Genomic DNA, 230686 nt, shown 5'->3' on the forward strand with positions numbered 1-230686 from the left:
GCAATCAATTCTGTTTGTTCCACCATTACCTTCATCTTCTTGTTCTGTATCTTCCGGAAGTCGAGTATCTGATTGACAAGGCGTAACATGCGTTCCGTATTCTTATGTACGACAGTCAGATGTTCCCGTACGGAAGGAGAAATGGTCTGATCTTCCAGAACCTCACTGACCGGACTGGAAATAAGAGTCAATGGTGTACGTAGTTCGTGTGAAATATCAGTAAAGAATTTCAGTTTGATATTTGATAATTGCTGCTCCATATCCACCTGATGACGCAGGCGATAGATGTAAAAGAAGATATAAAGGATGAGTCCTGTGAGTAAAATGAATGCTGCAAGGTATGCCAGGAAAGCCCAGGGAGTTTCCCAAAAGGTAGGGATAACCTTGATGAAAAGTGTACGTGTATTGTTTACCCATACTCCGTCACTATTTGTCGATTTCACCTGTAGTCGGTATTCGCCGGCAGGCAGATTGATGTAGCTGGCCAGCCTGTTTTTATCACTGTAGTTCCATTCTTTCTCAAGACCTTCCAGGCGGTAAGCATAACGTATATCATCCGGTCTTGTGAAATCCAGCGCAGAGAACTGCACATTGATGTTCCGTTCCGAGGGATGCAAAGCTATTTCTTTCAGATCATCGATAGCGACAGTCGATTTCTTTCCATTGACTTTCAGGTCGGTGAAAACAACTGAAGGCACATAATCACTCTTCTTCATCTGCTCCGGTACTATTTCCAGAATGCCCATATCTGTACCGAAAACTAATTGGTGTTTGGCATTAATGGCTGGGATAGCTTCGGTAAAATTCAGCTTCTGTCTGAGAAATCTTGTATCATAATTCTCAAAAGCTTCTGTCTCTGGATTGAATTTAGACAGAGCATTTTCGGATGCTATCCATAAGTTCTTTTTCGGGTCCTCTATCATGGATAATACCATATCCGAACTTAAGCCTTCTTGCTCGGTATAGTATTGAAATTCAATATTTTCACTGAGCAATGTCCTGGAAGTGATTTTGTTGACTCCTCCGGTAAATGTCAATACGTAGATGGCTTTGCGGCTATCTTCATAGATATGCATAATATCGTTTCCTGTCAGGCTTAAAGGATTGTTCTTATTTTGTATATTCCTGTAGAACTTGATTTCTTCCGGTTGTGCAAAATCGTTTGAAAATGTCAGTAAGCCGAAAGCTGTTCCTATTAGTAATATCCCGTTTTCTGTCCCTGTGATGTAACGTACATTGTGACAAGTGCTGAATGGATAGTTCTGCAGTTTATTCCTATGATTGATGAAGTACACTTTTCCTTCAGGCGTTTGTTGCAGCAGGTTTAGTCCGCCACCATAGCATCCTACCCAGATATTATCGTGGTTATCGGAGTATATAGTGTATACATCATTGTTGCTCAGACTATATATATCTTCGGAGGCGTATGTATAGTTTTGTACGAGATAACTTCCATCACTTTTTTTCGTAAGTTGGAAGAGTCCGTCTCCTTTGGTACCTATCCAAACCGTTCCGTTCTTTCCTTCGCAGATACTGTAAACACTGGCATTAAACGATACTTTGTCTTTACCGATTCTTCCTTGTGGAGACAAATAACCTGCTATGCTGCCATCCGGGTGATATATTCTTACGAATTCACTTTTAGAAGCTACCCATAATCGTTTTAAACTGTCCAAAAGGAAAGCGCGGATTTCAAATCCCCTGTCTACTCCTTTCAGGTTATAGACTTGCGGATAGAAAGACATTTTCTTTATACCCCTGACACTGACAAGCCAGTCGTTCCCTTGTCTGTCCTGGTAGTGGTAGCGAACGAGTGGAGCAAATAATGATTGCGGATTGTCCGGATCAGTATAGAAAGCCTTCAACTCTTTACTTTCTCTGTCATAGTAGCAGAAGTTTCCTTTATGAGGAATCAGCCATAAAGTGCCTTGCTTGTCTTCAAAAATAGTGTTTTTATTCTCTCTACCATAGTTCACTACTTCTTTCTCGGGGGTAAAGAGGTATTGCTTTTCGCCTGTTTCCGGATTATAGCGTATTACTCCGGGAGTTGTAGGGAATATCCATAGTTCTCCCTCTCTGTCTTCGTATATAGAAATCACTTCATTGGAAGGTTGTATAGGTGTACGAATATCGATGGAACGGGAAGTATTGGTGTCCGGATTGAACAAGATGATGCCATTATTGGTAGTTATGGCAAGCAATCCATTAGAGGTTATATCCAAAGAGCTTATTTTGCTGATGGGGCAAGGAAGTTCTATGAATTTCACACTTTCTGTCTGTGGACTGTAATAGGCTACTTTGTCCGAAGCAGAGGCGAGATAGATTCTGCCTTTATATTCCTGGATAAACTGAAATGGGAAATCGCTGTCAATCTTCTTTCTGCCTACAATAGATATACCTTTGTCTGTTAATATCCATTCATCTTTGTCGGAGTCCTGGAAGATCGTGAAGATATGTTCGCCTTTCAGAATACCGTTGAATGTGCTGTAGAGTGTAATTCCTTCTTTCTCCTTATATCTCTTTTCATCTACTCTATAACAATAACCTTTGTCGCATGTCACCCAAGCTATACCTTCTTTGAGGGGAAACACTTTTTGGACAAAGTTTCTCCTTTGCATATCTTTATCTACTGTTTGCAGTACATCATAAAAAATCTCGAGGTGAGTGTCGAATATGTAAGCCTTGCTATCATATGTCTGACACCAGATGTCACCGTATGCGGTTTCTGAGATAAAGGTAATTCGATTGTTGGATAGCGTATATTCTTTATGTGGTGCCGATTTGTAGTTCTTGAATGTATATCCGTCGAACTTATTGAGTCCGTTGCGGGTACAGATCCAGATAAAGCCTTTCTGATCTTGCAAAACAGCCGATGCAATGTCTTGGGGAAGTCCGTTTTCTGCTGTAAAATCAGTGATCTGACAAATGGGTTGTGCCGATGAAAACACCGGTACCATTAAGTATAAGAGGTAGATAATCAGTCGTTTCATAGTATCGTTCTGAATAGTGCAGAACAAATGTATGGAAAAAAGGTAATAAATGAAAAGCATAGGATCTGTTTGACCGAAAAAGCCGATATTTCGCCCGAATTATCCACCCTCTTTCTTCTGTATTTCGAAAAAGTGCACTCTTGCTACCTGATTTTGTTCCATCGCTGTAGTATTAGTTAGCTACTTTTGCAAAGTGAAAGAACAGAATAAATTTAATCATTAACTATTAAAAACACATTACTTATGAATTTTGAAAGACTTGTTCAAAGGACAGCTGCTACTCTTTTAATGAGTATGATCTGCCTTATCTCTCTTGCACAGAGTCGTACTGTTTCAGGTGTTGTGCTCGATAGTCGGGGTGATCCTGTTATCGGTGCAAATATCAGAGTACTAAGCGATGCTTCTATCGGTACGATTACAGACTTGGATGGGAAATTTTCTCTTTCCGTACCGGGTACAGCCAAACAATTGGAAATAAGCTTTATCGGAATGCAGACGCAAACAGTAGCTATTGTTGCGGGACAACCGGTTCATGTGACATTGGCAGAAGATGCCGAAATCTTGGATGAAGTCGTGGTGATCGGTTATCAGACGGTAAAGCGTAAGGATCTTACCGGATCGGTGGCTTCTGTTTCGGGCGAACAAATAGCAGCGATGCCTGTAGCCAATGCTGCCCAAGCTTTGCAAGGTAAGTTGGCAGGTGTAAATGTGACGACACAGGACGGACGTCCCGATGCTGCTGTCTCTATCCGTGTGCGTGGTGGTGGCTCTATCTCACAGAGTAATGATCCTTTGGTGCTGATTGACGGAGTCAGTGGCTCGTTGAGTGATATTCCGGGTGATCAGATAGAGTCGATTGATGTTCTGAAAGATGCCTCATCAACTGCTATTTATGGTGCCCGTGGTGCTAACGGTGTAATTCTTGTGACAACAAAAGGTGCTAAAGAAGGTCGCGTAGTAGTCAGTTACAATGGTTATGCAAAGTTCAATACGCCGACGAAGTATATGGATGCACTCAATCCTTATGATTATCTGGCATATAGCTGGGCCAGTGCTGCTTCGGTTGGTGGTAATAGCTATATGGAACCGTTGGAAAAGCTGTATGGAATAGGTCGTTATACGGATACCAATCCCGGTGGTATAGAAAGCTATCGAAATGTGAAGATGGATAATATCCAGAAAAAGATTTATGGAGATTCTTTCTCTCATAATCATGACCTCTCAGTTACGGGTGGTACTGAAAAGACTAAAGTTTTGTTTGGTGTTAACTATATGGACGAGGATGGTATGAAACTTGCCTCTTATTACAGACGTGCCAATGTTTCATTGAAAGTGAACCAGAAAATAGCCAAGAACCTTGATTTGAGTTTGGATACCCGTTATACCAATATTAAAAAGATGGGTGATGAAGGTATTACAAATGGTAGTGGTTCTGTACTGTCTTCCTCTTATCGTTTCCGTCCGATTGCAACAGAGGACATCTTAGGTGATCTGTCTGCAATGAATGAGGGCATGATTGAAAACTATGCCAAACAGAGTCAGTGGGACAGATACAATCCGGTAAACCGTATTAACGACAAATATGCACCGAATGCCCAGCAGTCATTACGTGGCATTCTCTCGCTGAACTGGGGAATTGTGAAAGGGCTGACTTACCATACAGATTTGTCACTTAGCCAGACATGGAACCAAAATAAAGAGTGGACGGGAGCTATCATAAATAACTATCTGGATGATAATACCGGTGAAGTTCTGTATGCGGGCAATGCTAACCTGGAAAAGAAAAATAGTTGGGGGCTCCGTTGGACAAATACCTTGAGTTATGATTTTACTTTTGGTAAGATACACCGGTTGAATATCCTGGTCGGTCACGAAGTTTCCGATTCGGGAGGTGACGGAATGAAAGCATCGGGAACTTATTTCCCTGCGAACTTTACCAAAGAGAATGCATTTGCTATGATCAATCAATATGACAGTACTAAGGGAATAGGGGATTTTTCTTCAAGTGTTTCTACGCCAAGCCGTATCCTTTCTTTCTTTGGCCGTCTGAACTATAACCTTATGGAACGTTATCTGCTGACGGTTACATTCCGTGCGGATGGTTCTTCTAAATTTGCTCCCAGTAATCGTTGGGGATACTTTCCGGCAGCAGCTTTGGGATGGCGTATGTCTGAGGAAGCATTTTTGAATGATGTGAACTGGTTGGATAACCTTAAACTCCGCGCTTCTTACGGTGAAGTAGGTAATGATGGCATAAACTCCAGCCTTTGGGCGCAAAATTGGGAAGCTACCAGTGATAAAAGATACCAAGGAGCTGTGAATGGAGCCTTCTTGCCTTCTTATTCACTTGCGGCAGATATGGCAAATAAGAATTTGAAATGGGAAACTACGGTTACCCGCAACATCGGTATTGACTTCGGTTTCTTCAATAGTCGCCTGACAGGTACGATTGATGCCTACTGGAATACTACCAAGGATTTGTTGATGAAAACGGCCATTCCAGGCATTACAGGTTTTACTACTACTTATGCCAATGTGGGTCAGACCAGTAACAAAGGTGTTGAAATCGCTCTTCAGGGTGTACTTGTAAAAAACAGAGACTGGAACGTTACAGCCGGTTTTAATATCAACTTCAATCGTGGTAAGGTGGATAAATTGGCCGATAATGTTACCGGACTTTATGGTACGGAATGGGCAAGTTCGTCTACTTTCCCGAAATCAGATTATGTTTTGAAAGAAGGTCGTCCTGTAGGTTTAGTACGTGGTTTGACTGCTGACGGATTCTATACTACCGATGATTTTACCTATGAAAATGGTGTGTATACCCTGAAGAAAGGTGTTCCTGATGTTACTTCCGCTGTCTTTCCTAACTATCACTTGCATAGTGGTATGAACGAACGTCCTGCGGGACAATTGGCTTACCCGGGTATGGCTAAGTTTAAGGATCTCAATGATGATGGTTTTATCAATGATGATGATGTGGATGTTATCGGTGATATGACACCCATTCATACCGGTGGTTTTAATATTAATGCTACTTACAAGAACTTTGACTTAGGTCTGTACTTTAATTGGAGCTATGGCAATGAAATTTATAATGTAAATAAGCTGGCAGCACTTTACGGCTATAAAGAAGGTGCCGTTTATGAGAATAAACTTTCCATTGTAAAAGACTGCTACAAGATTTATGATGTGGTGAATGGCGAGCTGGTAGCATTGACTACTCCGGAACAATTGAACGCTGCCAATGCTAATGCTAAGTTACCGTTGGCTTACAGTGAAAATGGTTATGTATCTACATTGGGTATTGAAGACGGTTCTTATCTGCGTCTGAATACACTGACTTTGGGATATACTTTACCGAAGAGTGTACTTCAAAAAGCCGGCATCAGTAATCTGCGTATTTATGGAAGTATCTATAATGTCTTTACGATTACAGGATATTCCGGCATTGACGCTGAAGTAAGTACGTCTACTTCAACGAAAACTTATCCTCAATTAGGTATGGACTGGGGGACTTATCCGCGTGCCCGTTCATTCGTATTGGGTGTAAATCTTAGCTTCTAACCGTTTAAATAAAAGATGAAATTATGAATAAGTATATAAAAATAGTATTTGCATCAGCCTGTTGTGTCTTGTTTGCACAATGTAGTGACTTTCTGGAAACTTCTTCTCCTTCTAATACTGATGACGAGTTTGTAACTTCCAGTCCCGCAGAAACTCTTAAAACGTTGTCAAGAGCTTATGCACTCTATCGTGAATCGTGTAATGGTGCCTATGACTGGAACGACCACTATCGTTCGGACATTGAATATTTTCCTGAAAATAACACCTCCAATAATGTCAATGCGAAGCTGGTCCCCGAGCAAATTCCTTGTGACCACATGAAAGGTAGTTTCAATGCTTTATATAATGTGATCTCCTATGCTGCAAAGACTGCTGAACTGATTGCGGCTAAAACAGCCTATCAGGATGATATTGCTGCAGGCAGAACTTCTGACTGGACACATCTGAAAGGCGAGGCAGAGACATTGCGTGCATTGTGTTATTTCGATCTGATTAAGCATTGTGGTGATGTACCCTATGGTTATGAGAATAACTATGTGGATGATTACGGATTAACTTCACGTTTTGATATTTATGATGCGTTGATTGAGACACTGAAAACAGTGGAACCGTATATGTATAAAGTAGGTGAGGGAGGGGTGAATGGTGAACGCATTACCCGGACATTTGCTAATGCATTGATTGGCAAGATGGCTCTTTATGCCGGAGGCTACCAAACTATCCGCACTGATATGCCCGAACTTTATGGAAGTGTGCGGTTCGAGACTCTCAGTACAGATACGAAACGTAAATGTGCCTATGCCCGTCGTTCCGATTATAAAAACTATTATGCTATAGCTGAAGACTATTTACAGAAAGCTATTTCAACCAATGCCGGAACTACCAAGTTGGTTACTACGGATGAGCGTAGCTATGCAAATAACCCTTTCCAACGCCATTTTCAGTATGGAATGGATCTTTTGATGAGTCCTGAGGCCATCTTTGAGATTGGCTGTGTACAGAATCAGGCAACAAGCCGTATGTATTGCTATGACTTTGGCCGTGGCTCTAACGGTGGTAATAATACTGCTCCGAATAAAGTATTTGCCGGTATACGCATGGTACCGAGTTTTTATTACGGTGGTTATGACAATGCCGATAAACGTCGTGATGTTAGTGCAGTGGTAACCGGACTGGATGGTAAAGGCAATGAGCTTGCATTTACTTTTAAAGCAGGTGCTAAAGTAGATGGAGGTATTTGCCTGAATAAGTGGGATATCTGTCGCCAGACTCCTTATTTTGTCGGCCCCCAGATGGGTGCAGGTTTCAATATACCGATTATGCGTGTGGCTGATGTTATTTTGATGCTGGCAGAGGTGAAAGCCGGATTGGGTGCAGATACAGAAGCTGTAAGTCTGGTTAACCAGATTCGTGAAAGAGCTTTTGGAAATTCTTCGCATAATATTTCAGGTTTATCCGGTGAAGCTTTGGAAGAGGCTATCTTAATGGAACGGAAATTTGAACTTTTTGGTGAAGGGCATACGAGTTACGATTTGGTGCGGAGTGGAAAGTTTTCACAAAAGGCTATGGAAGTACGTAATGAGATGGCGACTCTTGCCGAAAATCTGAAGACTAAAGGTTATCATGAGTTTGAGAATGGTAATGTATTGCCTGCTTATATTTGGACAAAGCAAGTTGCAGGAGCCAAATTGACTTATGACTGTACGGATGAAAACGATCCGGTACTTTTTCCGGGATGGCGTGGTGTACTGGATTTCTCTCAGTTGGGATTATCAGTTAATGGATCGAACCATAATACAGCTATTAGAGGTTTGTTTGAATATATTGCTCCGGGTAGTGAAACAGCGATTGAGTTAGAAAAAGAGGGATATGTAAAAACAGACTGGGGAAGTACTCTTGCCGCAAATATTGATATTTATTTGAGTAATATCCTTCCGGGCATTACTTCAGAAGAGAGTGTTCCTTGCTATTATTGGGCCATTCCATACGAAACGATCAGTCAATCTAAAGGTAAAGTGACTAATGGCTACGGATTACCACAACAATAATAGGTATTCAGTATAACACTTTGAAAAAAAACTGCAGGATTTCATTTCTATTGGATTTAAAATCTTGCAGTTTTTGTCGTACCATTTCATTCGATATATTATTTTTGTAAAACAATAAAGAAAGTATGATGAAACGAAAATTCTTTTATTTGTTACCTCTTCTGCTACTATCTGGTTGTGGACAAGTATCTTACAAAAACACCTCATTGTCTCCTGAAGAACGTGCAGACCTGTTGGTGAAAGAACTGACACTGGAAGAAAAGGTACAACTCATGATGGATGGTTCCCGTCCCGTGGAACGATTGGGTATAAAACCGTATAATTGGTGGAATGAGGCACTGCATGGGGTTGCTCGTGCAGGGTTAGCTACTGTTTTTCCTCAGCCTATAGGTATGGGCGCATCATTTAGTCCCGAAACGGTATATGATGTATTCACTGCCGTGTCTGATGAGGCGCGTGCCAAGAATACTTATTATTCTTCTAAAGACAGCCGTGAGCGTTATCAGGGATTAACCATGTGGACGCCTACGGTCAATATTTATCGTGACCCGCGTTGGGGGAGAGGTATCGAAACCTATGGCGAAGACCCTTATCTTACAAGCCGGATGGGAGTAATGGTAGTAAAAGGGTTACAGGGCTCTGCAGACGGAAACTATGATAAGTTGCATGCTTGTGCCAAGCACTTTGCCGTACACTCCGGTCCCGAATGGAACCGCCATTCTTTTAATGCAGAGAATATCAAACCTCGCGATTTGTATGAAACATATTTGCCGCCTTTCGAAGCCTTAGTGAAAGAGGGAGAAGTAAAAGAAGTGATGTGCGCTTACAACCGTTTTGAAGGTGAACCTTGTTGTGGCAGCAACCGCTTGTTAATGCAAATCTTACGCGATGAATGGGGGTTTGATGGTATAGTTGTATCCGATTGTGGTGCCATTGCAGATTTTTATAATGACCGTGGACACCACACGCATCCGGACGCTGAGTCTGCTTCTGCCGCAGCTGTAGTGAGTGGTACTGATTTGGAATGTGGTTCCAGCTATAAAGCTTTGGTGGAAAGTGTAAAAAAAGGGTTGATCTCTGAGGAAAAAGTAAATACTTCCGTGAAACGTTTGTTGAAAGCCCGTTTCGAGCTGGGAGAAATGGATGATTTGGAAAAAGTATCCTGGGCAAAAATACCTTTCTCTGTAGTCGCTTCTGCTGCCCATGATTCATTGGCATTGAAAATAGCCCGTAAATCCATGACGTTACTGATGAATAAGGATAACTTCTTGCCGTTGAAGCGTGGAGGACTGACAGTAGCTGTTATGGGACCCAATGCCAATGATTCTGTCATGCAATGGGGAAATTACAATGGAATGCCGCCGCATACCGTAACTATTCTGGATGGAGTACGGAATTTGCTCGGCGCTGATGATAAACTGATTTATGAACAAGGTTGCCCGTGGGTAGAAAGAACCTTGATTCATAGTGCATTCAGCCAATGCAAGTCGGCGGATGGTCCTGGTTTCACTGCCCGTTACTGGAATAATCTGACGCGTGAAGGTAGTCCTGTGACTACTACTCAGGTCACCACTCCTTTCCGTTTCTGCACTTCGGGTGCCACGGTTTTCGCTCCAGGAGTAAATCTGACGGACTTCTCTGCTACTTATAATAGTGTATTTACTCCTGTACAATCCGGAGAAATCGTACTTGAAGTATACTGTTACGGAAACGGGCGTCTTCGTGTAAATGGAGAAGAAGTGAAAGGTTTCTCTAATAAGCATGGTGCCCGTAAAACAACCCATGCCATGAAAGTTCAGGCCGGTCAATCCTATGATATAGAACTCGATTTTGAATATCTTAGAAGTGATGCTCAGCTAAACTTCGATCTTGGTTTCAAGAGAGAAGTCGATATTCAGAAATCCGTTGAGCAAGTGAAGGAGGCAGATATCGTTATTTTTGCGAGTGGCATATCTCCCAGTCTTGAAGGAGAAGAAATGGGAGTCAACCTGCCTGGCTTTAAGAAAGGTGACCGTACGGATATTGAACTTCCGGCAGTTCAGCGTGAACTGATTGATGCTTTGCACCGTGCCGGCAAAAAGATTGTCTTGGTTAACTGCTCCGGATCTCCTATCGGATTGGAACCTGAGACTAAGAAATGTGAAGCCATTTTGCAGGCTTGGTATCCGGGACAACAAGGTGGAACAGCAGTTGCCGAAGTGCTGTTTGGTGATTATAATCCGGCGGGTAGATTACCGGTAACATTCTATCGAAATGTATCTCAGCTTCCTGATTTCGAAGATTATAATATGGTCGGGAGGACTTATAGATACATGCAGGATACCCCGCTGTTCCCATTCGGATATGGGTTGAGTTACACTACTTTCAGTTATGGTAAGGTTATTCTTGATAAGAACGAGGTTACTGCCGGACAAATTTTGAAGTTAACTGTTCCGGTCACAAATACGGGAAAATGTGACGGTGAAGAAGTCGTTCAGGTTTATCTCAAAAAACAAGGTGATGCGGAAGGTCCTGTAAAAACACTACGTGCTTTCAAACGTGTATTTATCCCAGCCGGACAGACTGCTAACATAGAGTTCGATTTGAAAGATAAGGAACTGGAGTGGTGGGATGAACAAACCAATACGGTGAGAGTTTGTTCAGGAACTTATGATATTATGGTAGGTGGCAGTTCAGAGGATGAATCTTTGCAACGAACTTTAGTTACCATAAAATAGTAATAAAGAGTACTTTCAGATTACGCGGGTCACTTAAAGACCCGCGTAATCTGTATATCATCTGTTGGAAGTTATTTTCTCATGATCTGTGTGGAGTCGCAATGAATGATATTCACATTCTCCACATCCTTCTCTATATTTACTACCGGCTGATTGGCAATCGGCTTCTTTGAATGTACATCATTCAGAAATATGCCATTGCATTGTCTGAAGTCGAATGATGGTCCCTCGTCCACTGTAAAGCTGACGTTGTTAAATCGTATATCTGTTGCTGTTTCTGCTTTAAATCCTTGTTCGGCCACCATATTCATATTGGAAAAGGAAAGTTCGGACACAGGCATCTCTTCAATTCCTTTTATATATCCGATTCGTTTTATATCATTTCCTGTGACATTACTCAAATGAATATTGCGGAAGATAGGTGTACGTTCACTTACAGGCTCCACTTTCGATAAACGGTCATAAAATAAGTCGAAGATAAAGGCATCTCCCTGGATATTCTTCATTACAATATTATCTACCCGGATATCTTCTACTACACCACCGCGACCACGGGATGCTTTTAACCGGATACCGGCATTAGTCCCGTCGAATACACAATTGGATATTGCCACTCTTTTTACTCCACCTGACATTTCACTACCGATGACTACTCCACCATGCCCGGAAAGCATAATGCAGTTGGTGATTGTAATGTTCTCACAGGCTTTTCCATATTTACGTCCATCAGCATCACGTCCGGATTTGATGGTGATACAATCGTCCCCAACGCTGATAAAGCAATCGGAGATGCGTACATTCCGACAAGAACTCGGATTGATACCATCCGTATTGGGGCCTTTGGGATCGCTTGACGGATTATTGATAGTAACCCCGTGTATTGTAACGTTATCACAAAATGCCGGATTGATAGTCCAGAAAGGAGAGTTTATAATCTTTACATTCTCGATAAGGATGTTGGTACATTCGTAGAACTGGATAAAGGGCGGGCGGAACATACGGCGTTCCAATGAGGGTTTGTAATAGTCGGATATTTCCAGATATTTATTAGCGTCCACCCACATCTGCTGCAGTTTATCCAAGGCAGGGAGTTTGCCACCGTTTTCTTTTATCACTTTCCGGGTATCAAATTCCCACAGCCACCATTTTAATCCATTTCCATCCAGTGTACCGCGTCCGGAAATGGTTACGTTATCTGCTGAGTGTGCATAAATCAGTGGTGATAAACTTTTCATCACAGTGCCTTCCCAACGTAAGGTGACGAAGGGCAGATAATCCTCAAACTTGTCGGAGAAACGTAAAATGGCACCCGATTCCAAGTACAACGTTATGTTACTTTTCATGTGAATGGTAGCAGTCAGGTAAGTTCCGGCAGGAAAATAAATAGTTCCGCCACCTTCTGAAGCTGCTTTTTCAATGGTTCGGTTGATTAGTTCCGTACAGGATTTGATACCTTTGGTATCTGCTCCCAACTGTTTCATGTCGAATGTGCGGGACATGGCTACCACAGCCACCATTATTCCCACAATAAAAATAGATAAACGTTTCATGGTTTGTCTTATGTTTTTTGATAGTGATAAAATTAAAATACGTGGACAAAAGTACGGAATCATACAGTGCTGAGGGGGGAATATTTGTGTAATAAGGAGTATTTATAGATCGGAATCAACTTTCCTTCTTTCCTTTTTTGCTTAATTAATAGTTTGTGTTATATTTGCTCCCAACTAACGCAGCGGTCATGTCTCCACAAATAGAACATGTTATAGCCTTTAACCAGTTATATGAAGAATATAATCAGCGCTTCATTCGTTTTGCCAGAAGTTACGTTATGGTTGATGAAGTTGCTGAGGATATCGTCAATGACAGTTTTATGTATTATTGGGAAAATAAGCAGGCTATTGATGATCGAAACATATCTGCCTATCTATTGACTGTTGTAAAGCATAAATGCATTAATTATTTAAAGCGTCTCTCTCTGGAAGAGCAAGCTAAATCCTGCTTTCAATCTTTGGAAGAGTGGGAACTTCAACTTAAAATAAGTACCTTGGAAGCATGTAGCCCTGAAAAATTATTGTCAGATGAAATTCAAATGCTGGTTCAGAAAGCATTACGTTCCATGCCCAAGCAAACGCGTGAAGTTCTGATTAGAAGTCGTTATCAATCACAGTCCAATAAAGAAATTGCAGCAGAATTAAATATTTCTGTTAAAGCAGTGGAGTATCATATCACAAAATCATTGAAAATACTACGCATAGTCTTGAAAGATTATTTCCCCATCTGGTTGCTTTATTTTCAAGGCGATTCCATTAGGCTTTATTAACAGTAATATTATAGAAACTGATTAGGGTTTAAAAACTATTGTTTGCTTTTAATATAAAAGGGACAATATGGAAAAAGAAACTCTATACAGATTTTTTGCGGGATCAGCTTCTGACGCGGAGAAGGTGATTATTAAATTATGGTTGGAAGAAGACGCTGCCAATCAACAGGTGTTTTTGAAAGAACGCTCATTTTATGATGCGGTGATGTTGGCTGATGAGAAACAATTTGCCGCAAAACGCCTTCCATATTATAATTTCAAGAAACAGGTAAGGCAAACTATGAAGTGGGCAGCTGTCATCCTGGTTGCATTCATCTCTGGTTATATGTTTTTTGATGCCAAGTATGGTTCATTTGAGGCGGCTTTCAATACAATTACTGTTCCTCCCGGACAACGTGTAAATTTATCTCTTTCAGACGGTACGAAGGTTTGCTTAAATGCAGGTTCTACATTTACTTATCCCTCACTTTTTGCAGGTAATATGCGTAATGTGAAACTGAGTGGTGAGGCTTTCTTTGAAGTTTCCACTAATAAGGAGAAGCCGTTTGTAGTGCATACCAATGTATGTGACGTAGAGGTACTCGGTACAAAATTTAATGTGGATGCATATGATAAGGAGAATACCTTTTCTGCAGCTTTGATGGAAGGTAAGATAAAAGTAAAAAATAAGATTAATCCTTCCAATGTGGTTCATCTCTCTCCCAATCATAAGGTGACTTTGTCTCAGGGAAAATTAGCTGTAAGTGATATCTCTGATTATGATATTTATCGATGGAAAGATGGACTTATCTGTTTTACCAATCTAAACTTTATCGATCTGATGAGGCGGATAGAAAAATACTATGGAATCAAACTTGTCATTGAAAATCAGTCCTTATCCAAACACTCCTTCAGTGGTAAATTCCGTATTTCCGATGGCATAGAGAACTTGTTACGTGTGATCCAAAAGGACGTTAAATATCGGTATACCCGTTCCGAAGATGGTAATACGATTTATATCAAATAATTTTAAAATCTTTTAAAACGATTCTGCCTATGGAGAAGGAATAAACTATAATGGATAGAGAAAGTAATTTCTCCAGTTATATGCTAATACGTTTTTTTGTATAACCTTTTAAAAGTACAAATGTATGAAACACACATTAAAGAATTTTGTACCCAAAAAGTTTCATAATCTGGTTTTGTTCAGAGTTATGGCTTTCTTCTTATTGTTCGTATGCACTGTTAATATGCATGCAGAAAGTGCACAATCACATAGTGCATTGATTACAATTAATAAAAGTGATGTAGATCTCCTCAATATTATGGCAGATATTGAAAATCAGTCCAATTATTTATTTGTTTATAGCAAGGCTGTAAATGTACACCGTCATGCTTCTATTAATGTAGTTGAGAAGCCATTGAATGAAGTCCTGCAGAATTTGTTCAAAAATTCGGAAGTACGTTTTGCCATTGAAGGGTCTTATATTGTATTGTCTTCCAATGAACAAGATGGAGCGAAATCTATTATGCAATCACGTACAAGCATAACGGGTACGGTGACTGCTACTGACAATGAACCTATGCCGGGTGTTACAATTATGGTGAAAGGTACCAATATCGGTACTATTACGAATGCGGATGGAAAATATACTATAGAAGTTGAATCTGATAATAGTATGTTGGTATTTTCCTTTATTGGTTATCAAACAGTCGAGCAAGCGGTAGGTAATCAACGTGTCATCAATATTTCTATGAAAGAAGATGTTCGCACCATTGATGAAGTAGTTGTTACTGCTTTGGGTATTAAGAAAAAAGAAAAATCATTGACTTATTCTACCCAGGTAGTGGGTGGTGACGAACTGGTTCGGGCTAAAGATCCTAATATGATTAATTCATTGGCAGGTAAGACTGCCGGAGTGCAGATTAACCGTAGTTCTGCTGGTCTGGGTGGTTCGGTAAAGATGGTAATTCGTGGCTCACGTTCCGTATCGGGAAGCAACCAACCGCTATATGTGATCGATGGTGTACCCATCAATAGTTCTGCCAATGATGCTACTTCCACTACTATTGGTGGCAACAACGATGCTGGAAACCGTGATGGAGGTGATGGTATTTCCAATCTGAATCCGGATGATATTGAGAGCATGAATATTCTGAAAGGCCCTGCTGCTGCCGCTTTATACGGTAGTTCTGCCGCCAATGGTGTGGTGGTAATCACTACTAAGAAAGGAAAGGTAGGGCGTACTAATATAACTTTCAGTTCGAACACAACTTGGGATAATGCTGCCTATGGTATTCCTGAGTTCCAAAATTCTTATGGAGGTGTAACTTCCAGTTGGGGCGATCCTATAAACGGAAGTCCGGATTATACGAAAAACTTCTTTCAAACGGGGGTAACTACCATAAACTCTCTCTCTTTGAGTGCAGGCTCGGAAATGATGCAAACTTATTTCTCTTATGCCAATACTTATGGTAAGGGAATCATAGAAAACGGCAGTTTAAACAAACATAACTTTAACTTTCGCGAAACAGCTAATTTTTTCAATAACCGTTTGCAAGCGGATGCCAATGTCAATCTTATGTTTCAGGATGTGAAAAATCGTCCGTCACCGGGAGGATTCTATCTGAATCCGTTGGTAGGTCTTTATAAATTTCCGCGTGGTGGTGTGCAGGGGGGCGAGGCTTTTGAGTACTATCGTAACAACTACAAAGTGATGAATGCGGAGCGTAACATGTATCTACAGAATTGGTATACAGCCCCCACGAGTTTTGATCAGAATCCGTATTGGTTGACTAATATGTTGCCCAGCGATTCTAAGCGTTACAGGACTATTGCCAACTTAAGCTTGTCTTTCAAACTGAACGAATTCTTTACCATTCAGGCACGTGGAAATGCTGATTTCGTATCGGATGCTTATGAAATGAGTATGTTTGCAGGAACTGATACTTCCATTGCCGGTACCAACGGGCGTTATATTACGGATGAATCCCATGACCTGAATATATATGGTGATGTTATGGTGACTTATCAGCAACGGTTTAAGGACTTTTTTGTGAATGCTACTTTGGGTGCCAGTATTAAGGATGAAACGGGAAAGAACATCGGATTTGATTCTTTTGGTGGCGGATTGTATAATCCGAATATTTTCTCAGTTGGAAATATTGACCACAATAATGGTTCTCCTTCATTAAATAAATATCATGAGCAAGGTCAGGCGGTATTTTTTGCCGGACAGTTGGGTTTTAAGGATTGGTTATTCCTGGATGTTACGGCACGCAATGACTGGACCTCCACTTTAGCTTATACCAAATACCTGAACAAGGGTTTCTTCTATCCGTCAGTTGGTCTGACCTGGGTAATGAATGAAGCATTGAAGATGCCGGCGTGGATAAATCTCGGTAAAATTCGCGGCGCATGGTCCAAGGTGGGTAATGGTCTGCCAAGATACCGTAGCCACCCGTTGAATAGTGTAGGCCGTGGTGGAGTAGTCAGCTATAACACTACCGCTCCTTTTGATGAGTTGAAACCGGAAATGACTACTTCTTTGGAATTCGGTACGGAATGGCGTTTCTTTGGTAGTCGTCTGGAATTTGACTTTACTTACTATCAGACTCATACAAAGAACCAGTTATTCTCTTTAGATGCGCCGTCAGGCTCTAAGTATACCACTTATTATGTAAATGCAGGTGATATCAAGAATGAAGGTGTTGAAATTGTATTGGGCGGTACTCCGGTCATGACTAGTGATTTCCGTTGGAAGACTTCTGTGAATTTTGCACTCAACCGTAATACAGTAGAAGAGTTAGCGGAAGGACTGGGGTATTTCAGCTTTGGCGGGGGTGGCTCTAATAGCTATGGTATGCGTTTGGAAGTAGGTGGCTCTTTTGGTGATATTTACGGAAGAATGTTTTTGCGTGATGATCAAGGCAACTATAAATATGATGATGACGGTATGCCTATTGCTGATAAGTCTGATTTGAAAAAGATTGGTAACACCTCTCCTGATTTCAATTTGGGATGGCAAAATACCTTTACTTACAAAGGTTTTACGTTGTATTTTCTGATTGATGGACGCTTTGGTGGTAATGTTATTTCATTGACACAGGCCGAATTGGATAAATATGGTGTGAGTAAAGTAACTGGTGATGCACGTAAGCAGGGTGGTGTACGCTTCGATGGAAAGACGATTGAAGACGTTTCACGCTTCTATACCATTGTTGGCGGGCGTGATGGTATTACGGAAAACTACATTTATGATGCTACCAATATCCGTCTTCGCGAACTCTCTTTGGGATATACTTTACCGGCAAAGCTGTTTGTCCATGTGCCAGTTATCAAAGGTGCTGATATTTCCTTAATTGGCAGGAATCTATTCTTCTTCAAGAATGATGCTCCTTATGATCCCGATGGAACCCTTTCTGTAGGCAATGGATTGCAAGGTATAGATGTCTTCGGTATGCCAAGTACCCGTTCATTCGGTTTTAATGTTAAGGTTAACTTCTAAATAACGAATTGTATGAAAAAGAAAATAATATATACAGCATTAGTGCTTTTCTTTTTATATTTAACGCCTTCTTGTACAGGTAATTTTGAAGAGATGAATACACCTCCTTTCGGTGTAACAGATGAAGAGTTAGGGCAAGATAATAATTATATAGGCATGCACTTCCCAACATTGCAGAAGTCTATTTATTATAACCGGAATGGTTGGGGATGGGACTTTCAAACGATCCAGAACCTGACTTCTGATATTTGGTCAGGATATATGGCAACTCCCAGTAACTTTAAAGGAGGTATTAATAGCCAGACTTATGCAGTAACCAATGATTGGACCGATACCACATGGGATTATACTTATTCTGCTGTAATGACTAATCAATTGAAAGTCAAAGAAAAGTGTGAGCAACTTGGTATGGATACTTATGCACACTTTAATGCGATCAATTCTATACTGAGAGTTTTTGCTATGTCCCGTATTTGTGATGAATATGGTCCGTTGATTTATACCAGATATGGTGAGACTAAAACTGGTGGTATTTATGATTCTGCTCAAGATGCTTATAAAGCCTTTTTTACAGAGTTGACGGATGCCAGTAAAGTCTTGGATGAGTATATGCAGAAATCTTCATTTGCATCTATTGCTAAATTTGATATGGCATATGGTGGTAAGCTGGATAAATGGCTTCGACTTTGTAATACCTTGCGTTTACGACTGGCCATGCGTATTGTGAAGTACGACAAGGAATGGGCACGTAAAGAGGCTGAAGCAGCTATTGCCGCTCCGCAAGGCTTACTGAAAAGTGGAGAAAGTTTTATTATTTCGGGCTTTGGTTGGATGCATCCACTATATACCTGTTCCATAGAATATAATGATATATTTATCAGTGCTAATATAGAGTCTATTTTAGGTGGATATAATGATCCGCGTTTGGCCAAGTTCGGAATTGCAAAAGGAGATAAAGTTGTAGGTGTACGTTCCGGAATACCGGGTTTGGAAGAAACAGCCGATAAATATAAAGCATTAATTTCTAATATAAATGTGACCTCTTCTACTCCGGGTACTGTGATGGCGGCGGCGGAAGCCTACTTCTTACGGGCAGAGGCGGCTCTGCGCGGCTGGAATGCCGGTGGTGATGCCAAGGCGTTTTACGAGGAAGGTGTAACGGCTTCATTCAGTGACTTTGGTGTTTCATTAGGTGATTATTTAAACAGCTCCGATATTCCGGCACCGTGGGTAGATCCGTTGGTGGCTGACTTTAATTCTTCGGCTGTTTCAACTGTTAGCCCTAAATGGGAAGATGCACGAACGGATGAAGAACGTTTGGAGAAGATTATAACCCAGAAATGGATTGCTGGTTTTCCGGAAGGTAAGAATGCATGGGCAGAATGGCGTCGTACCGGTTATCCTAAATTGTTCCCGGTTCTAAAGAATGATAGTCAGGGAGTGATTACTACAGAGTTTGGTGTACGCCGTTTACCGTTTACATTGGAAGAATTATCAAACAATCCGGAAGGATATGCTGCAGCTGTCCAATTGTTAGGTGGTCCTGATAATGGAGGTACCCGTTTGTTCTGGGATCTGAACAAAGGAAATTTTGAATAGATCCTTTTTAGCTTAACACATGAGGGTGTATCAAAAAAATGTGCTTTATTTGTTTTGAATATGCAGAATATCTTTTGATGCGCCCTTTATTAATCATTTGCTTGCTTCATTGCGGGTGTTTTATTTTTTATTAACTAACAGGAATCTCTATTGCATTAGGGATTGAGCTCGCTCATCTGTTTTTAATATAGGAGGAATATTAACTTAACATATTCAGGCGATTGAACCCCAATCTTTCGGTAACCTGAATTTAATCTTATATAAGTATTATGAAGAATATAATTAAACCTATCTGTTTGTTTACCGGTTTACTTTGTACTCCGACGATTCTGCTCCATGCACAGGTGGACGAAAAACTGAAGGCTGATATTATCAGTACCGGCTATGTACATAGTCCATTGCCGCTTGATGAAACAAAAACTTTCGAAACATTCGGTTTGAAAAAGAAAGTATTGGAATCAACCATGTTGTGTGATATGGAAGATTTTTCCGGGTGGTCGCACAAAGGAATCGGTAAAATCGGATTGACTTCCGAAAGAAGTAAAACGGGGAAGTATAGCTTGCGTCTGGAGGCTCCGACTGCTCCTGCTACAATGCTTGACTGGGGGCTGGGACGCGGCACCTGCATGGCTTCTTATGATGTTTCCGGAGCAAATTGGGAAGGTTATAATCGTCTGAAGTTTTATATTTATCCTACTTGCGAAGGCGCTCGTAGCATCTATCTCAATCTTTATATAGAAAATGACGGTAAAATCAAAGTGCCTGATATTTACGGGCGTGAAGGCTACCATGAAATCAATCTGAAGAACGATCAATGGAATGAATGTTTTGTTGAAATGTCGGGGTTAGCTCGCGATAAAGTGACCAAAATATCATTTGCTATCGAAGTATTCGGTAAAGAGCGTACAATGGGAGATTCTTTATGTTTTGATGTAGATGCGGTAGAACTTCAGAAAATCGAAAATCCGGAAACAGTGAAAGGGTGGATGCCAGCTCGGAATCGCATTATTTTCTCTACTACTGGTTACAGCATCGAAAGTCCTAAAAGTGCTATTGTCAACGTAGACGATCATAATGGACAATTTCAGTTGAAAGATGCTGATACACAGGTCATCGTTTTCACCGGACCTGTAAAGAAGGAAGAAACAGGTTTAGGAGAATTTGAAACTGCTGATTTCTCAAATTTTAAAATACAGGGAAGATATATTATTCAAGTGGGTAATGTTACTACGCTGCCTTTCTATATTCATAAGGATGTATGGGATGACTCTGCATGGCGCATGGTCAATTTCTTATTCTGTGAGCGTTGCGGTTATCCCGTTCCCGGAAAACATGGTACCTGCCATACTGATTTGCATGCCACCTATAACGAACAAATTATTCCACTAAACGGAGGTTGGCATGATGCTGCTGATATGTCTCAGCAGACTTTGCAGACCGGTGAAATCTCCTATTCCTTATTGGCAATGGCGAAACGGGCTAAGGAAAAAGGCAACAAGGAACTATACAACCGTTTGATGGAAGAGGCTTTGTGGGGATTGGATTATGTAATGAGAACTCGCTTGGGTGATGGTTATCGTGCACAGACTTGGGGAACGAATCTGTGGACTGACGGCATAGTTGGAACGATTGACGATGCCGGACGCCGGGAAGTTTTGGTTCATAACGGAGCATTAGAAAATTTTCTGCTTGCCGGAATAGAAGCTTATGCCTCTATGATGGTCGAAAATGACATAGCTTTGAGAAACAACTTGAAGAAGATTGCAAAGGAAGACTTCGGGTATGCTATGGAACGTTTTACAAAGTTGGGCTTTGCTGAGTTGATAAAGAAGGGGGGAGGACATGCTGCAATGGCGTCCGAAAGTCAATATCATGCCAATATTTCGTGGGCTGCAAGTATGCTCTATCAATTGACTGGTGAACAGCAATATGCTGATGAGGCAGTGAAAGCTATTCACTATACTTTGCAGTGCCAGCGTACCGAGCCTTTGAAAGACAAAAATAAAACTTGTGGTTTCTTTTATCGTGACCTGACTAAGAAATCTATTGTTCACTATACCCATCAATCACGTGATTATGCTTACATGGAAGCATTGGCTGCATTATGCGAGACACAGCCTCAACATGCCGAATACGAGCAATGGATTTATTCTATGAAACTTTATGGAGACTATCTGAAGAATATCATGCAGTATGTATATCCTTATGGAATGGTACCCAGTGGAGTCTATCACAAAGATGAGGTAAAAGATTCAGTAAACTTCTATGCTGTTCAGGTAGGTATCCGCAGTGGTGCAGAGAGGGATTTCAGGGAGCAATTGGAAAATGGTGTTCGCTTGGATAAGGATCATTACTTGCGTATATTCCCGGTCTGGTTTTCGTTTAAGGGAAATATAGCTGTACATTTGTCTACAGGAAAAGCTGCTGCTATTTGTGCCAAAGTTTTGAAAGATAAGGAACTGAAGGATATTGCTGAGCAACAATTGTTTTGGGTGGTAGGAAAGAATCCTTTCGGGCAATCCATGATTTATGGAGAAGGAAGTAATTATCCTCAACTCTATACTGCTTTACCGGGTGAAACGGTGGGTGAGATACCAGTAGGTATGCAGTCTTATTTCAATGAAGATTCACCTTATTGGCCACAGTTCAATACGGCCACTTATAAAGAAGTCTGGGGTTCGTCGGCTGCCAGATGGTTAATGTTGATTTCTGAATTTTAGGAATGGATATTATGGATGATAAAACAGTTTATTCGCATCGCAATCTGGCCATTGATATGTTAAGGGCCTTGACAATGTTCATTATGATTTTTGTCAATGACTTCTGGAAGGTGCATGATGTGCCTCACTGGCTGGAACATGCCACTTATGGTGAAGACTTTATGGGACTGGCAGACATTGTATTTCCTTGTTTCCTGTTTGCTGTTGGTATGTCCATACCGTACGCTATAGAACGTAGATATGCAAAAGGATTCTCCGCTGAGTCTACTTTGGGGCATATTCTCTCACGTACTTTTGCCTTATTGGTAATGGGAGCTTTTATTACTAACTCGGAGTACCGGCTTTCACCGGAAGCTCCTTATTCAATCGGAGTCTATTGGTTCTTGATGGCAATAGGATTTATTGGAGTCTGGAATCAATACCCGAAGCCTACTTCCGGTCTGCAGAAGAATTTGTTTTGTGTATTCAGGATAATCGGTGTACTTATTCTTCTCTATTTAGCTTTTACTTTCCGTAATCCCAAAGAAGGTGTATTTGGAGCATATTGGGGCATTCTGGGCTCTATAGGCTGGACCTATTTGATATGTGCTGTAATTTATTTCTTCAGTCGCGACCATTTAAAGTCTCTGATATTTATCTGGATAGCCTTTGTACTTATCTGTTTGCTGGACACACCGTTGCGTGAAGAGTTTGGAGGTACTGCTATTCTTGCCTTTCCGGAACGGAATTTCTATCACGGAATGTTGAGTATCCTGCACATTGGTAATGGGGCGTTACCTGCATTTACAATGGGAGGTATCATTTTGTCGGTTCTCAGTGCACGCTATGCTGATAAAAGCACTGGCTGGAAGTTGCGGAATGGAGGGATTGTTGCTGTTATATTCTTACTAATCGGGATATTAGCACATCATTTCTGGATTGTAGCTAAGATAGGGGCTACTCCTACGTGGATATTCTATGTGATAGCTATATCTGTGGCTGCTTATACGCTTCTTAGTTATCTGGTTAGCCATCATATTACAAGTAGGTTTAATCTGATACGCCCTGCCGGTACGGCTACACTCACCACTTATCTGGTACCCTATGTTTTTTATGGTTTTGCCGATGTTACAGGTATTGTCTTACCGGACTGGTTTACGCATGGCTTTATGGGACTGGTCAATTGTCTCTGTTTCGCTTTTGTGGTGATTGGGGTTACTTGGATAATGGAAAAAATGCATGTTAAACTTAAAATTTAGATATAATGAAGAAAAATCTGTTGCCAGCATTTCTGCTGTTGTTTTTAGCATTGGGTATGTTTGCGTGCCAAAAAGGTAAAGAAACTACCAAAGAGTATCCTATGTTCTGGACGTGGCTGGATTACCGCCCCGGAATGAATTTTGATTCTATCTGCCAGGTGATGAATGATATTGGTATGGATGGTATTATGCTGAATGCACCCACTCCTGATGATTATCGGGTTGCAATACCTATCGCCCATAAGCACGGAATCGAAGTATATGCATGGCTTTGGACAATGAATCTGGAACATGATCGTGACAAGATTCTAAAGGAACACCCCGAATGGTTCAGTGTGAACCGTAATGGTAAGAGCCTTGCTGACACTACGGCTTATGTAGGTTATTATAAATTTCTCTGTCCCGCATTGCCCGAAGTCCGCGAGTTTATCAAGGCAAAAATTAAAGAATATTGCGAGGTCGAAGGGCTGAATGGCATTGCTATTGACTATCATCGCTTTGTTGATGTAGTGCTACCTACTACTTTGTGGCCCCACTACGGTATTGTACAAGATCGTGAATATGCTGCATGGGACTATGGGTATCATCCTGAAATGCTCAGAAAATTCAAAGAGCAATACGGTTATGACCCGCGTGAACAAGAAGATCCTTCGCTAGACGTAAAATGGCGTCAATTCCGTTGCGATCAGATCACAGAAGTAGCTAATATGATTTCAGAAGTGGTACACTCTTATGGAAAAACGATGGCTGCCTCTCCGTTCCCCACTCCAAAGATGGCATCACGCATGGTACGACAAGATTGGGGAAAGTGGAATCTTGATATCGTATTCCCAATGGTTTACCATACATTCTATACGGGAGATGTCAGCTTCATCTCTGATTGTACGATTGAAAATGCACGCGATAAGAATGGCATGACTACCTTGTATTGTGGTATGACAGCTACCAACGGGCCGGAAATGTTCGAATGTATGGATGCAGCTCTGAATAATGGTGCACAGGGTATTGCTGTTTTTACGATTCATGGCTTGCGTTCTCCGGAAATAAGACAACAATTCAAAAACTATACGGATAGTGTTAAAGCTGTACGTGCTGCTAATGGTGGCATGATTAAGGCGACTTATTCTGCGGCAGCAAACCCGGATCCTTTCGTACACGAAGGTGTTATGGCATCGATACAAGAACGTATGAAGCAACTTATAGCTAAGACTACCGACAAGGAAGAACTCGCTTCCCTGGCATTAGGTGAATATAAGGAAGTGGATTCTTATGATGCAACACGTTGTTATCAGGTGATAGATAATAATAGCGGGACTACCTTTGCGGTGACATTCTATCTTTATGGTGATGTTGTTTCCGGATGGGATGTTGTAGTTATGGATCCTGCAAAAAAGTGAGGGATTGTTTAATGATAAAAGAAAGTCGTACAGTTTCACCGTTTGGCGAAACTGTACGACCTATACTATTTTTATTTTCTCAATTTTAGTATCCGAAAATATCTTCCTGTTTCAGTTCAATCACCGGACCTACCTTCTTCAGACTTTCCATATCCAATTCTTTCTTGTCACCAAGAATACAATAAGTATATGTACGTCCCTTGATCCACTTGTTCTGGTAGTCGATAACATCCTGCAACGTCATGTTCTGTACATCATTGTACAGTTTGATGCGGCTATCTACATTCTGTCCCAAGTATTGAGCACTGATGTAATCCCAGATGACATCCATCTTGATAGTACGGTCAGTACGCATGCGGGCAATCATACCATCTTTAGCAAGTTTGAAAGCTGCTTCTGATTCAGGCATGTTGTTGATGATATCATTGAATGTATTGATTGCATCTATCATCTTATCGTTCTGCGTAGCAATCTGCGTACGGAGAGTGTAAGGATCAGTCAGGTAAGACGGTTTCAGCATACCGGCCCATGCCGAGTAAGCGAGACCGCGGCTTTCGCGCATTTCCTGGAATACGATAGAGTTCATACCCCCACCAAAGTATTCGTTATACAATTGACGGCCTGATTCTGCAGCAGGATCAAATTTCTCTCCCTTATTGGAGACTTGTGACATATAAATTTGCTTAGCTTCGTACGGAGCGATGAAAATCTTCGTTTCCGGTGTGAGCAACGGTTCGAAGTTATTCCCTTCCGGAATTTCGTTCAATGTTTCCGGAGCCTGATGTTCTTTATTAATGATGGCAAGTAATTCATCCTGATTATTGGGGCCATAATAAAGAATACGGTGTTTGAAGCTGTTCAACTGCTTGATACGGTCTACAAGTTGTTGTGGATCCATAGAAGTCAGTTCAGCTTCGGTCAATATGTTGGTTGACGGAGACTTCGGACCATAAGTGGCATAAGTCACCAGGCGTGAGAAGTTTTGCATCTGATTCAGCTTGGCATCCTTGCGTGATTTCAGGATATCATTAGCCATATTGGTGTAAGCTTCCGGATTAACTTTGGCATTTGCCATCAGTTTTTCGAAGAGAGCCATAGCAGCAGGCATGTTCTCGCTGAGGCCGGAGAGCACTACATAAGTACGTTTTGCACCCGGAGATACGAAGAATGAACAAGCAAGGCGGTAGAATTCGCTTTTTACTTCTTCCGGAGTCATGTCGGCTGTGCCGAGGTATTCCAGATATTGAGCAGCAGTACCCAATGCCTTGTCATTGTTGTTACCCATATCAAAAAGGTAAATCAACTGGAAGATGTCATTCGTTGTATTTTGTTTGTAGAGTACAGGAATATCCGATTTTGCCTTCAACTGGGTGAGGTCTTTGGAATAATCCAGGAATACCGGCTCAATAGGAGTCACTACGCTTGCCTGAATTTCTTTCAGGAAGGTGCTGACTGTATCGCGGTTCATTACGATAGGAGTGATTTCTGGTTTCGACATCTTCTTTTCATTTGGGTCTTTGCCTTGCTTCTTGTAGATAACGGCATAGTTATCATCTTTCAGATATTTGTTGGCAAAGGCTACGATGTCATCTTTTGTCAGTTTAGACATGCGTTCGAGAGCAGTCACTTCATCTGCCCAGTCGCTACCGTTTACGAATGATTCAACGAACATATCTGCACGTGCGTCATTGTTTTCCAACTGTTGCATCTGATACAGCTTGAAGTTGTTGATGTTGGCTTCCAGCATTTTTTCGTCAAAGTCACCCTCGCGGAGTTTCTTTAATTCGCCCAATAAGAGGTCTTTGACTTCGTCCAGAGTCTGTCCTTGTTTGGGGCGTCCCTGCATCATGAATGCACTGTAGTCGCTCATAGTCATCGGATAGCAATAAGCGCTCAGGGTCTTTTGCTGTTGTGTCAGATCCAGGTCTATCAAACCTGCCTGTCCGTTATAAAGTATTTGGGAAACCACTTGTAAGGTTTCTACGTCTTTGTCTGCTGCTCCGGGAAAACGCCATGCCAAAGCAACGCTTTCAGCATCCGGACCCAGAATTTCACGTACAACAGGTGCTGTCATTGGAGTTTCCTTCGGTAAATCCAGTTTCGGCAGATCAGGATTCGGTTTCAAGCCACCAAAATACTTATCAATAGTTGCAATCATCTGATCGGGATCAAAATCACCGGAAAGGCAGATAGCCATATTGTTGGGCACATACCATTTTTTATAATATTCCTTGATATTGGTGATAGAAGGATTCTTTAGGTCTTCTTGTGTACCAAGTACGGTCTGTGTGCCATAAGGATGGTGTGGGAAGAGAGAAGAAAGTACAGCCTCGTATACCTTACGCGGGTCGCGGGTCAGTGACATGTTCTTTTCTTCATAAACTGTTTCCAGTTCAGTGTGGAAACCACGGATTACGCAATTTTCAAAACGTTCTGCTTGGATTTTGGCCCAGTTGTCAATCTGGTTGCTGGGGATATCTTCTGTATAGCAAGTTACGTCGAAACTGGTATAGGCATTCGTTCCGTTGGCACCGATGGCAGCCATCAGCTTGTCGTATTCGTTAGGAATGGCATACTTGGAAGCTTCGTAAGAGATACTGTCTATTTTTGCATAAATAGCTTTACGCTCAAGACTGTCGGTAGTCTTACGATAGATTTCAAACTGTGCTTCGATCTGGTCGAGCAAAGGCTTTTCAATCTCGTAGTTTTGGGTGCCGAAGTTTGTGGTACCTTTGAACATCAGGTGCTCAAAGTAGTGGGCTAACCCGGTTGTTTCTGCAGGGTCGTTCTTTCCACCTACACGTACGGCAATGTACGTCTGTATGCGCGGTGTTTCCTTATTGACGGTCATGTAAACTTTCAGACCATTGTCCAGAGTGTAGATGCGCGCTTTCAGCGGATCGTTGGGAACTGTTTCATAACTGTACTTTGAAGTACAACTTCCTAAACTTATCGCTACCAGTAGGATAAGCATTAAACCAATTTGTCGGAATAGTTTGTTCATAAGCTGACTTATTAGATTGATAACTGCAAAAATATGCGTTTTTTTCATACCTTTGCACGCAAAAAGTAAATATTTTAACTAGAAGGTTTATTTTCATAGATTATGATTACCATAGAACAACTGAAAGATGTAAAGGAGCGCACCGAAGCACTCTATCGCTATTTGGATATAGAAGGAAAGAAAATCCAGGTAGAAGAAGAACAGTTGCGCACCCAGGCTCCCGGCTTTTGGGATGACCAGAAGACTGCCGAAGCGCAGATGAAAAAGGTGAAAGGTTTGCAACAATGGATAACCGGTTATAATGAAATAAAGACATTATCGGAAGAGTTGCAGCTGGCTTTCGACTTTTACAAAGACGAACTTGTTACGGAGGAAGAGATAGACGAAGCTTATGCCAAGGCTTCCACTGCTATTGATGAGCTTGAATTGAAAAATATGCTTCGTGATGAAGCCGACCAGATGGACTGTGTGTTGAAAATCAACTCCGGTGCAGGTGGTACGGAAAGCCAGGACTGGGCAAGCATGTTGATGCGTATGTATCTGCGTTATGCAGAAACCAATGGTTATAAAGCTGTGATCTCCAACTTGCAGGAAGGTGATGAAGCAGGTATCAAAACTTGTACCATCGAAATTTCGGGTGATTATGCTTATGGATACTTGAAAGGAGAAAACGGTGTACATCGTCTGGTACGTGTGTCTCCTTACAACGCGCAAGGTAAGCGTATGACTTCTTTCGCTTCGGTCTTTGTCACTCCGCTGGTAGATGATACCATTGAGGTGAACATTAATGTTGCCAATATTTCTTGGGATACTTTCCGTTCCAGTGGTGCCGGTGGTCAGAATGTGAACAAGGTGGAGTCCGGTGTTCGTCTGCGCTATCAGTTCAAAGACCCGTATACGGGCGAGGAAGAAGAAATCCTGATTGAAAATACGGAAACCCGCGACCAGCCCAAGAATCGTGAAAATGCAATGCGCCAGCTGCGTTCTATCCTGTATGATAAAGAACTTCAGCACCGCATGGCTGAACAAGCTAAGGTGGAAGCCGGTAAGAAGAAAATTGAATGGGGCTCTCAGATACGAAGCTACGTATTCGACGACCGTCGTGTAAAAGACCATCGTACTAACTTCCAGACTTCGGATGTCAATGGAGTGATGGATGGTAAGATAGACGGTTTCATTAAAGCATATCTGATGGAATTTGCAGGACAAGGAGAATAAATCAGAACTCTGTTATACAGTAAATGGGTATCACCTGATAAATGAAAGGTGATACCCATTCTTTTTTTAAGTGAGTCATACTTGAACGGCACTTAAAACGCACCTATTCCATACTTGAACCGTACTTGCTCCGTACCAACCCCGTACTTTCTCCGTTCAGAGGTACTTCTGAGTGGAGAACGTACGGAGCAAGTATGGTTCGGATATGGTTCGGGTATGGGGCGGATATTAAGCTGATATGAATAAATTTTCTCTTTTATTTTGGAATCTTCCCGAATTTCATGTTACTTTGTTATCAGTTGAACTTTAATACTAAAAGCACATTATGGGAAAGAATAAGAAAAAGGTTATGCATAGCCGTAAAGAAGAAGAACAAGCTAAGAAAGTGTTGTTGATTATTGGTGTATCTGCATTGATATTGGTGCTGGTAATGCTGATAGGATACTCTTTCTTGGGGAAATAAGAAATAAATGTCACAAGAAATAGAACGGAAATTCCTCGTGACGGGGGATTATAAATCGAGAGCGTATGAACAAAGCCGCATTGTGCAAGGTTATATCAGTAGCGCAAGAGGCCGAACCGTACGGGTACGTATCCGTAGCGGAAAGGGATACCTTACGATAAAAGGTGCTTCCGATGCTTCGGGCCTCAGCCGTTATGAGTGGGAAAAAGAAATTCCACTGAATGAAGCGGAGGACCTGATGAAACTCTGTGAACCGGGAGTTATAGACAAGACCCGTTATCTGGTACGGAGCGGGCGGCATACGTTTGAGGTGGATGAGTTCTACGGTGAGAACGAAGGACTGGTAGTTGCTGAAGTAGAACTGGCTTCGGAAGACGAAGCTTTCGAGAAACCGGACTTTATAGGTCAGGAGGTGACGGGTGACATTCGTTACTACAACTCACAACTGAGGAAACATCCCTATACGGCCTGGTGATGTTTAACTGCCTGTCAACAGGAAGTTAATACCTTGTGCGCAAGAAGTTAAGTTCTTGTCAACAGGAAGTTAACTCTTTGCAAGCGGCTGCTAATCAGATATATTTAGAGCAAGGAATGGAGAAACTTTATGAATATCTGCCGAGAGAACTGGTCACTTTTGTATTGGTAACCTTATTCTCTTTATTGATAGGTCTTTCACAGCGGAAAATCAGTTTGAAGCGTGAAGGGGAAACGACCTTGTTCGGTACGGACCGTACGTTCACTTTTATAGGTATTCTGGGGTATTTGCTTTATATTCTCGATCCGGTGGAATATCGCTTGTTTATGGGTGGAGGAGCGATATTAGGTCTGTTGCTCGGGCTGAATTATTACGTCAAGCAATCTCAATTCCATGTATTTGGAGTTACTACCATTATTATTGCACTGATTACTTATTGTATTGCTCCTATTGTAGACACGCAGCCCTCCTGGTTTTATGTGATGGTGGTGGTGACAGTGTTGCTTTTTACAGAATTGAAGCATACTTTTACGGAACTTGCACAGCGTATGAAGAATGACGAAATGATTACTCTTGCCAAGTTCCTTGCTATCAGTGGTATTATCTTACCCATGCTGCCCAACGAAAATCTGATACCGGATATAAATCTCACTCCTTATACCGTCTGGTTGGCTACGGTGGTGGTATCCGGTATTTCTTATTTGTCTTACTTGCTGAGGCGGTATGTTTTCCATGAATCCGGAATTCTGGTATCAGGTATCATTGGTGGTTTATATAGTAGCACGGCAACCATTTCCGTGCTGGCACGTAAGAGCCGCAAGGCGCCTGCACAGGAAGCACCGGAATATGCAGCAGCCATGTTGCTGGCTGTGAGTATGATGTTTCTCCGTTTCCTTATATTAATAGGTATATTCAGTAAGGAAATACTTGCTGCTATCTATCCATATTTGCTTATTATGTCTTTAGTGACAGCCGGAGTAGCCTGGTATCTGCATCGGAAGCGTAAACAAGTTCCGGTAACAGACGAAGAGGCTGAAGAAGAAGATACTAGTAACCCCTTGGAATTTAAGGTTGCACTTATTTTTGCCGTTCTGTTTGTGATATTCACTATTGTGACACATTACACTTTACTTTATACGGGTACTGGTGGATTGAATGTGTTATCGTTTATTGCCGGGCTGAGTGATATTACTCCGTTTATTTTGAATTTATTGCAAGGTTCGGGAGTTGCTGTTATGGTGGTGACGGCTTGCTGTATGCAGGCTATTGTGAGTAATATTGCCATAAATATGTGTTATGCGCTGTTTTTTGCCGGTGGGAAGAGCCCGTTACGCCGGTGGGTGTTGCGCGGATTTGGTGGTGTGATTGCAATCAATGTCTGTTTGCTTCTTTTCTTCTATTTGCTATAGATTTTATCAGGATACTTACAATATTTCTCTATTATCCTCTTTCCTTTGTGCTTTTTTAACTCCGAAATTCTCGTAGATAAAGAAAAAGGGCCTATTTTTGCCGCATTCATGTGACAAAATGACTACATTATACGTCTAATACAAAACAGTCAACTAATATTCATCAAACAAACAAAAACAGAAATGAAAATTAAATGCTCTTTGCTGCTCATTATGTTGGTGGTATCCTCGTTAGTAGCGGCACAGAATGCGGCACCTCTGTTCCAGATTAAGGGAGTCTTGCTTGACTCGCTGACACAGGAAGGAGAACCTTACGCCACAATCAAAATCGTAAAAAAAGAAACTCCTGCTCATGCATTGAAAATGCTGGTTACGGACATGAAAGGTAAGTTTCAGGAGAAAGTACCCGGAACAGGTAATTTTGTGATGACAATTTCTTCCATTGGTAGAAATACTATTGTGAAAGATTTCACAGTGAAAGCCGGAGAGAAACTTGTTGATTTCGGAACACTGTACATCACAGATGCTTCCAATGAATTGGGACAAGTAGAAGTGGTAGCCCAAAAACCGCTGGTGAAGGCTGATATCGATAAAATAGAATATAATGTGCAGGATGACCCTGACTCAAAATCCAATTCTGTATTGGAAATGCTTCGTAAAGTACCTTTGGTTACGGTAGACGGTGAGGACAACATCAAGGTGAACGGTAGCAGTAGCTTTAAGGTATATGTGAATGGTAAACCTAACAATATGATGAGTAACAATCCGACAGAAGTACTGAAAAGTATGCCTGCCAATTCTATTAAGCATATTGAGGTAATTACGAACCCTGGCCCTAAGTATGATGCCGAAGGTGTGGGGGGGATCCTGAATATCGTTACTGTAGGTAGCGGATTGGAAGGCTACACAGCTACATTCAGCGGAAATGTTAGTAACATGGGAGCCGGAGGCGGTTTGTTCGGTACTGTGAAGAGTGGTAAACTGACGGTGAGTGCGCGCTACAATTATAATTATAATGACCGTCCACGTAGTTATTCCGGTGGAAATCGCCGTACGGTAGGTGATGTTACTGAAGGCTCTTCAGACTTGGACTACGACGGTAGCAGCAAAGGACATGGTAATTTCCAGTCAGGTAGCATGGAAGCCAGTTATGAAATTGATACCTTGCGTCTGGTTTCTATGTCATTCGGACTCTGGGGCGGTGGAAACAATAGTACCAGCATCAACAATACTCTGGCTACTGCACCCGGCACAAGTAATGAGTTATATCGCTATGTGTCAGACGGCAGAAGTAAGAGCTCATGGTATTCTATCGACGGTGGCGTTGACTATCAACGTATGTTTCATGTGAAAGACCGTATGTTTACCTTATCTTACAAGATCAATACCAGCCCGCAGACCTCTGATTCATACTCCACTTATAATGATATGCATGCCGCTACTGATTGGGAAGACTTCCTGAAGCGTCTGTATGACCTGAATAACGATGGCTCTCAGAATACTACGGAGCATACTTTCCAGGCTGACTATACAACGCCTATCGGCAAGATACATACACTGGAAGCCGGAGCTAAATATATTCTTCGTGACAACTCTTCGGAAGACGACCGTTATGAACGTCAAATAGGAACTACGGGAGACTATGTACTGGATGAAGAGCATAGCTCACATTACAAACATCAGAATGACATTCTGGCTGCATATATGGGTTATGGGCTGAGGGTGAAGAAGATCTCCGGAAGACTGGGGGTGCGCTATGAACATACCAAGCAGGAAGTGAAGTACTTGTTGGGCAGAGGAGATAACTTCAACAAAAATTTTGATGATGTGGTACCTTCTGCAAGTATCGGCTATAAGCTGACGGATATGTCTAACCTGCGTTTTGGCTATAATATGCGTATTTACCGTCCGGGTATCTGGTATCTGAATCCTTATCTGAATGATAGCAATCCTACTAATATCAGTCAGGGTAACTCTCACCTAGATAGTGAAAAGAGTCATTCATTCAATCTGAGTTACAGTAACTTTACTCAGAAGTTCAATATCAATCTTTCAGCACGTTACAGCTTTACTAACAATAGTATTGAACAAGTAACCGAGCAGGTGAAGGATACGGAAATCGAAGGTTTGCAGAATCCTACCGGTAAAGAGGTACTTTATTCTACTTACCAGAATATCGGTAAGAGCAGAAATGCCAGTCTGAGTGGTTATGTAAACTGGAATGCTACTTCCAATACTCGTATCTATGCTAACCTTTATGGAAACTATACTTATATGGAAGGCGCCAATGGATTGAAGAATGACGGCTGGAATCTGTTTGCTTATGGTGGTGCGCAGCAATCTTTGCCCCATGATTGGCGTATCAGTTTGAATATTTATGGTCAGACACCTTGGATCATGCTGCAAGGAAAGGGTAGCAGCTTCTTTGATTATGGGTTGAGTGTGAACAAGTCATTCCTGAATAAGCGTTTGACATTGTCAGCGTTTGCCAGCAACTTCTTTAAGAAATACACAAGTCCTACTTCAAGTATAGAAGGTGTAGGATTTACCCAGGATAGCTGGAATCGGTATACTCGTCAGCGCTTTGGTGTAAGCGTTAGCTATCGCATCGGTGAATTGAAAGCCAGCGTGAAGAAAGCTGCACGTACCATCAGTAATGATGATGTGAAAAGTGGCGGCGGCGAAGGCGGTGGCGGTGGAGAATAATTGAACCGCAAACTAATAGTAGAAGAGGAGGCTTACAATGAGCTTCCTCTTTTTTATTGTGCTACGTCTCAAATAAATTGAAGTTGTGAGATTTAAATAGTTATTAAGTAATAAACTTATTCCTTCTCTTTTGAATATTCTGTTTGGTAGATTTTTTAGATAAGAATAAACTTACCAAGTACAAGAAGAACATTTAATTACATGCTGTATGTGTTTATTTTAAGTCTGTTAGAGTTATATTTTACTTAGGTCAAAAAAAGTAGTAGAAACGGAGGAGATCAATATGCTTTATAAAGTATTATTTCATCAAGTAATTGTATCTCATACATTTCAGAACAAGGTTAAATTCTAATATTAGAATAAGGAAAGTAGAAAATTAGAAGAATCAAAAGAGAAATACAAAATGAGAGTAAATCATCCCTATACATGTTATATTATAAGTAACCATCTCTGTTTTATAATATTACAACAGACAACATGGTATCCCAATTAGTTTTTATAAATATTAAATCTATTGCGTTAAAAAGAGCTTGTTTGTATCATTTTTACAAAAAAAATACATATCTTTGTAAATACAAAATAAGTGAGGCTCAAAAGAGCTTATATCGGCTTTGAAAATCAACAGATTGAACTATTTTTTTACATATCAATATACGCAGATATATTTATATATAAAAAAGAGAATTGTATTTCACTAAGTTCTTCTTGAACTTGCCATTTTTAAGATTGAAATCGTTTCTATTTACAATAATAATAAATAGGAACGTGTAGAAGTCTGACGAGGGTAATTGAGAGAAGACGTATTAACGGCTTATTCACATAATAAAATGACGAATATGACAAATGCAAAAAAGACGCTTTCATTGGTAAGTTGTTGCATTGAACTTTTTACATGTTGTTTTTGCAATAATTTAGGTTTGAGGAGTACTATCCAAGTATCTATCCTCTATAATGATGCTACTTTTAATGATAATTTCATGCTATCACCTGTTCCTCCCTTTTGAGAGTGCCCAAGAAAGGTGAGAATACTCTTTTTACTTTTCTATTTAAAGAATCAAATCACGGACTATTGTTTTTAGAATGTAGAATTTATTTATCTACAAATGTTTGTTGTGTACAAACATCAGATATGCATTGCTAATGACTTTTTGGACAAATTATAAAAACATGAAAAGAGGCAATGTTATTTAGCCGCTTTTTATGCCGTATTTATCATATCCAAAAGGGTAAGCTTACAGAATATTATAAAGGTTATTGATTACATAAGAGAGTTTTTTATTTAACGAATTGGGAGAATATTTTTGGATTACTGATTCGTGTATTTATTAATTTAATTTGTTTGATTTATGAGAAAATTGTATCGATGTCTATTCTTGCTGGGCATATTTGCTCTGGCAGGAGGATTGTGGAGTTGTTCGGATGATAATGACGAACCAGGTGGCAATGGGGATGGCACTGTTTTGGCAGTAGAGGCACCAGCTTCGGATGCTGTATTCGCAACTTCGGTGACTTTTAAGCTGAAAACTAAAGGAGCAGAGTCTTATGTGTATAAAGCTGTAGAAGGAGCTAATGCTACTGAACCGGATCCTGTAGTTACTTATGCTGAAGCACAGGAAAAAGGTGAAGTGGTAACTGTAAAAGGAGATACAGACGAAGCAACTGTAACTGGTCTGGAAGGTAATAAAACTTATACTGTATTTTTTGTATTTAAGGTAGGTAACGAGTATAAGATACATTCACAAGTGATTAATACACCAAAGTATTCTCAAATGGTGACTATATTGAAAAGTGATATGTTTTCTATAACCTTCCATGTGGAAGTACCTGAAGATGCTTATTATAATGTAGGCTCCATTTTAAGAGAAAACTATGAGACTTATAAAATGCTTTATGGATACCGTGATGTTGATTTTGTAACCTATAATGGTGGTATGCAGAGTCCTCGCTTTAAAGGCCCTCGCAACATTACGATTGAAAATGGGGAGAATCCTTATATTGGTGCTCTGAATGAGACAGAGTATGCTGAGTATGCTGACCCATATGTAATACATCCGGGAACCGGATATGTGCTTTTTGTCAGTCAATGTGCTGAAGATGGCACCACAGATGATTATTCGGACATAAAAGACAATGGTGGCGGTGGAGATGATGACCTAGGTGTCTTGCTTTCTTCATTACCTAATGTAAAAGAATATACCGAAGAAAAACCGACTAGTGAAAATGTTGATTTTACTGGACTTTATGCAAAGACTATGCTCTTTTCTCAACAAGCAAAGATAGGTGAAGGAACTGTTAATGTTACTATTGATCGCCTCACCGAGCAGACTGCTTTAATTACATATACTCCGAGTGATGATATATTACAATATGCTATTGCTATGATTGATGATGCAAGCCTTGAGGAAGAACTATTCCCTCTTATTGGTGGTGAGGATGGCTTGCAGGCAAGTGCATTGATTTATGGTTCTGTTTTTGATGGCGTGCAACAGCTTGCTTATTCGTTAGAGAAAGGGCATACCTATACTGTATATATTGTAGGATTATATAATGAAACAGGAGACGTTCAGTCATTCCAGAAGGTTGGGGGCATTAAACCGATTGTGTCTGATAAACCTGCTGTAGAACTCCAGGTTACTCCATTAAAGATAGAAAACCCTTATCAAGTAGGATTTAATATCAAAGCACCCAATAAAGATTGCTCTGCATTTAAATATCTATTTAACTATACTAAAGACTGGTGGCCACAACTGAATAGTTTGGAAGGAGATAATTTGGAGGCAAATATTGCTAGCATGATTGGGACCTATGGACAAGGTATAAATAATGCAGAGATTTTGAATCAGATTAATAGTGCTGATGGTTTTGATCTTGTTTTTTCGTCTATCGATGATACTGAGAGTTGGTTGGTTTTAGAATCTTATAACTCGGATGAAAAGACTAAGCTATTCTATGATGGTGACAACTATAAAGTGACGGCGACTCCCCTTGTTCCGGAAGAACGTGTAAACAGCGAACTCTTTAGCAAACTTCAAGGTAATTGGATGGCTACAATGACTAAAAATGGTGTTACAACTCCTATGGCTGTGCCTGTTACGATTGCTGCTGGTCCGGAAACCGTTTCTGTATTGCCTGACGATGTGAAAGATAAACTAATTGCCTACTTTGTGAAAAACGGTTCTTCTGAAGAACAAGCTGAAAAGACTGTACTTAATAACTTTAATGAGTATAAAGAAAAAGCGGCTTACTATACAAAGAAGTACGAAGGACAGAATTGGGTGGTAGCTACAGGTTTTACTTATGATGATACCTATTCACTTTTTGCAAATTCTTGGGATTTATTCCAGTCTACCGAGTATTCTGCATTTAATACAGATGAATTGTTCCGTGACTATGGTCCGAAGATGTTCTTCAAGATTGCAAAAGGTGAGAATGATAAAGACGAAGTTACAGTTGTTACCACCCGTTATCAAGATAATGGTATGGATTATTACCGCTATATTGATCCGGTGGCAGATTGGTGTGGTGCTTTGTGCTTGTATGCTTTCAATCCTGCTAGTGCAGGTTCTTTCTATATGGCAGACTTTCCGGTTGAGATCTCTGATGATATGAATACAGTCTCCATTAAGTCTGTTGAACAGGATGGAGTCGTTTATTCTCCAGGATTCGCTTATGAAATCATGGCTGGTTCTGGCTATTTTAGCTGGAGTTTCCCGACTACTGCCGACGGTATTATCCTGGAGCGTGTGAAGGACGGGAATGCTATGCGTTTGACTTCTAACAATATTATTCAGGTTCCGAAGGTATCTGCTCATAATGGCAACTATTTCCGGAGAACACGTACTCCTTATGATTATATTGTTAAGAATCCGATTAAGGGAAATATATTCTCTGTAGATTCTATGAAAAAGAATTTGAAGAAATAATTAGTATAACAATAAGGAACTTCTATGGGAGAGAGCTCCTGTAGAAGTTCTTTTAATATTTTAGTTATGAATAAATTATTTTATATAACTCTCTTTCTTCTTTTTACTGTGACAGTTTCTGCACAGGAGGCATGGCCGGATGTAAAAGTAGAAAATGAAAAAGGTGAGGTAATAAGTACCAAAGAAATACTTGGTGGAAAACCAGCTATTGTTTCTTTCTGGGGTGTTACTTGTAAGCCTTGTATGACGGAGTTGAACACATTGAATGAATTGCTGGAAGAATGGCGAAAAGAAGTCGATTTCAATGTTATTGCTGTATCTATTGATGATAGTCGCTTTACAGCGCGTGCCCGTTCTATGGCTAAAGGTTTTGACTGGGATTTCATCTGCCTATTCGACAAAAATCAAGATTTGAAACGTGCGATGAACGTTATGCTGACACCACAGACATTTGTTGTTGATGGTACCGGAAAGGTGATTTATGCACATACCGGTTATACTCCGGGCAGTGAATATGAATTGTTGGAGCAACTTAAAGCAATCACTAAAAAATGAAACACATTTTATTCTTATTGCTGTTGGCAGGTACTGCGATGCCCAATCTGTGTGCACAGGATAAAGGACACTTGACAGGAGGGTTAGAATCGAACAGCATATATTATGTAAAAGATAGTAAGCTTGGAGATGAGAGTAGTGTCTATCCGGATGATCATTTTGGAAGCAATAATTATCTGAAACTTGACTATACCCGAGGAAAGTTCAGTGCCGGAGTTCAGCTGGAAGGCTTTTTCCCTGCTTTGCAAGGATATGACATAGGGAACTATGGTGACAAGAAAGCATTTCTGGGTGTAAAGTATGTAAGCTGGCAGGATGATAACTTTGGTTTCCGTGTGGGAGATATCTTCGAGCAGTTTGGTTCGGGTATGATATTCCGTAGTTTTGAGGATCGTACGTTGGGCATCAACAACTCTATCGAAGGAGTTTTCGGATCTTATTCTTACGAAAATATCCTCACGCTGAAAGGATTGTATGGACGACCTCGTCTGTATACGGATTATACAGATTCATGGGTACGTGGTGCTGATCTTAGTTTTTCTGTTGCTAACCTTATCGGTTGGCAGGGAATCATGCTCAATCTGGAAGGTAGCTATGTGAATCGTAATGAAAAGATATCCGATGAGTTGGCGGAACTGATGAAGCCTAATTTGGATATGTATTCGGCACGTGCCAATTTTGATTGGAATGGTTTTAATGGTCGTGTGGAATATGTTGGTAAGGGCAAAGATGTCTCTTCTGCACTGTTAGGTGCTACTGCCAAAGGTCATGGTCTATTGGCTGAGCTGGGCTACAGTAATAATGGCTTCTCAGTCTTAGGTACTTATCGCGAACTGAAATATATGAGCACGAAACTCTCGCTGGGCGGTAGTGGGGTAGGAAATATTCTGAATTATCTACCTGCCCTGACGCGCCAGTATACTTACATGCTTGCTAACTTGAATCCTTATCAAAGTAATGGTGAAGGTGAGAAAGGTGGACAAGTAGATGTTTACTACTCTTTACGTAGCAAAGAAGATCGTAGCAAATACTGGAATTTCCATGCCAACGGTTCTATGTTTTATTCAGATAAAGCCACTACGGTAGAGTCACGTTTGTTGTGGCGGGATATCAATGCTGATGTAGAACGTCAGTGGAACAAACAACTGAAGACAACTTTCCTGGTATCCGTTCAGGAATGGAGCCCTACTCATGGGATGGATGACAAAACCTATGTATCGAATATATTCGTATTAGACGGTTTGTATAAGTTTGACCGGAAGAAGTCACTGCGTGCCGAAATACAGTATCTTTATTCAAAGGATTATGAAAAAGACTGGATTGCAGGACTGGTTGAATTTAATCTGGCTCCCCGTTGGAGCTTTTCCGTGAGCGATATGTATAATATGGGTGATACGAAGGTACACTATTATAATGGTTCCGTGAGCTATACTCAGAAGAATACGCGCTTACAGTTGAGCTATGGGCGGAATCGTGCCGGATATGTATGTTCGGGAGGTGTATGTCGCTATACCCCTGCTTACACAGGAGCTAATCTTACATTAACTACTTCATTCTAAAAAAAGACTTATGAAAAAATATTGGAATTTATTATTGTGTTCTTTCTTACTTGTATTTGCTTCTTGTTCTGGCAATTCAGGTGAAGACGAGGTGCCTGAAGGTGGCGAACTAGTATTGATCTCTTCTGCTGCGTATATAGAGAATAATGGTACGGACCAGGCTGTATTTACAGTTATGAAAGGTAAGAAAGATGTTACTTCCGAAGCTAAAATTTATCAGAAGAATGGTGCAAGCTATGATCTGATGGCTTCTACTTCTTTCTCTTCAAAGAAGTCGGGTGAATACGCTTTCTTCGCCAGCTATAATGGTGAAATGTCTCCTGCAATTACAGTAACAGTGACTTCCGGAATGCAAGGTTTACCCGAAGATCCTCAGCCAGATAAATTTGACGGATTCAAGCAACGTGTGCTGGCAGTGCAGGGCACAAGTTTGGGATGTGTATACTGTCCTCTTATGATTGCCGGTCTTACGGAATATGCCAAGCTGGAAGAAAGCAAGAGTACCGTATTGGTGTCTGCTCATGCAATCATGTCGGGTGATGATATGATTTCGGATTACAGTACCGCCGTAGCCAAAGGCATGGGCTTCAACACTACCGGTATACCTGCTTTATTGTTTAACATGCGTTCAAGTAGTGAGATATTGGGTCTCAGCACTGCGGACTCTCCCAGCAGTGTAGCTAAACGTGTTCAATCTGCTGCCCAAACTCTGTTGCAGGGCGGTGCTAATACAGGTATCTGTGCTGCTGTATCTGGTACCGAAGCTTCAGGTTCTATCAAAGTGACCGCTGCTGTAAAGGTAGGTAAGGCTGGAAAATATCGTATTTGTGCGTGGGTGCTTGAAGATGATATTCATGCAACCGGACAATTGAACAACTATCCCTCATTGGAAGGAACCTATGACTTTACTCATCATAGCAACGTTTTGCGCTGCATCTCTTCGACCAGCCCGATTACGGGTGTGAACCTGGGTGGAAAAGAAGAATGTAAGTCTGGTGAAACCTTGGGTTTCTCTTATGAGTTTGATTTGAAGAAGCTCTCTGTTACAAATATGGCGAATGTGCGTGTAGCAATTATCGTTACCCGTAATGAAAGCGGTGCGCGCTATATGGTGGACAATGTGATTAGTAGCAAACTGAACAGCCAGGTGAAATTTGAATATAAATAAACAAGTTGAATGATGAAATTGAAATATTTATTCCTACTGTTTACAGTCGTATTATTCTGCGGCTGTTCAGAAGATGACGCAGAGCCTGTTTTCACATTACAGAATGCGGAAGTGGTTGCCAATGCCGAAGGTGGCGAGTATACGGTAACGGTGACAAGTACCAGTGACTGGACCGTATCCGAAGGTGCGGCATGGGTCGCTACGGAAATCACTGCCACAAAGGATAAGCTGGTACTGAAAGTGAATGAGAACCTTGAAAAGACAGACCGTTCGCTGACTCTTACACTGACTAATGCCGAGAATCTTTCGCAGACAGTTTCTGTTAAGCAAGGCACTTATGCTTATAGTGCGAATCACCACTATAAATTGCCGGTTGTCTTCCATGTACTTTACTGGAATGCAAACAACACACAGCACTATGTAAAGGAAGGGCACTTACAGAAAGTATTGGATCTTGTTAACCAGTATTATGATAATAGTGGTGTCGACATGAACTTTGAGTTTGTGATGGCTACAGAAGATCCCGATGGCAACAAACTGGAAGAACCGGGTGTGAGCCGTGAGAAATGGCAGTATACAACGATGGATTGTACCTCTTTCATGGGTAGCGGTGACAAGAAGTATAAAGACATCTTGTGGGATACGAACCGATATGTCAATGTGGTTTTGTATAACTTCTCCGATGAATTGGTAATGGGTATTGCTCAATTTCCATGGTTGCCCGAGCCTTTTGAATTAGGGGGTATCAGCCAGGCACCGAAAGGAGCTAACCTGAGTGAGAATCCTTATCCGCAGTGCGTAAGCCTTAATAATAAGTATATCTATGATATTCCGGAGGGTGCGGATAAATACTCCATGTCCAATGTAATTGTGACGCTTTCCCATGAGTTAGGTCACTTCTTAGGGTTGTATCATGCTTTCAACCAATTGAATAATGGTAATACAAACACAAATCTGGATACTGATTATTGCACGGATACACCGCCCTACAACAAGGCACTGTATGATGTGAAGCTGACCAATTATCTGACCTATAATCCTGAGATTACTTCAAAATCCTCTGATGCTTACAAGGTGTATGTGATGCGTGTAAATAGCAAAACGAATGTGGAATTCCGTTCGACTAACATCATGGATTATGCCATTTCGGATGCCAACGCATTTACTGCAGAGCAGGCTGCACGTGTGAGGTATATATTGAATCATGCTCTCTTTATGCCGGGGCCGAAAGATCATACCGGTGCCGACTTTACGGAAACAAGGGGCAGTGCCTCCGACTTCCGCTTTACTCCTCAATTTATGGAATAAGGAAGATAAGCGGGAAGTTGTGTAAAGCATACTTCTGATAAATGAATGCGGGAAATCCCGAAGAGATTATTTTACTCTCTCGTGTTTCCCGCATTTTTTTATTAGTTAACCGGATATTCCAGGCAAGTAACCGTACCATCCATTGTCATAACGATAAGTTTTCCTTTCCCTGTATTCTTCAGAGAAGTAATTGCCGAATGGGAGATTTTGTGCGACCAGGCAATGCCACTTCCATCTGTCCGTATAGCATGAAGGACGCCGAATTCAGTAGGAACAAATACCAACTGTCCGGTAGTTTCCATACGGGTAGGGATAAAGTTACCTTCATAAGGCATCAATGTGTTCCAAAGACTGTCGTATGTACCTTGAGAAATGTCTACTGCGGTAATAGTGTTCTTGATCCCTTTTATGTACATTGTCTTTCCATCCGGTGAGAAGCCAAGAGATTCGCGCCCTTTTGCTTCATCGGAAGCCCAGAGGATTTCTCCTGTTTCGGGGCGAAATGAGCGGACGAAATAGTCGGAACTGAGGACAATGACTTGCTCATTCTTCTTTCCTTGCTGCGTATACGGTAGTGCAACCGACCAGCAGGCACCCGGTGAGAAATATCTGCCTCGTTTGGTGTCGAACTCCCATACTCTCTTTCCACTCTTGCGGTCTATAGCATAGAACATTGCTCCCCAGGTGCCTATATACACACGCTCTTTATCAATAGCCGGACGCGATTCGATGTAGCCATGCAAGCCGTCGCAAGTCCAGTTCAGTGTTCCGTCTGCCAGTTTTAAAGAATAGAATTTACCGTTGCTGCTGCCTATATAAACTATGTCTTCTGATACGAGGGGGCAAGCTACAATGGGGTAATTCGTATTGTACCTCCAGCGTACAGTGCCTTGTTTCCGGTCGAGGGCATAGATGAAGCCGTCACACGAAGATATGATTACAAGCCGGGGAGTAATGAACGGGGCTGAGAATATCTTATTCCCGGTGGTATAGGTCCACAATGTTTTACCATCGGCGACATTAAGGGCGTGGACCACACCGGCAGTATTGGTATAGACATATAGATCACCGTCTATGCTGCCTTGTGAAGCAATATCAGTTACGTCTTTTAATTTCCAGCTTTCGCGCACTGAAGGATATTTGTCATTGATGGTAAAGTCGGGGCGATAGTAGGTGGTATCTCTCTTTTTCTGCAGAGGAGCCAGGAGGATAGTATGCCATACTGGGTGAGTTTCTGTTTTGATGATGCGTTCCTGAAACTCTAATGTATTGCCACGGAAGGTTACGAGATTGTATCCGCCTATCGGATCTTCTCTCCGTAAAGACGAGCGCCCGAGGACGGCAGGAATACCTTCAGCATCGTAAGCATGGTTCACGTGAAGGTGACCACCGAGTACGGCTTGTATATTACGAGTCTTAAGAATGTCGATAACTTCGTACCAGTTACTCAGGTCCCGATTGAGAGGAAAGTGATTGATGAAGATAATAGGTTGCTTTGCCGGAGTAGCACGGACGATAGAATCGAGCCACAGAATCTCTTCGCGGGGGATGTGAGGCGGTCCCATACGTAGGCTTGGTCCGGCGCCACAGCCGATGAAACGAACTCCTTGCCAGTCATAACAAAAATGGGAAGCCTGGAAAATCTTGTCGAACATCGTGCATCCGTTTTCACTCCAGTTTACATCATGATTGCCGGGAATGAGGAAATAAGGCTTCCTGAAGTCTTTCAGAATGTCTTGCAGCAAATAGAATTCTTTGGTATCACCGAATTCGGTGACGTCACCGCTGAGAATAGTGAAGTCGACATCTGGATTAGTATTGATGTCTTCAATGGATTGCCGCAGATCATCTTCGGCATAGGCGAAAGAATTGAGGTGTACATCGCTGAGCCAAGCGAAAGTGAAGGCTCGTTGGTTAATGTCTTGCCCGTAGGAGAGGGCAGACAGCGCTATCACGCAGATAGCCAATAAAATTCTTTTCATGATTTTTGGGGGTATTAGTAAGTGTTCCCCCAAAGATAAAAAGTTTCCGCGGTAAAACATTACTTTTACCGCGAAAACAAATAAGTTTAAGGGAAGGATGGGTCATTCGTTCCCCACCATTTACACCAGCGCTCATAGTCCACCTTTTCGTAAAGGGGGGCAATGGTTACTTCTGTATTTACTTCTTTCTTTTCAAGCAGGAACTTGTCGACAAATGCTTCTACTTCAGGGTATTGACTCGTCGGCAATTGACAATGCCTATGCCCTCCTACAATAGAGAAGCCCATTCTGTCGGCAATACCGAAGGTTCCCCATACCTTGCGGGCGGCACGGCAGGAGACATAACCCGACTCGTCAGCGAGCCATACATAGTCCGGGTTTCCACTTCACCCAGCGTTTCGGAAACTCGCCATGCAGCAGCACCGCCACCACCGGGTTCCTGAGCAATAGTCAGTGCAATGCGCTCGTCGAATGCTCCGGCAAAAAGAGCCATCTTACCGGCAAAGGAACAACCGGATATGGCCAATTTTCTGGTATCTATCTTACTCTTTTTTCCTACAATTTCCAATCCGTCGATGATACGGCTTACTCCCCACGACCAGGCGCAGTAGGCTCCCATATCCGTTTGGTCGGGATAGAGCTTGTTGATAGGTTCATTGCCGCGCTTTTGTGTATGCGACATAACTTGTGTGAAATTGAATGCGATTTGTGCTATATTACGGCTCATGAAAATGACAGGAGGAAGGCTGCCTGTACCTCTGCCTATTCCGATGATGGCTGGGAAAGGACCTTTACCTTCCGGATAAGAAATCTTGGCTTTCAGAGCGAGTGTCTGTCCATTTACCGTTACATTGACTCTAAGAGTATCATCCACGATATCCGCAGTAATATCTTTTTTTGATACTACAGGTTTCTCACCTATTTCATAGTGCTCTATTTCGCGGGCTATTTCGGCACGTCGACGACTCCAGTCTTTGAAGTTGGTTGAGCGACCGCTACCGTCAGACCATTGAAAAGGGTCAGTCAATGGTTTGACTACCGGTAACTCATTGATTCCGGGTAATACGGGAGATAGATTCTTTATTCCCGTATTCTCCACGTTATAAACTAAAGGGATTTTCTGTGCGAATGCCGAAGTACCCATTCCTATACTCAGCAGCATAATCAGTGCCAGTAAATGTGTTTTCCTGTTTTTCATGTTTCTATCTTTATTAAGAGGTTTACATCTGCCGACAAAGATAGATGATGTTTTTATAGCCTGGTCAGGATGATGTTACAGATACTTTTCATTACGTTACATCTTTAGGATGAAATCTTTAAAGATGAAAGAAGGCACCTGTTCTATTTAGTCAATATTCAAAAAATATTCATTCAGGTTTTGTGTAGGCTTCAAATCAAGCTTCTTTCTCAATCTATACCGGTTATTCTCTACCGCACGGACCGAAAGGTTCATTAAAGAAGCGATGTCCTTGGTTTCCATATTCAGTCTGAGACAAGCACATAGGCGCAAGTCATTATTGGTGAGTTGCGGATGCATCTCTTTCAGTCGCTTGAAGAAGTTACGATGCTTCTGTTCGAACTTGATAAGGAACATTTTCCAGTCATCTTCGGTATCGAGGTTGTTGGCGAGCAGATTGTTTATCTTCTGATAAAGGGGGATCAATCCTTTCTGTGTATTTCGGGCACAGATATCATCTACCATCTCTTTGAGTTTCAGGATGAGTTCGTTCTTGTGGATGATAAATGAAGTTTGAGTGAAGATCTCGGCATCTTTTTCTTCGATTTCATTTTGGAGTTGCTCGTTCATCAAACGCAAATGTGCAGCTTCCTGGGCTTTCATCCGGCGCAGATGTTTGGTTTGCAGGTGCCGTTTCATCAGGTAGAAGGTACCAAACAAGGTAGCAATGATGAGGGCACAGCAGGTCAGATACCACCAAACGGTATTGTACCAGGGGGGAAGTACATTAAACTCCAGAAGGGTATCCGGTGAGTAATTATTCAGTCCATCTGTAGTGCGCAGGCGCAATGTATACTTGCCTTGTGGCAGACGCGCATAGGAAATACTATTCAGTTGTTTCGGGGCGCTCCAGGTGCTATCCATCTCCTCCAGTTGGTATTGTACAGAGAGATTTCCGGCAAATGCGGCATTGACAGAGAAACCGACAGTAACCGTATTGTCTTGAAAAGGGATGTGGATGGTCTGGTTAATATCTATAAAACCTGCATTCAACTCTTTTCCGGCATGAATAAACTCCAGATTAGGAGCGGAAAGCTCTACGGTCTGCCGCTTACTGCGATGGGAGTTATGGAGAATGAAACCTGCATCCAGACAAATAAGTGAAAGTGAGTCGTTGAGGACGGCGATATTTTCGTAGGCAGTGATGAGCGAGAGATTATCAGCTTCTACTTTATAGGCTTCGCGGATGCGTGCAATGTAACCGTCGTAAAAGAAACGATAGACTGATGAACTGGTAATGGCCCAACTCTCTTCGCTATCAATAGGGACGATACGTTTAAGATCATGTATGGTTTCGAAGCAGCGATTTAGGTGCTGTTCAAGTTGTAAGTTGTCGTTGACCTCGTCATAGATATAAAACTGATCATTGCCTAAGAAGAGGATACGTCCGCCCGATTTGAATAGTTGCAGCCGGGCAGGGAGCGAACTGTCTTTTTCATTACCATAATAAGTATAATAGCGGAAGGCATTTTGTTCGTCATTCAGCCGACATTTATATATGCCCCGACTGGCGGTTTCCAACCATATATTTCCAAGATGGTCTACTTCGGCGTTATATATCGGGTCGGATATCTGTCGCATGGAATTTAATTCTCCGGTAGTTCTATTCAGTATCAGCAGGTCATCGTAGGTAATGATAATTTGTATCTGTTTTCCATTGATGGTTGCCTCCAATGTACGGAAGACTCCGGTATTGACACGGTAAGGGTGGCGGATGCGGAAGTCGGGAAGGATTTCCAGTAATCCGTTGGTGTGTGCGCAGAATAATCGTCCATCTATTTTTCGAAAAGACCATACTTGTCCCTGTGTACCTTCTATCAATTTGAGAGAGGAGAATACATCCAGCTCATTGAGTTTGTTATACTGGGTATAGTAGATTCCCTGATTTGTACCGATAAGTAGGTTGTCATGCCAGATAGTAGCATCGTATATACCCCCGAATCCACCATCGGTAGAACGATAGTAACTCAATCCGTCAGTATAGCGAATGTATGCGAGACCGCGGTCCAGAGCTGCCCAAATGTTATTCTGGTTATCTTCGTAGAGAGACAGAACGGTATTGTTCTGAAGAATGTTGGTGGTAGAGAAATGGTTGAGGATGTTTCCGTGGGTATCGACTTCATATACACCGCTAAGTTGCGTACCCAGATAATAAGTGTTCCGTTTGGTGGAATAGATAGCACAGTTTAATTCCTGGCCTCTTAACTGTCGGGAAAGAGACAGATTCCAGGGAATAAAGTTCTTTTGGTCATAGATGTAAATTTCTCCGGTGGAAGTGCCTATCAAATAGCGGTCAGTGTCGTAAGGCAGGATGACGCGAGTGGTAGTACCGTTCAGGAATTCGCTTCCGGGAATTTTGTTGAGTATTCCATTATTCAGTTGATAAAGGGCACCGTACATTTCCTGTACCCAGTATTCACTTCGTACTTTCAGCAGTAGTAGAAAAGCGCTTGGACCGTCGATGGGGGTGATGGTTTGATGGTCGTATACATAGATGTGGCTGAAAGATTGGAAATAGACTTTATTGCCATCTATCCAAATGCGCCAGAAACTTTGATTGTCGAGTGGATTGTCTCCTTTGATTAATCCTTTAAGGGAAGTGTATTTCAACTCTCCCGACTGGTCGCGATCCCAGCGTCCCAGGTCTTCGGAGCCACCACTATATATGGTCTGATGCGATTCTACGGCAATGGCACGCACGATACTGGCATTGGGCATTTGAAAAAGTTTCCATTCCATACCGTCGGATGCCAGTAACCCGATGCTGTTTCCGAAGTACATAATGCCTTTTTCATCTTGCCCGATGGACCAATTTTTATTGGCAGCGTGATATTTGTCACGTGAGAGATTGGTGACATAAGGTTTTTGATTGGCAAATAGGGTAGCGCAGACAAAAAGGGACACACAGGTTATGATGATGTTCTTTCGGATGTCCATAAATAGATTGAATAAAGGTTAGAAAAGGCTATGACCTTATTGTTATTCTTGGGACAAAGATAGTTAATTTAAGGTAAGGGAAAAAAATATGGGGAGATTCTTCTTCTTAATATGAAAGTCTCTCCCCATGTTTCTATTTAAATCCCAGCTTTTTTAATCCTGTCTGTACATCGGGATGACTCATGAAGAGTTTCCATAATAATCCTGTACGATAGTTTTCTATCATTACAACTATAGGTCCCTGGTCTATTGCAAGATAGCGTTTAGGATACCAATCTTCTGTTTCACTGAAGGCATCATAGAAACCATAAGGTCCGAGCACTTTATCCCCCATTTTATAAAGATAGCGCATTACTTCCAATGAATATTCAGGAGTATAGACAATGGAAGAAAGAGCGGCAGTAGGAGAGATGACGCCATGATCTGCAAGCCCATTCGGGGCATGGGCAGCGTAGCCGTTAACAGAATAACTGGCTGTCAGTCCCCAGCAGTCAGGTCCAAAACCCTTCCATTGCTTGGGGTTGCGGATGCAATAGGTACGATTGATAAGGGTGAGATTGCGCATCTCATCGAAATAACCGGGACAGTATTTGTCGGATAGATTTGTCGGATCCAATCCGAGGAATGAATAGTGTGCCCAGAAAAGGGGACCGGCTTCGCACCCTTGGTAACGCAGGTGAAGTTCGATATCTTCTACTATATGAGGATCGACAATAGCGCCTTTCTCTGCCCAACCATCGTGATAGACCTCGGCGGGAACACTGTGTGTGGGAGAAGCGGCGGCAAGGATGTACATGATGAGGCACTCGTTATAACCATGTACGGGAAAATTCATTTCCCAACCGTATTCGGGACTCCAATGCCAGTAGAGCACATTCTGATCGTTTTGTCGATAGAAGTTCCAGTCTATTTCACGCCAGAGGGTGTCGATACGTCCGGCCAGGGCTTGCTCTTCGGACGAACCGTTGACGTAATATTGGTGTACGGCTAGTAATCCCTGCATAAGGAATGCTGTTTCTACGAGATCGCCTCCATTATCTTTCTGACCGAAAGGTTTTACCTTGCCGGTATCTCCATACCACCAGTGAGGATAAGCACCATGAAACCGATCGGCTGTCTCGAGGAAAGAAACAATCTTTTCCATACGTGCCAGCCCTTCTTCGCGGGTGACGTATCCGCGGTCGATACCTGCCAATATAGCCATAATTCCGAAACCACTGCCACCGGTGGTTACTACGTGCTGGTCATCTTCGGGATAGATGCCGTCCATATGGATGCGCTCACATGCCAGTCCGCTGTTAGGCTCGGCACCTTCCCAGAAATAGTTGAAAGTGCGGCGTTGTATGGTATCCATCAGTGCTTCGTCGCTTATGGAACCGGATTTTGCTGTCGGGCTTTTACATTGTGTAAAGCCTGATAGTAATAAGAGCAGTAATAAGCTATATTGTATCTTCATATCTGGTATGCTAATGAACTCATTTTTTTATTTTTTTGCCGATTGCTTGTCTCGATTTATTGATGATAAAAGGACGCTTTGCAACCGGCTGATTATCAGGAAACTGTAACAGTCCTATCTCAGTATACGACTGAGGTACCCTAAGTATGATACTGAGATACCCTAAGTATAGGACTGAGGTATCCTAAGTATGCGACTATGCCTCGACTATTGGCTTGTTGTAAGCAATTAGTATTAAGACCAAGCGCTTATATACTAAACGATACCCCGTCCGAAGTGAATCAATAACTTTCAAAACACAAAATTGTCAATCCAAACTCAGATGAGCCGTTTTTACACATTGGCTGCTACCCCCAATCATTATGTCGAAGTCTCCCGGTTCGGCTACGTAGTTGAGTTCATAATCGTAGAAGCGTAGTAACTCCGGAGTGATTTTGAAAGATACAGTCTTACTTTCACCTGCTTTGAGGAAGATTTTATCGAACCCTTTCAGCTCTTTTACTGGGCGGGTAATGCTTCCTATGAGGTCGCGGATATAAAGTTGCACTACTTCTGCACCATCGTACTTACCGGTATTGGTTACCGTGACCATAGCAGTAACAGAACCATCTTGTCCCATAGTCGGGGCACTCAGAGTTATGTCGCTGTATTGGAAGTTGGTATATGACAAACCATAGCCGAATGGATACAATGGATCGTTGTCTACATCCAGGTAGTTACTGCGGAATTTCTCGAACCATTTGCCTTCCGGTAAGGGGCGCCCGGTATTTTTATGATTGTAGAACAAAGGTATTTGGCCTACGTTCTTGGGGAATGTCATCGTCAGTTTACCGCTGGGATTTACATCGCCGAACAATACATCGCCGATGGCGTATGCTGCCTCACTTCCACCAAACCATACATTCAGGATAGCGGGCACATGCTCCTGTTCCCAAGTCAGCGTTAGCGGGCGACCGGTAAAGAGCGTCAGTACGACAGGCTTTCCTGTTTTCAGCAGAGCTTCCAATAGAGTACGCTGTACATCGGGAAGATCCAGGTTGGTGCGGCTTGAACTTTCACCACTCATTTCGGATGATTCTCCCAATGCGGCTATTATTACATCTGCATTGGCGGCCACTTTCAGTGCCTCATCCAGCATCTCTTTGTCTGTGCGATTATCACGATTTAGTGAACGGCCGAACATTGTGGCACGTTCTTCGTAGGCTGCATCACTGATGAGGTTACTACCTTTTGCATAAGTGATGTTTACTTTGCCTGCCATCATCTCTTTCAATCCCTCGTACACAGAAGGATAGTCGTTGAGGCGTGCGGCTACACTCCAAGTTCCCGGCATGTTGCTGCGGGTATTTGCCAGTGGGCCGATGACAGCTACCGTACCTTCTTTTTTCAAAGGAAGTGTCGGGTTTGCAGAAGTATCTGACTTGTCGTTTTTCAGGAGTACAAAGCTCTCTCCTGCAATCTTGCGGGCAGCGTCGCGATGTTCCTTGGTGAAGATGTCACGCTTCGGGCGTTTCAGGTCGCAGTATTTATAAGGATTGTCGAATAATCCCAGTTTGTATTTGGCTTCAAGGATGCGGCGACAGGCTTTGTCCAGGGTTTCCATACTGATTTTGCCTTCGTCGATGGATTTCTTGATTGTACCCGTGAAGCCTTCACTTACCATGTCCATATCCACGCCTGCATTGAGTGCACGTGCGGAAACAGTCTGCAAGTCACCGATGCCGTGCGCTATCATTTCGGAGATACCGGTAAAGTCTGTCACCACAAAGCCGTCGAAGTCCCATTGTTTGCGCAGTACGTTGGTCATCAGCCATTTATTAGCTGTGGCCGGTACGCCGTCTATTTCGTTGAAAGATGCCATAACGCTGCCTACACCTGCATCTACGGCAGCTTGGTAGGGATACATGTATTCGTTGAACATACGGTTACGGCTCATGTCTACGGTATTGTAATCACGTCCGGCTTCTCCGGCACCATACAGTGCGAAGTGTTTTACGCATGCCATAATTTCATCGTTGCGCTTCAGTTGGTTGTTGAGGTCGATGCCTTGATAACCCGATACCATTGCTTTGGCGATGGCTCCACCCAAGAATGGGTCTTCGCCGTTCCCCTCGCTGACGCGTCCCCAGCGCGGATCACGGCTGATGTCTACCATCGGGCTGAATGTCCAGGAAATGCCATCAGCACTGGCCTCGGTGGCTGCAATGCGGGCAGATTTCCTGATAGCTTCCATATCCCAGGAACAGGAGAGCCCCAATGGAATAGGGAAAATGGTTTCGTAACCATGTACCACATCCATGCCGAATATCAGGGGGATGCCCAGGCGTGACTTCTCTATGGCAAGTTTCTGTACATCGCGTATCTTCTCCACCCCTTTCAGGTTGAGGAGTCCGCCCACCAGTCCTTGTTCAATCTTTTTTGCCACATCGCTGTTCTGTGCCTGTCCGGTGACGATCTCACCGGAAACGGGCAGGTTCAGTTGGCCGATCTTTTCCTCTACAGTCATCTTCTTCATCAATGCATCGATGAAGCGATCCATGTCCTGCGGAGACTTTTGTGCCTGTATGGCAGCAGTGCTAAGAAACGCTGCTGCTAACAAGACACTTGTTCTTCTGAAAACTTTCTTCATACACTTTGTTTTTTATAAGAACTATCCCCAATCCTCTTCATCTTGGAATGAAGAGAATTGAGATAGTATTGTTTATTAGTAGTTCGGGTTTTGCACCAATACTCCCTTCGATTTATCTATCTCCGTTTGCGGAATAGGCAGGTAAGCGTTTTTGTCTTGATACGTTTTACCGGCAGCGGCCAGCACTTCTTTTGCAGTACCCCAGCGTACAAGGTCGTAGAAGCGTCCCGGTTCGAGAGCCAACTCTACACGGCGTTCGTGCATAATGGCTTTGCGCAGTTCAACCTTGTCATTGGTGGTAACTTCGGGCAGGATTTCCTTGTCCAGACCACGGGCATGTGCACGTACCATCTCCAGATATGTTTTGGCTTCGCCCGGCAGATTCTTTTCATTGGCAGCTTCGGCAGCCATCAACAATACGTCCGTGTAGCGGATGAGGCGGATATTCACCCAGAAACCACCCTTGGTATACTTTTTGCGCAATGATGGTTCGGTGTATGCCTTTTTGTTGAAGTAACCACCCATGGCTGTGGAGACGGGAGATTCGCCGTAAGGCTTATTGGTATTGGCTTCCGTGATAGGCTCATCGATGCTGCGGCGGAAGTAGAGTAAAGTAGCATCTTTACGCGGGTCACCCGGTTCGAAAGCTTTGCCCAATTCTGTGGTAGCCATGTGCCATCCCCAGCCTAAGTTCCAGTCGCCGGAGCCGCGTACACCTTGTACCTCGCAGAACTGGCTACCTATGGTAAGGCTGTTCTTCAATGCATCTGTAGATTCACACTGCAACTCGAAAATACTGGAACCGCAGTTCTCGCCTTCTACGGTGAAGATCTTGTCTACCGGAGTGTCGAGGTTGTAAAGGCCCTTACCGATCACTTCGGTAGAGAGTTTGTACATGTTATCCCAATCGTTACGCATCATATAGGTACGTGCATGCAGTGAGCGTACGGCACCCCAGGTAATGCGGCCTGTATAGTTTGAATCCCATTGCAAGGGCAGAAGCTTTTCTGCTTCGGTCAGGTCGTTATCAATCTGTGTGTAGATTTTATCGACACCGCTTTTAGCTACATTTGCGTCGGCAGAGTCCACAACCTTGAAAGTGATCAGAGGCACTTCTCCCCAGGCACGTACCAGGTTGAAGTAACAGTAGGCGCGGAAGAAAAGGGCTTCTCCCTTATTGCGCATGGTTTCCGTATCTGTCTTTCCTTCTTTTTCGATGTCATCCAGCACTTCATTACACTGAAAGATAATCTTATAGTTCTGAGTCCAGTAAGCTCCCATAGTTCCATTGGAGGCCGTGTATTCGAAATCGTCGTACATGGCTGCCACATCGGCGCCGTCGCCTGCCGAACTACCCTTCTCGGAGTCTTCGCTGCGTGCCATTTCTATCATGAAAGAGGGAATACCGGCAGTAATGTTATAGCTGCGCATCAGGTAATATACATTATAAATTTTTCCACCCAAAAGGGCATTGGGGGCATCGTCTTCCGTGAATTGTCCCAGCGGGTCGCGGTCCAGGAAGTCATTACAGGAACTGAATGAGATGGCTGCAGAGCCAATCAACAGTGACAGGATATATTTTTGTATCTTCATGTTTTCAATGTTTAATGATTAATGTTTAGTATTTCATTCTTCATTTTAGAAAGTAAGGTTGAAACCGAATGTATAAACTACCGGCATCGGATAGCTACCGTTGTCCACACCGAATGCAATGGCTGTACCGCCCAATTCGGGTGTGTAACCGGTGTTATGCTTCCAGGTCTTCAGGTTCTGAATATTGGCATAGAGCTTGAGCGCCTGTACTCCGATCCTGGAGAGTAATGTCTTATCAAAGTTGTAAGCCAACTGTACGTTACGGATACGGAAGAAACTACCGTCTTCAATGTAATATTCAGAGTTCAGGTTATTGATCGTATGCTTCATGTTGAGCAACGGCTGACTGTTGCTGGTACCTTCACCATGCCAGCGGTTCAGACGCTGTTTCATGAAGTTGAATTGGCTCCAGTTGTAGTTGTCCCATGTGCGGTAGATTTCGTTACCGGCTTGTCCCATCATGTCAACACCCAGTTCCCAGTTTTTGTAACCTATACTGAAGTTGATGCCGTAAGTCACATCCGGAGTCGGGTCGCCGATCATGGTACGGTCGGCAGGAGTGATTTCACCGTTGCCATCCACGTCTACGAACTTCAGGTCACCCGGTGTAACGGTTGCCAGTGTATTCTTGGGTGAGTTGTCTATATCAGCCTGGTTTTGATAAACACCTTCCACTTTGTAACCATAGAAGTAACCGATAGGGAATCCGGCCATTGTATAACTTTGGCTCTTGTCACCTGAGATGATAGAATAACCTTCTTGTACAAGATTCAGCACTTTATTCTTGATAGTAGTCAAGTTACCGCCGATGCTATAGTTCCAGTCACCGATCTGGTCGCGCCAGTTAATGGCAAGTTCGATACCTTTGTTTTCGATAGATCCCAGGTTACCAATACCCGGTACTGTTCCTGAAATGCCCGGTACTTCGGCAAGCAGATCCTTCGTAGTCTTCTTGTAATATACCCCTTCCAGGTGCAAGCGGTTGCGGAAGAAGTTAGCTTCTGCACCGACTTCCCATGCTTCTACCTTTTCCCATCTCAGGGTAGCATTAGGCAGGTAAGATAGCTGATAGCCCGGATAGACGGCGGACGGTGTACCGAATACGGCAGAGTATGCGTTGCTCAGCAAAGGTTCTGCCGGATAAGCTCTGTCCAGATTCTGGTTACCCAGTGTACCCCATGAACCTTTCAGTTTTAACATATCCAGCCAAGTGATATCTTTCATAAATTCTTCTTCGCTGATCAGCCAGCCTGCACCTACAGAGTAGAAATTCTGCCATTGGTTTCCTGTGTACGAGAAAGCGGAAGAACCGTCACGACGGAATGACCCGTTGAATAAATATCTGCCTTTGTAGTTATAAAGGATACGTCCCAGCATTGATACGGTAGCGCGTTCCCATTGTGTACTTTCATTGGTGGAAGTACCGGCATCACCGATGCTTACGTACCATTTGTCAGGATTATCAGGAATCACCAGACCTACACCTTGTGCACGGGCAGCTCCCAGATTCTCCAGTTTGTTGTAATAAGTGGTGAAACCGGCAGTAGCTGTCAGGCTATGATCACCCCATGTATTCGTGTAAGTCAACAGATAGTCACTCTGTGTTTTCATCTCTGTCTGTTTGGCTTGGCTGACACCTGTCTTACCGTCGCCCAGTGTAACTATACTTCCTTCAGCACTGGCATCATATACCTGGATGACAGGAGTGAACTTGCGGCTATTGTTAGAAGCATAATCCATAGAGAACATAGCCTTGAACTGGAAATGTTTCAGGAAATCCCATTCGGCATATACGTTACCCGAACCACGATAGTTCTCGGCACGTGTTGTGTTAGCTTTCAAGTCAACGTCTACCATTGGATTATTCATCTGTGCCTTCTGGAATTCAGGCAAAGTTGTATAAAGGCCGTATTGGTCATTGAATACTGTAGCTACCGGGGTAGCGCGAACAGCAGTGGTTACAGTCTTAGTGTCGGCTGGTAAAATGCGTGCACCGTTGAACTGGAAACCTACTCTGAAGTTATCTGTCAGTTTATACTCATTGCTGACACTCAGCGTTATTTTGCTGTACTTTTCGTTCTTGATGTTACCTTGTTCATAAGCATAACCGGCACCAAGATAGAAACTATGCTTTTCGGAAGCTCCTGTGATGCTGACATTGTTATTGGTGATGAAACCGGTCTGGAAGATTTCGTCCTGCCAGTTAGTGTTACCGTTCCAACCCGTGAAGTCGAATTCGGGATTACCTTCATTTCTTAGCTGTTCGTTATATAGTTCTTTGAATCCGGCTGCATCTACCATTTCAATCTGATTGGGTACGCTCTTAAAACCAAAAGAACCGTTAATGTTTACGCGAGTCTGGCCTACTTTAGCTTTCTTTGTAGTGATGATGATAACACCGTTGGCACCACGTACACCGAAGATGGCGAGCGAGGAGGGGTCTTTCAGGATTTCCATAGATTCAATATCCTGCGGATTCAGGAAGTTGATGTTGTCGTTAAACAATCCGTCAACTACATACAAAGGTTTGTAACCATTGATAGAGTTGGTACCGCGTACGCGGATTTCTGGGTCTTCACCTGCCCTACCGGAGTTGATAACCTGTACACCGGGCACTTTACCTTGCAGGGCCGATAATGGATTGGCAACCGGTTTGTTGGCAATCTCGTCACCTTTGATATTGGTGATAGAACCTGTCAGATCTCGTTTCTTTGCACTACCATAACCGATAACTACAGTTTCGGCAAGCATTTGGGAATCATCTTTCAACTGAACGTTGATAACACTTTGATTGCCTACTTTGACACTTTGTTTCTCCATACCTACGTATGAGAACTGGAGGGTGGCACCCGGAGTAACTTTAATGGAATACTTACCATCAAGATCGGTTATTACGCCGTTAGTGGTACCTTGCACTACGATAGATGCGCCAATCAGCGGCTCATTAAATGAATCGGTTATTACACCGGTTACTGTTTTTTCCTGGGCGAATACAGTGGTGCCGGAAAGTACGAGGCACACTAATAGAAATAAACTTTTAAGCCATGAGGCTTTCTCCAAGGGAAGAAGTGTTTTTTTCTTCATTGCATTAAATTTTTTAGTGGATAACTAGGTTGGACTTCATTTCTCGCTTCTTCTGTTTTTGGCGGGAATTAAGTCTGGGGCAAAAGTATGAATAGAAATAAGCCGGGTACAAAAAACATATTCACCACCAATACATATCTCTGATTTTTAACAATTCAAAGACTACTCATTTACTACTCAAATTAATTTAATGCGTTGTTTATTAATGAAATAAGGAAAGTGTATAATGAAACTTATCTAACAAAAACAAAAGCCGGAAACAAGTATTGTGTACTGCTTCCGGCTTTTCTATCTATTTATTTATTGAGAATCCCAGTTTCTGCAATCCGTTTTGTACATCCGGATGGCTCATAAAGAGTTTCCATAGCAATCCGGTGCGATAGTTCTCTATCATGACGGCTATCGGGCCTTGGTCAATGGCGAGATATCGCTTGGGATACCAGTTATCAGTTTCGCTAAAGGCATCATAGAAACCGTAAGGACCGAATAACTTATCGCCCATTCCGTAGAGGTGTCGCATCACAGCCAGCGAATAATCCGGTGTATAGACTATGGATGAAAGGGCGGCAGTAGGAGAGATAACTCCCTGGTCGTCCCGTTCGTTCGGCATGTGGGCGGCATATCCGTTGACGGAGTAGCTGGCTGTCAGTCCCCAGCAGTCCGGGCCGAAACCTTTGTAGTGCTTCGGATTGCGGATGCAATAAGTACGGTTCACAAGCGTCAAGTTGCGCATTTCACCGAAGTAGCTGGCGCAATATTCATCTTTCAGGTTTGTCGGATCCAATCCGAGGAAAGAATAATGTGCCCAAAAGAGAGGGCCGGCTTCACAACCCTGATAGCGCAAGTGAAGTTCGATGCCTTCTACTTTATGGGGATCGACGATGGCACCGTTCTGTGCCCAACCGTCATGATAGACAGAAGCGGGAACACCATGTGTAGGAGAGGCTGCAGCAAGCAAGTACATGATGAGACATTCATTATAACCATGTACAGGGAAATCCATTGCCCAGCCATATTCGGGACTCCAATGCCAGTAGAGTACATTCTGATCGCCCTGGCGATAGAAATTCCAATCGACATCGCGCCAGAGGGTATCGATACGTTTGGCAAGTGCCTGCTCTTCCGGCGAACCATTGATGTAATATTGGTGTACGGCCAGTAATCCTTGTATCAGGAAGGCTGTTTCCACAAGGTCTCCACCATTGTCTTTTTGTCCGAAAGGTTTCACTTTACCGGTATCTCCATACCACCAATGTGGGTAGGCTCCATGAAAGCGGTCAGCTTTCTCAAGGAAAGAGACAATCTTTTCCATACGTGCCAGACCTTCTTCACGGGTGACGTAGCCGCGGTCGATGCCAGAAAGTATGGCCATGATACCGAAGCCACTGCCACCGGAAGTGATAACGTTCTGGTCTTTCTCGGGATAGATGCCGTCCATGTGGATACGTTCGGGGGCAAGACCACTGTTAGGTTCTGCACCTTTCCAGAAGTAATTGAAGGTTCGCCGTTGAACAGTGTCCATCAGTGCATCGTCCGTAAGTTGGGCAGTGCTTCCGGTCTTCGAATTCTTACAAGCTCCGAGGAGGAGCAGGAAGAGGAGAGGAAAATAGGTTGTTAGTTGTTTCATAATTAATATAGAGGGGAAGTTTAGTGATTAGGGTTTAGTGATAAGTGATTAGTGGGCTGCGCTATTATTCCGCATGGCATTAATCACTTATCACTAAACACTAATCACTTTATTTAAGTGTCAACTTTGCCGTCTTCACCGTCTGGCTGTTTCCACCGATCATAATATTGAAGTCACCGGGTTCGGCTACGTAATTCATATCATAATCATAGAACCGGAGCAGATCACGCGTGATGGTGAATGATACTGTTTTACTTTCTCCGGCACGAAGGAAGATCTTATTGAAACCCTTTAGTTCGCGCACCGGACGGGTGATGCTTCCTACAAGATCACGGATATAGAGTTGCACTACTTCCGCACCATCGTATTTACCCGTATTGGTTACAGTAACTACGGCGGTAACAGAACTATCTTTTCCCAGTGTAGGCGTGCTCAGTGCAATGTCACTATACTGGAAGTTGGTATATGATAATCCATAACCGAAGGGATATAAGGGTTCATTATCCACATCCAGATAATTTGAACGGAACTTCTCGAACCATTTACCTTCTGCCAACGGGCGACCGGTATTTTTATGATTGTAGAACAAAGGTATCTGGCCTACATTCTTCGGAAACGTCATCGTCAGTTTTCCACTTGGATTTACATCACCGAACAACACATCGCCAATGGCATAAGCTGCCTCGCTACCTCCGAACCATACATTGAGGATAGCAGGTACATGTTCCTGTTCCCAATTCAGTGTCAACGGGCGACCCGTAAACAAAGTAAGTACTACAGGCTTGCCCGTTTTCAGTAAGGCTTCCAGCAAAGTATGCTGCACATCGGGTAAGCCGAGTTCTGTGCGGCTTGAACTTTCACCACTCATTTCAGAAGATTCTCCCAGTGCAGCTACGATAACATCGGCTCCGGCTGCTACTTTCAATGCTTCGTCCAATAATTCCTGGTCCGTACGATTGTCACGGTTCAGTGAACGACCGAACATGGTGGCACGTTCTTCGTAAGCTGCATCACCGATAAGGTTGCTACCTTTGGCGTAGGTGATGTTGACTTTGCCTGCCATCATCTCTTTCAGTCCTTCGTATAAAGAAGGATAATCGTTGAGGCGTGCAGCTACACTCCAAGTGCCCGGCATATTACTACGGGTGTTGCCGAGAGGACCGATGACTGCAACGGTGCCTTGCTTCTTTAATGGAAGCACGGGGGAGTCAGCTACGGGTGACGAGCTACGAGTGACGAGGGGCTGTGCGGTGAGGGGGGCATTCTTTAAGAGCACAAAGCTCTCGGCGGCAATCCGGCGGGCAGCATCCCGATGTTCCTTTGTAAAGATGTCCCGCTTCGGACGGTTCACATCACAATATTTATAAGGATTGTCGAACAGGCCCAATTTATATTTTGCTTCCAATATCCGGCGGCAAGCGGTATTCAGCGTACCCATTCTCACTTTTCCTTCTTTAATGGATTTCATCAGTGTGCCGACAAAACCTTCACTTACCATATCCATGTCCACACCTGCATTCAGGGCAAGCGCACTGACGGTTTGTAAGTCGCCGACACCATGTTCTATCATCTCCGAAATACCTGTAAAGTCTGTTACCACAAACCCTTCAAACCCCCATTGACCACGCAACAGGTCGCTCAATAGCCATTTGTTTCCAGTAGCCGGTATCCCGTCTATTTCATTGAATGAAGCCATTACGCTACCTACACCAGCTTCTACGGCAGCTTCGTACGGATACATAAACTCATTGAACATCCGGTTGCGGCTCATATCCACTGTGTTATAATCGCGCCCGGCCTCTCCGGCTCCATACAGGGCAAAGTGCTTTACGCAAGCCATGATTTCATCATTGCGGTGTAGTTGGTCCTGCAGGTTGGCACCTTGATATCCGTATACCATTGCTTGTGCAATAGCTCCACCCAGGAACGGGTCTTCGCCCGAACCTTCACTGACACGTCCCCAACGTGGATCACGACTGATATCTACCATCGGACTGAATGTCCATGAGATACCGTCGGCACTTGCTTCGATGGCTGCAATACGGGCAGACTTCTCAATGGCTGCCATATCCCAGGTACAAGACAATCCCAACGGAATGGGGAAGATGGTTTCGTATCCGTGTATCACGTCCATGCCGAACAACAGGGGAATACCGAGACGTGATTTCTCTACTGCCAGCTTTTGCACTTCAAGAATGCGGTCTACCCCTTTCAGGTTGAAGAGTCCGCCTACCAATCCTTTTTCAATCTTTTGTGCCACATCACTGCTCTTAGCCTGTCCTGTGGTAATATCTCCTGTGACGGGTAGGTTCAACTGTCCGATTTTCTCTTCCACAGTCATCTTTTTCATCAGCGCATCGATGAAGCGGTCCATGTCTTGGGGAGACTTTTGCGCCTGTACGGTTGATATACCTATCAGGGCGCCCATCAACAACAAGCTTGTTTTTTTGAATATTGCTTTCATATATTTCTATATTTTAAGATAATAAAATGAGCATGGGTTGTCATAAGCAATCTGACTGCGATATTTAAGAAATTTCTTGCCTATTACTAAGCCGCGCGGTAGTATTTGCTTATTCTTTCCCCCATGGTCCCTTAGCCTCCGCAAGATTTTCTGATAAACTCTGCGGTTGCACGGCTTACCGATACTTGTGGAGTTCGATTTGATTAATAATCGGGGTTTTGTACCAATACACCGTTTGATTTATCTATCTCCGTCTGCGGCAATGGTAACAGTGCATTCTTGGGCTGATAGTTCTTACCGGCAGCCTGAAGCACTTCTTGTGCGATACCCCAACGTACGAGGTCATAGAAACGGTCGGGTTCCAAGCCCAGTTCTACGCGGCGTTCATGACGGATAGCCTCACGCAATACACTTTGATCCAGAGATTCCACTTTCGGCAGTACATTGGTCAGCGTGCCGCGAGCGTGTGCACGTACCTGTTCCAGATAACCGCTTGCTTCACCCATCAAACCTTTCTCATTGGCAGATTCAGCAGCCATCAACAAGACATCCGGATAACGGATCAGACGAATATTTACCCAAAATCCCATGCGCGTATATTTGCGGCGCAAGGTTGGGTCGGTGTAAGCCTTCTTATTGAAGTAAGCGCCCATGGCGGTGGACACGGGTGATTCTCCATAAGGCTTATTTGTGTTCTCCGGTGTGATGGGGTCTTCATTGCTGCGACGGAAGTAAAGCAGTGTAGCATCTTTACGCGGGTCGCCTTCTTCATAAGCTTTACCCAATAAGGTGGTGGCCATGTGCCAACCCCATCCCAGGTCCCAATCGCCTGCTCCACGTACGCCCTGTACTTGGCAGAATTGGCTACCAATGCTACCGTCTTCCTTCATAGCGTCGGTGGATTCGCATTGCAGTTCGAAGATACTTTCACCACAATTCTCACCTTCTACGGTGAAGACTTTATCTACCGGAGTATTCAGGTTATAAATTCCGGAATTAACGACGTCCGTAGAAGCGGTGTACATATTTTCCCAGTCGTTACGCATCATGTAAGTGCGTGCGTGCAGTGAGCGTGCGGCCCCCCAAGTGATACGTCCTGTGTAGTCGCTGTCCCATCGCAAAGGCAGACAATCTTCAGCTGTGGTCAGGTCCTTGTCAATCTGTTCATATATCTTCTCGGCAGTTGTTTTAGGTACATTGGCATCGGATGCTTCCACTACTTTGATGGTTACCAAGGGGACTTCGCCGAAAGCACGTACCAGGTTGAAGTAGCAATAAGCGCGGAAAAACAGAGCTTCACCTTTTGTGCGGATATTCTCAGTATCGTCTTTGTTTGCGCTTTTCTCGATGTCATCCAGAATTTCATTACACTGGTAGATGATTTTATAGTTTTGACTCCAATATGCACCTAAAGGGCCGTTGGAGGCTGTGTACTCGAAATCATCGTACATGGCTGCCTGTTCACCACCGTCGCCGGCATCACTTCCTTTTTCGGAATCTTCACTACGTACCATGTGTATCATGAAAGCAGGAATACCCGCCGTGATGTCATAACCACGCATCAGGTAGTAGACGTTGTACATCTTTCCGCCTACAAGGGCGTTAGGGGCGTCGTCTTCCGTGAACTGTCCCAGCGGATCGCGGTCCAGGAAGTCATTACAAGAACTGAATGAGAAGGCGGCTGCGCCAATCAACAGTGATAGAATATATTTCTTTATCTTCATAATCTTTGTTGTTATGGTTATTATAATACTATCCCTTAGAAAGTTAAATTAAACCCGAATGTATAAATCGCCGGCATCGGATAACTTCCGTCATCTACTCCGAAAGCAATGGCCGAACCGCCCAACTCAGGGGTATATCCCGTGTTATGCTTCCACGTTTTCAGGTTCTGAATGTTCACATAGAGCTTTAGTGCCTGCATGCCGATCTTAGAAATCAGTGCCTTATCAAAGTTGTAAGCCAATGATACGTTACGGATGCGGAAGAAGCTACCATCTTCTATATAATATTCGGAGTTCATGTTATTGATGGTATGCTTTGTATTCAGCAACGGTTGGGTATTACTGGTGCCCTCACCATGCCAACGATCCATGCGTTGCGCCATGAAGTTGAACTGACTCCAGTTGTAGTTGTCCCAGGTACGGTAAATCTGATTGCCGCCTTGTCCCATCATATCTACTGCCAACTCCCAATTTTTATAACCTACTCCGAGTGTAATACCATAAGTAATATCCGGTGTCGGATCGCCGATCATGGTACGGTCGGCTGTAGTGATTTCGCCGTCACCGTTCACGTCCTTGAACTTCAAGTCACCCGGAGTGACGGTAGCCAGCTTGTTTTTCGGTGAATTATCAATCTCTTCCTGACTCTGATAAACACCTTCTACTTTATAGCCATAAAAGTAACCGATAGGGTAACCTGCCATTGTATAACTTTGACTCTTGTCTCCGGCAATGATGGAATATCCTTCCTGTACAAGGCTCAACACCTTATTTTTAATGGTAGTCAGATTAGCTCCGATGTTATAGTTCCAGTCGCCAATTTCGTCGCGCCAGTTCAATGCCAGTTCTACACCCAGATTCTCAATAGATCCCAGGTTACCGATACCCGGCACGGTTCCTGAGATGCCGGGAACTTCTGCCAACAGATCTTTCGTTTTCTTCTTGTAATATACACCTTCAAAGTGCAGACGGTTGCGGAAGAAGTTGGCTTCAGCACCTACTTCCCATGCTTCTACTTTCTCCCAACGCAGATTCGGGTTGGGCAGATAGGCAAGCTGATAACCCGGGTAGATGGCGGATGGAACACCGAATACTGCAGAATAGGCATTGCTTAGCAAAGGTTCTGCCGGATAGGCTTTATCCAGGTTCTGGTTACCCAATGTACCCCATGATCCTTTCAGTTTCAACATATCCAGCCATTCAATGTCTTTCATCCATTCTTCTTCACTCATCAGCCAGCCAAGACCTACGGAATAGAAATTCTGCCATTGATTGCCTGTATACGAAAAGGCGGAAGAGCCGTCGCGACGGTAAGAACCGTTGAACAGGTATTTACCTTTATAATTATAGAGGATACGTGCCAGTACAGATACCGTAGAACGCTCCCACTGTGTACTACCATTGGTAGCAGTAGCTGCATCACCAATGCTTACATACCATTTGTCAGAGTTATCCGGTATGACCAGCCCTACACCTTGTGTGCGTCCGGCATTCAGGTTTTCGAGTTTATTGTAATAGGTTGTGAAACCGGCGGTGGCTGTCAGGCTGTGATCACCCCATGAATTGGTATAGGTCAACAGATAGTCACTCTGCACTTTCATTTCCGTTTCTTTAGCCTGGGTGACTCCGGTCTTGCCGTTACCCAATGTGGCTATATCTCCTTCCGCACTGGCGTCATATACCTGAATAATCGGTGTATAAGTCCGTGTGCTGTTTGAAGCATAATCTAGTGAGAACATGGCTTTGAACTGGAAATGTTTCAGGAAGTCCCATTGCCCGTATATATTGCCCGAACCACGGTAGTTCTCTGCTTTTGTAGTGTTCGCTTTCAGGTCAACGTCTACCATCGGGTTATTCATCTGTGCTTTCTGGAATCCGGGAAGGGAAGTATATAAACCATATTCCTTATTATATACCTCGGCCACCGGAGCTGCACGCAAGGCAGTGGCAACACTCTTTGAATCGGCCGGCAACATACGTGCGCCGTTGAATTGGAAACCTACTTTGAAGTTATCCGTCACTTTATAATCATTGCTGATGTTCAGTGTGATTTTGCTATACTTTTCATGTTTGATGTTTCCTTGTTCGTAGGCATAGCCCGCACCGAGGTAGAAGCTATGTTTATCGGAAGCACCTGTGATACTGATGTTATTGTTAGTGATGAATCCGGTCTGGAAGATTTCGTCCTGCCAGTTGGTGTTGCCTGTCCAGTCCGAGAAATTATATTCCGGATTACCTTCATTTCTTAACTGTTCGTTATACAGCAACTTGAAGCCATCTGCGTCCACCATCGCAATCTTGTTGGTAATGGCCTTGAAGCCAAACGAACCGTTGATGTTTACGCGGGTCTGTCCTTCTTTAGCTTTCTTGGTGGTGATGATGATAACACCATTGGCACCACGTACACCGAAGATGGCAAGTGAAGATGGGTCTTTCAGAATTTCCATAGACTCAATGTCCTGTGGATTCAGGAAGTTGATGTTGTCATTGAACAGGCCGTCTACTACGTACAATGGTTTGTAACCGTTGATAGAGTTTGTACCGCGTACACGGATTTCCGGGTCGGCACCAGCCTTACCGGAGTTGATGATTTGTACACCGGCCACTTTTCCTTGCAGGGCAGACAGTGGGTTGGCAACCGGTTTGTTGGCAATCTCATCCCCTTTGATATTGGTGATAGATCCCGTCAGGTCGCGTTTTTTTGCGCTACCATAACCGATGACTACTGTTTCGGCAAGCATTTGTGAGTCTTCTTTCAACTGTACATTGATGACATTGCGGTTGCCTACCTTGATGCTTTGCTTCTCCATACCTACGTATGAGAATTCGAGGGTAGCATCTGCAGGAACTTGGATCGAGTAATCGCCATCCAGTCCGGTCACTACACCGGTGTTGGTTCCTTGTACCACTATGGATACACCAATCAACGGTTCTTTAAATGAATCGGTAACAACACCTGTTACAGTGTGTTCCTGAGAGAATGCGGCAGTGCCTATCAACAGGAAACATGCCGTCAAGAATAGATTTTTAAGCCTTAGGGCTCTCTTCATAGGAGGGTTCAGGTTTCTCTTCATTGCATTAAATTTTTATGTGAATGATATATTGCATCAGAACAATGCAAATGAAAAAAAGATTTTGAGGTCATTCAAATCCCGGTTTTTTAACACAATTCCTTTCGTAAAACAGGGTTTGGAAAGATGCTGGCATTTCTTTGGTAGTAAGCGTAACATCTTTGTATTATCGTAATGACTATTACCGTAATGCCTGTTACAATAATAATATCAATGAGTGTGTGCCTATTTACTAAAGGATAGTATATTATGAAGTTTTATAATTGTGAAGAAGAACAAGAATTATTAGAGAATATCCGTGCGAATTAATATCTGTATTTCTTGAAATATTGAATTGTAAATAAAGAAAAGCCTCCGGGAAACTAATTCCGAAGGCTTTTTCTTCTTACATTTTTAACTGTATCTAAATATTTGTGCGGGTGATAGGACTCGAACCTACACGCCTCTCGGCACCAGATCCTAAGTCTGGCGCGGCTGCCAATTACGCCACACCCGCAGTGGCTTTCTTGTTAAGCGACGGCAAAGATAGAAAGATTTTTCTTTTCAGCAAATAGTTTGGTGCAGAAAGTATTTATTGGACCACTTTTAAGAGTTCCCGTGCCCTTTCAATGATCGTATCTATCCCCTTGTCTTCATCCTCTTTTGCCATATCTACTTTCTCATCCGGATCAATGCCGAATTCTATATGTTGCTTTTCGGCATCCAAATGTGGACTGGCAGAAAAACGTACTCCCCAACCGTTAGGAAGTTCCGAAGAAAAAGGCAAACCTGAACCACCACCGGTTTTGTCACCTACTAAAGTGACATTAGGAAAGTAGCGCATAGCGTTCACGAAATCATTCGTCGCACTGTAAGAGTGGCGATTGGTGAGAAGCATTACCTTCTTCTGCCAACGAATGCTGTTGGATGGTTCCAGATAAATAGGTTCAGGATCAGAGAAATCGCTGTGTCCCTTTCCTGTCTTGTGCTGGATGTATCCCGTCAATACCTTTTCATTAGTGAAGCGGGAGGCAATACGCTCAGAGTAAGTAAGATTACCTCCGCCGTTATTTCGTACATCGAAAATCAGTCCGCTACATGGAGCAAGGTAGGAGAGAACTTCGTCCAGATTACCGTTACCGACGCCATTGGAGAATGATTCGTAATAGATATACCCTATGTTGTCTTCAAGAATTTTATATTTGAGGCCACCGGCGATACGGTAACTCTTTCCAAGATACTGCCGTTCAATGATACCCTCGTTGAAATTGCGTGGATAATCCAGGTACCAGTCCCAGTATCGGGCCATATTCGAAGAACTGTACAGATTGACGTGACCATCCTTCAGTTCTGCCAGCATACTGTCAAGCACTTGGAATAACCCATCGTTGGGCATATTCGAAGTAATGAGAGGCTGGTACTCGTCATGAATGGCTTTCCAGTCTATCTGTTTATAGTCGAGGAAACAATATTGTTCGTCGATAATCTTCCACAAGGCTTCAAAATTGCCTTGCGGAGAGTTGTTGAACTCTTCTTCCCGAATGCAACTTGAAAACAATGGCAGCAACATGAAAAGTATTCCAAGCCACCTTAATTTAATATGATATATTCCTTTTATTTTCATTATTCTATCACCTTAACACGCTGTCGCTTTATCACTCTATTTTCTTTTCTTATCACGAATGAGAAACAACTCTTTTACGAAACCTACCATAAATACGTGCGAGTAGGTATGCATCCTTATGTCATTTACTTTTGCCTGTTGTGCATCCCAGAGATAAGCCAAGCGCATTTTTGCCCTTCCTACCGGAAAATCAACAGTCAGCATTTGCCGCAAAGATGGCTGATTGTGCAGGGAGGTGAAGTTTATCACTCCGCCCCAGTTGCCCAGCGTAAATATCTCGTAGTACGATTGTCCGTAATTCGGGCAGAACATAACGCCTGCAAAAGGAAGATTAACCTGATAGCGCAGGCTGATGGGATAGTTTTTGATCCGTAAATCCCATATAGCCATTCCGGATGCATCCAGATTGATGTAAGCGCGTGCTTGTGCCGGATTATTGCCATTGCGCAGATTGTAGACAAAGCCACCGTTGAGGTCGATCAATCCTCCGGCAAGCAACTTGAAGTTGGAAGTAATCGGGAAGTTGTAATGTAACCCGTAATTCCAGTTGGCAAGCCCGGAGAATGTATTGTTGTTATCCACACGGTTGTGGGTATAACCGAAATCAGCCTGGAAAAAGCTTTGCAGGGATACGTTGCCATTCATCCACTTGGTCATGCGCATGCTCTCGCGTGAAATGCGGAAGTCTATACCTTTGTATTCCTGCGGTGACAGGTAAGTGTCGTACACATTGGTGTAACCGATGCCATACATGGTAGCACGGGTTATAAAACGTGTCCGGGCCGAAGAGTCCGCTCTTAATTCCTGTAGCGCCCTGTCTTCCACACTTTGCGCCTGTATACTTCCGCTTGTCAGAAGCAGACATCCCATTAGTATTACACCAATCTTATTTAGCTTCATTGATAGAGTTGCTTATCACTAATCATTAGCCGTTAATCACTTAAAACAGTTTCATCTGTCCTGTTATCTCGTCCCGGATATCGTCTTCACTTTTGCCGTGATCCGGGTCCAGTATTTCCGGTTCTTCTTCATTCTGGTCTTCCATTTCCTGGGGAACTTCGGGTTGCCGTGTAGGTTCCAGTTCGTTGACGGTTTCCATTGTGAACGTAGTGATACGTTTACCTTTTGCCTTGAAACCTTTTACGGCAATAAATTCATCCGCTTCTATAATCATCGGTTCGCGGAAACTGTCATGTCCGCCGAATATAATTTCCAAGCGGGGATAACATTCGTCCGTCAACAGGATAAGGCGATTATTCTTGTTCTCTCCCATATAGTTCTGCTTGCGGTTGGTTGCCTCCATGCAGAAACGTTTGATATACGGGAAATTCTGCTGGTCTGCATCGTAGAGCACAGCGGTCCATATCTTATTCGGGTCAAATTTCTCCAATATCCGGATGTTAGCTTCGTAGTGATTGCTAAGGTCGAAGTTGGTGATGTAGAAATCTCCGTTATCATGTACTACCAGGATGCTGTCGTCACTCTGGAATTCTCCCAGATATTCACCTCGTCCATCATAGTTGAGGCGAAGCACGTCGCGGTCGAACCATACTTTCCGTCCGCCCAGTGTTGATCCTCCACGCTGTTTCAGAGCAATTTTGTGCACCGGAAGCTTGGTTAGTATATTACCTCTTGCCTGGCGTCCCTTGATGTTGATATTGCTGAAATCTTCTTCGAAGATAATGCGGCGTACACGCGGATTGGGCTTCAGGGTTACTTTGATGACTTCCGCTTCACCGTTAGGATTGGCTGTGAAGTACATGATGCGTGAATCGGGTGTACCTTGAGTTACGTCATATTCACGGTCGCGGATAATGCTTGTTACGGCAAACCGCTTGATATACTGTGTACCTTCTTTTCCGTCGCGATAAACAACGTTGTAGATTGTACGCTTGTCGTTCTTCTTGAAAACGTTGGCATAGAGAATATTCTTGCCTACGAACTTCTTGTCGGATACGGGAGTAACCAGATACCGTCCGTCCCGGAAGAAGATGATGACATCATCAAGACTTGAGCAGTTACACAGGAATTCATCCTTCTTCAGACCTGTGCCGATGAAGCCTTCTTCACGGTTGATATATAGTTTTTCGTTGGCTTCTACTACTTTGCTTGCTTCGATGGTGTCGAAGTTCCGCAATTCCGTGCGGCGTGGGAAATTCTTGCCGTACTTGTCTTTCAGTATCAGGTACCAGTTTACCGTATATTCCACGATATTGGCCAGATGGTGATTTATCTCCTCGATGTCCGTCCTCATACGGGCAATGAGTTCTTCTGCCTTGTCGGAGTTGAATTTAAGGATACGTCCCATCTTGATTTCCATCAGCTTCAGGATGTCCTCCTTCGTGACTTCGCGGATGAATCGTGGATAGTAAGGTGTCAGGCGTTCATCGATATGCTCGCAAGCGGCATCCATATTCTTGGCCTGTTCAAATTCCTTGTCCTTATAGATGCGTTCTTCAATGAAAATCTTTTCCAGTGAAGCGAAGTGCAGGCTTTTCTGTATTTCGTCTTTGCGTATTTCCAGTTCCTGGCGTAGCAAAGACAGAGTGTTATCCACTGATTTCTTCAGTACATCGCTTACAGTGAGGAAGTGAGGTTTCTGGTCGTCGATGACGCAACAGTTAGGTGATATGCTAACCTCACAGTCCGTGAAGGCATACAGGGCATCGATTGTTTTGTCCGAAGAAACGCCGGGGGCAAGATGAACAAGTATCTCCACGTTCCCGGACGTGAGGTCTTCTACTTTCTTTATCTTAATCTTGCCTTTTTCGCTTGCTTTCACAATGGAATCGCAAACACTGGCTACCGTCTTACCGTAAGGAATTTCTTTGATGGCAAGTGTCTTGTTGTCGATCTTCTCGATTTTAGCACGTACACGCACTGCACCTCCGCGCTCACCGTCGTTGTATTTAGAAACGTCGATACTACCGCCAGTCTGAAAGTCCGGATAGAGTTTGAACTCTTCCTTGTGCAGATAGCGGATGGATGCATCGCAAAGTTCATTGAAGTTATGGGGAAGTATTTTGGAAGAAAGACCTACGGCAATACCTTCTACCCCTTGTGCCAGGAGCAAAGGGAACTTCACTGGTAGAGTTACCGGTTCCTTGTTTCGTCCGTCATAGGAGAGTTTCCATTCGGTTGTTTTAGGGTTGAAGACCACATCGAGGGCGAACTTAGACAGACGTGCCTCGATGTAACGGGGAGCAGCCGCACCGTCGCCGGTGAGTATATTACCCCAGTTCCCCTGGCAATCTACGAGCAAATCTTTCTGTCCCAATTGCACCAATGCATCACCGATGGAAGCATCACCGTGCGGGTGAAACTGCATGGTATGCCCTACGATGTTTGCCACTTTGTTGTAGCGCCCATCTTCCATACGCCTCATGGAGTGCAATATGCGTCGCTGCACAGGCTTTAAACCATCATTGATGTGGGGTACGGCACGTTCCAGAATAACGTATGAAGCATAATCCAGAAACCAATTCTGGTACATACCGCTAAGTTGGTATTTTGCTTTTACGTCTTTCGTGTCAGCGGGTTTATAATCCGAATGTCCTTCGTTCCCTTCCGGGAGGTTCTTTTCCAAGTCGTCTTTCGGTGCTTCAAAGTCTTCGCTCATATCTATTTCGGGAATATCTATTCTGAATAATCACTGAATTTTTCAGTCGAACGCAAAAATACGAAATTTCTTGGGAAAATCTGCAAATGAAGACTTTTTAATTATCTGGAAAAGAAAGGTACATCTTGGATGTACATAAGCTACAATCTGCAGATGAATAATAAATTATCATTTATCAGATGTTGTATGTGTGATTTTCTCTTTTGTATTCAATGTGTTATTATATCATAAATAAATGCTTTTCAAATAAGACATTTATGGCCGAAAACGCACTATTTGAAATGTGAGTTTTTTTCTCTAATATGTGGCGTTTGGCTGCTTGTGGGCGGCATTTCGTTTTTTTGTCAACTTTCCGAATCTACTTGTAGAATTTATGAATGAGAATGGAAATAAGAAGGTTCTTGGTTGTAAAATGCTGATTATTAGTGTGGTGGCTTATGGTTTTTTGTTCAGTTAACAAGCCGTTTCCTATCTCATTTCTTGCATTTCAAATAGTAAGAAAACGGCCCTTTTCGTGAAAAACGGTTTTTGGTGTAGTGGAATAATAATCGGATCTTTGTAAAAGCAAAAAGATAAATTATTTGAAACAGAATTAAGCAGAATATGAACAAGCACTTTTACCTTAAGCATGAGATTATGTCTTTCAATGATCCCCGTATTCAGAATATGATTTCCCGTGAGGGCGGTAAGGCCTACGGTACTTATTGGTATATTATGGAGAAACTGAGCTTTCTGCCCGATATGGAAGCGGACATGAAATACCTGAAACCTTTTGCCACCCGTAATTTTACTTATCCTTATATGATGAAGATCGTCACGGATTTCCAGTTGTTCACTATTGTCGGCGATCATTTTTCACCCGTGCAGCTAAATACGAAATACGTTGAAGAGCCGCAAAAAAAAGAAGAGGATGTGGAGGTGAAACCGGCAAAAAACACAGCAAAAAACAGTGGGCAAAATGGCAAAAAGTACCCAGACAATGATGTAAAATCGGGCAAAAATGACGGATTTTCGACGAAAAACAGGCAGACAATGGACAAAAATCGCGATGGAAATGAATCTGGAATAAATTGCAATAGTCAGAATAACAGTGGTTTATCCGATAGTTCCATACAGCATAAAGAGAATATAAGAGATATAATAACAACAGCAGCAAAAGAAAAAGAAATATCTGCTGTTGCTGCTACTGTTAATCACAGTGGTATCTATGTTGCTGCCGATACTGCCATTTTTCCCTTTTCCGGCAGTAGTTTCTTTCCTGCCATCTGTCTCAGGCAGCCGTTCTGTGAGCTGCCCTATCGCCAGCGAGGCGCTTCTCCACCCGGCAGGCAATGCTATCTGGAACAATCTCACGAGGCAATGGATTCTTCTCCAACTTCGGGTAAAACTGCCTCGCGAGATGACCAAATTCGTCCCGTGATGCGACGAAATCCGTCTCGTGAGATGGGACAACCTTGCTTCGTGGGGCGGTAAGAATCATCCCATGAGACGGATTTTGGGCTCGTATATCCACCGTATCATCAATTTGTTTGACGGACAGATTGTGTCGGAAGTGCAAAGTGAGAGTTTGTTACGATAAGATAAATTAATACCCCACCTGCCCGACTTATGATATAAATCCCTATCTTTGTGGCGCTTTTTAATAAAGAACAGGATTAAAATTAATAGATATAACAAAAAAATGGCACAAGAAGACGTTTTTAAGAAACTCGTATCACACTGTAAGGAATACGGTTTCGTATTCCCCTCCAGCGACATCTACGATGGATTGGGAGCAGTGTATGACTACGGTCAGATGGGTGTGGAACTGAAAAACAACATTAAGCAATACTGGTGGCAGAGCATGGTGTTGCTGCACGAAAATATTGTCGGCATCGACTCCGCTATCTTTATGCACCCCACCATCTGGAAGGCTTCCGGACACGTAGACGCATTCAATGATCCTTTGATTGACAACCGTGATTCCAAGAAGCGTTATCGTGCCGATGTATTGATTGAAGACCAACTTGCAAAGTACGACGATAAAATCAATAAAGAAGTTGCCAAAGCTGCCAAGCGTTTCGGAGAGGCTTTTGATGAAGCGCAGTTCCGTAGCACAAACGGTCGCGTACTGGAACACCAGGCTAAACGTGACGCATTGCACGAACGTTTTGCAAAGGCACTGAATGATAATAACCTTGACGAGCTTCGCCAGATTATCGTGGATGAAGAAATCGTTTGCCCCATCAGCGGTACAAAGAACTGGACGGAAGTTCGTCAGTTCAACCTGATGTTCTCTACAGAGATGGGTTCTACTTCGGATGGTGCCATGAAGATTTACCTGCGTCCTGAAACAGCTCAGGGTATCTTTGTGAACTACCTGAATGTACAGAAGACTGGCCGCATGAAGATACCTTTCGGTATTGCACAGATTGGTAAGGCATTCCGTAACGAGATTGTTGCCCGTCAGTTCATTTTCCGTATGCGTGAGTTCGAACAGATGGAAATGCAGTTCTTCGTGAAGCCGGGTACTGAATTAGACTGGTTTAAGAAGTGGAAAGAAATTCGCCTGAAATGGCATAAGGCATTGGGATTCGGTGACGACCACTACCGTTATCATGATCATGATAAGTTGGCTCACTATGCAAATGCAGCTACAGATATCGAGTTCCTGATGCCGTTTGGCTTCAAGGAAGTGGAAGGTATCCATAGCCGTACGAATTTTGACTTGTCTCAGCATGAGAAGTTCTCTGGTAAGAATATTAAGTACTTCGATCCTGAGACGAACGAAAGTTATACTCCGTATGTTATCGAGACTTCTATTGGTGTGGACCGTATGTTCCTCAGCATCATGTCTGCTTCTTATTGCGAAGAACAACTGGAGAGCGGAGAAAGCCGCGTAGTGCTGAGATTGCCTGCCGCACTTGCTCCTGTGAAGTTGGCTGTAATGCCGTTGGTGAAGAAAGACGGTCTACCTGAAAAGGCTCGTGAGATCATCGACTCATTGAAGTTCCACTTCCACTGCCAGTATGATGAAAAAGATAGTATCGGTAAACGTTACCGTCGTCAGGATGCCATCGGTACTCCGTACTGTGTGACTGTTGACCACCAAACTCTGGAAGATAACTGCGTGACACTGCGTAATCGTGATACGATGCAACAGGAACGCGTGGCTATTGCTGAATTGAATAACATTATTGCAGACCGTGTCAGCATCACTTCATTGCTGAAAGGGTTGCAATAAGTACTGGAATTCGAAAGTTAGAATACAGAATAAAAAATAATTGAATGAATAAAAAACTCTTAGTATTTTTGCCTTTCCTGCTGATCTTGGCAGGTGCGTTTGTCTCTTGCGAAGAAGTGGAAGAGGAAGGGAAATATGCGAACTGGCAGGAGCGTAACCAAGCGTTTCTGGATTCTATCAAAGTCGTTGCGGGGGATAATTATGTTCCTATGGACTTGGAAAAGTTGGATAAAGTAGAGGTAGGCGAAATGTTCTATATTAAGAATGAATTTGTCAGTACTCTTCAGACTCCGGAATATATATATTGTAAAAAGCTTGTGAAGAATCTGGATGGACAGCGTCCGATGGCTACAGAAGCAGCTTATACTTATTATTATGGTACACTGATTACTGGTATTAAGTTTGATGGAAGTTTTACGGGATATAGTGCAATAGATCAGGCTATCCCTAATCCTCCAAAGAATGAGCCGACAGATTTCGACTGGACTGTTAAGTTTACTATTAACTCATCTTCACTGACAAGTGGATGGAGAACTTTCCTGCAATATATGCGCGTTGGAGAACGCTGGATGGTTTATGTTCCATGGGGTTCTGCATATGGAACTGATGGTAGTGGATCGATTCCCGGTTATTCAGTATTAGCTTTTGATGTGATAATGACAGAGGTGGTTCAGTAAACTAACTTCTTCATGAAACAATAAAGGAGGCATATCTATTTCTTTCGATTAGATATGCCTCCTTCTTTTGTTTTATATTTTGCTATTACGGGGTTTTCTATTGAAAATGTGTATATTTGCACAAAACTCATATCGAAAATGTGTGAATTTCCACATTTGTGATATCAAAAATGTGATTTGCTATGTTTGAAAGAGACATTATCTCGCAATTGGCAGCATGGAAAACGGATACGAACAGAAAGCCGCTGGTAATTCATGGTGCACGACAGGTAGGTAAGACGTGGGCTTTGAAGTACTTTGGCAGAGAGTATTTTGACGATGTTGCTTATTTTAGCTTGGATAAGGATGAAAGTGGTCTTTGCGATGTCTTTAGAACAACGAAGGACCCTCAACGAATTATTCAACACTTATCTTTTTTGCATGGAAAGAAGATAGAACCTCAAACAACCTTATTGATTCTGGATGAAATTCAAGAGTGCAACGAGGCATTGAATGCATTGAAATACTTCTGTGAGGAAGCTCCTGAGTATGCTGTGGCGTGTGCGGGCTCTTTGTTAGGCATTTATCTGAATCATGTGGGTAAATCATTTCCGGTAGGGAAAGTGAATCATCTTTATATGTATCCGCTCACTTTTACGGAGTTCCTGAGGACAAAAGACCCGGCTATGCATGAGTATATGCATTCTATTGATAAGGTAGAACCACTGCCACAGATTTTTTTTGATAAGTTGCGGGAGTCTTTTACTGCTTATTCTATTTGTGGAGGTATGCCCGAACCTGCCACCTTGATGGTTGATTTTAATGATATGGAGAGAGTGGATTCTGCACTTCAAGATATATTGAATGATTATGCTTTGGATTTCGTGAAACATACTACTCCGACTTTGGCTCCTCGTATCAATTATGTCTGGAACTCGTTGCCTTCGCAGTTGGCGAAAGAGAATCGTAAGTTTGTTTATCAGTTGGTCCGGCCGGGAGCACGTGCCAGGGAATATGAAGATGCCATTTTGTGGTTGGAGCAGGCAGGGCTTATAAATAAAGTGTTACTTAGCAAAGCTCCCAAGTTGCCATTGAAAGCTTATGATGATTTAGGTACATTTAAACTTTATACATTGGATTTGGGTTTGTTGCGGAGGCTGTCTGAATTGGATGCCAGTATATTATTGCTGCCTACTCCTGCCTATACAGAATATAAAGGGGCGTTAGCTGAGAACTATATATTACAAAGCCTTACAGCACAGTTTCAAATGCCTTTCCGTTATTGGGCTTCAGGCAATAAGGCAGAGGTGGACTTTTTGCTTCAGTATGCCAATCAGATCTATCCGATAGAAGTAAAAGCAGACCAAAATATACAGGGCAAAAGTCTGATTCAGTATGAGAAACTCTTTCAACCTATTTGTCGAATTCGGTATTCAATGTTGAATCTGAAGCGGGATGGAAATTTGCTGAATATACCTTTGTTCCTGGCGGATAAGACGAAAGCGTTGTTGGGAGTGGTTAGTGATTAGTAGGCTGCGCTATTATTCCGCATGGAGCTATCACTAACCACTAATCACTCATTACATCTTCTTTTTCAATGCTTTCACCCAAATTTTATATCCTTCCTCATTCAGGTGCAAGCCATCACTGGTCAGCTCTTTGCGCAGTACATTCGTGCCTTTCTCTGTAAATAACGGGAAGAGGTTGATGAATGTAATCTTATGATCTTTGGCTAACACTTCCAGTTGTGCATTGATTTCGGGAACCATGTCGGTTTTTCCGGTTAGCTTTTTGTAACGTCCGAAGCTCTCATCGAAAGGCAGGAGACTTTGCAGGTAGAGTTTCGTATCGGGAGATTCGCGCTGAATGCGCTCTACGGTCATGCGTATCATACTGACGATGCTGTCCGCAGTGAGGTCGTGTGAGATGTCGTTGACACCGGCAAGGAGGAATAATTTCTCTGGGTGTCCCGGAAGTATCTGGTGCAGGCGGTCGTAAATACCCATAACTTCATCACCGATGATACCACGGTTACGGATGTTTTTCTTGTTGAGGCGGGCATTCCAGTCGCCGCCACCTTCTGTAAGGCTGTTGCCTACCATGACGATGTCTTTGGAAGTAATGGCAGGTTCATCCATGAATTGAAGGAAGCGCTTATAGTAATGATCCGTATAAATACGTGGGGTGGGATAGATAGAAGCTGCAACAACATTGGCTATCAGAGAGCGTAGACGAACCATGCTGTGACCGTCTTCGGGATGCACGGCATTGACGAGCAGGATGACGGAAGTATTGTTGTCCGGATCTATGATGATGGAAGTACCGGTGTATCCGGTGTGCCCGTAGGTATTCGGACCGAAATAATCTCCGTTATTGGAAGCGTAGGCGGTGAAATTATCCCATCCTAAAGTGCGTCCTAATGTAGCGGTGGCACGAGGGACGGTACACATAGCTTTTACTCCCAATGGGCTGAGGATGCGGTGTCCGTTCCATTCTCCGCCGTTTTGCAGGGCGGCGCAAAGGACAGCTATGTCTTCGGCACAGGAGAATACGCCGGCATTGCCGGAAATACCGCCATTCATGATGCGGGCGAGTGGATCGTGTACTTGTCCGCAGAGGACGCTGCCATCGGATTGCTTCTCGGTAGGAGCGATGAGTCTATGCCAGTCACCTTCGGTAGAGGTTGCCCAGTGGGCATCTGCTGTATTGATCCATTTTCCATCCTTGTCGCGCTTGCAGGGGAGATAATCGGTATGGGCCATACCTAATACATCAAATAGATTTTCGCGGGCGAAGTCGCGTAAAGATTGTCCGCTGACGGTTTCGATGATGCGTTGCAGGGTGATGTAGTTAAGGCAACTGTATTGGAAGTCGGTTTGTGGCTTGAAGTCGCGGCGGCAGTTGGCTATGTACTCTATCATTCCGTCGGGGCTGGGGGAGCCATATTGTTTTTCCAGTTCAGTGGTTGGGGCATAAGGGGGGAGGCCGGAAGTATGTGTCAACAGGTCGGCGATGCGGATGATTTTCTTATCTTTTCCGTCTTCGCTTATCCAGGATTTAAAATCGGGGATGTAGAGGCTGACGGGGTCCAAGAGGCGGAGCTTGCCACGTTCTGCCAGGATATGGGTACAGATGGCAGTGGACATGGGTTTGCTGCATGAGGCCATATCGAAAATAGTGTTTACGGTCATAGGCTCGGTGTTAGGGTACACACGCTTGTTGCCGTATGCTTTGAGGTAGGCCATCTTCCCGTTACGTACTACAGCGAGCACGGCACCGGGAATGTCTTTATTAGCGATGGCGGTTTCTATCGCTTCATCAGCGTACAACAAATGACGGGAATCCATGCCGACTTGTTCGGGGGCAACACGTTGCAAGGATTGTGCGTTGGCTTGCAGGACAAGCAGCACAAAGAAAAAAAAGGAAGGGAAAAGTTTCATAAGGGGGTGTTATTAATGATTAGATGATTAATAATGGGAAATGATCGGAAAGGCGATTATTTTCCTCTGTAAGCATCTACCGCCTTCTTCACTGAACCGTGCATTAGTAGCAGCGCTTTCGCTTTGCCATAATCTAATCCCAGCTCTTCTACAATCATGCGGGTGCCACGGTCTACCAATTTCTGGTTACTCAGCTGCATGTTCACCATCTTGTTGCCTTTCACACGGCCCAGTTGTATCATGACAGAAGTGGTAATCATGTTCAGTATCATCTTCTGTCCCGTACCCGATTTCATGCGTGAGCTGCCTGTTACATACTCCGGTCCTACAATCATTTCGATGGGAACATCTGCTTCTGCTGCCATCGGAGAGTCGGGGTTGCTGGTGATGCAGCCTGTAAGAATGCCGTGCTCGCGTGCTTTCTGCATGGCACCGATCACGTAAGGAGTCGTGCCGGAAGCAGCAATGCCGATGACGGTATCTTTATCCGTAATGTTACGTTCAACTAACTCTTCCCAACCGCGACGCATATCGTCCTCCGCATTTTCCACCGGATTGCGCAGGGCTGTATCACCACCTGCTATCAGTCCGATGACGAGCGTAGGAGGCATACCGAATGTTGGAGGAATTTCTGATGCATCCAGCACACCCAGGCGACCGCTGGTGCCTGCTCCCATATAAAAGATGCGTCCGCCTTGCTTCATGCGCGGAACGATTTGTGTCACCAGTTTCTCAATTTGTGGAATGGCTTTTTGAACAGCCAATGCCACTTTCTGGTCTTCTGTGTTGATGTCCTCCAATATTTCGCGGACAGATTTCTTTTCTAAGTCGTTGTAGAGCGAGGGTTGCTCTGATATCTTTACGAATGCCATGATGATGATTTATGATTTATAATTTATGATTTATGCGTTGTTGGGTGGGTTAGCTATGGTAGCTAATCAGGCCTTCCATAGGGCTCTGGAGGATGATACCTACTTGAACGCCCATTTCCTGTGCAGCTTCGGTAAGTACCTCCTTATAATGGAATGCTACGGAGCCGATGAAATGTACCTTGCTATGCTGATAATCGTATTGCATGACGTTCCTTTTCAGGAAAGCCTTGAAACTGTTCAGCACCAGCGTGCGCACACAAGGCTCGTCCAGATTCTGAGCGAGGAATGGAGACAGGCTTGCCAGGAAGCGGTTCGGGAATGGTTTACGGTATACACGGTCGATGATGTCTGCCGGTTCCAGATTGAACTGCTTGAGGAACTTTTCTTTTAACTCTGGAGTCATTTGATTTTTCAGAATATCACCTACCAGCAACTTACCCAGGCAAGCACCACTACCTTCGTCGCCAAGAATGAAACCCAGGGGAGAGACGTTGGCACCAATGTGTTTGCCGTCGTAATAACACGAGTTGGAACCTGTGCCCATGATGCAGGCTATGCCCGGTTCGTGTCCGCAAAGTCCGCGGGCGGCGGCAAGCATGTCAGTATTTACTTCCACTTCGTCGCCCGAAACCTGGAGATGCTGGATAATGGCACGGTGCACCATGGCAATTTTGTCGGGGAAGCCACAGCCAGCACCATAAAAGTACACAGCGTCGAAGGCATTGGTCGTTAACTGGGGCAGCAGCGCTGTCGCGATTTCATTACTGATCTCCTCTTCCGACTGAAAGAAAGGGTTGGTACCTTTCGTAGAAACCTGCTGGATGAGTTTACCTTTCTCTACAACACACCAATCGGTTTTTGTAGAGCCACTGTCTGCTATTAATATCATATCGTTTAATTTTAATTATTCATCGTTTATATTTCATCGGTGTTATAGTCTTTTGCCGATTTATCTGCTTGCTACTATATCTTGATATATATCTTCCGCTTATACAATTGATAGCCGATGCACCAGTTGATGGCTACAAAGAGCAATGCATAGGCCAGTGAACCGCCTGTCTCACCGAATATCGGCATGAGAACGATCTTATATAAGAATCCGTGTATGCTGATGCTGCCATCGCCCCAGGGGAAGCTGATGCTGCCGAACAGGATGCTGAGTACTCCACCCAGAACGTACATGAACAGGGGGTTGACACCGAAAGCCTCGAAGAAAGTACACCATTTCTTGTATCCTTTTACGTCGATGATCCAGATGAGCAGTGCCAGGAAACTGGAGGCCAGTCCGCAAGTGGTGAGGACGAAGGTGGGAGACCAGATTTTCTTGTTGATAGGGCAACCGTAGCTCAGCAGGAAGCCTGCAAAAGTAAGGACGGCACCAACCAGGAATAATTTGATCAGGTGAGAGTTCAGTAATGCCTCGCGGCTCTCGGCTTTATTGCTGTCCAGCATCATACGGCCTACGCAGAAGCCCAGCAATACATGGGCAATGGAGGGTATGGTGCTTAAAAGACCTTCGGGATCAATGCCGTTGTCCTTGTACATGTGTGCGGGGGTGAGGATGGCACGGTCCACTATGGAAAGGATATTGGTTTCGTTGTAAGCAAATCCGTTGCCACACATCAGCAGGATGAAGTAGCCAACCAGTAATATGGCAATGAGGTAAGGGATATGACGGTGTTTCATGGTCAGTGCAATGATAGCGGTAGCACCGTAACAAAGGGCCAGACGCTGCATGACACCCAGGATACGGATGCGGTCGAAAGTCCAGACGGATGCCCAGAGTTGTTCGCCAAAACTGAGTCCTTCATGGGAGCCTGCCCAGTAGTAACAGAATTTGGAGAACCAGCCGATGGCAAGTCCGATCAGGAAGATGATAATGGTACGCTTCAATATCTTCATGGCGGCTGCATGACTGAACTCGAAATTGTACTTCTTCAGGGAGATATAGGTAGAGATACCCATGATGAACATGAAGAAAGGGAAGACGAGATCGGTGGGGGTGAGGCCATTCCACTCAGCGTGGCGCAGGGGGGCATATATATGTCCCCAAGTGCCGGGGTTGTTCACCATAATCATGCCCGCAATGGTGACACCGCGAAGGATGTCGAGGGCAAGAATGCGCTTGTTTGTCTTGGTCTGACTGTTCATTGTAATAAGTGTGTTAAGTTATTAGTTATAAGTTATCAGTTGTTTCGGCTTTCACGCTCTTTGTGCATTGGTCTACGAGATAGGCGATAGAGACGTAGGGGATACCTGAGTTGGTAGTCAGTCCTATTTCGCAAGTACGACTGTTTGAGTAGCCGATAGTGATACCCGATGCTTCTATCTGCGGACGGAGTTTGCGCAAGGCATAGGAATTCAGTTCGGGATAGGTGAATCCACGGTCTCCGGCAAAACCACAGCAGCCTACTTCTTCGGGTACGAAGACATGCGTAGAACAGAGTTTTGCCAGGGAGATAATTGTATCTGCCAGACCCATTTTGCGCATGGAGCAGGTGATGTGTACAGCTACGGGGCGGTCGGTCTGCGTGAAGACTAGTTTGTCTCGCAGGAAGGTGTAGATGAATTCTGCAGGTTCGTAGAGTTTCATCTTCTGAATGGTTTCGCGCATGCGGTGCAGGCAGGGGCTTTGATCACAGAGAACTGGGTATTTGCCTTGCTCGCTGGCTTCCCAAAGGGCGGCTTCGAGTTCAGTGGCTTTGCGGTCGGCAATGTCGAGCATACCTTTACTTTCCCAAATGGTGCCGCAGCAGAGCTTATCCATGTTCTTGGGGAAGATGACTTCGTAACCGCCTTTTTGTAGGAGGGAGATCATCTTATTTACCAAAGGTTGCTCCACAGGGGATTTTTTCGGGAGCCCCATGGTTTGGTTGATGCAGCTGGGGAAATAAACTACTTTATCAGCTACGAGTGACGGGCTACGAGCTACGAGTGCTGCGCTATCATGCCGCATGCTACTCGTAGCTTGTAGCTTGTAGCTTGTAGCTTTATAGCTCTTTGGCATGGCAGGCGTCCACAAAGGCACGCCCAATACATTGTGCATCCCTTTCGTAATGCTGCTCATGGCTTTGGTTCCCAATACGGAGTGTCCGAAATTGGCTAATGATAAAACGGGGCGCAGGGCGCTCTTGACACCGGCGAAGTGATTGGCTACGAAATCTCCTGCTTTATATCCGAGGCTACCTTTCGGCAGTGATTCCTGGCGGATGATGTGGGTCAGGTCGCCTGTATTGATATTCATCGGGCAGGACATGGAGCACAGTCCGTCTCCTGCGCAAGTTTGATTGCCCGGGTAGCGGTATTGTTTTTCGAGTAAAGACAGACGTTCCTGGTCTGTGCCGCTTTGTTTCAGACGTGATATTTCCCGTTGCAATACAATGCGTTGGCGCGAAGAAAGGGTAAAGCCGCACGACAGGCAGTTCACTTCGCAGAAGCCACATTCGATGCACTTGTTTACTTTTTCGGCAGGACTGGCTTCGTCGATAGGAATCAACGGTAACGGTTTGAAGTTCTTGATGTGACATTGTGGGTCATCATTGAAGATAACTCCCGGATTGAGCAGCCCTTTCGGGTCGAACAACTGCTTGACTGCCTTCATGGCTTCAAAAGCTGCCTCTCCCCATTCATATTTCACGAAGGGGGCCATGTTACGTCCAGTGCCATGTTCTGCTTTCAGCGAACCGTCGTATTTATCGACTACCAGAGTCTTTACGTCATTCATCAGGTCCTCGTAGCGCTTTACTTCGGCGTCGGTACTGAAAGACTGGTTCAGGATAAAGTGGTAGTTGCCTTCCAAGGCATGACCGTAGATGCAGGCATCATCGTAGCCGTGGCGGGCGATGAGCTGTTGCAGGTCGGCAGTGGCTTCGGGCAGGTCTTCGATGTGGAAGGCTACGTCCTCGATGAGGCAGGTAGTGCCGGGTTGGCGTGTACCGCCTACGGATGGGAATATGCCTGAGCGAATAGCCCAATACTTGGAATATTCTTCCGGCCGGTCGGTGAAGTGCACGGGGATGTAGGTGCTGAAAGTTTTCAGACATTCCTCGATTGCTGAGATGTTCTGTTCCAGTTCCTCGCGGGTGCGGGCTTTGGTCTCGGTCAGCACGGCTGTAAGGCCGGAGGCATCGGCAACTTCTTGCTTATACTTTAAGTAGACAGGGTCTTCTACCGAAGAGAGACTCTTGTAGTCCAGCAGTTCGGCGCCTTTTACTATCTTTCTGTCTGCTTCTGATGCGGAAGTACTATCATTTGAGAGTTCTTTCATCGCCACCACCGCCCGGCAAGCATCCTTGATGCTGGTAAAATAGAGCATGGCGCTAGCCTTGTACGGATAGTCGTACTCTGTGCGCATGGTAATTTGGGAAAGGAATGCAAGCGTGCCTTCCGAGCCTACCATCAGGTGGGCAATAATATCAAACGGGTCATCGAAACGGACGAATGGCAGAAGGTTCAGTCCGGTTACGTTCTTGATGGAGTATTTGTAGCGGATGCGTGCAGCGAGTTCTTTATTGGCACGTATCTGGTCACGCAATTCGCAGATGCGATTGTAGAAATCGGGGTGGGTGGCTTCGAAGGAAGCACGCGAAATGTCGTCCCCTGTGTCTAGCACGGTGCCGTCCGCCAATACGATGCGGGCGGAGAGAAGTACCTTGTCACTATTGGCGTGTGTACCGCAATTCATACCCGAGGCGTTGTTCATGACGATGCCGCCTACCATGGCACTTTTCACGCTTGCCGGGTCCGGAGCAAACTTACGTCCGTAGGGGGCGAGAATCTCGTTGACCCGCTGACCGATGATGCCCGGTTGCAAGGTAATCTGTTCATGATCGGGAGAAATGCTGTACTTCTCCCAATGTTTTCCGGCTACTATCAGGATAGAGTCACTGATGGCTTGTCCCGACAAACTGGTTCCTGCGGCACGAAACGTTACTGGCAGACCGTAACGGTCGGCAAGTTTCAACAGGTCGGAAATTTCCTCTTCGCTGTTGGAACGAATCACGATTTGTGGAATAAGGCGGTAGAAACCCGCATCTGTTCCCCATGCTAACCGGCGCAGTTCGTCGGTGTATATCCTATCTTGCGGAATAAGTCCCCTTATTTCCTGCAAAAACGAAGTGTAGCTACTTTTTACCATAGTGCTTTCGCCTTTCTTTTCCTTATCATTCTTTTCTTCTTTCACCTGCCTGTGATGACAAGCACTCGTCACCCCTTATGACATCCCGGTTCCTTAATGGCTCTTTTCGGTGTAAGAAGCGTTTATTGTTCCCTACTTGTACAGGTAGTATTTCTTCGACAACCGTCGGAAGTCTTCAACATCCTTATACCAATAGTCTCGCACGTCTTCCCAGCGGTTACGCTGTGAGAACCGCTTGCGTATCTCTTCCGAGCCGCTTACCATGTCGAACATACGAAAACGTCCCTTGTCGGCATGCTCAAATACGGCACGGTCAGGATAGAGCGCTGCGATCTCCTGCATCACCAGGAACTGGATGTCGCTCAGCGGGGCTTTCTGTACATCCATGATGTGTACCTGTACGCCTTGCAGCAATTCACCCTTGCCCACGGAGTAGAAAGGTTTCAGATACATCGGTCTGAATACAACACCCGGCACATTCAATGCGTTCAGGTTTCCCGCCAGTTTTTCTGCTTCTACCCACTGTGCGGCGAACATCTGGAACGGTATCGTATAGCCTACCCCGATGGACATGTATCCCAGTTCACCCAGAATACCGCTTACCGGATAGAATATAGCCGAGTGCGGATGGGGAATATGCGGAGAAGAGGGTACCCATTGCAACCCCGTCTGTACATAGTCCATCTTGCGTTTCCAGCCTTTCATCTTCACAACATGCAGGTTGCATTGTGCTGCCATCATTTTCTCTCCGTTCAGCATCAATGCCAGTTCACCGCAAGTCAGCCCGTAAAGGTACGGAATCTTGAACTGACTGACAAAAGAAATGCAATCATCTTCTACCAGGTTGCCTTCTATCTTGAGTCCGCCTACCGGGTTGGGGCGATCCAATACGATAAATTCTTTACTGTTTTCGGCTGCTGCTTCCATAGCCAGTCCCATTGTACTGATATAGGTGAATGAGCGGCAACCGATGTCTTGGATATCGTAGACCAATACGTCAATGTCTTTCAACATCTCCGGCGTAGCCTTGCGGGTTTTGCCGTAAAGGGAATATACGGGCAATCCGGTGGTGGCATCTTTGATGTCCGTCACGTGGTCGCCGGCATGTACGTCGCCACGAACCCCGTGCTCCGGACCGAAGAGGGCAACCAGATTTACGTTCGGTGCTTCATGTAGAATGTCAATGGTGGATTTCATCTGATTATCTACTCCGGTGGGGTTGGTAATCAGACCTACGCGTTTGCCTTCCAGGCACTTGAAATTCTGGTCTTTCAGGACTTCGATACCTGTTTTTATTCTTATCTTTTGTGCCTGCACCACGCTTCCGAAAAGGAGGCAGAACAAGGATATTGTAATTATCTTCTTCATAACTAGTTACTTATTATTAATTGTTAATCACTTCTTTCCGTATGTTGGGTCAATCTTCCTGTCGGCAAACACCGTGACCACAATAGTGGCGGCACAGCAGAGTATTACGATCCAGAAGAAGTTGACATAGCCGACTGCTTCCTGAAGGTAACCTGCAAACATGCCTGGAATCATCATGCTCAGTGCCATGAAAGCGGTACAGATGGCGTAGTGCGACGTCTTGAACTCTCCTTCGGAGAAGTACATCATATAAAGCATATAGGCTGTGAATCCAAATCCGTAGCCGAACTGCTCGATGGCAATGGCCGTTGAAATGGCAAACAGATTATCGGGTTGTCCGATGGCGAGATAGACAAAAGTCAGACAAGGGAGCGTCATGCACGCTGCCATCCACCAAATGGATTTCTTCAGTCCGATGCGCGATGCGAATAATCCGCCCAGGATACCACCTACTGTGAGGAATATCACTCCGATAGTGCCATATACAATGCCTACTTCTGCTGTGGAAAGTTCCAGGCCTCCTGCCTCTTTAGAAGCTACTAGGAAAGGCATACACATCTTGATGAGGAATGCTTCGGGCAGACGATAAAGCAGCATGAACGCGATGGCCAACCATACTCCAGGTTTGGTGAAGTAAGTGGCAAACGTGCGCCCGAACTCTTGGAATATGGCTTTTGCATTGGCTGTTCCCGGTGTCAGTACAGACTTGTCGGAGGTAGGCTTGGGTATTGCAAAGAGGTGATAGAAAGTTACCAAACTGAACATGACGGCTGTAACCAGCATTGTGATGGTCCACGACAGTGGAATGTCTTTGTACCTCAGTTCAATGGCACCGGCAATGGCTACGAGTACTCCTTGTCCGAAGATGGATGCAAGGCGGTAGAAGGTACTTCGGATACCGACGAATGCGGCTTGGTCGCTTTGCTTTAATGCCAGCATGTAGAAGCCATCGGCGGCAATATCATGTGTGGCCGAAGCAAATGCTGTAATGATGAAGAGAATCAGTGTGATGGTGAACATGCTGATGGGAGTTGTTCCGGCAGCTATTGTTGCTTCATCCGGTTTCGGAATGGACAGTGTTAACAAAATGAATGCTATCGACATCAGGATTTGCATAGAGATGATCCACCATCGTTTGGTCTTGATGATGTCGATGAATGGGCTCCAGAAGGGCTTGATGGTCCAGGGGAGATACAGCAGACTCGTAAACAAAGCCATCTCTCCATTGGGAACACCCATCTTGGCAAACATCAGTACCGAGATGTTGTTGACTATGAAGTAGGGGATGCCTTGTGCAAAGTATAAGGTAGGTACCCATGCCCACGGTGATATGCTTTTTGTACTGTTCATGATATTGTTTATTGTTTTGTTAAATTATTCATATAGCTTCTCGATACTTGCACCTATGTAATAGTGCAGCAATATCGCGTCATACTTATAGCCTTGTTCGCCCATAACGGCAGCACCGATCTGGCATAGTCCTACACCGTGTCCCCAGCCGGCTCCGGTGAGGATGAAACGGGCGGGGATGCCTTCGGGAGAGATATCTTCCTTATCTACTACGAATGCGGAACTGTACAGATGGGAAGTAGACAGCGTGCGACGTATTTCCAGCTCTTTACCGATGGTGAGCGTCTTCTTGGTTCCTACGATTTTCAGTTTCCAGAGGCGACCTGAAGTTCCACGGGCGATAGGAACAAGATCAATGATTTGCCCGTAATCGATGCCGGAGCGTTTCAGGATCAGTGCGGAAAGTTCTTCCTGGGTGTAAACTACTTTCCAGCGATAGAAGTCGGTGGTTTCCTGGTCGTAGTTATTCAATACCTGTGAGAGGACTTTCTTGTCTGTGGTGTTGCAGAAAGCTTCCGGGGAGGTGCGTATCCAATGCTCCGCTTTGGCTTCCTGGGTCAGGTCGGGAAGGGGGGAATCAGCTACGAGCGACGAGCTACCAGCTACGGGTGCTGCGCTGTCATTCTGCATAGCATTTGTAGCTGGTAGCTTGTAGCTCGTAGTTGACTTACTCCAGTCGCGCTGTTTGGTGAGATAGGGATACTTCACATCTTCCCAGCAATACTGGAATTCTTCGAATGCACCGCCGCAGCATTTAGAGAATCGGGCATCGCATATCTTACCGTCAGACGTCAATACTTGTCCGCGGGTGGCAGCGATGGCTTGCTTTACGATTTCAGTGGAGGCACGGGTAATGCCTTGGTAACGCTGACAATGGTCGTCTGCACAGACGTCGAAACGGGTGTGGTCTTCACGGTCGTACCAACGGATTAACTCTTCATCTGTTTGGGTGAAAGCGGAATACTCAGTCTGGGTTTCCGTAATCTCCTTGTTCTTATGAATCTGAGCCAAAAGCCAGCTTCGTGAAATTACTGCATGTGCCTCCAACAACTCTAACGAAGCTGTTGCGCTCATTTCACTGGAGATTACGCTGGTCAGGTAATCTTCTACGTGAATGACGTTGATGCCTGTCAGCTTCTTGTTCTCCACAATAATCTTCAGAGAACCCAGGAAACGCTGGTCTTCTTTGCGCTCCCAGTGGAAGTTGATGCCGATGGTGACATCGAGCAGCTCGAAAGCGTCGGTGGCTTCGTTTACAGGTTCAAATAGAAGCTCGTCATAAAGGCGTCCGTTCCACAGTATCCTGCCTTCGTTGTAGGTCACAACCTGCTTACCACTGATTTCCATGCCGTTGATGCGGTATGGATTCAGCAGGATAAACTCTATTTGCGGCTCGAACAATATGCCTACGTGTACTTTGGGCTCTTTCATAATCGTTTATATTTGTTCTTTAATACGCTGACGCACCCGATGGAAGTCTTTGGCAGAAAGCGATACCTCACTCAGGATCTGGGCTATATCTTCGGCTGTGATCTTGAGAAAGTCTTTTTCGACCGGTGTGATAAACACTCCGCCGAGGTCTACAGATGCAGGACTGCTCAATAAATTGGCATCTCCTTCGGCTGTATAGCAAGCCGGACGGTGCTTCTCACGTGGAAATACGCATACGATCCATTTCTCATCTTCGTACCATGCCAATACATTCATCATTGGTTCGTCATCTCCCGGTTTGATGTCCAGTGAGTGGTAAATGATATCGAACAGGGCGGCAGCATGTTTCTTATTGGCTGCTTCGATGACCAATGTTGCACGGGGAGCATCATTCAAGTACCAGAGGGTAGCTTCACCGTAATCTGCCACTTTGCCTGCTACCTGTCTGCGCCAGTCCTTTTCAATAGGCATGAAGCCTTTGTTGCCTGCCTGGAAGTGAGCATGGTCGGGGGCGGATGCACCGCACTTGGGACCATTATAGAATATCGTGTAATCCGTCAACGCCTGTGCCAATGCCAGCATATCCTTGAAACGGACGGCTATGCGCTGGTCCACGTGTGCCACTTCCGGTATCGTCAGGTGGCGGGGAAAGATAGGGAACGGATTGACCAGGATATTATAATGTCCTTCGAACGGAATTCCTTTCTGCACCGGCGGTAAATTGGCTGGGCAGAGAAAACATTTGCGTTCCTTGATGGACTGGGCATCTACTTTAGCTCCCGAAGAAACGATACGTGCAGGATTGAATTGTACCTTATACGGAATACCGTTTACATCGAGCTCCTTCACCTGCACACCCGAAAGGGCGGCGTAGTTGTTACGAGCCGTTTCCCAAGAGGCAAGTTGCTCGGTAAGCAGATTGTTTATGGTTTGGTTCATATTAATTGCTGTAACTGGTTACTTATTAATGTGTTGCGTAACGCTTGTGTTTCATTTGAGGGACACTTGTGTTACATTTGTGGCACACAAGCATTTCATTTGAGAAACACTTGTGTGGTATAAGTACGGAACACACTAGGTATTTATCCTTTCTTGTTCATAGCCACACGTGCCTGTAGTTCCCAGGTACGGATGCGGTCTTTATATAGATTATGACTATTCATTTTCACAATATCCAGCGAAGCGTCCGAGTTGTCGTCCCAGCGGCGGCACAGGTAAACTACATCATACACACGGCCGATCTGGTATTGGCGGGAGAAGTTCAATCCCAGTGCATAGTCTTCACCATAGCTGGTATTCGGAACTTTCACTTCACGCAGCACCGGAGTATAGAAAGCACGCGGAGCACCCAGACCATTGATGCGGAGTGCATTGTTGCGTCCGTTTTCGGGTGTCCATTCTTTGTGGTCGATAATACCCGGAGCAATCATATTCATATTGAAGTCCGTCATCATATAGGTGCCTACCACCATGGCGCAATTCTGTTCATAGAAAGCGCGAACCATAGTAGTCAGTGTATTTTCATCCTTGTATACATCGTCGCTGTCCAGTTGCACGGCGAACTTACCACATTTGGGATGATGCACACCCATGTTCCAGCAACCGCCGATGCCCAGGTCATAGCGTTCGGGGATGATGTGGATGAGGCGTTCGTCGTTCTTGAATTCGTCAATAGCTTCTGTGGTCCCGTCCGTAGAGTGGTTGTCGATGATAATCAGGTTGAACTTAAAGTCGGTCTTCTGCTTCAATACCGAATGAATGGCATCGCGGATGGTGCGGATACGATTGCGTACGGGGATGATAACCGAAGCTTCATATTCGAAGTTGCCTGCTGAGAATTCTATTTGTTTGAATTCAGGTACCAGATAGCCGCCGATTTCTTTCAGATGCTCGGTACAAGCCTGTTCCATTTCAATCTGGCGGTCACGGTTTCTGGGATCCACGTAATCGAATATCTTTTCACCACTCTTGCGGGTATCGTCTTCGATTTCACTGTACAGATACTCATTGATGTGTACCAAACTTTCTTTTTGGCTTACTTTCAGACGAAGGTCATAAAGCCCGGCAAATTTATACTCGTCTTCATTCATGCGGGCAGCGGCTTCCTTGAATGCATCCGTACGGAATAACAGTACGGAACCGAAGTCGAAATCATCGCGCAATGAGCCGAATTGATAATCGATCACCGGGGCATTGGTTTGCTTGCCTTCCTTTACCTGGTAGCGGTCAGCATATACCATACCTGCACCGCTGTCTTCAGCAATGTGTATCATACGCTCCAGGGCGAATAAACCCAGTTCGAGCGTCGTATATTTCGTATAGATCAGTGTGTATTCTGCATCGCTATGTCCGGCAATATCCCTCATGGCGGTACTGGACTGGATAGATTGCATGTGCAGGGTACTGCATCCGGGCAGGTTTTCTGTAACGTCTGGCAGGGTGAGCAGATAAATGTTATTCACTAAGCCGGTTTCTTGCAGGCCTTTTACTGTCTTTTCCGCTTGTGCAGCTCCCGAAAAAGGAACGAAGCAATTGATTTTATTCATAATGTCCTATATTGCTTTTAATTATTAATTCTTTAATTCTTAACTCGTAGCAGTCCCACTTCACCACTGGTAGCTGTGAACAATACCTGTCGCCCGTTCAGCGGCACTACGGTACTGATCAGCGAGTTACCTATCTTATGTTTCCACAATACTTTACCGGTTTGGGCTTCCAAAGCAAAAATCAGTCCTTCCTTGGTACTGCCGAACATGACACCTCCCTTTTCCACTTGCATGGAGGGTGCATGTTCGTATCCGAAGCCGACATTGCTTGCCCATAATTCGCGGGGTTGATCTCCCTGTGTGGCATAGCAGACAATACTGTCGTTCATGGTCTTACTGAATACGCGCGTTCCGTCTTCCGACAGGCCAATCGTTTCACGTACCATAGACTGGAAAGTGCGCCACACTGTTTCTCCGTTTTCTATATTGATAGCTGTCATGGCTCGCTGCGGATCGGTGATAAATACTTTGCCTTCTGCGGCTACCGGCCATACGGCTGCGGGTGAGAAGTGCATGCGCGTTAAACCGCCTGTCCACTTCCATAATACCTTACCGTCTGCTTTATTCAATGCATAGAGGGTATTGTCCCAGGCACCGAAGATCACTTTGTTGGCTGTTACCAGTGGTTTGGTTTCAATGTATCCTTTCACACCGGTATATGCCCAGATCACTTTACCTGTATGGATATCAATAGCACGGAAAGTAGAATCGCTGGCACCAATGTAGGCAATTCCATTTTCAATGGTTACCGCACCCAGTACCGGGTCTTTTGCTTTTACAGTCCACAGTAGTTTCCCGTCCTTGCTGTTCAGACCGTAGATGTTACGGTCGGCAGAACCGAATACGACTACACCATCTGCCGTAGCCGGAGTGCCTACAATGCGCTTACCGGATTGGAAATTCCACAGTTTCTTTCCATTCTTCAAGGCATAGCAAGTCAGGTAACCCATATCGTCTCCCACGAACACTTTGTCTTTTTCTACTGCAGGCGAACAATAGATACCTGCACCGGTTTGCACTACCCACTGTTCTTTCACATTCGGGTATTCTGTGTTGACTGAAAAGTCTGGGTATTTCTCTGCCTTTCCATTGCGGTCATAATAGGGTTGGGTCAGTGAGAAAGCAGCCCATTGCTTTTTCGGTTCTCCGATGCGCTGAGTGTAGACAAGGATAGAATCTTTGGTTATATCATAGATGCCATATCCCGGCTTTCTATCTTTATCACGCAGGTTACTGCGCATCAGGATACCCGGAATGCCATCATAACGCAAATCCCGGTTACGGTGATAGTGCCCGCCGATGAACAAACGAATGTTATAGGGGCGTACTGCGTCTGTTACTTCATACCAGTTATCCACATCTCCATCCAGTAACGGGTAGTGTGTAACGAGTATAACCGGCTTGTCTTTTCCAAACTTATCCATCTCTTCCGTCATCCAGCGGATGTCCTGCGGAACAACATGTCCGTAAGCCATACGCATTAACGGTCCGGAATTGAAACCCAGAAACAGGATGCCTTTATGCTCGAATTCAAAGCGTTCGCCGCCGAAAATCTCACCGAAGGCAGTACAGCCGGAGTCGCTCCATTTGGTTTCATGGTTACCGAGAATCATGTAATACTTTGCTTTCAGTAAATCCAATGTCTCTTTTACTTTCAGCATGGTGGCACGGTCGCCCTCTTCGGTGATATCGCCCGTAACCAAAACAAAGTCGATACTGTCTGTCGCATTTATTTGCGCGACGGAACGTAGTAAGTCTTCCGTCGGGTTGGGATTGTTAGGGCTGAAATGGATGTCCGTTATTTGCGCAAAACGGAATGTGCCATGTTGTGCCTGTATCGCGAACGGTAGCAGGCAGCCCAACAGGAACATTATTAAAAGTCTTCGCTTCATAGATGATGATTGATTTTAGTATATTATTGCTTGAATGAATTAGTTTTTTCACTGAAGAATGTCAGGATGGCATTCATCAACGCTTCTCTTTCAGAGGCAGTGCGCAATGCTTCGAACGGGAAGCCCAGTATGCAGGTTTTGTAGTCGCCTTTGTAAGCAATTCCGGCGCTCAGGTTGTTTTCCGAATAGCGCATTACGGTGTATGCATCTTTTGTTGCCGGTTCGATGGCATCCGGTGATTCTACCACATAGCTGTCTGCATTCAGTTCATTATGGTATGTATAGTTGCCTGAAAGGGCGGGGAACGGTGAAGCTACACATTTCACCTTACCCTCTGTAGCTGCCTGCCCCACGCGCCATTTATATTTCAGGACTTCTGTTGCAAATTTCTTATCGGACTCCTGAACCGGGGCAAGGCGATTGTCCCAAAGGTCGGTTCCTACATAGGCACCCGAGACGAAGATGTTTCCGCCTTGTCCGCAATATGCGGTGATAGCTTCCTGCATAGGTTGGCTGAATGTTTTGAACTCTAACGGCTTTATACCGCCACGTCCCATTTTAGTCTGACATTCTTTACCTAATATCAGGTCTACATACTTATAGTCGTTCAGGTTCATTGTTTTATTTTCCACACTTTCATCGCTGCAAGATATGAAAGAATATCCGGCTTTCAAAATGGCGGCTCCATGAATAGCGGGATAATCGAATGTGTTTCCGGCGATTACTTTATCTTCGTAATTACCATAGCTGTCGCCAAAGCCGGAAGCATCGTCGTCCATCCATGGAATGGAACGGCGGTATTCTTTCATCTTACCAATGTAGCTGATATCTTTCAGATAAGGTACGCCGTGGTCCAGTTCATCTAAGAAACCGGCAAGTAAAGTATCTCCGGGAGCAGGTGCAACAAAATCTGCCGGAGCACTGATGCGGTCGAAGCCGTTTACTATCAGCACGATATCTGAGTGATTAGCGTTTAGTGATGAGTGATTAGCGTTTGTCTGCTTATCACTCATCGCTAATCGCTTATAACTGTTAAACGCACGTCCTGCAGAGAGTATTTCGGACGGGAAACTTTCTCCGCCCTTGTTGACGGCAGTTACTTTATAACTGCATACCATGCCGGCAGGGAGGGCAGTGCGATAGGTATTCTTATCTACCAATACGCCATTATCGAAATCGCCATCTCCGATACGGGTATAAACGATATATTTTTCAGCATTTGCCGTTGGCTCCAGTGGGTCGGCTACGGGTTGCCAGGTCAGTTCTATTTCATTCTCGCCTACCATTTTCAATGCCATATTGTCGACAGGCAACGGCTGAACGATATAGTCCATGTGGTATTGCGAGCAAATGAATTGCAGCATACCTTTATAGATTGCACGGCTTACCGTAAAACGGAAGCGTGGATCTAAACCATAACGCATGTCTGCAAAGTTCTGGTGAGAAAGTAATTCCAGCAACATAGTGGGGACACGGGGCACACGTGCTTCGTAGTAGGATTGGTTCCACATACCGCGGCGTGTCCAATCCGGTTCGTATAGGCTGCGGATATCCCGTACTATATTTGACTGAATCAGGTCTGTCATGTCGTGTGCCAGATAGCGGGATGCTCCGTTAGCGTATTCTTCATTGTAAACGTTGGTATAGTAGATACCCAGTGTTCCGATGATAGAATCGTTTAGCGTAGTTCCTGCATCTGAATGGAAGGCGAAAGCCATATCTACCGGGATATTCAGTCCTTGTTCTGTCGGGTTAACCGTAGAACCACCGGCAAGGTAATTCACCCAGATACCACGACATTTGTAATCGTCCGTATAGTCATTCTTACCCTGACTGTCGGAATAGACACTGTCCGGAATACCTGCCCATTGAAGCCAGTAGCGTGCTGCCTCGCAGAAACGGGGATAACCGCTTATCTCATACGAGTAATCTATCTTCGGCATTTCTTTATGCACTATGGCAGCATTGCCGTCCGAACTTTTAATATTCTCTGTGGCACCTGCATCAGAGATACGGCGTGCCATATTTCCCATACCACCTCCGATTTTTACGGCATCAGCGGTAACGATACGTCCGGCTTTATCAGAACGATTGCTTAAAACAACTTTTCCGGCATCGCTTTTTCCGGCATCAAAACCAAATGTACCCAGATAAATCCAGGTGCCGCCACCCATCTGTTGGTTCACTTTGAATTGGGAGACTCCTCCTTTGTGATAAACAGTGTAAAGGGCATCATCCGTACTGTTTGGCAATGATTTATAGGATACATAAACGGCATACTGTCCGGTTGACGGAAGTTCAGGAATCCATTCGGCTGTACTTTCTCTCTCCTTCTTACCTTTCACCGTCTCAACAGTGCGAAAGGTTCCTTCACGGAATGGGTTCTCAAAATTGATATATTGATCGCGCAGATGGGCGAAACCTTCACCAGTACCTTGCATCCAGTTCTTATCGCCTATCTTTTCTGTATAAACGGAACGGGAGTGAAGGCAACCGTCATTGTCTACAACAACTTCTGCTATTTGGCTATCCCGTTCACGGGGCATCAGCACATTAGCTCCTGCATTCTCCAACATGGGAACCAGGAAAGGCAGTACATAACTTTGCGTATATAAATCCTCCACCGTCTGGAAGATGCGGGCGCGTTGCCATTCCCAGCGTGTCAGTTTGGGCTCATAATAGAAGCCGTGACTCTGCCACAAGGCAATGTGACGGTTCTTTAGGCCATTTGTAGGGGTATAGGGGGTAGAAAGGGCCGTTACTAAAGGTTTTGTTCCGGCAGGATTGAATGTTTTGGCTTTTTTATCCTTTTTGCTGCGTAGGGCCTGGGGTATTAATTCTTCGATGCTACGCTTATTCGTGCGGATTTGCAGGTTGTATTTTGAAAACTCTGCCGGAAGCAGTGCCTGCACACCTTGATAAATCTCTGTCACATTATCTTCTCGGAAAGGAATATATGCACAGTTCATGTTAGCGAATAATTGCAACGTATTTCCTTCAGTGGCGACAGAGTCAATCCGGATGCGTCCTACGGAAACCTCTTTCCGTGCGGTTGCGTCCAGAAACTTACCGATTTCCTGGCGGACATCCGTTGGAAGCTCTTGCGCGCCTCCCGTCTGGGGGATCAGGGAGGCGGTGAGCAAAGTGAACAAAAAATGAAGTCTTACATTCATGGATGATGTATTAAGTTAATTATTAGTTCTTATCTTTTCTGATCAACAGGCAGAGTCCGATAAACGTGAACAAAGCGTTGAATATCAACAGTTCGTAGCTGAACTGATACCCATTGAACCAGGCTTCCGAATTCTTTTGCAGGATAAAGCAAAGGATAGGGGAGAGGATAGCTACCAATGGGATATATTTATCGCGAACCTGTTGTTTCATGAATATACCGAATGCGAATAATCCGAGAATGGGACCGTATGTGTAACTTGCCAGTATATATACGGCATCGATTACACTTGTGTTATTCAATAGGTTGAATACGAATATCGTGATACCCATAATTACAGCCATACCAATATGTACCTGCTTGCGTATCTTTACGATTTTTTCTTCTGTCCTGCCTTTTGTCCCGAGGATATCCACTGTAAAAGAAGTTGTTAAAGCTGTCAGTGCTGATCCGGCAGCGGAATAAGCTGAAGAAATAAGTCCGATGATAAACAAGATGCCTACAATTGCAGGAAAGTAGTTACCGGTGGCTATCAATGGGAAGAGTTCATCGCTCTTTTCTACCTGAATGCCCTGGTTACCAGCAAAGATGTAAAGCAATACCCCCAGCATCAGGAACAACAGAATTACGAAGAACTGTGATATAACACTCGTAATCATGTTTTTCTGTGAATCTTTGAAGTTCTTGCAGCTGAGGTTACGTTGCATCATGTCCTGATCCAGTCCTGTCATGGCAATCATTGTGAATGCCCCGGCAAAGAATTGTTTGAAGAAATACTGTTTACTGTTTACATCGTCAAAGAAGAAGATACGTGACATGTCACTATCTGCAATGGTGCTGATCATACTACTGAGCGACAGATTGAGATCGGAAGCAATATAACTGATGCAGAGAACTACGGATACCACCAGACAGAATGTTTTGAGTGAATCTGTCCAGATCAGGGATTTTACTCCACCCCGGAAAGTATAGAGCCATACTAATGCTACGGTAATAGCTACATTCAAAATGAAAGGTAATCCAAACGGTTCGAATACCAGCAGTTGCAGTGTCAAGCATACGAGAAACAAACGTACTGCAGCTCCCAGCATCTTAGAAATGAAGAAGAACCATGCGCCTGTCCGGTAGGAAGACATACCAAAACGGTTTTCCAGATATTCATAGATGGATACCAGGTTCATCCGGTAGAACAGTGGCGTCAATACGAATGCAATGATTAGTTGCCCCGCAACAAATCCCAATACCATTTGCAAGTAACCGAAACTACTGGCAGCTACCATGCCCGGCACTGATACATACGTCACTCCGGAGATGCTGGACCCAATCATGGCAAATGCCACAACATGCCAGGCCGATTTACGGTTACCGACGAAGAAACCTGCATTGTCGGCTTTTCTGCCAGCTATATAGGATATAGTGAACAATATCACAAAATAAGCGGCAATGGTGATAATAACGGATATCGGGCTCATACTATTAATTTACGATTGAATGATTTATATCGGTAATAAACTTACTCTTCATAAAGCAGATATGGTTTACGTTGTGTCTTGAACTTTTCAACATCACCTTTCCACATGGCTTTAATTTCATCAGCACTTTTTCCTTCTTTAATCATTTTTCGTACATAATCTCTTCCCACTAACAGCTCAAAGAACGGACGGAAGAAATGGTCATCAAGATTCAAGTTACGGTAGGCGTCAATGACATAGGTTAAATCTATTCCTCGCTTCCAGATTTCCTCATCACTCATATTGCTCAGATCTACTCCATAGCATAGTTTATTCAACTGAGGCGGATTCTTTGCTCCGGGAATGCTTCTTGGAGTGAAGCTATAATTATATCCGGTCATATTGGGGTGTCCATACACCTGAAATGGCAGTGAAGTCCCTCTGCCTAGGCTGACAGGTGTTGCTTCAAAGAAACAAGTGGACGGATATAAATATATCGACTTCATATTTGGCAGATTAGGAGATGGAGGAATTGGCAACTGATACCTTGTCTGGTGTGTATAGTTCTTACACTTGATAACAGCTAAATCACATTTGCGTGAATCGGGTAACCAGCCTTCTCCATTAATCATTAATGCAAGTTCCCCTAATGTCATTCCGTGTACAATAGGAATCGGCAACCATCCCACACCTGATTTATATTTCATATCCAGAATAGGACCGTCTACATAGTGTCCGTTTGGATTGGGGCGGTCTAACAATAAGACTTTTTTATTATATTCTGCACAAACATCCATTAGCCTGCACATTGTTATATAATAGGTATAGAATCGTAGCCCTACATCTTGTATATCTATTATTAAAATATCGAACTTTTGCATTGAGGCCTTACTTGGCTTCTTATCTTTGCCTTCATAAAGTGAAAGTATAGGTACACCCGTTTTTGAGTCTACTGAACTGGATACGTGTTCACCTGCATCTGCATTTCCACGGAATCCATGTTCCGGTGAAAAAATGGCAACTACATTGAACTTATTTTCCAAAAGGACATCCAATAAATGTTTGTCTCCTATCATTCCTGTATGATTGGAGAATATAGCGATTTTCTTATCTTTTAGGATGGGAAAATACTCGGAAGTCTGTTCGTCACCCAAAATGATTCGATCTTTTTGCGCTTGACACAAGAAGGCACTGCACAATAAAAGAGTCAGTAGCAGAAGTTTCTTCATAATAGTATTATTGTTAAGGAGGATGTTCGTAGCAACAAAGATAGACTTTATTTTAATATCAAAAACACTTATTTTATTATTTTTAGTATTATAATTATTAATTTGCAAATAACAGGTTGCTCACCTTAATTTATATGGAGGAAGTGTTTATTTGCTTATTACCCTTTACCTCTTATCTTTGCATAAATTAAATGGCCATTAAATTAATGATCATTTAATTAGATTAGTAATATAAAAGGGGTGAGAGCCAATACAGCTCTCACCCCTTTGCGAAGTGAAATCACGAGCGTATTTATAGTGCTGTGAACTGGCTTACCGAACTGATTGGCTTGGCCGAACGCATCCCCTTCAGAATATGATGGTAGCGGCGTCCGATGTAACCATTCCAATAGTCGGAATATGATACGTACTTGCCGTTTGAGTTCCATACTTGCAAGTCCTGGGTGTATTCACCGTTCTCATCTTGTACTTTTATTTTATAGTCGATGCGGGCATAGCCGCTGGAGTTGAATATACTCTTTATTACTGTGATGGGCTGCCAACCAGTGCTTTCACCGAAAGCTATAGGAGAACCTATATTTTTCCACTCGCTTTTGCTGCCTTCTTTGGTGGTGTACTGATACTGGTATTGCAGCTTCAGAGTGCTGTATTCTCCTTCCTTTTCGTAGAGAAAATTGTAGAACTTTACCCAGCAGGTGCTGTCTGTGTCCATTGTAGTATTGGTTTCGTAAGGGTATCCGTTGTCGAATACGATGGGGTCTTTGTCAAAGTCGTAGACAAACACGTTCTGCTTACCGGAAGTAAGTTTCGCGTTCTTGTCATAGACCAGTTCAAGGTCGGTTCCTTTGTACAGTTTGATGTTGACATCTCCGGCTGCTGTTGTGTAGAAACGTCCCACGCTGCCCGAGGGTACAGCATTATATGTGCTGACGACAGCGGCACCGTTGTTCACGTATTCTTGCCTACCGATTTCCATCTTGTAAATGTTGTTTGTAGCAGTAGCGGTTACGGGAACGAAATAGTGCAGCTGGATTTCTGCCATATCATTGCTTATTGGAGTGGTCATATACTCTATTTCATGTTTTTCACACGAAACCGCACTCACTGCAATCAAGCATAGACCTATAAATTTTGTTATCTTCATAATTGTAGTACTATTAATGATTGTTATTCATACTGATGTTTATAAGTTTTCGGGCATTTCTCCGGGGAATGCGAACCAAGGGATGGAGCATTGGTAATTGTCTGCCGTTCCGCTGATTGGTGTCAACGATTCGAGTGAGGGAACATTCCACATGTATTCCGAGTTATAACGCGGACGTACTCTGAAACAAGGTGAACCGTAATTGCGGGTGTTGTATTGTCCCTTGCGTCCCTGCACTTGTGCCGGTGCCAGATAGAATCCTTTATAGACTTTGGAGTCGTCAGTGTCCCATTTCTGGTCAACCATTGTTTCGGACCATCCGTTACCCAGTTTGGGGTACTCTCCACTATATTGGATGTCATAGTGGTATTTGCGCATGTCTACCCAAGCTTCATGTGCTCCCCAAGGATATAGGGCTACCCATTTCTGCATCATGATGTGCGACAAGGTCAGTTCATCCGCCGTCATTCCTTCTACATAAGGACCGTTGGCATATTCGCTGGCCAGAGCGCTGAATAACTCTTTTGTAATCTTATCTCCTCCGGAGGTTTGTCCCGGTGTGCCTGGATAGATATAGGTTGCCGTGAATTCCAAGTCAGCTTTCACGCCTTCTTTGAAAGCTTGTAATGCGAAGGTCTTCTCTCCCATTTTGTAGTATGTTTCCGCTGCGCAGAATTTTATTTCCGCATAAGTCATCAGGATGTAAGGGGCGTCATCACGGTAAATCCATTTGCCCTTTCCGTCGTTTACGTCTCCCTGATACTGTGAAGTGGCATTTCGTCCGTAGAAGGAGGGCGTGGTTCCAATAGGACCGCTTGTGCTGGTAAAGGTACTTCCGTAGTAGTGGTAGGATTTCACACTGTCTGCATCGTTGATGTCCTCGTAGTCGGCGTTATCGGTGGTGGCCAATTTCACGGCCATACGTGGGTCATAGTGGCCTGCAACGTCTTTCAGTGTATCGCAGACAATCTGTCCTTCTGCCAGTTCATACGGATAATAGTCTTGGTTCTCTACACGGTATTTCTCGCCCGTTGTTTCATCGTACTTGGGTATGCTGCCCGTCATTACCTGCACGGCATATTCGTGCTGAAAATAAGAGCGTGACAAGTTGCCTCTGTAAGTTCCCCAGAAATTGTTGTACGTAGATTCTGCCGAACTTTCCCCTTTTCCTTCCACGGATACGGTAGCATCATCTGCCGGGCTTTGGAAAGCTTTTCCGGCACATTCTATCAGTTCCAGGGCATATTTGTTCACAAAGTCACTCTTGTTGGAGAGGGAAGCCAGATTGCGCACGATGACAGAATAGGCAAACTTAATCCATTTGTCTTTGTCTCCTTTGTAAATCCAGTCGTTGCTACTGATTTTGGAGCCATAGCTATGGATATCTTCCCGTTCAAGGTATTCAATGGCCTTGTATGCCCATTCCCTTACTTGTGCATAAATATCCTCTTGGCTGTCATAGTGGTGAGAAAGCTGGTCGGGGGTAAAGGCTTCTTTCATGGGAAGTTCCCCATGATATTTTGTGAGCTTGTCCCAACTGAACGCTTTGATGGCAAGGCCTATGCCGGCCAGTCTCCATTCTTCATTGGCAACGGACTGGTTGATGAGGTTCTCCAGATTCATGCCTTGCAGCCAGTATACCATCCGCCAAAGTTCACCGCCTGCATCGGAGCCACTGGTATAATAGTTGTTGGCGAAATTTGTATAGGAGCTGGTTCCCATCATCTGTGTCAACGGTCCTACGGCACGTATGTCGTAGTAGATACTCTGGTAATTCTGGATGATACCGGACAGATACAGATATCCTTCTATATAGTCGGGAGCATCCACATTGTTGTTGACATCCAGATAGTCGTCGCAACTAGTGTTGAACGACAGCACTGTTGCCAGTATTGCTATGATTGAAAGTTTCTTCATAATTTGTATACTTTAGTTTGATAACCGGATTGTTTAGTTGAAAGTCAGGCTGATGCCGAATGATATGCTGCGCGGGTTAGGAAGCGACCATACATCGTATCCTTCTCCACCGGTGCCGCCTGCTGCGGCCGATACGGTGTTGCCCACTGCATCGATGCCCGAGTAGTTGGTCCATGTACAGAGATCATTGCCGCACAGATAAATATTAGCATTGCTGATTAGGCCGCTGAACATTCTCTTCAGATACTTGCCGGGTACTGTGTAAGACAAGCGCAGCTCTTGCAGACGCAGATAATTGACGTCTTTCTCAAGCCAGTCCTCATCGCCTCCACCATAAATGGAACTTCCATAGGTCTTGTAATCCACAGCTATCGTATTTTTAGTGGGATTGGCACTGTTTTCGTTTCCATCCTTCAGTACGCCGTTGAATACGACCGGGCCGCTTTCGCGCAGTTTCACGGATTCCCAGCTGGTGCCGGTGGTCATCATGGAGCGTTTCGTGCCGTTCACTACGGTTGCTTTGTAGCGGCCGGCAAACATAGCGGAGAGGCGGAATCCTTTCCACGTCAAGGCAGTGGTAAGTCCATAGCGCAGTTTCGGCTCACGGTTGCCGATGACGCTCCAGGTCTCGTCGACCAGCGGAAGTCCGGTGGTGGGGTCAATGAGGATGTCGCCGTTTTCGTTGCGTGTATAGGCACGTCCGGTAAGGGTCGTAACAGGGTTACCCACCATGATGCCATTTCTGATGTTTCCTGAGTTCCACGTATAGGCATTGTAGTATTCACTCACGTTTTCGGGCAGATATACGACTTCCGAGTCAGTTTGCGATAAATTGACTCCTACATTCCAGCGCAGTCCGTTCCGGTTGATGATGTCTCCGTCGATGTGTGCTTCCCAACCCCAGGTGTTGAATGTGCCTACATTCATGTTGTTCAGGATGAATCCGGTGGCATAGCTCAGTCGGAAGCCCTTTACGATTTGGTCGGCACAGTGTGTATGGAAGTATGTAAAGTCTGCCACTATGCGGTCGTTGAGGAAGCGGCCTTCAAATCCTGCTTCCCAGGAGGTCGTCATTTCAGGTTTCAGGTTCTTGTTGGGGCCGGTATAGCCGTAATTGTAACCTCCTCCCTGCATTCCGGTCGGTTCCAGCTCCGGGTCAATCTCCAGTGGTCCTGCATCTTTGCCGACCTGTGCTATGGAGCCTCGGAGTTTCAGGTAGCTGATGGCTTTATTGTCTTTCAGGAATGGGAGTTCTGTGGCCACGAATGCCAGTTCTGCTGCCGGATAGAAGTAAGAGTTGTTCTCCTTGGGCAGGGTAGACGACCAGTCGTTACGGGCACGCAGCGTAAGGAATGCCATGTTGTTGTAACCAAACTCGGCTTGTGCGGAGATGGCCTGTACACGGCGCTTGGTAGTGCGCTTCTTAGCACTGATGGTGGTGGCATCGCAGTTATTGATGGACTGGAAGTCGGGGACTGCAAAGTTCGAACCATAAGTGGACAGGCGGGTGACGCCATTTTCTATCTGGTGATAACCGACTTGGGCATTGAAAGTCATTTTCTTGTTGAAGAATTCGTTGTTATACCCTGCCAGGATGTTGAGGGTAGGGTCGGAGAAGTTGGACTTTGACAGGTTGTAGGAACCGGAACCTGCATTATTGTTCGAGTAATAAGGATGGTTTGAAGTCTCAAATGTCTGGGTGCCCACGTCCCAACCCACTTGTGCACGGATAAATACCTGCTTGATGGGATTGATGGTGATAGCGGCATTGGAGAGAAAGCGGTCGGACTCATCATAATATTTGTTTCTGTAAAGTCCGAAGAGAGGATTCAGTAAGTCCGTGTCGGTATAGTAGTCCGGCAGGCGCATGTGCGACTGGTCTGTGTCGAGATAGTTTGCCATATTATCCACCATGGGCCATCTCATGGCCAGATATAGCGGGCCGGATGTTCCACGCAATGCCTTTGTGTTGGTAGTGGAAGTATACTGCATGGAAGCCTCAAACTTCAGCCACTTTGTAATATCCGCTTTACCCGATAGAGAAAGGTTGGTGCGACCGTAGTCAGTGGTTTTTATGATACCGGTCTGGTCGAGGAAAGAAGCGGCTGCACGGAGCGTTGATTTTTCGCTTCCTGCTTCCACGGCAATGTTGTGCTTGCTGGTGAATCCGGTTTGCAGCACGGCATCGATGTTGTCGTATAGGGCTGTTCCTTCCGGATAGAGCCCACCGTATCGGTTGGTATAGTAATAGTTGGTGGTGCCGTATGCGCCCTGTGCATATTTGTCTTGCATTTCAGGGTAACCATACGATTTGTCCCAGCGGAAACTGTTGCTATAAGTCACCCGTCCCTTGCCGGAAGTCCCTTTCTTGGTGGTGATGATGATGGCACCGTTGGAAGCGTCCGATCCGTAAAGCGCGGCGGCGGCAGCGCCTTTCAGTACGGTCATGGATTCTATGTCCTCGGGGTTGAAGTCATTTCCGCGTGATGCAAAGTCCAAGTTACGGCTGCTGAAACTTTCACCGGCATCGGCAAATGCGGTCGGGTCGAAAGTTGAGTTGTTCATGGGGATACCGTCCACTACATATAGCGGCTGGTTGCTGCCCGAAATGGAAGTGATGCTTCTCAGTGTGACTGTGGTTGAAGAACCTGGTGCTCCACCACTGGACGATACGTTCATGCCCGATACACGTCCTTGCAGTGCTGAAATGAAGTTGTCGCGTCCGGACTCAATGATATCGGCCGCCTTAACGTTCTGTACGGATGAACCTACGGAGCGTGCCACACGTTTCATACCAAATTCTGCTGTAATCTCTACTTCGCCCAATACATTGGCATCTTCTTCCAGTGTGATGGTTAACGATCTTTGTTTCCCTATTTCTACCGTTTTTGTTTTGTATCCAATATAAGATATGTTCAACTTGTCTCCCGGTGAAACAGATAATGTGAATTTTCCGTTAACATCTGTAATGGTGCCTTTATTTGTACTGCCTTTTACCACAACATTGACACCGATAATAGGTTCTCCGGTGCTGTCCACTACCAAACCCGTAACAGTGACAACTTGTGATTGCTCTGTCACTCCTGCAACAGCACTTGGTACTGTTGCAGAAGCCATAACATTACCGCTACTTAATAACAGTGAACTAATAGCCACTGCCGTGAGGAATTTGCTGTGTGTTAATCCTCTTTTTTTGCGATCTTCATTCATAAAAGATTGATGATTTTAATAGTAATTAAATGTTTTCTTTGAAATTAAAATAGGGATAGTTAGTTCAAGAATAACCGACGATTATTCCCTTTGATCATATATTTTCTTCTCCATAGGCATTTCCTCTATTTACAGGTTTAACTTATATTTCATCTCTCTTATTCTTTTTAGGCATACTCCAAGTTCCAAGAGAACATTGCTAAAAGATATGTAGTAATAAAGATGAGCAAAAAACGTGTTGGTCCTGAATATCACCTATAGTAATAGCTGATAAGGTTAAAAAATGCCATATAGAATATGTTGAGAGAATAATTATCCGATTATTATTTGTTTATGTTCCGATTATTGGTAGCTTTGCCAAAAACAGAAACCTGTTTTGTGTGATAATGCCAATAATCGGAACATAAGACTGTAGCTATGGAATTGTATCGGAGTATAATAGAAGATTTGAAAGCGTGGAAACGCAATTCTGAAAGAAAGCCCCTTATATTAAAAGGAGCACGTCAAACCGGAAAAACCTGGATTCTTGAATATTTTGGGAGAACAGAGTTTAAGTACACGGTCAAATTTAATTTTGACAAGGATCATTCTATCCATGAGATATTTGAAACAACTAAAGAACCCTCCCGAATTATCTCACAATTGTCATTGCTCACTGATAGTCCTATTCTGCCGGGCGAAACCTTACTTATTTTCGATGAAATTCAAGAATGCAATCCTGCCCTGAACGCATTGAAGTATTTCTACGAAGATGCGTCTGAGTATGCTGTTGTAGCGGCAGGTTCTTTGTTAGGTGTGGCTTTGTCGAAGGGAGATTCATTCCCGGTAGGCAAAGTTGAGTTCTTGAATTTATATCCTCTTACATTTAAGGAGTTCCTGAAGACGATCAATGAAAAACTATACAGTTATATTGAAGAACTTACAGAAATAGCTCCTTTACCACAATTCGTTACTGACAGGCTTAGTGAACTGTATCAGCAATACTTGGTCATTGGTGGAATGCCCGCCGTAATAAACTATTTCCTCGAAAACAAAGGTATGGAAAAAGTGAAAAAGGAACAGCAAACAATACTGAATGCCTATACTCTGGATTTTTCAAAACATGCAGAGAATAAAGATATTCCCCGTATTACCCATATTTGGAATTCCATTCCCAGCCAGTTGGCTAAAGAGAACAGAAAGTTCCTATATAAATTGGTTAAGCCCGGTGCACGTGCCCGTGATTATGAAGACGCTTTGCTTTGGTTGGAAAGTGCCGGTTTGATTTATCGGGTATTTTGTACAACAAAACCGTTTCTTCCTTTGAAAGCCTATGATGATTTGTCAGCATTCAAAGTCTATCTATCCGATGTCGGACTGTTGCGTGAATTATCCGGGCTTCCATCTGAAATTATATTTTTGGGTAACGATGTATATACGGAATTTAAAGGAGCTATTGCTGAAAATTATGTTTTGCAGAGTTTAGTTCCTCAATATAATATTCTTCCACGATATTGGACTTCTATAGGGAAAGCTGAAGTTGATTTTGTCATTCAGTCTGGTAGTGAAATTATCCCTGTTGAGGTGAAAGCTCAAACCCGATTAGGAGGTAAAAGCTTGTCTGTTTATGATGCAAATTATCATCCGGCATGTAAGTTACGCTATTCATTGAATAATCTAAAACAAGATGGCACGCTGATTAATATACCTTTATATCTGGCAGATTGGACAAAGAAGATTGTTAATTTTTTGACCTTGTGCTAATTAAATGATCATTAATTTAATGGCTATTTAATTAGTGCAAGGTCAAAAAGTATCTGCTTATGTTCTGATTTTCAAGGAATATTTTGCAGGATGAACCTATTTTAATAGTTCACAGATTCCGATAAATCACTTTCTGCATTTTTCTTATCAAGTGCTGTTACGAAATAAGTTCCTTTTTCATTCAGTTTGAATGTGGTATCTTTAGTGGTCCCTATTAAGCTGGCTATTTGGTTGACACCATTATCTTTATACACTGCATAGTAAGCAGCTTGTACTCCATTCCATGATAAATTACTTCCATTTATGCGAACATTGGTAGGAGCATTTGGCTTTTCAGTTATGGTTCTGCCTAAGTAAGGAAGTAAAACAGGACTTTTATATACATTCCTGATTACATCCATAATCCTGACTTTATTTTCTACCAGATATTTAACGCTATACAAAACACTTCCTTTTACTTTTGGTTTTGTTTTTGCAAAGTCGAACTGTTTCTGCAGATCCTCGGACGACTGGAATTTACTACCATATGCCGGGTCACCAAATTTATAAACTCCATATCCTACTAAAAGATGATTCTCATAGATATATTGTGACCATAAATTTAGTCTCTGGTTAAAACTACTTTCTTCCGTACCCGTAGCAAAATACAATTGTGGAATTACAACATCCACCCAGCCTTCTTTCGACCACTTTTTCACATCTGCAAACAAAGTATTGTAGTTATTATCCATATTGGCCGCAGGACTGATTGAGAAGATCACATCAGGACGAGTCTCGATAATAGTCTTTTGAATATTCTGGATTACTACATTTACGTTATTTCGTCTGAAATCAGCAATATTATCAAATTGCGCCTTACCATATTTTTCATATTCTGCATTATCATTCATGTTCTCAGATGCTTCTAATGCAGGATAGAAATAATCATCCATGTGAATACCATCAACATCATATTTAGTAATAATCTCCTTGACGATTTGTGTGATGCGGGTTTGCACCTCAGGTAAAGCCGGATTATAAATCCGAATCTTTTCGTAATCCTTAGTCAGTTCAGTTGGAATCTTTGGATCCAACTGAGGAAATGCCGAACCTTTATTGGCCCGGGTAGAAATACGATAAGGATTCAACCAGGCATGGAATTGGATATCTCGTTTATGAGCTTCTTCAATAAGGAATCCCAGAACGTCATAACTTGGCTTAACTCCGGCAGTTCCTGTGATATACTTACTCCAAGACTCGTATTGCGAATCATAAAATGCATCTGCCATTCCCCGAATCTGGAAGAAGATCGCATTCATTTTGTTTTCGACTAATAAGTTCAGATAGTCAATATACTTTTGTTTCTGAGCTGTAGCATTGTACTCCTCCATGGGCCAGTCGATACCCCAGGCTGTAGTTACCCATACTCCACGTAACTCTTTTTGAGGTAAAGTCGAAGGTGTATTTTCTTCCGGTGGCGGTATAATATCATCGTCATTGTCCTTACTACAAGATGCGACAAATGCAATGAAAATAATCAAGGTTAGATATTTCAAATATTTCATTTCTAAATTCAGAATAATGAAGCCGCCTAATTCTCACTCATTAGACGGCTCCTATGTTAATACTATAATTTATTTGATTAAAAAACGAAGATAGTTATTAATCTTCTTCCTCTTGTTTGATAGGAAATTCACAGATTACAAATCCAGAATCTGTACGCGAGCCGAAAATGCAGAGTTTAGCATCCTTTCCATTTTCATCTTTCTCTATAAGATAATCTGTTTGTGCAAGAGCTGCTCCATTACCGCTTCCACCCAAGATGAATTTATAATCAGGATTATGATTATCTCCTTCATCAAACTTCTGCATTGCTTCAGCCACTGTACTTCCCTTGGTCAGATTGTAAACAACTAAGGAAGGAGTTGCTTTGGACGCGCTTCCTTGTCCGGCACTACAAACTATCAGATAACGTTCCTCATTAAAGGTAAATATCCTGGGGGCAACCGCTTCTGTTTCCAAGTTCGATTTGTTCATTGCATATTTACTTCCAAGAGATTCATCAACCAATGTAACAGGCAATCTTACTCCTGCCCATACATACTGGTCTGTATCTTCTATCCTATATACATTGGTGACCATAGTTGCATCAGCGCTTGAAGTCAGTACTTTCGGTTCGCCTATTGTCTTATGATTGCTAACGGTCAGTCTCAAAAATTTAGTAGATGCATTATCTCCAAAGAAAATAAATCCATTGCCGTTTTTATCAATGTTGACTGATATGTTATCCCCATGCCTGTTTCCAGCTCCAGGAATATCCGATACTTTGATATCGGCAATAACTTCAGGCTTAGAAGTCGGTGTATCCCAATAATAAATCTTCAATGGTGATGCTTGAGAACCTGATAGCGATGCAATATATACATGTCCGTTTGCCAATGCTCCCATATTGTAAGAGAAAGTCCCCCCCGTTACACCTGTAAGATCTAACATTATAGGTTTAGTTTCTCCTTTCTTTAGGTCAGATACCTTAAGAAGATGAGGAGCGGTCTTTCTGCTGACAATCAATACATGCTCGCCATCATAAGAAGCACATCTTGTCAGTTGGCTCCCATAATCAGAATAAATATTATCTCCGGAGAAATCATATACTGTAGGCTTCTCAAAATCAGCTCCGTATACCGGAATTCTTTTTCTGACTCTTATAAAATATTCTTTGTATCTCTTTTGATTTACTATCCGAAGAACCAAAGTCTTAGAAGCTGTTTCTTCATCCATAGAAAAATCCAATACCGAATTTTGAAGAGTAGCTCCATCAGAAAGCTTCGCGTCCAGATTAAGAGCAGAGAAGTTCGTTGTCATATCCAAGCGGGGGAAATTGATGATTTTATTGTCTTCATCAATAGTTCCTTCTACAACTGTATTGCCATCTGCACCTGCATTGGTTATTTTGATAGAAAGAAGTTCGGTATCATAAGGTGCTATATGGCTTTTCGGATAATCCTCATCGCAGGATACCAGACTAAGTCCCAGCAATACAGCCAAAAATCCTATATTTCTTATTAATTTATACATAATCTCATGTTTTAGTTTAAAATAATTTCCATGATTTCATTGATTCATGTTGTCAATTGATGCCTGTTGGCCAACCTTCAGTCTGAGTCAAAGTATATCCCTTATTTTTATAATCTGAAATTTGATTCGTACCAATAGGAGAAAGATACGGATTAACATTAGGAACGTTCAGGAACGGCAGTCTACCCTGATTTTGTGTAGGATAGAAGAAACCATTCATTTTAGCGGCATTAGTTCCATCATATACTATAAAGCTGCCGTCTTTGGCCATTACTCTGAGCTTTCCTTTATTCTCATCCTTCAATTCACTTTTTACTTCATTGTTGAAATTAACCCAGGTACCAATCAGCAAATCTTCATTCTTATCGGTATCCATGTATTCCAGCTTTTTCCAACGTCTCAAGTCAATGATACGTGAGAATTCAAAAGCAAATTCCATTCTTCTTTCCCGTCTGATCTCCCAAAGTAATGCCGGCACAGTAGGATCTCTATGAGGATCTTGTGGAAGTGCGTCCAGCTTCATTTCAGCTGTCATTGTTACTCCTAAAGCTTTGGCTTCATCTGCCACCGGTCTTTTGCGAATCAGATTGATAGATATATCTATATCAGACTGAGAGACCTCTGCACCACCCAATGTTGCAAGTTCAGCTTTCGCTTCAATCCAGTTTAACAGGACTTCAGCATAACGCAATACCGGATACCCGGTTACGTTTTTCTCGCTTTGGAATTCTGCAGCCGGAGAACCACCACTTTCAATATAACTCAGTCCACTTCGTGGAATAAACTTCGTTACATATAAATAGCTACTCTTGGATCTTGGGGTGGGTTTAGTATAGAAGCTGGCTTCAAAACGAGAATCTCTTGTTTTAATCAGATTGCTAAGAGTGAAATCATCTACATTCTCCAAAGAAGAAGTCTGCCAATCCTTACCATCTGTACAGATGAACGCTTTAATCAAATCCAGGTTTGGACCAACATCAGTAGGGTCATTCATATTACAAGTCGATGCAATGGAATGCGTAACGTTTTGACCTGCGTCATATTTTCTATATAAAATGCAATCCTTGCTGTTGGTTAAGTCAGTAGAACCGAATAATTTGCGGAAATCTTCAACAATACCATATTTACCACTATTCATAACCATCTCTGCCGCAGCAACAGCTTGGTCGAAGAACTTTTTAGCCCGTTCGTTATTTTTATAATAATATTTCTGCCAGCTTGCCTCAAACAGAGCCCATCTTGAAACCATGGCGGCTACTACGTAACGATTCACATATTGACCTCCATCATTCAAACGAACGTTCTGTAATGCATACTCAAAATCGTTGTAAACTGCATCCATAACCTCGTTTCTCGGAGTGCGGTCTTTGTATAAGCCATCCTTATCCGTATTCTGAACTTCTGTGTCGTAATAAGGAACATCGCCAAAAACATTTACCAGACGAGCATATTCCAGTGCTCTGAAGAAGCGTCCAACACCTGTCCAATGGTTATATTGTTCGTCTGTCAATATTTCAGGCATCAGATTAGTGATGCGGTCAATCATAACATTTGCTTTTCTAACCCAGGCAAAATTCCATGTAGGACCGGTAAATTCACTTTGCCACATCATGTCCAGGCTTGTACTTCCTTTAGATGTAGGAACTGTACGCCCAAACTGTGTTTGAGTGGACATCCTCACTGCATCGTCATTAAATGTATAATTGGCGTTAGGAGCATAAGTCGTTGTATACTTTAATCCATACCCCACAAAGAAGTTTGTGTAAAAAGCATTAGCATATAGACGTACTCTATCTTCGTTGGTCCAATATGCATCATCCTCAGCCGTAGTCAATGACGGGCGGTCGAGCACATCATTACAGTTCGTAAACAATAAAACGACACCGGCTAAAATTATAAATATTTTTAATTTCATAATGATTCTATTTTAGAAGGTTAATTGAACACCACATGACAAACTTTTGAATACCGGTGTACCGGTACCTGTACGTCCAAGATTATAGTTGGTGGAGAACATAGAATATCCTGATATAGCTTCCGGATCAATAGGTAATCCTCTCAGGTTATCAAATGTAAAGAAGTTCTCCAATGACATATAGACTCTCGCTTTGCTGATGTATATCTTAGATAAGATATTTGTCGGAACGGTATATCCCAATGTTATATTCTTGATTCTTAAATAAGACATATCCAGTAGATAGCGGGATTGTTTCTGCATAGCAAATCCAGTATTGCTGCCACCTAAGTCCCATGCTCTGGGATAGAAAGCGTTGGTGCGTTCTTCTGTCCAATAGTCTGTTGTAAAAGTTTTAGGCAGTGCACCTTCCTTAGCATTATACCCAGGAATTGCTAACTGACCGTTACCCCAAATCTTGCGTTTTCCAATACCTTGGAAGTAGATAGAAAAGTCAAAACCTTTATAGTCAGCACCCAATCTGAAACTGTATTCATAACGAGGAGTGGTATTACCGATAACAGTTTGGTCACCCGGATTACCATTTGTACTGGTTCCCGGAGTGATGTAACCATCACCATCAAGATCTACAAATTTGGTATCACCAGGAGAGAATATTAGCTTATTTCCATCTTCATAATGCACCTGATAAACCGGATACTCTGAAGATTGTTTATAGGTGGTACGGGCTGTTCCGTTATAAATAACGATAATCTTTTCAATCTGGCCGTCTGCTCCATATATAAAATCTTCTTTTTGGAATAATCTGTCAGTTACAAAACCATAAATATCACCATAGCGTCTTCCGGTCGAGTAGGTAGTTCCCAAACTACGATCTTCCCACGGAGTCAAGTAGTCGGCACCTCTTGTGATAAAAGTAGAAGCGTCTGAAATAGAAGCTGTTGCATTAATGCCCAATCCGTTGGCAAAACGATGGTTGAAGTCAGCTGACAATTCCCAACCCTTGGTTCTCAAACTGCCATAGTTGCCACTGGGGGCAGCTGCACCAAGAGTCACCGGTAAGCTTTCACCAGGAATAATCATGTTCTTCGTATCACGTTGGAACCAGTCGAAAGTTACTCCGAACTTGTTGTTAAAGAACCTGAGGTCGACACCGAAATCCAGTGTTTCGATTTGCTGCCAGCTAATATCGCTGTCCACCAATGATGGAGTACCGAACATAGGTGTTTTATTTCCACTTCCATCCAGCCATGATGATTGACCATCTGACAATATGGATTTATACAGAGTGTTTGAAACAGATTGGTCACCAATACTACCCCATGAAGCTCTGAATTTACCGAAGCTTAAGATATTATTAATAGGTGCCATAAACTTTTCATTGGTAAATACCCAGCCGGCAGAGAAAGAAGGGAACCACTTCCAACGCAGATGCTTTGGGAACTTGGATGAACCATCCCTACGTATATTTGCTTCAACAAAATATCTATCTTCAAAAGAATAGTTAAGACGGCCAAAAAAGCCTAACTGTGCTTCCCAGTTCCGGTTTCCTTCAATAAATTGATCTCCGGATGCCAATGGGAATTGCGGATTTGTCAAATCAATCAGATTTGTTTTCCAACCTTTATATGAACTCCATTTATTGGTAACCCTGTTCATACCTGCCATAAACTTGAATGCATGTTGCTTTTCTGAGCCCAGTAATAAGTTGTAAGTGGTATAAATGTTGAAAGTATTGTTATCAATAGATTTACTGTTATTGCCTACCTGACTGGCACTTGGACCGGAACTGTTATAGTATTTGTTCACGGGGAAGCGATATGCAGGCATACCACCGGTGTCTACTCTCTCTCCTTGTTCGTTAACAAATACCTGACTGCCGTTTTCCATCCAGGCAGTGGGAGCATACCACATTTCACCAGCCTCATATTGCATTACGGATGAATTCGTTTCAGTAGTTTGTCTGTCATATGTATAGTCAAACTTGACATCCCAATTTTTGGTTAAATTCAGTGTGAAACCTAAATTGATATTGTAGTATTTATTTTGCAGATTATCCGTATTGGCAGCTGCCATTTCGTAAGTGGGTTCTTTTAACGGATTGCCATTTTCAGTTACCCCCATAGGCATTAGCGGACTCCAGCGATAAAGATATAACCATGGGTCAGCGGTTGTATTTCCAATTCCCGGATAGCGTTTGTTGCGATCTGAATAGATTGAACTTGCTCTTACGGTAATATACTTATTGATTTCTGAAGTAACACTCACCGAAGCATTGTATCGCTTGAAGTCATCTTTCTTAGCCGTTTTTGACATACCGCTCTGATCCAGATAACCTAATCCGATATTGTAGCTGGTCTTGCCACTCTTACCATTAACAGACAAGTTATGGGTCATTGTCGGTGTCCAATTTTTAATCATGGCTTTAGCACCGTCATAAAGTCTATATCCATATTTGTCTTTTCCGTCATAGTACCAATCGCGACCATACACTACCGGGTCATTCCATTTTACTTTTCCACCATACAGGTTTTGCCATTCAATGGCCTTTTCCAGGCTTTCAGGACTAATACGCCAGAAACCGCCGGCTGGCATTGGCTCTCTTCTGTTTGTTTGCGCATCCAGTGTATATTGTAAGGCTTCTATACCGCCAATCTCAATTTTCTTAGCAGGGTCTTGCCAAGAAAAGTTATTCGAATAACTTATTTCAAATTTATCACTTTGTGCTCCTGATTTTGTGGTTATTAGGATTACACCAAATGCAGCTTTAGAACCATAGATAGAAGATGAAGCTGCATCTTTCAAAACAGAAATAGATTGAACATCATTAGGATTTACCATCTGGATACTTGGGATTTCCACGTTGTCCAATAAGATGAGTGGTGTATTGTTTCCTGAAATAGAGCCAACTTGACCACGAATTTTAATCAAAGGGTCTGAGCCTACTTCACCAGTTGGGATTGTGATATTAACTCCCGCTACCGCACCTTGTAATCCACGACCAATATCAGCGATAGGACGGCTGTCTAATGTCTTATTTACATCGACTGTTGCTACTGCTCCTGTCAGGTTAGCTTTCTTTTGTGTACCGTAACCTACCACTACTACTTCTTGCAGCAATTCACTATCTTCTTTCAGAATAATTTTCATAGTTCTTGCAGCTTTCACTTCTTGAGTCTGGTAGCCTATGTATGAAATCTTTAAGGTAGCACCTGGCTTTACAGTCAGTGTAAATTTACCATTAATATCCGTAATACCACCATTTGTAGTTCCTTTCTCTATAATACTGGCTCCAATAACCGGTTCACCGTTGGCATCTACAACCAAGCCGTTAATCGTTTGAGTTTGTAGTTGCTCTGTCACTTCCAAAGAGCTGTCGGAGGCAATCTGAGTAGCTAGTACATTTCCACTGTTCAAAAACAGCGTACCGATAGCTACTGCCATGAGGAGTTTACTATGCGTTAATCCTCGTTTTTTGCGATCTTCATTCATAAAAGATTGATGATTTTGTTGTTAATCAAAATAATTTTCTCAAAATTTAGGGTAAGGGTAGTGAATTAGAAATAAAACGGAATTATTTCTTCTATTAGGTAAGTTTCTGTTCCATAGGCGTTTCTTCTATTTATTAGGTTTGACTTATATAGTATCTCTATTTGTTTCTATTTACCGTTCCAAGAGAACTTAGTATGCTTGTGTTGAATAAATAATATTCTATAAGATATGTTGTCTTCAACTATATCTAAAACATACTTGCTCCGTACCATCTCCATACTTTCTCCAGTCAGAAGTACCTCTGAGTGGAGAATGTACGGAGCAAGTACGTCTCAGGTATGGCTGTGGTATGGCTATGGTGTGGCGTAGGCTATAAAAAGCGATTTTTATTCCAGTTAATAGATATAGATCTTAGGTTAGTTTCCTTTTTAAAGAAAGGTCTTTTATCCCCCTCGTGAAGTCGTTGTAAGCATAGCTTCACAGGGTTACACCCTTTCTTTCGGATGGCTACACCCTTTGGCTGCAATGGCTACACCCTTTATAGCAAAAGGTGTAGCCCTGCATAAGGGATGTTTTGCATATTAGAAAACGGCTTACATTTATTCAATATAGGCTTGTGGAACTATCCGGTAACACATATTTTTCCTCGTTTCTACCCTATATCCATCAAATACTCATTTTATTGAGTAGTACACTCTCCAAGAACAGGATGATAAAATGAAGTTTTGGAAGTTTTTGTGCTGGTATATTAAAAAAAACTATATATTTGTATCCAATTCTAAATCTAACTGCGTATGAAACTGATTGCAGAAAGTGGTTCAACAAGAACTGAGTGGGCCTTAGTTGAAGACAATCACCTGATACAACGTGTTTTTACTGAGGGACTTAATCCTTTCTTCCAAACCCGAAGAGAGATCAGCCGAAGTGTGCGTTTAGGTTTACCCGAGACTTTTTTCAAAAGAAAGCTTGAGCAAGTATATTATTATGGTGCTGGTTGTACTTCTTATGAAAAAAAGAATGTATTGGGGGCCTCATTAGTAGCACAGTTCAAAACTCCGATTCAAGTAGAAAGCGATTTACTTGCGGCTGCCCGTGGTCTATTTAAATGTGAAGCAGGAATTGCGTGTATTTTAGGTACAGGTTCCAATTCTTGTTTTTACAATGGAAAAATTATAGTAAAAAATGTCAGAGCTGGTGGGTATATATTGGGCGATGAAGGCAGTGGGGCAGTGCTGGGCAAGCATTTTCTTTCAGATGTATTAAAAGGTTTAGCACCCAAAGATATTATGGCCGATTTCTTTGAAAAGTTTCGTATTAGCCCGAATGAAGTAATGGAATCTGTTTATAATCGTCCATTTCCTAATCGTTTCCTCTCTACTATTTCGTATTTTCTGGCAGATTATACAAGCGATGATTATGTATATGATCTAATAACTACTAATTTACGCAATTTCTTCATAAGGAATGTTTGCCAATATGATTATAAGAACTATCCAATCCGTTTTGTTGGATCATTGGCTTATAGTTATGCAAAAATTTTGAGAGAAGTTGCCAATGAGTTTGATATTGAGCTGGATATTATTGAAGAAACTCCAATGAATGGTTTAATTGACTTCCATTCATTAAATATTGAAGAATCTTAAAATCTGTATATAAAGTATATTGACAGGGGTATAATAATCCCTTATTTGCAAATATATAAATATAAAGTTAAATAAATGCAAAGGAATGTTCTTGATATTAAATTATAATATATCTTTGCTAAGAAGAAACGAAGAAATTACGTTTCATCACCTTTGTTAATAACGAGTTTATCTCTTAAAATGACCAGCTAAATTGTAACAGTATTTAGTGAATTTTAATTTTCGACCGACAGTAGAATTACTAAGTTCTCTTGGAACTTGGTAAACCTCTAAAAATAACAAGAGAGATAAAATATAAGTTAAACCTATAAATAAGAAAAAACGCCTATGGAAGAAAAACTTGTCTGACAGAAGAAATAGATCTGACTAACTATTTCTATCTGATTATCCTTACCCTAATTTTTGAGAGAACTATTTTATTTAACAACAAAATTATCAATCATTTATGAATGAAGATCGCAAAAAACGAGGATTAGCAAATAGCAAATTCTTCACAGCAGTAGCCATCAGTGCACTGTTTTTAGGAAGCGGTAATGCGATGGCTAACCAGGTTGCTTCTGATCATGTTTCAGAAGTAACAGAGCAGTTACAATCTATCAATGTTACAGGTTTGGTTGTAGATGCGACAGGCGAGCCGGTTATCGGTGCCAGTGTGGTAGAAAAAGGGACAACTAATGGTATTGTTACTGACGTTAATGGAAAGTTTGCATTGAGTGTAAAATCAGGAGCAATATTAAAAATATCATTCGTAGGTTATCAGCCTCAGGAAGTAAAGGCTACACCTACTATGAAAATCGTGTTGAAGGAAGATACGGAATTATTGGATGAAGTAGTAGTAGTTGGTTACGGTACACAAAAGAAAGCCAATTTAACAGGTGCAGTTACTACTGTAGACTTGAATAAAACGATGTCAGGCCGTCCTCAGCAAGATGTAACCAAAGCATTGCAAGGTGCGGTTCCTGGTTTGAGTATCACAACTGAAAATGGTGATATCAACGGAAGTGCTGCAATGCGTATTCGTGGTGTCGGTACGTTAAGTAATTCTGAAAAGAGTAATCCGTTGATTGTTGTGGATGGAGTCCCGATGGATGACATTTCTTTCTTGAATACACAGGATATTGAGAGTATCTCTGTGCTGAAAGACGCTGCTTCTACCTCTATTTATGGTACACGTGCAGCTTTTGGTGTTATTTTAATTAATACGAAGAGTGCTAAACCGACGGAAAAGGTTACTATAAACTATAGTAATAATTTCGCTTGGGATCAAGCAACTTACCTTCCGAATTTCCCGGATGTACCCACACAGCTTAGAGCTGCATTAGAGGCTAAGGCTAATGCTAACCAATATGAAGTTGAGCTCTTCGGTATGTACTTTGACAAGCTGTTGCCCTATGCCGAGAAATGGGCGCAACAGAATGGCGGAAGAAAACTGAAGTACGGTGAAATGAGACCATATCAGAGCGATAGCAATGTGGGTGATTATAGCATCGTTGACGGAACTCCTTATTATTATGCTGACTGGGATGTACAAGATATTTATTATAGCAAAGCAGCCCCTTCACAAAGCCATAATATATCTGTTCAGGGAAGTTCTGGTAAGACTAATTATTATCTTTCTTTTGGTTATGATGAGAAGGAAGGTATAATGAAAGTACGTCCCGATGAATTGAAGAAATACAATGTTTCAGTGAATGTAACGACCAATTTGTATGATTGGTTGCAAGTAGGTGCACGTGTCAATTACTCTCGTAAGGCTTATCAGCGTCCTGACATTTACAGTAGTACTTATCAGACCCTTTGGCGTTGGGGTTCTTTCTTTATTCCTTCAGGTACTATTGATGGTTATGACACTCGCCTCATGGCTATGCGTAAGCAAGCATCCGACCGTAAGGAAATAACTGACCTTACCCGTCTGAATGGATTCTTGAAAGCAGAAATAGTAAAAGGACTTACTTTGAATGCTGATTTCACTTATGCAATTCAGAACTTGAACAGTGGTTCTGAAGACTTCTCGGTCTATGGTATTGACTGGTCGGGAATGCCTACTCCTAAATATATTGTTACCAAAAGTAACTCGGCAATCTGGCGGGATAATTCCAAGCAGAATACTTGGACTTTGAATGCGTATGCCAACTATGCCAAGACTTTTGCAAAGAGCCATAATTTGAATGTAATGGTCGGAGCCAATGCTGAAGAAGTGGATTATACTTATTTATATGGATACCGCAAAGGATTGTATGATGAAGCATATCCTGAATTGAATCTGGCAAGCCAAGATGGACAACAAATAAATTGGTCGCACACTTCCCGTGCTTCAGCCGGTTACTTCGGACGTATTAATTATGATTATAAGGGCATTTACCTGTTAGAGGTGAATGGACGTTATGATGGTTCTTCCAGATTCCCACATAATGATAAATGGGCATTCTTCCCTTCTGCATCTATCGGATACCGGTTCTCAGAAGAAGCCTTCTTTGCACCTTTGAAGAGAGTGGTTAACAATGCTAAGTTGCGTGCATCTTATGGTGAAATTGGAAATGAAGCCATCGGAGACTATATGTTTGAGGCATTGATCAGCCAACGCGAAAACACGTTGGCTTCAGGATATATTTACTGGGTGGATGGTAATGGAGCTAATGCTAATAGATTGACTCAGTACAATATGCCTAAACTGGTGTCGAAGTCTCTTACTTGGGAACGCATCCGCACTACTGATATTGGTTTGGATTTAGGTTTCCTGAATAATGAATTAACTGTAGGATTTGACTGGTACCAACGTGAAAACCGTGATATGCTTGCTCCTGCTCAGGTTCTTCCGAACAGTGTAGGTGCTACTGCTCCTTATGATAATGCAGGTACACTGCGCACCCGTGGATGGGAATTAAACCTCGATTGGCATCATAAATTCGGTGAATTTAATGTGTATGCTAACTTCAATCTTAGTGATTCAAAGACAAAAGTAACGAAGTGGAATAATGACACTAAGTTGCTCAGTTCTTACTATTCGGGCAAGAATTATGGTGATATCTGGGGCTTCGAAACAGATCGTTATTTTGAGGAATCTGATTTTACCGGCCAGAATGCAGACGGTTCATGGAACTACAAGCCGGGTATTGCCGGTCAGTCCGCACTTGAACGTGCCCCGTTCCATTATGGTCCTGGTGATATTAAGTTCAAAGATTTGGATGGCAGTGGCGAAATTGACGGTGGAAAAGGAACCGCTGATGATCATGGTGACTTGAAGGTTATCGGTAATTCACTCCCCCGTTATGAATATGGTTTCCATTTGGGGGGTAACTGGAAAGGTATTGACTTGGATTTATTCTTCCAAGGTGTGGGAAAACGTTCTGATTGGACTATTTCTTCTTTGAATTTCCCGATGATGCGCGCAGCTGACTTGGCTATCTACGATAATCAAAAAAGTTTCAATAGAGTATTCTATACTGATGATTGGAAAACGATTACCGGTTATGATATCAACCAAGGTAACACTTATCCTCGTTTATATCCGGGAAATGAAGCCAAAGGTACTGTATCAGGTATTGCAAACGGTTCCAATAACTATTATCCGCAATCTCGTTACTTAACTGATATGTCTTATCTTCGTTTAAAGAACGTAACTGTTGGTTATACTTTACCGAAGGAGTGGACCCGCAAAGCTTTCATCGAAAAGGCACGTATCTACTTTAGTGGTAGTAACCTCTTCTTGCTCTACAAGGGCAGTGATCTTCCAGTTGATCCGGAAATCAGTACTGGTGATGGCCTTACCTATGGAGGCTGGGGACGTACAACTCCTATCACTCGTACCTTCTCATTCGGTATTCAGGTAACCTTATAATAACTATTAAACAATAAGAATGATGAAAAAGCTATTCATATACGGAACAATGGCACTGATGGCCTTGACAAGTTGTAATGACTTTCTCGACAAAGCACCTTTGGATGCCTTTACCAATACTCCTGCATATTGGAGTAATACGAGTAATCTTGACAACCAATGCAATACATTCTATAACAACTATTCGGGTTATGGAAATGGCAGTGGTGGTGGCTGGTTCTATTTCAAAACACTGAGTGATGACCAGGTAGACTATCAGTCAACAGTCTGGACTTACACAAGTGTGGTGGCTACTTCTACAAATTGGTCAGATCCTTTCACTGAAATCCGTCGTGCCAATTATATTATCGAAGGTTTGCAAACATCCTCTCTCGATGAAGCTGTTAAAGCTAATTATGAAGGCCTGGCTCGCTTAAACAGGGCATGGGAGTATTATCAACTGGTTCGCATGTATGGTGACGTACAGTGGATAACTACAGTTGTAGATCCGGCAGACAAAGATGTGGTTTACGGACCACGTACGGATCGAGATGTGGTAATGGACAATGTCCTTGAAGATTTAAACTATGCTGCGAATACAATTACGGGCACTAACAAGCAACGCTTCAGTGCTGACATGGCATTGGCTATGAAAGCTGACATCACGTTGTATGAAGGTACTTACTGTAAATATCGCAATGCAAGTGACAATGCCGGTAAGGCTGCTGACAACACTCGTGCTGAAAAGTATCTGCGTGAATGCGTGGCTGCTTGTGAAGCATTGATGACTAAGGGATATTCATTGAATCCGAGCTATAAGGGAAACTATAATTCAATTTCGCTTAGCTCTAATCCTGAAATGATTTTCTTCAAGCCTTATTCTCAGAATGTTTTCATGCATTCCACCATCGACTATACTGTTAATACAAGTGGTACCAGCGGTATGACCAAAAATGCTTTTGATAATTACTTGTTCCTTGACGGTAAACCCAAAGCAACCACTACAATGGATACCAATGATGCCGCGGTGAAAGATGCAGATGGTAAATACAATCTTGAGTCTGTTCTTGCTGTTCGCGATAAGCGATTAGCGGTTACTCTCGATCCTGTGTTATGTTTCAAGGGTAGTGCTTATAGCCGTGCCGGAGTTGCAGGATTTACTTCTACTACTGGTTACGGTATAGCTAAATATGATAATCCGGAGGAATTGGCAGTAGGCGATCGTAACAGTATCAACAAGCAATATACAGACTGTCCGCTTTTCTGGCTGTCTGTTGTCTATCTGAACTTCGCTGAGGCTAAGGCAGAGCTTGGAACATTGACACAGGCTGATCTTGATAAGTCCATTAATAAGTTACAGGAACGTGCCGGACTACCCGGTATGACCACTCAACCGGAAGCTGATCCAGCCAACAATATGGGCGTTAGCAATTTGATTTGGGAGATCCGCCGTTGCCGTCGTTGTGAGTTGATGTGTGATAACTGGACTCGTTATTGGGATTTAATTCGTTGGCATAAACTTGATTTACTTGATTCTTCCAAGAATCCTACGATCTATCTTGGAGCTAACATGAAGAATGTGGAGAATCCGGAAGTCGATGTGAATAGTGATGGATATATGATTGGTTCTAATACTCTTAACCAGCCACGTACTTACGAAGCCAAGCATTATTTCTATCCGATACCTACAACTCAGCTGACTTTGAACTCGAATATGGAACAGAATCCGTTCTGGAAATAAGGTGAGATTGTTAATGGTGTAACTGAAAGGGGTTGAATTCTATTTACTTAGAGTTCAACCTCTTTTTTGCTGCGATATAGAGGGATGATTGGATATCATAAATATTTTCTATCTTTGTAAAAAGCTGTCCGTTAGTAAAATAATAATTTTGTCATTAGAAGTATGCTTAAATTAAGAATGTTATCACAGGGAATTGCAGGGCCACGGTTTGAAAAGCCGGAGGAGGTTGTTGAATGGATGGGTGCTATGCAGGCGCAAGAGATCAGGGCGGTTAAGTGGGCAGTGGGGTTGCGTGTAGCGAAACCTTCGTTGACGGCTGTTCAGGAGGCATTGGATTCAGGGCGGATTTTGCGTACTCACGTGATGCGTCCTACGTGGCATTATATTCCGGGGAAGGATATAAAATGGATGACTGAGTTGTCTGCTAAGGGTATGTTGTCAAGGTTCAGCTTTTATGCAAAGCATCATGGTTTGACGGAGAAGGATTGTTTGCAATACAAACCTAAAATAGAAGAAATCTTGACTGGACAGCATCTGACGTGCCAAGAAGCTTTTGAACAACTAAACTTGAAGGGGATAAACATTAGCGAGCCTATAACTAAAATGTGTCTGAGTTTTGCAGAAGTGGATGGAACGGTATGTAGCGGCATTGAGAAAAATGGAAAACATACATATGCACTGACCGGTGAAAGGGTTCCGGATGCCATAAAGCTATCTCGTGAAGAGGCTCTTGCTGAGCTTACCCGGAGGTATTTCAGAAGTCATGGACCGGCAACACTGGAAGATTTTGTGTGGTGGTCTGCATTGAACATACGTGAAGTACGTAGCGCTATAGCGTCACTTGGTCAGGAAATTATAACAGAACGATATAATGACAGGGAGATGATGATACATATCTCTTCACCCGGACTTACCGGGGAGGTAGAAGTTGATGAAAAAAGTATTCTCCAGTTTCTCCCGCCGTTTGATGAATATCTGGTAAGTTATAAAAACCGCTTTGACTGTATAAAGGAATCGCACGCGCAGTATGCCTATAATAATTTTGGTATATTTCAACCTGTTATTCTTCATCAAGGCCGTATCACGGGAAACTGGCGTAAGACTTCGAAGAGAGGGGCTTTTGATACATCTTTTTTCCCTGGATGCAGGCCTGCCGCAAAGAAGCTTGTCGAAAAAGCTATAAAAGAATGCTTGTTGTTTCATGAAAGTTGATTCCTCGTATGGAAATTCAGTTTACGCCAAATGGTAACTTTGTTAACCCCACACGGTAACTCCATTTACACACCGAAGTAAAGGGCGTTACATGCCGAGGTAAAGGTCGTTACAGTAAGGGGTAAAGGTCGTTACATACGGCAGTAAATGCTTTTACATCTTGTAGTAACCAATTGGTAAATACTATTGATTGATTATCAGTAAACTAACAAAATCTTATCACTAACCTTTAATTCATTTTCATGCCGAGATGAATGAATTCCCGCCAATGGGTTAGTATGAAAAAGAGGTTATCTCGTTTCCGGGATAACCTCTTTTTTCGTTTGCAACCATTTCTCCAATGGTTCTATTTTATTGGTAATGCTTAGAGAGCATTCTCTTTTACCAAATATTCTGCAATTTGTACTGCATTCAGTGCAGCACCTTTCTTGATCTGGTCGCCCACAATCCAGAAAGTCAGACCGTTTTCATTAGCCAGATCCTTACGGATACGACCTACATAAACGGGATCTTTGCCTGCAAGGAACAGAGGCATTGGATATTCCTTTTCGGCAGGGTTATCCTGCAATACCAAGCCGTCGCCTTTTGCAAAAGCTTCACGAGCTTCTTCCACTGAAATAGGACGTTCTGTTTCTACCCAAATGCTTTCAGAGTGAGAACGAAGAGCAGGAACGCGTACGCAAGTTGCACTTACTTTAATGTCGGAGTGCATAATCTTACGGGTCTCGTGGAACATCTTCATTTCTTCTTTAGTGTATCCGTTATCAGTGAATACGTCAATCTGAGGAATGAGGTTGAATGCCAACTGGTATGCAAACTTTTCAACAGTAACAGATTCACCTGCTAACACCTGGCGGTATTGTGTGTACAATTCATCCATAGCGGCAGCACCTGCACCGCTGGCAGCCTGATACGTAGAAACGTGTACAGTTTTTATGTGAGAAAGCTGTTCGATGGCTTTCAGTGCCACTACCATCTGTATAGTGGTACAGTTAGGGTTGGCGATGATGCTGCGTGGACGATCTTTTGCGTCGGCAGCATTTACCTCGGGAACTACCAAAGGTATGTCATTATCCATACGGAAAGCACTGGAGTTATCGATCATCACGGCACCATGTTTGGTGATGGTCTCGGCATACTCTTTAGAGGTACCAGCGCCTGCGGAAGTGAAAGCGATATCAACCCCTTTAAAGTCATCGTTGTGTTGCAAGAGTTTTACCTCGATCTGTTTACCGCGGAATGTGTATTTTGTTCCGGCACTGCGTTTAGAACCGAACAACACTAACTCATCCAACGGGAAATTCCTTTCATCGAGCACACGCAGGAACTCCTGTCCCACGGCTCCGCTTGCTCCAACAATAGCTACTTTCATTTTCTTTTGTTTTTTAATTAAGTTTATAAAAATGTTCTTCTATGCTTAAAAACGATAGAATTGGCTGCAAATTTATAACAATTTGCTGTATGACAACGTATAAAATGAAAAGTTTTTTGTTATTTTGCAACGTAAACCTAAAACTTGAAGCCCATGGACTTATTTGACTTCAGTCTAAAACTTCCCATTACCGACCCTACATGGATATTTCTCCTTGTACTTCTTATTATATTGTTTGCTCCTATTTTGTTGAACAGACTTCGTATCCCACATATCATCGGTATGATATTGGCAGGATTGGTAATTGGCGAGCATGGGTTTAATATTTTAGCACGGGATAGTAGTTTCGAGTTGTTTGGCAAGGTAGGTTTATACTATATCATGTTTCTGGCTGGTCTGGAAATGAATATGTCAGACTTTAAGCAAAATAGGGGAAAGGCCGTAATGTTGGGGTTACTGGCTTTTATCATTCCAATTATGATCGGTCTTGTGGTGAACATGACCTTCCTGAAATATAGTTTGATCACTTCAGTTCTGTTGGCAAGTATGTATGCTTCGCATACGCTGGTGGCATATCCTATCGTGATTCGATATGGCGTCTCCCGACATCGCAGTGTAAGTATTGCAGTGGGAGGTACGGCGGTGACTGATACCCTTACGCTGTTGGTTTTAGCTGTGGTAGGTGGTATGTTTAAGGGGGAATCCGGTGGACTGTTCTGGGTATGGCTGGTTGTCAAAGTGGTTTTCTTGGGTGGATTGATTATGTACTTTTTCCCTCGCATTGGGCGTTGGTTCTTCCGCAGATACGATGATAATGTAATGCAATTCATTTTCGTGCTTGCCATGGTATTTCTGGGGGCAGGCTTAATGGAATTTGTGGGGATGGAAGGCATTCTCGGAGCTTTCCTTGCCGGCTTGGTACTGAATCGGCTTATTCCGCATGTTTCTCCATTGATGAATCACCTGGAGTTTGTGGGCAATGCACTTTTCATTCCTTACTTCCTGATCGGTGTGGGAATGCTGATTGATATACATGTGATTTTTGGCCATGGTGATGCGTTGAAGGTGGCTGGGGTAATGATTGCTGTTGCTTTGACTGGTAAATGGATTGCTTGCTGGCTGACGCAGAAGATATATAAAATGGCAGCTATTGAGCGGGAACTAATGTACGGCTTGAGCAATGCCCAGGCTGCGGCTACATTGGCTGCTGTACTGGTTGGATATAATATAATTCTGCCTAATGGTGAAAGACTGCTGAATGACGATGTCCTGAATGGCACTGTATTGTTAATCCTCGTGACCTGTGTGGTAAGTTCATTTATTACTGAACGCGCTGCTCGTAAGATCGCTATCGATGAGGCCCATCTGGAGGATGAAAAACGTCCGGTAGAGCTGGAAAAGATTTTAATACCGGTTGCCAATCCGGATACGATTGAAGATTTGGTGAGTCTGTCCTTGTTGATACGTGATCCTAAACAGAGAGATAATCTGGTGGCATTGAATGTGATTAATGATAATAATGCATCGGAAGCTCTGGAACTTCGCGGAAAACGTTATCTTGAGAAAGCAGCCATGATAACGGCATCGGTGGATGTGCCGCTGAAACAAATCAGCCGTTATGACTTGAATATTGCTTCCGGCATTATTCATACGGCAAAAGAGCATGGAGTGACGGATGTGGTAATAGGTTTGCACCGTAAAGTTAATATTGTGGATTCCTTCTTTGGTATGTTGGCGGAGAATCTGTTGAAAGGTTTGCACCGGGAAGTGATAATTGCAAAATTCCTGATGCCGATTAATACTATACGGAGAATTAATATTGCTGTTCCGCCGAAAGCAGAATATGAAGCGGGTTTCCAGAAGTGGGTAGAACATTTCTGCCGTATGGGAAGTACATTGGGATGCCGGGTACACTTCTTCGCTAATGAAGAAACTACTACGCTCTTACAAATACTGGTAAAGAAGAGGTTTAGCTCGACAATGACTGATTTCTCCCGTTTGGATGATTGGGGGGATTTACTGTTGTTGACCGGACAAGTGAATTATGATCACTTACTGGTGATTATCAGTGCCCGCCGTGGTTCTATTTCTTATGATCCTGCATTCGAAAGACTTCCTGCCCAGTTAGGAAAGTATTTTGCCAACAATAGTTTGATAGTGCTCTATCCGGATCAGTTGGGTGAACCGCAAGATATGTTGTCTTTCTCTAATCCACGTGGTAATAATGAAGATCAGCATTATGAAAAGGTAGGCAAATGGTTCTATAAATGGTTCAAGAAGAGTAATTAGTGATTAGCAACAAAGTGATAAGTGATTAGTGAGGATGGAAGATTGGAGACAGAGGACACGGCTCTTATTGGGTGAGGAGAAGATGGAACGTTTGCAGCAGGCACACGTGCTTGTAGTGGGTCTTGGTGGAGTAGGAGCGTATGCAGCGGAGATGATTTGTCGTGCCGGAGTGGGACGCATGACGATTGCGGATGCGGATACAGTGCAACCTACGAATATCAACCGTCAGCTTCCGGCCTTACATTCTACATTGGGAATGAGCAAGGCGGAAATCTTGGAGAAACGTTTCCGGGATATTAATCCGGAAATTGAATTGACGGTGTTGCCGGTATTCCTGAAAGATGAGAATATTCCCGAACTGCTGGATGCAGCATCCTATGATTTTGTAGTGGATGCCATTGATACGCTGGCTCCGAAATGTCATTTGATTGCAGAAACTTTAAAGCGACATATTAAGATTGTTTCCAGTATGGGAGCCGGAGCAAAGAGTGATATAACCCAGGTCCGCTTTGCCGATATATGGGATACCTATCATTGCGGACTGAGCAAGGCAGTCAGAAAACGACTTCAGAAAATGGGAATCAAGCGTAAACTGCCGGTGGTATTCAGTACGGAACAAGCGGATCCGAAAGCTGTACTGCTGACAGAGGATGAAATGAATAAGAAATCAACATGCGGAACAGTCAGCTATATGCCGGCGGTATTTGGATGCTATCTGGCGGAGTATGTGTTGAAGAGATTATGATCAGCAAGCGCATCTTTTGCCACCTTATTGGCAAAGAATCAGTACTTAACATTAGATAAAGATGAAGTATATATGATACAATTACAAGGAATAACCAAGAGTTTCGGTAGCCTGCAAGTTTTGCGGGGGATTGACTTGAATATAGATAAAGGCGAGATCGTTAGTATCGTTGGCCCGAGTGGAGCGGGAAAGACTACTTTACTTCAAATTATGGGAACCTTGGATGCCCCTGATAGCGGTACGGTAACTATCGACGGTACTTTGGTCAGCCGTATGAAGGAGAAGGAACTGTCGGCTTTCCGTAACAAACATATAGGGTTTGTCTTTCAGTTTCACCAGCTTTTACCGGAATTTACGGCATTGGAAAACGTGATGATACCTGCATTTATTGCCGGTGTGGGGCAGAAAGAAGCTACTGCATCTGCATTGGAACTGTTGGAGTTTATGGGACTGACAGATCGCGCCGGGCATAAGCCTAATGAACTTTCTGGTGGGGAGAAACAACGTGTGGCCGTAGCCCGTGCTCTCATTAATCATCCGGCTGTGATACTGGCTGACGAACCTTCGGGTAGCCTGGATACTCATAATAAGGAAGAATTGCATCAGCTTTTCTTCGACCTTCGCAATCGTTTCGGACAAACATTTGTTATTGTTACTCACGATGAAGGATTGGCACAGATTACGGACCGTACGGTGCACATGGTTGACGGGGAAATAGTTTAATCTTATTTTCCCGTACTCATTACTACTGAATCATTATCGCTATTGTTTACTTTTCTTTGTATTGCTTTGAATTTACGTCCGAAAGAGAAATTGTAGGATAAGCTGACCAGAAACATATGTGAGCTTTCCTTAATATAGCTTTTAGTCTTGTACGAGGCAAATTGATTCCAATTCTCATTCTCTACTTTATAATTATCAGTGAATGGGTTGAAAGCGCCTACACCTAAACGGAGATCTTTATATTTATAATATAGAACTAATATCTGGATATTTTCTCCTCCTGAGAGGGTCTCTCCCCAGAAGTTGTTCCAATTGGTATTGATTTGCCAGAACAAGGAGAATCGTTTGTAATTGAATGAAGCTTGTCCTTCGTAATACCAGTTGGTATAAGTGTGAGAGTAATTGTTTCCATGACTTATATAATGGTTCACTCCTCCTGTGAATGAAAGTTGCAGCATATCCCATAGTGGGCCTACCCGGAGCATCAGACGTCCGGATAACTTTTGCCAGTCTTTCTGGTTATCCCACGTTTGTACTATTTTATTGCCTTCCTGTAACTTTTCATCCATAATGGCATTGGGAGATAATTGTATGCATCCCATAGGTTACTGTAGAAAATACCTTTCTTCCACTCATAAGTCAGTTCCGTACGATAGCATATGTACGATTTCAGATTCGGATTTCCACGACGTATCTGGAAAGAGTCTATAGTTTGTTCTATAGCACTCCACTGAATATATGGCTATTCCCTTGATTCATACGGGTATCGTAATTATGCCCGTTCCGGTATTCGTTGTTAGAGTATGATGCTGGAAAGTACTAATCTATTTTTTTATTTAGAAAAACAAACTACTTTTAAGTTCGTTTCTATAATGGGCAGCTAGTATCTATGACATTTTGTTATACCTTTACCCCGATTTTTATAATTTATATAGATTACATTATGAGAAAAGTAGTTCTTACTTTAGTTACATTAGCATTTGTGTCATTTACATATGCGCAGGATGTAGCTTTCGATTCTTTCAAACGAATCGAATCGGATAAGGTGTTGAACCTGTCAGCCGATCAAATTGCAAAAATCAAAAAACTAAATAGAGAAGTTGGCCCCAAGTTTAAAGCTATCGGACAGAGTAATCTTCCTGGGTACGAAAAAGGGCAGAGGAAAAGAGCATTGGCTCTTGAACACAAAGCTGCCATTAAAGCTATCTTGTCAGAGAAGCAGGTTAAGTTATGGGAAGAGCATTACGGAAGTATGGATAACAGGAAAGGTCTGCGTGGCATCATGAAAGGTGATTATGATCATCGATTGGGTCAATTGGAAACCAATTTTGAAAAGGATAAGGAGGCAATTGAGAATAGCTCTTTATCTAAAGACGCAAAGAAAGCCAAGGTAAAAGCACTTAAAAATGAATATAAACAAGAAAAAGAGCGATTGAAGAATGAACGTGATACTGCAATAAAATCAGGAGTTTTGGAAAAGTGATTGAATCATTCAAAACAAACATAATGACCGATTCTTTCCAGGTCCGTTTCTGTAAATTCCTCATAGAGGGAGAAAGGCTTAAGGCTCGTTAGCGAGCCTTTTTTCTTGCGGTATTCCACAATGGCTTTGGCTTGGTAGAAGTTGATATAGGGATGGGAGCGCAATTTGTCCACACTGATACGGTTTAGGTTAATGCGGCGAACAATCGTCGGGTCAATGCTGAACCAGGCTTGCAGTTGCTGAGTATTCAGGTTGATATCCTTTAGCTGCTCTATTTGGTAGAATCCGCCTAATCTCTGCCGATAACCAACTATCAGCCGAGCAATGCCACTTCCGATACCCGGAATCTTCTTTAATTCGGTGGTGTCGGCGCGATTCAAATCAAGAATGGTTCCGGCTTCATATTTGATATTCTCCACCGATGCGGTTTGTGCAATGTACAATTGTGTGGTATGATATACAGTATCTTCCGGTGGGATATGTATGTAAGAAGAAAGGATGGAATATTGTTCTTCCGTCATTCCATATACTTTCTTAAAATCTTCCGGTTTACGGAATTTACCACCTTTTGTCCGATAATGCAGGATATTTTTTGCCATCCAAGCCGGCAATCCTAAATGTCGGAATGTGATGGAGTCTGCTGTATTTGGATTGAAAGAAGTCAGGACTACAGGAATGTTCTCTTCTTTTCTCTTATAAGTCGTATATTGCCTTTCACTGGGTTGCTCTTTCTCTTCCAATGAGGCTATGAATTCTTCATATTCTTGTTGGGCATTAGCTTGTATAGCCATATCATTCGGGGAGATAGGATTCCTTCGTTGCCAGGCGGATATAAGATGCCCGGAGAGAAAAACGATACAAATAACTGCTATGAGCATCAGGATACCTCGTTTTTCTCCCCGGGAAAAGTAAAAGTAATCTTTAAATGGATTTTGCATCTCCTACAATTTCAAGAAGCCCAGTTCTTTGATGAAGATAAGTGAAATTGCTATCGGAGCTATAAACTTCAATATGAATATCAGTAATTTGTAGAACGTTACTTTCAGCATTCCATTGTTACTTACTTCTTCCCAGACAATCTTCTTATTCAGGTACCAACCGGTAAAGATGGAAATGCACAGACCACCTAATGGCAACATAATTTTAGCTGTGACAAAGTCGAACAGGTTGAATAAGTTCAAACCGAATATAGTGTATCCCTTACCTGCACCGAGCGAAAGTGAACACAAAATGCCTAAGAACATACAACCGCCTGTTACAAAACTTGCTGCACGTTTCCGGCTCAGATGGAATTCTTCGTGAAGGTAGGCTGTCACTACTTCATGCATGGAAATGGTAGAAGTAAGTGCGGCAACTGCCAGAAGAATATAGAACATGACTGAGAATATATAGGCCAATAAAGGTACTCCGCTAAACGCTTGTTGGAAAACATTGGGCAGTGTAATAAAGATGAGACTTGGACCGGCATCCGGTTGGATACCTACCGAGAATGCAGCGGGGAAGATGATCAGCCCTGCCAATATAGCGACAAATGTATCGATGATACTAACACTAAAAGCTGTTTTAGTCAGATTCGTATCTTTTTTGAAATAGGATGCATAGGTACAGAGACATCCCATTCCCAAACTTAATGAGAAAAATGCCTGTCCCATGGCACTCAGGAATACATTCGCATTCACCTTATCCCATTCGGGTTTCAAGAGAAACTCGAGACCAGCACCTGAACCCGGCAATGCAATAGAACAGCCAGCCAATATAATCAGCAGGATAAATAGCATTGGCATCATAATTTTAGCAGACTTTTCGATCCCTTTTTCCACCCCTTTTACGATGATAAAATGAGTGGCAAGAAGAAAGAGTACCAGCCAGATGACCGGACGCCAGGGATTAGAAGAAAATGAATTGAATGTATTGATGTAATCGGCTGCCGTTTTTCCGGCAAAGTTATCGGTAACAGCTTCACCAATGAATTCCAGAGTCCAACCGGCTACTACAGAGTAATAACTCAAAATCAGAAACCCTGCTAATACACCCATGCGGCCTACCCAGCGCCATTGTGTACCGGGTGCCAGTTTTTGGTAAGCTCCTGCTGTATTGGCGCGTGAATGTCGCCCGATGAGGAATTCGGATACCATGATAGGGATTCCTAAAATAAGTACACATGCTAAGTAAATGAGAATAAACGCAGCACCGCCATGATTGCCAGTCTCGTAGGGAAACCGCCAGATGTTACCCAGACCGACTGCGGAACCTGCCGAAGCAAGTATGACGCCTAATTTGCTCCCGAAATTGGCTCTGTCATTTTTAGTCATAAAAAAGTAGATTTTTCTTTCATTTCGTTATTATTCTCTACTAGAACATGCAAATATAGAAAATGTTCTGTACTTTTGTGCACAAATCGTTCATAAATTGAGATATGCTATACTATATTAAAAAATATCCGGTATCGTTGCTGATTATATTGACAGTGATTTATTTGTCGTTCTTTAAACCGCCAACAACGGAATTAAGCCGAATACCGAATATTGATAAAGTTGTACATATTTGTATGTATTTAGGCATGTCAGGCATGTTGTGGCTGGAGTTTCTGCGTGCTCACCGCAGAAATGATTCCCCTTTATGGCATGCATGGATGGGGGCATTTGTGTGCCCCGTATTATTTAGTGGAATGGTGGAATTGCTGCAGGAATATTGCACTACTTACCGTGGCGGCGATTGGCTGGACTTTGCAGCGAATACAACAGGAGCGTTTATAGCCTCAATGATAGGTTATTTTGTACTGCGTCCGTGGATGGCGAAAAAACAATAAGTAGTGTCGATTATAAGTAATCAATCACTGTACTCAGTTTAATTCCGTTGGATCCTTTGATCAGGATGGTTTTTCCATGAGGTTTATTCTTTTGTAAAGCTTCGATAACTGCCGAGGCATCCGGATAGGTCGGGAAGTTATGCTTTGCAGCAGCGAACTGATCGCCTACCAGCATTACTTCTTTAAAACCACATTCTGTCAGGAAGTCTGCAATCTTCTGATGTTCTTCCGGACCGTCCTTCCCCAATTCCCTCATATCTCCTAATATCAGCATTTTATTGTCGACCTCCATGTTGTGGAAGTTGCTGATTGAGGCCTGCATACTGGTAGGGTTAGCATTGTATGCATCAATAATCAATGTATTGTCTGCTGTCTGTTTTAGTTGCGAACGATTGTTTTGCGGAGTATATTCTTTTAAAGCGGCATCTATTTTTTCTGATTCTACATTAAAGAAGTGCCCGATAGTAACAGCAGCAAGTGCATTGGCGAAATTATATTCACCGATTAGCTGTGTTTTCACTTCATGATGCTCACCGTCTTTGCCTGCTTTCCATTCAAAAGTCAGATAAGGCGAGTTGCCTGTAACATGTCCGTTGATGTATAATTCATCTGCACTTCCATAAGGAATCAGCTTCAATCCCCAAGCCATATTTCTCAGATATAAATTATCATGGTGGATGAAGATAGTAGAGTTTTTACGCTCACGAAGGTAGTCATACAGTTCTCCTTTGGTTTTGATAACTCCTTCGAAAGAACCGAAACCTTCCAGATGTGCTTTACCCACATTCGTGATAATTCCATAATCCGGTTCGGCGATCTCTACTAATTCCTTGATGTCGCCCGGATGGCTGGCGCCCATTTCTATGATGCCGAGGTCATGTTCCGCTTTCAGACGTAACAGAGTGAGAGGGACCCCTATATGATTGTTCAGATTACCTTGCGTATAAAGTACGTTATATGTCTTTGAAAGAACAGCTGCAATCAATTCTTTGGTAGTGGTCTTTCCGTTGGTTCCTGTGATGCCGATAATACGTGTACCTATTTGACGGCGGTGATAATTGGCGAGTTCTTGCAGAGTGTGCAGGCAACTATCTACCAGTATATAATGTGGGTCTTCTACAGGTACATATTCGGCTTCATCTACTATAACGTAACTACTTCCCGATTCCAATGCTTTGACAGCAAAAGCGTTTCCATTGAAATTGTCACCTTTTAGTGCTATGAATAAAGAACCTTCAGGGCAGTTGCGGCTGTCCGTAGTCACACTGGTACATTCCAGAAATATCTTGTATAGGGTGGTGATATTCATAACTATCTCCTTTTTAAAACGTTGTTATTTTCTGTTCTCTAAAACGTTGCAAAGATAGATATTCTCCGCTACAGTGATACATTTGCAATGAAAATGTTTTTATTCTTTCAAAGGTAAAATCAGAATAAAACGGGAACCTGTGGTGTAGGTTGAATCAATAGTCAGGCTACCCCCCATTTTCTTCGCAATTAGGCGGCTGAGGGCAAGCCCTAATCCGGTACCCTTTGAAAATGTATCTAACTTGGCAAATCGTTCGAACACAAAATCTTGTTTGTCTTGGGGAATGCCAATGCCGGTGTCGGTGATGCAAATCATGATTTGCTTTTGTTTGGAAAGAATGCGCCAGCTAAGTGCAATGCTGCCTTCCTCTGTAAATCTTGCCGCATTGTGAAGCAAATGTAATACTACCTGTCCAAGACGTGTCGGATTTGTATGCAGATAGAGTTCGCTCTGTTCCGGTTGATAAGAAAGAACGACTCCGGGTTTAACCAAACCTTTTGCACGTTCCATCCATTGTAGACAAAGTTCATTTAGCTCACTCTTTGTGTCGATAGGGATGGTAGTGCCACTATCAAGACTGGATAATTCCAATACGTCGTCTACTAATTGAAGCAGATGATTACTGCCTTGCTCGATGATAGTTGTATATTCTTTCGATTCTTCGTCTTCTTCAGAGATCTTGCTACTGAGTATTTGCGAGAAACCAACTATGGAATTGAGTGGTGTACGTATCTCATGGCTCATATTCTGTATGAATTCAGTTTTCATACGGCTGGCACTCTGTTCTGCATCTTTAGCACGGCGTAGAACTTTATTCAGCCGGGTTTCGCGAAAAAACATAATGCCGACAATTACTACTATGATGCATAATAGAATGATGATACGCCAGCGTGTTTCTAATTGTATTTCCTGATTTTTCTGTATTAACTCCTTATTCTCCAAATTCAGATGTTCCATTCCCAAAATGGTTGCGAACTCTCCTACAGCTATGTCTTCCTGGGCGCTATTCAGTGAATCACTGAGTTCAAAAGCTTTTTCATAACTCTCAATAGCTTTCTGGTAGTCTTTTTTAGCAGTATAAATAGACCCGCGTGTGCGATATAGTGTAGGGGTGATAAATCCACTCTGGCTAAGCTTTTCAAAGGCTTGCTGGAATACATCCAGGGCTTTATCGTATTCACCGGTTTCTATGTAATAATTGGTTTCAATTTCCAGTAGATTAGTGGCACGCTTAATGCGTAATTCTGTATTCTTGTTGAAAAGTTGTGTGGTTTCTTTTAATGTTTCCCGAGCTTTGACCATATCTTTGGTATGAATGTAATAACGGAGTAGTCCGCATAGATAAGCTCCCTGGTTTAGTTCATTACCTATATACAATTTACTTTCTTCAAGAGCTTCCCAAGCCTTTTTCGGTTCATTGGTACGGAGGTAGCAGTTACTTAATTCAAGATATTTATTTGTCAGATTATACTTATTTAGATTATATTTTAATGTGAGATCTATCAGTTTTTGTGCATATACAGTGGCTTGCTTATAGAGTTCTTTACTCTGATAGATACGTAATAGTGCCTGATAACAATTCTGCATGCCATCGATTTCTTTTCGGCTTTCCGACTCTTGTTGCATCTTGTTGGCTTCATAGAGAGCCAGGTTTAATTTCTTTTGTCTTGTATAGTAAGTTATGAGGCGGTTGCCCCAGGCAAAATAATAATATTGGGGCTGATTGGTTTTCCGGGCAAAGTCTTTAATCATATTGGTATATAATATCAGACTGTCTTCTTGACCTTCAAAGAACGGGCTGAAATAAAAATGGTCCGTTTTGCTGGAGATGGCGACTGCCTGCATTCGTATATCTCCTTTTTCTTTGGCCATAAGAAAGAGGGTATCAAGCATTTGCATGACAGAGGGAGATTTGATTTCTGCCTTGCAATGTTGATAGTATACAAACAATGTACTGTCTACATGATACTTTTCTTGTTCGCTTGTTTCTTGTCCGTAAAGTCGCCACGGAATAAGCAACCAGAAAAAGAGTACGAAAGGAGAGGTCAATCTGCCTATCTTGTATATTTTCATAGTTTACTACTTTTATCTGTTAGTTGACAATCCTGAGCAAAGTTAATTTGTTTTTTTATATTTTATAGGATTATGCTGACCTTTTTTGTTTACATTTGCAAAGTATAAACGAAAAAGGACTATCCATGGAAACATTATCTTCTAAATATATCAATGTCAACGGTTCTTTACTCGACCTTTCTGTACCCTGCGTTATGGGAATATTGAATATTACCCCTGATTCTTTCTATGCTGGTTCACGTATGCAAACTGAAGCTGAAATAGCTGCACGGGCGCAACAGATATTGGATGAAGGTGCCGGGATTATAGATATCGGTGCATATTCTTCCCGCCCGAATGCAGAAAACGTTTCTCCCCGTGAAGAAATGGAACGTTTACGCATGGGATTGGAAATCTTGCGTAAAACACACCCCGGAGCTGTTATTTCTGTTGATACCTTCAGGGCAGATGTGGCACGGATGTGTGTGGAGGAGTATGGAGTAGCAATTATCAACGATATTGCTGCCGGAGAGATGGATACGGATATGTTTCGTACAGTGGCCGAACTGAATGTACCTTACATTATGATGCATATGCAGGGAACTCCGCAGAATATGCAGCAACATCCACACTACGATGATCTTCTGAAAGAGGTGTTTTTGTATTTTGCGCAAAAGGTGCAGCAGTTACGTGACCTGGGTATGAAGGATATCATTCTTGATCCGGGGTTTGGATTCGGCAAAACTGTGGAGCATAACTATGAACTCCTTGCACATCTCGAAGAGTTTCGTGTTTTTGAATTGCCTTTGTTGGTAGGCGTTTCCCGTAAGTCCATGATTTATCGCTTATTGGGTAACACTCCGCAGGATGCATTGAACGGAACAACGGTACTTGATACTATTTGCCTGTTGAAAGGAGCTGATATCCTCCGGGTACATGATGTACGCGAAGCCGTAGAAACAGTGAAGATTGTGGAGGCAATGCGGAAAAATAGTGATAAGGTGATAGAGTGATAAGTGATATAAGGAAAGTCACTTAGCTCATAAAACATAATTCATAAATCATAATTCTTATGTTTTTTGATATTGGAGTAAAAGATATTATTGACGTTCTTCTGGTTGCATTTCTGCTTTACTATACGTATAAGTTGATGAAAGCTTCCGGTTCTATCAATGTGTTTACAGGTATCCTGATATTCATATTGATCTGGTTGGTAGTGTCACAGGTATTGGAGATGAAACTGCTCGGTTCCATCTTTGATAAATTGGTGAGTGTAGGAGTAGTAGCACTTATTATCCTCTTCCAGGATGAGATACGGCGCTTTTTGTTGACGCTTGGTTCACACCAGCATGCCAGTGCTTTGGTACGTTTCTTTACCGGGAATAAAAAAGAAAATATGCAGCACGATGAAATCATGCCGGTGGTCATGGCATGTATCAGTATGGGCAAACAGAAAGTGGGAGCCTTGATTGTGATTGAACATAACTTCCCTTTGGATGATGTGGTGCGTACGGGTGAAATTATCAATGCTGATATTAACCAGCGTCTGATAGAGAATATATTTTTTAAGAACAGCCCTTTGCATGACGGCGCAATGGTTATCAGTAAAGGTCGTATAAAGGCAGCGGGATGTATTTTACCGGTATCGCATAATCTGGATATACCGAAGGAACTGGGATTACGCCATCGTGCAGCGATGGGAATTTCTCAGGAATCTGATGCACTTGCCATTATTGTTTCCGAAGAAACCGGATCCATTTCTGTAGCCTATAAGGGGCAATTCCACTTACGTTTGAATGCGGAAGAGCTGGAAAGCCTGTTGACAAAAGAAAATTAGTTTCAGGTGTGACAAAATGATACTAAGTAGCGTCTTATATACTGAAAAACAGAACTTATATAAAGAACATATTATTAGCAATCTTAAAAAACAGAAAGATGGATAGACGGAATTTCTTACGGATGGGGAGTCTGGCAGTATTAGGTTCGCTGGCTGCTCCGTCGCTTGCCTTGCCTGATACGGTACGGGGAGCTTTGGGAGGAACGGATAACAAATCTGCCGTAGCTGCGGCTATGAACCATTTTGGTGTGACAGAGGCAGACCTGAAGAAGGTGCTGACTGCTGCACTTGAAAAAGGTGGAGATTATGCGGATCTTTATTTTGAACACTCTTTTAACAATGCTGTAGCCCTGATGGATGGCAAAGTGAACAATTGTAGTTCAAATATTGACTTCGGTATGGGTGTGCGTGTATTAGCCGGTGATCAAAGCGGTTATGCTTATGTAGAAGGTGTAACGTTGGAAGAAATGTTGCGTGCCGCACGTACGGCTGCCCGTATTGCTTCTTCCGGTAAGGCCGGAAAGCCTGTTGCATTTAAGGAGAAGACGATTGAAAGAGACCGTTATTCTGTAGTTACTCCTTGGGAAGAAGTGAGCCTGAAGGAGAAAATGCCTTATCTGCAAAAACTGAATGATAAAGTATTTGCGTTGGATAATCGTGTACGTAAGGTACAGGCTTCTTTGAGCGACAACACAACACATGTGCTGTTCTGTAATTCAGAAGGTGTGACTTACTATGATTACCGTCCGATGGTATCCTATATGGCTTTCTGTATTATGGAAGAGAACGGACGTATGGAAAATAACTACGCTACCCGTTCCTATCGTAAAGGCTTTGAGTTTATGACGGATGATATCATCGAAGTGATAGCCCGCGAAGTGGTAGATAATACAGCAATCATGTTTAAAGCCATTAAGCCTAAAGGTGGCGAACTCCCTGTGGTGATGGCATCTGGCGGTTCGGGCATTTTGTTGCACGAAGCTATCGGACATGCGTTTGAAGCTGATTTCAACCGTAAGAATGTTTCTATCTTTGCCGATCAGTTGAACAAGAAAGTATGTAATGAACATATCAGTGTGGTAGATGACGGTACGATTCCTTTCAATCGTGGTTCTGTAAACTTCGATGATGAGGGTATAGAAGGACAAAAGACTTATATCGTGAAGGATGGCGTATTGACCAGCTATCTGCACGACCGTATCAGCTCAAAACATTACGGTGTGGCTCCTACCGGAAACGGACGTCGCGATACTTTCCGTAATGTACCTATTCCTCGTATGCGTGCCACGTATATGGAAGCCGGAGATATGAAGGAAGAAGATATCATTTCTACTGTAAAGAACGGTATCTATGCACAGCAGTTCACCAATGGACAGGTACAGATTGGTGCTGGTGACTTTACGTTCTTCGTGAAATTCGGTTATATGATTGAAGACGGTAAGCTGACGCAGCCTGTCAAAGATATCAATATTATCGGTAACGGACCGAAAGCATTGGCAGACATCACGATGGTGGCAAGCAATGACCAGATCGATAACGGTACGTGGACATGCGGTAAGGACGGACAATCTTGTCCGGTGACTTGCGGTATGCCTTCGGCTTTAGTAAGTAAATTAACTGTAGGAGGAGAAAACTGATGATAACAGATAATAATAAAAAACTGGCTCAATGGGCGATGGATTTCGCTCTGAAGAATGGTTGTCAGGCAGCCAAAGTTGTATTGTATGCCAATTCAAACACTTCTTTCGAATTGCGTGACGCTAAGATGGATCGTCTGCAACAAGCTTCTGAAAGTGGTATGGGAATCAATGTATACGTAGACGGACGTTACGGTAATTATTCTACCAACCGTCTGGATAAGAAAGAACTTGAAACGTTTATCAAGAATGGTATCGAGTCTACCCGTTATTTGGCTCCGGATGAATTCCGTGTATTGGCAGATCCTGCCCGCTACTATACAGGTGGGAAACCCGATTTGCAGATGTTCGATGATAAGATCTTCGGTGTTAATCCGGATGATAAAGTAGCTTTGGCCCGTGCTGCCGCTGAGGAGGCTATGGGCAAGAATGACCGCATCATTTCAGTAGAGACCTCATACAGTGATGGTGAGAATGCTTCTTACCGTCTGATGAGTAATGGTTTTGAGGGTGAATCCAAATCAACTTGGTATTCAGTTTCTGCCAGTGTAGCCATCAGAGGTGAGGGTGAAGCCCGCCCGTCTGATTATTGGTATGGAAGCTCTCTGTTCTATGATAAATTGCCTAAAACAGATATCGGTTCAGTAGCATTGGAACGTGTATTGCGTAAATTGGGACAGAAGAAAGCTAAGTCCGGTAAATATACAATGGTGGTTGATCCTATAAATTCGGGACGTATGCTGAGCCCTGTGTTGAGCGCTCTTTATGGCTCCTCTTTGCAGCAAAAGAACTCTTTCCTGATTGATAAACTGGATCAGAAAGTATTCTCGGATAAGCTGACCGTAATGGATGATCCGCACGTGATAGGTGCCAACGGTTCACGTTACTTCGACAATGAAGGTGTGGCAACGGAACACCGTCCGATTTTTGAAAATGGTGTGTTGAAGACTTACTTCTTTGATACTTATAATGCCAAGAAGATGGGTGTAGCTCCTACTATTAGCGGTCCGTCACGTCTGGTACTTACTCCGGGTGACAAAGATCTTAATGGCTTAATTGCTGATGTAGCGAATGGTATCCTTGTTACCGGCCTGAATGGTGGTAACAGCAATAGCAACACAGGTGACTTTTCTTACGGTATTGAAGGATTCCTCATAGAGAATGGTAAGTTGACGCAGCCTGTCAATGAAATGAATGTTACCGGAAACTTCCTGACGCTGTGGAATTCGTTGGCGGCTATCGGTAATGATGCCCGTACGGATCGTAGCTGGTTAGTTCCTTCATTAGTGTTTGAAGGAGTTGATTTCAGTGGACTTTAAAGATTCTAAATAAAAGAAATCCCGCTTTTCTATGGTGTTTATCACGGAAAAGCGGGATTAATTAATAATATAGGTATGAAAGCAATTGACTGGATAAATCATCTTAATATGAGTCGCCATCCTGAGGGTGGATATTACAAAGAAATATTCCGTTCCGAAAAACTGGTTGATAACGATAAATCAGCCATGACCTCCATTTATTATCTGTTGGAAAATGAAGATAAATCAGCTTTCCACAGACTGACTTCCCCCGAAGTATGGTACTACCATGCGGGATATCCCCTGATGCTACATGTGATCCATCCCGATGGTAGATTAGTTACTCACTTGATGACTGCTGACTTTTCGGGCGAACAGCAGGTTGCCATTGAACCCGGATGTTGGTTTGCTGCTGAGTTGCCTTCGCATTTCGGATATGCATTGGTCAGTTGTGCTGTTGCTCCCGGTTTTACCTTCGATGATTTTGAATTGGGTACGTTCGATCGTTTATCGAAACTTTACCCGGATCATGAAGATTTGCTAAAACGGTTGTGTCAATAAAGGATTTATGGTAAGAAGTATCATGCTTCTTTGATAATATCCAGTACCTTTATTGCAGCCGGAAAACCGATATAAGGCATACATTGTATGACGGCGGCAGTCAGCGTTTCCTTACTGTTCCCTACTTTCAGATTGGCCTGAAGATGTAATGGGAGTTGAGATTCCGCACCAATTACAGTCAACACGCAGAAGGTTAATAATTCACGCATTTGGGCATTCAGTCCGCTTCGGGTTTGGAAATCTCCGAAATGAACTTCAGTCAGGAAACGTGCTACGTCGGCTCCCATGCCGCCCGGAACATCTTTCAGAAATTCCTTCATAGCCTCTCCGTAAAGCGGTTCCTGAATGGCAAGGCCTTTCTCCAAACGATTTTCTTCTGTCACTTTCTCCTGTTTTTCCAAAGGCAGCTTGATACCTCTTTCTGTAAATGTGGAGTTTATTGCACCTAATGCATTCAGTACTTTGGGAAAACCAATGAAAGGAGCAAGTTGATAGATAGCTTCGCGCAATTCAATCGGAGTCACCCCTACATTTAATGTAGCTCCGGCATGACTCTTGAGCTGTGGCAGTTGCTGCATGGCGGCTAATGATACGCAAGTAATCATCTCACGGGTTTTCATATCCAGATCACCTGTGCGGAACACTTCTCCAAAGATATATTTCTGAAGTATATCCATCATTTCCGGATCTGTGCCTTCTCCGGTCAGAGCTTCTCCTCCAAATAGTTGGGTGAAGTTTTCTTTGCACAAATCAACTCTGTTCATATCCTTTTTATTCTCGCTTCTTTGGTCTTTTACAGCTTCCGCATATTCTTCATCATTCACCACCTCAAGCCAGGTATTCTGATTCGTTTGCGGATTGCATGCTATGGCAAGGTGTGAGAACCAACTATCGGGTGCGGCGCCGTGCCAATGTTCTACGTTGGGAGCGATTTCTACTATATCGCCGGGCAATAGGCGGCGTGCAGTCTTTCCGCGTTCCTGATAATAGCCTATACCACCTACGGCAATTAGTAGTTGTCCGCCTGTGTGACTGTGCCAGTTGTTGCGGCAACCGGGCTCAAACGTAACGTTGGACATCGGTACATTTAATTCTTTGCTGGTTGTCAAAGGTGCCAGCCAGGATTTACCTGTGAAATACTGTGCGTAGCCAGTATTCTCTTCCCCTACCGGGAAGTCACTGATTTTAGGAACTTCTGTTTTCATATCTTGTGCGTTTATATTGCCTGTACCGATTAAAGCAACCGTCATGGCAATGATTATTCTTTTCAGATTCATAATATCTTGTTTTATGGTGATAGATTCTATTGTCTTTCAATCTTTACGACGACATTGCCTGCTACGTCGAAAGCTTCTATTCCGTTTCCGTCGATCTGCCCCAGATGTATCAGTTCGCTGCTGTGGCTTCCACTTTTATAAAAGAGAGCGACGTTTCCCCAGGGAGCGTACAAATCAATATCTCCACGCGATGGAGTATGCCCCTTGGGTGCACCTTCGGTATTGAATGCAGGTTCCGGATAAAATATCTTTTCTGCTCCGGCATAATCATTCATAGTAACTTCTATAGGCAGACGTGATAGGAAATCACGAGTTGTAACATTGTCTTTCATCGTTGCGGTAACTTCACGGTTACCTACGGTTATCTTTATTTTCATACTATTATCTTCTGGTTTATTATCTTCATCACCATCATTTCCGGGAGTTTCCGGTTGTTCAGTTTCCGGTTCCTCAAAACCATTGGGAGAATTGCTGCATGCCGTTATTGTAAGGGCAAACAATAACATTACTGGAAATAAGAATAGCTTTTTCATATTACTTCTTTATTAAATTAAGATTTATATCTGCTTCATTCACAATGCAAAATTACCGAAGATGTTCCATAAACGTTGTATACAGATTACAGATAAAAGTAACTGAATTACTGTTTTTGTCAGTTGGCGAGAGTAATTTTAAAAGAAGAGGATACTTAACATGACGACTGGGGTAGCCTTGAATAACGACTGAGACTACCTCGAATAATGTCTTACAACCCATATAGATATAAAATACGGAATTCCAAGACCTGATTTAGCTTATATCGGGATGGGAATGAATTAAAGATTACTGATGTACTTTTGTTAGTTCAGCATCAGACTCATGTATGCTTGTTCCGAAGCAAATACTTTTTCTGTTAATTGCCCGATGGTTAGTTGCTCATGTGCGCCTGGAAGGCGTCTGTGACTATACATACATTTCCCTTTATTCAGGTAATAATAACCATTGTTGGCTGAAAGTTCGTTGTCAATGAGATCAATGTTCATTTCTTCCTCGGGATGTGTGGCTGCATAAAGTTGCAGTACAGGTTTGGCCTGAATGATGCGTATCATACCCAAATCGAAAGAGGTTTGGTCTTTTACGGGAGGTATGATGATATCAAGACTTTCGGTCTGCATGTCTTGGCAGATGTGGGTGAGCAGCAAACGCTCTGCTTCGAGAGTATTTGCAAATAGTTCATTTATAAATAGTTTGGAAGCTTCTTCATCGGGATAGACAATGGCAAGAGCGGCAATTCCAGATTCATTCGAAAGAGTGAAAATGCACCCACAACTCAGATTGAGGTCGGCCAGTATGACGTAGAAGTCTGTCTTTGTATGTTGCAGGCAGCAAGGGCGTTCCTGCATTTTGCGATTCAGATATTGGTAGACATCTTCATCATAGTCTGTGTAAGCCTGAAAGCACCAACCAGTCTCGGCAGATGAAGTGAGAGAAGGAGCATCCGTTTCATCTGTTGGTAAATGAAAAGTGCGTTTACCGTAACGGAAAGCCGTTGCGTAACCTACGCGTGCATAATAATCAAATAACCAAGACTCGGCAGGAATAAGGGTCGTAAATGCGATATCATTACGATACATGCGTCCGAATGCCTGGGACAACAATTCTCGCATAACGCCCCGGCTACGGTAGTCGGGGTGAGTACAAGCGCCCGAAATGTATGCAGTCGGTACGTTATTACCATGGAAAGTTATTGGATAGGGAAGCATTTGCAAGGCGGCAATGACTTCATCGCCACTTTCGATGGCAACATTCACTTCGCTGTTGTAACGAAGGCTGAAGTACATATCTACAAATTCGTCATTATCGTTAAAACAAAGCTTCCACAACTTCTTTACCTTTTCACGCATTATTTCTATCTCCTATTCAAATGCTTACTATCTTTTACTTATTTATTACTTGCTATTAACTTACTTAAAAGAATCTTACCATTTCACCGGATCTACAGGGGTATCTTTTAGGCAAGCCATATATTTCTCCAGAATAATCACTGGCTGGTAGGATAATTTGGCTTTGCGTAGTCCTTCGATACCCAAATCTTCTTCCCGGTTGATATAAGTATATTGTTCGGGAATATGATTGGCAAATTCATAATTTATCATGGTGTAGGCACCATCAATCGTGGTGTCTGCTTTTTCTACATGTACGCCGAAAGTATCCTGGTTGATGGGCATACCGAAAGTGAAAGCTACAATTTTACCATCTACATGAAGAATACCTCCTGTCAGGCCAAGGGCATCGAAGTTATGCAGTGCATATATGAGGGCACGACGTTCGTTACCCGTACCTTCGTGCTGGTCGCAATTGTTCACTTTGCACCATTCGGCTTCCAGATCGAGACATTCCTGTATACGGTCGGAAGTGAGAGGAACATATTCATAATTAGTATAGGTCCGGCGGAATTTATTGAGGTGGTTCCGTTTGGCCTGGAACTTCTTGCCGGCCAATGTGGCAAGGTCGGTTCGAAGATACAGGTAATCGGCATAATCCCTGTCCGCTTCGAAATGAAACTTATCAGGCATTATGGCTTCCAAGTCAGCCCGCATGCCTGCGCATACTCCGAGCATACAGAAGCGTTCACCTTCATGGTTGGCATCTTCTATCATATCCTCCAGCACTTTCTTTAAATCTCCATTCCCGACTGGCATCATGTATACCAATTCTTCTCCTGCCCAGAATTTCAGTATCAGGAAGCCGTCCTGTACTGCAAACTTGGTGTCATAAAGGAAACGCCAACTACAGAGATTGGAAAATGAAAGGTCACAGTTGCGTCGGGGACTATGCTGTGTATAAGATGTAATGAGTTCTTTATCTTTAAGTTCGATGTCTTTAAATGATATCATATCGTCGTTTTCGTTAGTTTCAATATAAAGAATAACAAAGATAAGGAGAAATTGTTATAGCAACCCTAATAATCGCAAAATAGTTGGCGTAAGTAGGGCGGTGAAAATACCATTCAGTGTAAGTCCAAGACTGGCGTAAGCTCCGTATTTGCTACTGATATCCATGGCGGTGGAAGTTCCCACAGCATGGGCAGCAGCTCCCAGGGATAATCCTTGGGCTATAGGACTCTTAATACGCGTAAGTTTCAGGGTTTTTATTCCGACAATACTACCCAGTAAACCGACGCAAACCACTACGGCAGCCGTCAGTGCAGGAATGCCGCCTAATGTATCTGCTACTTCCATGGCAATAGGGGTAGTAACAGATTTAGGTGCCAATGAATAAATAATCTCCTGCGGTGCTCCCATCAGTTTGGCAATCACCACTACGGAAACTACCCCGATGATACAACCTGCCAATTGTGAAAGCAGGATCGGGGCCAATTGCTTCTTTATGGCCTCCAATTGTAGATATAGAGGTACGCCAAGGGCTACTACTGCCGGTTTCAGCCAGAACTCAATGAGGTATCCGCCTTTGTTGTAGGTTTCGTAGTTGATATGTGCCAGTTTCAGAAAGATAATCAGGATGGCGATAGTCAACAAAATGGGGTTAAGCAATAAAATACCAGTTTTCTTTTGCAACAGCTTTGAAAAGAAAAACACGCCGAAAGTAACGGCTAACAAGAAGAATTCGTTGTCTAAGTAACTCATTTGATTTTGCGTGCTAATTGATGAACCCACCCTGTAACGATTAAAACCAACAGGGTACTAACTAAAGAAGCAATCACTATCGGCCAGAATTGAGCAGCGATAATATCAAAATAAAGCATGAGAGCTACACCGGGAGGAACAAAGAAGAATCCCAAATTAGCAACCAGAAAGTCGGACAATCCCTGCACCCATTGCAGTTTAATCCAACCCAATTTCAGGAAAAGGGTGAGCAACAGCATACCTATGATGCTGGACGGAAGCTTGATATCCGTAAGAAAAACAACCAATTCACCCAAAGCCAGGCATCCGAAAAGGATGGCGCATTGACGAATCATACTATATTACCTATTTATTATTATTAAATTCAACTCTCTTTGGGCAATAACTTTCTTAATAACTGACCGAAAGTTGAATTGTTTACTGAAAACGCTGCAAAGTTAGGTGTTTTGTAGATTGGCTGTCACAGTTTCTTGCGATATTTCTTTCTATTTGTACGTTTTGTGCCAGCTTAGTGTTAAATATTATAATAATTGCGGTTTGGAACACAAAAATGCCCCGAATTGCAATGTTGATATTGCAAAATTGTGTACTTTTGCGGCGTGAATAACACATCTACCGAATTTTTATACACAATTTATATATATGCAGAGATTAATTAATGAAATCGTTGAGCGTGCGAAAGCCGACCGCCAACGTATTGTTCTTCCTGAAGGAACGGAAGAACGTACTTTGAAAGCTGCCAATCAAATTTTGACAGATGGAGTTGCTGACTTGATTCTTCTGGGTAATCCGGACGAAATTAACGCTTGTGCAACAGAATGGGGACTTGGAAACATCAGTAAGGCTACTATTATTGATCCGGAGAATCATCCGAAGAAAGAAGAGTATGCACAATTGTTGTGTGAACTTCGCAAGAAAAAAGGTATGACTATCGAAGAAGCTCGTAAGTTGGTACTTAACCCGCTCTATCTGGGCTGTCTGATTATTAAGAATGGTGATGCTGACGGTCAATTGGCAGGTGCACGCAATACGACGGGTGATGTATTGCGTCCGGCATTGCAAATCATTAAGACAACTCCGGGCATCACTTGTGTATCCGGTGCAATGTTGTTGTTGACACACGCTCCCGAATATGGAAAGAACGGTATTTTGGTGATGGGTGATGTAGCTGTTACACCGGTTCCCGATGCAGAACAACTGGCGCAGATTGCGGTTTGTACCGCTCGCACTGCTAAGTCAGTGGTAGGTATGGAACCTAAGGTAGCGATGCTGAGCTTTTCAACTAAAGGTTCTGCTAAACATGAGGTTGTGGATAAAGTAATTGAAGCTGTGAGAATTGCCCATGAAATGGCTCCCGACTTAGCTCTCGACGGTGAGTTGCAGGCTGATGCTGCATTGGTTCCAGAAGTAGGTGCCAGCAAAGCTCCGGGTTCTCCGATTGCCGGAAGCGCAAATGTGTTGATTGTACCGAGTCTTGAAGTAGGTAATATTTCTTATAAATTGGTACAACGTTTAGGTCATGCAGATGCAGTAGGTCCCATTTTGCAGGGTATTGCCCGTCCGGTGAACGATCTTTCACGCGGTTGCTCCATTGAAGATATTTATCGCATGATTGCGATTACTGCTAATCAGGCTATTGCAGCAAAGGATCATAAATAACTATTAAATCTGAATATATAAAATGAAAGTCTTAGTATTAAACTGCGGTAGTTCGTCCATCAAATACAAATTGTTTGATATGGATCATAAAGAAGTGATCGCACAGGGTGGTATCGAAAAAATTGGCCTGCAAGGCTCTTTCCTGAAATTTACTTTGCCTAGCGGTGAAAAGAAAATTTTGGAGAAAGATATTCCTGAACATACCGTAGGGGTAGAATTTATTCTGGATACATTGACCAGCCCTGAATATGGTGCTATTAAATCTTTAAATGAAATTAACGCAGTAGGTCACCGTATGGTGCATGGTGGTGAGAAATTCAGTGAATCTGTATTACTGACACAGGAAGTTCTGGATGCTTTTACTGCTTGCAACGATCTGGCTCCGCTTCACAATCCTGCTAACCTGAAAGGTGTAAACGCTATCTCTGCTATATTGCCTAATGTACCACAAATTGGTGTATTCGATACTGCATTCCATCAGACTATGCCTGACTATGCTTATTTGTATGCTATTCCTTACGAATTGTATAAAAAGTATGGCGTACGTCGTTATGGTTTCCACGGAACTTCTCACCGTTACGTTTCACAACGTGTGTGCGAATTTCTGGGTGTGAATCCTGAAGGAAAGAAGATTATTACTTGTCACATTGGTAACGGTGGTTCTATCACTGCTGTAAAAGATGGTAAGAGTATTGATACCAGCATGGGTTTGACTCCGCTGGAAGGCTTGATGATGGGTACACGTAGTGGTGACATTGACGCCGGTGCCGTAACTTTCATTATGGAAAAAGAGAATCTGAATGCTGCCGGTGTATCTGACTTGCTGAATAAGAAGAGCGGTGTAATGGGTGTCTTTGGTGTATCCAGTGATATGCGCGAGTTGGAAGCTGCTGTTGCTGCTGGTAACAATAAAATGGCCGACCTGACTGAAAAGATGTATTTCTACCGTATTAAGAAGTATATCGGTGCTTATGCTGCTGCTTTGGGTGGCGTGGACATCATTGTATTTACAGGTGGTGTAGGCGAAAATCAGGCTTCTTGCCGTTCAGGAGCATGTGAAGGTTTGGAATATATGGGTGTGAAACTGGATCTGGAAAAGAATAAGATTCGTGGAGAAGAGGCAGTGATTTCTGCTGAAGACTCTAAGGTGAAAGTTGTAGTTATCCCAACTGACGAAGAGTTGATGATTGCTTCGGATACTATGGCTATCTTAAATAAGAAATAATCCTTGAAAAGTTAATAATCTCGCAATCGCGATGTAACAATAAAGCCGGAAGCAATGCGGATTGCCTTCCGGCTTTATTTTTTTACAGTATCTGCTCCAAGAACTGGCTTAAAATCCTTATCTTTGCTTGTCTCTTAAGAGAAAGCGACATTTATTCAAACTACTTTAAATATACCAATTTATGAAAAGATTCATGTATTTATTGTTCTTTGTCCTGTTGGCAGGTGTGACGTATGCCCAACAGGCAAAGTATGTATTTTATTTCATCGGTGATGGAATGGGAGTGAACCAAGTGAACGGTACGGAAATGTATCTGGCTGAACAGGAAGGACGCATTGGTGTGACACCGTTGTTGTTTACTCAGTTCCCGGCTGTGGGTGTTGCCACAACTTTCTCTGCAACCAACTCTGTAACGGACTCTTCTGCTGCCGGAACAGCTTTGGCTACCGGAGTGAAGACGTATAACGGTGCTATCGGTATGGATGACCAGAAGAATGTGATTCAGACTGTTGCCGAGAGAGCAAAGAAAGCCGGAAAGAAAGTTGGTGTAACTACCAGTGTCAGTGTGGATCATGCTACTCCTGCTGCTTTCTATGCGCATCAGCCTAATCGTAATATGTATTACGAGATTGCTCTTGACTTGCCGAAGGCTAACTTTGATTTCTATGCAGGTGGTGGTTTCCTGAAGCCAACTACTACGGCTGACAAGAAAGAAGCTCCAAGCATTTTCCCCATCATTGAGGAAGCCGGTTATACGATTGCAAAAGGTGTAGACGATTTTAAAGCTAAAGCTGCTCAGGCTGATAAGATGGTGCTGATTCAGAAAGATGATGCCAACCCTTCTTGCCTGCCTTATTCTATTGACCGTAAAGATGGTGACTTGACTCTTGCTGAGATTACTGAAAGCGCTATTTCTTTTTTGACTAAAGGTAAGAATAAAGGTTTCTTCCTGATGGTAGAAGGTGGAAAGATAGACTGGTCTTGCCATTCAAATGACCCTGCTACTACTTTCGAAGAAGTGATAGATATGGACAATGCTATCAAGGTTGCGTATGAGTTTTATAAGAAGCATCCCAAAGAAACTTTGATTGTGGTAACGGCAGACCATGAAACTGGTGGTTTAGGATTGGGCACCGGCAAGTATGAATTGCATCTGAAAGCCTTGAAAAATCAAAAACAATCTCAGGATTTACTTTCTGTTGCTATCACTGATTTGCGTAAGGCAAAAGGACATGATGTGACTTGGGAAGATGCCAAAGCACTGTTGACAGAAAAGATGGGCTTTTGGAAAGAATTGCCTTTGACTTGGGAACAGGAAAAGATGTTGCGTGATGAGTTTGAACAGTCGTTTGTAAAGAACAAGGTCGTGTTCGAAGAAACTCTTTACTCAAAGACTGAACCGTTGGCTGCTTCTGCAAGAAAAGTAATGAGCCAGATTGCTATGGTAGGTTGGACAAGCGGCAGCCATACAGCAGGATATGTACCTGTATATGCGGTGGGTGCAGGCTCTAAGGAATTTGCTGGCAAATATGATAATACGGAAATCCCGAAGCGTATAGCAAAGGTTGCGGGATATAAATAATCAGATATTGATTTGTTTCAGGCGCGGATTAAGCGGATAATACGGACTACACAATCCGTATCCGCTTAATCCGCGCTTGTTGTATAATAACGTGCTGCTACTTCTACATTCATATTAGCTATTATTACTTTAAGTCTTCCTTGACTATTTCGTCCATTTCTTTGAGACGTTTCTTCCGCTCTTTTGCAGACTTTACTTTCTGATCCTTGTACCCAAGATCTGTATGCTCAGAAACTTCTTCACTGAATTCTTCGAATTCATCCTTTGCCGGACGACCATGCGGGTCGATATTCTCTTCGGCAATTGCATTATTCCTATAAATCAAATCATCCATAACTGTATATTTTTAATGGTTTATGGATATATTACAAGATTACAGTAAAAAGGTTTCGTTTATTCCCTTTTTCTCGGGGACATTTACAGAAGATTAAATAGACGAAGCATCTGTTTACAGTGCCGGGAGCAGGTATTTCCAGATTAAATCCAGTTCCGCCTGCATATCTCCGATATGCGCTGTTACGGCAATAACGGCATCTTTTTCTGGGATTACGAGATATTGTCCGTCTGCTCCATCGGCGCGGTAGGCATTCTTTGATTTCTTGGCTGCTTCGGGATCCATCCCTGCCGGGAAAGAAGCAACCTGTTTGGCAGATGCCTCTGCAATCCATTCCTCCGATAACACTTGCTGTCCATTCCATTTTCCTTTTTGCAGGAAGAGTTGCCCCATCTTGGCAAGGTCCTCAGTTTTGAGGTACAATCCCCAGCCACCGCAATTGATGCCCTCCGGACTTTCCTGCCATTTCACATTGACAATCCCCAGTGGACGGAACAGGCGAGGGTATAGGTAATCCACTAACTTGTCTCCGGTTACTTTCTGTACGATGGCCGAAAGCATATAGCTACCAGGACTGTTGTATGCAAAGAATGTTCCCGGTTTATGATCTACGGAATAGGCAAGAAATTGTTCCACCCAACCTTTATCTGCATTTTTTGCTGCTTGTTCATTACTCCTGAGATCACCGTCATGTCCGTAAGTCATAGTTAGTAAGTCGCGGATAGTCATGGCTTCCAGGTTCTCACTTATATTTGCAGGTAACTGATCCGGAAAGAAGGAAATTACTTTATCCGTTAGTTTTAGTTTACCTTCAGCTATTGCAAATCCTATGGCTGAGGCTGTGAAAGTCTTGCTGACAGAGTTTAGTACATGGGGTTCGTCTTCTTTTCCTTCGCTCATCCATTTTTCTGCAAGTACATTGCCATGCTGTACAATCATGATGCTATGCAGGTCCTGGTCGGCATTCTTCACCGCTTCCAAGTATTTTCCCATTGCTTTCTCCAGTTTCTTGGAGGGAGTGCTGCGGGGAAGTCCTTTGGTGAGTTGATTGATAGAAATCAGCTTGATGCCTTTCTCCTCGATAACTTGTTTTACACGCGGACTGGTAAGTAAGTCTGTGACACCTTGCCGATCGAGTGCTACCTGTTCGTAGCCGATATGAAAGACTGTTTTCATCTCCTCATTGTCCAGTGCCGGATGATCGAGGAACAGATATCGTTTGCCTGCTTCCAGCTTATTCAGGGAACGTATGAAGCTTTCTTCCTTTTCGGCAGATGTCCGGCTCGGACCGTCATAGCCAATGTAGGTGAATTGATAATCTTGTGGTGAATCCATACGATCAATGGAAGGAAGATTGTATTCTTTTGCCAGGCGTAGCACCAGTTCATTCACTTCTTTAGTGAATCCGGTGGACAGCATGTGCCCCGTCATATGGCTGAGTTGGGGAATGTTTCTCAGTGCCATCTCAATCTGTGCGCGAAACTCCTGTTCTACCTCTTTTATATTCCATTTATTTTCCATAACCGATTGTCCCGGATAGGCGGGATTGGGTCCCATCATCGGATAGAAGTATCCGTTCTCATCCGTCAGGCTGGGGCAATGGGTTAAGGGACGCCATTTTACATTTTCCCATTCACTGGTAATCACTAAATGTAAACCGGCATCCAATCCCGGGTTCTCTTTTAGCAGACGGACTGCTTCCGGATACCAGGCGGCTACGGGCATTACTTCTACAGAACGGGCAATACCAGATTGGTAGGTCTCAATACAGGCTTCATTGACAGAATGGAATGCTCCGAGGTCATCAATGCGGATAGCAAGGGCAGGAGCGGACTGTCCCCCTGCCGAAAGAGTGCCTGCAATAAGCAAACATCCGGCAAAGAAATATTTGGGACTTAAAAGGTTCATATCAGATCAAACGGTTGGTTGGCACTTTAAGGTTGCCGGGGGAGGATTATAGTTTGGTTTCTCCTTCGATAAAGTTCTCAAGGAAAAGGTTCTCACCATCGAAAACGGCATAAGAGAAATAATTAATCCAGTCTCCCAGTATGGTGATACGGGCAGTAGTGCTCAGCATCAAATCCAGTTCGATGTGACGGTGTCCGTAGATAAAGTAATTGATATTCGGATGGCTTTTCAGATACTCTTTGGTGTAGAGTATCAGGAATTCTTTGTCTTCACCCATATAGTCGGGCTCTTTACCGTCAATGCGTTTCAAGCGGCTCTGCTTGGCCCAGTTCAGTCCCAATTCCATACTCCAACGGGGATGTATGGCAGAAAAAAGAACTTGTAGAAACTCGTTGTGAAACATGGAACGCAGGAACTTGAATTTCTTGTCAGGATCACCCAAACCATCACCGTGGGCAAGGTAGAACTCCTTGCCGTATATTTCCGTTGTAAGCGGTTCGCGATGCATGATGACACCGCACTCTTCAGTCAGATAGTCTCTGCACCAAATGTCATGGTTTCCTGTGAAGAAGTGTACTTCCACTCCTATATCCGTCAGTTCGGACAGTTTGCCCAGGAAACGGGTATAGCCTTTCGGCACAACGGTCTTGAATTCATACCAAAAGTCGAACATATCGCCCAGCAAATACACGGCAGATGCTTTGTACTTGATACTGTCGAGGAAGTTGACGAGGCGTCGTTCTTGTGTGCGCCCGTGTTCGATGGCACGTGAGCCGAGGTGTGCATCCGAAATAAAATATACGTTCTTCATAACCGTGCTATTCTGCTTGTTACTAACTGCTTACTACTTGGGTACTTATAAGAAACCCAATTCCAATTTGGCTTCTTCACTCATCATATCCTTGTCCCATTCCGGTTCGAATACCAGATTGATGGTGGCAGCAGCGACACCGTCCACTGATTCCACTTTCTGGCGCACGTCTTCCATGATGAAGTCGGCTGCCGGGCAGTTGGGAGCTGTCAGGGTCATGTCAATGTTAACTTCTCCGCTGTCGGAGACATCTATTTTATAGATAAGTCCCAAATCGTACACGTTTACCGGAATTTCCGGGTCGAATACGGTTTTGAGCATCGCCACTATTTTTTCTTCTATTTCAAACTTGGTCATATTCGTATTATTTTAGTTAGGCAAAGATAGTTGAAACTGAAAACAGAAGCAAATTTATTTGCATTATGCCGAGCACAGACTATCTTCTTAAAGCAAAGCTAAAGAAATAAATTGAAACTACAAAAGAACGGGTTTTGAAAAAGCCTGTTATAGATACTCGGCAAACAGATAATTAAAGCCTTTCCCATCAAACATTACTCCCTTTCATTTGCATCCTTTATTGCTCTGATGTAAAAGATACCATCTTTTGCAATGGCGCTAAGGGAGATGCGGGCGACTCCTTTTAACCCTTTATTTCAAATCATTCTTTCATCGTTAAAACTATAATATACTCCGTCTGTTACAATAACATGGTCGATGAGGCGGATGTTCATGGTTTGGGCTCCTTTCTGGACAAGTTGCGTCAGGCACTGGTCGTCTGTACTAGGTCGTGGACTGCCCGAAGGATGGTTGTGTATCAGGGCTATTTGTGTGGCACGCTGCATTAAAGCTTCACGCAGGATGCTGCGTACATCAGCAGTAGTCTGGTCGATACCACCTCGGCTGATGCGGGATTTGTCGATGACGCGGGAGGCTTGGTTGAGGAGTAAAACCCAGAACTCTTCGTGTGCCAAGTCGCAGAGAAGCGGGTGGAAGATTTCGTAGATGTCTTTGGAAGAGCGGATGGTGGTGCGTTCCGGACGCTCTTGTAGTTTGCGACGTTTGCCCAGTTCCAGTGCTGCCATGATGGTGATACTTTTGGCAGGACCGAAGCCTTTGAAGCGGGAGAAGTCCTGTACTTCCCATTTACCCAATTGACTCAGGTCGTTATTGCAGGTGGAAAGTACCCGTTGCATAAGTGATACTGCGCTTTCTTCTGTGTTTCCCGAACCGATAAGGATGGCAAGCAATTCGGCATCGCTCAGGGCTTCTGCACCTTTCAGCATCATCTTTTCCCGCGGGCGGTCTTCTTCCGCCCATTGGTTGATAGTTAGTTTTTCCATGTTAATTGTGAATTGCTAATCACTTATAAAAGTTCTTTTTGAAGGCTTCGAATTCATCTTTGCCGAGTATGCAGCGGTTCCACCAGGCTCTCCAGAATCCCGTGCCATATCCGATAAGTTGGATAAAGGAGGCGGCAATGGAATAGATGCCGATGCGCAGGCTTCGGTTCTGAATGGAAGAATCCGCACATACCAGTAGCGCATATAAAGCGATGGGCGTCAGGCTGTAAAGGCAGAAAGGACTACCAAGCAATAGTATAGCTACTCCCAATGTAAATGCAGCGGGTAAGAGATGAACAACTTTCAAAGACTCCGGATATTTCTTATACAGATTGATACGTGCAATCCCTGAATTATGTACTTGTTTGAAGAATTTCTTTAAGTCCGTGCGGCGTTTATGATACACCCATGCGTCAGGAAACAGCCGGCAGCGATAACCGCCTTTGAATATGCGGATACTGAAGTCTATATCTTCTCCGAAACGCATTTTAGAGAATCCCCCCAATGCAGCATATACATCTCGTTTGACACCCATATTGAAGCTGCGTGGATAGAATTTATCCATTTTCTTTTTTCCTCCCCGGATGCCTCCGGTAGTGAAGAAGGAAGTCATGGAGTAGTTGATAGCTTTCTGTATATCCGTAAAAGACTCATGTGCCCGGTCCGGTCCGCCGAAGGCATCGGCAGGGTTAATCTGCAATTCTTTCTCGATGGCGGTAAGATAGCCTTTGGGCAGGATACAGTCAGAATCTAAAATGATCAGATACTCTCCGGTACTCCGTTCGGCACCATAGTTGCGGGTTTGTCCGGGACCGGAATTGGGTTTGTTATAATAGTGCATGTCCAGTTGCTTCTGGTACCTGTCCGCTACTTCCTTGCAGGGGATGGAGGAACCGTCTTCCACAATCACGACTTCAAAGTCTTTGAAACTTTGTTCGGTCAGACTTTGCAAGAGTTCGTCCACTTCATCGGGACGATTATATACAGGAATAATGACGGAATATCTCATAGGTATTAATCTTTTAGTTCGTTTTCTATTTCTTCAATGCTGGGCAGGGTACTCTTGAAATCTTTTGGGTAAAGCTGACTTAATTCATATTCAGAAATACCGATGGGCAGGCTGGCTGTATCCAGCGTATATCGTGCCACTATGTTGTTCTTGCTTTTTTGATTTTATTTTAGCCCCAACTTGGGGCTGATTCTGTCCATAAAATAAATAGAACCTTTTTATGTAGCGTAGGTTTGTTTCAGAAAATCCTCCTAAGTTAGAGAATTCTTCTTTGAGGTCTAAGCTAATTTGGGACATTATGTTAGTTCCCCATTTTGCTTCCGCTTTCAACCGGACTATATCACCTCCTATACTCCAGTATAGTTTCAATAACTCCGTATTTACTTTTACCGCTGCTTTAATCTGACTTTGGCGGATATGCTGTTTCAGTTCGCCTATCCACTCTTTATATTCGTTGTCTGTCTTTATCAGTTTACTCATGGTGCAATTCTATTGCTTATTGCTTACAAAGATAAATCATTCTTTTCCGATAATCTTCCCAATCGTATATTCTTTTGCTCCCCTATAGAAAAAAACTGCCTGCCAGAAGTGTTTAATTCTTCTGACAGGCAGTTTGTATAATCGTACTATGTAGTCGGGAACCGGCTTATGCCTTCACGCGGCTTACATAAGAACCGTCACGAGTGTCGATTTCAATTGTTTCACCTTCATTGATGAACAGCGGAACACGCACAGTTGCACCAGACTCTACAGTGGCAGGTTTCAACGTGTTTGTAGCTGTATCACCCTTCACACCCGGTTCGGTATAAGTAATCTTCATCTGAACCTTTATAGGCATATCAGCATAAAGAACTGTTTCAGTAGAAGCATCAGATACTACTTCCAGCACAGCACCTTCCAACAGGAAGTCAACACCATTGATCAGGTCGTGGGCAATGGGGTGTTGGTCGAAAGTTTCCTGGTTCATGAAGATATAATCTTCACCTTCTTTATATAAGAACTGATAAGGACGACGCTCTACGCGTACGTCTTCCAGTTTTTCACCGATATTAAAACGACGTTCCAGCACATAACCATTCACTACGTCTTTCAGTTTAACACGCATGAAAGTGTTACCTTTTCCCGGCTTTACATGCAGGAAGTCAATACAGAAATACAACTTGTTGTCCATACGGATGCAAGTTCCGATTTTAATGTCTTGGGCATTAATCATACTAATATTTTTTATTTTAGATGTTATATAATTGTCTTCAGTGAGCTTTGCGGGTGCAAAAGTAATGGAAATCAGTAAAAATCGCAAAAAGTTTTGAGAGAAAAAGACTTAACTCTTGGTTATTTTGAAAAAAGTCCCTATTTTTGCAGCCCGATTACGTGAAATAATAACATAAAACAATATACAGTAATGAAAAGAACATTTCAACCCTCTAACAGAAAGAGAAAAAACAAACACGGTTTCCGTGAGAGAATGGCTTCCGCTAACGGTCGCAGAGTATTAGCTGCACGTCGTGCTAAAGGCCGCAAGAAACTGACTGTTTCTGACGAATACAACGGAGTAAAAGCATAAGCAAACTCTTTGTAATAAAGAATAAGAAAGCCGCGAAGGACTGATAAAGTGCTTTGCGGCTTTTCTATTTGAGCCAATTTGTTTCTTGCTCTATATTATTCTTCTATTTCCTTTCCTGCCTTCTTCCATTCTTCGAAACCTTTATCAAGGTCGTAAACCACATAACCTTTCTCACTGAGGATAGCGGCAGCTTTCTTACTGCGTTTGCCACTACGGCAATACAAGGCTACTGGTCTATCTTTTTGCAGGGTTGAATCTGCTATTTCGGCAAAAGTCTTATCAAGCACATTAATGTTGATGCTTTTTGGAATGTGAGATTCTGAATATTCGGCTAAGGTGCGTACATCCAGACGTTGCATCTCAGGATCGGCAATCAGTGTGGAGAAATCTTCCACAGAGACGGACTTAAAGTCTCCTTTCTGCTGACAGGAGAAAAGTGATGAGAAAAACAGGCAAATGCCTGCAATAAAAGAATTCATTTTCATCTTATTGAGGATTATATTCAAATTCGTAAGTTGCTTCTTTGCCAGAATACGTGTTGATGCTGAAATAAACCGTTATCTTGTTGATTCCATCCTCTGCATATTGCCGTAATGGGACGGATGCATAAGCACGTTTGGTATAAGCTTGTACATCTCCGCCATCATCATGATAGAGGGATAGGCGTACTGTCCGGGTTCCTGTTTCTATGTCCGTGATGATTTCATCTTCTATAAAGTGGAACGCATGGCTTTTATTTTGTGATTTGATTTCCAACATTAAATTCAGGTAATCAATGCCCATCCAGATGCTTAATACATTTACTGGATCACGTTTTATTCCATCTTTAAATTTATCCTCGGGTTGTGGAACAGGAGATATTGCTTTCAGTACTGCATACAATTTCGCTCCGGACTCTCCATTGGCAGTTGCTGCCTTGCCATAGTTGCTGACAATACGGAGGGAAGAATTGGCATCTATACGTGTGTTTGATGCATCTTCCACTACTGCAAGCGTCTCACCTTCATCTGTCAATATGGACTGCAAACTACCGTCGGCACCTGCTTGGGCAGTCAGGAAGTCCAGTTTCACAGATGGATAATAGTAGTCATCATCATCGCTACAGGAAGCCAGTACACATAACAGTATAGGCAAAAGCCAGGATAAAGAAACCGGAAATTGTAACTTACCTTTCATTGTTTATTCTATTTCGGATTATCAGTTTGGGTAGCCAAATAATTCGTCAACGGATTGGCATACATCAGCAATATCTTTTCACGCAAGAACGGCATATCTTTATTAGGCAATTCGATGCGGGCAAGTTGTTGGTCAATGTAATCCATGAAATGCTTCTTCTCTCCGGCCGTGTATTGACCGGTGAAAGTTTCAGTACCCGATAAAGAATCATGGGCTATGTAATTACCGGGATACAAACGATAATTCGCATGAATATTCCGGTCTATGAGTGCAGCAATTTCTGAGAATAATTCCGGCTTGGGAAGAGAACGGTCTAATTTAGCCAGTTCTCCATTGATGCAGGGAGCCACTTGGAAGTGTACATGTCCCTTTGCGCCGAACAGTCCGGTTTGCATATTCTTCAAGTCATCAGCTTGTGTCTTTTTGTAATCCGGTATATCCCGTTTCAACTGAAACTCCTGTGCTTTCAGGTAGTCACAGGGATCGTATTCATATGAAATGGCCAATGGAACAATATTCATTTCAGTCAGACGATCAATAATATCGCCTTCCCCGCCCATGGCAAGCATTTTGAGCACACTCTCCTGGGTGCGGTCATTGGAGTCTTTGGCACGTCCTTCACGCTGGGCAATCCAGATGGATTGATTCTTGTCCTTAATGGTGTGGTGCATATAGCGTGACATACGTCCGGAGGATTCCAACATCTGGCGCATGGTCAGGGCGCGTTGTACAATGAAGGATTTGTTGACACGTACGAACTTCTTAATCCAGGGATAGATCAATAGATTATCACCAATGGCGATTTCTACTGTGTTCATGCCTTTGTCTATCAATTCTACTGACAGGAAACCTGAATCAAGAATAATGTCGCGATGGTTAGAGATGTAAGTGTAAGCAGATTCATGCTCTGGCTGTGCTGTATGGTCTAAAGTCACTCCCTGAGTCGTATCTCGGGAAAACTTTCTCAGAATAACGTAACAGAATGCTTTCTGAAACTCTAATTTTGTCTTGCAAGCACGCATTTTCTGCGCAAGCGCCTCAAAAGGAACTTCTGGAAAGACAGCAGACGCCACCTGCTGGAAAGCCGGATCGGCAATCAATTCCTCGTAAATCTGAGGGAGTTCCTCGTCATGATAAGGGCGGATTTCATCAAATTCCATATTCATAATGATTAACGTTTAGTTGGTTGTGAATAGTGAAGCTGCTGAGTGCCAATCACTAATCATTAACCCTTAGTCACTAAAACTGGTTCTCAATTATATCAGTCATTACATCTTTAATGTCTAAACCTGCAGCACGTACCTGTTGAGGTATAAAACTGGTGGCCGTCATTCCGGGTGTAGTGTTCACTTCCAGCAGGTTGATTTTATCTCCGGCAGTGATAATATAATCTACGCGGATGATGCCGGAAGCTCCCAGGATATCATAGATGGCTGAAGTCAAAGTCTGTATTCGGTGAGTTAAATCGTCGGAGATACGGGCGGGAGTAATTTCTGAAACCTGTCCGTTATACTTGGCGTCGTAGTCGAAGAATTCATTCTCTGTTACTACTTCCGTAATAGGGAATACTACTGAATTCTTTTTTGTCTTATAGCAACCACAGGTTACTTCCGTACCTTCCATAAAGGCTTCCACCAAGACTTCCTGTGCCTCACCGAATGCCTTAACAATGGCAGGCTGTATTTGTTCTTTGGTCTTCACTTTGGTTACGCCAAAGCTGGAACCACCTAGGCTGGGCTTGATGAAACAAGGCAAACCAATCTTTTCTATTACATCTTCATCGGAAATAGACTGTCCCTGACGGAGTACTAAAGACTCTGCAATACGCACACCGAATACTTTGAGATATTGGTTGCACGCAAATTTATCGTAAGTAAGTGCAGCTGCCAACACACCACAACAGGAATAAGGTATATGAAGAAGGTCGAAATAGCCTTGTAAACGTCCGTCTTCACCCGGAGTTCCATGAATGGTGATATAGGCAAAGTCAAATGTTACCTTCTTGCCATCTACCTGAAAACTGAAGTCGTTCCGGTCGATGGGAGCTTTGTTGCCGTCAGGAAGTTGCACGTGCCAGTCGAGTCCGTGCATTTCGACGATATATAATGTATACTTCTCCTTATCGATAAAGGAATAGATTCCTTGCGCACTGCGCAGGGAAACCTGAAATTCGGAGGTATCACCTCCGCAAACGATAGCAATCGTGCGTTTCATTCTAAATCTCTGTTACTGATATAGCCTCTCCATTTGTCTATCAGCAGGGTCATGTCGTCGGGCATTTCAGAAGTGAAGTACATTTCCTCACCGGTGGCGGGATGTACAAAGCCCAGCGTCATTGCGTGTAATGCCTGCCGTGGACAAGTATCGAAGCAATTGTTTACAAACTGTTTGTATTTACTAAAATGAGTACCTTTCAGAATTTCGTGTCCGCCATAGCGCTCATCATTAAAGAGTACGTGGCCGATGTGTTTCATATGTACACGTATCTGATGGGTACGTCCCGTTTCGAGAATACATTCCACAAGGGTGACGTAACCCAGACGCTCCAGTACCCGGTAATGGGTAACAGCATGTTTACCCTGGTCGTCGGGCAACACGGTCATTTGCATACGATCTTTGGGATTCCGGCCGATGTTACCTATAATGGTTCCTTCGTCCTGTTCAACGATTCCCCATACCAATGCACGATAACGACGTTTGGTGGTTTTGTTGAAGAACTGTATACCGAGATTGGTTTTGGCGTCCGGTGTCTTTGCTATAACGAGTAAACCCGAAGTGTCTTTGTCGATGCGGTGCACCAGACCGACATGCGGATCGTTGGCATCGTAATCGGGATGATCTTTCATGTGCCAGGCTATGGCGTTCACCAGAGTTCCGTGGTAGTTACCGTGCCCCGGATGCACAACAAGTCCGGCAGGTTTATTCACTATCATGAGGTGTTTATCCTCATAAACAATATTGAGTGGAATGTTTTCGGGAATGACCTCATTTTCATAGCGTGGACGGTCCATCATAATGGTAATGACGTCCATAGGTTTTACCTTGTAGCTGCTTTTGACAGGCTTATTGTTAGCCATTACAAAACCTGCTTCTGCTGATTTCTGAATGCGGTTGCGTGAAGCATTTGTCAGACGATCGAAGAGATACTTGTCTACGCGCATCATTTCCTGTCCCCTGTCCACTACCACACGGAAGTGCTCATAGAGTTGTGCCTCATCACCGACAGGCTCTACGTCGTCCAAGTCATCATCAATCGTTATGTCATCCGGCAATTCTTCTATCATTCCTCGTTTTTCTATGTGTTATTGATTGAAAGTAGCTTATTCCCCGAATATGATGTTTAGAACCAAGAGTCATCAGTGGCAGAATCACCGGAAGAAACAGTACCTGTGGTTTCCGTATTCGTAGAATCTGCCTCTTGAGCTAAGGCTCCGCCATCCCCTACTATTAAGGTAAGTGTGGAACCTACGGGAACTTTTTCGCCATTGGTCAGTGTACGTCCTTGGTACTTTACACCATATACCCAATCTTTTTCACCGGGTATGTATTGGTTTTCGGCCAGCTTGAAACCGGTAGCTAATAAGCGTGCCTGCGCTTGACGCATGGAACTATTATCTGCTACATCGGGAACGATTTGTAAAGGTACATTCAGTGTATTTATTGTCAGATAGATGGTACGTCCTTCTTTTACCTTCTGTCCGGCAGCAGGACTATGTTCGAGGATGCATCCGGCGGGTAAGTTCTTTACGTAGCTGGAGTCGGAAACAATACAGGTCAGCCCCTGGTTGCGGAACATTTTCTCGGCTTCAGTCACTCCCATGCCTTTTACATTGGGAACTACTACCGCTTCGCCGTGACGGGTATATATATCCAGTCCCTTCAAAACTCCAAACAGTACAAGGGCAACCACAACAATCATTGCGATCAGGTTTACCCAGAAAAATTTATTCTGTCGGAAAGAAAAAAACTCTTTTATTGTCATAATCCTTAGCGTTATTTGGGGCAAAGATAATGCAAACCGAAAGCAGTACAAAATAAGCTTGCTTATTTTTGATGCTGAGGTGCAGCTTATCTTTGCTTTTTGAGCAAAAATACAAATTTCGCCTTAGAGTGTAAGACAAACTAAGGCGAAATTTATATAATAGTTCAATGTCCGCTGTCCAGATAACTTTTTAAAGTGACTCGAGTAGTCTTTTCAATACTACTGTAGCCGATATTTCTCGGTTGGCGGCTTCGGGGATTACAATGGATTGAGGGCTTTCGATGACATCATCCGTTACAATCATATTACGGCGTACAGGCAGGCAGTGCATGAAGTAGGCGTTGTTGGTTACAGCCATTTGGCGATCACTTACTGTCCATTCGCGGTCCTTACTTAGAATTTGTCCGTAATTATCGCCGGCATAGGCAGCCCAGTTCTTGGCATAGATGAAGTCTGCACCTTCGAATGCTTTCATCTGATCGTATTCTACGCGGGCATGTCCTACAAATTGCGGGTCGAGTTCGTAGCCTTCGGGATGAGTGATGACGAAATCGTAATCTGTAGCATTCATCCACTCTGCAAATGAGTTGGGCACGGCTTGTGGCAATGGACGCGGATGCGGTGCCCAGGTCATTACTACTTTGGGACGTGCCGTTTTCTTGTATTCTTCAATAGTGATGAGGTCGGCGAAACTTTGCAATGGATGGCGTGTAGCTGCTTCCATTGAAAATACAGGGCGTCCGGAATATTTGATGAACTGGTTTATGATGATTTCGTTGTAATCATCTTCTTTATTCTCGAATCGTGCGAAAGAGCGTACACCGATGATGTCGCAATAGCAACCCATTACGGGGATAGCTTCCAGCAGGTGCTCCGGTTTGTCGCCGTCCATAATGACTCCGCGTTCCGTTTCCAGTTTCCATGCTCCCTGGTTGATGTCCAGTACGATAACATTCATACCCAGGTTTGTTGCAGCTTTCTGCGTGCTGAGGCGGGTACGCAGGCTTGAGTTGAAGAATATCATCATCAACGTCTTGTTTCGTCCTAACTCTACGTATTTGAAACGGTCTTTCTTAATCTCAAATGCTTCATCCAGTGCAGCTTTCAGATTTCCGATGTCCTGCACACAAGTAAACTTCTTCATCTTATATATTATATGATTTATAATTTATGATTTATGGTGGGGGCTTTGGCTGATCACTTATCACTCTACCACTTATCACTCCCTTATCTGTCCTTCGCCTTCGATAATCCATTTATATGTGGTGAGCTCTTCCAGCGCCATCGGACCGCGGGCGTGAAGTTTCTGTGTACTGATGCCGATTTCGGCACCCAGTCCAAACTGCGCTCCGTCCGTGAAGGACGTTGGTACGTTGACATACACACAGGCGGCATCCACATCACGGCAGAATTGTTCGGCATGAGCTTTATCATTCGTTACGATACATTCGCTATGCTTGGAGCCGTATTTTTGGATATGTGCTATGGCTTCGCGGATAGACTGGACTGTTTTGATAGACATTTTGTAATCCAGAAATTCCGTTCCAAAATCTTCTTCCGTAGCTTCTTTCAGTAAATCGGTGGGATAGCTGCCTTTCAGGACGTTGTATGCATGTGTATCTGCGTAGATTATCACATGGCTATCTGGCAACGGAGCACAAAGTACCGGCAGGTCACTGAGGCGCTCTTCATCAATCAGCAGGCAATCTAAAGCGTTGCATACACTGACGCGACGGGTTTTGGCATTATTGATAATGGAAGCACCTTTTTCCACATCACCATAGCGGTCGAAGAATGTATGACAAATACCTGCACCTGTTTCAATAACCGGTATGGTAGCATTCTGACGCACAAAGTTGATGAGGCTACTGCTGCCACGGGGAATAAGCAAATCCACATAGCCCCTTGCATTTAGCAGTTCGGCTGTTGCTTCCCTGTCGGCAGGCAATAATTCTACGATATGAGGGTTGACTTGGAAACGTTCCAAAACTTCGTGTATTACGCTAATAATAGCCCGGTTGGAGTAGTCAGCATCGCTACCGCCTTTCAATACGCAGGCATTGCCGCTTTTCAGACAAAGTGCGAATACGTCGAAACTAACGTTCGGACGAGCCTCGTATATGATGCCGATAACACCGAATGGAACACTTATTTTTTTAAGTCTCATTCCTTTGGGGTGTGTATTCTCCTTCAGTATATGTCCTACGGGAGAGGGGAGGGTAGCTACGTTGCGTGTATCCGCGGCGATGCCTTGAAGGCGTTCGGCGGTTAATTTCAGTCGGTCGTACTTCGGATCTTTAGGATCCATCCTTTCCAGGTCTTTCTTGTTTTCTGCAAGAATAAAGTCTGACTTTGCCAAGGCGGCATCCGCTACAGCCAGCAGTATCTGATTGATTTCCCGGTCGCTTAACGACAGCAATTCCCGACTGGCTTCCTGCACGGTGGCAAATACTTTGTTTAAGTCCATCTTCTTTGTACTTTTTGTAGTTGATTATTCTGCAAATGTAGTAATTATATTGGGAATGCCTGCTTTATCTCTTTGAAAAAGAATGTGTAGAGAAAGGAGGGGATGACAGGGCTCTATATATCATTTTCTCATTTTTATCGGGTTATGAACTAAAAAAACAGGATAGTGGTGCATGTTATTTACAAATGATGTATATTTCTAAAATAGTCGTATACTGAACCTAATTCAGTCGTATAGTGAATGCCATTCAGTCGTATACTTAATAGAGTTCAGTCGTATACTGAATAGAGTATGGTTTAACGATGTTGATAATCAGAAAGTTACAAAAGTTCATAATGCTATTGATAAATTCTGACAAATCCCTGCGATATATAACGCAGCTACTTTATCACCCTATCACCCTACCACCTTATCACTCCTTTATTCCTTCCTTTTCCATTTTGAGTAAATTTCATCGTCCGATTATGCATTAATATAATTTTAAGTCGATATTAATGCATTTTCATTGAATTTATTAATGAGATACGCTTTTCTTTGCATCTGGAAAATGTAAATTTAAGAATCATGAAAAACCGTTTAATAAGTCTGTGCTTGCTGTGTGCTTGCTGTGTGATGGCCAAAGCTGACGATCTGAAGCTGTGGTACAAGCAGCCGGCTAAAGTATGGACTGAAGCATTACCTCTGGGTAATTCGCGTTTAGGTGCCATGGTCTATGGCGGAGTAGTTAACGAGCAGATACAGCTGAATGAAGAGACCGTTTGGGGTGGTGGTCCGCACCGGAATGATAGTCCGAAAGCACTCGGTGTATTGCCCACAGTTAGGGAGTTGCTTTTCTCCGGACGTGAGAAGGAAGCTGAAAAAATGATTGCCGACAACTTTTTTACCGGACAACACGGCATGCCATTTCAAACCATTGGTAGCCTGATGCTGGAATTTGATGGACACGCCGACTATTCCGATTATCGCAGGGAACTGGATTTGGAGAAGGCAATAGCCTCCGTACGCTATAAAATAGGTGAAGTAAACTATATCCGTACCGTGTTTACATCCTTGGCAGATAATGCTCTGATTGTGCGTATCGAAGCCGACAAACCGGGAGCAGTCAATTTTACCACTCGATATAGCACTCCGTATAAAGAATACGAAATAAAAAAGAACGGTAAAAGCCTGCTGCTGTCCGGACATGGCTCTGCACACGAAGGCATTCCGGGTGCCATCCGCTTTGAAACCCGTACGCAGATAAAGGCCGAGAAAGGCAAAATCAACGTCACCAACGACTGTATCGAAGTGAAAGGAGCAGACGCAGCAGTGATCTATGTAACCGCTGCCACCAACTTTGTCAATTATAAAGACGTAAGTGCTAATGAAACCCGCCGTGCAACAGAATTCCTGTCGCAGGCCATGAAACGCCCCTATGCACAGGCCCTTGCCGCTCACGAGGAGACTTATCAAAAGCTGTTCGGACGTGTTTCACTGAATATAGGTGCTTCCAGCAAGGAAGAAACTTCTTACCGCATTAAGCACTTTAACGAGGGAAAAGACCTGGGACTGGTAGCCCTGATGTTCCAGTTCGGACGTTATTTGCTTATCTCTTCTTCACAACCCGGTGGGCAACCTGCCGGTTTGCAAGGCATCTGGAATCATGAATTGCTGGCTCCGTGGGATGGAAAATATACCATCAATATCAATACAGAGATGAACTACTGGCCGGCAGAAGTAACCAATTTGTCCGAAATGCATCAACCTCTTTTCCAGATGGTGAAAGAACTGTCCGAGTCGGCACAAGGCACTGCGCGTACCTTGTACGATTGTCGGGGTTGGACGGTGCATCATAATACGGACTTGTGGCGCATGGCCGGTCCGGTGGATGGTGCTTCGTATGTTTGGCCTTTGGGCGGTGCGTGGCTCAGTCAGCACTTGTGGCAACATTATCTTTATACAGGTGACCAGGCTTTCTTGCAGACTGCTTATCCGGCTTTGAAAGGGGCAGCCGATTTCTTCCTCGATTTCCTGGTAGAGCATCCTAAGTACGGTTGGATGGTTTGTGTGCCGTCCATGTCTCCCGAGCAAGGTCCTCCGGGAACGGGAACCATGCTGACCGCCGGATGTACCATGGACACTCAGATTGTACTGGATGCACTGACTTCGGTACTGTCCGCCACGAAGTTGTTATATCCCGACCATACATCGTATTGCGATAGCCTGCAAGGCATGATCAAGCGCTTGCCTCCTATGCAGATAGGTAAACATAACCAGTTGCAGGAATGGCTTGCCGATGTCGATGATCCGAATAATGATCACCGTCACGTCTCTCATTTGTACGGACTTTACCCAAGTAATCAAATTTCTCCTTATGCCCATCCGCAGCTTTTCCAGGCCGCCAAGCGTTCGCTCCTCTATCGAGGTGATATGGCTACGGGATGGTCCATCGGTTGGAAAATCAATCTTTGGGCACGCCTGCTCGACGGGGATCATGCGTATACGATTATCAAAAATATGCTGAAGCTGGTGGAGAAGGGTAATCCTGACGGACGTACTTATCCGAATATGTTCGATGCACATCCGCCTTTCCAGATTGACGGAAACTTCGGTTTTACGGCAGGCGTGGCCGAAATGTTGCTTCAAAGCCATGATGAAGCTCTGCACCTGTTGCCTGCCCTGCCCACGGCATGGAGCAAAGGTAGTGTGAAAGGTCTGGTGGCACGTGGGGCTTTTGAAGTTGATATGGACTGGGATGGCAGTGAGCTGACGACGGCTACTGTAACTTCACGTATCGGTGGAAATCTGCGTATACGTTCGTATGTACCATTGGAAGGTGCTGGTCTGAAAGAGGCTAAAGGTGATAATCCGAACCCGTTGATGAAACGTGGAGATATCAAGGAACCCTTGGTGGCCGAAGGGCTAAAGGCACAGTACCCCATCTTGTACAGGATATATGAGTATGATATACAGACTCGACCGGGAGAAAAGTACACATTGCAAAGAGCTTTTTAAAAAGGCGATATAAATGAAATAGGTTATGGTAAAAAGAATAAATTGGTTTATTGTATGTTTGCTGTTTTCAATAGGTGTTACAGCACAAGCTGCTGGCAAGCAGTATAATTCGTACAAAGGATTGGTGATGGCCGGTTATCAGGGGTGGTTCAATGCCCCTGATGACGGCGCCGGCCGTGGTTGGTATCACTATACCGGGCACGACGGTTTTCGTCCCGGTTCTTGTACGATTGATTTCTGGCCCGAAGTGTCGGAGTACAAGAAACTGTATAAAACGGAATTCAAGTTTGCCGATGGTACTCCGGCTTATACTTTCTCTTCGCATGATGAATCTACGGTGGATACTCACTTCAGATGGATGAAAGAGTACGGACTGGATGGAGTTTTTATGCAACGCTTTGTAGGCGAGATTCGTAATAAGAGCGGATTGAATCACTTCAACGTAGTACTGAATTCAGCTATGAAGGCTGCTAATAAGTATGAACGGGCCATTTGCGTGATGTATGATCTGAGTGGTATGCGTCCCGGCGATGAAGAGGTTCTGCTAAAGGATATTGCCGACATATCTCAGCGCCATGCTTTAAAGGATCATGCTAAGAACCCGTCCTATCTGTATCATAATGGGAAACCACTGGTTACAATCTGGGGTGTAGGGTTCAATGACCGTCGCCGTTATGGTCTGAACGAAGCAGAAAAGATTATTAATGGTCTGAAAGCACAGGGGTTTAGTGTAATGCTGGGAGTACCTACGCATTGGCGTGAACTGAATGGTGATACCGAGTCGGACCCTCGCTTACATGAATTGATAAAACGGTGTGATGTTGTGATGCCGTGGTTCGTGGGACGCTATAATGAGAATTCATATCCCCGTTATCAGAAACTGATTAAAGATGATATTGCCTGGGCTAAGAAAAATAAAGTAGACTATGCTCCTCTGGCTTTTCCGGGCTTCTCCTGGCGTAACATGAAAGGTCATGAGAATAGTGTGCAAATACCACGCAATAAGGGTTCGTTCCTCTGGAAACAGTTATCCGGTGCTATCAAAGAAGGGGCTGAGATGATTTACGTAGCCATGTTTGATGAAATAGACGAGGGTACAGCCATCTTTAAGTGCGCTAAGAAAGTTCCTGTTGGTGCCAGTACATTTGTGCCCATTGAAGAAGGGATTGGAAGTGACCATTATTTATGGTTGGTAGGTCAGGCCGGTAAAATGTTGCGTAAAGAAAAACCGTTGGAAATGAAACAACCGGAACGCAAATAAATCAAAGTAGAATCCGGATTATAATATAAGAAACGTCTGACTTGGGAGTATCCAGGTCAGACATTTCTTTTGGAGTATCTATTTGTTTCAGTTTTGTTCGTCGATAATTTCCATTAAAGAGAACTTGTATTCTGTTCCCAGTGAAGCAACATATTCTTTGCAGAAAGTATCATAGACAGTCTTGGCAAGCCCTTTCTTACCTTGCTGACAAAGAATACGGCATTTTACACAAAGAGCTTCCTCGTTGATATAGTCATGTTGGAATAGTGTATCTGCAATTTTTAGCTTTAACGTCTCCGAGAGGTCTTCCCGCTTCAGTAATCTGCAAAGCAGATCAATGGTGTTATTTGAAAAATCGTTTTTAAACGTATCAATCCAATCGGTTTCCATATTAGGTAACATCATACCACGTAGCAATAACTCGAGCAGCTTCTCTAAGTTCTGACTATTATTCTCTTTATATAAATAAAGTGCTTCCAGATAGTCGCAAATTGTTCCTTCTTCAAACTGTATGCTCCAGAAGCCATTTTGATTCAATATTTTGATATCACCTACTTTTTCCAATAAACCGCGTAGTTTACTCATATATACATTACGGTTGTTCTTGGCAGATTCATCCGTCTTGTCATACCATAATAGTTGGATTAGTTTATGACCAATGATTCCTTTGGAGTCTCTTCCGGTATAGAGCACAAGCAATATCAATAAGGCTTTAAGGGTTGGAGTAAATAAGGCTGTAATATCATTGCCTTCTTTATCCACAACATGGAAACCACCAAAGAAACAAACACATCCCTTGGAGAAATCATAGTTGTGGAATGTTGTTGTCTCTGTGTGTATGGGCATTTCTATTTTTATCTCAGATCTATCATTGATTAGAGAGCCATTCGCTGTTTCTGATTGGAGACTGTTTGTTTCCGCTTTCTTGTTGTTTCCGGTAGCGGTCTTGACCCGATTTATTTCAGCCTTTTTCTTTCTATAATAGAGAATTCCCATTCCGGCAATAACCAGTATTCCGACTATAATGTACAGCCATATAGATGACTGATCGTTTTGACCGGCATTGTCTGCAACCACATCCGGCTGCTTAAAGGATGAAATAGGAATCGGAGGGAAATTCAGTTCATAGATATCTATATCAGCTTTTCCGCTTACTTCAGCTCGGTGAATCACTGTATATAACTTCTTTTGTTTAGGGGAATAGTATATGTTGGTATACATATACTGAGCCTCTAATTTCAGTCCTATAGGCAATGACATGAGCTCGAAATGAGGTGTTTGAGTATCAATTTTCATCAACGTACCACCTTGCTGGGTACTGAAGAAGTAAAAACATTTTTTTTCGGGATCATAAACCATATTCTCACTGGGCTGAAAGTCTCCTCCATCCGGAACCTGGGTGAGTTCCCATAGTTTATTGGCTTGCTGGGTCAAAAGATTGACAGCATACAAGTCATAATAGTTGCGGGGAGATAATTCTTGCCGTCCGGATGGGCAACCGCGTCCTCCGAAGATATAAAGTGTGCTGTCAACTATGACAGAACTGGAAGAGTATCTGGGATGAATATTTGTCAGATTGAGGTGACGCTGCGGGGTATCTTCATAAGGATAGCAGATTAATAGCTTATTATTATAGTGATAATGTCCATATCCACCGAAGCTGATCAATGAAGAATTGGCCGGATTATAAACGAGTGTATTATTCCAATAGTCATGTTCCTGTACGGCTGCCTGTGTTCCTTTCCAGCTTTGCGAAACAGGATCAAAGAACGAATATAGATTTTCATTCAGGTTGTAGGATAACAACTGATGTTGCTCTGGTAGATATATCAACTGGTTGGGATAGTTGGCTACGAACTCGCCGCCTTTTACCTGAATGGTGTCAGTTATCCTTTCATCCGTATGGAAAACATACAGCTTTTGTTTATTGTTGGCTATGTAGAAAGTTCCGACAGTAGGATCGAATGCTATAGAGGGAGAAGATTTGAATTGCTGTGAATGAATCTTCTTCCAGGTGATATACTGGTCTATAATCCAACGGGTATTCTTGCCGGAAGCCGGACTGTGGGAAATCTCGTCATAACAGACTTCCTTATTGTGGCGTGCCATTTTCCACAAACGTATTTCCTGCAATCCGCGCTTGATACTGATATCTCTTAAATTAACGGAAGCTACATCGGCTAAAGAGAAACCCTCATAGGGACAATAACCGAAAGCAAAGCGTAGTTTCTGCGTACCTTTTAAGTCGGGGTAATTCACATTGATTTCCGTACTATCATATAATACGGTAATATTTCCCTCTTTAACATCGAGGGTCAGGCTGGCTGAAATCCAAGTTTCACGCCTCACTTCTTTTTGAATGGGGTATACTGCATCTCCGGTGACCAGAATAGGGAAGCGTCTGTCGTTTTCGCTGACACTGTACATCAGATCGACATTCTTATTGTTTTCAGTAATGATGCGGAATACGGTTCCGAATACATTATCGGGTCTCACCCAGAGGTTAAAGCTCAGGGTAATTTTGTCTCCTTTAGTCTCTATGGGCTTTCCATCTTCTAATACCATACTGGTAAACTCAGAATTCTGAAGCGGGTAGGATTGAATATGCAAACCATATTCAGGAAGCTGAGCGACTGAACGCATACACATCAACAGAAGAAAGATAATAGATTGTGTCTTTTTCATTTTGTATGTTCTTAATGAAGTATTAGCTCGTACAAAAGTAATGCTTTTTAGTGAAAACCGATTACTTATTTATGCAATTATTACAGCCAGGCTTCGCTTTTTCTGCAAAAGTGATTCATTAAGTGGATTTTAATGTTTCATTAATTATTGTTTTATCATTTTATTAAGCGGTTGCCGCTTACTTTGCAGTATAAATAGATTAAAATCTGATAATATGAATTTAAAAAGGCACTTATTCTTATTTGCAGGAATATTATCCTGCTCTTTTCTAATGGCTCAGCAGCCAAGTGATATTTTATCCGTTTCAGCATCCACTAATGTGGAAAAAGCTTCGTTAGCTTTTGATAAGGATCAAAAGACAATGTGGGAAGTTAGTGGGCAGGACTTGAAAACAGACCAATGGTTGATGTTTACTATCCAGACCTCTGGTGATGTATGTGAACTTGGGGTTCAGATGCAAGGTGTTTCTAAAGAAGACTTAAAGCAACTGATGAATATCTTTGTTACATATGATCCTATGAATTTGGGAGTGCCTGTCGATTATCAGATACAGGGTAGCGCTAAAGAGATGCGGTTGAAGTTCTCACCTAAATATGGGGCACATGTCCGGTTGGCTTTTAAGGGAGGTGATCGTGTTAAACCTTTTATGGTAAAGGAAGTATCTGTTCTTTTAGCTGATAAGGAATTGAAAGACCTGAAAGGAGAAAAGACTTCGCTACGCTATATGGACCCTACGCTTCCGGTGGAAGAACGTGTAGAAAGTCTATTGTCTGTGATGACACCGGAAGATAAAATGGAACTGATACGTGAAGGCTGGGGGATTCCTGGTATTCCTCACTTATATGTACCGCCCATTACAAAGGTGGAAGCTGTACATGGCTTCTCATATGGTAGTGGAGCTACTATCTTCCCCCAAGCCCTGGGAATGGGAGCAACTTGGAATAAGAAGTTGACGGAAGAAGTGGCGATGGCAGTTGGCAATGAAACTCTTTCGGCAGGTACTATGCAGGCATGGTCTCCGGTACTGGATGTAGCTCAGGATGCCCGTTGGGGACGTTGTGAGGAAACATTTGGAGAAGATCCGGTTTTGGTGTCACAAATTGGTGGAGCTTGGATTAAAGGCTACCAGTCTATGGGGTTGTATACTACTCCGAAACATTTTGGTGGTCATGGTGCTCCGTTGGGAGGGCGCGATTCTCATGATATAGGATTGTCTGAACGTGAAATGCGCGAAGTACATCTGGTTCCGTTCCGTCATGTGATTCGTAACTATGATTGCCAATCTTTGATGATGGCTTATTCGGATTTCCTGGGTGTGCCGGTAGCTAAAAGTAGAGAATTACTACATAATATTTTGCGTGAGGAATGGGGATTCAGCGGCTTTATCGTTAGCGACTGTGGTGCTATAGGTAACTTGACTGCCCGTAAACATTATACAGCTAAAGATAAAATAGAAGCTGCTAATCAAGCTTTGGCTGCTGGTATCGCTACGAACTGTGGTGATACTTATAATGATAAGGAGGTGATACAGGCCGCAAAAGATGGACGTATCAATATGGAGAATCTTGAAGAAGTGTGCCGCACAATGTTGCGTATGATGTTCCGCAATGAGTTGTTTGAAAAAGCACCAAACAAGCCGTTGGACTGGAATAAAATTTATCCGGGGTGGAATTCGGATAGTCATAAAGAAATGGCACGTCAGGCTGCCCGCGAATCGATCGTAATGTTAGAGAATAAGGATAATATTCTGCCTCTGTCTAAAAACATGCGTACGATTGCTGTGTTAGGTCCCGGTGCAGATGATCTTCAGCCCGGTGATTATACTCCTAAACTTCTACCTGGCCAGTTGAAATCTGTGTTGACTGGTATCAAACAAGCGGTAGGAAAGCAGACAAAAGTGGTTTATGAACAAGGTTGTGATTTTACAAGCTTGGGTGAAAACAATATTGCAAAGGCAGTAAAAGTAGCTTCACAATCAGATGTGGTGCTATTGGTTTTGGGAGATTGTTCAACCAGTGAGGCTACGACAGATGTATATAAGACATCCGGTGAGAACCATGATTACGCAACCTTGATTTTGCCGGGTAAACAACAGGAATTATTGGAAGCCGTTTGTGCAACCGGAAAACCTGTTATATTGATTCTTCAGGCAGGGCGTCCTTATAATCTGTCTAAGGCGTCAGAGCTGTGTAAAGCTATCCTCGTGAATTGGTTGCCGGGACAAGAAGGTGGTCCGGCAACAGCAGATGTGCTGTTTGGTGATTATAATCCTGCCGGTCGCTTGCCGATGACTTTCCCACGTCACGTAGGTCAGCTCCCTCTCTATTATAACTTTAAAACTTCCGGTCGTCGTTATGAATATTCGGATATGGAATATTATCCTCTTTACTATTTCGGATATGGTTTGAGTTATACTTCATTTGAATATTCTGGTCTGAAAGTACAGGAAAAAGAAAATGGTAATATTTCAGTGCAGGTTACTGTGAAGAACATAGGTCAACGGGCCGGTGATGAGGTGGTACAACTGTATGTAACGGATATGTATGCCAGTGTGAAGACACGTATTACAGAGTTGAAAGACTTTACCCGTATTCATCTGAAACCGGGTGAAGCGAAAACGGTTTCTTTTGAACTGACACCTTATGAACTATCATTGTTGAACGATCATATGGACCGGGTTATAGAGAAAGGTGCCTTTAAAATCTTAGTTGGAGGTGTAAGTCCTCAGTATGTGGCCAAAGACCGTATTAAGGATAGTGTGGGTTATGCAGATTCCAAGAAAGGTTTGTCCGGTATGCTTGAATATACTCATGAATTTGCAGCAGATTTCGGTTTGACTTTGTTCAAAGTGGAAGAAAACTTGGTAAAGAATCAGAAGACTATTTGGGTGTCTGTCAAAAACAATGGGACTTTGATGGATACAGGAAAAATTGAAATGTATGTCGGGGGTAATAAAGTAGGCGATAACGTTCATTATGAGTTAGCTCCGGGAGAAGAGAAACTGATACCTTTCAGTGTGGATAAGGAGAATACGGCTCCAGTTGTATTTACTACCAAATATAAAGTGTTATCTATATAATTTTGATACTATGAGAAAACTATTAGCATTCTTATGTATCTGTGTACAGATTGTCCCGTTATGGGGGCAATCTGTGCTGCGTACTCCAAATGGGGTAAAAGTAGAGACTGAAACGACTTGTATAGAGTTGGAATGTTTTTCTTCTTCTATCATTCGCGTGAAGAAATATCCAGTCGGAAAGACACCTGATAAACAATCATTGTCTGTCACTATGCAACCGGAAAAGGTAAAATACAAATTGCAAGAGACAAAAGGTGAAGTGGTTCTTTCTACTTCCGAATTAGTAGCAATTATGGATATTGCCCAAAAACAAGTTCGTTTTACTGATAAGGATGGTAAAGTCTTGTTAACTGAGAAGCCTTCTTCTATTGATTTTATTCCATTCAATGATGCGGGAAATTCTACCTATCAGGTTTGCCAGACTTTCGTGTTGGATAGTGATGAGGCTATTTATGGTTTGGGACAACACCAGCAGGGGCGGATGAATCAGCGTAACCAAACTTTATTTTTGCAACAAGCCAATACCGAAATCTGTATTCCTTTGGTTCATTCTATCAAAGGTTATGCTTTATTCTGGGATAATTATTCTCCCACAACTTTCACTGATAATGCAGAGGGTATGACCTTTGATTCGGCAGTGGGTGATTTGTGTGATTATTACTTTGTTTATGGTGGTGGAGCGGATGGAGTTGTGGCTGGATTACGTGAACTAACTGGGCAAGCTCCTATGTTCCCTCTTTGGACTTATGGCTTTTGGCAATCAAGAGAACGCTATGTTAGTCAGGATGAGTTGGTAGGCGTGGTCAGGAAGTATCGTGATTTAAAAATTCCTTTGGATGGTATCATTCAGGATTGGCGTTATTGGGGTGAGGATCATAAAGACTGGAATGCAGTTGAGTTCCGTAACCCGAAGTTCTCTGATCCTAAAAAGATGATGGAAGAAGTACATCGTTTGAATGCTCATGCCATTATTTCAGTATGGCCTTCTTTTGGTCCGGAAAGCGGGATTTATGCAGAATTGAAAGCACAGAATAAGTTGATGGCGCATGAGACTTTTCCACAGAATAATGGAGTGAAAGTATATGATACCTATGATCCGGTAGCAAGAGATATCTACTGGAAATATATGAATAAGAATATGTTCAGCCTCGGAATGGATGGCTGGTGGCTGGATGCAACCGAACCGGAACATGGTCCGATAAAAGAGGGTGATTTGGACTTTCAGACTTATCTGGGCTCTTTCCGCAAGGTCCGTAATGCTTTCCCGATTGTGAGCGTGGGAGGTGTATATGATCATCAAAGACAGGAAACTTCTGATAAGCGTGTTTTTATTCTGACTCGTTCTGCTTTTGCCGGTCAACAACGTTATGCTGCACAAGCGTGGTCGGGTGATGTGGTTTCTGATTGGGGTGTGTTACGTAATCAGATACCTGCAGCGTTAAATATCTCTTTGACAGGTATTCCTTATTGGAACTCGGATATTGGTGGTTTCTTCTCTGCCAACAAATTTCCGGAAGGTGTAAAGGAGCCGGCATTCCATGAATTGTATGTACGCTGGATGCAATTTGCTACTTTTACTGGAATGATGCGTTCGCATGGTACAAACACGCCTCGTGAAATCTTCATGTTTGGTGAACGTGGATATTGGGCTTTCGATGCACAAGAGAAAATGATCAATCTCCGTTATCGCCTGTTGCCTTATATTTATTCAACTTCATGGAAGATTACTTCTGAAGGTGGAAGCTTGATGCGTGCTTTATTCTCTGATTTCCCTGAAGATAAGAAAGTGCTGGATTTGGGTGATGAATATCTTTTTGGAAAATCTATATTAGTAGCTCCAGTTACCAGTGAGACCAGAAGCCGCTCTCTATATTTGCCGGCAGGAACCCAGTGGATTGATTTCTGGACTGGAGAAGTTCAAGACGGTGGACGTGAAATCACCCGTGAAACACCTGTTGATATTATCCCATTGTATGTGAAAGCAGGTTCTATCATTCCTGTTGGTCCTGCTGTTCAGTTTGCAACAGAGAAACCATGGGACGATTTACAGCTTCGTATTTATCCGGGAGCTAATGGAGAATTTACTCTGTATGAAGATGAGGATGATAATTATAATTATGAAAAAGGTAAATATTCCACTATCCGTATGACGTGGAATGATAAGGAGCGAAAACTGATTATTCATTCTCGTCAAGGTAGCTATGATGGTATGTTGCAAGAACGTAAATTTCATATTGTTCTTGTAAATGGACAAGACGGATTAGGGTTGGATAATGAGTCATATACTGTAAATGTGGAATACCAAGGAAAAAAAATAAATATAAAACTACCATGAAGAAATTAGCGAAATTAGTGAGTATGGCTTTAGTCTCAGGACTGATAAGTAGTTGTACTTCGGAACAGGCTCCGGTTAAGAATGATAGAATTGTAACCAATCCCATTGATCTGAACTATCGTTTTCAACCTAATGATGAGTCACGGCGTGAAGCGGCCGATCCTGTACTGGAATATTTTAAAGGATATTATTATATGTTCGCCTCTAAATCCGGTGGATACTGGCGTTCTGAGGATTTGGCAAAATGGGAATATATCCCTTGTACAACCATTCCAACGATGGAAGATTATGCTCCGACCATCCTTGTTTATGGTGATACTCTTTATTTTACGGCATCCAGTGGAAACACCCGTATTTATAAAAACGCTCACCCTGAAAAGGACACTTGGGAAGAAGTAGATACAAAATTGACTTATCGTCAACATGATCCAGCTTTCTTTAGGGATGATGATGGAAGAGTATATCTTTATTGGGGATGTTCGGATGTTGATCCGATCGTGGGAGTAGAAGTGGATCCTAAAGATGGCTTCCGAGCCATTGGAGAGCCTAAAGCTTTGATTCAACATAATTGTGATAAATATGGTTGGGAAGTTCCTGGTAAGAACAATGAAGAACCACGTCAAGGTTGGAATGAAGGGCCATGTGTGCTGAAACATAATGGTCGCTATTATTTGCAATATGCAGCTCCCGGTACTCAATACCGTATTTATGGTGATGGTAATTATGTTGGTGATAATCCGTTAGGCCCGTTTGAATATGTGGAAGACAATCCATTCTCTTTTAAGCCCGGAGGTTTCATCGGTGGTGCTGGTCATGGACATACATTCAAAGATAAATATGGTAATTACTGGCATGTAGCATCTATGACTATTTCTGTTCGTCATTGGTTTGAACGTCGTTTAGGTTTATTTCCGGTAGTTGTTTCTGAGAAATATGGTATGTATGCGTTGACAACTTTTGCTGATTATCCTTTCTGTATTCCTGATCGGAAGGTCGATTTTGGAAAGGAAGATATTAGTATGGGGTGGAACTTGCTTTCATATAAGAAAAAAGTATCCTCGTCTTCACACCTTGAAGGCTATCAACCAGAATTGGCTAATGATGAACAGGTGGAAACCTGGTGGGCTGCTCAAACAGGCAATGTCGGTGAATGGCTGCAAATTGATCTTGGAAAAACAATGGAAGTGAATGCTATTCAGGTGAATTTCGCAGATCATAATTTCAATGTACATGCGCCCCATGATCCTGTGGTTTATCAATATTATATAGCAGGTTCTACAAATGGCAAAGACTGGACTCGTCTGGTGGATGAAGAAAAGAATATGCAGGATGCTCCTCATAAACTGCATACTCTGAATGTTCCTGCGAAAGTGCAATATCTGAAAATCTGTAATACTAAAGATATGGAAGGAAGTTTTTCTCTGTTCGATTTGCGTGTCTTTGGTCAAGGTGGAGGTAAGGCGCCTGCCGGAGTTACAGGATTCCAAGCTTCACGTGATAATAATGATAAACGTATCTATCGGTTTACATGGAATCCGCAGGAAAATGTAACAGGGTATATTTTACGCTGGGGAACACAAGAAGAGAAATTGACTCACTCTATGGTAGTTTACGAAAATCAATATGAGGCCCGTTATTTCAATAGAGATTCTGAATATTACTTCTCTATTAGTGCTTTTAATGAGAATGGTGTAAGCCAATAACTGATCAATACAGAAATCTTTAATTAAAGCTTGTGGTTATATAACTTATTTATGGGTTGTATAGCCACAAGTTTTGTTTTTATGAGAGGTTTAATTATAATATATAATCTAAGAATAACCTTTGTTTGAAGTCTATTTTTCTTCGATTAATCCATTTATATATGATTCTTTAATGTGAAAGAGTTAAAAAGCTCTGAAACCCTTGTTTTTCTTCAAAAAACCTACTTCGATTAATGTCTTTTTAAGGACTATTTTAACGATAGCCTCATAATTTTGCCCATATAATTTTAAATATGATTTTAATAAATATGAAAAATGCACAAGTATACGTAAAGTATCCTCTTGCGAATAGTCCTTCTTGGACAAACTGAAAAGATGAAATTTTTTGAGTGACTCAAATAATATATTTACCAACTTTTAATTTAATTATTATGAACAAACGATTCTTAAATGCGCTCTTGTTTGGAGCGGTGGTTCTTTCAACAGGAACTTTTACTTCATGTAATAATGATGATGTTGATGATTTGAAATCAAGAGTGTCAGTAATTGAAGTGGCAATTGATGACATCAAAACACAATTGGGCAAAGCATTGATGACCGGTGCAAGTATCACAAAAGTAGATGAAAATAACGGTACATATACGTTGACGTTGAGTGATGGACAAAAGATTGTAATTAAGCCAGGTGGAGGAAATATTTCTATAGTAGTTACTGATACGGAGGCTATTATTACAATAGAAGGTGAAAAGTATGTTCTTCCGTTGGGTTCATTAGTAAACTCGTTGATCTATAGTCCAGAGACAATAGATGGTATTGTAGAAATCGGTAATACTGCTACCACGGTGAGTTTCTTGGCAAGACCCGCTCTCAAAAGTTTGGATGGTGCCGAATTTACAATTGCTGAATCCCATGTGCTTACTCGTGCTGCGGATGGTGAACAGTTTAAAGTAAATGGAGATGTAACATTGGAAGGCGATTTTATTAAAGTCCCTATTAAGGCACTTGGTGAAGCGGAAGCTGGAAAAACCTATGCTGTATCTCTTCAAATGAATTTAAAAGGAACAATTATTGGTTCTAACTACTTTACTGTGAAAGTGTCTGATGACTTTTCTTCTATAGCTGAAGATTTAGGAAGTGTTACGATTAAGGCTGATTATGCGCCGAAAGACCTTGCTGATGGCTTTAAAGAAATGACTATTAATGGTTTGGATTTATTGAAAGATTTGAACTTTAAAGATTTGTTCTCAGAACTTCCGGAAAGGGTTGAGTTTGCTGTTGCAGCAGCAAGTAAACAACCGGGGGGCAAAGCACAGGAAAAATTTGAAATGCTGAAGTCTAGTTTGAAAGCTGACGGTACGTGGAAATTTAGTGAAAGACCGGGAACAAGCTTCAATGAGAATGCAGATCGTTCAGGGTTCTTGATAAACGTGCTTGCAGATGACATTGTGAAGGCTAAAATTTATGTAGTAATAACAGACCCGTTGGCTGTTGTTGCAGATGACGTGTTTAAAGGCTCTTTGAAAGGCTTAGGTGAACCACATGTGGAATATGGTGAGATGCCTGCAGAAGGTACGAATGAAGGTGCTCCTGTTGTTTTTGCTCCTGGAGTAAACAGTCTTAATTTATATGATGTGATAGCCAATGGCAAATTGTCTTTGAAACATGGTGAGGGGGGGGCCAAAATTGTAGAGGCTCTTCAGGGGTATATCGCTGAGGTTGATGGTGATAATCTTGTTTATTCTGATGGTTCGTCTTTGGTTGTGGATGATTTTGGTAAGCAACTCCAAGGTAATGTTGTCTATTATAACCGCCAGACTTCTATCGCTTCTTCTCAACGTCGTAGTTGGACTATGAGTGACGATGAAAAGAAAGCGTTTGCCGGTGCTGAATGCAATGGTGAAATTCTGAATGGATTTGATGGGCTTAATGGTTCTACTATGGTGGCTAATGGCCTTAAAATCACAAATAAGGGTAATTTGGAAACAACAGAGGCTTATGGCGGCTGGGCTCTTCGTGTAGGCTTTGGTGTTCGCTTTGAATATGCTTATGGCTCTAGAGACATTAGCGACGGTTGTTTGTGCTTCCTTTGGATCAATCGTCGTGATTGTGCTGAGGGTGTAGTAGATAACCCTACTAAGATAGAAGAGTAATTTAAAAACAATAATAAGAAAGTCTTTTGAGGCAAATAGAGACTTTCTTATAGATCTTTTCTAAATAGATAGAGAATAACATGGAAAATATAAATTTAAATAATAATGATAGAAGCGTATCCTCCTCATGGAAAACGATGATGGTTGTGCTTTTATGCCTTCTGACGGCATTACCTATGTCGGCACAGAACCGCATTGTTCGCGGTACTGTGGTTGACCAAACCGGTGAAACCGTCATTGGAGCCAATGTTCGGGTGAATGGTACCACTCGGGGTGTCATTACCGATATTAATGGTGAGTTTGAGATTGCTGCCGATGCAAAGGAAAAGCTGACTATTTCTTTTATCGGTTATATCGATGCTGTAGTTACAGCAGATAAAACCAATTTGAAGATTACGCTAAAAGAAGACAGCCAGACTTTGGAAGAAGTAGTAGTTGTAGGTTATGGTACACAGAAGAAAGCTACACTGACAGGTGCGGTTTCTGCCATCAATAACAAGGAAATTGCCGTTACCAAGAACGAAAATGTGGTGAACATGCTTTCTGGTAAAGTTCCCGGTGTGCGTATTTCACAGAAGAGTTCACAGCCTGGTGAGTTTGATAATGCCATTGATATTCGTGGTATGGGTGATCCGTTGATTGTAGTTGATGGTATTCCTCGTGATAAGGCTTATTTCTCTCGTATGGATGCCAATGAAATCGATAATGTATCTGTATTGAAAGATGCTTCTGCGGCTATTTATGGTGTGCGTGCTGCTAATGGTGTAATCTTGGTTACTACCAAGCATGGTGAAGCTTCCAATGGTAAGTTCGACATTACGTTCTCCGCTAATTATGGTTGGCAGCAATTCCTTTATGTACCGCAAACAGCAAGTGCGGCAGACCACATGTTGCTTATCAATGAAAAGTATTATAATGCTTTTGGTGACAACACTTATCCGAACCGCACTCCTGCTAAATACACTTGGCAGCAAATGATGGAATACAGTACTGGAAGGAAAAAAAGTACGAACTGGACAAAAGAATTGTTTGATGATAACGTTCCACAGCAACAATATAACGTTAGTGTGAATGGTGGTTCTGAGAAGGTAAACTATTTCTTTAACCTCGGTTATTTGAAACAGGAAGGATCATATAAAAGCGGTTCTTTGAATTACGATCGTTGGAACTTCCGTAGCAATATCGATGCCAAGATTACTGACCGTTTGAAGGCTACTATACAAACCAGTGGTTATATGGATGAGAAGAATCAACCGTTTACCGATATTTGGTCTGTTTATAAAAAAGCCTGGACTTATAGGCCGACTTCAGAGGCTTATGTAGATGGTGATCATAATTATCCTGCTTGGGACAGCGAAATGGGTGAACCTGAAAATCCTGTAGCTGCTATCAACAGTGATCTTACCGGCTATCGCCGTGAAAAACGTTATAACTTCAATGGCGCTTTGTCATTGACCTATGACATTCCGGGTGTGAAAGGTTTGAGTGCAAAGGCTTTTTATAGCTACGACTATTATACTACCAATAATACGAGTTATAAACGTGCTTATAAATTGTACAATAAGCGTGAAGATGGTACAATGGAAAGTTTCGATCGCAATGCTGACAGCAATTTGCGACGTAATACTGACCCGAATTACGGAACAGTGATGCAGCTTTCTTTGAACTATGCCAATAAATTTGGTGATCATAATGTTGGGGCTATGGTATTGTTCGAAGAACAGTATAACAATTGGGATAACTTTTATGCACAACGTGTTATGCAGTTGGATGGTGAATACTTGATTTATGGTGAAGAGAAGGATCAGATAGGTTCGATGGGAGGCGCTGGTGACAAGACTCGTCAGTCAGTTGTAGGTAAAGTAAACTACGACTACAAAGGACGCTATATGGTAGATTTCTCTTTCCGTTATGATGGTTCTTCCAGTTTCCCGAAAGGGTCGCGTTGGGGATTTTTCCCGTCCGTTTCTGCCGGTTGGCGTATAAGTGAAGAAGCATTTATGAAAGAATGGATTCCTTTCCTCACCAACTTGAAGATTCGTGGTTCTTACGGAAAGATGGGTGATGATGGTGGTGCCAGTACTTATCCTCAGACAGTAATAGCTTATAATATTGAAAAAGACAAGATTGGCTGGTTCTATAATGGTGCATTAATGGCCGGTGTTGCTGCGACTGCTATTCCTAATCCTGATTTAACATGGTATACTGCCGAAACCTATAACCTTGGTTTAGATTTCGATCTTTGGAATCAAAAGTTAAGCGGTACGTTTGAAGTCTTCAAGCGTAAACGTAGTGGTCTGCTTGCCACCTCTTCAACTGTTGTTCCGGGTACAGTCGGTGCATCTTTGCCTCAGGAAAACCTGAACAGTGACCAGACTTTCGGTTGGGAAATCAGTTTGAATCACCGTAATAGAGTCGCTGGAGTGAACTATTGGGTAGGTGGACAGATCTCTGCCACAAAGAATCGTTGGGATTATCGTTTGGACAGTCAGGCTAGTAACTCTATGGATGCTTGGCGTCGTAGAGATGTATCTGGACGTAACAAAGATATCTGGTTCTCTTACGAAGAAGGTGGACGTTTTACCAGCTATGAGCAGATTCGTTATCACAATGTTACCGGTGGTGGATATGGTCAAGGAACTTTACCTGGTGACTATTACTATAAAGACTGGAATGGTGATGGTGTAATCAACGGTGATGATAACCACCCGATGGCAACTTATAACCTACCGGTATTTAACTATGGTTTTGTGATGGGAGCCGAATGGAAAGGTGTAGACATCTCTCTGAACTGGCAGGGCGCAGCAGGCGTATACAATTCTTATGATGAGGTATTTACCGAAGTTGGTCCGTTTAATGGTGGTGCAGTGTTGGATATTTACCTTGACCGCTGGCATACAATTAACCCAAGCGATGATCCTTTCAATCCGAATACTCAGTGGGTATCAGGTTTGTACCCAGCTACGGGGCACAGTTTCAGTAATGCAGGAACGGGTATTAAAAATACCTCATATCTGCGTCTGAAAACTTTGGAAGTAGGTTATACATTACCTAAAACTTGGGTAGCCAAAGCAGGAATTAAAGATCTTCGCGTTTATTTCAATGCTTATAACCTTTTGACCTTTACTGGTTTGGATAATATAGACCCGGAACGTCCCGGTCGTCAGGGTGGAGCTAATAATGGTGATTCTTCTGGTATTTTGTTCTACAATTATCCTGTGAACCGTACGTTTAACATTGGTGCAACAATCAAATTCTAAAGATAAAAGGATAGAATATGAAAACATTAAAATATATATTTGTAGCAGCTGCATTGGGGCTTACGGCGACTTCTTGCTATGACTTAGATCTGGAGCCGAAAGGACTTATTTATGAAAATGTGCTGTTTCAATCGGACAATGGTATCAAGAAGTATCTTGCTCTGATGTACCAGGATCTTCCGATAGAAGATTTCAATTATAGTCAGAATGGTGACGATAAGGGATATGCAACAGTAAATGCCAGTGGTTGGCATAGCGGTAATAGATGGCAGGCCCAGAAAGGTAGTCCGGCGTCTTGTGCTGCTGAGGCAGCAGGCCGTGGCACTTCTTATGGCGATGGTTGGGGATATTGGAATTACGACCGTATCCGTGACATCAACAATATGCTGGAAAAACTACCAGATTATCGTTCCAATTATAAAGAGAATGATTATAATGCCTATTTGGGCGAAGCTCGTTTCCTACGTGCATTTTACTATTTCGGAATAGTGAAACGCTATGGCGGTGTACCTATTGTGGATAAAGTGCTTGATCCTAAAGCACCATTAGAGGAATTACAGCAACCGCGTAATACAGAATATGAATGCTGGAAGTTCATCTATGAGGATTTGAAGTTTGCCATGGAAAATGCCACCGCTTCTAAAGATGAAGTAGGGCGTGCTAACCGTTATGCAGCCGCGGCATTGATGTCTCGTGCCATGCTATATGCGGGTTCTATCGCCAAATATAATCAGTATACTGCTGTTACCGGTCCGGCTGTTTCTGCCGGTCTGATGGGTATGCCGGCAGACAAGGCACAAGAATTCTTCCAATATGCTTATGATGCATGTAAATTTTTGAAGGATGCCGGATTTAAACTGCACACAGGTGCAGATAAAGAGAAAGCTTATACTGAAGTCTTTTTGAATCCGAATACGGAAGAGGATATCATGGTTAAGCAATATGGTCCTAATACCAGTACTCCTACCAACACAAGTTTGTTCCATTGTTGGGACTGCATGGTGTTGCCGAAGGGTGAAGGTCTTTCAGGTGACGTAGGCGTTGCACTTCAGCCGGCATGGGAAATCATGGGGCTTTATGAAATGCCTGCCATCATTGATGAAGAAACAGGTGAGCCAGTACGTTTTAATGATTACAGGGAGCTTTGGAATAATGGTGAAATGGAAGCGAGATGCCGTGCCAATTTCTACTTCAGTGGTATGAAGGAATCTATGTCTGGTACGGAATTGGATTTCCAGGGTGGTGTATATAAAAGCTATCCGGGGCTTGCCGCTGATGGTACTGCAGAAACACAGGGAAGTGTCAATGACTATACCAACCAGTATCGTGTAAGAGCATCTCAGCCAGGTGAATACAAGGATATTAATGGTACGAAGGTAAAAGTTAGTGGTATTCATGGTCTGGCAGAAGGTACAGGTGATGAAGGTTATTCTCGTATGGGTGCTTGCATTCGTAAGTACGTACAGGCCGAGGGAACCAATGCACGTGTATTCTTCACCAACTATCAGCCATGGAAGGTATTCCGTTATGGTGAGATTTTGCTGAATTGGGCAGAAGCTGCTTATGAATTGGGGCTGATTACCGGTAACGAAGATTTGAAAAAAGAAGCTTTCGAACATATAAATGAGATACGTGACCGTGCAGGTGCCCATCAACATGAGATGGTTACTAATCCGATAGATGTAGGTTCCGAAACCTATGGCTTTGCAATCGATGAGAATTTGCAATATATCCGTGATGAACGCGCCCGTGAACTTTGTTTCGAAAACCATCGCTTGTTCGATATTCGTCGTTGGAGAGTAGCCGACATCATGTTCCAGAATGGCGTGTATACTCATACATTACTTCCGTATTTGGTTCTCGATGAAAATAAGTGGATATTCTTGAATGAGGTAGAGCGTGAAGGTCGTAGAGTGACATTTGACAAACGTCATTATTATGAACAGATTCCGGGTGGCGAAATCAATAAGAACCCGTTGTTGATTCGTAATGATGGTTATTAAATGGAATAATTTTAGAAAAAGTATTGATATGAAAAAGTTTATATATAGTTTATTGTTTGGTACTTCGGCATTGCTAATGGCATCATGCATGGAGGTGGATAATTTCGATGCACCCGATTGCCATTTCTATGGAAAGATTATAGACTCTACTACTGGAGAGGGTATCGTTTCCGACCGGGGAGATTGCCACATTCGTATATGGGAAGTGAGCTATAAAGTCAATCCCGGAAGTCAGGATCTTGTAGTCAAGGAAGATGGTACATTCAACAATACTAAACTCTTTGCCGGTACATACGATATGGTTCCGGAAGGATCTTGGTGGCCTGCAGATACCATCCGCATGGGTATTGGTAATAAAACCAGTCAGAATTTTGAGGTAACTCCTTATCTGAAAGTGTTTGATTTTAAAACAGAACTTGTAGGAACTACACTTACCATGTCTTGTCGATTGGATGCTCCGAAAACCGAAGGGCTTCCTCAGATTACGGAAATTCGCCCATTTCTTAGTTTAAATAATTTCTGTGGCGCTTCCAATTGCATTGGTTATTACAATACGAATACATTTAAAATCAATGTGATGAAGACTTGGGATAAAATAGAAAAGGCGGAAGATGGTAAAAGTTTGACTTATACAGTTGAAGTACCTGTGAAGCCTGGATATATTTATTTCGCTCGTATGGGAGCCAGAGTAAAGGATAAATTTGAAAAATACAATTATACAGAGATTGTAAAGATAGAAGTTCCTAACGAGTAGTTTCATTAAGGGTAATAAGATTGTGATAGTTGGCCGGAAGGGGAGACGAATGTTTGTTCTTCCGGCCTTTGTCTTAACTATTTAAAATAGAAAAATGAGATTGAATAAAATATATTATTTGGTATTATGTGCTCTTCTGGCAGGTATTACATCTTGTGGTGGTGGAGATGATGCGTTCATTCCACCTGCTATAGAACCTGATGAACCGGATCCTCCTACGCCTGAGGAAGTATACAATACCCCCGATTTTACTCCTCACGTAGATGGTGAACCTTTTGATACTTATCGTGGCTTAGTGATGGCAGGTTATCAAGGTTGGTTTGGTGCTCCTGGCGACGGTTGTTCTCATAGTAAACATACGAATACTCAATGGTATCATTATCGTGAAAATGACATGTTTGAACCTGGTGTATTACGTAATTCTATTGACTTCTGGCCCGACATGAAGGAGTACGAGAAGCAATATACCCCCGGAAAATTCAAATATCCGAATGGAGAAGTTGCTACAGTCTATAGTGCTTATGATGAGTCCAGTGTATTACTCCATTTCAAATGGATGAAGGAGTATGGACTTGACGGTGTATTTATGCAACGCTTTGTTGGTGAAGTTATAAATAATCCGGATGGAAAAGATCACTTTGATAAGGTCTTGGAATCAGCCATGAAAGGTTCTAATACTTACCAGCGTGCCATTTGTGTCATGTACGATTTAGGTGGCTTTATGTCTGATAATAGCCGGAATACCAATGCGGTTCTGGCTGATGCACAAGCTATTATGGACAAATTCCAGTTATTGAATAGGAATGCTAAACAAAAGTATTATCTCTACCAGGGAGGAAAACCACTTATAGTGCTGTGGGGCGTAGGCTTCAATGATAACCGGCCTTATTCACTTAATGATATTGAAGAACTGATGAATGGTTTGAAAGCAAAGGGATTCAGTATTATGTTAGGTGTTCCTACTTATTGGCGTGAAAGAAGGAATGATGCATTACCGGATGCAAAATTACATGACTTGATAAAGGCTTCCGATGTTATCATGCCATGGTTTGTCGGTCGCTTTGGCAATGATAACTACTCAAATTTCCACAGTCTTGTGGAAAATGACATCAAATGGTGTAAAGAGAATAAGGTAGAATATGCTCCGCTTTGTTTCCCGGGTTCTTCCGATCGTAATATGCATCCCAATAATGGTATAAATTCACGTGTGGGTGGTAAATTCCTTTGGAATCAGATGTATCATTGCATTAAGTCGGGTGCGCAATTGCTTTATATTGCTATGTTCGATGAAATAGATGAAGGTACAGCTATCTATAAATGCTTAAATCAGAGTGATGTTCCGAGTAATGAGTCTGCCGTTGACTATTATGTTGTTTATCAAAACGGAGGATACCGGATTAGCAGCAAAATGGTTGAAGGATTGACTGGCAATGATTGGTGCCAACGTGCCAAGGATTTGAATATAACCTTTATGGGTATTGAAGACGGATTGCCTACCGATCACTACCTATGGCTTGTAGGTCAAGGCAAGAAGATGCTACGGGGAGAAATTCCCTTGAAAGCTTCCTGGCCTTCCAGATAAATCAAGGATTTGCATCTATCCGCTACGTACCAGAACCATACTTGCTCCGTACCATCTCCAGTGTTTCTCCACTCAGAGGTACTTCTGACTGGAGAATGTACGGAGCAAGTATGGTTCTGGTATGTAGCAGGTATGCTTTTCCTCCTTTTTAAAGATATCATAATCTATTATGAAAACTTTCCCTAACTAAAAAAGCGAAAGATGAAAAAACTGCTATGTTGCATGTTTACACTCTTTTGTTCGGTACATCTGTTGTACAGTCAACAAAAAGAGTATAAGGCGTATCTGGTAGCAACAGCCCATTTTGATACGCAGTGGAACTGGGATGTACGTGAATCTATAGACGATTATCTGCACCGTACAATGGTACAGAACTTTTGGCTCTTCGAGCGTTTCCCCAATTATATCTTTAACTTTGAGAGTGCTCAGAAATATGCGTGGATGAAAGAGTATTATCCGCACGAGTACGAACTTGTAAAGAAGTACATCAAGGCAGGACGCTGGAATGTAGTGGGAAGTGCATGGGAAGCGACGGATCCTAATATTCCTTCCTCCGAATCTTTTTTCAGGAATGTCCTGTTAGGGCAGGAATTCTATAAAAAAGAGTTTGGTATAAAATCAAACGATATTTATTTGCCGGACTGTTTCGGTTTCGGTTACACATTACCCACCATCGCCGCGCATTGCGGGCTGATAGGTTTTTCTACCCAGAAACTCCAATGGCGGAAAAATCCGTATTTTGGGAAAAAAGAAAAAATGCCATTTAAGATAGGTCTTTGGCAAGGTCTGGATGGTGCCCGGATTATGGCTGTACTTGATGCTGGAGGATATGGTACGTCGTACTACTACGATGACATCAGTACCAATCGCCGTATTCTGGAGAGAGCTAAGTTAGGTCCTGATAATACAGCTTATAGCTACTACGGAGTAGGAGACCGAGGCGGATCGCCCACACTTCCTTCCGTTTATTCATTGGAAAAAAGTTTAAAGGCAGATGGCCCGTTAGAAATTATCAGTGCCAAAGCCGGACAGATATATGAGGATTATTATCCTTTTGAAAAGCATCCCGAACTTCCTGTCTATGATGGTGAGTTACTGATGGACGTGCATGGGGTAGGTTGTTATACTTCGCAGGCGGCGATGAAACACTTCAACCGTCGGAACGAACATCTGGCGGATGCTGCTGAGAGAGCATCTGCAGTAGCAGAAATACTGGGCGGATTGGAATATCCTTCGGATGCTTTACGCGAAAATTGGCAACGCTTTCTGTGGCATCAATTCCATGATGACCTGACGGGAACCAGTATCCCGCAATCATATACTTTCTCCTGGAATGATGAATTGATAGCTCAGACACGTTTTGCCGAAGCCATTACGACGGCAGTAGGAGCTGTGAGCCGGGCTTTGAATACTAAAGTAAAAGGAATACCGGTTGTGGTTTATAATCCTGTTGCTTCCGGGCGGAGAGATGTGGTGAAGGCTACGGTTAAGATGGATAAACGACCGTCAGGAATTAAAGTAACCTCTCAGAAAGGCGAAAATATGCCTGCACAATTGATTGCCTGGGAAGATGGAATGGCGGAAATTCTCTTTGTTGCTCAGGTTGATCCGCTTAGTTTCTCGGTATATAGCATTCAGCCGGGAGCCGCTGCTGCTTCTAAGAATTTACAGGTAAAGAATCAGACTATTGAAAATGCTGTCTATAAGATAACATTGGATGCATATGGAGACATGGCTTCTGTTTTTGATAAAAAGAACAACCGTGAACTGGTACAAGCCGGCAAACCGTTTCGCCTGATGATGTTTACTGAAAATCTTTCTACGGATTATCCGGCTTGGGAGATTTATAAAAAGGTGTTGGATGGACCGAGTACTTCCATTACGGATAATGTGAAGATTTCTGTAGCTGAGAATGGTCCCTTAAGAGCATCCTTGCGCATAGAACGTACATACGACGACTCTAAGTTTATACAATATATCACCTTAACAGACGGAGCAGAGGATGACAGAATTGAAATCAACAATGAGATTGACTGGCAAGGAAAGAAAGCCTTACTAAAAGCAGAATTTCCGACTACCGTATCCAATGAAAAAGCAACTTATGATTTGGGCTTAGGTTATGTGAAGCGTGGTAATAATGTAGAAAACTCTTTTGAAGTTTTGGGACATCAATGGGCTGATCTGACTGCCAGTGATTCTTCTTATGGTATTTCTATTTTAAATGAATCAAAATATGGGTGGGATAAGCCTGGCGATAACACCATTCGCCTGACATTGCTTCATACCCCCCAGCCTGGCAAACATTATACTTATCAGGATCATCAGGATCATGGGCATCACGCTTTCCGCTATGCAATTGTAGGGCATCAGTCCGATGCAACAAAAGCTGATATTGCCTGGAAGGCTGAGAACTTTAACCAACCGTTACTGGCGTTTGCTACTGCCAAGCATGCTGGTAAATTGGGAAGCTCTTATTCATTTGCTACTGCGGACCGTCCTCAAATAGCTTTGAAAGCTATAAAGAAAGCGGAGGATGGAAAAGGATATATTATTCGTATCAATGAAATTTACGGTAATTCTTATGAGCAAGGATGTGTGGAGTTTGCATCTGATATTGAAAGTGCCAAAGAAGTGAACGGCATTGAAGAGGAAATTGGAGATGCTGCTTTTTCCGGTAAGAAGCTTTTGGTCAGTGGCAAAGCTTTCCAGCCTCGTACATTTAAGGTTACGTTTAAACAGAAGCCTTTGCTGAGCATTCCAACCAGCCAGTCTATAGAATTGGCATATAATGCGGTGGCTCTGACATCCGATGAATTTAACCGTACAGGTAACTTTGACCGTCAGGGAAATTCACTGGCGGCTGAACTGATGCCTGAAAGGATTCTTTCGGATGGAGTTGAGTTCAAGATGCAGAATGATCCTGCTGTATTCAATTATATCCGGGCTAATGGCGACACCATTCTTTTGCCTGAGCATCATGGTGCGAATAAGCTTTTCCTCTTGGCAACTTCCGTTAAAGGTGACCGTCAGGCTACTTTTTTGGTGGATGGTAAGTCTTATCAGTTCAATGTACCCTACTATTCGGGTTTCTATGGTCAATGGGGCTGGAAGGGTGAGAGTGAAGGTTATATCAAGGATGCTTCCATAGGATACATTGCTAACCATAAACATAGTGAACATAAGGGGAATGATTCGTATAGTTTTGCCTATTTATATAAGCTTTGCCTGGATATTCCTGCTGATGCCCGTATGCTGGTACTGCCTAAAGATGCAGGTATAGCGGTGTTTGCTGCTACACTGACTGGTAATCAGAATTATGACATTAAACCGGTCACAGAGATGCGTGTACTGCCTTATCAGACTAAGGAAATAGAGTATACTACGGAGCCAGTTCCTTTCTATCGGGAACGCAGTGCCTGGTAACATTTAACAAGCAGAGTATCATGAAAAATATTGTTTATTTCTTTATTCTATTATTCTTCTCTTTCCCTTGTTCCCTGCGAGGCCAAGGGAAAGGGTATCATTTCGATGAGAGAGGCATTTCCCGGCAGGTATTGGAAAATTATTTAGATCGTTCCATTACAATGGTGTATCTGCTGATGCCTGATAAGCCGGAAGGCAGGAGAGTATATTCTTATCATGCGGACGATATGCGTATGGTCAAGAATATCGGGGCAAAGTTTATCGGTCGCTCCATCTATCGTTGGGGAGGCGAGAGCCTGCTGAATGAACCTGAATTCTGGAATAAGGCGAAAACTCTTGCCAATGAACTACATACGTACGATCCCGATATAATCCTCCAAGGATGCCTGTTCGAGATTGTTACGGAAGAAGTAAATCAGGTTAAGATTCCGGATTGGGTATTCACCGGATATGGTTTGCCAGTTGAGGCGCGTACTTTCTCTTATGCAGATATGTTGAATAAAGAAGGACGTTTGGTCGATCATTGGCGTAAAGGCAGTAGTGTGCCTGATATCAGCAGGTTGGAAACTCAGCTTTGGTTTTATTATCTGGCATGTGCTTATATAGGTGTCGGATGTGAAGCTTTCCATCTCGGGCAGATTGAGTTAATCGGAATGAACGACCCGGAACGGGAATCCTGGGCTCATGTCATCGGAAAGATACGTGAATATGCAAGTACTCATGCACGTCGTCACTGGGTATTGCTGGATGCCCATACTCCTTATGGGGGTATGGTAAGAAATGGAGTGAGTCTACTCGACTTTAACTCTTTTCCGCTTCGTATAAAAGAGATTCCTGACCAGCCCTATAAAGCTGAACTGGCTGTGGGGCATCTGGATGCTCTTTACAAAAAGAGTAAGGGATGTGTGTCACCCAGCGGTTGGAAATGTGAGCATTTGCCGTATTTGGTAGAGTTTGACAACTACGGTCGGGGGAAAGAGCCCAATGTTGCAGACCTGACTTCGCATTTTGTATGGGGATGGGATGAAATATCCTGGTTATCTCTACAACCGGAAGATTACCGGAATGAATGGCTGGTATATGCTTATCAGTGGATACACCGTACAGATCCAAATGGGCATCTGGAGATGCCAGGTTGCCGTATGATAACCTGCCCCAACCGGACAGAGGGTAACTATCGGGCTAATACGAATAGCATCGCTTGTCCTTTCGGTTATTCCCAAGAAGAAACTATCAAGAAACTTTGGAACGGACAGTAACAGTCCTATTTTAATATCTACTTAAATTTTTGCAACCATGAGGAAATGTCTTTTATTATTATTCGTTTTTTTCTTATCCGGAAGTCTGAGTGCAGCACCCAAGCATTCTAAAACTACTAAATACCCATCGTACAAGGGCCTTGTTATGGCGGGATATCAGGGATGGTTTCATCAACCGGGGAAAGGTGTGATGTATCCTGACGAAAATAGTGTCCGTATTGACATGTGGCCGGATGTCAGTGAATATGAGAAGACATATCCGACTGGACAGAAACTGGCTGATGGTTCTACTGCCCGTTTCTTTTCTTCAACGGATGAAAGTACGGTAGACTTGCATTTTAAGTGGATGCAGGAGTATGGGCTGGACGGAGTGTTTATGCAACGTTTCTTTGGAGCTGCCCGTCCGGAAGCACGCAAACGGAGCACTGTTTTGAAGCACGCCATGAGAGCGGCTTCCAAATATGGACGTGCTATTGGTGTGATGTATGATTTGTCCGGTCTGGCGGCTAAGAATGAAGATTGTTCCATGTTGATGGATGATTGGAAATATCTGGTTGATTCGTTGCGTGTGACCAATCAGGAGGGTGAACAGACTTATGTCTTTTATAATGGTAAACCGCTGGTTACTATTTGGGGAGTCGGCTTCCCGGACCGTCCGTATGATATTCGTAATATTGGGTTGGAGCGCTTTATTGACTTCCTGAAGAATGATCCGGAGTACGGCGGATGTAGTGTGATGCTGGGGGTACCTACTTTCTGGAGAGACTTGAATGCTGACTGCATCCATGATCCCTATTTGCATGAGCTTATCAGACAGGCTGATATCATTCTGCCATGGATGGTACAACGTTTTACCCCACTGCTTCACAATGATATGGACCGCTATCGTGATGTCATTCTGGATGATATTACCTGGTGTAAAAAGAATAATATCGGTTATGTGCCTTGTGTAACTCCTGGATTCAGTTGGCACAATCTAAGTCGTCATGCATTCAAGGATGATGTGAAACCTTCCGGTTCTATTCCCCGTCAGGGCGGACGCTTTTATTGGCAACAGATTTCTACGGCAATCAATGCAGGGGCTACGATGTTGTATGTAGCTATGTTCGATGAAGTGAATGAAGGTACTGCCATTTTTAAATGTACGGATAATCCTCCGGTAGGAAAAGAAGTTAAGTTTGTAGGTATGGACGGGATGCCTTCTGACCATTATTTGTGGCTGACAGGGGAAGCGGCAAGAATGCTTCGTGGGGAGAAACCGTTAAGTTTTGAAATGCCTCGGCGAGATATGAAAATAAGTGAAGCGTTAAGCCAAAATTAAGAGGGATATTAATCATGTGACTTTATTTTTGCTCATGTTAAACATAAAACAATAAATTACGTATGAAAAATTTCTTAATCACATTGGCTGTCTTGTCGTTGACACTGATGAGTTGCAACAGCCAAAAAGCAGTTAAACCGGTTACTTTAGGCCCGAATCCTTTCATTACTCACATGTACACAGCTGATCCTTCCGCCCATGTATGGGAAGACGGACGTCTGTATGTTTATGCTTCCCATGATGTCGATCCTCCGCGTGGGTGCGATTTGATGGACCGCTATCATGTGTTCTCTACGGATGACATGGTGAACTGGACAGATCATGGTGAAATACTGAACTCTTCGCAAGTATCTTGGGGACGTAAAGATGGTGGCTTCATGTGGGCACCCGATTGTGCATATAGGAATGGTACTTATTACTTTTACTTTCCGCACCCGAGTGGTGATGACTGGAACAATACCTGGAGAGTGGGTATAGCTACCAGTAAACATCCTGCCAAAGACTTCACTGTACAGGACAAGTATATTGACATGATAGGAATGGAAGACGATTGCTTTGCCATGATAGATCCTTGCGTCTTTGTGGATGATGATGATCAGGCTTATTTCTACTATGGCGGTGGAGGTCGTTGTGTGGGTGCCAAAATGAAGGATAATATGATGGAACTGGCAGAACCGCTGCGTGCTATGGAGGGTCTGAAAGATTTTCATGAGGCTGCCTGGGTACATAAAAAAGACGGTGTGTACTACTTGTCCTATGCTGATAACCATGCGGAGAATGGCAAGGGGGCTAACCGTTTAAATTATGCAACCAGTAATTCACCGCTAGGACCGTGGACATATCAGGGTGTTTATTTGGAACCGACAGGTTGCGATACAAGTCATGGGTCTATAGCTGAATATAACGGTGAATGGTATGCTTTCTATCATAACTGTTCTATTTCAGGCAGGGGAAATCTTCGTTCTATTTGTGTAGACAAGTTATACTATAATCCGGATGGAACTATAAAAGTTGTAGAACAAACAAAATAAAATCGTATGCGGCTATTTGTTCATCTGCTGAAGTTAGGTTTCTTTATTGCTGCACTCGCTTTTACAGCTTGCAGCGATAAAGATACACCGGGAGAAATACCTCCTGAAGTTCCCCCTGAAGTGCCGGAGGTAGATCCCCCGCTTCCTGACGGGCCGTATGAGTACGATTACGATATGGACTATGATTCGGAAAAATATCTGAAAGCTTATAAAGGAACGGCCTATAAAGGTCCGCATCGGGTACCCGGTACTTTAGAGGCGGAAGACTTTGATGAGGGGGCACAGAATGTGGCCTATTATGAGAGCGACTCTAAACCGGCTGATACAGGGTACAGAGGTTCGCATGCGGTTGATGTCCGTGCTGAGAGTAAGGCTTCCGGAGGTTATTATATCGGTGATGTACAGCCAGGTGAATGGATGTGTTATACGATTGAGGTGGATGGAGATGGTGCCTATTCCATTGAAACGTTCTGCGTGAAAGGGGACGGATCGGAAGGAAGTTTTTACTTTGAGGTGGATGGTCGGGGTGCAAGCCGCAGTATAGATATGCCTCTTGGGGGATGGACGGATTTTAGCTATAAAGTGAAAGTTGACGGAATCCAACTGACTAAAGGGAAGCATGTACTGAAGTATTGTGCCAATACACCGGGAAACATCGATAAGTTTGTTTTAACGCGTACAGGTGAGTTGGAAGATATTTCTAATTCTTTCATTTATCCTGTTACGAAAGCAATGAGTAACCCTCTGTTTGTAGAGTGGGAGTCACCGATGTACAATAGTTGGGTAAAGGGACCTCTCTACACGGCTGATGCTTCTGCACATGTATGGAACATTGATGGAAAAGAAGTACTTTATGTATATGCTTCGCATGATATGGAGCCTGCGCTTGGATGCGACCGTATGGATCGTTACCATGTCTTTTCTACGGAAGATATGGTGAACTGGACCGATCATGGGGAGATAATGAATGCAGCCACAGTGCGGAAACATAATGGTTGGGGTTGTGATGGCTTCATGTGGGCTCCAGATTGTGCTTATAATCCGGAGAATCAGACCTATTATTTCTACTTCCCGCATCCTGCCAATGCTACAGATTGGAATAGTACCTGGCGGGTGGGAGTCGCTACCAGTAAGTATCCGAATAAGGAATTCCGTGTAAGAGGTTATATCGAAGGTATGCCCCCGGAAATAGACCCTTGTGTATTTATAGATGATGACGGTCAACCTTACATTTATAATGGAGGTGGAGGCAAATGTTATGGTGGTAAGTTGCGGAAAGATGACTGGACGAAACTGGACGGCGAGGTTAAACCGATGACCGGCTTGAGTGATTTCCATGAAGCGACCTGGATACATAAATACAATGGCAAGTACTATCTATCGTATGCAGATAATAACCCAGGCGCCAATCGTTTGAGGTATGCAACAAGCGACTCCCCGTTAGGTCCATGGAAGTATGAGGGCATTTATCTGGAACCGACCACTTGTGACACTAGTCATGGATCTATTGTAAAGTATAAGGGTCAATGGTATGCTTTCTATCACACCTCTGATTTCTCAGGACAAGGAAATTTACGTTCGGTTTGTGTAGATAAGTTGTTCTATAATTCAGATGGAACCATACAACTTGTAAAGCAGACCCGCGGAAACAGATAGAAGTTAGATTAGTAGTATGAAAACTTTGGCATAGGGTAATGCCCTACGCTATATAATGAAAGTCTGTCAGACTTAATTGATTAACTTGAATTTAATAAATAATGCGATGAAGAACTTATTTTTTCTCTTTCTTTTTTCTCTTGTAGCTATGTCCGTAAGGGCTCAGTCTTTTACCGGTGAAAAAACGGATTGGCACGGCTTCGACCGTTATGATTTCGTAATGAGTGAAGCAACACTCCAAATCAAGCCTATCAAGGCAACACAACGTGAAGGAGCAGGAGTTGCAGGTCCGGAAAAAGGAATGCGTAGATGCATCGTAGTTGTTCCGAAACAGGCCGCTGAAGGTAACCCGTGGTCATGGCGTGGTTGCTATTGGGACCATCAGCCACAAGCTGAAATTGAACTGTTGAAGCGTGGCTTTCATATTGCTTACATCACTACCGATCCCGATCAGACATGGGAAGTATGGTATGATTTTCTGGTTCATGAACATGGTTTATCACCTAAACCTGCATTTATCGGTATGAGTCGTGGTGGAGCCAATTCTTTTACTTGGGGAACTGAGCATCCCGATAAGGTTCTGGCCATTTGTGCCGACAATCCCGGACTTTCACAAAAGGCTCTGATGGGAATGGATAAACTTGCCGGACAGGATATCCCTATCCTGAATATCTGTGGCAGCATCGACCCTATACTTAATAATACTTATGCCATTCAAGGTGTTTATCATGGCAATGGTGGACGTATGTCGGTTTTGATTAAAGACGGTACGGCACATCATCCGCACAGTTTACGGGATCCGAGTATTATAGCAGATTTTATCGAACAGGCTTATAAGGAAAAAACAGCAGAGAAGCCTGCATTTCTGCCCGATAAATACAAAAAAAGTAATTTTTATAGTACAGATCCTGTTTATTCGTATGCTGAATACGATAAACTCTGGATTACCTCATGGGGACCTTATTTTACAGGTAATTATAATAAATATATGTTCTCATTGGAAGGTGTGGAAGGACTGGTTACGGTTATTGCTCCTGAGAAACCTGCCGCCGGAAATCCCTGGATTTTCCGTTGCGATCAGCCAGAAGGTAATTCTGCTGTAGACTTGGGATTGCTTGCACGTGGTTTTCATATAGTGGTTGCTCCCATTGCTTATAATGCCGATGGCCCTTTATTGGGCCAGTGGAACATTGCATACAATTATCTTGTGAGTAAGGGGTTTGCAGCACATCCGGTTGTAGCCGGGCGTGGAGGTGCCACAGGAGAAGTTTATGCCTGGGCTATTGAGAACCCTGATAAAATAGCCGGAATCTATGGGGAAAATCCTATTTTGCGTTCTTCTTTGGCTAAGACACAGCCATTGGATAACCTGAAACCGCTTGCCGAGGCGAAGGTGCCTATTCTGCACGCTTGCGGAAGTCTTGATCCTAATTTGAAGACTCAGACCGGTGAAGCTAAAAAACGTTATGCAGGCAAGATGACAGTAATCATCGATGCAGGACGTGGACATTATCCGATTACTCCCGAAAATCCGGAGAAATTAGTAGAATTGATTGAAAAGATGATTAAATAGTAGGCAATTTAACCGCTTTATTCAATTTTAATCGGCTATTAAGTCTTTTTTAATCGAAAGGGAAAGCTTTAGGTCTTACATTTGCCTTCGCGAATAAATATAAACTAAAACTGTTATATTATGAAAATTACACATTGCCTGGCTTCTGTAGCTTTAGTTTCCATGTTGGGCGCTTGTAGTGGAGTACAAAATCAAGTAGCTGCCGTGAAAGGTCCGGTGGACTATGTAAATCCTTACATGGGAAATATCAGCCACTTGCTGGTGCCCACTTTCCCGACTATTCATCTTCCGAATAGTATGCTTCGTGTTTATCCCGAACGGGCGGATTATACAACAGATCAGTTGAACGGTCTTCCTTTGATTGTAACCAGTCATCGTGGAAGTTCAGCTTTTAACCTGAGTCCGTACCAGGGAGAGAATCTTCGTCCGGTTGTAGCTTATAGCTATGATGATGAGAAGTTGAAACCTTATTATTATGAGGTGATTCTTGATGACGAGGAAATTAAAGTGAAGTATGCTCCTTCTCATCAGTCAGCTCTTTATCAGATAGAATATAGCCAGCAGGATAAACCTGTATACATGATGATTAATTCACGAAACGGTGCCATCAAAGCTGGTGACGGATTTGTGAGCGGTTACCAGCAACTGGAGAATAATACGCGTGTGTACCTGTATATAGAATCGGACATTGCCCCTATAGAAACGGGTATTCTGGCTGATGGTAAAATAAATGCAGGCACAAAGGAAGCTGAAGGTCGCAATGCCTGTGCTGTTCTGCACTTTGCCGATGGAACGAAAACGGTAAATCTGCGCTATGGTATTTCGTTTATAAGCGAGGAACAGGCAAAAGAGAATCTACAACGTGAATTGCCGGACTATAATCTACAGGCTTTGGCAGAAAAGGGACGTCAAATCTGGGATAAAGCATTGAGCGATATTCAAGTAGAAGGTGGCAGTGATACAGATAAGCAAATTCTTTATACGTCACTTTATCGCATATTCGAACGTCCAGTTTGCATCAGTGAGGGCGGTCGTTATTTCAGTGCGTTCGACGGTAAAGTACACGAGGATAATGGCGAACCTTTCTATACGGACGACTGGATTTGGGATACTTATCGTGCAGCTCATCCCCTGCGCCTCCTGATTGACGAAGATACGGAAAAGAATGTGATTGACTCTTATCTGCGCATGGCTGAACAAATGGGTAATATGTGGATGCCGACCTTCCCTGAAATTACAGGTGACTCCCGTCGTATGAATTCCAATCATGCCGTAGCAACAGTAGCTGATGCGGCTGCTAAAGGCTTGCAGTTCGATTTGGCTAAAGCCTATGAAGCTTGCCGTAAAGGCATTGAAGAAAAAACATTGGCTCCGTGGTCGGGGGCTGCTGCCGGTTGGATCGACGATTTCTATAAGAAGAACGGATATATTCCTGCACTCCAGGCGGGTGAAAAAGAAACGGACCCGAATGTACATCATTTCGAAAAGCGTCAGCCGATTGCAGTAACATTAGGAACTTCCTATGACCAGTGGTGCCTGTCTCGTATAGCCGATATGTTGGGTAAGAAAGAAGAAGCTGCTTACTATCTGCAATGTGCCCATAATTATCGCAATGTGTATAATGCAGAAACTGCTTTCTTCCATCCGAAGGATAAGAATGGCAAGTGGATCGAACCGTTCGATTATCGTTTCTCAGGAGGTATGGGGGCCCGTGAATATTATGGTGAGAATAATGGTTGGGTTTATCGTTGGGATGTTCCTCACAATGTAGCCGATCTGATTGATCTGATGGGTGGTGACAAACAGTTTATTGCAAATCTGGATCAGACTTTCCGTGAACCGTTGGGACGTGGCAAATATGCTTTCTATGCACAGATACCGGATCATACCGGAAATGTGGGGCAATTCTCAATGGCCAATGAACCTTCTTTGCATATTCCTTATCTGTATAACTATGCAGGTCAGCCCTGGAAGACACAGAAACGTATCCGTCAGTTGCTGAAGACTTGGTTCCGTAACGACCTGATGGGGGTACCGGGAGATGAAGACGGTGGCGGTATGTCGGCATTTGTTGTATTTTCTTCTTTAGGTTTCTATCCGGTTACGCCGGGATTCCCTGCTTATAATATCGGCAGTCCTTTGTTTACTAAGGCAAAGGTGATGTTGAGCAATGGAAAGGTATTTGAAATAGAAGCACAAGGTGCGTCGGATGCAAATAAATACATCCAGTCTGCAACATTGAACGGAAAAGAATGGAATAAGCCTTGGTTTAGTCATGACGACATAAAAGAAGGTGGCAAATTGGTATTGGTGATGGGAAGCAGACCCAATAAGGCATGGGGGAGTGCAGGTGATGCAGTGCCTCCATCCGCAGAAAAACAATAAGGTATAAGTCAATAGGAAAACACCATGAAAACACTTAAAAAGATTGTATTTACAGGATTATTAGCTCTAATTGCCTGTGCCGGAGTGGCACAGGCTCAAGAGCTATATAAGGATGAGAAAGCACCGATGCATGAGCGCATCATGGATTTATTATCACGCTTGACGGTTGAAGAGAAAATCAGCCTGTTGCGTGCCACTTCTCCGGGAATTTCCCGTCTGGATATTCCTAAATATTACCACGGTAACGAAGCGCTTCACGGAGTGGTTCGTCCGGGACGCTTTACCGTTTTCCCGCAAGCTATCGGACTGGCGGCAACCTGGAATCCCGAGCTGCAATTGCAGGTAGCCACGGTTATTTCTGATGAGGCCCGTGCCCGTTGGAATGAACTGGACCAGGGACGGGAGCAAAAAAGCCAGTTTAGTGACTTGTTGACCTTCTGGTCTCCCACAGTGAATATGGCGCGTGACCCACGTTGGGGGCGTACGCCGGAAACTTACGGAGAAGACCCCTATTTAAGTGGTGTCATGGGGACTGCTTTTGTGAAAGGCCTGCAAGGCGATGATGACCGTTATCTGAAGATAGTGTCGACTCCCAAACATTTTGCAGCCAATAATGAAGAGCACAATCGTTTTGTATGTAATCCGCAGATTTCAGAGAAACAATTACGTGAATATTACCTTCCGGCTTTTGAAGCGTGTGTGAAGGATGGTAAATCGGCTTCCATCATGTCAGCATATAATGCGCTGAATGATGTGCCTTGTACCTTGAACGCCTGGTTATTGACGAAAGTACTGCGTAAGGACTGGGGATTCAAAGGATATGTGGTTTCCGATTGCGGTGGACCTTCCTTGTTAGTGAATGCGCATAAATATGTAAAGACTAAAGAGGCGGCCGCTGCTTTATCCATAAAAGCAGGTTTGGATCTGGAATGTGGAGATGATGTATATGACCAGCCTTTGCTGAGTGCATACCGTCAATATATGGTTACGGATGCGGACATCGACTCTGCGGCCTATCGCGTGTTGAGAGCACGCATGGAATTAGGATTGTTCGATAGTGGAGAACAGAATCCTTATACGAAAATATCTCCTGCTGTGATAGGATCGGCAAAACATCAGGAAGTGGCTTTGAATGCTGCACGTGAGTGTATCGTATTGCTCAAGAATCAAAAGAAAATGTTGCCGCTTAACGCCAGGAAGGTAAAATCTATAGCAGTGGTAGGCATCAATGCGGGTAGCAGTGAATTTGGAGATTATAGCGGATTGCCGGTAATCGCTCCGATCTCTGTATTGCAAGGTATTAAAGATAGGGTAGGCGATGATGTAAAAGTGGTATACGCCCCATGGAAGTCAGCTGTAGATGGAATGGAGCTTATACAGGGTGCCAGTTTCCCGGAAGGATTGAAGGCCGAGTATTTTGACAATACCAAGTTGCAGGGAACTCCGAAAGTGCGTAAAGAAGAATGGATCAACTTTGAGCCTGCCAATCAGGCACCGGATCCCTTTTTGCCTAAGTCTCCTTTGTCTGTCCGCTGGACCGGAAAATTGCGCCCTACGGTTACCGGACAATATACACTTAGTTTCACATCGGACGACGGTTGTCGCCTGAGCATTGACGGCAAGATGCTGATTGATGCCTGGCCGGGACATGCTGTCCGGACTGATACCGCTGCTATTTATCTGGAAGCAGGAAAAGATTATCAGTTGAAGGCTGAATATTATGATAATCGTGACTATGCTATTGCTAAACTGCAATGGCGCGTTCCACAGGTCGGGAAAATGACACGACTGGATTTGTACGGTGAAGCCGGAAAGGCAGTGCGTGAGTGTGAGACAGTGGTTGCCGTATTGGGCATTAATAAGTCAATAGAACGTGAAGGACAAGACAGATATGATATCCAGCTTCCGGCGGACCAACAGGAGTTCTTGCAGGAAATCTACAAGGTAAATCCGAATATCGTAGTTGTACTGGTGGCAGGTAGCTCGTTGGCTATCAACTGGATGGACGAACATATTCCGGCTATCGTGAATGCCTGGTATCCCGGTGAAAGCGGAGGTAAAGCTGTAGCGGAAGTCTTGTTCGGTGATTATAATCCGGGTGGCCGTCTGCCGTTGACCTATTACAGAAGTCTGGATGAACTCCCTCCGTTCGATGATTATGATATTACTAAAGGACGTACTTATAAATACTTCAAGGGGGATGTTCTGTATCCTTTCGGTTATGGTTTAAGTTATACCACATTCAAGTACTCCAACCTGCAAGTGGCAGATGGTGAAGCGGAGATTCATGTTTCCTTCCAACTGAAGAATGCGGGTAAGTATGCAGGTGACGAAGTTGCCCAAGTGTATGTGAAATTGCCTGAACGGGATGAAGCAATGCCTATCAAAGAATTGAAGGGTTTTGAACGTGTCACATTGAAGAGTGGTGAAAGCAGGAAGGTGACTTTGAAATTGCGGAAGGACCTGTTGCGTTACTGGGATGAGGCGAAAGGTAAGTTTGTATATCCTTCCGGTGATTATACAATCATGGTAGGTGCTTCTTCTGCTGACATTCGTTTACAGAAAGTGGTTCCGGTATTGCAGAAGGTCAAAGTGGTTTGTGTGGGTGCCAGCATTACTGCCGGAGCAACCACAGCCAACCCGGCTACGGATTCTTATCCGGCTCAGTTAGGTCGGTTGCTGGGAAATGACTATAAAGTAACTAATTATGGAGTAAGCAGTTGCACTATGCTTCGCCACGGTGATTTCCCTTATTGGAAAACGAAAGAATATCAGAAAGCACTGGAATCTAACCCGGATGTGGTATTTATAGATTTGGGTGGTAATGACAGTAAAGCGGTCAATCGTCCTTATATGCATGAGTTTGAGAAAGATTGCCGTGATATGATCGATGCTTTTGCACAGCTTCCTTCCAAGCCCCGCATCGTAGTTTTGACTCCTATCGTTTCTTTCGTGAAGGACTCAAATGGCATTTATGATGAGGTAATAATGAAAGATGTGACTCCTGCCACAATCAGTGCTGTGCAGAAGAAAAATGTAGAAGTAATTAATATGCATCCGATACTTGACAAGCATCCGGAGTTGATGAAAGATGGTATCCATCCTGATGCTGAAGGGTCAGGAATGATGGCTAAGGCCATGTATGATTATCTGATGTCTCACCCGGAAAAATAAATAAGTATGGAACGGAATGCCAAATTTCAGTGGATATTTTGTCTCTTATTGGGTTGTGCTACTTCATTAGTAGCACAGAATGTGGCAAATTGGGGACTGACTCATCCTCAGCCGAAAGAGACGTTACCGAAGTCGAAAGCGCAAATCATGATGTCCACCCCGAAAGCGCAAACACCGGTGGAAGCGGTGGTAGAGAAGGTTGGTGAGAATGATTTCCTGTTGAACTGGGGCTGGAAACTGACGGATGGCAAAAATGGATGGTATAATGCAACCATTCCGGGTACTGTATTGACTACTTTAGTGGATCAGGGTGTGTATCCCGATCCTTATTATGGACTGAATAATCTGGCAATCCCCGACACTCTTTGCAGGATGGATTGGTGGTATCGTTTGGAATTCAATTCACCTGTTCCTACAGAAGGTCGGGAAGCCTGGCTGGTTTTCAAAGGTATCAATTATCAAGCCGAGATATGGCTGAACGATGTATGCCTGGGTGCAATGAAAGGTGCTTTTATCCGGGGTGAATTTAATGCAACGGATCATTTGGTGGATGGCAAGAATACGTTGGTTGTTCGTATTCTTCCGCCGCCTAACCCGGGAATTCCTCATGAACAATCTCCATCCGCCGGAAACGGTATGAATGGCGGGCAATTATGTCTGGACGGGCCTACCTTTATTTCTTCAGAGGGATGGGACTGGGTGCCGGGTATCCGTGACCGGAATATAGGAATCTGGCAGGATGTACATTTACGTTTCACGAACGGTATTCGTCTGCATGATACGCAGGTAGTTACTCATCTGGCATTACCGGATACTACGGTCGCTGAAGTTACCGTACGTACGGAAGTGGAGAACCTGCAACCGATAGCCAGACGAGTATCCGTTGACCTGAATCTTGAAGGTAAAAAGGTGACTCAGGAAGTAAACCTTGCACCGAAGGAGCGGAAAACGGTTGTCTTTACTCCGGATGCTCACAAGGCATTGGAACTGAAGTCTCCCCGTTTGTGGTGGCCGAATAATTACGGCCGTCAGGAACTTTATACGATGGACGTGGTTGTAGCGGAACAAGGTGTACCCTCTGATTCTAAGAAAGTTCGTTTCGGCGTCCGTGAGCTTTCTTATGAATTGGAAGTCTGTTTTCCCGATGATTCTATCCGCCGGGTGGAATATCGCCCGACGGTTATGGGGCAGGGCGAACCTATCTTTGATAATATAAACCGCAAATATATAGAAGGCGGCATGTGTATGCCTCGTCTGAAAAAGAATGTTTCTTCTGATATTCTTGTGCCGGCACCCGATAAAGCCATGCAGCATTATATGGTGATAAAAGTCAACGGCAGGCGTATCTTCTGTAAAGGAGGAAATTGGGGAATGGATGATGCCATGAAGCGCGTTTCGCGTGAACATCTTGAACCTTATTTCCGGTTGCACAAGGAAGCGAACTTTAATATGATCCGTAACTGGACAGGCGAGAGTACGGAAGAGAGCTTCTATGAGTTGTGTGATGAATATGGTATGCTGGTTTTCAATGACTTCTGGTTGAGTACGCAAGGCTACAATATGCCGGTAAATGATGATAACCTATTCTTGCGGAATGCAGAAGATGTAGTGGTACGTTTCCGTAATCATCCTTCCATTGCTGTTTGGAATCCCCGGAATGAGGGGTTTGCACCTGTATATATCGAAGAACATCTGGCAAAGATGATTGCCGAGAAAGACGGTACCCGTTATTATAGTCCGAATTCTACCCATTGCAACCTGAGACCAAGCGGTCCATGGAACTATCATAAGAATCCCGTGGATTACTATCGCGACCGGGCACATGGGTTCAATACTGAACAAGGTTCAACTTCCATTCCTACGGAAGAATCCATCCTGGCTATGATGGATGTGAAAGATGCCTGGCCCATCAGTGATGTGTGGTATTATCATGACTTACATGGTGGCCAAAGGGAATTTATGGAGGCGATAGATCAGAAATATGGAAAACCAATGGACCTGAAAGACTTTAGCCGGAAAGCACAGATTGTCAATTATGACAGTCACCGTGCCATGATGGAAGCTTGGAACAGTAAAATGTGGAATAGCACAAGTGGGCTGTTGTTGTGGATGAGTCATCCTGCTTGGCCCAGCATGGTTTGGCAGATTTATTCCTGGGATTATGAAACTTTCGGTTCTTTCTATGGATGCCGTAAGGCGTGTGAGCCGATTCATATTCAAAAGAATCTGGATGATCAGAAAGTTGTTGTTGTAAATACTTCTTTAAAAGAAATAAAGGGGGCTAAAGTTATATATGAAGTTTATTCCCTTGGAGGTAAGTCATTGTTTAAGCGCACTTCCAGGCTGAATGTACTGGCTAATGGATTGACAGAATGCTTCGTACAAGATAAACCGGTTGCTGTATCCGGAGTATATATGGAACGCTTGATACTTCAGGATAAGCGTGGCAAGCTTATTTCGATCAATGATTATTGGCAAGATAACGGTGAGGGTAATTTCGAGGGATTCAATGCTTTGGAAGAAGCTTCCATAAACTGTAAACTGATCTGGCAAAAGGAGAATCGGATACAAATAGAATTACAGAACACCGGAGTAATGCCTGCCCTCGCTCTGAAACTCAATGTCCGTGAGGCGGATACAGATAAACGTATTTTGCCAGCTTATGCTTCCGACGGCTATTTTAATTTGTTACCGGGAGAGAAGAGAACGGTAACGGTGGAATATGTATCCCGGGGAAAAGTTGCGATTTCTGCTGAAGGGTATAATTTAAAGCGCAGCAGATTACTCACACTGAAATAAATAAGGTCATTATGTGGAACAAAAAGATACTATACTTCATATTAATCGGTATAGCATCGCTGGGAGTATGCGCCCAGTCGGCTGTACGTCAAGGATATTCCATTCATTTTCCTGATACTTATACGAAGTGGCAGGAAGCTCTGCTGGCAGGTAACGGTAAGATGGGTATCATGGTTTTTGGAAATCCTTTACATGAAACGGTGGTATTCAATGATCGCTCTTTCAACTTTCCACGGCAGAACCCACGTACGTTTGCGGAGGTTCCCCGTGATACGCTTGATTTGATAAAGAAATACTGCGCAACCGGGAAGTTTAAAGAAGCGAATGATTTGGCTGTCCGTACCTCGCATTGGCAAGACGGGGGAGAGGGTGGAAGACATCCGGGCTTTGCACTTAAAATAGATATGGATGCTTCCGGAGCGGTAAGAGATTATCGCCGTATTTGTAATTATGAAACCGGTGAAATTACTGTCCGGTGGAGTGATGAACGTGGAGCATGGAAGCGTCGGACGTTTGTTTCAAGAGAGGCCGATGTTGCAGTCTTCGAACTACAGGCACCTTCTGCTGGTAAACTGAATTGTGCCATCAGTTTGCAAATGCCCGCAGAGATGAATTTCCCGAAAGAACTGAAAACAAAATGTCTGCATACGAAAGATTATCTGAATATCCGTGTGAACTATGCCGCACCTATGGATACTATAGGCTATGAAGGAGGTATCCGCGTGAAACAGAAAGGGGGCTCTTCTTTTTTGCGTAACGATACCTTATACATAAAGGATGCCTCGGAAATCCTTTTGCTGTCCCGAACTCAAAAGTATCCGGAGAATTGCGAGGCTGAATGGAGTAAAGGATTTCTGAAAAAAGAGCTTGATGCGGTTCGTGCCAATTATAATGGATTATTGAAAGCTCATAAAGCTCTCCACACCTCTATCTATAACCGGGTGCGGATTGATTTGGGTGCGACTCCTCAGGAACGCTCACTATCTAACGAAGAACTGTTGGAGAAGCAAAAGAATACCGATCAGCCTGTACTGGCTTTATGGGAGCGTATCTTTGATGCCGGAAGGTATCATTTCCTATCTTCCGGAAACGAACTGACTCCTCCTGACTTGTTAGGAATCTGGACTGGCGACTGTAATGCCGGATGGGGCGGTTACTATCATTTGGATGCCAATCTGAATCTACAAGTCAGTGGTGGCAATACGGGGGCCATGCCTGAAGTGATGGAAGGTTATTTCCATCTGAATGAGGTGTGGCGGGAAGACTTTGAAACCAATGCTGCCAAACTATTGGGCTGTCGGGGTATGTTGGCCTGTGGAAACACGCCCGGACTTTCTTCAGGATTGATGGCCTCTATCAATGATTTCTATCCTTACCATTATGCAACGGGTGAAGAAGCCTGGTTACTTTATCCTTTCTGGGAACACTATTTGATAACGGAAGATCAAGAGTTCCTGAAAAATCGTTTGTTCCCTTTGCTGAAGTGTATGGGAGATTTCTATGAAGACTTCCTGAAGTACAAGGATGATGAAGGACACTACATTATTGCAGGATCTGTTTCACCGGAAAACCAACCGTCCAATTTGCGGGTATCTTTGCTTAATAATTCCGCTTTTGATCTTTCCGGAGCTCGCTTCCTGTTGTCTACTTTGGTTAAGGTATGCGATTTACTGGGAGAAGAGCAGGGCGTAAATGGTGGCAAAATCCGTTGGCAATGCTTATTGAATGAACTGCCTCCCTACCGGATTAATAAGGATGGAGCCATCAAAGAATGGGGATGGCCGGGACTTGAAGAGAGCTATAATCATCGTCATTCCAGTCACTTGATGATGGTATGGCCTTATCGGGAATTCTCGGAAGATAAGACACCGGAACTTTACAAGGCTGCTCACAGGGCATTGCAAATGCGAGATCAATATAATTATGAGAATGCCGGTCATGGTTATCTTCACGCTGCCTTGATTGCTGCCGGACTACATGATGCTTCTTCGTTAAGGAAGAAAATGATGACGCTTACTCAGAAGGATTTCTATTATAACAGTTTGTCTACCGCACATTATCCGAACCACGGGACTTTCTGTACTGATGTTTGTCATGCCGTGCCCGGTGTATTGATAGAAATGCTGGTTGGCTCCAATGAAGAAGGGCTTGAATTATTACCAGCTTTGGTGGAGGGTATCCGACAAGGCAGTATCAGTGGAATAAAGACTCGTTGCGGAGTTACCATTGAACATCTTTCGTGGGATCTTTCGCAGAATAAGGTGTCTGTAACCTTGTATTCAGCGAAAGACCGGAAAATAAGAATGAAAGCAGGTCAGTTGTATGATCGTACTATTCAGTTGAAGCAAGGGAAACCTTATAAAGCTACAATAGACTATCAATAGCAATGGTTGCTATTAATTACTAATATAAAACACATTACTTATGAAAAAGCATTTTTATCCTATTTTTGCATTATTCCTGGTGGGAGCTATGTTTTCTTGTCAGTCGCCTAAAAGCAATTCGGCGAAAGAAGAGGCAGCCGGAATTGACAGTATGGCTCCCAATCCATTTATCACGCACATGTACACAGCCGATCCTTCGGCACATGTATGGGCGGACGGACGTTTGTATGTATATGCTTCGCATGATATAGATCCTCCGCGTGGTTGCGATTTGATGGACCGTTATCATGTGTTCTCTACGGATGATATGGTAAATTGGAAAGATCATGGTGAAATTCTGAATTCGTCACAAGTGCCCTGGGGACGTAAAGAAGGTGGATTTATGTGGGCTCCCGACTGTGCTTACAAAGATGGTACGTACTATTTTTACTTCCCGCATCCCAGTGATACGAAGTGGAATGATAGTTGGAAGATAGGTGTCGCTACCAGCAAAGAACCGGCTGCTAACTTTACTGTGCAGGGATATATCGAAGGAATGGACCCGTTGATCGACCCTTGTGTATTTGTGGATGATGACGGTCAGGCTTATATCTATAACGGTGGCGGCCAGATCTGCAAAGGCGGTAAACTGAAAGACAATATGGTGGAACTGGATGGTGAAATGAAAGAAATGGAAGGCCTGGAAGACTTCCACGAAGCTACATGGATTCATAAATATAATGGAAAATACTACCTCTCTTATTCCGATAACCACGATGAAAACTGGAATGACGGCGTGAAAGGTGACAACCGTATGCGTTATGCTATCAGTGATAACCCGCTCGGCCCTTGGAAATCTATGGGTATCTATATGGAGCCTACCGACAGCTATACCAATCATGGCTCTATCGTAGAATATAAAGGGCAGTGGTTTGCATTCTACCACAATAGTGCTTTATCTAATCATGACTGGTTGCGCTCTATATGTGTAGATAAACTTTACTACAATGAAGACGGAACTATCCAAATGGTGAAACAAAGAAAATAAGATAGTTTATGAGGTTTATAAGTCTGATTTTACTCTTCCTGCTGAGTGGAACTGTTTCAGCGCAGAAAGTCGAGTGGTATGCTACCACTCAGACTTCTCCGTGGGTGAAACAGAAGGTAAAGCCGGAACGTGCAACTACCGCAGCAGAGATTGTGCTTGACCCGACTCAACGCTTACAATTGATTACGGGTATAGGTGGCTGCTTCAATGAAATGGGTTGGGATGCGCTGAATGCTTTGTCGGCTGAAGATCGTGAAACTGTTCTTCAAGCTATCTTTGGCAAAGATGGAGCTTGTTTCGACTATTGTCGTCTTCCGATGGGAGCCAATGACTTTGCCATGAGTTTTTACTCTTCGGCGGATGTTGCAGGAGACTTTAATCTGGTGAATTTTAATATCGACCGTGACAGGTATATTCTGATTCCTTATATCAAAGCTGCCCGCCAGATAAATCCTGACTTGCGCATTTGGGCTTCTCCTTGGTGTCCTCCGGCTTGGATGAAGACGAATAATCATTATGCTTCTGCGGTCCGTCCATCCGGAGAGAAAGACGTGAATGGATTGCTACCGCGTGAAGCTATAGCAGAATTCAGTACCGGTTTCCGGATGGAAGAGGGTTATCTGAAAACGTATGCCGATTACTTTGCACGTTTTATCAAAGCTTATGAAGCTGAAGGATTGCCGCTGGAATGTATTCATGTTCAGAATGAACCTTGTTCCAACCAGGTTTTTCCCAGTTGTAAATGGCGCACGGAAGATCTGACTTTCTTCCTGGGGCATTATCTGGGGCCGACTTTTGAGCGAGAGAACATCAAAACTGATATTTATTTTGGAACTATCAATACATCCAATCCGGATTATGTGCGCACTGCTTTGCGGGATGAACAGGCAGCTAAGTACATTAAGGGCGTTGGTTTCCAGTGGGATGGTAAGAAGGCTATCCCGACTATCCATCGTGAATATCCTAATCTGAACCTGATGCAAACCGAGACTGAATGTGGCAACGGAGCAAACTCATGGGATTATGCTGAATATACATGGAACCTGATGAAGCACTATTTCAATAATGGTATCAATTCCTATCACTATTGGAATATGATTCTTCCTACTCCGGGCATTAGTCCTTGGGGATGGAATCAGAATTCTATGGTATCCATTGACAAGAAGCAACAAAACGTGAAGTATAATCCGGAATTTTATCTGATGAAGCACTTAGGGCATTTTGTACAGACAGGTGCTTATAGGCTGGAAACACCGTCGGATAAGAATATGCTGGCTTTCGTTAATCCCGATGGTACGGTCAGTGTGATTGTTGCCAATGTGACCGATATGGAAGAAACGATGAGTCTTGAGATGGGGAAACAAAAAGTTACATTGACTTTGCCTCCTCATTCTTTCCATACGGTAAGTTGGAAGAAATAATCTTTTCATCCGGTATCCTGTAAGAGCTTGTTTAAATAATGCCGAGCAAAAATTAAACCGGCTCTTATATGTTGGAAAATATTTGGAAGCCGTTGGTAACATCTTGTTATTAACGGCTTGTATAATTAATGCTCATTATACAGAATTACATAAAGTATTAACTGAATAATCATATTTTAATCATGAAAAAAGTATTCCTTTTCATTCTGCTCTGTGGATGTTTCGCTCTATCGGGCACACTCAATGCTGCCGAAGGACAGCTAATGGCCGGAACGGCTAAAATCAACATTACTCCCAAGCAGAACATCCCGCTACACGACTCTGTGTATGCACGTGCACTTGTAATGGAGATAGGTAATATGCGGGTAGCGCAGGTATCTGTCGATCTGGTCAGTTTTCACAGCGATCGTGTGGCACAGGTTTGCAAAGAGAAATATGGCATCACGCAATTGCTGGTCTGTGCTTCGCATACTCACGAAGACCCCAACATGGCTGATGCCAGACCCCGTGAAAAGAAACCTAATAATACCCCGTTCTTCGAAGAGCGCATCATTAAGGTAGTAGGCGAAGCAATCGGCAATATGTTCCCCGCACGTATCTCAGCAGGCACACGTACGTTCCCGCAATTGGGGTTCAATCGCCTTATTATCCGTAAAGACGGTAAGGCTCGCGAATCGTGGATAGGCGATGAACACTACAATGTAGAAAACCCCGAACGGATACCTTTCGGTCCGGTTGACCCCGAAGTAGGAGTAATTAAGGTAGAAGATATGCAAGGCAATGCCCGTGCCATTGTTATGAGTTATGCCATGCATGCAGACCTTGGTTGTTTCAGCTATGAAATTTCGGCCGACTATCCCGGATATGCTTGTAGGAAGGTGGAAGAAGCGTTCGATAACAAAGCTATCTGCCTCTTTGTAGCCGGTGGTGGCGGTAATGTAGAAGGGCTGATGATTAGTCGGCGACGCTCAGGACCCGATGATCCTATCAAAACAGACTACAAGCCCATTCAGCGCACAGGAGAATTGCTCGGAATCGAAGTGATTAAACTTGCCAATGCACTACATGCCTCCAGTGATAACACTTCTTTCAAAATGCGTACAGACTCGTTGCAATTCTCTACTCGCGAGGACAAAAATCGTAAGGTAGATGTCCATATCGCTACATTCCTTATTAATGACTTTGCAATAGCCGTTTGCCCCGGTGAGATGTTCGTACAACTTCAATTGGAATGGAAGGAGAAAGCCAGACTGGCCGATGTGACTCCTCTCTTCTTTGGTTATACATATGTGAAAGGACGCTCACCCGGCTATGTGGCCGATGTGCGCTCGGCGGCATTGGGAGGCTTTGGTGCCGAAGGTGGCAACCGTATACAAGTAGGAGGTGGTGAAGCCATCATCAATAAGCATTTAGAAAACTTGTATATACTCAATGACCAACGTGCGAGCATACTTATTAAGTAAAATAGGCATAACGTAATAAAGAAAATGAATGAATGATTGATAAGGATAAGGTAAGATTTCGTCCGTGTAGGTTTTTATTATAAATTACCTGCAGAAAATGATCATGTGTGCGTATTGGGAAACTAAACTTTAGTACTTTTGCAGAGTAATTTTTTTGACTATGACGATTCATGCAAAAATCATTGGAATTGTTATAATTGATAATATATTTTCTCTATGCATAAGTAGTCATTGTGTGTACTACAGGTCTTCCCCCTGTCTATCCTTTGTGGATATCCCGAGCTTAACCTGATGCAAACTGAAATAAAATGTGGCAACAGGATAGACGGGTAAAGTTTTGGAAGAGCGACTTAAAATTAATATTGAGGAGTTAAGGAAGTTGAGGAATTTGGACACTTTTTGTGCTGATCTGGCAGAGAATAAGTCATTAAGCGAGGAAGCGTTCAGGATAGTGAAGCGCGTTCTGAAGAACCTCACCAAGCTTCAGTCGGACTATGAGGAAGAGGACGAAAAAAGAAAAAGAGAAAGGGAGAAAATTAAATATGGATTGTAAGAAGCAGGATAAACCATTAAAAGATGTAAATACGTAAAATGTACACTTTCGATTTTTATATCATTGGGTATGAGATGATTAAAAAATAAAAGTGTACAAAAACTCAAGGGCGATTTGTTTTATTATGTTTTCCTTTACAGTGGCAGCGACAATAGTGCCTGTTGCCTGATGCTGTAACATTGAAAAGATGAAGGATACAGATCAAAAACAAATCGTAGATTCGGAATTTCCCGGTTCCGTCTCTGAATTTCCGGGCGTGCGGAGTAAAACATCACGTACTATTACTATTCGGGAATTTGTAGATACGGTGCGTAGCGACGGCTATTGCCGGCAGGTACAGGAGTATCGCCGGTTGAAAGCTCTGCCGGGGCATGAAGCCGAAGCACAAGCCGTAAAGGACAGAATGCCTTGTATTGTACCCGCCGGCATTTGCCGGGGAGGGCATGCGGTACAGTGTTTGTCGGTGCATAGCGGACTGCTGTGCATTGACTTGGACCATACCGGCGAACGGACACAGGAGGTGTTGGAACTGACACGCTCTTTACCTTTTACTTGTATTTCGTTTATCAGTATTTCCGGCGAGGGAATCAAAGTACTGGTTCGGGTGCGGAAAGAGGATGTGCAGAAAGATTATGCACGCCTTTATGCTGCTGTGGGTAGTATGGTGAGTACCCATGTAGGACATCCTTACGATGAGAAATGCAAGATTCTGACTCAGCCTTGTTTTTACAGTTATGACCCGGAAGCATATTGGAATGCTGAGGCTGTGGCATTTGAAATGCCGGAGTGTCCGGCGTTACCGGATACCCCGGCAACTATTCCGCCGAAGGTTTCGGCAAACGGGCAGTCAAAGGCATTGCAGATTATCGATCCGGGTACTTCGTCTGTAGCATGCGGGTTTATTTCCCGTTTGCTCGACGAATTTGAACGGAACAATCCCTTTCGTCGCGGCAATCGTAACGACCTTGCACTGAAGTTGGGGCGTGTGGCAGGAGGTAAAGGTTTTTCTCTTGAAGAACTTGAAAAGTTGGTCTCCCTTTTCTCCGGACGTTATGCGTCGGGTGATTTCACGGCTGAAGATATTCGTCAACGCGTGTTGGCTGGTTATCAGTTCGTTGGGAAGTTGCAGGAAGAAAACAAACAGCCGGATAGGGGTCAAAAAGGGGTCAGGGTCACTTATAACCCCGGCTACAGCTCCAATGAGGAAGATGCTCCGGAAGTAGTGTTGGAAAAAAATGACGATTTGCGTGCCGAGGCACCTTATATTCCCGACGATGTCTTTACCCGTCTGCCCGATTTGCTGACACGCTGCTGCCGTTATACAAGCGACAAGCGTGAGCGTGACATGGCATTGCTGGGGTGCCTGAACAGTTGCAGCGCACTCTTTCCATACGTCCGTTTCTACTATAAGAAATCGTTGTATTCACCCCATTTCTATTTGGCCAGTGTGGCTCCTGCCGGTGCGGGTAAAGGTATTCTGGGATTTACTGCTGCTTTACTGGATCCCACGCAGGAGTATTACGACCAGATACGCCGCATGAACAAGAAAGCTTATGAACAAGCCTTGCTGGGATGGGATGCGGAACAGCAGCAGGCACGACGCGAGAAACGCCTGCCGGACATCAACCTGAAACCGGAAGAGCCGAAAGCACAGTACCTTAAAATATCGGCTACCACCAGCAAGAGCCGTCTTATCGAACATCTGGCAGCAGCCGGTGAAGTGGGATGCTGCATGACTACTACAGAAATCAATACGATGATTTCCTCGCTGGGGCAGGATTGTGGCAAATATGAGGATATTCTGTGTAAGGCCGCCCATCATGAGGAAGTCTCTTCATCGTACAAGATAGATGGCGATCCGATAGTGGTGCAGCATCCGCATCTGGCACTCAATATCGCCGGTACTCAAGAGCAGTTCCTCGTCTTTTTCCGTTCGCTCGAAGTGGGGCTTTTTTCCCGTTTCGCATTCTACACCCGGCAGCAAAACCCACAATGGGAATCGTGTGCTCCGGGTGATGAAGAGGTGGATCTTCGGCGTTACTTCCAGAGTTTGGGAAAGGAGTTGCTTGAGATGCACAAGGTACTTTTGGAGTCGCCTACGCTGGTCACTTTCAGTCTTTCACAGTGGCAGCTTCATACGGAGATGTTCAGCGAATTGCTGCGTCGTGCATTGGTGGAGGGGCGTGATTCTTCAGGCAGCCTCATCCGCCGTGCCGGATTGTTGGGTATGCGACTGGCCGCTGTACTCACCGTTTTCCGCAAGTGGGAAGATTACCGTTATGCCAAGGAATATGGGTGTACGGATGAAGATTTCCATACGGCAATGGATATCATTCGCACGCTGATTGAGCATAGCTTGCTGCTCAGCACTTCGCTTCCTGATACCACTCAGCCCCCTGTCAGTATGCACCGTTTTCATCGGTTGGATGAAATTTTGTCATCTCTATCCAGGAAATTTACCTATACGGAGTTTGTTCAAACAGTGGAGAATACCGGTATGTCCGAATCTACGGGTAAACGGCTTTTACGTAAAGCGTTGAAACTTCAATGTCTTGTAAAAGAGGAGAATGGCTATCGGAAGAAACGTAAAACGGGCTCCGGGCGGGGGTATAAGTGACCCTGACCCTAAATTGACCCCTGTACAAGCACCGGAAACGCTTTCCGAGGTCTTTCTGGTGTTCCGATTTTTCCTGAATAAAGCATGAATAATAGAAAACAGAAAAACAGTATGAATCTAAAAAAGTACACAAATACCGAAACGGTTTTTCCTGAAGAATCCGGTTCCGAGGCTCTCCGGTTTGAGGTCAGGGCATATCTGAAGTCCGACCTGGCACAACTTTATTTTCCCTGCCTTTCGTCCGAAGCGGCTTTGAGGAAGCTCCGCCGTTGGATAAACTTCAATCCGTCTCTGCATCGTGAGCTTTACAATGGCCCCGAGGGGAAGAATGACCAGCTCTTCAGCCGGCGTCAGGTAGCGATACTGGTGAAATATCTGGATGCGCCCTGAACGGGGTGACGCGTCATAGGTAATACATCCCGCACTTGGGCTGTCAACAAGCAATGTTGTGGCGTGGAACAAGCTATGTTTCATGCCACGGCATTGCTTGTTTTTCATTATATCATTGCTTTCTGATTGAACTTCAAACGGTCACTTTTTGTGCTTTTTGGTACAATAATGAGCTAAATGATAATTTATCGGGCTGAATTTTAAGCCTGAAAGGCTTGCATTATATAGCGTAGGGCATCGCCCTACGTAATATACATCCCCATTTTTGAGCCCTGAAAGGGCGAGATAAAGCGTGTATGCTTGATTGCGCCCTTTCAGGGCTTAAATAGAGATATACATAATCACGTAGGGCGTTGCCCTACGCTATGTAATCTCAGGCTTTCAGCCTTATAAAATCCGCGTTCGTCCGCCTTGTCCGCGTATCAATTTAGCTCATAACCCTACAAGAATGCACCAAACATGCCCGCTTGAAGTCTAGTTGTATGACAAAGTACGACAAAGTTCGTACAAGTACATACCGGTACATCCCGTTTCAACCATCCCTTTTTTCTCTGCTCCGTACCTTTGTGATGTCCTCAATGCGGGGACCCTGTGAGGAATTTCCCGGAGATAAGACGTCGCCTCTGCCATTTCTTCGCTCGATACCGATTCATACCGATTGATAAACGAAAATTATCAATCTTCAGAAAATCAATTATTATGTCAGTAACGTACAAAAAACAGTTTCGTAAGAACCCGTTCCTGAAGGACGGTTCGGGTAAGTACTATCCCCAACTTCTGGTTTGGGGCAAGTCGGCCACCCTGAACAGTATTGCTACCCAGATGAAAGAAAGCAGCTCGCTCACTTTGGGCGACATTCAGAGTGTACTCACCAATTTTGTGAAAGCCTTGCGCAGTGAACTCTACAACGGTCGTTCCGTCAATGTCGACGGTTTTGGTGTCTTCAGCCTTTCTGCTACTACCATAGGTTCGGCAGTCAAGAAGGATTGTCTGCCTGAGAAGATCAAGTCGGTCCGCATCAATTTCCGTGCTTCGAGTGCCATCCGTCCCAATCTGGACCCTGCTACCACCCGTGCGGAGGACCGCATCGACTTTGTCGACCTTGAAACGCAGCTTAAACGGCTGAATATGCAGGGGGCCGATGAAGAGGAAGGTGGCGGCAACCAGGGCGGTTCCGGAGACGGCGGCATAGAAGATGATCCGCTGGGATAGGGTCTAAAGCCGGAGGCTTTGAAAATTAAAAATTAGAAATTAAAAATTAAAGAATGAAAGGCGGTGCGATGCGGGAAACCGGATACGAAGCGGTGAGGGTGCATTGCGCGGCTTATAAATCATAAATTATAAATCATAAATCTTCACATGAGAACAATTGATCATATCATAATTCATTGTTCCGCTACCCGAGAGGATTGTAGTCTTACGGTAGAGGAGTTGGAAACGGTACATCGTCGTCGTGGGTTTCGCGGCATTGGCTATCATTATTACATCCGTCGTGACGGTACGGTGGCGAATACCCGCCCACTGGAGGTTGTGGGGGCACATTGTAAAGGACACAATGCCCATAGCATCGGGATATGCTATGAAGGCGGTCTGGATGCGAAAGGGCGTCCCAAGGATACACGCACGCCGGAGCAGCGCAGTGCCATGCATTTGCTGGTGGCACAATTACTGAAACGATTCAAAAACAATGTCTGCATTTGCGGACATCGTGACCTCAGTCCGGACCTGAATGGGGATGGGGTGATTGAGCCGGAGGAGTGGATAAAGGAATGTCCGTGCTTCGAGGTGAGGAAGGAGCTTTGAGAAATTATAAATTAAAAATTAAAGGCTGGTGGAAAGGAGGTGTGGAAAATAATGGCAATTAAAAAATCTGTATGGAGTATGATCTTTAAAGTGATCATCGCAGTAGTTTCGGCTGTGGCAGGAGTAGTGGGAGCAAATGCAATGAATGTGATGCATTAAGATAAAATGAGGGTGTGCCGGAAAATCTCTTTTGGCACATTCTTTCCACATTCACAAATCTTCTGTCTGAATTTACAAAATATCAATCAAACATTTTTAATAAGTAGAATTATATGAAAAAAAGAATATTAACCATTATCCTCGGCATACTGTGCACTGCGGGCATGCATGGGCAGTCGTCCGATGTCCCTTCTCTGCCCCAACTGACCACTCCGTCGCCCAAAGCAACGATGGTAGACCGCTTCGGATATTATCCGACTAACCTGTATACGGGGCTGGTGGATATTACAATTCCTATTCATACTATTGAGGTGAAAGGGATCAAGATTCCTATCGAGTTCAAGTATCACGCTTCGGGTTTGAAGTATGACGATCTTCCGATGGAGGTAGGATACGGCTGGACGCTGATGGCGGGAGGAACGGTGAGCTACAGTGCACGGGCGGCCAGTGCTTACCTGACCAAAGGTGAAAAAGGAGAACCTTTCATCAAGGAGGTGAAGGATATCGTAAAGAATGATAAAACAGGATCTTTGTATTCCGACCAACTGCAGCTGGACTACGTCATCAACGGCAGTAAGTCCGATTATACAATTCAAGGCAAATACCGTGACTCAGAGTATGATGTATATAATTTCTCTTTTCCGGAACATAGCGGGCAGTATTATCTGCTGGAAGACAATAAGGAGTTCACCGTTCCGGTATCGACTACTTATTTATACGGCTCCGGCTATACGCCTGTGGCACGTGATGAGCATGGTAACGAATACCAATTTGGTGTGCGCGACTCAGACGGGGACATTGCCAGGAACTTCACGTATTATCTGACTAAGGTTATTTCGGCGGATAAGGGGGATACCATTCACTTCTCTTATCAGGAGATAAATTGGGGGGCGACCGATAAATTGGTTCACCGTCCCGTTATAGAAGCCACCTATTCATTCAAGGATAATATGCAGGGTACTACTCAAAGCAGCATCGACGGCGTTACGGGAATTACTCGCAAGAGTTTCAACACACCTATCCTAAAGGAGATCAGCCATAAGGGGAATAGAGTGGAATTTCAGTATTCATCGACTGAAATACGTTCATTGGAACAGATTCGCATTTATCAGCAGGGAACTTTGGTGAAATCTGTCCGTCTAGCCAAGACTGACCATGCCTATCTGGATGCTGCGCGTTTCTATGGCAGTGACAACAAGGAGATATACTCTTATGGCTTTGAGTACAATGGCAAACGCCCGGAAGGATATATGTCTATTGACTATTGGGGATATTGCAACGGTCCCAGCGCCTCTTCTCCCCATGCCTTGTATGTGCCCAACTTTACACTTCCCAACAACCGTACGATTCCGGGATTGAACCGGTCGCTAAATGAGGCGTATATGCAGAAGGGGATGTTGACTAAAATAGTCTATCCCACCAAAGGATATACGACGTTCACTTATGAACCCCATCGTGGACAGAATGGTGTGCTCTACGGCGGATTGCGCATCAAAGAAATGAATGTCTACAATGAAAGCGGCAATCTACAGGAGAAGAAATGGTATAAATACGGACTGAATGAAAGCGGTAATGGAAGGGCGATACGTACAGTTGATCCCAATGATTATTGCTCTCAGTCTTATTTGCTGGAGGCATATTGGGCTCCGGGTTTTGAAGGTGCTATCACTTTACTGGGTGAACGGACACGCGTAGAAGCATACCATGCCTTTCCGCTTTCGGATTACTTCCAGCAGGGTAGCACGGTGGTCTATTCATGCGTGACGGAGTACATGGGCACACCTGCTGCTCCCGAAGGGAAAACCGAATATCGTTTCAGTGATTTTATGGACGAGTGGTATTATGGAACGATGCGCGGAAACCGGACTGAGATCCCAAAATGGTCGAACGCGTGGAAATGCGGAAAACTGGTAGGTAAGACGGTAACGGACAATAGTGGTAAAATAGTTTATTCCTTGAGTAATACTTATGAAGAAATCAACCGTCGAGATTACTTGAATCTGCGTGTATTGTCCTATTGCAATATTTATGGTCCGGCTTCCGGGATCAAGGAAATTTTCAGTACTCATACTGATTTTTCTACGGCTACAGAGGGTTCACTTTACGACTATTATAATTATTATATCACTAGCGGCGAGTATGTTGTCAAGGAGTCGAAGGAGTTCAATGATGGAGTGTATAAAACGGTCCGCTACAAGTATAATGAATTGGGACAGATCATTGAGGAGACTTTGGTGAATTCCGAAGGAAACGAACAGATTGTTCGCAAGAAATATACCTGTGATTTTTGGAAAGATGCCATGTCGGGTAGCATATACGATAAAATGTATTGGAAAAATATACATTCTCCGGCACTGGAAACATCTGTGTATAAGGGGGAGGCATTGGTCGGTAAGACAACCAATGAATACAAGGACTGGGGAGATTTTATTGCTCTGCAAAATGTGAAGCAACTTAATTATTACGAGCCTCGCATAAAATATCAAAGCTATGATAAATACGGTAATCCTACGGTTATTTCTAAGGATGGTGAATTTGAAGAGGTCTCCTATATCTGGGGCCATCAGGGGCAGCGAGTCATTGCCGAGATCCGGGGTGGTTCTTTCGATACATTGGGTCCCGTATTGACAGACAGAGTGACAAGTGCCGTTTCTCCTTCCTCGGCTGATATGGCTATCATAGAAGCACTTAGAAGCAACCCTTCACTTGAGGGTAGCCGGATAACGACTTATTATTATGATTCTGCTCTGAATCTGAAACAGCTCGTAATGCCCAATGGTACTAAGACCAGTTACGAATATGATTCTTTCGGACGCCTGGCGTGCGTGAAAGACCAGAACGGAAAGATTATAGAGAGTTATCAATACAATTACAAACAATAAATACGCAATGATTATGAAACGAAACTTATTATTCATGTTGCTGCTTTGCGTTTCCTTGCATCACCCGAAGGCGCAGACCGGAAACAATAATTATGTGAAGACTACCACTCCTACCGTTGCTGCCACCTCTACAACCGGTCTTTCGGTATCCAACAGCATTACCTCCTACCAATATTTTGATGATCTGGGGCGTTCCTGGCAGACTGTTCAGGTAGGAATAAATCCCAGTCAACTCGATCTGGTGGCTTATCAGGAATATGATGCCGCAGGCCGTAATTCGTCTTCTTGGCTTCCCGTGAATGCTGCTTCAGGCAATAACGGAAAACCGCTATCACTGAGCACCGTTCAATCCCGTTCCCAATTGTCATCCAATTATGGTGACGGCAAAGCGTATTCAAAACCTGTTTATGAGGCTTCACCTTTGGACCGGGTATTGGAACAGTATGGTCCGGGACAGGAGTGGCATAACAACGGTAAACGTGTGAAGACCGAGTATCTCAGCAATACAGCCGATGGTGAATTGTCTTGCAGGTGGTATCGGACTACGGATACCCGTGGCAATGTACAGATCAGTATCCAATCCGGAAAAGTGTATTACCCGGCAGGAGAACTGTATGTTACCCGTACTACGGATGAGGAAGGTACGGGGATAAGCTTGGAATTTAAAGACAAGCAGGGCCATTTGCTCCTTACCCGGCGCAAGAATGGTACGAGTTATCATGATACCTATTATGTCTATGACTCTTACAGTAACTTACGTGCCGTGCTTCCTCCTCTGGCGGCCGATGCGCTTGCGGCTGCGGGCACATGGACGGTTGCAACAGATGGTACGGGTGTACTGGCGCAATATGCATATCTGTATAAGTATGATGACCGTAACCGTTGTATTTGGAAAAAGCTTCCCGGTACCGGCGGGATAAGATACGAGTACGACCGTGCCGATCGCATGATTGCCAGTCAGGATGGGGAACAGGCTGCTAAAAGTCCCGCGCTCTGCACTTTCTACCTGTATGACATTGACAACCGTCCGGTGATTCAGGGGACTTGTGAGTTCAGGGGGTCCATCGCTTCTTTGGGATCTACGGCGATGCTGACTTCTTTAAAACGGTCGTATGATGGCAAAATCATAGCTTCAGGTCTGGAAAATAGCGGCTACAATCCTAATATGACGCTTTATTCTCCTGTAGTGCATACCATCAACTACTATGACGATTATGGTTTCCGCAGCCTGGCAGGTTTCGACAATGAGTCATATTTCCCCAAGGAAAGCCATCCGGCGGGCGGTCTGCTGACGAGTACGGTAACTACGTTGCTCGACGGCAGCGGCAAGAAACTTTATACCGCTTATTATTACGATGAAAAAGGGCGTCCGGAGAAGACTGTCTCTTCCAATCACTTGGGCGGTTATGATACTACCACCACTGTTTATACGTTTACAGGTAAACCCAAGACAGTGACGCATGTACATACTGCCATGGGCAAGACCCAACAAACACAAGTATATACTTATACCTACGATCATGCGGACCGTGTGAAAACCGTTACCCATAAACTGAATGCCGGAAGTACCATTACGTTGGCGAACAATACGTATGACGATTTGGGTCGTCTGAAGAAAAACAGCCGTAATGGTGTTTCTTCTTTGTCCGATACTTATGAGTATAATGTCCGTTCGTGGCTTACCGGGATTTCCGGCGCTCAACACACGGAGAATCTGACTTATGATTATAACGGCAATATCTCTTCCATGCAGTGGCGTCTTGACGGTACCACCCGTAAATACGCTTACAGCTATGATCCTTTGTCCCGTCTTGTTTCCGCCACTTTTTCGGGTGGTAAGGATGCTGAACGGTATAGTACTTCTTATTCTTACGATAAACATGGCAATATCCTTTCCTTGCAGCGTTATGGCAAGACTGCCAATAGTGATCTGGGTGTTTACGGTCTTGCGGATAACCTGACAATGACTTACAACGGTAACCAACTGACCAATGTTTCGGATGCTGCCGTAACTGTGACACTGCCTGAGTCCAATGACTTTAAGAAAGGCTCTACTGTCAATCCGGGCTATGTTTATGATAAAAATGGCAACCTTACGAAAGATTTGAATAAAAAGATAACCGCCATATCTTATAATTCCTTACATTTGCCTGAGTTGCTGACCATTGATGGTGTAACGCATAAATACACTTATGCTGCCGATGGCAGGAAGCTCAAAGTGACACAAGGCAGCACGTCTCGTGACTATGTCGGGAGTGTCATTTATGAGAATGGCTCTTTGAAAAGGATTCTGTTTGAGGGTGGCTATATTGAAGGCGGCACGTATTACTTCTACTTCAACGATCATCTTGGCAATGTCCGTGCTGTAATCGATGGTGGCAACCATAATATTCAGTTTAACCACTACTATCCTTTCGGTCTTCCCATGGCGGAGACTAGCGACGGAAAGCAGAACGAGCAGCCTTACAAGTATAACGGTAAGGAGTTTGAACGTAAGAACGGGTTGAACTGGATGGATTACGGGGCGAGGCATTATGATGCTGCGCTGGGAAGGTTTACGACGATGGATAGATTTGCGGAGAAGTATTATTCGGTGTCACCGTATCAGTATGCAGGGAATAATCCGGTGGGTAATATTGATATTAATGGAGATAGTATTGTCGTTCTTCATCTTACTACTGGTGAACATTTAGGTATGCTAATCCAAAATGATTCTGAGCAGTGGCAATATTATTCTTTCAATGGAGATAAAATATATAATTCAACTGAAGGGAGTATGGGTGGAGGTCCTAAAGATAATAAAGGAGAACAATCTTGGACAGCCCCTCAGGATTTTCTTGATGATGATTATAATCGACAAAGTTCTAATAGAGATTTAGAGAATGGAGAAGTAAACGGCTATGGTTATCAAGAAGGTTATATGATTCCCACGACAAAAAAGCAGGATAAAATGATTAGAAAAGCATTCCTTGAAACAATTGACAAAGGATATTCTTTGCTGAATAATCAATGTTCTATGGCTGTACAAAAGGCTTTAAATGCTGCAGGAGTTAAGACTCAAGTTGATTATAGTTATTCTCCTATGGGGGCTCCTGCTATGTATAGTTCTCGTGCACAATATAATCCATATTTGCCAAGTGTAGCCTATAGGGCAATTATCGCGAATAATCCAAATGGAATTTACATAAAAAAGAGATAATATGAATTTGAAAGATAGTAGAAAACGAATATTTATTTCATTATGGTGGATTCTGGAAGCTTGTATGCTTTATTATTGTTTTATGTCACTTGGAGTAGGTATTGTAATAGTAACTTTATTCTTGATATTTGTATCATGTTTACTGCTTTTATTTCGGTCTTGTAGAATAAGGGCTGTATTATATTTGCTACTATCTATATATTCCATTTTTTCAGTATTGGGAGTGTGTATTTTGTATTTATTTTCAACAAGAGTTGAGCAAAACATTTGGTACTATATTCCTATTCTGTTTATTCTGAGTATAAATATATGGATTTCTTTCGGAGGGTTTTGGAATAACTGGAAAAAGAGTCTTCCCCTAACATAAGGTATCTGTTTCCTTTCCGTCCAGCCGGATAACATATCCGGCTGTTTCGAGTGTTAGAACTTTCAATCATAGACAGTCGAGAGATTTTATCCAATTGATAATTAGGCGTTATTTGTATATGTTGGTTGAATTTCGTACCTTTAAGATATAATTTATATAACCAACTGACCAATGGCACTATACAAAATATTGTGTATAGTGCCTTTTTCTATTCTATATATAGATAATCGTAATGTACTACCGGTTTCTTGCCATGCTTTCCCATTGTTTCACGGGCCTGTGTGGAGTCACAGTTTGCTTTGCCCACACCGATGGGTTTGCCTCCGAAGTCAACAATCCGCACGATATCATCCTTCTCAAATTCGCCAATGACGTTGGTGATGCCTACAGGCAGAATACTGACTGCTTTATCCGAAAAAAGCAGTTCCGTAGCACAGTAATTGATGTGCAGTTCACCTTTGGCAAAACCTTCGCTATGGGCAATCCATTTCTTGACACTTGATACGGGCTCTGGAGAAGGGATAAAGCGGGTGCACAATGTTGTTTCAGCATGCTGAATCAAATCGACCAGAATGTTATCCCGTTTACCATTGGCGATGATAACGGTAATGCCTTCATCGGCTACTTTACGGGCGATATTGGTTTTGGTAAGCATTCCGCCACGGCCGAAGCTGGATTTGGAAGTCTGTATATAAGAAGAGAGATCTTTCCCCTGGCCGATTTCCCGGATGACTTCAGAAGCGGGATCGGCAGGAGAACCGTTATAAATACCGTCGATGTTACTGAGAATAATCAATGCCTGCGCATCCATCATGGATGCTATCAAGCCGGACAACTCATCATTATCTGTAAACATCAGTTCACTTACAGAGATTGTATCGTTTTCATTGACGATAGGAATTACTCCATTCTCTAACATTACCGTCATACAGTTCTTTTGATTGAGATAATGCCTGCGCGTAGCAAAATTCTCTTTCATAGTCAGCACTTGTCCTACAGCAATGCCATGTTCCCGAAAGAGTTCGTAATAACGGTTGATAAGTTTAGCCTGTCCTACGGCAGAGAAAAGCTGACGCTGATCCACACTGTCCAATTTCTTGGCAGAATGCACTTCACTACGTCCGGAAGCTACGGCTCCGGATGAGACAAGTATAATTTCGACTCCTGTCTTATGCAGTTCGGCTATCTGATCGACTAAGGCAGACATACGTGTTACGTCCAGAGTACCATCACGGCGCGTCAGGACATTGCTGCCTACCTTTACAGCTATTCTCGAAAATTGTTGTTCCATGTGTTGTATATCGTTCTTATGTGGTTTCAGAAGGAAAGTGAAAAAGATTATTCTTCGTCTTTCCCTTTATCACGTTCACGGATTATCTCCATGGCATCTTCATACGTTTCTTCGCTGACGAGAATGGTTACATCCGGTGCTATATAAGGTGCGATGGTACTCATAAGCCCGTCTTTGATAATAGTTGCTATACCATTGTTTTCGAGTAGACCTTTAACAAGTTCTGCTTCCCACGGTGAGCCTTTGAACACTTCAACTGTGCGGCTATAGTCTGTTGATTTCATAATGGTAAGTATTAATAGGTTTATATATTACAAATATAACAAGTATTTCGGAGAAAAGATTTGTTTTACCATCAAATATTAATGGTTATAACTCTATTCGCTGTACGGTTACCGCTTCGTTCAGGAAAGTGGATGCTGACTCAATGAACTTCTCTTCTGCTTCCGTGGTGTAGTAAGTACAGTTTCCCCCTTTTGTACATTTGGCATCCATTTCCGGATGTCGGCGGAAGTAGTCTTTCAAGCTGTCGGCTACCAGTTCGCCTTGCGTCACTGTAGTGATACCTTCCGGCATGTGCTTCTTTATTTTAGGTAGTAGTAAGGGATAATGAGTGCAGCCAAGAATCACGGTATCAATCTGCGTGTCTTTTGCCAGCAGTTCATTGATGTATTTACGAACGAAGTAATCTGTCCCGTCTCCTTCCGCTTCGTTGTTTTCTACGAGAGATACCCATAGCGGACAGGCTTCACCTGCTACTTGAATATCCGGGAAAAGCTTATGAATTTCCAACGGGTAGGATTCTGATTTAATAGTTCCCGCTGTGGCAAGAACACCGACATGGCGACTCTGTGTAATATTCCCTATACATTCAACGGTAGGGCGGATGACACCCAATACACGGCGTGCCGGATCCATTTCTGGTAAATCATTGATCTGTATGCTGCGTAATGCTTTGGCGGACGCCGTATTGCAAGCCAGGATAACAAGATGACATCCCATCTCAAACAGTTTAGTGACTGCCTGTAGTGTGAATTCATATACAATTTCGAAAGACCGTGTGCCATAGGGAGTACGTGCATTGTCTCCTAAATAGATATAGTCATATTGAGGCAACACTTCACGTATCTTACTCAGGATAGTAAGTCCGCCATATCCGGAGTCGAATACACCGATAGGGCCGGGAATAGTAGGTAATTCTTGTTTCATACTGGAAAAGCTTTGTACACATTGCAAAGATAATGCAAATCGAATGCAGAACTTTCATGCTTGCATGAAAAAGTTCTGCTGAGATGTAGCTTATCTTCTTTAAAGATAGAAAAAAGGCGTGGACTGTATGCAGTTCACGCCTTTTTTCTATCTTTAAACGATTAGTCTTCTTATTTGATGCCCAACTGAGTTTTTACTTTAGCTGTAACATCTACACTTTCTGAACTTACATAAGGTATCGGTGTACGAGCTAAGTCGAAGATATAGATTACGCCTTCTGCTTTACCTACAGCCTGAATAGCTTCATCCAATTTCTTATAGATAGGCACTAAAGCATCTTGCTGTGCTTTCTGCATGTTTTGATAAGCATCTTGCTGGAACTCTTCTTGTCTTTGAGCCATGTCCTGCAATTCTTTTTGGCGTCTTTCTGCAATATTCTTCGGCAGGGAGTCTGCTTGTTGCTGGAATTCCTGAACTTTCTTATTGAATTCAGTTTGAGAACGCTGCATTTCTTCCTGATACTGTTTTGACATAGCGTCGAGGTCAGCTTGTGCCTTAGTATATTCCGGCATAGCAACGATAACCTCCTGAGAGTTCATGTGAGCAAATTTCTGTGCCATCGCTCCTAACGGAAGAGCGAATAGTACTACGAGTAGTGCGATTTTTTTAAGCATAATGTTTATTGTTTATTTTAATAATTAGTCGTTGTTTGGTGCAAATATAGTGCAAAGCAAATGTAAAACAAAATAAGCCAGCTTATTTTTAATACTGAAATGTGCGCCTATATTCGACTAGCAAATGTATGAAATTAATTTGAATATCCTAATTTCTCAAGCACTTCATTACTGATGTCAATACGCGGAGAAG

General features: G+C 43.2%; 145 protein-coding genes, 1 tRNA gene and 2 pseudogenes (2 of these 148 only partly in view). 74 read left to right on the forward strand and 74 right to left on the reverse strand.

The window, feature by feature from the left end:
* Positions 1 to 2990: the 5' portion of a hybrid sensor histidine kinase/response regulator transcription factor gene (locus DW036_RS01145; protein WP_187374539.1), read on the reverse strand. Its footprint begins 1369 nt before the window's first position; only the first 2990 of its 4359 coding nucleotides appear in the window; the start codon lies at positions 2988 to 2990; the stop codon falls past the left edge of the window.
* A 288-nt stretch (positions 2991 to 3278) separates the two neighbouring features.
* Between DW036_RS01145 and DW036_RS01150 the strand changes: the two genes are divergently transcribed.
* The 3 genes from DW036_RS01150 (at position 3279) to xyl3A (ending at position 11322) form a co-directional block, all read left to right on the forward strand.
* Positions 3279 to 6557, forward strand: a complete 3279-nt coding sequence (locus tag DW036_RS01150; RefSeq protein ID WP_118460643.1) for a TonB-dependent receptor — start codon at positions 3279 to 3281, stop codon at positions 6555 to 6557.
* A 23-nt stretch (positions 6558 to 6580) separates the two neighbouring features.
* Positions 6581 to 8605 carry a RagB/SusD family nutrient uptake outer membrane protein gene (locus DW036_RS01155; RefSeq protein ID WP_118460645.1) on the forward strand — a complete coding sequence of 675 codons (2025 nt, stop codon included), beginning with the start codon at positions 6581 to 6583 and terminating at the stop codon, positions 8603 to 8605.
* A gap of 128 nt (positions 8606 to 8733) precedes the next feature.
* Positions 8734 to 11322 carry a xylan 1,4-beta-xylosidase gene (gene xyl3A, locus DW036_RS01160; RefSeq protein WP_118461153.1) on the forward strand — a complete coding sequence of 863 codons (2589 nt, stop codon included), beginning with the start codon at positions 8734 to 8736 and terminating at the stop codon, positions 11320 to 11322.
* Between the two features lie 71 nt (positions 11323 to 11393).
* Here the strand turns inward: xyl3A and DW036_RS01165 are convergent, their stop codons facing one another.
* Positions 11394 to 12872 carry a glycoside hydrolase family 28 protein gene (locus DW036_RS01165; protein WP_118460646.1) on the reverse strand — a complete coding sequence of 493 codons (1479 nt, stop codon included), beginning with the start codon at positions 12870 to 12872 and terminating at the stop codon, positions 11394 to 11396.
* Between the two features lie 188 nt (positions 12873 to 13060).
* Between DW036_RS01165 and DW036_RS01170 the strand changes: the two genes are divergently transcribed.
* The 7 genes from DW036_RS01170 to DW036_RS01200 all read left to right on the forward strand — a co-directional run bounded on the left by DW036_RS01170 (position 13061) and on the right by DW036_RS01200 (position 25083).
* A complete protein-coding gene (locus tag DW036_RS01170; protein WP_118460648.1) occupies positions 13061 to 13642 on the forward strand; it encodes an RNA polymerase sigma-70 factor in 582 nt (193 codons plus the stop codon).
* Positions 13643 to 13709: 67 nt separating this feature from the next.
* Positions 13710 to 14648 (forward strand): FecR family protein, encoded by a 939-nt coding sequence (locus tag DW036_RS01175; RefSeq protein WP_118460650.1) that lies wholly within the window; start codon positions 13710 to 13712, stop codon positions 14646 to 14648.
* A gap of 187 nt (positions 14649 to 14835) precedes the next feature.
* Positions 14836 to 18129, forward strand: coding sequence for a SusC/RagA family TonB-linked outer membrane protein (locus DW036_RS01180; protein WP_118461154.1), 3294 nt, complete (start codon positions 14836 to 14838; stop codon positions 18127 to 18129).
* A 12-nt stretch (positions 18130 to 18141) separates the two neighbouring features.
* Positions 18142 to 19728 (forward strand): SusD/RagB family nutrient-binding outer membrane lipoprotein, encoded by a 1587-nt coding sequence (locus DW036_RS01185; protein WP_118460651.1) that lies wholly within the window; start codon positions 18142 to 18144, stop codon positions 19726 to 19728.
* A 269-nt stretch (positions 19729 to 19997) separates the two neighbouring features.
* Positions 19998 to 22448 carry a glycoside hydrolase family 9 protein gene (locus tag DW036_RS01190; RefSeq protein ID WP_118460653.1) on the forward strand — a complete coding sequence of 817 codons (2451 nt, stop codon included), beginning with the start codon at positions 19998 to 20000 and terminating at the stop codon, positions 22446 to 22448.
* 11 nt (positions 22449 to 22459) lie between these two features.
* Positions 22460 to 23686 carry a DUF5009 domain-containing protein gene (locus tag DW036_RS01195; RefSeq protein WP_118461156.1) on the forward strand — a complete coding sequence of 409 codons (1227 nt, stop codon included), beginning with the start codon at positions 22460 to 22462 and terminating at the stop codon, positions 23684 to 23686.
* Between the two features lie 5 nt (positions 23687 to 23691).
* Complete coding sequence (locus DW036_RS01200) at positions 23692 to 25083, forward strand: family 10 glycosylhydrolase (RefSeq protein ID WP_118460655.1); 1392 nt, start codon at positions 23692 to 23694, stop codon at positions 25081 to 25083.
* 85 nt (positions 25084 to 25168) lie between these two features.
* Here DW036_RS01200 and DW036_RS01205 read toward each other — a convergent pair whose 3' ends face one another.
* Complete coding sequence (locus tag DW036_RS01205) at positions 25169 to 28087, reverse strand: pitrilysin family protein (protein WP_118461158.1); 2919 nt, start codon at positions 28085 to 28087, stop codon at positions 25169 to 25171.
* A 102-nt stretch (positions 28088 to 28189) separates the two neighbouring features.
* On the opposite strand from DW036_RS01205, the gene prfB reads away from it, so the two are divergent.
* The 10 genes from prfB (at position 28190) to DW036_RS01250 (ending at position 42871) form a co-directional block, all read left to right on the forward strand.
* Positions 28190 to 29305, forward strand: coding sequence for a peptide chain release factor 2 (prfB, locus tag DW036_RS01210; protein ID WP_118460657.1), 1116 nt, complete (start codon positions 28190 to 28192; stop codon positions 29303 to 29305).
* Between the two features lie 325 nt (positions 29306 to 29630).
* A complete protein-coding gene (locus DW036_RS25715; protein ID WP_007660676.1) occupies positions 29631 to 29768 on the forward strand; it encodes a hypothetical protein in 138 nt (45 codons plus the stop codon).
* Positions 29769 to 29775: 7 nt separating this feature from the next.
* Positions 29776 to 30243 (forward strand): CYTH domain-containing protein, encoded by a 468-nt coding sequence (locus DW036_RS01215; protein ID WP_118460658.1) that lies wholly within the window; start codon positions 29776 to 29778, stop codon positions 30241 to 30243.
* A gap of 116 nt (positions 30244 to 30359) precedes the next feature.
* Positions 30360 to 31652, forward strand: a complete 1293-nt coding sequence (locus DW036_RS01220; RefSeq protein WP_118460659.1) for a DUF4010 domain-containing protein — start codon at positions 30360 to 30362, stop codon at positions 31650 to 31652.
* 183 nt (positions 31653 to 31835) lie between these two features.
* Positions 31836 to 34358 carry a TonB-dependent receptor domain-containing protein gene (locus DW036_RS01225; protein WP_118460660.1) on the forward strand — a complete coding sequence of 841 codons (2523 nt, stop codon included), beginning with the start codon at positions 31836 to 31838 and terminating at the stop codon, positions 34356 to 34358.
* A gap of 1346 nt (positions 34359 to 35704) precedes the next feature.
* Positions 35705 to 38281: a hypothetical protein gene (locus tag DW036_RS01230; protein ID WP_147401425.1), complete on the forward strand. Its 2577-nt coding sequence runs from the start codon at positions 35705 to 35707 to the stop codon at positions 38279 to 38281.
* Positions 38282 to 38347: 66 nt separating this feature from the next.
* A complete protein-coding gene (locus DW036_RS01235) occupies positions 38348 to 38836 on the forward strand; it encodes a TlpA disulfide reductase family protein (RefSeq protein WP_233560203.1) in 489 nt (162 codons plus the stop codon).
* The gene (locus tag DW036_RS01240) at positions 38833 to 40395 is read left to right on the forward strand and encodes a DUF6029 family protein (protein WP_118460663.1); all 1563 of its coding nucleotides are present in this window, start codon (positions 38833 to 38835) and stop codon (positions 40393 to 40395) included. Before DW036_RS01235 ends, DW036_RS01240 begins: the two co-directional genes overlap by 4 nt.
* A gap of 10 nt (positions 40396 to 40405) precedes the next feature.
* On the forward strand, positions 40406 to 41563 hold the full coding sequence (locus DW036_RS01245; protein ID WP_118460665.1) for an Omp28-related outer membrane protein: 1158 nt from the start codon (positions 40406 to 40408) through the stop codon (positions 41561 to 41563).
* A 9-nt stretch (positions 41564 to 41572) separates the two neighbouring features.
* Entirely contained in the window at positions 41573 to 42871 is a 1299-nt protein-coding gene (locus DW036_RS01250) for a zinc-dependent metalloproteinase lipoprotein (protein WP_118460667.1), read from the forward strand.
* 101 nt (positions 42872 to 42972) lie between these two features.
* On the opposite strand, the gene DW036_RS01255 is transcribed toward DW036_RS01250, so the two are convergent.
* The 16 genes from DW036_RS01255 to DW036_RS01325 all read right to left on the reverse strand — a co-directional run bounded on the left by DW036_RS01255 (position 42973) and on the right by DW036_RS01325 (position 71897).
* Entirely contained in the window at positions 42973 to 44853 is a 1881-nt protein-coding gene (locus DW036_RS01255) for a PQQ-binding-like beta-propeller repeat protein (RefSeq protein ID WP_118460669.1), read from the reverse strand.
* Positions 44854 to 44939: 86 nt separating this feature from the next.
* Entirely contained in the window at positions 44940 to 45140 is a 201-nt protein-coding gene (locus DW036_RS25870) for a hypothetical protein (protein WP_233560205.1), read from the reverse strand.
* The gene (locus tag DW036_RS01260) at positions 45122 to 46051 is read right to left on the reverse strand and encodes a hypothetical protein (RefSeq protein WP_233560207.1); all 930 of its coding nucleotides are present in this window, start codon (positions 46049 to 46051) and stop codon (positions 45122 to 45124) included. The genes DW036_RS25870 and DW036_RS01260 overlap by 19 nt, the downstream gene beginning before the upstream one ends.
* Positions 46052 to 46198: 147 nt before the next feature.
* A complete protein-coding gene (locus tag DW036_RS01265; protein WP_118460671.1) occupies positions 46199 to 49027 on the reverse strand; it encodes a triple tyrosine motif-containing protein in 2829 nt (942 codons plus the stop codon).
* A 133-nt stretch (positions 49028 to 49160) separates the two neighbouring features.
* Positions 49161 to 50483, reverse strand: a complete 1323-nt coding sequence (locus DW036_RS01270) for a glucoamylase family protein (protein WP_118460673.1) — start codon at positions 50481 to 50483, stop codon at positions 49161 to 49163.
* Positions 50484 to 50790: 307 nt separating this feature from the next.
* Complete coding sequence (gene bglX / locus DW036_RS01275) at positions 50791 to 53112, reverse strand: beta-glucosidase BglX (protein WP_118460675.1); 2322 nt, start codon at positions 53110 to 53112, stop codon at positions 50791 to 50793.
* Between the two features lie 75 nt (positions 53113 to 53187).
* On the reverse strand, positions 53188 to 54705 hold the full coding sequence (locus tag DW036_RS01280; RefSeq protein ID WP_118460677.1) for a RagB/SusD family nutrient uptake outer membrane protein: 1518 nt from the start codon (positions 54703 to 54705) through the stop codon (positions 53188 to 53190).
* A gap of 45 nt (positions 54706 to 54750) precedes the next feature.
* Complete coding sequence (locus DW036_RS01285; RefSeq protein ID WP_118460679.1) at positions 54751 to 57789, reverse strand: TonB-dependent receptor; 3039 nt, start codon at positions 57787 to 57789, stop codon at positions 54751 to 54753.
* A gap of 292 nt (positions 57790 to 58081) precedes the next feature.
* Entirely contained in the window at positions 58082 to 59416 is a 1335-nt protein-coding gene (locus DW036_RS01290) for a glucoamylase family protein (RefSeq protein ID WP_118460681.1), read from the reverse strand.
* A 109-nt stretch (positions 59417 to 59525) separates the two neighbouring features.
* Positions 59526 to 61880, reverse strand: a complete 2355-nt coding sequence (bglX, locus tag DW036_RS01295; RefSeq protein WP_118460683.1) for a beta-glucosidase BglX — start codon at positions 61878 to 61880, stop codon at positions 59526 to 59528.
* A 203-nt stretch (positions 61881 to 62083) separates the two neighbouring features.
* Entirely contained in the window at positions 62084 to 63604 is a 1521-nt protein-coding gene (locus DW036_RS01300) for a RagB/SusD family nutrient uptake outer membrane protein (RefSeq protein ID WP_118460685.1), read from the reverse strand.
* Positions 63605 to 63639: 35 nt separating this feature from the next.
* Positions 63640 to 66678 carry a TonB-dependent receptor gene (locus DW036_RS01305; RefSeq protein WP_118460687.1) on the reverse strand — a complete coding sequence of 1013 codons (3039 nt, stop codon included), beginning with the start codon at positions 66676 to 66678 and terminating at the stop codon, positions 63640 to 63642.
* A 411-nt stretch (positions 66679 to 67089) separates the two neighbouring features.
* A tRNA-Leu gene (locus DW036_RS01310) sits at positions 67090 to 67171 on the reverse strand.
* 75 nt (positions 67172 to 67246) lie between these two features.
* The gene (locus DW036_RS01315) at positions 67247 to 68278 is read right to left on the reverse strand and encodes a S41 family peptidase (protein ID WP_118460688.1); all 1032 of its coding nucleotides are present in this window, start codon (positions 68276 to 68278) and stop codon (positions 67247 to 67249) included.
* 36 nt (positions 68279 to 68314) lie between these two features.
* Positions 68315 to 69178 carry a DUF3316 domain-containing protein gene (locus DW036_RS01320; protein WP_118460690.1) on the reverse strand — a complete coding sequence of 288 codons (864 nt, stop codon included), beginning with the start codon at positions 69176 to 69178 and terminating at the stop codon, positions 68315 to 68317.
* A 40-nt stretch (positions 69179 to 69218) separates the two neighbouring features.
* Positions 69219 to 71897 carry a DNA gyrase/topoisomerase IV subunit A gene (locus DW036_RS01325; protein WP_118460692.1) on the reverse strand — a complete coding sequence of 893 codons (2679 nt, stop codon included), beginning with the start codon at positions 71895 to 71897 and terminating at the stop codon, positions 69219 to 69221.
* A 603-nt stretch (positions 71898 to 72500) separates the two neighbouring features.
* On the opposite strand from DW036_RS01325, the gene DW036_RS01330 reads away from it, so the two are divergent.
* The 4 genes from DW036_RS01330 to DW036_RS01350 all read left to right on the forward strand — a co-directional run bounded on the left by DW036_RS01330 (position 72501) and on the right by DW036_RS01350 (position 77305).
* Complete coding sequence (locus DW036_RS01330) at positions 72501 to 73370, forward strand: hypothetical protein (protein ID WP_233560209.1); 870 nt, start codon at positions 72501 to 72503, stop codon at positions 73368 to 73370.
* A gap of 208 nt (positions 73371 to 73578) precedes the next feature.
* The gene (locus DW036_RS01340; protein ID WP_118295332.1) at positions 73579 to 75120 is read left to right on the forward strand and encodes a glycine--tRNA ligase; all 1542 of its coding nucleotides are present in this window, start codon (positions 73579 to 73581) and stop codon (positions 75118 to 75120) included.
* Positions 75121 to 75164: 44 nt separating this feature from the next.
* A complete protein-coding gene (locus tag DW036_RS01345) occupies positions 75165 to 75797 on the forward strand; it encodes an FKBP-type peptidyl-prolyl cis-trans isomerase (RefSeq protein WP_118460694.1) in 633 nt (210 codons plus the stop codon).
* 182 nt (positions 75798 to 75979) lie between these two features.
* Positions 75980 to 77305 carry an ATP-binding protein gene (locus DW036_RS01350; protein WP_118460696.1) on the forward strand — a complete coding sequence of 442 codons (1326 nt, stop codon included), beginning with the start codon at positions 75980 to 75982 and terminating at the stop codon, positions 77303 to 77305.
* Between the two features lie 51 nt (positions 77306 to 77356).
* Here DW036_RS01350 and DW036_RS01355 read toward each other — a convergent pair whose 3' ends face one another.
* From DW036_RS01355 to DW036_RS01435, 17 genes are all read right to left on the reverse strand, one after another.
* Positions 77357 to 79216 carry a serine hydrolase gene (locus DW036_RS01355; protein ID WP_118460698.1) on the reverse strand — a complete coding sequence of 620 codons (1860 nt, stop codon included), beginning with the start codon at positions 79214 to 79216 and terminating at the stop codon, positions 77357 to 77359.
* 56 nt (positions 79217 to 79272) lie between these two features.
* A complete protein-coding gene (murQ, locus tag DW036_RS01360) occupies positions 79273 to 80088 on the reverse strand; it encodes an N-acetylmuramic acid 6-phosphate etherase (RefSeq protein ID WP_007660617.1) in 816 nt (271 codons plus the stop codon).
* Between the two features lie 49 nt (positions 80089 to 80137).
* On the reverse strand, positions 80138 to 80977 hold the full coding sequence (locus tag DW036_RS01365; RefSeq protein WP_118460699.1) for an ATPase: 840 nt from the start codon (positions 80975 to 80977) through the stop codon (positions 80138 to 80140).
* Between the two features lie 74 nt (positions 80978 to 81051).
* Complete coding sequence (locus DW036_RS01370) at positions 81052 to 82239, reverse strand: acyltransferase family protein (RefSeq protein ID WP_118460701.1); 1188 nt, start codon at positions 82237 to 82239, stop codon at positions 81052 to 81054.
* 25 nt (positions 82240 to 82264) lie between these two features.
* On the reverse strand, positions 82265 to 85225 hold the full coding sequence (locus DW036_RS01375) for an FAD-binding and (Fe-S)-binding domain-containing protein (RefSeq protein WP_118461159.1): 2961 nt from the start codon (positions 85223 to 85225) through the stop codon (positions 82265 to 82267).
* A gap of 132 nt (positions 85226 to 85357) precedes the next feature.
* On the reverse strand, positions 85358 to 86593 hold the full coding sequence (locus DW036_RS01380; RefSeq protein ID WP_118460703.1) for an exo-beta-N-acetylmuramidase NamZ domain-containing protein: 1236 nt from the start codon (positions 86591 to 86593) through the stop codon (positions 85358 to 85360).
* A 27-nt stretch (positions 86594 to 86620) separates the two neighbouring features.
* Positions 86621 to 87943 (reverse strand): MFS transporter, encoded by a 1323-nt coding sequence (locus DW036_RS01385; protein WP_118460705.1) that lies wholly within the window; start codon positions 87941 to 87943, stop codon positions 86621 to 86623.
* A gap of 24 nt (positions 87944 to 87967) precedes the next feature.
* Positions 87968 to 89374: a SpoIID/LytB domain-containing protein gene (locus tag DW036_RS01390; RefSeq protein ID WP_118460707.1), complete on the reverse strand. Its 1407-nt coding sequence runs from the start codon at positions 89372 to 89374 to the stop codon at positions 87968 to 87970.
* A 6-nt stretch (positions 89375 to 89380) separates the two neighbouring features.
* Positions 89381 to 90313, reverse strand: a complete 933-nt coding sequence (locus DW036_RS01395; protein WP_118460709.1) for a DUF4922 domain-containing protein — start codon at positions 90311 to 90313, stop codon at positions 89381 to 89383.
* A gap of 143 nt (positions 90314 to 90456) precedes the next feature.
* Complete coding sequence (locus tag DW036_RS01400; protein WP_118460711.1) at positions 90457 to 91920, reverse strand: glycosyltransferase family A protein; 1464 nt, start codon at positions 91918 to 91920, stop codon at positions 90457 to 90459.
* 32 nt (positions 91921 to 91952) lie between these two features.
* A complete protein-coding gene (locus DW036_RS01405) occupies positions 91953 to 93812 on the reverse strand; it encodes a PQQ-binding-like beta-propeller repeat protein (protein ID WP_118460713.1) in 1860 nt (619 codons plus the stop codon).
* A gap of 23 nt (positions 93813 to 93835) precedes the next feature.
* Positions 93836 to 96985: a xanthan lyase gene (locus tag DW036_RS01410; RefSeq protein WP_118460714.1), complete on the reverse strand. Its 3150-nt coding sequence runs from the start codon at positions 96983 to 96985 to the stop codon at positions 93836 to 93838.
* A gap of 22 nt (positions 96986 to 97007) precedes the next feature.
* Positions 97008 to 98456: a sodium:solute symporter gene (locus tag DW036_RS01415; protein ID WP_118460716.1), complete on the reverse strand. Its 1449-nt coding sequence runs from the start codon at positions 98454 to 98456 to the stop codon at positions 97008 to 97010.
* A 41-nt stretch (positions 98457 to 98497) separates the two neighbouring features.
* On the reverse strand, positions 98498 to 99664 hold the full coding sequence (locus DW036_RS01420; RefSeq protein WP_118460718.1) for an exo-beta-N-acetylmuramidase NamZ domain-containing protein: 1167 nt from the start codon (positions 99662 to 99664) through the stop codon (positions 98498 to 98500).
* A 292-nt stretch (positions 99665 to 99956) separates the two neighbouring features.
* Positions 99957 to 100808: a hypothetical protein gene (locus tag DW036_RS01425; RefSeq protein WP_118460720.1), complete on the reverse strand. Its 852-nt coding sequence runs from the start codon at positions 100806 to 100808 to the stop codon at positions 99957 to 99959.
* 39 nt (positions 100809 to 100847) lie between these two features.
* On the reverse strand, positions 100848 to 102725 hold the full coding sequence (locus DW036_RS01430) for a SusD/RagB family nutrient-binding outer membrane lipoprotein (RefSeq protein WP_118460721.1): 1878 nt from the start codon (positions 102723 to 102725) through the stop codon (positions 100848 to 100850).
* 33 nt (positions 102726 to 102758) lie between these two features.
* A complete protein-coding gene (locus DW036_RS01435; RefSeq protein ID WP_233560211.1) occupies positions 102759 to 105935 on the reverse strand; it encodes a SusC/RagA family TonB-linked outer membrane protein in 3177 nt (1058 codons plus the stop codon).
* Between the two features lie 417 nt (positions 105936 to 106352).
* Between DW036_RS01435 and DW036_RS01440 the strand changes: the two genes are divergently transcribed.
* The gene (locus DW036_RS01440; protein ID WP_118460723.1) at positions 106353 to 107678 is read left to right on the forward strand and encodes an ATP-binding protein; all 1326 of its coding nucleotides are present in this window, start codon (positions 106353 to 106355) and stop codon (positions 107676 to 107678) included.
* A 101-nt stretch (positions 107679 to 107779) separates the two neighbouring features.
* Here the strand turns inward: DW036_RS01440 and DW036_RS01445 are convergent, their stop codons facing one another.
* The 4 genes from DW036_RS01445 to DW036_RS01460 all read right to left on the reverse strand — a co-directional run bounded on the left by DW036_RS01445 (position 107780) and on the right by DW036_RS01460 (position 116139).
* Positions 107780 to 109222 carry a glycoside hydrolase family 10 protein gene (locus DW036_RS01445; RefSeq protein WP_118460725.1) on the reverse strand — a complete coding sequence of 481 codons (1443 nt, stop codon included), beginning with the start codon at positions 109220 to 109222 and terminating at the stop codon, positions 107780 to 107782.
* 97 nt (positions 109223 to 109319) lie between these two features.
* A complete protein-coding gene (locus DW036_RS01450; RefSeq protein ID WP_118460727.1) occupies positions 109320 to 110732 on the reverse strand; it encodes a DUF4623 domain-containing protein in 1413 nt (470 codons plus the stop codon).
* A 52-nt stretch (positions 110733 to 110784) separates the two neighbouring features.
* Positions 110785 to 112647, reverse strand: coding sequence for a RagB/SusD family nutrient uptake outer membrane protein (locus tag DW036_RS01455; RefSeq protein WP_118460729.1), 1863 nt, complete (start codon positions 112645 to 112647; stop codon positions 110785 to 110787).
* A 12-nt stretch (positions 112648 to 112659) separates the two neighbouring features.
* Positions 112660 to 116139: a TonB-dependent receptor gene (locus tag DW036_RS01460; protein WP_118460731.1), complete on the reverse strand. Its 3480-nt coding sequence runs from the start codon at positions 116137 to 116139 to the stop codon at positions 112660 to 112662.
* A 794-nt stretch (positions 116140 to 116933) separates the two neighbouring features.
* Between DW036_RS01460 and DW036_RS01465 the strand changes: the two genes are divergently transcribed.
* From DW036_RS01465 to DW036_RS01480, 4 genes are all read left to right on the forward strand, one after another.
* A complete protein-coding gene (locus DW036_RS01465) occupies positions 116934 to 117782 on the forward strand; it encodes a hypothetical protein (protein WP_118460733.1) in 849 nt (282 codons plus the stop codon).
* A 445-nt stretch (positions 117783 to 118227) separates the two neighbouring features.
* Positions 118228 to 121620, forward strand: coding sequence for a TonB-dependent receptor (locus DW036_RS01470; protein ID WP_118460734.1), 3393 nt, complete (start codon positions 118228 to 118230; stop codon positions 121618 to 121620).
* A gap of 22 nt (positions 121621 to 121642) precedes the next feature.
* Complete coding sequence (locus DW036_RS01475; protein ID WP_118461163.1) at positions 121643 to 123340, forward strand: RagB/SusD family nutrient uptake outer membrane protein; 1698 nt, start codon at positions 121643 to 121645, stop codon at positions 123338 to 123340.
* Positions 123341 to 123502: 162 nt separating this feature from the next.
* Positions 123503 to 124552 (forward strand): winged helix DNA-binding domain-containing protein, encoded by a 1050-nt coding sequence (locus DW036_RS01480; RefSeq protein ID WP_118460736.1) that lies wholly within the window; start codon positions 123503 to 123505, stop codon positions 124550 to 124552.
* A 364-nt stretch (positions 124553 to 124916) separates the two neighbouring features.
* Here DW036_RS01480 and DW036_RS01485 read toward each other — a convergent pair whose 3' ends face one another.
* Positions 124917 to 125924: an aspartate-semialdehyde dehydrogenase gene (locus tag DW036_RS01485; RefSeq protein ID WP_118460738.1), complete on the reverse strand. Its 1008-nt coding sequence runs from the start codon at positions 125922 to 125924 to the stop codon at positions 124917 to 124919.
* Positions 125925 to 126077: 153 nt separating this feature from the next.
* Here DW036_RS01485 and DW036_RS01490 point away from each other — a divergent pair, with 153 nt between their 5' ends.
* The 3 genes from DW036_RS01490 (at position 126078) to DW036_RS01500 (ending at position 129681) form a co-directional block, all read left to right on the forward strand.
* Positions 126078 to 128213 carry a cation:proton antiporter gene (locus DW036_RS01490; protein ID WP_118460740.1) on the forward strand — a complete coding sequence of 712 codons (2136 nt, stop codon included), beginning with the start codon at positions 126078 to 126080 and terminating at the stop codon, positions 128211 to 128213.
* Positions 128214 to 128247: 34 nt separating this feature from the next.
* Positions 128248 to 128958 carry a ThiF family adenylyltransferase gene (locus DW036_RS01495; protein ID WP_118460742.1) on the forward strand — a complete coding sequence of 237 codons (711 nt, stop codon included), beginning with the start codon at positions 128248 to 128250 and terminating at the stop codon, positions 128956 to 128958.
* Positions 128959 to 129030: 72 nt separating this feature from the next.
* Positions 129031 to 129681, forward strand: a complete 651-nt coding sequence (locus tag DW036_RS01500; protein ID WP_118461165.1) for an ABC transporter ATP-binding protein — start codon at positions 129031 to 129033, stop codon at positions 129679 to 129681.
* A gap of 2 nt (positions 129682 to 129683) precedes the next feature.
* Here the strand turns inward: DW036_RS01500 and DW036_RS01505 are convergent.
* Positions 129684 to 130408 (reverse strand): annotated as a pseudogene (locus tag DW036_RS01505) (TonB-dependent receptor); the annotation flags it as partial.
* 216 nt (positions 130409 to 130624) lie between these two features.
* Here DW036_RS01505 and DW036_RS01510 point away from each other — a divergent pair.
* The gene (locus tag DW036_RS01510; protein ID WP_233560213.1) at positions 130625 to 131164 is read left to right on the forward strand and encodes a hypothetical protein; all 540 of its coding nucleotides are present in this window, start codon (positions 130625 to 130627) and stop codon (positions 131162 to 131164) included.
* Between the two features lie 5 nt (positions 131165 to 131169).
* On the opposite strand, the gene DW036_RS01515 is transcribed toward DW036_RS01510, so the two are convergent.
* Positions 131170 to 132102 (reverse strand): helix-hairpin-helix domain-containing protein, encoded by a 933-nt coding sequence (locus tag DW036_RS01515; RefSeq protein WP_118460746.1) that lies wholly within the window; start codon positions 132100 to 132102, stop codon positions 131170 to 131172.
* A gap of 3 nt (positions 132103 to 132105) precedes the next feature.
* Positions 132106 to 133476, reverse strand: coding sequence for a sodium-dependent transporter (locus tag DW036_RS01520; protein WP_118460748.1), 1371 nt, complete (start codon positions 133474 to 133476; stop codon positions 132106 to 132108).
* Between the two features lie 104 nt (positions 133477 to 133580).
* Here DW036_RS01520 and DW036_RS01525 point away from each other — a divergent pair, with 104 nt between their 5' ends.
* A complete protein-coding gene (locus tag DW036_RS01525) occupies positions 133581 to 133973 on the forward strand; it encodes a VanZ family protein (RefSeq protein ID WP_118460750.1) in 393 nt (130 codons plus the stop codon).
* Positions 133974 to 133983: 10 nt separating this feature from the next.
* Here DW036_RS01525 and murF read toward each other — a convergent pair whose 3' ends face one another.
* On the reverse strand, positions 133984 to 135282 hold the full coding sequence (gene murF, locus DW036_RS01530; RefSeq protein ID WP_118460752.1) for a UDP-N-acetylmuramoyl-tripeptide--D-alanyl-D-alanine ligase: 1299 nt from the start codon (positions 135280 to 135282) through the stop codon (positions 133984 to 133986).
* A 99-nt stretch (positions 135283 to 135381) separates the two neighbouring features.
* Positions 135382 to 137355, reverse strand: a complete 1974-nt coding sequence (locus tag DW036_RS01535) for a HAMP domain-containing sensor histidine kinase (RefSeq protein WP_118460754.1) — start codon at positions 137353 to 137355, stop codon at positions 135382 to 135384.
* A gap of 125 nt (positions 137356 to 137480) precedes the next feature.
* Here DW036_RS01535 and folP point away from each other — a divergent pair, with 125 nt between their 5' ends.
* The 5 genes from folP (at position 137481) to DW036_RS01560 (ending at position 142667) form a co-directional block, all read left to right on the forward strand.
* Complete coding sequence (gene folP / locus DW036_RS01540; protein ID WP_118460756.1) at positions 137481 to 138347, forward strand: dihydropteroate synthase; 867 nt, start codon at positions 137481 to 137483, stop codon at positions 138345 to 138347.
* Between the two features lie 59 nt (positions 138348 to 138406).
* Positions 138407 to 139171 carry a diadenylate cyclase CdaA gene (cdaA, locus tag DW036_RS01545; protein ID WP_118460758.1) on the forward strand — a complete coding sequence of 255 codons (765 nt, stop codon included), beginning with the start codon at positions 138407 to 138409 and terminating at the stop codon, positions 139169 to 139171.
* Between the two features lie 98 nt (positions 139172 to 139269).
* Positions 139270 to 140808 (forward strand): TldD/PmbA family protein, encoded by a 1539-nt coding sequence (locus DW036_RS01550; protein ID WP_118460759.1) that lies wholly within the window; start codon positions 139270 to 139272, stop codon positions 140806 to 140808.
* Complete coding sequence (locus tag DW036_RS01555; RefSeq protein ID WP_118460761.1) at positions 140808 to 142127, forward strand: TldD/PmbA family protein; 1320 nt, start codon at positions 140808 to 140810, stop codon at positions 142125 to 142127. Before DW036_RS01550 ends, DW036_RS01555 begins: the two co-directional genes overlap by 1 nt.
* A gap of 75 nt (positions 142128 to 142202) precedes the next feature.
* Positions 142203 to 142667: a cupin domain-containing protein gene (locus DW036_RS01560; protein WP_118460763.1), complete on the forward strand. Its 465-nt coding sequence runs from the start codon at positions 142203 to 142205 to the stop codon at positions 142665 to 142667.
* Positions 142668 to 142687: 20 nt separating this feature from the next.
* Here DW036_RS01560 and DW036_RS01565 read toward each other — a convergent pair whose 3' ends face one another.
* The 6 genes from DW036_RS01565 to DW036_RS01590 form a co-directional block, all read right to left on the reverse strand.
* A complete protein-coding gene (locus DW036_RS01565; RefSeq protein ID WP_118460765.1) occupies positions 142688 to 143944 on the reverse strand; it encodes a carboxymuconolactone decarboxylase family protein in 1257 nt (418 codons plus the stop codon).
* Between the two features lie 26 nt (positions 143945 to 143970).
* Positions 143971 to 144477: a cyclophilin-like fold protein gene (locus tag DW036_RS01570; protein ID WP_118460767.1), complete on the reverse strand. Its 507-nt coding sequence runs from the start codon at positions 144475 to 144477 to the stop codon at positions 143971 to 143973.
* Positions 144478 to 144783: 306 nt separating this feature from the next.
* Positions 144784 to 145827 (reverse strand): enhanced intracellular survival protein Eis, encoded by a 1044-nt coding sequence (gene eis / locus DW036_RS01575; protein WP_118460769.1) that lies wholly within the window; start codon positions 145825 to 145827, stop codon positions 144784 to 144786.
* A gap of 75 nt (positions 145828 to 145902) precedes the next feature.
* Complete coding sequence (locus tag DW036_RS01580; RefSeq protein WP_118460770.1) at positions 145903 to 146820, reverse strand: DUF2156 domain-containing protein; 918 nt, start codon at positions 146818 to 146820, stop codon at positions 145903 to 145905.
* Positions 146821 to 146874: 54 nt separating this feature from the next.
* On the reverse strand, positions 146875 to 147570 hold the full coding sequence (locus DW036_RS01585) for an LrgB family protein (protein ID WP_118460772.1): 696 nt from the start codon (positions 147568 to 147570) through the stop codon (positions 146875 to 146877).
* Entirely contained in the window at positions 147567 to 147905 is a 339-nt protein-coding gene (locus tag DW036_RS01590; RefSeq protein ID WP_007660560.1) for a CidA/LrgA family protein, read from the reverse strand. The genes DW036_RS01585 and DW036_RS01590 overlap by 4 nt, the downstream gene beginning before the upstream one ends.
* A 307-nt stretch (positions 147906 to 148212) precedes the next feature.
* On the opposite strand from DW036_RS01590, the gene pta reads away from it, so the two are divergent.
* From pta to DW036_RS01605, 3 genes are all read left to right on the forward strand, one after another.
* A complete protein-coding gene (gene pta, locus DW036_RS01595) occupies positions 148213 to 149229 on the forward strand; it encodes a phosphate acetyltransferase (RefSeq protein ID WP_118460774.1) in 1017 nt (338 codons plus the stop codon).
* A 22-nt stretch (positions 149230 to 149251) separates the two neighbouring features.
* Positions 149252 to 150454 (forward strand): acetate kinase, encoded by a 1203-nt coding sequence (locus DW036_RS01600; protein WP_118460776.1) that lies wholly within the window; start codon positions 149252 to 149254, stop codon positions 150452 to 150454.
* A 181-nt stretch (positions 150455 to 150635) separates the two neighbouring features.
* Positions 150636 to 152036 carry an alkaline phosphatase gene (locus tag DW036_RS01605; RefSeq protein ID WP_118460778.1) on the forward strand — a complete coding sequence of 467 codons (1401 nt, stop codon included), beginning with the start codon at positions 150636 to 150638 and terminating at the stop codon, positions 152034 to 152036.
* 124 nt (positions 152037 to 152160) lie between these two features.
* Here the strand turns inward: DW036_RS01605 and DW036_RS01610 are convergent, their stop codons facing one another.
* The 8 genes from DW036_RS01610 to efp all read right to left on the reverse strand — a co-directional run bounded on the left by DW036_RS01610 (position 152161) and on the right by efp (position 158651).
* The gene (locus tag DW036_RS01610; protein ID WP_118460780.1) at positions 152161 to 152370 is read right to left on the reverse strand and encodes a hypothetical protein; all 210 of its coding nucleotides are present in this window, start codon (positions 152368 to 152370) and stop codon (positions 152161 to 152163) included.
* A gap of 114 nt (positions 152371 to 152484) precedes the next feature.
* Positions 152485 to 154278, reverse strand: a complete 1794-nt coding sequence (locus DW036_RS01615) for a ChbG/HpnK family deacetylase (protein WP_118460782.1) — start codon at positions 154276 to 154278, stop codon at positions 152485 to 152487.
* A 46-nt stretch (positions 154279 to 154324) separates the two neighbouring features.
* The gene (locus DW036_RS01620; protein ID WP_118460784.1) at positions 154325 to 155089 is read right to left on the reverse strand and encodes a UDP-2,3-diacylglucosamine diphosphatase; all 765 of its coding nucleotides are present in this window, start codon (positions 155087 to 155089) and stop codon (positions 154325 to 154327) included.
* A 45-nt stretch (positions 155090 to 155134) separates the two neighbouring features.
* Complete coding sequence (locus DW036_RS01625; protein WP_118460786.1) at positions 155135 to 155446, reverse strand: metal-sulfur cluster assembly factor; 312 nt, start codon at positions 155444 to 155446, stop codon at positions 155135 to 155137.
* Positions 155447 to 155742: 296 nt separating this feature from the next.
* Entirely contained in the window at positions 155743 to 156429 is a 687-nt protein-coding gene (gene radC / locus DW036_RS01630) for a DNA repair protein RadC (protein ID WP_118460787.1), read from the reverse strand.
* 19 nt (positions 156430 to 156448) lie between these two features.
* Positions 156449 to 157438, reverse strand: coding sequence for a glycosyltransferase family 2 protein (locus DW036_RS01635; protein WP_118460789.1), 990 nt, complete (start codon positions 157436 to 157438; stop codon positions 156449 to 156451).
* 90 nt (positions 157439 to 157528) lie between these two features.
* Complete coding sequence (locus DW036_RS01640; protein WP_118460791.1) at positions 157529 to 157918, reverse strand: DUF1016 N-terminal domain-containing protein; 390 nt, start codon at positions 157916 to 157918, stop codon at positions 157529 to 157531.
* A gap of 166 nt (positions 157919 to 158084) precedes the next feature.
* Entirely contained in the window at positions 158085 to 158651 is a 567-nt protein-coding gene (gene efp, locus DW036_RS01645) for an elongation factor P (RefSeq protein ID WP_118460793.1), read from the reverse strand.
* Positions 158652 to 158840: 189 nt separating this feature from the next.
* On the opposite strand from efp, the gene rpmH reads away from it, so the two are divergent.
* Positions 158841 to 159002, forward strand: a complete 162-nt coding sequence (rpmH, locus tag DW036_RS01650; RefSeq protein WP_002558970.1) for a 50S ribosomal protein L34 — start codon at positions 158841 to 158843, stop codon at positions 159000 to 159002.
* A gap of 95 nt (positions 159003 to 159097) precedes the next feature.
* On the opposite strand, the gene DW036_RS01655 is transcribed toward rpmH, so the two are convergent.
* The 8 genes from DW036_RS01655 to DW036_RS01690 form a co-directional block, all read right to left on the reverse strand.
* Positions 159098 to 159487 (reverse strand): rhodanese-like domain-containing protein, encoded by a 390-nt coding sequence (locus DW036_RS01655; RefSeq protein ID WP_117707097.1) that lies wholly within the window; start codon positions 159485 to 159487, stop codon positions 159098 to 159100.
* A 1-nt stretch (position 159488) separates the two neighbouring features.
* A complete protein-coding gene (locus DW036_RS01660; protein WP_118460795.1) occupies positions 159489 to 160178 on the reverse strand; it encodes a NigD-like C-terminal domain-containing protein in 690 nt (229 codons plus the stop codon).
* An 8-nt stretch (positions 160179 to 160186) separates the two neighbouring features.
* A complete protein-coding gene (locus DW036_RS01665) occupies positions 160187 to 161344 on the reverse strand; it encodes an acyltransferase (RefSeq protein ID WP_118460797.1) in 1158 nt (385 codons plus the stop codon).
* Between the two features lie 73 nt (positions 161345 to 161417).
* Positions 161418 to 162392: a D-alanine--D-alanine ligase gene (locus DW036_RS01670; RefSeq protein WP_007660537.1), complete on the reverse strand. Its 975-nt coding sequence runs from the start codon at positions 162390 to 162392 to the stop codon at positions 161418 to 161420.
* Positions 162389 to 163462, reverse strand: coding sequence for an RluA family pseudouridine synthase (locus DW036_RS01675; RefSeq protein WP_118460799.1), 1074 nt, complete (start codon positions 163460 to 163462; stop codon positions 162389 to 162391). The genes DW036_RS01670 and DW036_RS01675 overlap by 4 nt, the downstream gene beginning before the upstream one ends.
* Positions 163463 to 163518: 56 nt before the next feature.
* Positions 163519 to 164160: a PASTA domain-containing protein gene (locus tag DW036_RS01680; protein ID WP_118221831.1), complete on the reverse strand. Its 642-nt coding sequence runs from the start codon at positions 164158 to 164160 to the stop codon at positions 163519 to 163521.
* Positions 164161 to 164350: 190 nt separating this feature from the next.
* Positions 164351 to 165304, reverse strand: a complete 954-nt coding sequence (locus DW036_RS01685; RefSeq protein ID WP_007660534.1) for an acetylornithine carbamoyltransferase — start codon at positions 165302 to 165304, stop codon at positions 164351 to 164353.
* A gap of 75 nt (positions 165305 to 165379) precedes the next feature.
* Positions 165380 to 166627 carry a glutamate-5-semialdehyde dehydrogenase gene (locus DW036_RS01690; protein ID WP_118460801.1) on the reverse strand — a complete coding sequence of 416 codons (1248 nt, stop codon included), beginning with the start codon at positions 166625 to 166627 and terminating at the stop codon, positions 165380 to 165382.
* A gap of 564 nt (positions 166628 to 167191) precedes the next feature.
* On the opposite strand from DW036_RS01690, the gene DW036_RS01695 reads away from it, so the two are divergent.
* Together DW036_RS01695 and DW036_RS01700 are read left to right on the forward strand one after the other, a co-directional pair.
* A complete protein-coding gene (locus DW036_RS01695) occupies positions 167192 to 169621 on the forward strand; it encodes a glycoside hydrolase N-terminal domain-containing protein (protein ID WP_118460803.1) in 2430 nt (809 codons plus the stop codon).
* Positions 169622 to 169646: 25 nt separating this feature from the next.
* On the forward strand, positions 169647 to 170882 hold the full coding sequence (locus DW036_RS01700) for a glycoside hydrolase family 71/99-like protein (protein WP_118460805.1): 1236 nt from the start codon (positions 169647 to 169649) through the stop codon (positions 170880 to 170882).
* A gap of 87 nt (positions 170883 to 170969) precedes the next feature.
* Here the strand turns inward: DW036_RS01700 and DW036_RS01705 are convergent, their stop codons facing one another.
* Complete coding sequence (locus DW036_RS01705; RefSeq protein ID WP_118460807.1) at positions 170970 to 173567, reverse strand: hypothetical protein; 2598 nt, start codon at positions 173565 to 173567, stop codon at positions 170970 to 170972.
* A 214-nt stretch (positions 173568 to 173781) separates the two neighbouring features.
* Between DW036_RS01705 and DW036_RS01710 the strand changes: the two genes are divergently transcribed.
* The 29 genes and pseudogenes from DW036_RS01710 (at position 173782) to DW036_RS01855 (ending at position 226952) form a co-directional block, all read left to right on the forward strand.
* On the forward strand, positions 173782 to 176646 hold the full coding sequence (locus DW036_RS01710; protein ID WP_118460809.1) for a glycoside hydrolase family 3 C-terminal domain-containing protein: 2865 nt from the start codon (positions 173782 to 173784) through the stop codon (positions 176644 to 176646).
* 10 nt (positions 176647 to 176656) lie between these two features.
* The gene (locus DW036_RS01715; protein ID WP_118460811.1) at positions 176657 to 178981 is read left to right on the forward strand and encodes a TIM-barrel domain-containing protein; all 2325 of its coding nucleotides are present in this window, start codon (positions 176657 to 176659) and stop codon (positions 178979 to 178981) included.
* Positions 178978 to 180684, forward strand: coding sequence for a family 43 glycosylhydrolase (locus DW036_RS01720; protein ID WP_118460813.1), 1707 nt, complete (start codon positions 178978 to 178980; stop codon positions 180682 to 180684). The genes DW036_RS01715 and DW036_RS01720 overlap by 4 nt, the downstream gene beginning before the upstream one ends.
* Positions 180685 to 181115: 431 nt before the next feature.
* Complete coding sequence (locus DW036_RS01730) at positions 181116 to 182834, forward strand: PL29 family lyase N-terminal domain-containing protein (RefSeq protein WP_118460817.1); 1719 nt, start codon at positions 181116 to 181118, stop codon at positions 182832 to 182834.
* Positions 182835 to 182914: 80 nt separating this feature from the next.
* A complete protein-coding gene (locus tag DW036_RS01735; RefSeq protein WP_118460819.1) occupies positions 182915 to 186094 on the forward strand; it encodes a TonB-dependent receptor in 3180 nt (1059 codons plus the stop codon).
* Between the two features lie 17 nt (positions 186095 to 186111).
* Positions 186112 to 188097: a RagB/SusD family nutrient uptake outer membrane protein gene (locus DW036_RS01740; RefSeq protein WP_118460821.1), complete on the forward strand. Its 1986-nt coding sequence runs from the start codon at positions 186112 to 186114 to the stop codon at positions 188095 to 188097.
* A 28-nt stretch (positions 188098 to 188125) separates the two neighbouring features.
* A complete protein-coding gene (locus DW036_RS01745) occupies positions 188126 to 188851 on the forward strand; it encodes a DUF3823 domain-containing protein (protein ID WP_118461167.1) in 726 nt (241 codons plus the stop codon).
* 94 nt (positions 188852 to 188945) lie between these two features.
* Entirely contained in the window at positions 188946 to 190433 is a 1488-nt protein-coding gene (locus DW036_RS01750; protein ID WP_118460823.1) for a glycoside hydrolase family 71/99-like protein, read from the forward strand.
* 201 nt (positions 190434 to 190634) lie between these two features.
* On the forward strand, positions 190635 to 193856 hold the full coding sequence (locus tag DW036_RS01760; RefSeq protein WP_118460826.1) for an alpha-mannosidase: 3222 nt from the start codon (positions 190635 to 190637) through the stop codon (positions 193854 to 193856).
* Between the two features lie 20 nt (positions 193857 to 193876).
* Positions 193877 to 195115, forward strand: a complete 1239-nt coding sequence (locus DW036_RS01765; protein WP_118460828.1) for a hypothetical protein — start codon at positions 193877 to 193879, stop codon at positions 195113 to 195115.
* A gap of 37 nt (positions 195116 to 195152) precedes the next feature.
* The gene (locus DW036_RS01770) at positions 195153 to 196436 is read left to right on the forward strand and encodes a glycoside hydrolase family 71/99-like protein (protein WP_118460830.1); all 1284 of its coding nucleotides are present in this window, start codon (positions 195153 to 195155) and stop codon (positions 196434 to 196436) included.
* Positions 196437 to 196498: 62 nt separating this feature from the next.
* Positions 196499 to 197467: a family 43 glycosylhydrolase gene (locus DW036_RS01775; RefSeq protein WP_118460831.1), complete on the forward strand. Its 969-nt coding sequence runs from the start codon at positions 196499 to 196501 to the stop codon at positions 197465 to 197467.
* A gap of 6 nt (positions 197468 to 197473) precedes the next feature.
* The gene (locus DW036_RS01780; protein WP_118460833.1) at positions 197474 to 199123 is read left to right on the forward strand and encodes a family 43 glycosylhydrolase; all 1650 of its coding nucleotides are present in this window, start codon (positions 197474 to 197476) and stop codon (positions 199121 to 199123) included.
* 106 nt (positions 199124 to 199229) lie between these two features.
* Positions 199230 to 200696, forward strand: coding sequence for an alpha/beta fold hydrolase (locus tag DW036_RS01785; RefSeq protein ID WP_233560215.1), 1467 nt, complete (start codon positions 199230 to 199232; stop codon positions 200694 to 200696).
* A 120-nt stretch (positions 200697 to 200816) separates the two neighbouring features.
* Positions 200817 to 203081, forward strand: coding sequence for a GH92 family glycosyl hydrolase (locus DW036_RS01790; protein WP_118460835.1), 2265 nt, complete (start codon positions 200817 to 200819; stop codon positions 203079 to 203081).
* A gap of 24 nt (positions 203082 to 203105) precedes the next feature.
* Positions 203106 to 205652, forward strand: a pseudogene (locus DW036_RS01795) (glycoside hydrolase family 3 C-terminal domain-containing protein); the annotation flags it as partial.
* A 30-nt stretch (positions 205653 to 205682) separates the two neighbouring features.
* The gene (locus tag DW036_RS25875; RefSeq protein ID WP_233560243.1) at positions 205683 to 206255 is read left to right on the forward strand and encodes a GDSL-type esterase/lipase family protein; all 573 of its coding nucleotides are present in this window, start codon (positions 205683 to 205685) and stop codon (positions 206253 to 206255) included.
* Positions 206256 to 206261: 6 nt separating this feature from the next.
* Complete coding sequence (locus DW036_RS01800; protein WP_118460838.1) at positions 206262 to 209054, forward strand: glycoside hydrolase family 2 TIM barrel-domain containing protein; 2793 nt, start codon at positions 206262 to 206264, stop codon at positions 209052 to 209054.
* Between the two features lie 11 nt (positions 209055 to 209065).
* Positions 209066 to 211438 (forward strand): glycoside hydrolase N-terminal domain-containing protein, encoded by a 2373-nt coding sequence (locus DW036_RS01805; protein ID WP_118460840.1) that lies wholly within the window; start codon positions 209066 to 209068, stop codon positions 211436 to 211438.
* A 40-nt stretch (positions 211439 to 211478) separates the two neighbouring features.
* On the forward strand, positions 211479 to 212465 hold the full coding sequence (locus DW036_RS01810; RefSeq protein ID WP_022394292.1) for a family 43 glycosylhydrolase: 987 nt from the start codon (positions 211479 to 211481) through the stop codon (positions 212463 to 212465).
* A gap of 8 nt (positions 212466 to 212473) precedes the next feature.
* Positions 212474 to 213886, forward strand: coding sequence for a glycoside hydrolase family 30 beta sandwich domain-containing protein (locus tag DW036_RS01815; protein WP_118460842.1), 1413 nt, complete (start codon positions 212474 to 212476; stop codon positions 213884 to 213886).
* Positions 213887 to 214068: 182 nt separating this feature from the next.
* Positions 214069 to 215349: a hypothetical protein gene (locus DW036_RS01820; protein ID WP_118460844.1), complete on the forward strand. Its 1281-nt coding sequence runs from the start codon at positions 214069 to 214071 to the stop codon at positions 215347 to 215349.
* A 740-nt stretch (positions 215350 to 216089) separates the two neighbouring features.
* Complete coding sequence (locus DW036_RS01830; protein ID WP_118460846.1) at positions 216090 to 218519, forward strand: DUF3987 domain-containing protein; 2430 nt, start codon at positions 216090 to 216092, stop codon at positions 218517 to 218519.
* A 111-nt stretch (positions 218520 to 218630) separates the two neighbouring features.
* The gene (locus DW036_RS01835) at positions 218631 to 218909 is read left to right on the forward strand and encodes a DUF4248 domain-containing protein (RefSeq protein ID WP_022394297.1); all 279 of its coding nucleotides are present in this window, start codon (positions 218631 to 218633) and stop codon (positions 218907 to 218909) included.
* A 699-nt stretch (positions 218910 to 219608) separates the two neighbouring features.
* The gene (locus DW036_RS01840) at positions 219609 to 220121 is read left to right on the forward strand and encodes an HU family DNA-binding protein (RefSeq protein WP_118460848.1); all 513 of its coding nucleotides are present in this window, start codon (positions 219609 to 219611) and stop codon (positions 220119 to 220121) included.
* Positions 220122 to 220268: 147 nt separating this feature from the next.
* Positions 220269 to 220712 carry an N-acetylmuramoyl-L-alanine amidase gene (locus DW036_RS01845; RefSeq protein WP_022394299.1) on the forward strand — a complete coding sequence of 148 codons (444 nt, stop codon included), beginning with the start codon at positions 220269 to 220271 and terminating at the stop codon, positions 220710 to 220712.
* 51 nt (positions 220713 to 220763) lie between these two features.
* Entirely contained in the window at positions 220764 to 220871 is a 108-nt protein-coding gene (locus DW036_RS25460) for a smalltalk protein (RefSeq protein ID WP_369905645.1), read from the forward strand.
* Positions 220872 to 220984: 113 nt separating this feature from the next.
* Positions 220985 to 223753 carry an RHS repeat protein gene (locus DW036_RS01850; protein WP_118460850.1) on the forward strand — a complete coding sequence of 923 codons (2769 nt, stop codon included), beginning with the start codon at positions 220985 to 220987 and terminating at the stop codon, positions 223751 to 223753.
* Positions 223754 to 223766: 13 nt separating this feature from the next.
* Complete coding sequence (locus DW036_RS01855; RefSeq protein WP_158585934.1) at positions 223767 to 226952, forward strand: DUF6443 domain-containing protein; 3186 nt, start codon at positions 223767 to 223769, stop codon at positions 226950 to 226952.
* 575 nt (positions 226953 to 227527) lie between these two features.
* Here the strand turns inward: DW036_RS01855 and proB are convergent.
* The 5 genes from proB to DW036_RS01880 form a co-directional block, all read right to left on the reverse strand.
* Positions 227528 to 228610 (reverse strand): glutamate 5-kinase, encoded by a 1083-nt coding sequence (gene proB / locus DW036_RS01860; RefSeq protein ID WP_118460854.1) that lies wholly within the window; start codon positions 228608 to 228610, stop codon positions 227528 to 227530.
* A gap of 47 nt (positions 228611 to 228657) precedes the next feature.
* Positions 228658 to 228894 carry a DUF2007-related protein gene (locus DW036_RS01865; RefSeq protein ID WP_007210613.1) on the reverse strand — a complete coding sequence of 79 codons (237 nt, stop codon included), beginning with the start codon at positions 228892 to 228894 and terminating at the stop codon, positions 228658 to 228660.
* 85 nt (positions 228895 to 228979) lie between these two features.
* On the reverse strand, positions 228980 to 229819 hold the full coding sequence (gene murI / locus DW036_RS01870; RefSeq protein ID WP_118460855.1) for a glutamate racemase: 840 nt from the start codon (positions 229817 to 229819) through the stop codon (positions 228980 to 228982).
* Positions 229820 to 229989: 170 nt separating this feature from the next.
* Entirely contained in the window at positions 229990 to 230493 is a 504-nt protein-coding gene (locus DW036_RS01875; protein WP_118460857.1) for an OmpH family outer membrane protein, read from the reverse strand.
* Between the two features lie 134 nt (positions 230494 to 230627).
* On the reverse strand, positions 230628 to 230686 hold the 3' end of the coding sequence (locus tag DW036_RS01880) for an OmpH family outer membrane protein (RefSeq protein WP_022394308.1). It continues 457 nt past the right edge of the window; 59 of the gene's 516 nt are visible here — the last part of the coding sequence; the start codon falls outside the window, past its right edge; its stop codon occupies positions 230628 to 230630.

Source organism: Bacteroides sp. AF39-11AC (genome assembly GCF_003474285.1).
GTDB lineage: Bacteria > Bacteroidota > Bacteroidia > Bacteroidales > Bacteroidaceae > Bacteroides.

Excerpts from the sequence above, each read along its gene's own strand:
- DW036_RS01150 (WP_118460643.1), top strand. The coding sequence starts at position 3,279 with ATGAGTATGATCTGCCTTATCTCTCTTGCACAGAGTCGTACTGTTTCA.
- DW036_RS01155 (WP_118460645.1), top strand. The coding sequence starts at position 6,581 with ATGAATAAGTATATAAAAATAGTATTTGCATCAGCCTGTTGTGTCTTG.
- xyl3A (WP_118461153.1), top strand. The coding sequence starts at position 8,734 with ATGAAACGAAAATTCTTTTATTTGTTACCTCTTCTGCTACTATCTGGT.
- DW036_RS01165 (WP_118460646.1), bottom strand. The coding sequence starts at position 12,872 with ATGAAACGTTTATCTATTTTTATTGTGGGAATAATGGTGGCTGTGGTA.
- DW036_RS01170 (WP_118460648.1), top strand. The coding sequence starts at position 13,061 with ATGTCTCCACAAATAGAACATGTTATAGCCTTTAACCAGTTATATGAA.
- DW036_RS01175 (WP_118460650.1), top strand. The coding sequence starts at position 13,710 with ATGGAAAAAGAAACTCTATACAGATTTTTTGCGGGATCAGCTTCTGAC.
- DW036_RS01180 (WP_118461154.1), top strand. The coding sequence starts at position 14,836 with ATGGCTTTCTTCTTATTGTTCGTATGCACTGTTAATATGCATGCAGAA.
- DW036_RS01185 (WP_118460651.1), top strand. The coding sequence starts at position 18,142 with ATGAAAAAGAAAATAATATATACAGCATTAGTGCTTTTCTTTTTATAT.
- DW036_RS01190 (WP_118460653.1), top strand. The coding sequence starts at position 19,998 with ATGAAGAATATAATTAAACCTATCTGTTTGTTTACCGGTTTACTTTGT.
- DW036_RS01195 (WP_118461156.1), top strand. The coding sequence starts at position 22,460 with ATGGATGATAAAACAGTTTATTCGCATCGCAATCTGGCCATTGATATG.
- DW036_RS01200 (WP_118460655.1), top strand. The coding sequence starts at position 23,692 with ATGAAGAAAAATCTGTTGCCAGCATTTCTGCTGTTGTTTTTAGCATTG.
- DW036_RS01205 (WP_118461158.1), bottom strand. The coding sequence starts at position 28,087 with ATGAACAAACTATTCCGACAAATTGGTTTAATGCTTATCCTACTGGTA.
- prfB (WP_118460657.1), top strand. The coding sequence starts at position 28,190 with ATGATTACCATAGAACAACTGAAAGATGTAAAGGAGCGCACCGAAGCA.
- DW036_RS25715 (WP_007660676.1), top strand. The coding sequence starts at position 29,631 with ATGGGAAAGAATAAGAAAAAGGTTATGCATAGCCGTAAAGAAGAAGAA.
- DW036_RS01215 (WP_118460658.1), top strand. The coding sequence starts at position 29,776 with ATGTCACAAGAAATAGAACGGAAATTCCTCGTGACGGGGGATTATAAA.
- DW036_RS01220 (WP_118460659.1), top strand. The coding sequence starts at position 30,360 with ATGGAGAAACTTTATGAATATCTGCCGAGAGAACTGGTCACTTTTGTA.
- DW036_RS01225 (WP_118460660.1), top strand. The coding sequence starts at position 31,836 with ATGAAAATTAAATGCTCTTTGCTGCTCATTATGTTGGTGGTATCCTCG.
- DW036_RS01230 (WP_147401425.1), top strand. The coding sequence starts at position 35,705 with ATGAGAAAATTGTATCGATGTCTATTCTTGCTGGGCATATTTGCTCTG.
- DW036_RS01235 (WP_233560203.1), top strand. The coding sequence starts at position 38,348 with ATGAATAAATTATTTTATATAACTCTCTTTCTTCTTTTTACTGTGACA.
- DW036_RS01240 (WP_118460663.1), top strand. The coding sequence starts at position 38,833 with ATGAAACACATTTTATTCTTATTGCTGTTGGCAGGTACTGCGATGCCC.
- DW036_RS01245 (WP_118460665.1), top strand. The coding sequence starts at position 40,406 with ATGAAAAAATATTGGAATTTATTATTGTGTTCTTTCTTACTTGTATTT.
- DW036_RS01250 (WP_118460667.1), top strand. The coding sequence starts at position 41,573 with ATGATGAAATTGAAATATTTATTCCTACTGTTTACAGTCGTATTATTC.
- DW036_RS01255 (WP_118460669.1), bottom strand. The coding sequence starts at position 44,853 with ATGAAAAGAATTTTATTGGCTATCTGCGTGATAGCGCTGTCTGCCCTC.
- DW036_RS25870 (WP_233560205.1), bottom strand. The coding sequence starts at position 45,140 with ATGGGCTTCTCTATTGTAGGAGGGCATAGGCATTGTCAATTGCCGACG.
- DW036_RS01260 (WP_233560207.1), bottom strand. The coding sequence starts at position 46,051 with ATGAAAAACAGGAAAACACATTTACTGGCACTGATTATGCTGCTGAGT.
- DW036_RS01265 (WP_118460671.1), bottom strand. The coding sequence starts at position 49,027 with ATGGACATCCGAAAGAACATCATCATAACCTGTGTGTCCCTTTTTGTC.
- DW036_RS01270 (WP_118460673.1), bottom strand. The coding sequence starts at position 50,483 with ATGAAGATACAATATAGCTTATTACTGCTCTTATTACTATCAGGCTTT.
- bglX (WP_118460675.1), bottom strand. The coding sequence starts at position 53,112 with ATGAAGAAAGTTTTCAGAAGAACAAGTGTCTTGTTAGCAGCAGCGTTT.
- DW036_RS01280 (WP_118460677.1), bottom strand. The coding sequence starts at position 54,705 with ATGAAGATACAAAAATATATCCTGTCACTGTTGATTGGCTCTGCAGCC.
- DW036_RS01285 (WP_118460679.1), bottom strand. The coding sequence starts at position 57,789 with ATGAAGAAAAAAACACTTCTTCCCTTGGAGAAAGCCTCATGGCTTAAA.
- DW036_RS01290 (WP_118460681.1), bottom strand. The coding sequence starts at position 59,416 with ATGAAACAACTAACAACCTATTTTCCTCTCCTCTTCCTGCTCCTCCTC.
- bglX (WP_118460683.1), bottom strand. The coding sequence starts at position 61,880 with ATGAAAGCAATATTCAAAAAAACAAGCTTGTTGTTGATGGGCGCCCTG.
- DW036_RS01300 (WP_118460685.1), bottom strand. The coding sequence starts at position 63,604 with ATGAAGATAAAGAAATATATTCTATCACTGTTGATTGGCGCAGCCGCC.
- DW036_RS01305 (WP_118460687.1), bottom strand. The coding sequence starts at position 66,678 with ATGAAGAGAAACCTGAACCCTCCTATGAAGAGAGCCCTAAGGCTTAAA.
- DW036_RS01315 (WP_118460688.1), bottom strand. The coding sequence starts at position 68,278 with ATGAAAATAAAAGGAATATATCATATTAAATTAAGGTGGCTTGGAATA.
- DW036_RS01320 (WP_118460690.1), bottom strand. The coding sequence starts at position 69,178 with ATGAAGCTAAATAAGATTGGTGTAATACTAATGGGATGTCTGCTTCTG.
- DW036_RS01325 (WP_118460692.1), bottom strand. The coding sequence starts at position 71,897 with ATGAGCGAAGACTTTGAAGCACCGAAAGACGACTTGGAAAAGAACCTC.
- DW036_RS01330 (WP_233560209.1), top strand. The coding sequence starts at position 72,501 with ATGAACAAGCACTTTTACCTTAAGCATGAGATTATGTCTTTCAATGAT.
- DW036_RS01340 (WP_118295332.1), top strand. The coding sequence starts at position 73,579 with ATGGCACAAGAAGACGTTTTTAAGAAACTCGTATCACACTGTAAGGAA.
- DW036_RS01345 (WP_118460694.1), top strand. The coding sequence starts at position 75,165 with ATGAATAAAAAACTCTTAGTATTTTTGCCTTTCCTGCTGATCTTGGCA.
- DW036_RS01350 (WP_118460696.1), top strand. The coding sequence starts at position 75,980 with ATGTTTGAAAGAGACATTATCTCGCAATTGGCAGCATGGAAAACGGAT.
- DW036_RS01355 (WP_118460698.1), bottom strand. The coding sequence starts at position 79,216 with ATGAAACTTTTCCCTTCCTTTTTTTTCTTTGTGCTGCTTGTCCTGCAA.
- murQ (WP_007660617.1), bottom strand. The coding sequence starts at position 80,088 with ATGGCATTCGTAAAGATATCAGAGCAACCCTCGCTCTACAACGACTTA.
- DW036_RS01365 (WP_118460699.1), bottom strand. The coding sequence starts at position 80,977 with ATGATATTAATAGCAGACAGTGGCTCTACAAAAACCGATTGGTGTGTT.
- DW036_RS01370 (WP_118460701.1), bottom strand. The coding sequence starts at position 82,239 with ATGAACAGTCAGACCAAGACAAACAAGCGCATTCTTGCCCTCGACATC.
- DW036_RS01375 (WP_118461159.1), bottom strand. The coding sequence starts at position 85,225 with ATGGTAAAAAGTAGCTACACTTCGTTTTTGCAGGAAATAAGGGGACTT.
- DW036_RS01380 (WP_118460703.1), bottom strand. The coding sequence starts at position 86,593 with ATGAAGAAGATAATTACAATATCCTTGTTCTGCCTCCTTTTCGGAAGC.
- DW036_RS01385 (WP_118460705.1), bottom strand. The coding sequence starts at position 87,943 with ATGAACAGTACAAAAAGCATATCACCGTGGGCATGGGTACCTACCTTA.
- DW036_RS01390 (WP_118460707.1), bottom strand. The coding sequence starts at position 89,374 with ATGAAAGAGCCCAAAGTACACGTAGGCATATTGTTCGAGCCGCAAATA.
- DW036_RS01395 (WP_118460709.1), bottom strand. The coding sequence starts at position 90,313 with ATGAACCAAACCATAAACAATCTGCTTACCGAGCAACTTGCCTCTTGG.
- DW036_RS01400 (WP_118460711.1), bottom strand. The coding sequence starts at position 91,920 with ATGAATAAAATCAATTGCTTCGTTCCTTTTTCGGGAGCTGCACAAGCG.
- DW036_RS01405 (WP_118460713.1), bottom strand. The coding sequence starts at position 93,812 with ATGAAGCGAAGACTTTTAATAATGTTCCTGTTGGGCTGCCTGCTACCG.
- DW036_RS01410 (WP_118460714.1), bottom strand. The coding sequence starts at position 96,985 with ATGAATGTAAGACTTCATTTTTTGTTCACTTTGCTCACCGCCTCCCTG.
- DW036_RS01415 (WP_118460716.1), bottom strand. The coding sequence starts at position 98,456 with ATGAGCCCGATATCCGTTATTATCACCATTGCCGCTTATTTTGTGATA.
- DW036_RS01420 (WP_118460718.1), bottom strand. The coding sequence starts at position 99,664 with ATGAAGAAACTTCTGCTACTGACTCTTTTATTGTGCAGTGCCTTCTTG.
- DW036_RS01425 (WP_118460720.1), bottom strand. The coding sequence starts at position 100,808 with ATGAAGATAACAAAATTTATAGGTCTATGCTTGATTGCAGTGAGTGCG.
- DW036_RS01430 (WP_118460721.1), bottom strand. The coding sequence starts at position 102,725 with ATGAAGAAACTTTCAATCATAGCAATACTGGCAACAGTGCTGTCGTTC.
- DW036_RS01435 (WP_233560211.1), bottom strand. The coding sequence starts at position 105,935 with ATGAATGAAGATCGCAAAAAAAGAGGATTAACACACAGCAAATTCCTC.
- DW036_RS01440 (WP_118460723.1), top strand. The coding sequence starts at position 106,353 with ATGGAATTGTATCGGAGTATAATAGAAGATTTGAAAGCGTGGAAACGC.
- DW036_RS01445 (WP_118460725.1), bottom strand. The coding sequence starts at position 109,222 with ATGAAATATTTGAAATATCTAACCTTGATTATTTTCATTGCATTTGTC.
- DW036_RS01450 (WP_118460727.1), bottom strand. The coding sequence starts at position 110,732 with ATGTATAAATTAATAAGAAATATAGGATTTTTGGCTGTATTGCTGGGA.
- DW036_RS01455 (WP_118460729.1), bottom strand. The coding sequence starts at position 112,647 with ATGAAATTAAAAATATTTATAATTTTAGCCGGTGTCGTTTTATTGTTT.
- DW036_RS01460 (WP_118460731.1), bottom strand. The coding sequence starts at position 116,139 with ATGAATGAAGATCGCAAAAAACGAGGATTAACGCATAGTAAACTCCTC.
- DW036_RS01465 (WP_118460733.1), top strand. The coding sequence starts at position 116,934 with ATGAAACTGATTGCAGAAAGTGGTTCAACAAGAACTGAGTGGGCCTTA.
- DW036_RS01470 (WP_118460734.1), top strand. The coding sequence starts at position 118,228 with ATGAATGAAGATCGCAAAAAACGAGGATTAGCAAATAGCAAATTCTTC.
- DW036_RS01475 (WP_118461163.1), top strand. The coding sequence starts at position 121,643 with ATGAAAAAGCTATTCATATACGGAACAATGGCACTGATGGCCTTGACA.
- DW036_RS01480 (WP_118460736.1), top strand. The coding sequence starts at position 123,503 with ATGCTTAAATTAAGAATGTTATCACAGGGAATTGCAGGGCCACGGTTT.
- DW036_RS01485 (WP_118460738.1), bottom strand. The coding sequence starts at position 125,924 with ATGAAAGTAGCTATTGTTGGAGCAAGCGGAGCCGTGGGACAGGAGTTC.
- DW036_RS01490 (WP_118460740.1), top strand. The coding sequence starts at position 126,078 with ATGGACTTATTTGACTTCAGTCTAAAACTTCCCATTACCGACCCTACA.
- DW036_RS01495 (WP_118460742.1), top strand. The coding sequence starts at position 128,248 with ATGGAAGATTGGAGACAGAGGACACGGCTCTTATTGGGTGAGGAGAAG.
- DW036_RS01500 (WP_118461165.1), top strand. The coding sequence starts at position 129,031 with ATGATACAATTACAAGGAATAACCAAGAGTTTCGGTAGCCTGCAAGTT.
- DW036_RS01510 (WP_233560213.1), top strand. The coding sequence starts at position 130,625 with ATGAGAAAAGTAGTTCTTACTTTAGTTACATTAGCATTTGTGTCATTT.
- DW036_RS01515 (WP_118460746.1), bottom strand. The coding sequence starts at position 132,102 with ATGCAAAATCCATTTAAAGATTACTTTTACTTTTCCCGGGGAGAAAAA.
- DW036_RS01520 (WP_118460748.1), bottom strand. The coding sequence starts at position 133,476 with ATGACTAAAAATGACAGAGCCAATTTCGGGAGCAAATTAGGCGTCATA.
- DW036_RS01525 (WP_118460750.1), top strand. The coding sequence starts at position 133,581 with ATGCTATACTATATTAAAAAATATCCGGTATCGTTGCTGATTATATTG.
- murF (WP_118460752.1), bottom strand. The coding sequence starts at position 135,282 with ATGAATATCACCACCCTATACAAGATATTTCTGGAATGTACCAGTGTG.
- DW036_RS01535 (WP_118460754.1), bottom strand. The coding sequence starts at position 137,355 with ATGAAAATATACAAGATAGGCAGATTGACCTCTCCTTTCGTACTCTTT.
- folP (WP_118460756.1), top strand. The coding sequence starts at position 137,481 with ATGGAAACATTATCTTCTAAATATATCAATGTCAACGGTTCTTTACTC.
- cdaA (WP_118460758.1), top strand. The coding sequence starts at position 138,407 with ATGTTTTTTGATATTGGAGTAAAAGATATTATTGACGTTCTTCTGGTT.
- DW036_RS01550 (WP_118460759.1), top strand. The coding sequence starts at position 139,270 with ATGGATAGACGGAATTTCTTACGGATGGGGAGTCTGGCAGTATTAGGT.
- DW036_RS01555 (WP_118460761.1), top strand. The coding sequence starts at position 140,808 with ATGATAACAGATAATAATAAAAAACTGGCTCAATGGGCGATGGATTTC.
- DW036_RS01560 (WP_118460763.1), top strand. The coding sequence starts at position 142,203 with ATGAAAGCAATTGACTGGATAAATCATCTTAATATGAGTCGCCATCCT.
- DW036_RS01565 (WP_118460765.1), bottom strand. The coding sequence starts at position 143,944 with ATGAATCTGAAAAGAATAATCATTGCCATGACGGTTGCTTTAATCGGT.
- DW036_RS01570 (WP_118460767.1), bottom strand. The coding sequence starts at position 144,477 with ATGAAAAAGCTATTCTTATTTCCAGTAATGTTATTGTTTGCCCTTACA.
- eis (WP_118460769.1), bottom strand. The coding sequence starts at position 145,827 with ATGCGTGAAAAGGTAAAGAAGTTGTGGAAGCTTTGTTTTAACGATAAT.
- DW036_RS01580 (WP_118460770.1), bottom strand. The coding sequence starts at position 146,820 with ATGATATCATTTAAAGACATCGAACTTAAAGATAAAGAACTCATTACA.
- DW036_RS01585 (WP_118460772.1), bottom strand. The coding sequence starts at position 147,570 with ATGAGTTACTTAGACAACGAATTCTTCTTGTTAGCCGTTACTTTCGGC.
- DW036_RS01590 (WP_007660560.1), bottom strand. The coding sequence starts at position 147,905 with ATGATTCGTCAATGCGCCATCCTTTTCGGATGCCTGGCTTTGGGTGAA.
- pta (WP_118460774.1), top strand. The coding sequence starts at position 148,213 with ATGCAGAGATTAATTAATGAAATCGTTGAGCGTGCGAAAGCCGACCGC.
- DW036_RS01600 (WP_118460776.1), top strand. The coding sequence starts at position 149,252 with ATGAAAGTCTTAGTATTAAACTGCGGTAGTTCGTCCATCAAATACAAA.
- DW036_RS01605 (WP_118460778.1), top strand. The coding sequence starts at position 150,636 with ATGAAAAGATTCATGTATTTATTGTTCTTTGTCCTGTTGGCAGGTGTG.
- DW036_RS01610 (WP_118460780.1), bottom strand. The coding sequence starts at position 152,370 with ATGGATGATTTGATTTATAGGAATAATGCAATTGCCGAAGAGAATATC.
- DW036_RS01615 (WP_118460782.1), bottom strand. The coding sequence starts at position 154,278 with ATGAACCTTTTAAGTCCCAAATATTTCTTTGCCGGATGTTTGCTTATT.
- DW036_RS01620 (WP_118460784.1), bottom strand. The coding sequence starts at position 155,089 with ATGAAGAACGTATATTTTATTTCGGATGCACACCTCGGCTCACGTGCC.
- DW036_RS01625 (WP_118460786.1), bottom strand. The coding sequence starts at position 155,446 with ATGACCAAGTTTGAAATAGAAGAAAAAATAGTGGCGATGCTCAAAACC.
- radC (WP_118460787.1), bottom strand. The coding sequence starts at position 156,429 with ATGGAAAAACTAACTATCAACCAATGGGCGGAAGAAGACCGCCCGCGG.
- DW036_RS01635 (WP_118460789.1), bottom strand. The coding sequence starts at position 157,438 with ATGAGATATTCCGTCATTATTCCTGTATATAATCGTCCCGATGAAGTG.
- DW036_RS01640 (WP_118460791.1), bottom strand. The coding sequence starts at position 157,918 with ATGAGTAAACTGATAAAGACAGACAACGAATATAAAGAGTGGATAGGC.
- efp (WP_118460793.1), bottom strand. The coding sequence starts at position 158,651 with ATGATTAATGCCCAAGACATTAAAATCGGAACTTGCATCCGTATGGAC.
- rpmH (WP_002558970.1), top strand. The coding sequence starts at position 158,841 with ATGAAAAGAACATTTCAACCCTCTAACAGAAAGAGAAAAAACAAACAC.
- DW036_RS01655 (WP_117707097.1), bottom strand. The coding sequence starts at position 159,487 with ATGAAAATGAATTCTTTTATTGCAGGCATTTGCCTGTTTTTCTCATCA.
- DW036_RS01660 (WP_118460795.1), bottom strand. The coding sequence starts at position 160,178 with ATGAAAGGTAAGTTACAATTTCCGGTTTCTTTATCCTGGCTTTTGCCT.
- DW036_RS01665 (WP_118460797.1), bottom strand. The coding sequence starts at position 161,344 with ATGAATATGGAATTTGATGAAATCCGCCCTTATCATGACGAGGAACTC.
- DW036_RS01670 (WP_007660537.1), bottom strand. The coding sequence starts at position 162,392 with ATGAAACGCACGATTGCTATCGTTTGCGGAGGTGATACCTCCGAATTT.
- DW036_RS01675 (WP_118460799.1), bottom strand. The coding sequence starts at position 163,462 with ATGATAGAAGAATTGCCGGATGACATAACGATTGATGATGACTTGGAC.
- DW036_RS01680 (WP_118221831.1), bottom strand. The coding sequence starts at position 164,160 with ATGACAATAAAAGAGTTTTTTTCTTTCCGACAGAATAAATTTTTCTGG.
- DW036_RS01685 (WP_007660534.1), bottom strand. The coding sequence starts at position 165,304 with ATGAAGAAGTTTACTTGTGTGCAGGACATCGGAAATCTGAAAGCTGCA.
- DW036_RS01690 (WP_118460801.1), bottom strand. The coding sequence starts at position 166,627 with ATGGACTTAAACAAAGTATTTGCCACCGTGCAGGAAGCCAGTCGGGAA.
- DW036_RS01695 (WP_118460803.1), top strand. The coding sequence starts at position 167,192 with ATGAAAAACCGTTTAATAAGTCTGTGCTTGCTGTGTGCTTGCTGTGTG.
- DW036_RS01700 (WP_118460805.1), top strand. The coding sequence starts at position 169,647 with ATGGTAAAAAGAATAAATTGGTTTATTGTATGTTTGCTGTTTTCAATA.
- DW036_RS01705 (WP_118460807.1), bottom strand. The coding sequence starts at position 173,567 with ATGAAAAAGACACAATCTATTATCTTTCTTCTGTTGATGTGTATGCGT.
- DW036_RS01710 (WP_118460809.1), top strand. The coding sequence starts at position 173,782 with ATGAATTTAAAAAGGCACTTATTCTTATTTGCAGGAATATTATCCTGC.
- DW036_RS01715 (WP_118460811.1), top strand. The coding sequence starts at position 176,657 with ATGAGAAAACTATTAGCATTCTTATGTATCTGTGTACAGATTGTCCCG.
- DW036_RS01720 (WP_118460813.1), top strand. The coding sequence starts at position 178,978 with ATGAAGAAATTAGCGAAATTAGTGAGTATGGCTTTAGTCTCAGGACTG.
- DW036_RS01730 (WP_118460817.1), top strand. The coding sequence starts at position 181,116 with ATGAACAAACGATTCTTAAATGCGCTCTTGTTTGGAGCGGTGGTTCTT.
- DW036_RS01735 (WP_118460819.1), top strand. The coding sequence starts at position 182,915 with ATGGAAAATATAAATTTAAATAATAATGATAGAAGCGTATCCTCCTCA.
- DW036_RS01740 (WP_118460821.1), top strand. The coding sequence starts at position 186,112 with ATGAAAACATTAAAATATATATTTGTAGCAGCTGCATTGGGGCTTACG.
- DW036_RS01745 (WP_118461167.1), top strand. The coding sequence starts at position 188,126 with ATGAAAAAGTTTATATATAGTTTATTGTTTGGTACTTCGGCATTGCTA.
- DW036_RS01750 (WP_118460823.1), top strand. The coding sequence starts at position 188,946 with ATGAGATTGAATAAAATATATTATTTGGTATTATGTGCTCTTCTGGCA.
- DW036_RS01760 (WP_118460826.1), top strand. The coding sequence starts at position 190,635 with ATGAAAAAACTGCTATGTTGCATGTTTACACTCTTTTGTTCGGTACAT.
- DW036_RS01765 (WP_118460828.1), top strand. The coding sequence starts at position 193,877 with ATGAAAAATATTGTTTATTTCTTTATTCTATTATTCTTCTCTTTCCCT.
- DW036_RS01770 (WP_118460830.1), top strand. The coding sequence starts at position 195,153 with ATGAGGAAATGTCTTTTATTATTATTCGTTTTTTTCTTATCCGGAAGT.
- DW036_RS01775 (WP_118460831.1), top strand. The coding sequence starts at position 196,499 with ATGAAAAATTTCTTAATCACATTGGCTGTCTTGTCGTTGACACTGATG.
- DW036_RS01780 (WP_118460833.1), top strand. The coding sequence starts at position 197,474 with ATGCGGCTATTTGTTCATCTGCTGAAGTTAGGTTTCTTTATTGCTGCA.
- DW036_RS01785 (WP_233560215.1), top strand. The coding sequence starts at position 199,230 with ATGAAGAACTTATTTTTTCTCTTTCTTTTTTCTCTTGTAGCTATGTCC.
- DW036_RS01790 (WP_118460835.1), top strand. The coding sequence starts at position 200,817 with ATGAAAATTACACATTGCCTGGCTTCTGTAGCTTTAGTTTCCATGTTG.
- DW036_RS01800 (WP_118460838.1), top strand. The coding sequence starts at position 206,262 with ATGGAACGGAATGCCAAATTTCAGTGGATATTTTGTCTCTTATTGGGT.
- DW036_RS01805 (WP_118460840.1), top strand. The coding sequence starts at position 209,066 with ATGTGGAACAAAAAGATACTATACTTCATATTAATCGGTATAGCATCG.
- DW036_RS01810 (WP_022394292.1), top strand. The coding sequence starts at position 211,479 with ATGAAAAAGCATTTTTATCCTATTTTTGCATTATTCCTGGTGGGAGCT.
- DW036_RS01815 (WP_118460842.1), top strand. The coding sequence starts at position 212,474 with ATGAGGTTTATAAGTCTGATTTTACTCTTCCTGCTGAGTGGAACTGTT.
- DW036_RS01820 (WP_118460844.1), top strand. The coding sequence starts at position 214,069 with ATGAAAAAAGTATTCCTTTTCATTCTGCTCTGTGGATGTTTCGCTCTA.
- DW036_RS01830 (WP_118460846.1), top strand. The coding sequence starts at position 216,090 with ATGAAGGATACAGATCAAAAACAAATCGTAGATTCGGAATTTCCCGGT.
- DW036_RS01835 (WP_022394297.1), top strand. The coding sequence starts at position 218,631 with ATGAATCTAAAAAAGTACACAAATACCGAAACGGTTTTTCCTGAAGAA.
- DW036_RS01840 (WP_118460848.1), top strand. The coding sequence starts at position 219,609 with ATGTCAGTAACGTACAAAAAACAGTTTCGTAAGAACCCGTTCCTGAAG.
- DW036_RS01845 (WP_022394299.1), top strand. The coding sequence starts at position 220,269 with ATGAGAACAATTGATCATATCATAATTCATTGTTCCGCTACCCGAGAG.
- DW036_RS25460 (WP_369905645.1), top strand. The coding sequence starts at position 220,764 with ATGGCAATTAAAAAATCTGTATGGAGTATGATCTTTAAAGTGATCATC.
- DW036_RS01850 (WP_118460850.1), top strand. The coding sequence starts at position 220,985 with ATGAAAAAAAGAATATTAACCATTATCCTCGGCATACTGTGCACTGCG.
- DW036_RS01855 (WP_158585934.1), top strand. The coding sequence starts at position 223,767 with ATGAAACGAAACTTATTATTCATGTTGCTGCTTTGCGTTTCCTTGCAT.
- proB (WP_118460854.1), bottom strand. The coding sequence starts at position 228,610 with ATGGAACAACAATTTTCGAGAATAGCTGTAAAGGTAGGCAGCAATGTC.
- DW036_RS01865 (WP_007210613.1), bottom strand. The coding sequence starts at position 228,894 with ATGAAATCAACAGACTATAGCCGCACAGTTGAAGTGTTCAAAGGCTCA.
- murI (WP_118460855.1), bottom strand. The coding sequence starts at position 229,819 with ATGAAACAAGAATTACCTACTATTCCCGGCCCTATCGGTGTATTCGAC.
- DW036_RS01875 (WP_118460857.1), bottom strand. The coding sequence starts at position 230,493 with ATGCTTAAAAAAATCGCACTACTCGTAGTACTATTCGCTCTTCCGTTA.